Annotated in this window: 199 protein-coding genes, 3 tRNA genes and 3 riboswitches (2 of these 205 cut by a window edge); of the genes, 97 read left to right on the forward strand and 105 right to left on the reverse strand. The window is 68.9% G+C overall.

Going from position 1 to position 226,924, the window contains the following annotated elements; all coding sequences use genetic code 11:
• From ABE85_RS10830 to queG, 3 genes are all read right to left on the reverse strand, one after another.
• Positions 1-19 carry the 5' end (the start) of an amino acid ABC transporter permease gene (locus tag ABE85_RS10830; RefSeq protein WP_067273832.1) on the reverse strand. Its footprint begins 671 nt before the window's first position, so the window shows 19 of its 690 coding nt (coding positions 1-19); the start codon lies at positions 17-19; its stop codon lies off the left edge, out of view.
• Positions 20-90: 71 nt separating this feature from the next.
• Complete coding sequence (locus tag ABE85_RS10835; RefSeq protein WP_067273836.1) at positions 91-945, reverse strand: transporter substrate-binding domain-containing protein; 855 nt, start codon at positions 943-945, stop codon at positions 91-93.
• A gap of 152 nt (positions 946-1,097) precedes the next feature.
• On the reverse strand, positions 1,098-2,153 hold the full coding sequence (gene queG / locus ABE85_RS10840) for a tRNA epoxyqueuosine(34) reductase QueG (RefSeq protein ID WP_067282427.1): 1,056 nt from the start codon (positions 2,151-2,153) through the stop codon (positions 1,098-1,100).
• Positions 2,154-2,248: 95 nt separating this feature from the next.
• Between queG and tsaE the strand changes: the two genes are divergently transcribed.
• Genes tsaE through ABE85_RS10855 form a run of 3 tightly spaced genes read left to right on the forward strand, consistent with a single transcriptional unit; the run spans position 2,249 to position 4,699 of the window.
• Positions 2,249-2,755: a tRNA (adenosine(37)-N6)-threonylcarbamoyltransferase complex ATPase subunit type 1 TsaE gene (gene tsaE / locus ABE85_RS10845; RefSeq protein ID WP_067273839.1), complete on the forward strand. Its 507-nt coding sequence runs from the start codon at positions 2,249-2,251 to the stop codon at positions 2,753-2,755.
• 37 nt (positions 2,756-2,792) lie between these two features.
• Complete coding sequence (locus ABE85_RS10850) at positions 2,793-4,289, forward strand: N-acetylmuramoyl-L-alanine amidase (RefSeq protein WP_409072583.1); 1,497 nt, start codon at positions 2,793-2,795, stop codon at positions 4,287-4,289.
• Positions 4,286-4,699, forward strand: a complete 414-nt coding sequence (locus ABE85_RS10855) for a hypothetical protein (RefSeq protein WP_067273842.1) — start codon at positions 4,286-4,288, stop codon at positions 4,697-4,699. Before ABE85_RS10850 ends, ABE85_RS10855 begins: the two co-directional genes overlap by 4 nt.
• A 45-nt stretch (positions 4,700-4,744) precedes the next feature.
• On the opposite strand, the gene ABE85_RS10860 is transcribed toward ABE85_RS10855, so the two are convergent.
• Together ABE85_RS10860 and ABE85_RS10865 are read right to left on the reverse strand one after the other, a co-directional pair.
• Complete coding sequence (locus ABE85_RS10860) at positions 4,745-8,221, reverse strand: S41 family peptidase (protein ID WP_082938527.1); 3,477 nt, start codon at positions 8,219-8,221, stop codon at positions 4,745-4,747.
• 245 nt (positions 8,222-8,466) lie between these two features.
• Positions 8,467-9,117, reverse strand: a complete 651-nt coding sequence (locus ABE85_RS10865; RefSeq protein ID WP_067273846.1) for a DedA family protein — start codon at positions 9,115-9,117, stop codon at positions 8,467-8,469.
• Between the two features lie 164 nt (positions 9,118-9,281).
• On the opposite strand from ABE85_RS10865, the gene mutL reads away from it, so the two are divergent.
• The 7 genes from mutL (at position 9,282) to ABE85_RS10900 (ending at position 20,984) form a co-directional block, all read left to right on the forward strand.
• Positions 9,282-11,312: a DNA mismatch repair endonuclease MutL gene (gene mutL, locus ABE85_RS10870; protein ID WP_067273849.1), complete on the forward strand. Its 2,031-nt coding sequence runs from the start codon at positions 9,282-9,284 to the stop codon at positions 11,310-11,312.
• 147 nt (positions 11,313-11,459) lie between these two features.
• On the forward strand, positions 11,460-13,331 hold the full coding sequence (locus tag ABE85_RS10875; RefSeq protein WP_067273852.1) for a pseudouridine synthase: 1,872 nt from the start codon (positions 11,460-11,462) through the stop codon (positions 13,329-13,331).
• Positions 13,328-14,566 carry a multidrug effflux MFS transporter gene (locus ABE85_RS10880; protein ID WP_067273854.1) on the forward strand — a complete coding sequence of 413 codons (1,239 nt, stop codon included), beginning with the start codon at positions 13,328-13,330 and terminating at the stop codon, positions 14,564-14,566. Before ABE85_RS10875 ends, ABE85_RS10880 begins: the two co-directional genes overlap by 4 nt.
• A complete protein-coding gene (gene miaA, locus ABE85_RS10885) occupies positions 14,563-15,603 on the forward strand; it encodes a tRNA (adenosine(37)-N6)-dimethylallyltransferase MiaA (protein WP_082938528.1) in 1,041 nt (346 codons plus the stop codon). The genes ABE85_RS10880 and miaA overlap by 4 nt, the downstream gene beginning before the upstream one ends.
• Positions 15,604-16,278: 675 nt before the next feature.
• Positions 16,279-16,938, forward strand: a complete 660-nt coding sequence (locus ABE85_RS10890; RefSeq protein WP_067273858.1) for an ABC transporter ATP-binding protein — start codon at positions 16,279-16,281, stop codon at positions 16,936-16,938.
• A gap of 69 nt (positions 16,939-17,007) precedes the next feature.
• Positions 17,008-19,647 (forward strand): FtsX-like permease family protein, encoded by a 2,640-nt coding sequence (locus ABE85_RS10895; protein WP_197507295.1) that lies wholly within the window; start codon positions 17,008-17,010, stop codon positions 19,645-19,647.
• A complete protein-coding gene (locus tag ABE85_RS10900; protein ID WP_082939015.1) occupies positions 19,647-20,984 on the forward strand; it encodes a lipocalin-like domain-containing protein in 1,338 nt (445 codons plus the stop codon). Before ABE85_RS10895 ends, ABE85_RS10900 begins: the two co-directional genes overlap by 1 nt.
• A 35-nt stretch (positions 20,985-21,019) precedes the next feature.
• Here ABE85_RS10900 and ABE85_RS10905 read toward each other — a convergent pair whose 3' ends face one another.
• Positions 21,020-21,637 (reverse strand): diguanylate cyclase domain-containing protein, encoded by a 618-nt coding sequence (locus ABE85_RS10905; RefSeq protein ID WP_082938531.1) that lies wholly within the window; start codon positions 21,635-21,637, stop codon positions 21,020-21,022.
• A 307-nt stretch (positions 21,638-21,944) separates the two neighbouring features.
• Between ABE85_RS10905 and ABE85_RS10910 the strand changes: the two genes are divergently transcribed.
• Together ABE85_RS10910 and ABE85_RS10915 are read left to right on the forward strand one after the other, a co-directional pair.
• A complete protein-coding gene (locus tag ABE85_RS10910) occupies positions 21,945-24,065 on the forward strand; it encodes a CHASE domain-containing protein (RefSeq protein ID WP_067273864.1) in 2,121 nt (706 codons plus the stop codon).
• Between the two features lie 20 nt (positions 24,066-24,085).
• Positions 24,086-24,661: a GNAT family N-acetyltransferase gene (locus ABE85_RS10915; protein WP_067273866.1), complete on the forward strand. Its 576-nt coding sequence runs from the start codon at positions 24,086-24,088 to the stop codon at positions 24,659-24,661.
• A gap of 10 nt (positions 24,662-24,671) precedes the next feature.
• Here ABE85_RS10915 and ABE85_RS10920 read toward each other — a convergent pair whose 3' ends face one another.
• Entirely contained in the window at positions 24,672-25,274 is a 603-nt protein-coding gene (locus tag ABE85_RS10920) for a MarC family protein (RefSeq protein WP_067273870.1), read from the reverse strand.
• Positions 25,275-25,400: 126 nt separating this feature from the next.
• On the opposite strand from ABE85_RS10920, the gene ABE85_RS10925 reads away from it, so the two are divergent.
• Positions 25,401-25,925 (forward strand): Lrp/AsnC family transcriptional regulator, encoded by a 525-nt coding sequence (locus ABE85_RS10925; RefSeq protein ID WP_231993278.1) that lies wholly within the window; start codon positions 25,401-25,403, stop codon positions 25,923-25,925.
• Here the strand turns inward: ABE85_RS10925 and ABE85_RS10930 are convergent.
• From ABE85_RS10930 to ABE85_RS10950, 5 genes are all read right to left on the reverse strand, one after another.
• Positions 25,882-28,329 carry a hypothetical protein gene (locus tag ABE85_RS10930; RefSeq protein ID WP_157522210.1) on the reverse strand — a complete coding sequence of 816 codons (2,448 nt, stop codon included), beginning with the start codon at positions 28,327-28,329 and terminating at the stop codon, positions 25,882-25,884. The genes ABE85_RS10925 and ABE85_RS10930 overlap by 44 nt on opposite strands.
• A 118-nt stretch (positions 28,330-28,447) precedes the next feature.
• Complete coding sequence (xerD, locus tag ABE85_RS10935) at positions 28,448-29,425, reverse strand: site-specific tyrosine recombinase XerD (RefSeq protein WP_082939017.1); 978 nt, start codon at positions 29,423-29,425, stop codon at positions 28,448-28,450.
• Positions 29,426-29,538: 113 nt separating this feature from the next.
• Positions 29,539-31,143 (reverse strand): DegQ family serine endoprotease, encoded by a 1,605-nt coding sequence (locus ABE85_RS10940; protein ID WP_197507297.1) that lies wholly within the window; start codon positions 31,141-31,143, stop codon positions 29,539-29,541.
• Between the two features lie 255 nt (positions 31,144-31,398).
• Positions 31,399-32,877, reverse strand: a complete 1,479-nt coding sequence (locus ABE85_RS10945; RefSeq protein WP_231993279.1) for an ATP-binding protein — start codon at positions 32,875-32,877, stop codon at positions 31,399-31,401.
• On the reverse strand, positions 32,874-33,533 hold the full coding sequence (locus ABE85_RS10950) for a response regulator transcription factor (protein WP_067273881.1): 660 nt from the start codon (positions 33,531-33,533) through the stop codon (positions 32,874-32,876). Before ABE85_RS10950 ends, ABE85_RS10945 begins: the two co-directional genes overlap by 4 nt.
• A 661-nt stretch (positions 33,534-34,194) precedes the next feature.
• Positions 34,195-34,298: riboswitch (glycine riboswitch) on the forward strand.
• Between the two features lie 10 nt (positions 34,299-34,308).
• Positions 34,309-34,428: riboswitch (glycine riboswitch) on the forward strand.
• 65 nt (positions 34,429-34,493) lie between these two features.
• On the opposite strand from ABE85_RS10950, the gene gcvT reads away from it, so the two are divergent.
• The 4 genes from gcvT to ABE85_RS10975 all read left to right on the forward strand — a co-directional run bounded on the left by gcvT (position 34,494) and on the right by ABE85_RS10975 (position 40,647).
• A complete protein-coding gene (gene gcvT, locus ABE85_RS10960) occupies positions 34,494-35,639 on the forward strand; it encodes a glycine cleavage system aminomethyltransferase GcvT (RefSeq protein WP_067273888.1) in 1,146 nt (381 codons plus the stop codon).
• A gap of 108 nt (positions 35,640-35,747) precedes the next feature.
• Positions 35,748-36,119: a glycine cleavage system protein GcvH gene (gene gcvH, locus ABE85_RS10965; RefSeq protein ID WP_067273892.1), complete on the forward strand. Its 372-nt coding sequence runs from the start codon at positions 35,748-35,750 to the stop codon at positions 36,117-36,119.
• 71 nt (positions 36,120-36,190) lie between these two features.
• Positions 36,191-39,076, forward strand: coding sequence for an aminomethyl-transferring glycine dehydrogenase (gcvP, locus tag ABE85_RS10970; protein ID WP_067273895.1), 2,886 nt, complete (start codon positions 36,191-36,193; stop codon positions 39,074-39,076).
• A gap of 179 nt (positions 39,077-39,255) precedes the next feature.
• Positions 39,256-40,647, forward strand: a complete 1,392-nt coding sequence (locus ABE85_RS10975) for an L-serine ammonia-lyase (protein ID WP_067273898.1) — start codon at positions 39,256-39,258, stop codon at positions 40,645-40,647.
• A 192-nt stretch (positions 40,648-40,839) separates the two neighbouring features.
• Here the strand turns inward: ABE85_RS10975 and ABE85_RS10980 are convergent, their stop codons facing one another.
• Positions 40,840-41,409: a spore coat U domain-containing protein gene (locus tag ABE85_RS10980; protein WP_082938532.1), complete on the reverse strand. Its 570-nt coding sequence runs from the start codon at positions 41,407-41,409 to the stop codon at positions 40,840-40,842.
• 273 nt (positions 41,410-41,682) lie between these two features.
• Between ABE85_RS10980 and ABE85_RS10985 the strand changes: the two genes are divergently transcribed.
• Entirely contained in the window at positions 41,683-43,128 is a 1,446-nt protein-coding gene (locus tag ABE85_RS10985; RefSeq protein ID WP_067282456.1) for an MFS transporter, read from the forward strand.
• 76 nt (positions 43,129-43,204) lie between these two features.
• Here ABE85_RS10985 and ABE85_RS10990 read toward each other — a convergent pair whose 3' ends face one another.
• The 9 genes from ABE85_RS10990 to ABE85_RS11030 form a co-directional block, all read right to left on the reverse strand.
• Positions 43,205-44,107: a serine protease gene (locus ABE85_RS10990; protein WP_082938533.1), complete on the reverse strand. Its 903-nt coding sequence runs from the start codon at positions 44,105-44,107 to the stop codon at positions 43,205-43,207.
• Positions 44,104-45,408, reverse strand: a complete 1,305-nt coding sequence (locus ABE85_RS10995) for a PilZ domain-containing protein (RefSeq protein WP_067273902.1) — start codon at positions 45,406-45,408, stop codon at positions 44,104-44,106. The genes ABE85_RS10990 and ABE85_RS10995 overlap by 4 nt, the downstream gene beginning before the upstream one ends.
• Before the next feature lie 75 nt (positions 45,409-45,483).
• Complete coding sequence (gene prsT, locus ABE85_RS11000; protein WP_067273907.1) at positions 45,484-48,369, reverse strand: XrtA/PEP-CTERM system TPR-repeat protein PrsT; 2,886 nt, start codon at positions 48,367-48,369, stop codon at positions 45,484-45,486.
• A 43-nt stretch (positions 48,370-48,412) separates the two neighbouring features.
• On the reverse strand, positions 48,413-49,780 hold the full coding sequence (gene prsR, locus ABE85_RS11005; protein ID WP_067273910.1) for a PEP-CTERM-box response regulator transcription factor: 1,368 nt from the start codon (positions 49,778-49,780) through the stop codon (positions 48,413-48,415).
• Positions 49,777-51,915: an XrtA/PEP-CTERM system histidine kinase PrsK gene (prsK, locus tag ABE85_RS11010; RefSeq protein WP_067273913.1), complete on the reverse strand. Its 2,139-nt coding sequence runs from the start codon at positions 51,913-51,915 to the stop codon at positions 49,777-49,779. The genes prsR and prsK overlap by 4 nt, the downstream gene beginning before the upstream one ends.
• Positions 51,916-52,010: 95 nt before the next feature.
• Positions 52,011-53,387, reverse strand: a complete 1,377-nt coding sequence (locus ABE85_RS11015; protein ID WP_067273916.1) for a TIGR03013 family XrtA/PEP-CTERM system glycosyltransferase — start codon at positions 53,385-53,387, stop codon at positions 52,011-52,013.
• A gap of 519 nt (positions 53,388-53,906) precedes the next feature.
• Positions 53,907-55,049 carry a branched-chain amino acid ABC transporter substrate-binding protein gene (locus tag ABE85_RS11020; protein WP_067273920.1) on the reverse strand — a complete coding sequence of 381 codons (1,143 nt, stop codon included), beginning with the start codon at positions 55,047-55,049 and terminating at the stop codon, positions 53,907-53,909.
• Positions 55,050-55,420: 371 nt separating this feature from the next.
• On the reverse strand, positions 55,421-55,849 hold the full coding sequence (locus ABE85_RS11025) for a DNA polymerase III subunit chi (protein ID WP_067273923.1): 429 nt from the start codon (positions 55,847-55,849) through the stop codon (positions 55,421-55,423).
• 55 nt (positions 55,850-55,904) lie between these two features.
• On the reverse strand, positions 55,905-57,365 hold the full coding sequence (locus ABE85_RS11030; RefSeq protein WP_067273927.1) for a leucyl aminopeptidase: 1,461 nt from the start codon (positions 57,363-57,365) through the stop codon (positions 55,905-55,907).
• Positions 57,366-57,393: 28 nt separating this feature from the next.
• On the opposite strand from ABE85_RS11030, the gene lptF reads away from it, so the two are divergent.
• The 5 genes from lptF (at position 57,394) to ABE85_RS11055 (ending at position 62,470) form a co-directional block, all read left to right on the forward strand.
• Positions 57,394-58,593, forward strand: coding sequence for an LPS export ABC transporter permease LptF (gene lptF / locus ABE85_RS11035; protein WP_082938534.1), 1,200 nt, complete (start codon positions 57,394-57,396; stop codon positions 58,591-58,593).
• Complete coding sequence (lptG, locus tag ABE85_RS11040; protein ID WP_067273933.1) at positions 58,590-59,753, forward strand: LPS export ABC transporter permease LptG; 1,164 nt, start codon at positions 58,590-58,592, stop codon at positions 59,751-59,753. The genes lptF and lptG overlap by 4 nt, the downstream gene beginning before the upstream one ends.
• A 73-nt stretch (positions 59,754-59,826) precedes the next feature.
• On the forward strand, positions 59,827-60,252 hold the full coding sequence (locus ABE85_RS11045) for a sirohydrochlorin chelatase (RefSeq protein ID WP_067273937.1): 426 nt from the start codon (positions 59,827-59,829) through the stop codon (positions 60,250-60,252).
• Positions 60,253-60,282: 30 nt separating this feature from the next.
• Complete coding sequence (locus ABE85_RS11050; protein WP_067273940.1) at positions 60,283-61,227, forward strand: CysB family HTH-type transcriptional regulator; 945 nt, start codon at positions 60,283-60,285, stop codon at positions 61,225-61,227.
• 73 nt (positions 61,228-61,300) lie between these two features.
• On the forward strand, positions 61,301-62,470 hold the full coding sequence (locus ABE85_RS11055) for a pyridoxal phosphate-dependent aminotransferase (protein ID WP_067273943.1): 1,170 nt from the start codon (positions 61,301-61,303) through the stop codon (positions 62,468-62,470).
• Between the two features lie 122 nt (positions 62,471-62,592).
• Here ABE85_RS11055 and ABE85_RS11060 read toward each other — a convergent pair whose 3' ends face one another.
• Entirely contained in the window at positions 62,593-64,719 is a 2,127-nt protein-coding gene (locus tag ABE85_RS11060; protein WP_157522213.1) for a FimV family protein, read from the reverse strand.
• A gap of 270 nt (positions 64,720-64,989) precedes the next feature.
• Here ABE85_RS11060 and ABE85_RS11065 point away from each other — a divergent pair, with 270 nt between their 5' ends.
• Together ABE85_RS11065 and ABE85_RS11070 are read left to right on the forward strand one after the other, a co-directional pair.
• On the forward strand, positions 64,990-65,694 hold the full coding sequence (locus tag ABE85_RS11065) for a Crp/Fnr family transcriptional regulator (protein WP_067273950.1): 705 nt from the start codon (positions 64,990-64,992) through the stop codon (positions 65,692-65,694).
• Between the two features lie 127 nt (positions 65,695-65,821).
• A complete protein-coding gene (locus ABE85_RS11070; RefSeq protein ID WP_067282462.1) occupies positions 65,822-66,862 on the forward strand; it encodes a phosphotransferase in 1,041 nt (346 codons plus the stop codon).
• On the opposite strand, the gene ABE85_RS11075 is transcribed toward ABE85_RS11070, so the two are convergent.
• Positions 66,854-67,807 (reverse strand): LysR family transcriptional regulator, encoded by a 954-nt coding sequence (locus ABE85_RS11075; protein WP_067273953.1) that lies wholly within the window; start codon positions 67,805-67,807, stop codon positions 66,854-66,856. The two genes, ABE85_RS11070 and ABE85_RS11075, sit on opposite strands and share 9 nt — an antisense overlap.
• 110 nt (positions 67,808-67,917) lie before the next feature.
• Here ABE85_RS11075 and ABE85_RS11080 point away from each other — a divergent pair, with 110 nt between their 5' ends.
• On the forward strand, positions 67,918-68,931 hold the full coding sequence (locus tag ABE85_RS11080) for an NADP-dependent oxidoreductase (protein WP_067273956.1): 1,014 nt from the start codon (positions 67,918-67,920) through the stop codon (positions 68,929-68,931).
• Between the two features lie 18 nt (positions 68,932-68,949).
• Here ABE85_RS11080 and gstA read toward each other — a convergent pair whose 3' ends face one another.
• Positions 68,950-69,561, reverse strand: coding sequence for a glutathione transferase GstA (gene gstA / locus ABE85_RS11085; RefSeq protein ID WP_067273959.1), 612 nt, complete (start codon positions 69,559-69,561; stop codon positions 68,950-68,952).
• A gap of 271 nt (positions 69,562-69,832) precedes the next feature.
• Between gstA and ABE85_RS11090 the strand changes: the two genes are divergently transcribed.
• Positions 69,833-70,204, forward strand: coding sequence for a DsrE family protein (locus tag ABE85_RS11090; RefSeq protein WP_067273962.1), 372 nt, complete (start codon positions 69,833-69,835; stop codon positions 70,202-70,204).
• Here the strand turns inward: ABE85_RS11090 and ABE85_RS11095 are convergent.
• Complete coding sequence (locus ABE85_RS11095; protein WP_067273966.1) at positions 70,183-71,088, reverse strand: LysR family transcriptional regulator; 906 nt, start codon at positions 71,086-71,088, stop codon at positions 70,183-70,185. The two genes, ABE85_RS11090 and ABE85_RS11095, sit on opposite strands and share 22 nt — an antisense overlap.
• A gap of 71 nt (positions 71,089-71,159) precedes the next feature.
• Here ABE85_RS11095 and ABE85_RS11100 point away from each other — a divergent pair, with 71 nt between their 5' ends.
• Together ABE85_RS11100 and ABE85_RS11105 are read left to right on the forward strand one after the other, a co-directional pair.
• Entirely contained in the window at positions 71,160-72,089 is a 930-nt protein-coding gene (locus tag ABE85_RS11100; protein ID WP_067273970.1) for a pyridoxamine 5'-phosphate oxidase family protein, read from the forward strand.
• A gap of 3 nt (positions 72,090-72,092) precedes the next feature.
• Positions 72,093-73,046: a PDR/VanB family oxidoreductase gene (locus ABE85_RS11105; RefSeq protein ID WP_067273973.1), complete on the forward strand. Its 954-nt coding sequence runs from the start codon at positions 72,093-72,095 to the stop codon at positions 73,044-73,046.
• A gap of 8 nt (positions 73,047-73,054) precedes the next feature.
• Here ABE85_RS11105 and ABE85_RS11110 read toward each other — a convergent pair whose 3' ends face one another.
• Both ABE85_RS11110 and ABE85_RS11115 read right to left on the reverse strand, forming a co-directional pair.
• Positions 73,055-73,951, reverse strand: coding sequence for a LysR family transcriptional regulator (locus tag ABE85_RS11110; RefSeq protein WP_067273979.1), 897 nt, complete (start codon positions 73,949-73,951; stop codon positions 73,055-73,057).
• A gap of 10 nt (positions 73,952-73,961) precedes the next feature.
• On the reverse strand, positions 73,962-74,867 hold the full coding sequence (locus tag ABE85_RS11115; protein WP_067273982.1) for a LysR family transcriptional regulator: 906 nt from the start codon (positions 74,865-74,867) through the stop codon (positions 73,962-73,964).
• Positions 74,868-74,977: 110 nt separating this feature from the next.
• On the opposite strand from ABE85_RS11115, the gene ABE85_RS11120 reads away from it, so the two are divergent.
• Positions 74,978-75,054: transfer RNA gene (locus tag ABE85_RS11120), tRNA-Pro, on the forward strand.
• Positions 75,055-75,150: 96 nt separating this feature from the next.
• Here the strand turns inward: ABE85_RS11120 and ABE85_RS11125 are convergent.
• The 4 genes from ABE85_RS11125 to ABE85_RS11140 form a co-directional block, all read right to left on the reverse strand.
• A complete protein-coding gene (locus ABE85_RS11125) occupies positions 75,151-78,048 on the reverse strand; it encodes a CBM35 domain-containing protein (protein ID WP_067273985.1) in 2,898 nt (965 codons plus the stop codon).
• 215 nt (positions 78,049-78,263) lie between these two features.
• Entirely contained in the window at positions 78,264-79,841 is a 1,578-nt protein-coding gene (locus ABE85_RS11130; RefSeq protein ID WP_067273989.1) for a tryptophan halogenase family protein, read from the reverse strand.
• 74 nt (positions 79,842-79,915) lie between these two features.
• Complete coding sequence (locus ABE85_RS11135) at positions 79,916-81,427, reverse strand: ATP-binding protein (protein ID WP_082938535.1); 1,512 nt, start codon at positions 81,425-81,427, stop codon at positions 79,916-79,918.
• A gap of 1 nt (position 81,428) precedes the next feature.
• Complete coding sequence (locus ABE85_RS11140) at positions 81,429-82,091, reverse strand: response regulator transcription factor (protein ID WP_067273993.1); 663 nt, start codon at positions 82,089-82,091, stop codon at positions 81,429-81,431.
• Positions 82,092-82,332: 241 nt separating this feature from the next.
• Here ABE85_RS11140 and ABE85_RS11145 point away from each other — a divergent pair, with 241 nt between their 5' ends.
• The 8 genes from ABE85_RS11145 to arsH all read left to right on the forward strand — a co-directional run bounded on the left by ABE85_RS11145 (position 82,333) and on the right by arsH (position 92,878).
• Positions 82,333-85,260, forward strand: a complete 2,928-nt coding sequence (locus ABE85_RS11145) for a TonB-dependent receptor (RefSeq protein ID WP_067273997.1) — start codon at positions 82,333-82,335, stop codon at positions 85,258-85,260.
• 175 nt (positions 85,261-85,435) lie between these two features.
• Positions 85,436-86,947 (forward strand): alpha-amylase family glycosyl hydrolase, encoded by a 1,512-nt coding sequence (locus ABE85_RS11150; RefSeq protein ID WP_231993280.1) that lies wholly within the window; start codon positions 85,436-85,438, stop codon positions 86,945-86,947.
• Positions 86,931-89,117, forward strand: coding sequence for a glycoside hydrolase family 97 protein (locus ABE85_RS11155; protein ID WP_409072584.1), 2,187 nt, complete (start codon positions 86,931-86,933; stop codon positions 89,115-89,117). Before ABE85_RS11150 ends, ABE85_RS11155 begins: the two co-directional genes overlap by 17 nt.
• The gene (locus tag ABE85_RS11160; RefSeq protein WP_067274005.1) at positions 89,114-90,181 is read left to right on the forward strand and encodes a hypothetical protein; all 1,068 of its coding nucleotides are present in this window, start codon (positions 89,114-89,116) and stop codon (positions 90,179-90,181) included. The genes ABE85_RS11155 and ABE85_RS11160 overlap by 4 nt, the downstream gene beginning before the upstream one ends.
• Before the next feature lie 42 nt (positions 90,182-90,223).
• Complete coding sequence (locus ABE85_RS11165; protein ID WP_067282473.1) at positions 90,224-90,562, forward strand: helix-turn-helix transcriptional regulator; 339 nt, start codon at positions 90,224-90,226, stop codon at positions 90,560-90,562.
• Positions 90,563-90,593: 31 nt separating this feature from the next.
• Positions 90,594-91,082 carry an arsenate reductase ArsC gene (locus ABE85_RS11170; RefSeq protein WP_067274008.1) on the forward strand — a complete coding sequence of 163 codons (489 nt, stop codon included), beginning with the start codon at positions 90,594-90,596 and terminating at the stop codon, positions 91,080-91,082.
• A 1-nt stretch (position 91,083) separates the two neighbouring features.
• Positions 91,084-92,163: an ACR3 family arsenite efflux transporter gene (gene arsB / locus ABE85_RS11175; protein WP_067274012.1), complete on the forward strand. Its 1,080-nt coding sequence runs from the start codon at positions 91,084-91,086 to the stop codon at positions 92,161-92,163.
• Between the two features lies 1 nt (position 92,164).
• The gene (gene arsH / locus ABE85_RS11180; protein WP_157523031.1) at positions 92,165-92,878 is read left to right on the forward strand and encodes an arsenical resistance protein ArsH; all 714 of its coding nucleotides are present in this window, start codon (positions 92,165-92,167) and stop codon (positions 92,876-92,878) included.
• A gap of 26 nt (positions 92,879-92,904) precedes the next feature.
• On the opposite strand, the gene ABE85_RS11185 is transcribed toward arsH, so the two are convergent.
• Positions 92,905-93,819, reverse strand: a complete 915-nt coding sequence (locus ABE85_RS11185; protein WP_067274018.1) for a LysR family transcriptional regulator — start codon at positions 93,817-93,819, stop codon at positions 92,905-92,907.
• A gap of 188 nt (positions 93,820-94,007) precedes the next feature.
• Between ABE85_RS11185 and ABE85_RS11190 the strand changes: the two genes are divergently transcribed.
• Positions 94,008-95,111 carry an NADH:flavin oxidoreductase/NADH oxidase gene (locus tag ABE85_RS11190; protein ID WP_067274021.1) on the forward strand — a complete coding sequence of 368 codons (1,104 nt, stop codon included), beginning with the start codon at positions 94,008-94,010 and terminating at the stop codon, positions 95,109-95,111.
• A gap of 141 nt (positions 95,112-95,252) precedes the next feature.
• On the opposite strand, the gene ABE85_RS11195 is transcribed toward ABE85_RS11190, so the two are convergent.
• Together ABE85_RS11195 and ABE85_RS11200 are read right to left on the reverse strand one after the other, a co-directional pair.
• The gene (locus tag ABE85_RS11195; protein WP_067274025.1) at positions 95,253-96,764 is read right to left on the reverse strand and encodes a hypothetical protein; all 1,512 of its coding nucleotides are present in this window, start codon (positions 96,762-96,764) and stop codon (positions 95,253-95,255) included.
• A 3-nt stretch (positions 96,765-96,767) separates the two neighbouring features.
• Positions 96,768-98,219 carry a bifunctional diguanylate cyclase/phosphodiesterase gene (locus tag ABE85_RS11200; RefSeq protein ID WP_157522216.1) on the reverse strand — a complete coding sequence of 484 codons (1,452 nt, stop codon included), beginning with the start codon at positions 98,217-98,219 and terminating at the stop codon, positions 96,768-96,770.
• Positions 98,220-98,595: 376 nt separating this feature from the next.
• Here ABE85_RS11200 and ABE85_RS11205 point away from each other — a divergent pair, with 376 nt between their 5' ends.
• From ABE85_RS11205 to ABE85_RS11215, 3 genes are all read left to right on the forward strand, one after another.
• Positions 98,596-100,581: an OPT family oligopeptide transporter gene (locus tag ABE85_RS11205; RefSeq protein ID WP_067274031.1), complete on the forward strand. Its 1,986-nt coding sequence runs from the start codon at positions 98,596-98,598 to the stop codon at positions 100,579-100,581.
• Between the two features lie 166 nt (positions 100,582-100,747).
• Positions 100,748-100,824, forward strand: a tRNA-Arg gene (locus ABE85_RS11210).
• 25 nt (positions 100,825-100,849) lie between these two features.
• Entirely contained in the window at positions 100,850-101,410 is a 561-nt protein-coding gene (locus tag ABE85_RS11215; RefSeq protein WP_231993281.1) for a phospholipase D family protein, read from the forward strand.
• Here ABE85_RS11215 and ABE85_RS11220 read toward each other — a convergent pair whose 3' ends face one another.
• Positions 101,411-102,211: a platelet-activating factor acetylhydrolase IB subunit gene (locus ABE85_RS11220; RefSeq protein ID WP_082938537.1), complete on the reverse strand. Its 801-nt coding sequence runs from the start codon at positions 102,209-102,211 to the stop codon at positions 101,411-101,413. It lies immediately after the preceding gene.
• Positions 102,212-102,254: 43 nt separating this feature from the next.
• On the reverse strand, positions 102,255-102,863 hold the full coding sequence (locus tag ABE85_RS11225; RefSeq protein ID WP_082938538.1) for a PEP-CTERM sorting domain-containing protein: 609 nt from the start codon (positions 102,861-102,863) through the stop codon (positions 102,255-102,257).
• Positions 102,864-103,047: 184 nt separating this feature from the next.
• On the opposite strand from ABE85_RS11225, the gene ABE85_RS11230 reads away from it, so the two are divergent.
• Positions 103,048-103,350, forward strand: a complete 303-nt coding sequence (locus tag ABE85_RS11230; protein ID WP_067274042.1) for a hypothetical protein — start codon at positions 103,048-103,050, stop codon at positions 103,348-103,350.
• Positions 103,351-103,368: 18 nt separating this feature from the next.
• On the opposite strand, the gene ABE85_RS11235 is transcribed toward ABE85_RS11230, so the two are convergent.
• A complete protein-coding gene (locus ABE85_RS11235) occupies positions 103,369-103,653 on the reverse strand; it encodes a hypothetical protein (protein WP_067274045.1) in 285 nt (94 codons plus the stop codon).
• Positions 103,654-103,752: 99 nt separating this feature from the next.
• On the opposite strand from ABE85_RS11235, the gene ABE85_RS11240 reads away from it, so the two are divergent.
• A complete protein-coding gene (locus ABE85_RS11240) occupies positions 103,753-104,619 on the forward strand; it encodes a metallophosphoesterase (protein ID WP_067274049.1) in 867 nt (288 codons plus the stop codon).
• Between the two features lie 17 nt (positions 104,620-104,636).
• Here the strand turns inward: ABE85_RS11240 and ABE85_RS11245 are convergent, their stop codons facing one another.
• A complete protein-coding gene (locus ABE85_RS11245) occupies positions 104,637-105,233 on the reverse strand; it encodes an ATP-dependent Clp protease proteolytic subunit (protein WP_067274052.1) in 597 nt (198 codons plus the stop codon).
• Positions 105,234-105,343: 110 nt separating this feature from the next.
• On the opposite strand from ABE85_RS11245, the gene ABE85_RS11250 reads away from it, so the two are divergent.
• A complete protein-coding gene (locus tag ABE85_RS11250; RefSeq protein ID WP_067274057.1) occupies positions 105,344-106,159 on the forward strand; it encodes a sigma-70 family RNA polymerase sigma factor in 816 nt (271 codons plus the stop codon).
• A gap of 50 nt (positions 106,160-106,209) precedes the next feature.
• Here ABE85_RS11250 and ABE85_RS11255 read toward each other — a convergent pair whose 3' ends face one another.
• The gene (locus ABE85_RS11255; RefSeq protein WP_067274061.1) at positions 106,210-106,905 is read right to left on the reverse strand and encodes a hypothetical protein; all 696 of its coding nucleotides are present in this window, start codon (positions 106,903-106,905) and stop codon (positions 106,210-106,212) included.
• 82 nt (positions 106,906-106,987) lie between these two features.
• On the opposite strand from ABE85_RS11255, the gene ABE85_RS11260 reads away from it, so the two are divergent.
• On the forward strand, positions 106,988-107,503 hold the full coding sequence (locus tag ABE85_RS11260) for a GAF domain-containing protein (protein WP_067274065.1): 516 nt from the start codon (positions 106,988-106,990) through the stop codon (positions 107,501-107,503).
• A 5-nt stretch (positions 107,504-107,508) separates the two neighbouring features.
• On the forward strand, positions 107,509-109,452 hold the full coding sequence (locus tag ABE85_RS11265) for a bifunctional 2',3'-cyclic-nucleotide 2'-phosphodiesterase/3'-nucleotidase (RefSeq protein WP_197507299.1): 1,944 nt from the start codon (positions 107,509-107,511) through the stop codon (positions 109,450-109,452).
• 124 nt (positions 109,453-109,576) lie between these two features.
• On the opposite strand, the gene ABE85_RS11270 is transcribed toward ABE85_RS11265, so the two are convergent.
• Positions 109,577-109,882 carry a flagellar basal body protein gene (locus ABE85_RS11270; RefSeq protein ID WP_067274069.1) on the reverse strand — a complete coding sequence of 102 codons (306 nt, stop codon included), beginning with the start codon at positions 109,880-109,882 and terminating at the stop codon, positions 109,577-109,579.
• A 309-nt stretch (positions 109,883-110,191) separates the two neighbouring features.
• On the opposite strand from ABE85_RS11270, the gene ABE85_RS11275 reads away from it, so the two are divergent.
• Positions 110,192-112,450 (forward strand): TonB-dependent siderophore receptor, encoded by a 2,259-nt coding sequence (locus ABE85_RS11275; protein WP_067274073.1) that lies wholly within the window; start codon positions 110,192-110,194, stop codon positions 112,448-112,450.
• An 82-nt stretch (positions 112,451-112,532) separates the two neighbouring features.
• Here ABE85_RS11275 and ABE85_RS11280 read toward each other — a convergent pair whose 3' ends face one another.
• Both ABE85_RS11280 and sbcB read right to left on the reverse strand, forming a co-directional pair.
• Positions 112,533-113,462 carry a sensor domain-containing diguanylate cyclase gene (locus ABE85_RS11280; RefSeq protein WP_067274076.1) on the reverse strand — a complete coding sequence of 310 codons (930 nt, stop codon included), beginning with the start codon at positions 113,460-113,462 and terminating at the stop codon, positions 112,533-112,535.
• Between the two features lie 101 nt (positions 113,463-113,563).
• Complete coding sequence (gene sbcB, locus ABE85_RS11285) at positions 113,564-115,021, reverse strand: exodeoxyribonuclease I (protein WP_067274080.1); 1,458 nt, start codon at positions 115,019-115,021, stop codon at positions 113,564-113,566.
• A gap of 114 nt (positions 115,022-115,135) precedes the next feature.
• Between sbcB and ABE85_RS11290 the strand changes: the two genes are divergently transcribed.
• The 7 genes from ABE85_RS11290 to ABE85_RS11320 all read left to right on the forward strand — a co-directional run bounded on the left by ABE85_RS11290 (position 115,136) and on the right by ABE85_RS11320 (position 121,679).
• Positions 115,136-116,083: a CPBP family intramembrane glutamic endopeptidase gene (locus tag ABE85_RS11290; protein WP_157522219.1), complete on the forward strand. Its 948-nt coding sequence runs from the start codon at positions 115,136-115,138 to the stop codon at positions 116,081-116,083.
• A gap of 143 nt (positions 116,084-116,226) precedes the next feature.
• Positions 116,227-118,698, forward strand: coding sequence for a penicillin-binding protein 1A (locus tag ABE85_RS11295; RefSeq protein ID WP_067274086.1), 2,472 nt, complete (start codon positions 116,227-116,229; stop codon positions 118,696-118,698).
• A 13-nt stretch (positions 118,699-118,711) separates the two neighbouring features.
• On the forward strand, positions 118,712-119,500 hold the full coding sequence (locus ABE85_RS11300; RefSeq protein ID WP_067274090.1) for a transporter: 789 nt from the start codon (positions 118,712-118,714) through the stop codon (positions 119,498-119,500).
• A gap of 14 nt (positions 119,501-119,514) precedes the next feature.
• A complete protein-coding gene (locus ABE85_RS11305) occupies positions 119,515-120,540 on the forward strand; it encodes a ribonuclease T2 family protein (RefSeq protein WP_067274094.1) in 1,026 nt (341 codons plus the stop codon).
• Positions 120,541-120,598: 58 nt separating this feature from the next.
• Positions 120,599-120,859 carry a hypothetical protein gene (locus tag ABE85_RS11310; protein ID WP_157522222.1) on the forward strand — a complete coding sequence of 87 codons (261 nt, stop codon included), beginning with the start codon at positions 120,599-120,601 and terminating at the stop codon, positions 120,857-120,859.
• A gap of 5 nt (positions 120,860-120,864) precedes the next feature.
• The gene (locus tag ABE85_RS11315; protein ID WP_067274099.1) at positions 120,865-121,404 is read left to right on the forward strand and encodes a metal-dependent hydrolase; all 540 of its coding nucleotides are present in this window, start codon (positions 120,865-120,867) and stop codon (positions 121,402-121,404) included.
• Entirely contained in the window at positions 121,401-121,679 is a 279-nt protein-coding gene (locus ABE85_RS11320) for a hypothetical protein (protein ID WP_157522225.1), read from the forward strand. Before ABE85_RS11315 ends, ABE85_RS11320 begins: the two co-directional genes overlap by 4 nt.
• A 66-nt stretch (positions 121,680-121,745) precedes the next feature.
• Here the strand turns inward: ABE85_RS11320 and ABE85_RS11325 are convergent, their stop codons facing one another.
• Entirely contained in the window at positions 121,746-122,417 is a 672-nt protein-coding gene (locus ABE85_RS11325) for a hypothetical protein (protein ID WP_067274105.1), read from the reverse strand.
• Between the two features lie 235 nt (positions 122,418-122,652).
• Between ABE85_RS11325 and ABE85_RS11330 the strand changes: the two genes are divergently transcribed.
• The 3 genes from ABE85_RS11330 to ABE85_RS11340 all read left to right on the forward strand — a co-directional run bounded on the left by ABE85_RS11330 (position 122,653) and on the right by ABE85_RS11340 (position 124,936).
• Positions 122,653-123,525, forward strand: a complete 873-nt coding sequence (locus ABE85_RS11330) for a helix-turn-helix transcriptional regulator (RefSeq protein WP_082938539.1) — start codon at positions 122,653-122,655, stop codon at positions 123,523-123,525.
• Between the two features lie 32 nt (positions 123,526-123,557).
• On the forward strand, positions 123,558-124,196 hold the full coding sequence (locus ABE85_RS11335) for a glutathione S-transferase family protein (RefSeq protein WP_067274108.1): 639 nt from the start codon (positions 123,558-123,560) through the stop codon (positions 124,194-124,196).
• 116 nt (positions 124,197-124,312) lie between these two features.
• Complete coding sequence (locus ABE85_RS11340; protein ID WP_067274111.1) at positions 124,313-124,936, forward strand: hypothetical protein; 624 nt, start codon at positions 124,313-124,315, stop codon at positions 124,934-124,936.
• 39 nt (positions 124,937-124,975) lie between these two features.
• Here ABE85_RS11340 and ABE85_RS11345 read toward each other — a convergent pair whose 3' ends face one another.
• Positions 124,976-126,097, reverse strand: a complete 1,122-nt coding sequence (locus ABE85_RS11345) for a beta-ketoacyl-ACP synthase III (protein WP_067274114.1) — start codon at positions 126,095-126,097, stop codon at positions 124,976-124,978.
• Between the two features lie 245 nt (positions 126,098-126,342).
• On the opposite strand from ABE85_RS11345, the gene ABE85_RS11350 reads away from it, so the two are divergent.
• Together ABE85_RS11350 and ABE85_RS27945 are read left to right on the forward strand one after the other, a co-directional pair.
• Positions 126,343-127,320, forward strand: a complete 978-nt coding sequence (locus ABE85_RS11350) for a GMP reductase (RefSeq protein ID WP_067274116.1) — start codon at positions 126,343-126,345, stop codon at positions 127,318-127,320.
• 8 nt (positions 127,321-127,328) lie between these two features.
• Positions 127,329-127,571: riboswitch (cobalamin riboswitch) on the forward strand.
• An 81-nt stretch (positions 127,572-127,652) separates the two neighbouring features.
• Complete coding sequence (locus ABE85_RS27945) at positions 127,653-129,554, forward strand: TonB-dependent receptor domain-containing protein (protein WP_067274126.1); 1,902 nt, start codon at positions 127,653-127,655, stop codon at positions 129,552-129,554.
• Positions 129,555-129,626: 72 nt separating this feature from the next.
• Here ABE85_RS27945 and ABE85_RS11360 read toward each other — a convergent pair whose 3' ends face one another.
• From ABE85_RS11360 to ABE85_RS11395, 16 genes are all read right to left on the reverse strand, one after another.
• Positions 129,627-130,031, reverse strand: coding sequence for a RidA family protein (locus ABE85_RS11360; protein ID WP_067274130.1), 405 nt, complete (start codon positions 130,029-130,031; stop codon positions 129,627-129,629).
• A gap of 1 nt (position 130,032) precedes the next feature.
• A complete protein-coding gene (locus tag ABE85_RS11365; RefSeq protein ID WP_067274133.1) occupies positions 130,033-130,449 on the reverse strand; it encodes an Imm1 family immunity protein in 417 nt (138 codons plus the stop codon).
• A gap of 4 nt (positions 130,450-130,453) precedes the next feature.
• Complete coding sequence (locus tag ABE85_RS11370; protein WP_157522228.1) at positions 130,454-130,810, reverse strand: hypothetical protein; 357 nt, start codon at positions 130,808-130,810, stop codon at positions 130,454-130,456.
• Positions 130,811-130,842: 32 nt separating this feature from the next.
• Positions 130,843-131,310: a hypothetical protein gene (locus ABE85_RS27495; RefSeq protein WP_157522231.1), complete on the reverse strand. Its 468-nt coding sequence runs from the start codon at positions 131,308-131,310 to the stop codon at positions 130,843-130,845.
• A gap of 158 nt (positions 131,311-131,468) precedes the next feature.
• Entirely contained in the window at positions 131,469-131,981 is a 513-nt protein-coding gene (locus ABE85_RS27500; protein WP_157522234.1) for a hypothetical protein, read from the reverse strand.
• Between the two features lie 181 nt (positions 131,982-132,162).
• Positions 132,163-132,795, reverse strand: coding sequence for a DUF4304 domain-containing protein (locus tag ABE85_RS26940; RefSeq protein WP_082938540.1), 633 nt, complete (start codon positions 132,793-132,795; stop codon positions 132,163-132,165).
• Between the two features lie 222 nt (positions 132,796-133,017).
• Positions 133,018-133,143, reverse strand: a complete 126-nt coding sequence (locus tag ABE85_RS28645) for a hypothetical protein (RefSeq protein ID WP_255362650.1) — start codon at positions 133,141-133,143, stop codon at positions 133,018-133,020.
• A gap of 237 nt (positions 133,144-133,380) precedes the next feature.
• Positions 133,381-133,701, reverse strand: a complete 321-nt coding sequence (locus ABE85_RS11375; RefSeq protein ID WP_067274142.1) for a hypothetical protein — start codon at positions 133,699-133,701, stop codon at positions 133,381-133,383.
• Between the two features lie 54 nt (positions 133,702-133,755).
• Positions 133,756-134,454, reverse strand: coding sequence for a hypothetical protein (locus ABE85_RS11380; RefSeq protein ID WP_067274145.1), 699 nt, complete (start codon positions 134,452-134,454; stop codon positions 133,756-133,758).
• A gap of 3 nt (positions 134,455-134,457) precedes the next feature.
• Positions 134,458-134,583, reverse strand: a complete 126-nt coding sequence (locus tag ABE85_RS28650; protein WP_255362651.1) for a hypothetical protein — start codon at positions 134,581-134,583, stop codon at positions 134,458-134,460.
• 568 nt (positions 134,584-135,151) lie between these two features.
• Positions 135,152-135,421 carry a hypothetical protein gene (locus ABE85_RS27505; protein ID WP_157522236.1) on the reverse strand — a complete coding sequence of 90 codons (270 nt, stop codon included), beginning with the start codon at positions 135,419-135,421 and terminating at the stop codon, positions 135,152-135,154.
• Positions 135,422-135,503: 82 nt separating this feature from the next.
• Entirely contained in the window at positions 135,504-136,016 is a 513-nt protein-coding gene (locus ABE85_RS27510; protein WP_157522239.1) for a hypothetical protein, read from the reverse strand.
• A gap of 119 nt (positions 136,017-136,135) precedes the next feature.
• Positions 136,136-136,621 (reverse strand): hypothetical protein, encoded by a 486-nt coding sequence (locus tag ABE85_RS27515; protein WP_157522242.1) that lies wholly within the window; start codon positions 136,619-136,621, stop codon positions 136,136-136,138.
• Between the two features lie 4 nt (positions 136,622-136,625).
• Entirely contained in the window at positions 136,626-144,389 is a 7,764-nt protein-coding gene (locus ABE85_RS11385) for an Ig-like domain-containing protein (RefSeq protein ID WP_082938541.1), read from the reverse strand.
• A 198-nt stretch (positions 144,390-144,587) separates the two neighbouring features.
• Positions 144,588-146,681: an amidohydrolase family protein gene (locus ABE85_RS11390; RefSeq protein ID WP_067274153.1), complete on the reverse strand. Its 2,094-nt coding sequence runs from the start codon at positions 146,679-146,681 to the stop codon at positions 144,588-144,590.
• Positions 146,678-147,808, reverse strand: a complete 1,131-nt coding sequence (locus ABE85_RS11395; protein ID WP_067274157.1) for a dipeptidase — start codon at positions 147,806-147,808, stop codon at positions 146,678-146,680. Before ABE85_RS11395 ends, ABE85_RS11390 begins: the two co-directional genes overlap by 4 nt.
• Before the next feature lie 118 nt (positions 147,809-147,926).
• Here ABE85_RS11395 and ABE85_RS11400 point away from each other — a divergent pair, with 118 nt between their 5' ends.
• The gene (locus ABE85_RS11400) at positions 147,927-148,574 is read left to right on the forward strand and encodes a TetR/AcrR family transcriptional regulator (RefSeq protein WP_067274161.1); all 648 of its coding nucleotides are present in this window, start codon (positions 147,927-147,929) and stop codon (positions 148,572-148,574) included.
• Positions 148,575-148,619: 45 nt separating this feature from the next.
• On the opposite strand, the gene ABE85_RS11405 is transcribed toward ABE85_RS11400, so the two are convergent.
• From ABE85_RS11405 to ABE85_RS11425, 5 genes are all read right to left on the reverse strand, one after another.
• The gene (locus ABE85_RS11405) at positions 148,620-149,243 is read right to left on the reverse strand and encodes a phosphohydrolase (protein ID WP_067274164.1); all 624 of its coding nucleotides are present in this window, start codon (positions 149,241-149,243) and stop codon (positions 148,620-148,622) included.
• 110 nt (positions 149,244-149,353) lie between these two features.
• Entirely contained in the window at positions 149,354-149,821 is a 468-nt protein-coding gene (locus ABE85_RS11410) for a hypothetical protein (RefSeq protein WP_067274168.1), read from the reverse strand.
• A 157-nt stretch (positions 149,822-149,978) separates the two neighbouring features.
• Positions 149,979-150,950: a M15 family metallopeptidase gene (locus tag ABE85_RS26945; RefSeq protein ID WP_197507301.1), complete on the reverse strand. Its 972-nt coding sequence runs from the start codon at positions 150,948-150,950 to the stop codon at positions 149,979-149,981.
• Positions 150,951-151,105: 155 nt separating this feature from the next.
• Positions 151,106-152,110: a threo-3-hydroxy-L-aspartate ammonia-lyase gene (locus tag ABE85_RS11420; RefSeq protein WP_067274171.1), complete on the reverse strand. Its 1,005-nt coding sequence runs from the start codon at positions 152,108-152,110 to the stop codon at positions 151,106-151,108.
• Between the two features lie 57 nt (positions 152,111-152,167).
• Positions 152,168-152,581 carry a hypothetical protein gene (locus ABE85_RS11425; protein WP_067282500.1) on the reverse strand — a complete coding sequence of 138 codons (414 nt, stop codon included), beginning with the start codon at positions 152,579-152,581 and terminating at the stop codon, positions 152,168-152,170.
• A 34-nt stretch (positions 152,582-152,615) separates the two neighbouring features.
• On the opposite strand from ABE85_RS11425, the gene ABE85_RS11430 reads away from it, so the two are divergent.
• From ABE85_RS11430 to ABE85_RS11440, 3 genes are all read left to right on the forward strand, one after another.
• The gene (locus ABE85_RS11430; protein ID WP_067274175.1) at positions 152,616-153,146 is read left to right on the forward strand and encodes a gamma carbonic anhydrase family protein; all 531 of its coding nucleotides are present in this window, start codon (positions 152,616-152,618) and stop codon (positions 153,144-153,146) included.
• 10 nt (positions 153,147-153,156) lie between these two features.
• Positions 153,157-153,759, forward strand: a complete 603-nt coding sequence (locus tag ABE85_RS11435; protein ID WP_067274178.1) for an alpha-ketoglutarate-dependent dioxygenase AlkB — start codon at positions 153,157-153,159, stop codon at positions 153,757-153,759.
• Positions 153,760-153,970: 211 nt separating this feature from the next.
• Positions 153,971-154,390: a VOC family protein gene (locus tag ABE85_RS11440; RefSeq protein ID WP_067274182.1), complete on the forward strand. Its 420-nt coding sequence runs from the start codon at positions 153,971-153,973 to the stop codon at positions 154,388-154,390.
• Positions 154,391-154,447: 57 nt separating this feature from the next.
• Here the strand turns inward: ABE85_RS11440 and ABE85_RS11445 are convergent, their stop codons facing one another.
• The 3 genes from ABE85_RS11445 to ABE85_RS11455 form a co-directional block, all read right to left on the reverse strand.
• Positions 154,448-154,825 carry a DUF1801 domain-containing protein gene (locus ABE85_RS11445; RefSeq protein ID WP_197507358.1) on the reverse strand — a complete coding sequence of 126 codons (378 nt, stop codon included), beginning with the start codon at positions 154,823-154,825 and terminating at the stop codon, positions 154,448-154,450.
• Positions 154,826-155,010: 185 nt separating this feature from the next.
• Positions 155,011-155,424: a VOC family protein gene (locus ABE85_RS11450; protein WP_067274186.1), complete on the reverse strand. Its 414-nt coding sequence runs from the start codon at positions 155,422-155,424 to the stop codon at positions 155,011-155,013.
• Between the two features lie 87 nt (positions 155,425-155,511).
• Positions 155,512-155,961, reverse strand: a complete 450-nt coding sequence (locus tag ABE85_RS11455) for a helix-turn-helix transcriptional regulator (protein ID WP_067274190.1) — start codon at positions 155,959-155,961, stop codon at positions 155,512-155,514.
• 269 nt (positions 155,962-156,230) lie between these two features.
• Here ABE85_RS11455 and ABE85_RS11465 point away from each other — a divergent pair, with 269 nt between their 5' ends.
• The 7 genes from ABE85_RS11465 (at position 156,231) to ABE85_RS11495 (ending at position 164,253) form a co-directional block, all read left to right on the forward strand.
• Positions 156,231-157,148 (forward strand): STM4015 family protein, encoded by a 918-nt coding sequence (locus ABE85_RS11465; protein ID WP_067274196.1) that lies wholly within the window; start codon positions 156,231-156,233, stop codon positions 157,146-157,148.
• 14 nt (positions 157,149-157,162) lie between these two features.
• On the forward strand, positions 157,163-158,230 hold the full coding sequence (locus ABE85_RS11470) for an STM4014 family protein (protein WP_067274199.1): 1,068 nt from the start codon (positions 157,163-157,165) through the stop codon (positions 158,228-158,230).
• Between the two features lie 40 nt (positions 158,231-158,270).
• On the forward strand, positions 158,271-159,095 hold the full coding sequence (locus ABE85_RS11475) for an STM4013/SEN3800 family hydrolase (RefSeq protein WP_231993283.1): 825 nt from the start codon (positions 158,271-158,273) through the stop codon (positions 159,093-159,095).
• Positions 159,089-160,498 carry an STM4012 family radical SAM protein gene (locus ABE85_RS11480; protein WP_231993284.1) on the forward strand — a complete coding sequence of 470 codons (1,410 nt, stop codon included), beginning with the start codon at positions 159,089-159,091 and terminating at the stop codon, positions 160,496-160,498. The genes ABE85_RS11475 and ABE85_RS11480 overlap by 7 nt, the downstream gene beginning before the upstream one ends.
• Complete coding sequence (locus ABE85_RS27520; protein ID WP_067274205.1) at positions 160,492-161,376, forward strand: STM4011 family radical SAM protein; 885 nt, start codon at positions 160,492-160,494, stop codon at positions 161,374-161,376. Before ABE85_RS11480 ends, ABE85_RS27520 begins: the two co-directional genes overlap by 7 nt.
• Complete coding sequence (gene cysC / locus ABE85_RS11490; RefSeq protein ID WP_067274209.1) at positions 161,373-161,876, forward strand: adenylyl-sulfate kinase; 504 nt, start codon at positions 161,373-161,375, stop codon at positions 161,874-161,876. Before ABE85_RS27520 ends, cysC begins: the two co-directional genes overlap by 4 nt.
• 178 nt (positions 161,877-162,054) lie before the next feature.
• Entirely contained in the window at positions 162,055-164,253 is a 2,199-nt protein-coding gene (locus tag ABE85_RS11495; protein WP_067274212.1) for an OsmC domain/YcaO domain-containing protein, read from the forward strand.
• A gap of 35 nt (positions 164,254-164,288) precedes the next feature.
• Here ABE85_RS11495 and ABE85_RS11500 read toward each other — a convergent pair whose 3' ends face one another.
• The 5 genes from ABE85_RS11500 to ABE85_RS11520 all read right to left on the reverse strand — a co-directional run bounded on the left by ABE85_RS11500 (position 164,289) and on the right by ABE85_RS11520 (position 168,362).
• The gene (locus ABE85_RS11500; protein ID WP_067274215.1) at positions 164,289-165,095 is read right to left on the reverse strand and encodes an N-acyl homoserine lactonase family protein; all 807 of its coding nucleotides are present in this window, start codon (positions 165,093-165,095) and stop codon (positions 164,289-164,291) included.
• 82 nt (positions 165,096-165,177) lie between these two features.
• On the reverse strand, positions 165,178-165,420 hold the full coding sequence (locus ABE85_RS11505) for a hypothetical protein (protein WP_067274218.1): 243 nt from the start codon (positions 165,418-165,420) through the stop codon (positions 165,178-165,180).
• A gap of 35 nt (positions 165,421-165,455) precedes the next feature.
• The gene (locus tag ABE85_RS11510; protein ID WP_067274221.1) at positions 165,456-166,925 is read right to left on the reverse strand and encodes a HAMP domain-containing sensor histidine kinase; all 1,470 of its coding nucleotides are present in this window, start codon (positions 166,923-166,925) and stop codon (positions 165,456-165,458) included.
• Entirely contained in the window at positions 166,897-167,580 is a 684-nt protein-coding gene (locus tag ABE85_RS11515; protein WP_067274226.1) for a response regulator transcription factor, read from the reverse strand. Before ABE85_RS11515 ends, ABE85_RS11510 begins: the two co-directional genes overlap by 29 nt.
• Positions 167,581-167,693: 113 nt before the next feature.
• A complete protein-coding gene (locus ABE85_RS11520; RefSeq protein WP_067274234.1) occupies positions 167,694-168,362 on the reverse strand; it encodes a hypothetical protein in 669 nt (222 codons plus the stop codon).
• Positions 168,363-168,773: 411 nt separating this feature from the next.
• Between ABE85_RS11520 and ABE85_RS11525 the strand changes: the two genes are divergently transcribed.
• Positions 168,774-171,041: a S8 family serine peptidase gene (locus ABE85_RS11525; protein WP_067274237.1), complete on the forward strand. Its 2,268-nt coding sequence runs from the start codon at positions 168,774-168,776 to the stop codon at positions 171,039-171,041.
• Positions 171,042-171,093: 52 nt separating this feature from the next.
• Here the strand turns inward: ABE85_RS11525 and ABE85_RS11530 are convergent, their stop codons facing one another.
• From ABE85_RS11530 to ABE85_RS27950, 5 genes are read right to left on the reverse strand one after another with little or no spacing between them, the layout of a single operon-like run.
• Entirely contained in the window at positions 171,094-172,260 is a 1,167-nt protein-coding gene (locus tag ABE85_RS11530; protein WP_067274240.1) for a HAMP domain-containing sensor histidine kinase, read from the reverse strand.
• Positions 172,257-172,976: a response regulator transcription factor gene (locus ABE85_RS11535; protein ID WP_067274244.1), complete on the reverse strand. Its 720-nt coding sequence runs from the start codon at positions 172,974-172,976 to the stop codon at positions 172,257-172,259. Before ABE85_RS11535 ends, ABE85_RS11530 begins: the two co-directional genes overlap by 4 nt.
• The gene (locus ABE85_RS11540; RefSeq protein WP_067274247.1) at positions 172,954-173,277 is read right to left on the reverse strand and encodes a 4Fe-4S binding protein; all 324 of its coding nucleotides are present in this window, start codon (positions 173,275-173,277) and stop codon (positions 172,954-172,956) included. Before ABE85_RS11540 ends, ABE85_RS11535 begins: the two co-directional genes overlap by 23 nt.
• Complete coding sequence (locus ABE85_RS11545) at positions 173,277-173,714, reverse strand: hypothetical protein (protein ID WP_067274250.1); 438 nt, start codon at positions 173,712-173,714, stop codon at positions 173,277-173,279. Before ABE85_RS11545 ends, ABE85_RS11540 begins: the two co-directional genes overlap by 1 nt.
• Positions 173,642-173,863: a hypothetical protein gene (locus tag ABE85_RS27950; protein WP_197507303.1), complete on the reverse strand. Its 222-nt coding sequence runs from the start codon at positions 173,861-173,863 to the stop codon at positions 173,642-173,644. The genes ABE85_RS11545 and ABE85_RS27950 overlap by 73 nt, the downstream gene beginning before the upstream one ends.
• A 569-nt stretch (positions 173,864-174,432) precedes the next feature.
• On the opposite strand from ABE85_RS27950, the gene ABE85_RS11555 reads away from it, so the two are divergent.
• Positions 174,433-177,291 (forward strand): valine--tRNA ligase, encoded by a 2,859-nt coding sequence (locus tag ABE85_RS11555; protein WP_067274257.1) that lies wholly within the window; start codon positions 174,433-174,435, stop codon positions 177,289-177,291.
• Here ABE85_RS11555 and ABE85_RS11560 read toward each other — a convergent pair.
• Positions 177,233-178,207 (reverse strand): D-isomer specific 2-hydroxyacid dehydrogenase family protein, encoded by a 975-nt coding sequence (locus tag ABE85_RS11560; protein WP_067274260.1) that lies wholly within the window; start codon positions 178,205-178,207, stop codon positions 177,233-177,235. The genes ABE85_RS11555 and ABE85_RS11560 overlap by 59 nt on opposite strands.
• 84 nt (positions 178,208-178,291) lie before the next feature.
• Between ABE85_RS11560 and galU the strand changes: the two genes are divergently transcribed.
• A complete protein-coding gene (galU, locus tag ABE85_RS11565) occupies positions 178,292-179,161 on the forward strand; it encodes a UTP--glucose-1-phosphate uridylyltransferase GalU (RefSeq protein WP_067274262.1) in 870 nt (289 codons plus the stop codon).
• 103 nt (positions 179,162-179,264) lie between these two features.
• Here galU and ABE85_RS11570 read toward each other — a convergent pair whose 3' ends face one another.
• The 3 genes from ABE85_RS11570 to cysM all read right to left on the reverse strand — a co-directional run bounded on the left by ABE85_RS11570 (position 179,265) and on the right by cysM (position 181,096).
• Entirely contained in the window at positions 179,265-179,492 is a 228-nt protein-coding gene (locus ABE85_RS11570; RefSeq protein ID WP_067274265.1) for a sulfurtransferase TusA family protein, read from the reverse strand.
• Positions 179,493-179,572: 80 nt separating this feature from the next.
• Positions 179,573-180,100, reverse strand: a complete 528-nt coding sequence (locus ABE85_RS11575) for an NUDIX domain-containing protein (RefSeq protein ID WP_067274268.1) — start codon at positions 180,098-180,100, stop codon at positions 179,573-179,575.
• 66 nt (positions 180,101-180,166) lie between these two features.
• Complete coding sequence (cysM, locus tag ABE85_RS11580; RefSeq protein ID WP_067274271.1) at positions 180,167-181,096, reverse strand: cysteine synthase CysM; 930 nt, start codon at positions 181,094-181,096, stop codon at positions 180,167-180,169.
• 155 nt (positions 181,097-181,251) lie between these two features.
• Between cysM and ABE85_RS11585 the strand changes: the two genes are divergently transcribed.
• Positions 181,252-181,336 (forward strand) — tRNA-Leu (locus tag ABE85_RS11585).
• Positions 181,337-181,572: 236 nt separating this feature from the next.
• On the forward strand, positions 181,573-182,160 hold the full coding sequence (locus ABE85_RS11590) for a rhomboid family intramembrane serine protease (RefSeq protein WP_067274274.1): 588 nt from the start codon (positions 181,573-181,575) through the stop codon (positions 182,158-182,160).
• 40 nt (positions 182,161-182,200) lie between these two features.
• On the opposite strand, the gene ABE85_RS11595 is transcribed toward ABE85_RS11590, so the two are convergent.
• On the reverse strand, positions 182,201-183,124 hold the full coding sequence (locus ABE85_RS11595; RefSeq protein WP_067274276.1) for an NAD-dependent epimerase/dehydratase family protein: 924 nt from the start codon (positions 183,122-183,124) through the stop codon (positions 182,201-182,203).
• 56 nt (positions 183,125-183,180) lie between these two features.
• Between ABE85_RS11595 and ABE85_RS11600 the strand changes: the two genes are divergently transcribed.
• Together ABE85_RS11600 and ABE85_RS11605 are read left to right on the forward strand one after the other, a co-directional pair.
• A complete protein-coding gene (locus tag ABE85_RS11600) occupies positions 183,181-184,218 on the forward strand; it encodes a CDP-6-deoxy-delta-3,4-glucoseen reductase (protein WP_067274279.1) in 1,038 nt (345 codons plus the stop codon).
• Positions 184,219-184,301: 83 nt separating this feature from the next.
• The gene (locus ABE85_RS11605; protein WP_067274282.1) at positions 184,302-185,048 is read left to right on the forward strand and encodes a 2OG-Fe dioxygenase family protein; all 747 of its coding nucleotides are present in this window, start codon (positions 184,302-184,304) and stop codon (positions 185,046-185,048) included.
• Positions 185,049-185,113: 65 nt separating this feature from the next.
• Here the strand turns inward: ABE85_RS11605 and ABE85_RS11610 are convergent, their stop codons facing one another.
• Both ABE85_RS11610 and ABE85_RS11615 read right to left on the reverse strand, forming a co-directional pair.
• Positions 185,114-186,241, reverse strand: a complete 1,128-nt coding sequence (locus ABE85_RS11610) for a hypothetical protein (protein ID WP_067274285.1) — start codon at positions 186,239-186,241, stop codon at positions 185,114-185,116.
• Positions 186,238-186,930 (reverse strand): hypothetical protein, encoded by a 693-nt coding sequence (locus ABE85_RS11615; RefSeq protein ID WP_082938544.1) that lies wholly within the window; start codon positions 186,928-186,930, stop codon positions 186,238-186,240. The genes ABE85_RS11610 and ABE85_RS11615 overlap by 4 nt, the downstream gene beginning before the upstream one ends.
• 299 nt (positions 186,931-187,229) lie before the next feature.
• On the opposite strand from ABE85_RS11615, the gene ABE85_RS11620 reads away from it, so the two are divergent.
• From ABE85_RS11620 to ABE85_RS11630, 3 genes are all read left to right on the forward strand, one after another.
• Positions 187,230-188,336 (forward strand): Glu/Leu/Phe/Val dehydrogenase dimerization domain-containing protein, encoded by a 1,107-nt coding sequence (locus ABE85_RS11620; RefSeq protein ID WP_082938545.1) that lies wholly within the window; start codon positions 187,230-187,232, stop codon positions 188,334-188,336.
• Positions 188,337-188,578: 242 nt separating this feature from the next.
• Positions 188,579-189,196, forward strand: a complete 618-nt coding sequence (locus tag ABE85_RS11625; protein WP_197507304.1) for a CHRD domain-containing protein — start codon at positions 188,579-188,581, stop codon at positions 189,194-189,196.
• Positions 189,197-189,470: 274 nt separating this feature from the next.
• The gene (locus ABE85_RS11630) at positions 189,471-191,681 is read left to right on the forward strand and encodes an ATP-binding protein (RefSeq protein ID WP_067274288.1); all 2,211 of its coding nucleotides are present in this window, start codon (positions 189,471-189,473) and stop codon (positions 191,679-191,681) included.
• Positions 191,682-191,705: 24 nt separating this feature from the next.
• Here ABE85_RS11630 and ABE85_RS27525 read toward each other — a convergent pair whose 3' ends face one another.
• Complete coding sequence (locus ABE85_RS27525; protein WP_067274290.1) at positions 191,706-192,533, reverse strand: DUF3667 domain-containing protein; 828 nt, start codon at positions 192,531-192,533, stop codon at positions 191,706-191,708.
• Between the two features lie 236 nt (positions 192,534-192,769).
• Here ABE85_RS27525 and ABE85_RS11640 point away from each other — a divergent pair, with 236 nt between their 5' ends.
• The 3 genes from ABE85_RS11640 to ABE85_RS26955 all read left to right on the forward strand — a co-directional run bounded on the left by ABE85_RS11640 (position 192,770) and on the right by ABE85_RS26955 (position 196,040).
• Positions 192,770-193,234 (forward strand): hypothetical protein, encoded by a 465-nt coding sequence (locus ABE85_RS11640; protein ID WP_067274293.1) that lies wholly within the window; start codon positions 192,770-192,772, stop codon positions 193,232-193,234.
• 152 nt (positions 193,235-193,386) lie between these two features.
• Positions 193,387-195,693 carry an acyl-CoA dehydrogenase gene (locus ABE85_RS11645; RefSeq protein WP_067274296.1) on the forward strand — a complete coding sequence of 769 codons (2,307 nt, stop codon included), beginning with the start codon at positions 193,387-193,389 and terminating at the stop codon, positions 195,691-195,693.
• Positions 195,579-196,040: a cupin domain-containing protein gene (locus ABE85_RS26955; RefSeq protein ID WP_157522245.1), complete on the forward strand. Its 462-nt coding sequence runs from the start codon at positions 195,579-195,581 to the stop codon at positions 196,038-196,040. Before ABE85_RS11645 ends, ABE85_RS26955 begins: the two co-directional genes overlap by 115 nt.
• Before the next feature lie 57 nt (positions 196,041-196,097).
• Here the strand turns inward: ABE85_RS26955 and ABE85_RS11650 are convergent, their stop codons facing one another.
• The 4 genes from ABE85_RS11650 to ABE85_RS11665 form a co-directional block, all read right to left on the reverse strand.
• A complete protein-coding gene (locus ABE85_RS11650) occupies positions 196,098-197,108 on the reverse strand; it encodes an SDR family oxidoreductase (RefSeq protein WP_067274299.1) in 1,011 nt (336 codons plus the stop codon).
• Positions 197,109-197,148: 40 nt separating this feature from the next.
• Positions 197,149-197,865, reverse strand: coding sequence for a FadR/GntR family transcriptional regulator (locus ABE85_RS11655; RefSeq protein WP_082939021.1), 717 nt, complete (start codon positions 197,863-197,865; stop codon positions 197,149-197,151).
• A 36-nt stretch (positions 197,866-197,901) separates the two neighbouring features.
• A complete protein-coding gene (locus ABE85_RS11660; RefSeq protein ID WP_082938547.1) occupies positions 197,902-199,131 on the reverse strand; it encodes an MFS transporter in 1,230 nt (409 codons plus the stop codon).
• A 258-nt stretch (positions 199,132-199,389) separates the two neighbouring features.
• Positions 199,390-200,340 carry a LysR family transcriptional regulator gene (locus ABE85_RS11665; RefSeq protein ID WP_067274303.1) on the reverse strand — a complete coding sequence of 317 codons (951 nt, stop codon included), beginning with the start codon at positions 200,338-200,340 and terminating at the stop codon, positions 199,390-199,392.
• 188 nt (positions 200,341-200,528) lie between these two features.
• On the opposite strand from ABE85_RS11665, the gene ABE85_RS11670 reads away from it, so the two are divergent.
• Together ABE85_RS11670 and ABE85_RS11675 are read left to right on the forward strand one after the other, a co-directional pair.
• The gene (locus ABE85_RS11670) at positions 200,529-201,401 is read left to right on the forward strand and encodes a fumarylacetoacetate hydrolase family protein (RefSeq protein ID WP_067274305.1); all 873 of its coding nucleotides are present in this window, start codon (positions 200,529-200,531) and stop codon (positions 201,399-201,401) included.
• A 57-nt stretch (positions 201,402-201,458) separates the two neighbouring features.
• Positions 201,459-202,415 carry a tripartite tricarboxylate transporter substrate binding protein gene (locus tag ABE85_RS11675; protein WP_067274309.1) on the forward strand — a complete coding sequence of 319 codons (957 nt, stop codon included), beginning with the start codon at positions 201,459-201,461 and terminating at the stop codon, positions 202,413-202,415.
• A gap of 89 nt (positions 202,416-202,504) precedes the next feature.
• Here ABE85_RS11675 and ABE85_RS11680 read toward each other — a convergent pair whose 3' ends face one another.
• Together ABE85_RS11680 and ABE85_RS11685 are read right to left on the reverse strand one after the other, a co-directional pair.
• Positions 202,505-202,852 carry a DUF2024 family protein gene (locus ABE85_RS11680; protein ID WP_231993285.1) on the reverse strand — a complete coding sequence of 116 codons (348 nt, stop codon included), beginning with the start codon at positions 202,850-202,852 and terminating at the stop codon, positions 202,505-202,507.
• Between the two features lie 42 nt (positions 202,853-202,894).
• Positions 202,895-203,803 carry an AraC family transcriptional regulator gene (locus ABE85_RS11685; RefSeq protein WP_067274312.1) on the reverse strand — a complete coding sequence of 303 codons (909 nt, stop codon included), beginning with the start codon at positions 203,801-203,803 and terminating at the stop codon, positions 202,895-202,897.
• 136 nt (positions 203,804-203,939) lie between these two features.
• Here ABE85_RS11685 and ABE85_RS11690 point away from each other — a divergent pair, with 136 nt between their 5' ends.
• The 7 genes from ABE85_RS11690 to cynS all read left to right on the forward strand — a co-directional run bounded on the left by ABE85_RS11690 (position 203,940) and on the right by cynS (position 210,154).
• The gene (locus ABE85_RS11690) at positions 203,940-204,491 is read left to right on the forward strand and encodes a carboxymuconolactone decarboxylase family protein (RefSeq protein ID WP_067274315.1); all 552 of its coding nucleotides are present in this window, start codon (positions 203,940-203,942) and stop codon (positions 204,489-204,491) included.
• Positions 204,492-204,539: 48 nt separating this feature from the next.
• Complete coding sequence (locus tag ABE85_RS11695) at positions 204,540-205,745, forward strand: PAS domain S-box protein (protein ID WP_067274318.1); 1,206 nt, start codon at positions 204,540-204,542, stop codon at positions 205,743-205,745.
• Positions 205,742-206,407 carry a response regulator transcription factor gene (locus tag ABE85_RS11700; protein WP_067274321.1) on the forward strand — a complete coding sequence of 222 codons (666 nt, stop codon included), beginning with the start codon at positions 205,742-205,744 and terminating at the stop codon, positions 206,405-206,407. Before ABE85_RS11695 ends, ABE85_RS11700 begins: the two co-directional genes overlap by 4 nt.
• 110 nt (positions 206,408-206,517) lie before the next feature.
• On the forward strand, positions 206,518-207,930 hold the full coding sequence (locus tag ABE85_RS11705) for a CmpA/NrtA family ABC transporter substrate-binding protein (RefSeq protein ID WP_067274325.1): 1,413 nt from the start codon (positions 206,518-206,520) through the stop codon (positions 207,928-207,930).
• 13 nt (positions 207,931-207,943) lie between these two features.
• Positions 207,944-208,885, forward strand: a complete 942-nt coding sequence (gene ntrB, locus ABE85_RS11710; RefSeq protein ID WP_067274328.1) for a nitrate ABC transporter permease — start codon at positions 207,944-207,946, stop codon at positions 208,883-208,885.
• A gap of 4 nt (positions 208,886-208,889) precedes the next feature.
• A complete protein-coding gene (locus ABE85_RS11715) occupies positions 208,890-209,714 on the forward strand; it encodes an ABC transporter ATP-binding protein (RefSeq protein ID WP_067274331.1) in 825 nt (274 codons plus the stop codon).
• Entirely contained in the window at positions 209,711-210,154 is a 444-nt protein-coding gene (gene cynS, locus ABE85_RS11720) for a cyanase (RefSeq protein ID WP_067274334.1), read from the forward strand. Before ABE85_RS11715 ends, cynS begins: the two co-directional genes overlap by 4 nt.
• Here the strand turns inward: cynS and ABE85_RS27530 are convergent.
• The 6 genes from ABE85_RS27530 to ABE85_RS11745 all read right to left on the reverse strand — a co-directional run bounded on the left by ABE85_RS27530 (position 210,108) and on the right by ABE85_RS11745 (position 218,233).
• The gene (locus ABE85_RS27530; protein ID WP_157522248.1) at positions 210,108-210,710 is read right to left on the reverse strand and encodes a hypothetical protein; all 603 of its coding nucleotides are present in this window, start codon (positions 210,708-210,710) and stop codon (positions 210,108-210,110) included. The two genes, cynS and ABE85_RS27530, sit on opposite strands and share 47 nt — an antisense overlap.
• 8 nt (positions 210,711-210,718) lie before the next feature.
• Positions 210,719-211,126 (reverse strand): VOC family protein, encoded by a 408-nt coding sequence (locus ABE85_RS11725; RefSeq protein WP_067274337.1) that lies wholly within the window; start codon positions 211,124-211,126, stop codon positions 210,719-210,721.
• Positions 211,127-211,254: 128 nt separating this feature from the next.
• On the reverse strand, positions 211,255-213,384 hold the full coding sequence (locus ABE85_RS11730; protein ID WP_067274340.1) for a CHASE2 domain-containing protein: 2,130 nt from the start codon (positions 213,382-213,384) through the stop codon (positions 211,255-211,257).
• Entirely contained in the window at positions 213,377-215,140 is a 1,764-nt protein-coding gene (locus ABE85_RS11735; RefSeq protein WP_067274342.1) for an HD domain-containing phosphohydrolase, read from the reverse strand. The genes ABE85_RS11730 and ABE85_RS11735 overlap by 8 nt, the downstream gene beginning before the upstream one ends.
• Before the next feature lie 4 nt (positions 215,141-215,144).
• The gene (locus ABE85_RS11740) at positions 215,145-216,992 is read right to left on the reverse strand and encodes a FecR domain-containing protein (RefSeq protein ID WP_067274344.1); all 1,848 of its coding nucleotides are present in this window, start codon (positions 216,990-216,992) and stop codon (positions 215,145-215,147) included.
• The gene (locus tag ABE85_RS11745) at positions 216,989-218,233 is read right to left on the reverse strand and encodes a surface lipoprotein assembly modifier (protein WP_067274348.1); all 1,245 of its coding nucleotides are present in this window, start codon (positions 218,231-218,233) and stop codon (positions 216,989-216,991) included. The genes ABE85_RS11740 and ABE85_RS11745 overlap by 4 nt, the downstream gene beginning before the upstream one ends.
• A gap of 422 nt (positions 218,234-218,655) precedes the next feature.
• Here ABE85_RS11745 and ABE85_RS11750 point away from each other — a divergent pair, with 422 nt between their 5' ends.
• The 4 genes from ABE85_RS11750 (at position 218,656) to ABE85_RS11765 (ending at position 221,779) form a co-directional block, all read left to right on the forward strand.
• A complete protein-coding gene (locus tag ABE85_RS11750; RefSeq protein WP_067274349.1) occupies positions 218,656-219,051 on the forward strand; it encodes a DUF2946 domain-containing protein in 396 nt (131 codons plus the stop codon).
• A gap of 135 nt (positions 219,052-219,186) precedes the next feature.
• Positions 219,187-219,795 (forward strand): SCO family protein, encoded by a 609-nt coding sequence (locus tag ABE85_RS11755; protein ID WP_067274351.1) that lies wholly within the window; start codon positions 219,187-219,189, stop codon positions 219,793-219,795.
• Positions 219,796-219,830: 35 nt separating this feature from the next.
• A complete protein-coding gene (locus ABE85_RS11760) occupies positions 219,831-220,319 on the forward strand; it encodes a copper chaperone PCu(A)C (RefSeq protein ID WP_067274354.1) in 489 nt (162 codons plus the stop codon).
• A 32-nt stretch (positions 220,320-220,351) separates the two neighbouring features.
• On the forward strand, positions 220,352-221,779 hold the full coding sequence (locus tag ABE85_RS11765; RefSeq protein WP_067274356.1) for a PepSY domain-containing protein: 1,428 nt from the start codon (positions 220,352-220,354) through the stop codon (positions 221,777-221,779).
• Here the strand turns inward: ABE85_RS11765 and ABE85_RS27535 are convergent.
• From ABE85_RS27535 to ABE85_RS11790, 6 genes are all read right to left on the reverse strand, one after another.
• Positions 221,776-221,943: a hypothetical protein gene (locus ABE85_RS27535; RefSeq protein WP_157522251.1), complete on the reverse strand. Its 168-nt coding sequence runs from the start codon at positions 221,941-221,943 to the stop codon at positions 221,776-221,778. The genes ABE85_RS11765 and ABE85_RS27535 overlap by 4 nt on opposite strands.
• Positions 221,944-222,117: 174 nt before the next feature.
• The gene (locus tag ABE85_RS11770; RefSeq protein ID WP_067274360.1) at positions 222,118-222,495 is read right to left on the reverse strand and encodes a response regulator transcription factor; all 378 of its coding nucleotides are present in this window, start codon (positions 222,493-222,495) and stop codon (positions 222,118-222,120) included.
• A 185-nt stretch (positions 222,496-222,680) separates the two neighbouring features.
• The gene (locus ABE85_RS11775) at positions 222,681-222,971 is read right to left on the reverse strand and encodes a DUF3325 domain-containing protein (protein WP_067274362.1); all 291 of its coding nucleotides are present in this window, start codon (positions 222,969-222,971) and stop codon (positions 222,681-222,683) included.
• Complete coding sequence (locus ABE85_RS11780) at positions 222,971-224,728, reverse strand: PepSY domain-containing protein (RefSeq protein WP_082938551.1); 1,758 nt, start codon at positions 224,726-224,728, stop codon at positions 222,971-222,973. The genes ABE85_RS11775 and ABE85_RS11780 overlap by 1 nt, the downstream gene beginning before the upstream one ends.
• The gene (locus ABE85_RS11785; RefSeq protein ID WP_082938552.1) at positions 224,725-225,072 is read right to left on the reverse strand and encodes a DUF3649 domain-containing protein; all 348 of its coding nucleotides are present in this window, start codon (positions 225,070-225,072) and stop codon (positions 224,725-224,727) included. The genes ABE85_RS11780 and ABE85_RS11785 overlap by 4 nt, the downstream gene beginning before the upstream one ends.
• Before the next feature lie 20 nt (positions 225,073-225,092).
• Positions 225,093-226,924: the 3' portion of a TonB-dependent siderophore receptor gene (locus ABE85_RS11790; RefSeq protein WP_067274366.1), read on the reverse strand. It continues 385 nt past the right edge of the window; 1,832 of the gene's 2,217 nt are visible here — the last part of the coding sequence; its start codon lies off the right edge, out of view; it ends in the stop codon at positions 225,093-225,095.

The raw sequence follows: 226,924 nt of genomic DNA on the forward strand, positions 1-226,924 counted from the left end.
CGAAGTCCCACTGGTACATGCTGGTGCTGCCGGTCCCGGCCGCTCAGCGATGCCGGCTGAGCGGTCGGCCGAGCGGCCGGTCGCGACGGTTCAAATCCGGACCTGCGGCGGGAAGCTGTCGACCGAGACCTTGGCCAGCCTGTGCATGTTGGCGACGAGTGCGGCCCGTACGCGGCCGCTGGCGCGGGCCTCGGCGATCCAGGCATTCAGCACCTGCACGAACCGGGGATCGGACTGCTGACGGACGCCGATGCACGAGGGTGCGGTGTCGTAGGGCGTGGGCAGCACGAGGTGGCCGATGTCAGGCCGCTTCGCCACCAGCGCGGTGGACAGCAGGATCGCGAGGATCTGGCAGTCGGCCCGGCCGCTCTGCACGGCCAGGGTGGCGGCGGCGATCGAATCGAAGCGTCGCACGTCCGCCTGCTTCAGCAGGCGCGTGGCGAGCTGGTCATGACTCGATCCCACGTCCACCGCGACGGTCACGCCGGGCCGGTCGATGTCGGCCCAGGTCTGGAACTGCAGGCCCTTCCTGGCCACGACGCTGTTCATGTTGTTGAACAGGGGCTCCGTGAAATCGACGGCCTGGCGCCGCTGCGCCGTCGGGGCGAGGCCGAAGTGCGCGTCGACCTTGTCGGTGCGCAGGTCCAGGATCGCGTTACCCCAGCTGGTGTCGACCCAGGTCACGTCGACCTGGAGATGGCGCGCCAGGTCCCGGCCCAGGTCGATGCAGAAGCCCTGGTACTCGCCCGAGACCAGGTCCTTCACGGCGTACGGGACGGCACCGGGGACGACGCCCAGCCGCAAGCTGCCGGTGCGCCTGACCCGGGACAGGGTCGATTCCGACGGCTGCGCGCCCACCAGCGGCGCGGCGCCCGCAGCGATGGTGGCGGCGGCGCCTGCGACGAATTGTCGGCGTGTGGGGTGCACGGTCTTCTCCCGGAACATGGTGGACTCGATGGCGCCGTTGATGGGCCGAGCCTTCGCAGTGTTCCGGGGGTGTCATTCAGTTCGCATGACGACGATGCCAGCATTCATCGGCATCGCATCGCGCCGCAGCGGCCCGCAGCGGCCCGCGTGGTCGCCAAGGCGTCAGGACATCAGGAATCGAGCGCCCAGGAAATGTGCTCCGCGAGCAGAGGCGTCGCGTCCTGCGACGCGGCTTCCAGCGCGGCGCGCATCTGCGCGCGCAGGTCCGGCGTCAGGTCTTGCCTCAGCGCGTTGCCCATCGCCACGGCGATGTTGCGCTGCCATCGCGCATGGCCGATGCGGCGGATAGCCGAACCTTCGGTGCGCTTGAGGAAGGTCGCCTCGTCCCAGGCGAACAGGCTCAGCAGCGACGCGTTCCCCAGCGGCTCGCGCCAGTCGAAGTCGGGCAGCGCATTCCTGCGCGCGAACTTGTTCCACGGACAGGCGAGCTGGCAGTCGTCGCAACCGTAGATGCGGTTGCCGATCGCCTCGCGGAACTCGATGGGAATTGGCCCGTCCTGCTCGATCGTCAGGTAGCTGATGCAGCGCCGCGCGTCGAGCCGGTATGGGGCGATGATCGCCCCGGTCGGACAGGCGTCCAGGCAGGCGCGGCACTGGCCGCAATGCGCGGTGACCGGCTCGCTGGCCGGCAGCTCGAGGTCGAGGTAGATCTCGCCGAGGAAGAACATCGAGCCGCTGTCGCGGTGCAGCGTCAGCGTGTGCTTGCCGCGCCAGCCGATGCCGGAGCGGCTCGCGAGCTCGACCTCCAGCACCGGCGCGGAGTCGGTGAACACGCGATGGCCCATCGTCCCGACGCGGTCCTGGATGCGGTCGGCCAGCTGCTGCAGCCGCTGGCGCAGCACCTTGTGATAGTCCCGGCCGCGGGCGTACAGCGAGACCTGCGCGCGCGACGGATCGCGCATCGCGGCCCATTCGCGGTCCTGCCAGTCGTCGCCGGCGGCCTCGGGCAGGTAGTCCATGCGCGCGGTCAGGATGCTGATCGTGCCCGGCACCAGCTCGGCGGGCCGGGCGCGCTTGAGGCCGTGGGCGGCCATGTACTGCATCTCGCCATGGAAACCGGCGTCCAGCCAGGCCTGCAGGCCGGCTTCCGCATCGCTCAGATCGACGTGGGCCACCCCAATCTGTGAGAATCCGAACTCAAGCGCCCAGGCGCGGACCTCGACCATCAGCGCCTGCAGCGCGTCGGGGTCTCGGGAGGGGCCGGACGGGTCGTCGGAGGACGCGTCGGGCCGTGGGGTGTTGACCAGGGAATTCATCGCAGTTGAGCATTCTAGAAACCCGCCCGTACCGTTGGCCCGATGAGGCCGCCTGCGAACGTTTCGCACAGGCGTTGGCCAGGTGTCCGCAGATCGCGGACCTGAGCGTCGAACTCGACGGCGGCCTGGGGGCCGGCAAGACCAGCCTGGTCCGTCATCTGCTGCGCGCGCTGGGCGTCACCGGCCGCATCAAGAGCCCGAGCTACGCGGTGGTCGAAGACTACGCCCCGCCGGGACTGTCCGGCCGACCCGCCCATCATTTCGACTTCTACCGCTTCAGCGATCCGCGCGAGTGGGAGGACGCGGGCTTCCGCGACCTCTTTGCCGCGCCGGGGCTCAAGCTCAGCGAATGGCCCGAGAAGGCCGCCGGCATGCTGCCCGCGCCGGACCTGCGGCTGTTCCTGTCGGTCAACGACGACGACAGCCGCGACGTTCGGGCCGAAGCGCACACGGTGCGGGGTCAGGATTTGCTGGTCGAGCTGGACCGGCAACTGGCCGGACCTTCCCACTGATCCGACCGCAACCGCCACGCCTCACATGAACGCAGACATGAACGGAGACATGACCGGCCTGCCCTCCTCCACCGCGGACACGACCGTCGACACGACGCCGACGCTCGCCGACCTGCCCTCGCGGAGCCGCCGCAAGGCCCTGGGACGCATGGGCGCGACGGTGCTGAGCTTCTCCGTGCTGCCCGCCGCGCCGGCGCTGGCGGCGAGCGCCACCAACATCGTCGCGGTGCGCGTGTGGCCGGCGAGCGACTACACGCGCGTGACCATCGAGTCCGATCGTCAGTTGGCCGCGAAGAGCTTCATGGCGGCGAATCCGGACCGGCTCGTCATCGACATCGACGGGCTCGAGCTGAACGCGGGCTTGAAGGAACTGCTGGGCAAGGTCAAGCCCGACGACCCGTTCATCGCGGGCGTGCGCGTGGGTCAGAACCAGCCGCGCGTGGTGCGCATCGTGCTGGACCTGAAGCAGACGGTGGCGCCGCAGGTGTTCACGATCGAACCTGTGGCGGCCTACCAGAACCGGCTGGTGCTGGACCTGTACCCCACGCGCGAGCGTGATCCGCTGCTGGACCTGGTGCGCGGCAAGGAAGCCGCGGAGACCGCTGCGGCGCAGTCGGTGAACGACGCGCTGGGCGAGCTGATTGGCCGCATCGACCGGCCGCTGACGGCGGCCTCGTCGGCCGAGCAGGCCGCGAGCGCCGCTGCGACGCCGCCGCAACGTCCCGCCAGCTCGACCGCGATCGCGAAGATCGACACCCCGCCGCCGCCCTCCCCGCCGCTCAAGGAAGTGGCGCCGGAGATGAGCCAGACCAAGCTGGACCGGCTGATCGTGATCGCGATCGATCCCGGCCACGGCGGCGAGGATCCGGGCGCGATCGGCCCCACGGGCCTGAGAGAGAAGGACGTGGTGCTGGCGATCGGCAAGAAGCTGCGCGACCGGCTGAACGCCAACCCGCGCATCCGCGTGATGATGACGCGCGACGCGGACTTCTTCGTCCCGCTGAACGAGCGCGTGCGCAAGGCGCGGCGCGTGCAGGCCGACCTGTTCGTGTCGATCCACGCGGACGCGTTCATCACGCCGAAGGCGCGGGGCGCCTCGGTCTTCGCGCTGTCGACCAGCGGCGCGAGCTCGACCAACGCGCGCTGGATGGCCGACAAGGAAAACGCGGCCGACGTGATCGGCGGCGTGAACACCAAGGTCGTCAAGGATGCCGGCGTGCTGCGCGCGATGCTGGACATGAGCACGTCGGCGCAGATCAAGGACAGCCTGAAGCTGGGCGGCGAGGTGCTGGGGCAGATCGGCAAGCTGGCCAAGCTGCACAAGGGCAGCGTCGAGCAGGCCGGCTTCGCGGTGCTGAAGGCGCCGGACGTCCCGTCCATCCTGGTGGAGACGGCCTTCATCTCCAACCCCGAGGAAGAAGCCCGGTTGCGCGACCCGGACTACCAGGACGACCTGGTCAAGGCGCTGGCGACGGGCATCGCGCGGTACTTCGCGAAGAACCCGCCGCTCGCCGCAAGACATCGCGCGCTGTGACGGTGCTCGACGATCAGCCCGCGGCGCCCCGGCCGCTGTTCGGGTTCGGCTCGATCCTGCTGGCGGGGTTCATCGGCGGACCGCCCGCGGCGGGCGTTCTGGCGTTCACCAATCTGCAAACGGCATCGGCGCGTGCACGTCAACTGACGCTCGGCTTCTTCGTGGCGGCGACCGCCGTCTGGTGGTGGTGCCTGAGGCACACGCCGCCTGATGTCATCTCGCAGTTCCTGGCCCACATGCCGGTGTGGCTCGTCCTGAGCTTGCCCACATGGCTCATCCTGCGGGGCTGTCATCGCGCTCACAAGGCGGCCGATGGGACGTTCAAGTCGGCGTGGCTGGCAGTTGGGATTGCGGCGCTCGTCAGAATCGCGTTAGGGGCATTGGCGCTCGCCACATCCTTGCTCCAATGAAAAACGGGGCCGAAGCCCCGTCCTGTTCTGCATCAGCGAGACGCCTTACTTGCCGACCTGCGTCGGCATCGGCGGAGCAACCGTGCGCTGGATCGGCTTCCAGGTCTTGAGGCGTTCGAGGACGCTCGCGACGCCCGCTTCGAGCTGCACATCGCGGCCGGCGTTGACCGCCACCGGATCCAGGTCGACATCGATGTCCGGCGAGACGCCTTCGTTCTCGATGCGCCACTCGCCTTCCGGCGTGAAGAAGCGGAAGAACGGCACCACCAGGACGCCGCCGTCGATCAGGCCCGGGTTCGCCGAGATGCCGATCAGGCCGCCCCAGGTCCGCTTGCCGATCAAGGGGCCCAGGCCCGTGCGCTTGAACGCATACGGCATGAAGTCGCCGCCCGAACCCGCGTCCTGGTCGATCAGCATCGCCTTGGGGCCGTAGATGGCGCCTGCGGGCGTGTCGTAGATCAGGCCGTCGCGGTCCTTCCAGCTGCCGAGGTAGCTGCGGTTCAGCAGTTCGACGACGTAGTTCGCCGCCTGGCCGCCGCCGTTGCGGCGGTCATCGACGATCAGCCCCGGCTTGTCCACCTGGCCGAAGAACATCCGGTTGAAATGCTGGAAGCCCGGACCCGCCGTGTCGGGCATGTAGACGTAGGCGATCTTCCCGCCGCTCAGGCGATCCACTTCCTCGCGGTTGTGGTCGATCCAGGCCCACTGGCGCAGACGACCCTCGGTCGCGACCGGCTCCACGGTCACGCGACGCGCGCCCTGCCCGTTCGCGTTGGCCGACACCGTCAGCTGCACCTGCTTGCCGACCGTGTTCTCCAACTGCTGGTACAGGTTGTGCGCGCCGTCCACCGGCTGGCCGTTGACCGCCAGCAGATAGTCGCCTTCCTTGACGCCCAAGCCCGGCGCCGCCAGCGGCGCCTTCAGGTAGGGATCCCAGCGGTCGCCCTTGAAGATCGTCTTGATGCGGTACTTGCCGCCCTCGACGCTGAAGTCCGCGCCCAGCAGACCCACCGCGACACGGCCCTCCTGGTGCACGTCGCCGCCGCCCACGCGGTTGTGGCCGACCTGCAGCTCGCCGATCATCTCGACCAGCAGATCGTTCAGGTCCTCGCGGCGCTGCACGCCCGCCACCAGCGGCGAGTAGCGTTGATAGATGCCGTTCCAGTCGAGGCCGTGCAGCTTGGGGTCGTAGAAGAACTCCTTCTCCATCCACCAGGTCTCGTCGAAGATCTGGCGCCATTCGGCGCGCGGATCCACGCGGGTCTTCAGGCCCGACAGGTCGATGCTCTTGGTGTCGATCTTCTCCTTGGCATCGGCGATCTCAAGCCGACCGCCGCCCGGGCTCAGCAGGATCTTCTTGCCGTCGGGGCTCAGGCTGTAGCCCTGGATCTGCGGCTTGACCATCTTCGCCTTCTTCTCCTCGAAGTCGAAGCGGTACAGGTCGCCCTTGCCGCCGTTGCCGCCTTCGGCGTCGATGGACACGCCCGGCTGCCTGCGCTCGATGTAGAACAGCGCGCCGTCGTCCGCGACCGCCAGGTCGTCGTAACGCGCGGTCGACACCGGCAGACCGACGATGCGGTCCTTCAGGCCGACGAAGTCGATGCGCACCGGCTTGACCTTGGGTTTGACGTCCTTGCCGTCGTCCTTCCTGTCGGACTTCTTGTCGTCCTTGGCGTCCTTGTCGGCCTTCTCGGATTTCTCCGACTTGTCCGCCTTGTCACCCTTCTCGGACTTGTCGTCCTTCTTGTCCTCGTCGGCCTTCTTGTCCTTGCCGTCCTTGCCGTCCTTGCCGTCTTCATCGCCGGCCTTGGGCTCGAGCGGGGACTTGCCGTCCGCGCGCAGCACCGCCGCGTACAGGCCCATGCGCACCGCGCGTTCCTGCGTGGACATGTCCAGGCCCACCTGCGCCGGGCCCGAGTTGATCGACGCGGCGAAGAACAGCACGTCGCCCTTGGTCGAGAACGCCGGCAGGCCCGCGTGGCTCAGGCCGTCGGTGACGGTGTGCTGCTGGCCGGTCTGGAAGTCGACGATGCGGACCTGGCTGAAGAAGTTCTTGCCGACCACCGTGTAGGCCAGGTAGCGGCCGTCGGGCGAGAAGCCGACGTCGAAACCGGCGCGGCGCTCGCTGCTGTCGATCTTCGCCAGCTTGCCCGACTGAGCGCCGGTCAGCGCCAGCTGGTACAGGTTCAGGTGGTTGTCCTGCAGCACCAGCCGCGCGCCGTCGGGCGACCACGCGAGCAGCGTGTAGTAGCCGGCCTCCGGCAGCAGCAGCTTGCGGGTGGGCTTGTTGGCAGCCTGGTCGCCGAGCTGGTCGCGGATCACGACCTGATGGCGCATGCCGGGCTCATCGGAGACATACGCGACCTGCTGGCCGTCGGGGCTCCACAGGGCGTCTTTCTCTCGCACGCCGGAGGTCTGCGTCAGGTTGCGCACGACGCCGTCCTTCACCGGCACGGAGAAGACCTCGCCGCGCGCGCTGACCACGACGCGCTTGCCGGTGGCCGACAGCGAGGCGCCGGTCATCGTCTTGGCGGCGTCCTTCCACTGCACGCGTGCCTCGTTGCTCGGCTCGTTCAGCGCGATGCTCAGGAAGCGCGACGCGCCGCCGTCGATGCCCACTTCCTTCAGCTGTCCGCCCGCCTCGTAGACGATGCGGCCATCACGGCCGTCGGCGCTGCGCACGTCCCAGACGGTTTCCTTCGTCAGCTGGCGCAGCGCCTTGGTCTTCGTGTTGAACGCGAAGAGGTTGGCCGCGCCGTCGTTGCGATCGGAGATGAAGACGACCTCGTCGCCCATCCAGATCGGGTTGCTGTCGGTCCCGTTGACATGCGGGATCTCCTCCCAGGTCTTGCCCTTGGGATCGATGATCCAGATCGGCGGCGTCGAGCCGCCGCGGCTCTGGCGCCAGCCGCTCGGGCCGGAGTAGGCGGAACCGTTCGGGCGGTAGGCCAGGCGCGTGCCGTCGGGCGACCACACGCCCTCGTAGGCGACGGCCTCCATGACCTTCTGTTCAAAGCCGCCGTCCACCGGCACCTCGAACAGCTGCTTGCTGCGGGTGTTCAGCACCTCGCGGTTGGAGGCGAACAGCACGCGCTTGCCATCGGGGCTCCAGCCGGTCACCTGATCGGCGGCCGGGTGCCAGGTCAGGCGGCGCGGTTGACCACCACCGGCGGCGATCACGTAGACATCGGTGTTGCCGTCGTAGCCGGCGGAGAACGCGATCCACTGGCCGTCGGGCGAGAAGCGCGGCGCGAATTCACCGGCCGCATGACCGGCGAGCCGGCGCGGCTGGGTGCCGTCGCGGTTGGCGATCCACAGGTCGCCGCCGTACACGAAGGCCAGGTGGCGTGCGGACACGGCGGGATCGCGCAGCAGCAGCGTCACGGCAGGCGCGGGCGCCGCTGCTGCTGTGGCGGAAGCGGTCGTGGACGCTGCCTGTTGGGCCTGCGTCGGTGCCGCCGCGATCGCGGCGGTCAAGCTCAGGGCCACGGTGATGGCCTTGCTGAGAATGCTGTGTTGCATGAGCGTGATCGGCGGTGAAAACAGCGGGCGAGAATAGCCCTGTGAATTCACCATGACGAAGCTCACCCCCGGGGTTTGCGCGCTCTGCGGGTCGGTGTTTTCCCTTTGGAGACCGCTTGCGTGCGGCGACCGGGGCGTTGGCCGCTGGTGCAGGGGGCCACAGGCGTCAAGCGCCTGAACCCCCAGCACCACCGTCCCCAACCACTCGTGGTGTACGCCGTATCAGGGCTCGCTGTCTGCGTCGATCAGGCAGTGGTGGTCTTCGCGCGCGAGGCGCGCCATCCACCGTACAACGCGATGACGCCCGGGATCAGGATCATGGCCCAGATGATCTTGCTGAGATGGGTCTGCACGAACGGGATGTTGCCGAAGAGGTAACCCGCCATCGTGAGACCCACGACCCAGATCACGCCGCCGGCGACGTTGTACGCGGTGAAGCGGCTGCGGGTCATCGCCGCGACGCCCGCCACGAAAGGCGCGAAGGTGCGGATGAAGGGCATGAAGCGCGCGAGGATGATGGTGACGCCGCCATGCTTCTCGTAGAACTCATGCGCGGCATCGAAGGCGCGCTTGTTGAAGAAGCGCGACTGCTCCCACTGGAACACCTTCGGCCCGAAGTAACGCCCGATCGTGTAGTTGCACTGGTCGCCCAGGATGGCCGCGACGAGCAGCACGGCGATCGCCACCGGCAGGCTCATCACCCCCGTCCCGCACAGCGCGCCGACCACGAAGAGCAGCGAATCGCCGGGCAGGAACGGCATCACGACGAGGCCGGTCTCCACGAAGACGATCAGGAAGAGCAGCGCATACACCCACAGGCCGTAGGCGGTGACGAACTCGGCGAGGTGCTTGTCGACATGCAGGATGAAGTCGACGAGGAAGTGCATCAGATCCATGGGCGCGGATTATGGCGGGCGCTTCCTTATGGGCTTGTGAAGAAACGGAAGAGCGTTCGACCCGGAATTTCGGTGTGCGCCACCGAACAGAGACAAGCCGGAGTCAAGCCCTCGGATCGGCTGTGATCGGCCCCGGAATCGCGCCACCTTCTACAATCGCCCCCATGGACGACACCCTCGCCCCGACGGCGAACGCCGCGGCAGCATTCGATACCGGCGCCCCCGCGGGCCGGCGCGCGATCCGCGAACTCCCCGATGAACTGATCTCCCAGATCGCCGCCGGCGAGGTCGTCGAACGCCCGGCCTCCGTCGTGCGCGAGCTCGTGGACAACGCGCTGGACGCCGGCGCGGGCCAGATCCAGCTCAAACTGATCGCCGGCGGCATCCGCAGCCTCATCGTCGAGGACGACGGCCACGGCATCCCCGACGGCGAACTGCCGCTGGCCATCAAGCGCCACGCCACCAGCAAGATCGGCACGCTGGACGACCTGGAGGCCGTCGCCACGATGGGCTTCCGCGGCGAGGCCCTCGCCGCCGTGTCGTCGATCGCCGAACTGGCGCTGGTGTCGCGCTTCAACGGCGCCGCCCATGCCTGGCGCCTGGAGGCCCGCACCGGCGAGCTCAGTCCCGCCGCGCGCGCCAGAGGCACCTCCGTCGAGGTCCGCGAGCTGTTCTTCAACACGCCCGCCCGCCGCAAGTTCCTGAAGAGCGAGAGCACCGAGCTCGCCCACTGCCTGGAAGCGCTGCGCCGCCATGCGCTGGCCCGCCCCGACGTCGGCTTCGCCGTCTGGCACGAGGGCAAGCTGGTCGACCAGTGGCGCGCCGCGCCGCTGCCGCAGCGGATCGCGGAAGTCCTGAACGAGGACTTCATCGCGCAGAGCCGCGAGGTCTTCGCCGAGGTCGGCCCGATGCGCATCCACGGCCGCGTCGGCCTGCCCGAGGCCGCCCGCGCCCGCGCGGACATGCAGTACGTCTACGTCAACGGCCGCTACGTGCGCGACAAGCTGATCTCGCACGCGATCCGCTCCGCCTTCGACGACGTCCTGCACGGGCACCGCCAGCCGAGCTACGTGCTGTTCATCGACGTCCAGCCCGAGCTGGTCGACGTGAACGTCCATCCGACCAAGATCGAGGTCCGCTTCCGCGACGGCCGCGAGATCCACCAGCAGGTGCGTCGCGCCGTGGTGGCTGCGCTCGCGCTGTCGCGCAGCAGCGAGGAAACCCAGCAGGCCGCCGACGGTCCGGGCCCGTCCGAATCGGGCGCCCCGACCGGCCGTCAGCGCTGGACCGGCACGCCGGCCTGGGAGCAAGGCGGCATGGCCGGTGCCGGCGCCTCGGGCATCGACGGTCAGGTTGCTCGCAACACGTCCGGCCAGGGCGCCTATGAGCCGCCGGCCGCCTACGCGGCCCCCTCCGCCCGGTTCGCCGGTCCCGAGGGCTGGCGCGCACCGATCCCGACCCGCGCGCAGACGGCGCTCGCCCTGGAGCAGGCCGAGGCGCTGTATGCCTCCGGCCCCAGAGGCGGACTGCCGACCGCGCCGGCCTCGGCTTCCGCGCTGTCGGCGCTGGGCGCCGCGCCCGCCGGACCGCTGCCGGCCAGCCAGGCCGGCGAATGGCCGCTGGGCCGCGCGATCGCGCAGATCCAGGGCGTCTACGTGCTGGCCGAGAACGCGCAGGGCCTGATCATCATCGACATGCACGCGGCCCATGAGCGCGTCGTCTATGAGCGGTTGAAGGCCGCGCTGGTCGAGACCCGCATCGACTCGCAGCCGCTGCTGATCCCGGTGACCTTCGCCGCGACGCCGGCCGAGATCGCCACCGCCGAGGCGCAGGCCGAGACGCTGCAGCGTCTGGGCCTCGACATCGCCCCGCTGTCGGCGAAGGTGCTCGCGGTGCGGGAACGCCCGGCACTGCTGGCCGGGGGCGACGTCGTCGACCTCGCGCGCGGCGTGCTGGCCGAACTGGCGCAGTTCGACGCCAGCCATGCGATCGAGCGCGCGCAGCACGAGATCCTCGCCACGATGGCCTGCCACGGCGCCGTGCGGGCGAACCGCCAGCTCACGATCGACGAGATGAACGCGCTGCTGCGCGACATGGAACGCACCGAACGTGCCGACCAGTGCAATCATGGCCGTCCGACCTGGCGACAACTGACCCTGCGCGACCTGGACGCGCTGTTCCTGCGCGGGCGCTGAGTTCCGGCGACTCACCGCGCCCGCCTCCGCCCGCCCGCTCCGCGACCGCCGCTCCGTTTCTCTCGCCCCGTTCCGCCTTTCCGTCTTTCCGTTTTACCGCCCGTTCCGCCCTTCCCGTCCCCGCAATTCACTCGAAGCAGTACCGACATGGCCACGCTCAAACTCAACAAGAACAAACCGGCCGATGCCAAGTCGGCGGACGACAAGGGTCCGCGCCGCGCGCCGCTGCGCGGCAAGGGCGTCAACAAGCCGCGCCCGACGCTGGCCCAGGCCCAGACCGACCGCGCGGAACGCGAAGCCGCGTTCCAGCAGCGCCTGGCCGAGGAAGGCCGGCAGCGTCAGGGCCCGCGTCGTGACGACCGCGGCCAGGACGCCCGCGGCCCGCAAGGCCGCGACGACCGCCGCGGCGGTCCCGGCGGCCGTCCGCCGCGCGAAGGCGGTGGCTACGGCGACCGGCCGGACCGCGGACCGCGCCAGGATGATCGAGGCGGTCAAGGTGGCCCGCGCGGCCAGGGCGATCGCCCCGGCTTCTCCGGTCGACCCGAGGGTGGCGACCGCCGTCCGTACGGCGACCGTCCGCGCTCGGATGACCGTCCCCGCTTCGAAGGCGACCGCCCCCGCCGCGACGACCGGTACGGCGACCGCCCTGCCCGTCCGCAGAGGGACCGTCCGCAAGGAGACCGCCCTTATGGGGATCGCCAGCAAGGCGATCGTTCCTACGGCGACCGACCGCAAGGGAATCGCTCGTACGGCGATCGTCCGCAAGGGGATCGGCCTTACGGGGACCGCCCGCAGGGCGATAGACCGTACGGCAACCGTCCCCAAGGCGATCGTCCTTATGGAGACCGTCCTCAGGGCGATCGGCCCTACGGTGATCGCCCGCAGCGCGACCGCGCCTATGGCGACCGCCCCCAAGGCGACCGGCCGCGCGGTGATCGGCCCTATGGAGATCGGTCCTACGGCGACCGTCATCAAGGGGATCGTCCTCAAGGCGACCGCCCCTACGGCGATCGCCCGCGTCGCGACGATCGCGGCGGTGACCGCGGAGGCGATCGCTACGGCAACGGCCCCGGCGCAGGCCCGGGCAACCGCTACGGCGACGAGCGCCCGCGCCGCGCGCCCTACGGCGACCGCGATCCGGGCCACCCGTCCGACGTCCACGCCCGCGCCGAACGCGAGGAGCGCGCCGAGCGCACCGACCGTCCGCGTCAACCGGACGCGCCGCGCCAGCCCGCGCCGGTGCGCCTCGCCGAGCAGGACGCCGGCGAGCGCCTGTCCAAGCGCATGAGCGAGCTCGGCCTGGCTTCGCGCCGCGAAGCCGACGAGTGGATCGAGTCCGGCTGGGTGACCGTCGACGGCCAGCTCGCGACGCTCGGCCAGCGCGTCGGTCCGGACGCGAAGATCGAGGTCGACCGCGCCGCCCGCGAGCAGCAGGCCCAGCGCGTGACCATCCTGCTGAACAAGCCCATCGGCTACGTCTCCGGCCAGGCCGAGGACGGCTACGAGCCCGCCTCGGTGCTGGTCAAGGCCGACACCCATTGGGGCGAGGATCCGTCCAAGATCCAGTGGGCGCCGGGCCACGGCCGCGGCCTCGCGCCGGCCGGTCGCCTGGACATCGACTCCACCGGCCTGCTGGTGCTGACGCAGGACGGTCGCATCGCGCGCCATCTGATCGGCGAGGACTCCGACGTCGAGAAGGAGTACCTGGTCCGCGTCGCCGTCGAGAACGGCGATCCGGAGCAGGCGCCGCAGCACGCGCTCGACCCGCGCGCGATCGCGATGCTGATCCACGGCCTGGAGCTGGACGGCGTGCAGCTGAAGCCGGCCAAGGTGAGCTGGGCCAACGAGGACCAGCTGCGCTTCGTCCTGCGCGAGGGCCGCAAGCGCCAGATCCGCCGGATGTGCGAGCTGGTCGGGCTGCGCGTGCTGGGCCTGAAGCGCGTGCGCATCGGCCGCATCCCGCTGGGCCAGCTCCCGCCCGGACAGTGGCGCTACCTCGCGCCCTGGGAGCGCTTTTGAGCGTTCCGTCGCCGGCGGCGGCTGACCGCCGCGCGGGCCCCACGCCCGCGCTGCAGGTCGTCGCGCTGGCGATGCTGCTGGGTCTGCAGCCGGTCACGACCGACCTCTACCTGCCCGCCCTGCCCGGCCTGCGCGCCGACCTGCACGCGGGCATGGGCGCGACGCAGCTGACGCTGTCCGCGCTGATGCTCGCGTTCGGGCTCTCGCAGTTGCTGCTCGGCCCGCTGGGCGACCGCTTCGGCCGCCGGCCGGTGCTGCTGGGCGGACTGACGCTCTACGTGGTCGCCGCGATCGGCGCGGCGCTGGCCGCGACGATCGAGGCCCTCGTCGCCTGCCGCGCGTTGCAGGGCGTGGGTCTGGCGGCGTCGGTCGTCGTCGCGCGCGCCATGCTGCGCGACTGGTTCGAGCCCCAGGAAGGCGCGCGGATGATGGCCAAGGCGCTGTCCGGCCTGGGCGTGATCGCGCTGGCCTCGCCGCTGATCGGCGGCGTGCTCGCGGCCGGCGTCGGCTGGCGCTGGGCGATCCTGGCGACCGCCGTCTCCGGCGCCGCGACGCTCGCCGTGATCGCCTGGCGCGTCCCCGAAAGCCTGGCACGTCCCGACCCCGACGCGCTGCGTCCCTCGGGCCTGGTCGCCAACTGGCGGACCGTGCTCTCCCACCCGACCTTCCGCGCCTACGCGCTGCTCACCGCGCTGGCCTACGCGACGCTGTACGCCTTCCTCGCCGGATCGAGCTTCGTGTTCATCGAGGTCCTGGGCCTGCGCCATCACAGCTACGGCGCGCTCGTCGCCGGCGGCGCCGCGCTCTACGTCACCGGCACGCTGATCTGCCGGCGCTGGCTGCGCACGCTGAGCATCGCCGACACCGCCGCCCGCGGCGCGTGCTTCACCGCGCTGGGCGCGCTGGGCATGGGCCTCGCGGCCTTCGTGCTGCCGCCGTCGCCGTGGGCGCTGATGATCCCGCACGTCGGCATCATGCTCGGCCACGGCGTGCTGCAACCCTGCGGCCAGGCCGGCGCCGTCGGGCCGTTCCCGCGCCAGGCCGGCGCGGCGGCGGCGTTGTCGGGCTTCGCGATCGCGCTCGCGGCCTTCGCCGTCGGCGCGTGGCTCAGCGCCAGCCTCGACGGCACCGTCACGCCGCTCGCCGCCACGATGATGGTGCTGGGCCTGTGCACCGCCACCTGCGCCTGGACGCTGGTCCGCCGGCAGGGCCAACCCTCTCCGCGTCCCGCATGAGCGAGCATCCCCTCCCCGACACCCGCATCGATGCCAAGGCTCGGGCCGACGTCGACGCCGCTCCGCGCGCCGCCGCCGACATCGTCGCCGGGCACGACCTGACCCCGCTGTGCATCGCCGGTCCCACCGGGTGCGGCAAGACCGCCGCGGCGCTCGCGCTAGCGCGCCGCCAGCCGGTCGAGATCATCAGCGTCGACTCCGCGCTGGTGTACCGCGGCATGGACATCGGCACGGCCAAGCCGTCGCCGGAGGAACTCGCCTCGGTGCCGCACCACCTGATCGACATCCTCGAGCCGACGCAGAGCTACTCCGCCGCGCAGTTCGTCCGCGATGCGCTGCGACTGGTGCCGGAGATCCAGGCGCGAGGCTCGCGTCCGCTGCTCGTGGGCGGCACGATGCTGTACTTCAAGGCGCTCTTCGACGGCCTGTCGGAGCTGCCGCAGGCCGATCCCGCGCTGCGCGCGCAACTCGACGCCGACGCGGCGCGCGACGGCTGGCCCGCGATGCACGCGCGGCTGGCCGCGCTCGATCCCGAGACGGCCGCGCGCCTGGCGCCGCTGGACTCGCAGCGCATCCAGCGCGCGCTGGAGGTCTGCCTGCTCAGCGGCGAGCCGATGTCGGCGCTCTACCAGCGCCAGCGCTCGCAAGGCGTGGACTGGCCGCTGATCTCGCTCGAGCCTTCGGACCAGGCGCGCGCCTGGCTGCATGCGCGGCTCGGGCAGCGCTTCGCGCTGATGCTGGAACAAGGCTTCCTCGACGAGGTCCGCCGCCTGCGCGCGCGCGGCGACCTGCAGCCTGGACTGCCCTCGATGCGCTGCGTCGGCTACCGGCAGGCGTGGGAACTGCTCGCCGCGAACGAGGCCGCGCCCGACCTCGCGGCCCTGCAGGAACTCGGCACCGCCGCGACGCGGCAGCTCGCCAAGCGCCAGATCACGTGGCTGCGCAGCATGCCCGCGCGCCGCATCGTGGCGGCTGAGGCGCCCGACGCGCTCGACCGGCTGATCGCGCTGGCGAGCGCCTCGACACCGTCCGCCTAGCGCGGCGTCTTCCGCGTCGCTGCCGCCTCCGCACCGACGACCACCGTCCCGGGCGGGAAGACGCATCCGACGCGCCTTCCCGCCTTCCCGCCTTCTCAGCCTTCTCAGCCTTCTCAGCCTTCGCAGCCTCTGCGGCCTTCGCGGCCTTCGCGGCCTTCGCGGCTTTCTCGGCCTCCTGGGCCCGCCCGTCGCGGGGACGCACCTCCGGCAACTCGTCCAGGCCCAGCGAGGGCGCACGCACGTAGCCTGCGTCGCGGCTCCTCAGCCTGTCGAAGAACAATTCGATCTGCTTCTCGTCGAGCGAGGACCTCCGGCGTGGCGCCGCCTCTTGGGCGGCGTCGGTCGATCCGCTCGCGGGAAGGGGGTGGGTGTGGGTGACAGTTCCTGGCATCTGCGGATTTCCTTTCACGGGGTCGTGTCGAGTTCGAAGGACGTTCAGTGGTCCGGAGACTTGTCGTGCGACACCTCTGCCCATCGGTAGTTCCGTGCAGCATGAATGGCTTGAATGCAGCATCACTCCACCCGTTCAAGTGGGCCGACCCCGACCCGGGCGATCCTTGACCGGACGCGCATCGCCGCCCGTCGGACACATGACGGACAGGCGCCACAATCCATCGATCGACCTCCGGCTTCTCCACGACGACTTGGAAGATGGTTTCGACGATGGCTTCGACAATGGATGTCCCGCTTCTGACGGCCACCGGCCTGACCAAGCGCTACGGCGCGCAGACGCTGTTCGAGCACCTGTCGCTCACGCTGCAGCGCGGCGAGATGCTCGCGCTGCTGGGCGAGTCCGGCAGCGGCAAGTCCACGCTGCTGAACGGCCTGGCCGCGCTGGAGCCGCTGGACCGGGGTCAGGTCGTGCTGCTGGGCCGCGACATCCTGTCGCTGGACGAGTCCGGCCAGGCGCAGCTGCGCCGCGAGCAGCTGGGTTTCGTGTTCCAGGCCTTCCATGTGCTGCCGCATCTGAACGTTCACGACAACGTGGCCCTGCCCTTGCTGCTGCAGGGCAAGCCCGACGGGAAGCGCGTGGCCGAGATGCTCGACGCGGTCGGCCTCTCCGCGCAGGCGCGGCACCTGCCGAGGCAGTTGTCCGGCGGGCAGCTGCAGCGCGTCGCGATCGCCCGCGCGCTGGTGCACCGGCCCGTGCTGGTGCTGGCCGACGAGCCCACCGGCAACCTCGATCCGTCGCATGCCGACCAGGTCATGCGGCTGCTGCGCCAGCAGTTGCTCGAGCAGGACGCGGCCTGTCTGCTGGTGACGCACTCGGCACACGCGGCGGAACACGCGGACCGCCGCCTGCGGCTCGAGAACGGCCAGCTCGTCGATGCGTGAGCCCGCCATGAGCCGCCATGAACACGCCACGAACCCGCGATGCCACCGCGATCAACCCGCGATGACGCCGTGATTCCCCAAAGCGTCGACGCTTCCCCGTCCGCCGGCCTGCGCCGCGCGTGGGGCTGGTGGTGGCAGCTGTCCTGGCCGGCGCTGCGCCTGCAGTGGGGCCGCCAGCTCGCCGCGCTGCTGACGATCGCGCTGGGACTGGCGCTGGCCGGCGCGGTGCACTGGATCAACGCGTCGGCGCTGGCGCAGTTCGAGTCCGCCGCGCGCCAGAGCAGCGCGGTGGCCGACACCGAACTCAGCCCCTCGCCCGGTGCCGCGCCGCTGTCGGACCGCTACTTCGCCGAACTCGCCGCGCGCGACGACATCGCCGCGCTCGCGCCCCGGCTCGACGCCAGCATCCGGCTGCAGGGCCGCGACGGCTCGTGGCAGCGCGTGCGGCTGATCGGACTGGATCTGGTGCAGCTCGGCGCGTTCCACCCGCAATGGTTCCCCCGGCTGGACGGCGCCGACCTCGGCCGCGCCCTGCGCGAGCCGGCGCTGCTGGTCAGCGACGCGGCGTGGACGAGACTCGGCTTCGATGTCACCGCGAACGCGGCCACACCCGGGCCGGCGACGGCCTCCGCGCCGTCGGCTGTCCCTCGTCCCGCGCTGCCCCGCGCCCTGCGCGTGGACCTGCCGGACGAGCAGTCCCCGCTCCCCGTCGTCGGCCGCGTGCCGGACCGCCAGCAGCCGCTGGTGATCGTCGACATCGCCTGGGCGCAGCAACTGCTGCATCGTCCCGGCCAGCTCGACGCGATCCTGCTGCGCATGGCGCCAGGCCGCGCGGTCCCCGCCGACTGGCCCGCCGGTGTCCAGGCCCGCGCGCCCGAGGACCAGGCCCGCCAGCAGGCCGACGAGGCGCGTCGCCTCACGCGCGCCTACCGGCTCAATCTCGGGGTGCTGTCGCTGATGGCGCTCTTCGTCGGCGCGTTCATGGTCTTCGCGGTGCACAGCCTGTCGGTGGCGCAGCGGCTCCCGCAACTCGCGCTGCTGGGCGTGCTCGGCATGAGCGCGCGGCAGCGGCTGGCGCTGCTGGTGTCAGAAGCGCTGGCGCTCGGCATCGCCGGCGCAGTGCTGGGACTGGGGCTGGCCGTGGCGCTCGCGGAGCTGGGTCTGCATGCGCTAGGCGGCGATCTCGGCAGCGGGCTGACCGGCCTCAGCGGCGGACGGCCGGAACTGCAGCTCTCGTGGGCCTCGATCGCAGGCCTGCTCGCGCTCGGGCCGCTGGTGAGCCTGGGCGCGGCCGCCCTGCCGCTGGCACGCCTGCGCGGGCTGCCGGTCGCGCAGGTGCTCAAGGGCCTGGGCAGCGGCGGCGACACCGGTCGCTGGTGGTGGATGGGGCCCGTGCTGCTCGTCGCCGCGCTGCCGCTGACCTGGATGCGACCCGTCTTCGGCCTGCCGCTCGGGACCTATGCCGCGATGGTCGCGCTGCTGCTCGGCGCGCTGGGCACGGTGCCCTTCGTGCTGCGCGCGATGACGGGCCTGCTGCGCGGCTGGGCGGCACGACGCGCGCTGCCGCTGCTGGCCGTCGAACGTGCCCGTGATCAGGCGGGCGAAGCCGGCCGTCTGATCGCCGGCGTGCTGGTCGCGCTTGCGCTGGCCGTGGCGATGCTGGTGATGGTCGCGAGCTTCCGCAATTCGCTCGACCAATGGCTGAGCGACATGCTGCCCGCCGACCTCTACCTGCGCCAGACCGCGCGCGACAGCGCCCAGCAGGGTCAGCCGATGCCGCCGGGTCTGGCCGCGTCGGCCGCCGCGCTGCCCGGCGTCGAGCGCGTCGCCGCGCAGCGCACGCGCGCGATCGGGATCCGCGTGCGCGGCATGACCGGCGGCACGACGCTGCTGGCGCGGCCGCTCGATCACCGGCTGCCGCTGCAGGGCGAGGCCGCCGCGCTGCCCGACGGCCTGCAGCCGGTCTACATCAACGAGGCGATGCGCGATGAGCTGCGACTCGCGCCCGGCGACCGCTTCATGCTCCGGCTCGACGGACGCCAGCTGCCCGTCGGGGTGAAGGCGATCTGGCGCGATTACAGCCGCCAGAGCGGCGCCGTGCTGATGGAGCGTCAAGACTGGGAGCGCCTCAGCGGCGACGCCGCGATCACCGAGCTCGCGCTCTGGCTGAAGTCCGGTGCCGATCCGATCGCCGTGCAGCAGGCGCTGCGCGACACCTCCGGCGCGCCGGAGTCGCTGGAGATCGCATCGGCCGGCGAGCTGCGGCGCTTCTCGCTCGCCATCTTCGACCGCAGCTTCGCGATCACCTACTGGCTGCAGGCGGTGGGCCTCGGGCTGGGGCTGTTCGGCGTCGCGGCCAGCCTGTCGGCGCAACTGCTGGCGCGGCGGCGCGAATTCGGCCTGCTGATGCACCTCGGCCTGACTCGCGCGATGCTGCGCCGGCTGGTGCTCGCCGAGACGCTGCTGCAGGCGCTGGCCGGCGCGGTCATGGGGCTGCTGGTCGGCCTGGCCATCAGCGCGGTGCTGGTGTTCCGGCTCAATCCGCAGAGTTTCCACTGGAGCATGGACTGGTCGATCCCCGGATGGCGCGTCGCGGCGCTGCTGGCGGCCAGCCTGATCGCCACCGGCGCGACCGCCGCCTGGGCCAGCGCGCGCGCGCTGCGCGCCGGCCGCGGCGAGGCCTTGCGCGCCGTGCGGGAGGACTGGTGATGATCGGACGACGGCCGCTGCTGGGGGGATTCGGACTGGCGGCGCTCACGACGGCGCCGGGATCTGCATTCGCCGAGGTCCGCAAGCCCGCTGCCGCGAAGACATCGACATCGACATCGACATCGGCATCGGCATCGCCCCCGACCACCGCTGGCGCGTCGGCTTCGGAGATCCTGTCCGCCGCGCCGTTGCGCTTCCCCCGCGACCACGGCGCGCATCCCGGAACGCGCGTCGAGTGGTGGTACGTGACCGGCGTGCTGTACGCGGGTACGGGGTCGGCGTCGGCCGCGCCGAGCGGGAAGAACGGCGACGGCAGCGCACGTCCGGACTTCGGTTTCCAGCTCACCTTCTTCCGGGTCCGCAACGACCTGAAACGTCCGTTGTCATCGGCCTTTTCCCCGGATCAGGTGATGCTGGGTCATGCCGCGATCTCGGACCTGGGCCGGCAGCGCCTGCTGCACGACCAGCAGGTGTTGCGCCACGGTTTCGCGAACGCGCGGACCGAGCTCGACGACACCCGCGTGCGCCTGGGCAACTGGCAGCTGCGCCGCATGAACGGTGCGGGCGGTGCGGGTGGTGCGAGAGGTGCTGGTGCTGGTGCTGGTGCTGGTGCTGGTGCTGGCGACGCCCACAGCCGCTACACGCTGCTGATGGCGAGCGAGCACGCGGGCTTCGCGCTCGAACTGACGCTGGACGCGCCGCAGTCGCCGCTGCTGCAGGGCCGGGCCGGCTGGTCGCGCAAGGGCCCCGGCGAGCAGCAGGCGAGCCGCTATGTCAGCGAGCCGCAGCTGGCCGGCACCGGCCGACTCGCCTTGCGCGAGGACGGCAGGAACGCCACGCACGAGGTGCGCGCCCGGGCCTGGCTCGATCACGAATGGAGCAACCAGTACCTCGGCCGCGGCGCGGACGCGGCACCGGAGCGCGCGGTCGGCTGGGACTGGATGGGACTGAACCTCGACGACGGCGCGTCGCTGACGCTGTTCCGGATGCGGGGACAGGACGGCGCCGTCATCTGGACCGGCGGCAGCTGGCGCGCGGAGGCGGGCGGCGCGGCGGGCGGCGCGCCGGTCGACTTCGAGCAGCAGCTCCAGTTCGAGCCGCTGGCGTTCTGGAAGAGCCCGGTCAGCCTGGCGACCTATCCCGTCCGCTGGCGGATCCGGACGCCGCGCGGCGTCTACGTCGTGGAGGCCGCGTACGCGGCGCAGGAGATCGACGCCCGCCGCAGCACCGGCTTCCCGTACTGGGAAGGCGTGGCGCGCGTGGCCGACGAGGCCGGCCGCACGCTGGGCTGGGGCTACCTGGAGATGACGGGCTACGCGGGCAAGGTCCCGCTGTAACGCGTCGCCGGACGGGACGTTGAGGCGAAGACCTGCTAAGCCGGTCTCGTGCCGCTGTAGCGGTTGCGCCCCGACGGCATCGCCGCATAGGCGCGCACGCAGTTGCAGCCGGCACCGCGCGCCATCGCCAGCGCCTGCCGGGCCTGCTGCAGCAACTGGTCCGCGCCCTGCTGCGGCTCGCGCCGCCAATCCTGCCAATGGGCCAGGCCCAGGCTCGCGCTCAAGGGCATCGCCTGCCCCGCCCAGCGGTAATCGAGGGTGGCCACGCGGGCCCGCACGCGGTCGGCGGCGTCCAGTGCGCCCAGCGGGTCAGTGCACGGCAGGTAGGCGGCCCACACGCCGCGCGGCAGCGGCAGCAGCCAGTCGCCGCCCCGCAGTTGCTGCCGCACGAGCTGGTCGAGGCGTTCGTCCAGCGCCTGGATGCACTCGTCGCCGAACTGCTGCTGCAGGCGCGCCCAGGGATCGAGCTCCAGCAGCATCAGCACGCCGTCATGGCGGTGCCGCTGGGCGCGGGCGGCCTCGCGTTTGAGGTCGTCCATCAACTGCGCCTCGTCGGCGGCGGCGATCCGCGCCGGAGGCTCGCGACGCGCCCGCCAGCGCCGCCGCAGGGAAGTCCACCAGGCCCCGGGGCCCCTGTCCGAGTCTTGAGCCATGCGCCCACCTTCGCCGGAGATGAGGAGTGATTGCAGCACAGGAGCAAGCCGCGCGCCGCCCCCTTGAGCGAGGGAGGATAGGCGCTTGCGCCACGGTGCGTCGCGTCAGTTGTAACGAATCCGGACCGGCCGCAGGGACGCGTGCCGCCGGCCCGCGCCTGCTCTACAGTCGACGGCTGTGTCCAGCGCCCGCGGCCCCGCCGCCCTGCACGTGCACGCCACATCAGAACAAGGTTCGCGAGGTCCGGGAGACTCGCCAGACTCCACGTTCAATGAACCGAGCGCGCCGCCGTCCGGCGACCTGCCGATGACGGCCGTCGTCGGCGCGCTGCTGGTGCTGCTGACCGGCCTCGCGTTGACGCTGAGCGCGATGTTGTGGAACCGCAACCGCGTCGTGGCCGAGGGCCACCGCGTGCTGGAGGCCCAGATGGAACGCCTGCGACGCGACGTCGTCCAGCGCTTCGTCCAGCCGGTGTACGGCCTCAAGGGCGCCCGCGGCACGATCGCCGCCCTGCACGGTCGCGTCGACCGCCACGCCTTCCGCGCCTACGTCCAGTCGCGCGACCTGCCGCGTGAATTCCCCGGCGTGCGGGGCTTCGGCTTCGTGCCGCGCGTGCTGCGCGCCGACCTGCCCGCCTTCATCGCCGCGGAGCGGGCCGACGACGCGCCGCAGTTCGCGGTGCACGGCTTCGGCGACGCCGCGCCGGACCTGTACGTCGTCGCGCACATCGAGCCGCTGGCGCAGAACTATCCCGCCTGGGGCTTCGACCTCGGATCGGAGTCGATCCGGCGCCGCACCATCGAACAGGCCATCATCACCGGGGAGGCGTCGCTGTCCGCGCCGGTGCCGCTGGTGCAGGACCGCGCGCACGGGCCGGGGATGCTGCTGCTGGTGCCGGTCTTCCGCGACGGCGCCGACCCGACCACGCCCGAGCAGCGTCGCCAGGCGCTGCTGGGCATGCTCTACGCCCCCCTGGTGGCGCAGGAGATCCTGCACGGCCTCAAGGAAGGTCTGGCGGCGGCGCCGATGGATTTCCGGCTGCTGGTCGACGACCCGACGATCGCCGCCGACCATCCGGCGGTCGAGGACCTGCTGCTGGATTCCGCCGGGGGCATCCTGCCGCTGCATACGCCGCCGGCGGCGCGACCCGGCTTCGACACCCGCATGGTCGCGGACGAACTGAAGGTCGAGATCGCCGGCCGCACCTTCCGGCTGGAGGCCGCGCTGACGACGGCGTACGAGCGTGCCGTCATCGATGCGGCGGGATGGGGCCCGGGGTTGATCGGTCTCGTGCTGACGACGCTGCTGGCCGCGACGACCTACCTGATGGCCGCCGGGCGCGCCCGCGCCCAGGCGCTGGCCGACACGATGACCGAGGACCTGCGGCGGATCACGCTCGACCAGCAGGCCATGCTGGACACCGACGTCATGGCGATGGCCAAGCTGCGCGGCCGGCGCATCGTGTGGAAGAACGGCGCGCTGGAGCGGCTGTTCGGCTATGGCCGCGACGAGATGCTCGGGCTCGCGGTGCGCGAGCTCTACCTCGACGAGGACAGCTTCGTCGCGCTCGGCCAGAACGCCTATCCGGTGCTGCGGCGCGGCGGCCACTACCGCAGCCAGCAGCAGATGCGGCGCAAGGACGGCAGCCTCGTGTGGGTGGACCTGAACGGCGTCGCGCTGCCGGGCGAGCGCGACGAGGAGACCACGCTGTGGATGATGGTCGACATCACGCAGAGCAAGGCCTACGAGGCCCGCGTCGAGCGGGCCGCCTTCCACGACGCGCTCACCGGCCTGCCCAACCGGGTGCTGCTGGCAGACCGGCTGCGGCAGGCGGTCGCGTCGGCGCAGCGGCTCAAGCAGGCGGTGGCCGTGGTCTACCTGGACCTGGACGGCTTCAAGGCCGTCAACGACGCGCACGGCCACGACGCGGGCGACGAGGTGCTGAAGGCCGTCGCGCAGCGGCTGTCCGAAGGGATACGCGCGACGGACACCGCGGCGCGCCTGGGCGGCGACGAGTTCGTCGTGCTGCTGACCCCGCTGCCCTCGCCCATCGACAGCCGCCCGGTGTGCGAGCGGCTGCTGCGCGCCATCCTGGCGCCCGTGCCCTTGAGCTCGGGCGCGCGGGTTCAGGTCGGGGCCAGCTTCGGCGTCGCGCACTATCCGCTCGACGGGGTCGACGCGGAGGTGCTGATGAGCCGCGCGGACCAGACCATGTTCGAGTCCAAGCGCGCCGGGCGCTGTCGGATCCGCTGGCTCAACGGGGCGCAGCCGCCGCAGGAGATCGATCTGTCGGCGCTGCGACAGCCGACGGCGTCATCGGCGGGCGAGGCGGCCCCCGGGACGTCGGAGGCTTCCGACATGCCCGGCATGCCCGACACGTCCGACACGTCCGGGAAGCGCGCGGGTGACCACAGTCACGCGCGTTGAGCGCGTCGTACAGTCGGACGATGACGATCCTGACCACCGCCCGGCTCCGCCTCGAGCCGATGACCGATGCCCACCTGGAGGGGCTGTTCGAGATGAACCGCGACCCCGAGGTGATGCGCTACATCACCGGCAAGCCCGACACGCTGGCGGACACGCAGGCCATGATCGACCGGGTGAAGAAGCGCTGGGGCGACTGGGGCTTCAGCTGGTGGACCTTCTTCGAGATCGAGACGGGCGAGATCGTCGGCGCCGGCTGCATCCAGCACCTGCGCGGCGAGACGACGAACCCGCATGAAATCGGCTGGCGGCTGCGCCGCGACCGCTGGAGCCTGGGCTACGGCTCGGAGGCGGCGCGCCGGATGGCGGCGTTCGCGTTCGACGCGTTGAAGGCGCCCGAGATCGTCGCGGTCTGCGAACCGGAGAACGAAGGCTCGGCCCACATCATGAAGAAGCTCGGCATGAGCTACCGCGAGACGCAGCGCTGGCACGACGCGGACATCGCGGTGTACGGCATGACCGTGGATGAGTGGCGCCGCTCGCCGGCGGCGGCCAAGGCGGCCGCGGAAATCGCCGCGCTGGGCGGTCCAGCCGACTGAGGCCCGCCGCTTAAAGACCGCCGATGAAATAACGCTTCAGGCCGGACAGGATCATCTCGACCGCGATGGCGGTCAGCACCAGGCCCATCAGCTTCTCGATCGCCGAGACGACCGAGTCGCCGAGCAGCTTGCGGATGCGGTCCGCCAGGATCAGCGCGAGGAACGAGATCACCATCGCCGTGAACAGCGCACCGACCCACTCGGCGACGCGGTCCGGCTGGCGCGAGGCCAGCAGGAGCACCGTCGCCATGGCCGACGGGCCGGCCAGCAGCGGCACCGCCAAGGGGAAGATGAAGGGCTCGCGGCCGGTCTCCACGCCATAGGCGGAGTCGCCCGCGTGGCTGAAGATCATGCGGATCGCGATGATGATCAGGATCACGCCGCCGGCCACCTCGAGCGAGCGCTCGGACAGGTGCATCAGCCGCAGGAAGCCTTCGCCCAGGAACATGAACGCGAGCAGCACCGCGAACGCGAGGCCGACCTCGCGCAGCGCGACCTTCAGCCGACGCTCGCGCGGCACGGCCCGCATGATGGGGATGAAGATCGGCAGGCTGCCCAGCGGGTCGAGCACCAGCAGCAGCAGGATGAGCGCGGAGAGGAAACTGTGATCCATGGGGCGCGATTCTCGCCGATGGCGGGCTGCGGGCGCTCAGGCGTTGGCGCGCCGCCACGCACACTTCGTTCATCCGACTCCCTAGAATCGCAAGGATTCCTCGCCACGCTTCCGATGACGAACAAGATGAACGACAGGATGGACAAGAAGACGCCCCCCGCGCGACCCACGGGACCGGTCGCGCTGGACGCGATCGACCTGCGGATCCTGGAGGCGCTGCAGCGCGACGGCCGGATGTCCAACGTCGACCTCGCGACCCAGGTGCACCTGTCGGCGCCGCAGTGCTTCCGCCGCGTGCGCGCGCTGGAGGAACGCGGCGTGCTGCGCGGCTACCGCGCCGACGTGGCCCCGCTCGCGCTGGGCTTGAGCGTCACCGCCTACGTCAGCCTGAACATCACGGCCCAGGCCTTCGTCCGCGTGCGCGAGATCGAGTCGCTGATCCGCGACTTCCCCGAGATCCTCGAATGCCACACCGTGTCGGGGGACTCGGACTACCTGCTGAAGGTGGTCGCGCGCGACCTGCAGGCGCTGTCCAAGTTCCTCACCGACAAGCTGATGCAGCTGGACGGCGTGGCCGACGTGCGCTCGATGATCTGCCTGGAGGAGATCAAGCCGCCGGCGGGTCTGCCGGTCGACGGCGTCCGCCGCTGACGGCACCGATGCCGTCGGGAGCGGCGGCCCACAACAGACCGTGGGCCCGCTGCATCGCTTCGAGGCCGTAGTCGAGCGCACGGTAGCCGTCACGGGTCTGCGCAAACGTCGCCGCCGGCATCACGACGGCGCCCTCGAGCCGCTCCAGCAGTTCATCCCGGCGGTCCAGCGCATCCAGCCAGTCGTCCGATCCCGCGTCGATCGCCTTGAACATCCTGAGGCGCTCCGCATCCGATCGCGCGGCCATCGCGTCCACCATGTGGCGGGCCAGATGGCTGACGACGAACTCCTGTTCGGCCAGCCCCTCTGACTGCTTCCGCTCCACGCGCGCGGCATGCTCCCCGCGAAGCTTCGCGATGAGCGATTGAAGATCGTTTTCCAGGCGGGTCTGGAGCGAAGCCCGCGCGGGGCGACCCGTCGCGCGTTGCAGCAGCGCGCCCAGCCCGGTCGCACGGACCGGCTCGCCCAGCAGTCCACCCACCAGATGCCGGGCAGCCGGAGCGAGCTGGCGATCGAGCACCGGCAAGCTCGCGAGGCGCAGATCGGGCTCGCTGGAAGTCCGGGTGATGGCCTCGGTCGGGACCGCCCGTGTCTCGAGCTGGAACTGAGGCGCGCTGGCGGAGCGGGGCAGACGCGCGCCCGACGCGGTGGACGCCGCCGGCTGCTTCGGGACGGACGCCCTGTCGAGTCGATCGACCTCGGGAAGCGCTTCATCGGCCAGCGAGGACAGGAGTGTCCAGGACTCGTCGATCTCGTCCGCCGCCGACCCGGCATCCTGCGTCGGCGCGGTCTGGCGCCGCTCCGGTACCGCAGCCTGGCGTGCCTGCGCCAGCCGTCGTTCCAGGGCCGCCGCGTCGACCTTGTCTCGCGGAGTCTTCGCTTGACCGTCCAGGTCCGGCAACGCGGTTCTTGGCGCGTTCGGCAGCCTGTTCAGCTGGCGCTCCTGAAGAGCCGCCCGTTCGGCCTGGAGCTGCTTGACGAGGTGATTGGAAACCGGCGTGCGCTGGGCAGCCGTCCCCTCGGAGCGAGGCGATGCCAATCGCTGGCGCGGCGCGGCAGGTCGCGCTGGCGGCGACCTGGGCTGCTCCGGACCCGCCGCTGCGACGGAACCCGTCCGCGTCGCGTCGGCACGCGCTGACAGAGCCGGCGGGCGCTCATCCGCAGGTGGCCGAGGATGGACTGAACGCGAGGACGCAGGCGGCGCGTCCTCGTCGAAGTCGCGGAGTCGGTGCTCCAGGCGATCGGCAGCCGACAGGTCGTCATCGAGCCAATAGCTGCCACTCTGCGACGACGAGTCGCTGACGCTTTCCGCATCGCTGCTGGAGTCGCCAGATGCATCGCTCTCGAAGACGCTGTCACTCACGCTGCCACTCATGCTGTCGAAGTCGCCATCGCTGTCTCCGATGCCGTCGTCGACCGGCTGCCGCCGGCGCTGTGCTCCGGCGAACTCGGGGCCGAACAGCCTTGCCGGCGGCGAAGACATCGCTGCCGCCCTGTGATCCGGCCTGTCGCGCGAGCCTTCTGTCGGCCGTCTCGCGACCGGGGTCAGGAACATCTCCCCGCCCTCGGCGAACGATGGCCCACACTGGTCCCTGCACTCGCGCAGGAACGCGTTGTCGTCCCGCCGCATTTCCTGGGGCGGCACGGTCGCACCGGGATGCGAGCCGGCTTCATGGGTCTCCTGATGGTGCATCTGCCGCATCGCCGCGATCACCGTGCCGGAATCGCGGGATCCGTCGTTGCAGAAGACCGCCATGCGGGCATCCTGTCCGTCGGCGGACGCGCGCTGCCATCCCGTGTACCCGCGCGACACGCCTTCCCGGAACTGCTGAGGATGGTGCGGATCGACTTTGACGTCATGCGTCCGCACCCGTTGGGAGGTCGTTATCCCGCCCTGCGTCAGCTCGACCTGGAGCATCCAGCTGCCGTCGTCGGTCGGCTCGTCGAGGCGGCGGAAGTGCGCCTTCATCGGCTGGCCGCCGGGCCCCGGCATCTCCCAGCTCATCGAATCACCCGGCGCGCGGAGCCCGGCCAGCAGCGGGCTCGGCACGTCGCCCTCGGCCACGATCAGGTCGGTGATGCGCTCCTGGTCCAAGAGATTGGCGAACGCGATGGCGCCCTGCGCTTCCATCACCCGTTCCGACAAGGGCAACGCGCCCTGCAGCACCGACGGAAAGCCCCCGAAGGCCGGCGTCCTCGCGGCATTGAAGAAGGGGAAAATGAAGTCGGCGAGGAGGTTGTCGGCCGTCGCCGCCACCAGCGTCAGCAGGCTGGGCCTGAAAATTCCCGGACTCAAGGGCGGCCAAACGTGGTGGTGGAAGAGGTGGGCACCGGATGCGGCCAGACCGCCTTGAAGGAGGTTCGAACTCAGGGCGAACGACGACGGAGGGGCGTGGTAGTACATGTCGAGTCGGCATTCCCGATGCGGGACTGCGGCCAGGTGCTGGAATGTGGGATTGGTGCTCCCTCGCCCAGCTCCGGTTCCTCCAGCGGACCGCCGCCGCCCGCTCACCCTCGCCCGCTCACCCCCGCGGGTGATGCGCCGCGTGCAGCTGCTTGAGGCGCTCCCGCGCCACGTGCGTGTAGATCTGCGTCGTCGACAGGTCCGCGTGGCCCAGCAAGAGCTGGACCGCGCGCAGATCCGCGCCATGGTTGAGCAGGTGGGTAGCAAATGCATGCCGCAGCGTGTGCGGCGAGATCGGACTCGTGATCCCCGCGATGAGCGCGTACTTCTTGACGATGCGCCAGAAGCTCTCCCGCGTCATCGCCTGCCCGAAACGGCTGAGGAAGAGGTCGTCGGTGTTGCGCGCGCTGAGCAGCTGCGTGCGTCCCTCCTTGAGGTAGCGCATCAGCCAGACGTGCGCCTCCTCGCCGAACGGCACCATCCGCTCCTTGTCGCCCTTGCCGGTCACGCGCAGCACGGCTTCGCGCAGGCCCACGTGCACGCTCTTGAGCGTCACCAGCTCGGTCACGCGCAGTCCGCTCGCGTACATCAGCTCCAGCATCGCGCGGTCGCGCAGGCCCTGCGCGGTGCCCACGTCGGGCGCGTCGAGCAGCGCCTCCACCTGCTGCTGCGATAGCGTCCTGGGCACGCGCATCGGCTGCTTGGCGGTGATCAGCTTGAGCGTGGGATCTCGCTCGATGCGGCGCTCGCGCAGCGCCCAGCGGAAATAGCGCTTGAAGACGGACAGCCGCCGGTTCGCCGAACTCGCCTTCCCGCCGTCATGACGCGCGGCGGCGTAGCCCATCAGGTCCAGTTCCTCGATCTGGTCGAGCGTCCGGTCCGGCCCGGGCTGCGCGGCCAGCCAGTCGGCGAGCAGCTGCAGGTCGCGCCGGTACGCCAGCTGCGTGTTGCGCGAGAGGCCTTCCTCGATCCAGAGCGATTCGATGAAGGCATCGATGGCGCGTGCGCTGCGCTCGCGCGCGGCGGAAGGGGCAACCGGTTCGGCGCTGGAAGAAGACGGGGTTGAGGACGCGGAGGACGCGGAGGACGACGACATGCCGTGCATGATGCGCGAAAAAAAAGGGCCCGCGCCACCACGCGCGGGCCCTACGGAGCAACCGCCACAGGCAGCGGTTGGTTGGGGACCGGGAAAGAGGGGAAGGCGGTGCGTCAGCCGATGCGCACCGGCACGAAGATCTTGTCGCCGCCACGCTGCACCAGCAGCGCGACGGATTTCTCCGCGCCCTTCACGGCGCTGCGGACCTGATCGATGGACTGCACCGGCGTGCCGTTGACGGCCAGCAGCACGTCGCCGGGGCGCACGCCCGCACGCGCCGCGGCGCTGCCGTCGCCGACCTCCTGGATCAGCAGGCCGTCGCGGGTGCCGAGCTGGCGGCGCTCCTCGGGCTGCAGCGGCCGCAGGGCCAGACCCAGCTTGGCGTGATCCGCGTCCGCGTCGCCCGCCGCGCCGCCCTTGGCGAGCTTCGCGCCCTTCTCGTTCGCATCGCCCAGCGTGGCGGTGATCGTCTCGCGCTTGCCGCTGCGCCAGACGTCGATGTCGACCTTGTCGCCGGGCAGCGACTGGTCCACCAGCGCCGGCAGGTCGCCGCTGGCCACGATGCGCTGGCCCTTGAAGCCGAGGATGACGTCGCCCGAGCGCAGTCCTGCCTTGGCGGCCGGACCGTCGTCCTCCACGTTGGCGACGAGCGCGCCTTCCGGACGGTCCAGCTTGAAGGAATCGGCGAAGCCCTGGTTGACCTCCTGCACCATCACGCCGAGCTTGGCGTGCTGCACCTTGCCGCCCTTCTCGATCTGCTGGCGGACCTTGCTGGCCACCTCGACGGGAATGGCGAACGACAGGCCCTGGTAGCCGCCCGACGCGCTGTAGATCTGCGAGTTGATGCCGACCACTTCGCCCCGCGCGTTGAACAGCGGACCGCCGGAATTGCCGGGGTTGATCGCGACGTCCGTCTGCAGGAACGGGACCCGGCTCTCGTCCGGGCCCAGCGAGCGGCCCTTGGCGCTGATCACGCCGGCGCTGACGCTGTTCTCGAAACCGAAGGGCGAGCCGATGGCCAGCACCCATTCGCCCACGCGCAGGTCCCTGGTCGCGCCCAGGCGGACGGTCGGCAGGTTCTTGGCTTCGATCTTCAGCACGGCGACGTCGGTCGACTTGTCGCTGCCCAGGACCTTGGCGCGGTACTCGCGGCGGTCGGTCAGCTTGACCACCACCTCCTGCGCGTCCTGCACGACGTGGGCGTTGGTGAGGATCACGCCGTCGGCGCTGACGATGAAGCCGGAACCCTGGCCGCGGATCTCGCGGCTGCCGCCTTCACCGCCCTGCCCGCCCTGGCCGGGCCCGCCGGGCATGCCCGGCACGCCGAAGCGGCGGAAGAACTCATAGAAGGGATCGTCGGGATCGATCTGCGGCGCACGCGCGGCACGCGTCTTGACCGAGCCCGTCACGCTGATGTTGACGACCGCCGGGCCTTGCGCCGCGGCGATCTGCGCGAAGTCGGGCATGCCCGCCGGCGGCGGCGTGAAATTGCCGGCCGGCGCGGCGGCGTTCGCCAGCGGCGTCGTGGTCGCCGCGACCTGGGTGTCGTTGTTCGACGTCGAGGCGCCGTCGGTCGACGCCTGCGCCGAGGTCTGCGAGGCAGGCGTCAACTTCGCGTTGCGCATCGCGAGCGCACCGCCGGTCACGCCCAACACGCCAGCCGCAGCCAGCGCCCACACAAGTTTCTTCACCGGAATCATCTTCTCCACTTGGGCCATCTGAACCTCCAGATTTCGCTGGGAGTCGACGACCTGGGCAGGAAGCCTTGGCGCCGACTCGATGACCGAAGTTTGAGCAGCTTGGCTTAGGTCGCTCTTAATGCCGGGGAGACAGGCGGTGAAGCACCGGTAAAGCGAAGTGTGAGGTCGCTGGACCCCGATCGGCCAAGCGCGGGCACTCCACGAGGCAGGGGGCATCGCGTCCGCGAACCCCCAGCCTCATTCCGGCCCCAGTGGACGTCGCTGACCTCGGGTTCAGGCGGCTGGCAAGGCCGGTGGCGGCGCGGGCGGCTGCAGTGGCGGCGGCATCGGCTGGGTCGGCTGCGGCACGCGGGAAAGCGGCATCGCCAGTTCGACTCTGAGACCACCCAGCGCCGTGCTGTGACCCAGCCGCAGCGTGGCGCCATGGTCGTCGGCGATGCTGCGCACCAGCGCCAGCCCGAGTCCGCTGCCCGGCGCCTGCTGCGCCTGCGACTCGGACCGGTAGAAACGGTCGAACACCCGACCCCGTTCGGCGTCAGGGATGCCCGGGCCGTCGTCCTCGACCACGAGCAAGGCCTGACCCCCGCTGCGCTCCAGGCTCAGATCCACGCGGCCGCGACCGTACTTGATGCCGTTGTCGAGCAGGTTGCGCAGCAGCATCGTGAGCGCCTCGCGGTGACCGTCGACCAGCACCGCGTCGCAACGCTCCATGCCGAGGTCGATGCCCCGGCCCTGCGCCAGGGTCGCGCCGTCGATGACGGCGTCGCGGCACAGCACATCCAGCGCGATCGGCTGCGCGGGCGCCTGCACCTTGGCGCTGTCCTGGCGCGCCAGCGCCAGCAGCTGCTCGATCAGGTGGGAGGCGCGGTCGATGCCCAGGCCGAGTTTCTCCAGCGCCTGGACGCGCGCGCCCTCGTCCGGCGCACGGCGCAGGGATTGCAGTTGAAGCTTCAAGGCGGCCAGCGGCGAGCGCAGTTCGTGCGCGGCATCGGCGACGAAGTGCTGCTGCTGCTCGAAGGCCTGGCGCACGCGGTCCAGCAAGGCGTTGAGCTCGGTGACCAGCGGCTGGACCTCGGCGGGGACGTCCTCCTCGTCGACCGGGGCCAGGTCTTGCGCGGCGCGGCGCGAGAGCTGCTGCCGCACGCGCTCCAGCGGCGCCAGCGAGTGCGACACCACCCACCACACGACCAGCGCGAGCATCGGCAGCATCAGCGCGGTGGGCAGCACGGTGCGCCACGCGAGCTGGCCGGCCATGCGCTGGCGCACCGCGATGTCCTGCGCCACCTGCACGACCTGGAAGCGCCCCTGCACCGCGAAGACGCGGTAGCGCTTGCCGCGCAGCGCGACGTTGGAGAACCCCAGCACCGCGCGCTGCGGCAGCCAGTCGGGCCCGGCCGAGCGGTAGAGCGGCGTGCCGTCCAGGCCCCAGACCTGGACGATCAGGTCGATGCTCTGTTCTTCGCCGAGCGGCAGCGGCAGGCCCGTGCCCATGCCCGCGCGCAGCGAGAGCGCCACCTGCTGCATCTGGTAGTCGAAGATCTCGTCGGTCTCCATCAGCGCGTTGCGGTAGGCGCTCATGCCCTGCGCCAGCGCGCCGATCAGCACCGCCCCCAGCAGGAACAGCAGCAGGCGATAGCGCAGCGACCGCGGCAGCAGGGTCAGACGACCGCGGCGGCCGCCGGCCGGGCCGGCCAAGCCTGTGGCGCCGGTGGCGTCGGCGGACCCGGCGTCCGTCTTCTTCCCCGCCATCATTCCTTGGGCACGCGGTAGCCCACGCCGCGCACGTTCTGGATCAGTTCCGCGCCCAGCTTCTTGCGCAGGCCGTGGATGTAGACCTCGACGGCGTTGCTGCTGATCTCGTCCTTCCAGCCGTAGAGCTTTTCCTCGAGCTGCTGGCGCGAGAGCACCATGCCCGGACGCGCCAGCAACGGCTCCAGCACCGCCCATTCGCGCTGCGACAGGGTGACCGGATGGCCGTTGGCGGTGACCTCGCGCGTGGCGGGATTGATGCTGACGCCCATGTGCTCGTAGACCGGCTCGGCGCGGCCCGCGGCGCGGCGCAGCAGCGCGCGGATGCGGGCCAGGAGCTCGTCGAGCTCGAAGGGCTTGAGCACGTAGTCGTCCGCGCCGGCGTCCAGCCCGGCGACGCGCTGGGGGGTCGCGTCGCGCGCGGTGGCGATCAGCACCGGCACCGCCTGCTTGCGGCCGCGCAGCGCCTGCAGCACGCTCATGCCGTCGCGCTTGGGCAGGCCCAGGTCCAGGATCACCAGGTCGTAGGTCTGGGACTGCAGCGCGGTGTCGGCGATCTCGCCGTCACGCACCCAGTCCACGGCATAACCCTCGGCGCGCAGCAGCTCGAGCAGCTGCTCGCCGATCATCAGGTCGTCTTCCACCAGCAGGAGTCGCATGGCCGCGATTGTGCACGCGGCGGCGAGGCTGCGAGCAGGCGAGCAGGCGGGCAAGCGCTCCGGCCGAGCAGCGCCGTTCGCCGCCTCAACGCCCCCGATGTCCGATGCACCGCGACAGCAGGGCGCCCACCCGCGCGGTCATGCGGACCATCGTGCCCCGGACCCGCTCGCCGAAGGTCAAGGGGGCCTCGACCTCTGCCTCGACGCTGGCAAGGGCTCTGGACAAGCCCGCCGACGCCCGACGGTCGATCGTCGACGGCTTCGCGCGGGCCGGCTTGGGCGGAGGGAACGGCAAAGACTTCCCGAAGGTGACCCCGAGGCGGCGCTCGCCCCGCTCCTCGACAAGCGCCTGCGGGGAAGGCTGCCAGGCCTCACGGCGCCGCTTCGAGGGCAAGGGCGCCCTCGGCCGTGGCAGCCCCGCCCAGGGGGCGGGAGGCTCCGGCGGCCGGTCTTCGCTCGCGGACTCCCGTTTCGTGGGCTCCTTGGGCGTATCGCTGATGAGCGGAGCGGCACCGGACAAGGCTGCGTCAACTTTCATGATCCTGGAAATCTCTCCGGCCCGACCCTCGGGCCCCACCCCTGTGTAGGCCCGCCGGGGTCGGAGCATCCGACAACGCCCCTGCCGCGATGACATCCCGGCTCGCGATTCCATGTCTACAATGCGCGCCTGTCAGGAGAGAGTTCCCTCGCGGGAGCCGCCGAAGGCGCAGTGGCACTGGAGATCCCACGCTGCGAACGCTCAGGCAAAAGGACTGGCAAAACGCTCGAGACATCGGGCGTCCTCACTGGAGAGAGACGGGGCGGACCTTGCGGTCGAGCCCGTCCACCGAAGGGGCAAGCCGCCGGCCAACCGCCGACGGCCAATCTCTCAGGTAAAGCGGACAGCGAGGGCATCTCCCCCACCTTGACGTGACAGGTTCACAGTCGGGGTGGTCATGACGAATGCCCTCGGAGCCAGACATGTCCGCTGATCAGACCCAGAATCCCCAGGTTTCGGCCCCTCTGCACAAAACTCCCCTGCACGCGCTGCACGTCGAACTGGGCGCCAAGATGGTCCCCTTCGCCGGCTACGACATGCCGGTCCAGTACCCCGCGGGCGTGATGGCCGAGCACAAGCATGCGCGGGCCCACGCCGGCCTGTTCGACGTGTCGCACATGGGTCAGGTGTTGCTGGTGGGCGATGACGCCGCCGCCGCGCTGGAGACGCTGGTGCCCGTCGACATCGTCGACCTCGGGATGTTCAAGCAGCGCTACGCGCTCTTCACCGCCGACGACGGCGGCATCCTCGACGACCTGATGGTCGCGCGCCGCACCGACGGCCTGTTCGTCGTGGTCAACGCCGGCTGCCGCGACCAGGACATCGCGCACATGCAGAAGCACCTGTCGGGCCGCTGCGAAGTGCGCCCGCTGCCGGACCAGGCGCTGCTGGCGCTGCAGGGCCCGCAGGCGGTGACGGCGCTGTCGCGCCTGAATGCCGACGTCGCCAAGCTCGTGTTCATGACCGGCGGCTTCTTCGAGCTGGACGGCATCCCCACCTTCGTGACCCGCTCGGGTTACACCGGCGAGGACGGCTACGAGATCTCGGTCCCCGCCGACCGCGCCGTCGAGCTGGCCCGCAAGCTGCTGGCCCAGCCGGAAGTGATGCCCATCGGCCTGGGCGCGCGCGACTCGCTGCGCCTGGAAGCCGGCCTGTGCCTGTACGGCCACGACATCGACACGACGACCACCCCGATCGAAGCCTCGCTGACCTGGGCCATCCAGAAGGTGCGTCGCGCCGGCGGCGCCCGCGCCGGCGGCTATCCGGGCGCTGCGGTCATCGACAAGCAGTTCGCCGAAGGCGCCGCGCGCAAGCGCGTGGGCCTGGTGAGCTCCGAGCGCATGCCGGTGCGCGAAGGCGCCAGGCTCGTCAACGCCGACGGCCTGGAGATCGGCGTCGTCACCAGCGGCACGCTGGGCCCGACCGTCGGCAAGCCCGTCGCGCTGGCCTATGTGCAGACGCCGTACGCCGCGCTGGGCACCGAACTCTTCGCCGAAGTGCGCGGCAAGCGCACCCCGATGACGGTCTCTTCCACGCCGTTCACGCCCAACGGATACTTCCGCGGCTGATCCACGATTCCGGGTCGCACCGGATCTCGCTGGATTGCGCTGAATCACGCTGATTCACGTTTCGCCCTTTCAACCTTCCGCAACCATCAGGTAGCACGGAGCCTCTCCATGAGCATCAAGTACACGTCCGACCACGAGTGGGTCGACACCACCGACGGCATCGCCACCGTGGGCATCACGGTCCATGCGCAGGACGCGCTGGGCGACGTCGTGTTCGTGGACCTGCCCGACGTCGGCAAGTCCTTCGCCGCCAAGGAAGTGGCCGGCGTGGTCGAGTCGGTCAAGGCCGCCGCCGACGTCTATGCGCCGGTCTCCGGCGAGATCGTCGAGGTCAACGAGGCGCTGCGCGCCGACCCGTCGCTGGCCAACACCGACCCGCTGAAGACCGGCTGGTTCTTCAAGGTGAAGCTGTCGAATCCGTCCGAGCTCGACGCTCTGATGGATACGACGGCCTACGACGAGCTTGTCAAGAACAGCTAATCGCCTGAGCGATGCACGCAGGGCCTGCGGGCCCTGCGGCAATGAATTCTTCTCTCCAGGATCGCCCCGCCATGTCCGCCCTGCCCTCGTTCGCCGAACTTGAAAACTCTGCCGAGTTCCATGCCCGTCACATCGGTCCCGACGCCCATGACGAGACGCTGATGCTCTCGGCCATCGGCGCCGCGTCGCGCGCCGCGCTGATCGATGCCATCGTCCCGGCCGCCATCAAGCGCGCCGCGAAGATGGACCTGCCGGATGCCGTGACCGAGTCGCAGGCGCTGGCCGAACTCAGGACGATCGCGGGCAGGAACCAGATCCTGAAGAGCTTCATCGGCCAGGGTTACCACGGCACCATCACGCCGGGCGTGATCCTGCGCAACATCCTCGAGAACCCCGCCTGGTACACCGCTTACACGCCCTACCAGGCCGAGATCTCGCAGGGCCGCATGGAAGCGCTGGTCAACTTCCAGACCATGGTCTGCGACCTGACCGGCATGGCCATCGCCAACGCGTCGATGCTGGACGAGGCCACCGCCGCCGCCGAAGGCATGACGCTGGCCGCGCGCATGGGCAAGAGCAAGAGCCAGGTGTTCTTCGTCGCCGACGACGTGCTGCCGCAGACGCTGGAAGTGGTGCGCACGCGCGCCGAGCCGCTGGGCATCACCGTGCATGTCGGCAAGGCCGAGGACGCCGGCAAGACTGAATGCTTCGGCGCGCTGGTGCAGTACCCTGGCGTGACCGGCGTGGTCCGTCCGCTGCAGGCGATCGCCGACGCGGTGCACGCGCAGGGCGGCCTGCTGGTCGCCGCCGCCGACCTGCTGGCGCTGACGCTGATCGCGTCGCCGGGCGAGCAAGGCGCCGACATCGCCGTGGGCACCACGCAGCGCTTCGGCATGCCCATGGGCGCCGGCGGCCCGCACGCCGCCTACATGGCCTGCCGCGACGAGTTCAAGCGCTCGCTGCCGGGCCGCCTGGTCGGCGTGTCCGTCGACTCGCACGGCAAGCCCGCCTACCGCCTGTCGCTGCAGACCCGCGAGCAGCACATCCGCCGCGAGAAGGCCACCTCCAATATCTGTACCGCGCAGGTGCTGCCGGCCGTCGTGGCCAGCATGTACGTCGTCTATCACGGCCCGCAAGGCCTGAAGCGCATCGCGCAGCGCGTGGCCGCCTACGCCGCCGTGCTGGCGCAGGGCCTGAAGGCGCTGGGACTGACGCTGGTCCACGAGACCTCGTTCGACACGCTGCACGTGAAGACCGGCGCGCACACCGGCCCGGTGCTGGCCGCCGCCGTCGCCGCCGGCATGAACCTGCGCCAGGCGAGCGACGACAGCATCAGCCTGACGCTCGACGAAACGACCACGCGCGCCGACCTGCAGGCGCTGCTGACGGTCTTCGCCGAAGGCAAGCCGGTCGCGGACGTCTTCGCGGGCGCTTCGGCCTCGACGCTGATTCCCGCGGCGCTGTCGCGTACCAGCGCCTACCTGACGCATCCGATCTTCAACATCCACCACTCCGAAACGGAGATGCTGCGCTACATCCGCCTGCTCTCCGACAAGGACCTGGCGCTGGACCGCAGCATGATCCCGCTGGGCTCGTGCACGATGAAGCTGAACGCGACCAGCGAGATGATCCCCATCACCTGGCCCGAGTTCGCGCAGGTGCATCCGTTCGCGCCGCAGAGCCAGCTGCAGGGCTACGCACAGCTCGACCAGCAGCTCACCTCGTGGCTGTGCCAGGCGACCGGCTACGCGGGCGTCTCGCTGCAGCCCAACGCCGGCTCGCAGGGCGAGTACGCGGGCCTGCTGATCATCAAGGCCTGGCACGAGTCGCGCGGCGACGCGCATCGCAAGATCTGCCTGATCCCGGAATCGGCGCACGGCACCAACCCGGCCTCGGCGCAGATGGTGGGCATGCAGGTGGTCGTCACCAAGTGCGACAAGGAAGGCAACATCGACCTGGCCGACCTGAAGGCCAAGTGCGAGCAGCACAGCGCCAACCTGGCCGCGATCATGATCACCTACCCCTCGACGTACGGCGTGTTCGACACGCACGTCAAGGAGATCTGCGCGCTGGTGCATGAACACGGCGGCCGCGTGTACGTCGACGGCGCCAACATGAACGCGCTGGTCGGCATCGCCGCGCCGGGCCAGTTCGGCGGCGACGTGTCCCACCTGAACCTGCACAAGACCTTCTGCATCCCGCACGGCGGCGGCGGCCCGGGCGTCGGCCCGGTCTGCGTGGTCGAGGACCTCGTGCCCTTCCTGCCCGCGCACCGCGCGGCCGGCCTGGGCGAGAAGACCGCCATCGGCGCCGTCTCCGCCGCACCGCTGGGCAACGCGGCCGTGCTGCCGATCTCGTGGATGTACATCCGCATGATGGGCGAGGTCGGCCTCAAGGCTGCGACCGAGACCGCGATCCTGTCGGCCAACTACGTGGCGGCGCGCCTGTCCGACCACTACGACATCCACTTCAGCGGCAACATCGACGGCGTCAAGGGCGGCGGCGTGGCCCACGAGTGCATCCTGGACCTGCGTCCGCTGAAGGACAGCTCGGGCATCTCCGCCGAGGACGTCGCCAAGCGCCTGATCGACTACGGCTTCCACGCGCCGACGCTGTCGTTCCCGGTCGCGGGCACGCTGATGGTCGAGCCGACCGAGAGCGAATCGAAGTTCGAACTGGACCGTTTCATCGCCGCGATGATCCAGATCCGCGAGGAAATCTCAAAGGTCGAATCCGGCGCCTGGTCCAAGACGGACAACCCGCTGGTCAACGCACCGCACACGGCCGAAAGCCTGCTCAAGACCGAGTGGGCCCACGGCTACAGCCGCGACGACGCCGCCTACCCGGTGCCGGCGCTGCGCCATGTGAAGTACTGGTCGCCGGTCGGCCGCGTGGACAACGTCTACGGGGACCGCAATCTGGTCTGCAGCTGCCCGCCGCTGTCCGACTACGAGTAATCCCTTTCGTTCGTATCGCCTAGCACGAGGAGGGAGATGGGGCCCTGTTTTCTCCATGTCCCCCGGCCGCTCCGCGGCCTCCTCCTAATACTTCCGAAAACAGGGCCCCATCCCCCTCCTCCACCAACGCCCTGCCCTGCGCAGACGTCGGGGGAGCGGGATCCACTTCGAGGTTCGCCATGGCAGTCTCCGTCTTCGACCTGTTCAAGATCGGCATCGGGCCGTCGAGCTCGCACACCGTCGGTCCGATGCGCGCCGCGCGCATGTTCGTGCAGCGCCTGCGGCACGAGGGCGTGCTCGACCGCGCCGTGCGCGTCGCCACGGCGCTGTACGGCTCGCTCGGCGCGACCGGCAAGGGCCACGGTTCCGACAAGGCGGTGCTGCTCGGCCTGGCCGGGCACGAGCCCGACACCGTCGACATCGAATCGATTCCCGGCATCCTCGAAGGCATCCGCAACGACAAGCGCATCGCGCTGGGCGGCGACCACGTCGTGGCCTTCGACGAAGCACGCGACCTCGTCATGTACCGACGCCAGAGCCTGCCGCTGCACGCCAACGGCATGCGGCTGATCGCCTTCGACGCCGAGGGCAACGAGATCCAGAACCGCGTGTACTACTCGGTGGGCGGCGGCTTCGTCGTCAGCGAGGAAGTGCTGGCCGACGGCAGCAAGCAGAAGCAGATCGCTCCGGACACCACCGTGCTGCCCTACCCTTTCAATTCGGGCGCGGAGCTGCTGGAACTGACGGAGAAGGAAGGCTGCTCGATCGCGGAGATCATGCGTCGCAACGAGCGCCACTGGCGCACCGACGAGGAGACCCGCGCCGGGCTGCTGAAGATCTGGCAGGTGATGCAGGAATGCGTCCAGCGCGGCTGCCGCACCGAGGGCATCCTGCCGGGCGGCTTCAAGGTGAAGCGCCGCTCGGCCGCGCTGTACCGCGACCTGATTGCGCATCCGGAGGCCGCGCTGCGCGATCCGCTGCAGGTGATGGACTGGGTGAACCTCTACGCGCTGGCGGTCAACGAGGAGAACGCCGCCGGCGGTCGCGTCGTCACGGCGCCGACCAACGGCGCGGCCGGCATCGTGCCGGCGGTGCTGCACTACTACGCGCGCTTCGTGCATTCGGCCAACGAGGACGGCATCGTCGACTTCCTGCTGACGGCCGCGGCGATCGGCATCCTCTACAAGGAGAACGCGTCGATCTCGGGCGCCGAAGTCGGTTGCCAGGGCGAAGTGGGCGTGGCCTGCTCGATGGCCGCGGCGGCGCTCTGTGCGGTGATGGGCGGCACGCCGGCGCAGACCGAGAACGCGGCCGAGATCGGCATGGAGCACCACCTGGGCCTGACCTGCGATCCGGTCGGCGGTCTGGTGCAGATCCCCTGCATCGAGCGCAACGCGATCGCGTCGGTCAAGGCCATCAACGCGGCGCGCATGGCGCTGCGCGGCGACGGCACCCACCACGTGAGCCTGGACAAGGTCATCAAGACCATGCGCGAGACCGGCGCCGACATGATGACCAAATACAAGGAGACCGCCCGGGGCGGTCTCGCGGTGAACATTGTCGAGTGCTGACACGCCGCCGACGTGTCAGAGGGGGAGGCCGATTCGCGTGCCCCGGCGGTACTGCTGGCCGGAATCAATCGCGAGTCAGGCGGCGAAAGCTGTCAGCACTCGAGCAAACGGTCGGTCCGGACTTCCCTGCCGGGCGCACGCCCTCTGATGGCGTCGCCCTGATCTCGGAAGCGGACCGGGATCGGATCAGCTTCAGTAGCTGATCGTCACGGTGACGGTGTCGGTGTAGCTGCCCGGCACGACGCTGGCCAGCGACGGGATGCGGCCGTAGACCGACAGCGACTGGGCCGAGCCCGAGCCGGTGCCGTTCTTGGCACTGGACGACGAGGTGCCGTCGCCCCAGACCGAGCTGCGGCCCGAGTCCAGGTACAGCTGATAACCCAGCGTGTCGGAGCCGCTCTTCATCGTGCGGCTGGTGAAGTTGGTCGCGCCGCCCGCGTTCGCGCCGGCGTTGAGCGCCACCGTGTAGGGCGTCGTGTTGGAGCAGGTGACGGTCAGCGTGGACGTGGCGTCCAGCGGCGTGCCGGCGACCAGCGGATCGATCGCGGAGCCGAAGTTCAGGTTGGAGCCGGACACCGTGCAGGAGCTCGTGATCGTGGCCGTCACCGGGAAGGTGTTGGTCACCGGCGTGGCGCCGCGCGCCTCCTGGACCGCGCTGAACATCAGACCGGCGCCGATGGCCAGGCTGCTCAGCAGCATCGCGGTCTTGAAACCGCTGTTGCGTTCCGCCCGGACCGCTTTCAGGTACTTGGTGGTGCTCATGTGGTGTCCCCCTGTTGATGGAACGAATCTTCCGTTTCAGGGCGTTTGGGCGGCAGACAGGCTTGCCGCATCGCGCGGTGCAGCGATGTCGGCAGGCCGCGTAGGCAATCCACCGACAGCTGACAGACGGTGGCAGCACAGGGCGCCGGGCCGGCGAACGGCACTGGCGGAACGCCCCCGCCCGCTGCTACAAACGCGTCCGTGTCGATTTCACGAAGGCCCGTCCGTCGTGGGGACGGACACCCTCCGATGGCCAACGAACCTCTGCCTTCCATGACATCCCACCTTGATCCGAAACGGCGCCGCTGGCTGGCGCTCGGCGTGCTCTGCCTGGGCGTGCTGATGATCGTGCTGGACACGACCATCGTGAACGTGGCGCTGCCCTCGATCCGCGCCGACCTGGGCTTCACCGAGACCTCGCTGGTCTGGGTCGTCAACGCCTACATGCTGACCTTCGGCGGCTTCATGCTGCTGGGCGGACGGCTGGGCGACCTCTACGGCCACCGGCGCATGTTCCTGGCGGGCCTGGCGCTGTTCACGGCCGCGTCGGCCGCCTGCGGACTGGCGCGCACGCAGGAACTGCTCATCGCGGCGCGGGCCGTGCAGGGGCTGGGCGGCGCGGTGGTGTCGGCGATCTCGCTGTCGCTGATCATGAACATGTTCACCGAGCCCGGCGAACGCGCCAAGGCCATGGGCGTCTACGGCTTCGTCTGCGCGGGCGGCGGCAGCATCGGCGTGCTGCTGGGCGGGCTGCTGACCAGCACGCTGAGCTGGCACTGGATCTTCCTGGTCAATCTGCCGATCGGTGCGGTCGTGATCGGGCTGTGCCTGTGGCTCATCGGGCGCGGCGGCCCGACCGCACCGGACGAGACGCTGGACTGGGCCGGCGCGGTGACCGTCACGCTGTCGCTGATGCTGGCGGTCTACGCGGTCGTCAACGGCAACGAGGCGGGCTGGACCTCGGCGCGCACGCTGGGGCTGCTCGGCACCGCGGCGGCGCTGCTCGCCGCCTTCCTCGTGCTGGAGACAAAGGTCGCGCATCCGCTGATGCCGCTGTCGCTGTTCCGGCTGCGGTCGGTGGCGGTGTCCAACGTGATCGGCGTGCTCTGGGCGGCGGCGATGTTCGCGTGGTTCTTCCTGTCGGCGCTCTATATGCAGCTGGTGCTGGGCTACGACGCGATGCACGTGGGCCTGGGTTTCCTGCCGGCCAACCTGATCATGGCGATGTTCTCGGTGGGCCTGTCGGCGAAGCTGGTCATGAAGCTGGGGCTGCGCAAGCCGCTGTGCGGCGGGCTGCTGCTGGCGGCGCTGGGCCTGGCGCTCTTCGCGCGCGCGCCGGCGGACGGCGGATTCTGGCTGGACGTGCTGCCCGGCATGCTGTTGCTGGGGCTGGGCGCGGGGGTCGCGTTCAACCCGGTGCTGCTGGCAGCGATGAGCGAGGTCGCGCCGAGTGAGTCGGGTCTCGCCTCGGGCGTGGTGAACACGTCCTTCATGATGGGCGGCTCGCTCGGGCTGGCGGTGCTGGCCAGCCTGGCGGCGGCGCGCACGGCGGAACTCGGCGCACTGGGCGCCGCGATGCCAGCGGCGCTGGCCGGAGGCTACCGCGTGGCGTTCGCCGTCGGCGCGATCTTCGCGGCGTCGGGCGGCTTGCTGGCCCTGTTGCTGCGCGAGCCCGCGCCGCAGGCCGGTGCGGCGGCACCGGTGGCGCCCCCCGGCTGAGCAGCAGTCATCGCGGCCCGTCAGGACCGCGACGCCGCGATCATTCGGCGGCGATCATTCGGCGGTCACCCGACGGTCACTTCCCCAACAGCGGCCACACGTACTTCACAGGCACCGCGTAGGTGATGCCGCTCGGCGCGCTCAGCGCCGATTCACGCGTGCCCTTGAGCACCACCATGTTGATGACGCCCACGACCTTGCCGGTGCGGACGTCCAGCAGCGGACCGCCGCTGTTGCCCGGGTAGGCCGTCGCGTCGAGCTGCAGGAACTCCATCGCGCCTTCGCGCAATTGGCGCACCGCGCGCTCGGACAAGGTGTTCGACGTCGGCGCCGGCAGCGCCGCGCGCGTGATCGCGGCCACGGTGCCGCGGTGCGTCGCCATCGTCACGCCCAGCGCCGTGCCGATCGGATAACCCATCAGCGCGATCGCGGCGCCTTCGCGCACGACCTGCTGGTCGCCGTCAGCCTCGGCCAATGACAGCACGTCGACGAGCGCGCCCTTCTCATCGGCCAGTTCCAGGATCGCCAGATCGCGCGCCGTGTCGCGTCGCAGCAGCTTCACGGCCCGCAGCTGCGGCTGGCCGGATGCGTTGCCCGCTGCGGGCACCATGATCATGAGGTCCTTCTCGATCGGATTCGGGATCACGTGCGCGCAGGTGACGATGCGCCGGCCGTCGCCCACCGCGAAACCGGTGCCTCGGAAGCTGAAGCGCGGGTTGTCGGTCGCCGCGAAGGTCCCCACCGCTACCACCGCCTGCCGGCTGCGGTCGATCAGGTCGGGCAGCGTGTTGGACATCTCCTGCGCGCGCGCCGGCGCGGACGCGCTGAGCAGGCCGGCCAGACCCAAGGCGCCGCCGGCGGCCAGCGCCAGCAGATCGCGGCGACGCGTTCCGCCTGCGCGAGCGGCGATGGGCTCACTCGTCGCATCCCTCTTCGGATCGAACAGCGAATCGAACATCGGATCGGTACAACCAGTCATGCGGCCAGGTCCTTCGTCGTGGTGCCCATCTCCAGCGTGGAGACGAAGCTGCGCCAGTGGCGGTCGGGTTCGTCGATGCGGAAGCCGTAGAAAGTCCCCTGCTCGGTGTCCTTGCGCCGCACCGCGCGCGCGGTGACGTGCGCAGTCTCGTTGTGACCGAGCTCGATATCCACCGTGCCGTCCTGGTTCAGCGGGAGGTCGTGATCGCACTCGGCCTGGAAGCCGTGCGCCGACACCTCGATCACGTCCAGGTCGAAATGGCCCAGCTGGCTGTCGTTGGCCGCGCGGATGTCGAGGTGGCCTGGGCAGCGGATCGAGTAGCGCGGGTATTGCCGCAACGAACGCCCCAGGTCCTGCCCCCCGCCGCTGAGCATCGGCAGCACGTCGCGGAACTGCGCGTCGTCCCGGTACACCGACCACAGCAGCGCCTTCTTGCGGTCGTCCATCGTCGAGAAGACCGGCACGACGCGGTTGAAGAAGTGGTCCAGCAGGGCCGGTGTCATGACCGGGTCGTTGGTCGTGTGGAAGCGGCGCTCCGGCAGCCGGATGTTGGGCAGCCGGTGACGGAAGAAGTAGTGGTGCAGGTTCTTCTCCGGCCGGCGGCCGCGGTAGCGGCGCTCGAACAGCGCATCGGCCTCGTGCAGGTCCAGCGTCGCCCCCACGGCCGGCGCGCCGTTGGCGAAGTCGTACTCCGCCACCGTCTGCTCCCGCAGTCGCGTGAAGGACAGCAGCGCCTCGTACAGCTCGATCTTGTCGGGGTTCACGGCGATCACCAGGTGCCGGGTGTCGAAGTACTCGGTGCAGTACTGGTGCATGAACTTCATCAGCGGGAACAGGATCGCGCCGCCGGTCTTGCGGAAGGCCGGCGCGACCGCCAGCGCCGAGATCTCCGCGACCTTGCCGCCCTTGGCGCGCACGCCCTCGAGGTCGAAGACCGACTGCAGCGGGAAGCCGAAGACGCCTTCGCGCACCATCGAGATCGTGCCCACCACTACGCCGTCGTACTTGGCGCACAGCGTCGTGGTCGTCGGCAGCGCGTGATAGATCGTCACGCGCATGCCGCTGGGGTCGGGCTTCATGAAGCCGCTGCCGACGTAGGCGTCGTGCAGGATGCGGAAGCAGGCGTCCAGCTCCTCCTGCGTCTCCGCGACCTTCAGCTCCAGGCGCTCGGACGGCGCGGGATCGCAGTCCACCATGCGGCGGTAGACCGCGAAGCGCATCGGCTTCGGCAGCGAGGAGAACAGGCGCCGCAGCCCCTGATGGAGCCGCTTGCGCAGGCTGGATCGTCGAATCTGGCTCATGACCGTCCCCTCCCCGGGCGCGGTGTTGCCGCCGTCACACGATCCGCGCGGCGATCGACCTCAGGGTCGGGCGCCTCAACGGATCGCGGCCTGCAGCTTGCGCACCTCGGCTTGTTGCTCGAAATTCGGTCCCAGGTCCGCCAGGCGCTTGAGTTCCGCCTCGGCCTCGCCCTTGTTGCCGCCGGCCACGTACAGCTGCGCCAGGCGCAGCCGGTACGCCGCCGTGGTCGGCGCCTGCTTCACGACATCCTTCTGCACCTCGATGGCCTTGGCGTTCTGCCCCTTGGCGGCGAGCGCCTCGGCCAGCGTGTCCATGTACGGCGGCACATTGGGACGCAGCTTGTTCGCTTGCTGGGCAAATTTCAAGCCCTCGTCCGCCTTGCCGGCCCGCAGCCGCAGCCAGGCGACGTTGTTGGCCGCCGCGGCATTCTCCGGATTGGCCGTCAGCACCGCCTGGTAACGCTGCTCGGCCTCAGGATAACGGCCGGCGTTCAGGGCCACGTCGCCGAGGTGATACATGAACAGCTCGTCCGACTTGAACTTCGCCAGGTAACCGGCGGCCCAGCGATCCGCCTCATCCTTCTTGCCGGATTCCACCAGCGCGCTGTGCAGCGCGATCGCGAGCTCGGTGTTGGGCACCGTCGCGCCGGCCTCCACGGCCAACTGGTCCGCCTTGCGGTAGGCCGCGATCGCGGCCGGCAGGTCCTTGCGCGTGCGGGCGACGTCGCCCTCGAGCTTCCAGCCCAGGCCGAATTTCGGCTGCGCCGTCTGCAGGGCCTTGGCCGTCGTCGTTGCCAGGTCCAGCAGGCCCAGCTGCAGGCTCTTGTCGACCACCTTGCGGGCCAGTTCCCCGTCGCCGGGCGCGATGGCTTGCGCACGCTTGAGCGCCGCGGTCGCCGCGGCCTTGTCGCCCGCCTGGGCATGGAGATCGGCCAGCCGCAGCGGGCCCAGCGGCGAGCGCGGCTGCAGCGTCGCGACCTTGTTGAAGCTGCTGATCGCCTGCTGCCGGTCGCCCGTGGCGGCCTGCACCTGCCCCAGCAGGTCGACGAGCGACGGATTGTCCGGGCTCGCCGTCACGCCTTCCTGGGCCAGCGACAGCGCCGTCTTGAAGTCCTTCTTCTCCATCAGCAGGCCGACCGCCGCCTGACGCGGCGCCGCCTCTTCAGGATGCTGCTTGGCGAGCTCGACCAGGCGCTTGACCGCCGCGTCCTTGTCGATCAGCTGGTGGGTCAGCTTCAGGCCCAGGATGGCCATCTCGGCGCGCAGGTTCTTCGGGTCGGCCTTGAGCACCACCTCGTAGCGCTTGACGGCCTGTTCGGCCTTGCGATCCTGCAGGTCCTGCGCCGCGAGGCTGTTGGCGGCGGTCATCGATGCCGGGTCGCGCTTGACCGCTTCCTCGAAGCCGGCCCGCGCCCCCGCGCGGTCGCCGCGCAGCAATGCCAGGCGGCCGCGCAGCTCGGACGGCGTCGCCGACTGGGGATCCTTCTTCTCCAGGGCCGCGATCGCCTGCGACGCGCCCTCGCTGTCCTTCTTGCGCGCCAGGACGCTGATCAGCGCGATGTCGGCCAGCGTGCCCTTGTCCTCGGCCGCCAGTTTCCGCAGCGCCGTCAGTCCGGCGGCTTCCTGGCCCTTCTGGATCTGGTTGAGCGCCAGCCCGACACGGCTGCGCACGTCGTTGGGATTGGCCTCGGCGGCGCGCGCCAGGAAGCGTTCCGCTTCCGCGCCCTGCCCTTGCTTGAGGCGGATCTCCGCGGCCAGCGCGAGCGCCTCCGAGGCGGTGGCCTTCGCGTCGAGCGCGGGTTGCAGCGTCGTCATCGCCTGCTCGGCGTCGCCGCCGCGCAGCTGCAGCTGGGCCAGCGCGACCCGCGCCGACTGGGCCTCGGGCGTCGTCTGGATGATCTTGCTGTATTGCGCCTCGGCCTGGCGCAGGTCGCCGTTGGCCTGCGCCACGCGGCCGGCCAGGAAGAGCGCGCGCTCGTTGGTCGGCGCCGCCTTCAGCAAGGCCTGCGTGAGGTCGGTCGCCTCCTTGACCTGGCCCGAGTCCATCGCGAAGACCGCGCCGTAGTAGTAGGTCTGCGGATGCTGCGGCGCCGCCGCCTTCATCGCGGCGACGGCGTCCTTGGCACCGGCCTTGTCGCCGGTGCGCATCAGCTGGTTGATCAGGCCGGCATGCGCGCCGACCAGCTTCTTGTCGATCTCCAGCGCCTTGCGGAAGCTCGCGACCGATTCCGCCGACGGGGCTTCCGCCAGCACCTGCAGCTCGCCCTTGAGCTGCCAGGCCTCGGCGGACTTCGGCGACTTCTCGAGGATGCGGTCGACCTCGGCGCGGGCCTCGGGCAGCTTGCCCTCGCTGGTCAGCAGGCGCACGTTGACCAGCCGCACCGCGGCGCTGTCGGGGGCCGCGCGCAGCGCCGCATCGGCGGCCCGGCGCGCATCGGCCATCTTCTGCTTGGCGACATAGGCGCCGACCAGCGTCATCTGCAGGTCGGCCTCGTCGGCGGCGTTCTGCAGATGGGCGTTGCCGTAGCGGCCGAGCAACTCGTCGACCTTGCCCTGCATCAGCAGCAGGCGCACCTGCAGCGCGACCAGCGCGTCACCGCTGAAGCCCTGCGTCTTGGCCTTGTCGGCCTCGATCGCCGCGCCGGCGACATCGCCGCTGTCCAGCAGCGCCTTGGCGAGCAGGAAACGCGCCTCGGCCAGCGTCTCGTCCTTCTGCAGCGCGTTCTTGAGCTGGATGATCGCCGCCTTGTTGTCCCGCTTCTCCAGATGGCCCTTGGCGGACTTCACCAGGTCCTGCGCGGACTCGCCGAAGCAGCCCGCCAGCAGCAGCGCCGAGCCCAGCGCCAGCGCGGTGGCGCCGCGCTGCAATGCGCGACGGCCCTGACGGCCATGACAGGGTTGGCCGGCGTCCTCCACGCCGAGCGGTCCGGACATCTTGGTGTTCTCAGGCTTGCGGGACATGCGTCGTCTCTTTCGCTGTCGGATGGTCTGTGGGTGTTGAGGTTCAGGCCTTGACGCCGAGGCGGGCCATCAGATCGTACAAAGTCGGCCGGCTGACCCCCAGCAGGTCGGCGGCCTTGGCGATGTTGCCGTCGGTGCGCGACAGCGCGGCCACGACCGCCTGGCGCTCGGCGCGCTCGCGCACCGTGCGCAGGTCGAGGTCGGTGGCGTCCACCGGCGTTTCGCCGCCGGCCGGGACCGGCAGGTTGAGGTCGTCGGCCGTGATGCGGTCGCCGTCGGCCATGATCGACGCGCGCTTCATGACGTTCTGCAGTTCGCGCACGTTGCCGGGCCAGCGGTGGGCCTCGACGGCGCGGATCGCGTCGTCGGCCAGGCGCAGGATCGGGCGGCGCTGCTCCGACGAGAAGCGCCGCAGGAAGGCATGGCTCAGCAGCACCGCATCGCCGGCGCGGTCGCGCAGCGGCGGGATGTCGACCACGATCTCCGCCAGGCGGTAGAACAGGTCTTCGCGGAACAGGTTCTGTTCGATCTTGGACTTCAGGTCCTGGTGGGTCGCGCCGACGATGCGCACGTCGACTGGGATCTCCTGGCGACCGCCCAGACGTTCGATGCTGCGTTCCTGCAGGAAGCGCAGCAGCTTGGCCTGCAGCGGCATGGGCAGGTCGCCGATCTCGTCGAGCATCAGCGTGCCGCCGTTCGCGGTCTCGATCTTGCCGACCGTCGTCTTGGTCGCGCCGGTGAAGGCGCCGCGCTCGTAGCCGAACAGCTCGCTCTCGAGCAGCGCCTCGGGGATGGCCGCGCAGTTGATCGCGACGAAACGGCCCTTGCGCTTGGACGCGTCATGCAGCGACTGCGCCAGCACTTCCTTGCCGGTGCCGCTCTCGCCGAGCAGCAGCACCGTGGCATCGCTGCCGGAGACGCGCTCGACGGTGCGGCAGATGCGCTGCATCTGCGCGTCGCGCGTGATCAGCTTGCCGGTGGGCTCGCCGTCCTGCTGGGTGAGCAGCCGCTGGTTCTCCTGCTGCAGCTCGTGCAGGCGCATCGCGCGCTCCACGGTCAGCACCAGCACGTCCGGATCGACCGGCTTGGCCAGGAAGTCGTACGCGCCCATGCGGATCGCGCGCAGCGCGTTGGCCTGGTCGTTCTGGCCGGTCAGCACGATGACCTTGGTGCCGGGTTCGAGCTCGATCAGTTTCTCGAGGAGCTTGAAGCCCTCGGAGGTCGAGTCCTGGTCGGGCGGAAGGCCCAGATCCATCGTGACGACGGGCGGCTTGTGCCGACGGAACTGCAGCACCGCGCTGGCGACGTCGTCGGCGGTGACGGATTCGAAGCGGTCCATCGACCACTTGAGCTGCTTCTGCAACGCGAGGTCGTCCTCGACGATCAACAGTGTGGGCGGTTGAGCGCTCATCGCGCCTCCACCAGACCGGCGTCGCTGCCCGACTGGGCAAAGAACAGCGGCAGCAGGATGGTGACCTTGGTGCCCTTTCCAGGCGCGCTTTCCACGATGATCTTTCCTCCGAGTTCCTGCAGGTACTGGTAGCTCTCGTAGGCGCCGATGCCCATGCCCGCCGCCTTCGTCGTCTGGAACGGCTTGAACAGCCGTTGATCGATGAACTCCTGCGACATGCCGCAGCCAGTATCTTCCACTTCCACCTGCGCGTGGCTGCCCACGCGCTGCAATCGCAGCGTCACGCGGCCGTCGATCGGCGTCGCGTCCAGCGCGTTCTGCACGACGTGCCCGAGCACGCGCTCGATGCGTTCCTCATGACCGCGCGCGCTGACCTCGTCGCGCAGCTCCAGCTCCAGCGCGCGGCCCTTGCTCACGGCCGCCGCGGCCAGCCGCCGCGCGATCGCCGTCAGCGCCACGCCGCCGGCGCTGCCGTGATGCGGCTTGTCGCCCTCGCGCAATTGCAGCATCAGCTGACGCATCTTCTCCAGCGAGTTTTCCACCGTGTCCAGCATGTCCTGCTGGAACTCCGGGTTGTCTCGCAGCCGCTTGGCGTTCTTCATCATCAGCGACAGCTGCGTGACGATGTTCTTGAGGTCATGCACGACGAAAGCCGACATGCGGTTGAAGGCCTCGAACTTGCGCGCCTCCAGCAGCGCTTCAGCGGCCTGCATCTGCGCGAGGTAGCTGGCCGCCTGCTGGGCGGCGGTGCGCAGCAGGTCGCGCACTTCCCAGTTCAGCTCCAGGCGCGTGCGCGGCTGCCCCAGGATCACCCAGCCGGTCAGCGCACCCGCGTTGATCAACGGGATCAGCAGCCAATGACGCGCATCGCCGGCGATCGCATCGGGCAGCGGCGCATGTTCATAGGCGGCCGGATCGCGGCGCCATTCGTCGAGGTCCACGATCCACGCGCGCTCCTGCAACAGCCGCAGCAGCGGTTCGTCGGCGGTGAGCGGCTGGCGGTCGTCGTTGAGGTTCCAGCGCGCGGCCTGCTGGTACTCCGCGGATGCGGCCGTCGCGGGTGTCCGGCGCAGCCACAGCGCGCCGGCAGGGCTCTCCACCAGATGGGCCAGCCCGCGGATCACCGATTCGCCCAGCTCCGCCGGCGACGCGCTGGCCGACAGCATCGCGGTGAAGCGCAGCCATTCCTGCCGGTAGTCGTAGCGGTAGCTGAAGAAATGCTTGCTGATGTAGACCCGCAGCTTGGCGCGCAGCGAGCCCGACAGTCCCATCGTCAGCAGCGCCAGCACGCCCACCACGAGCAGCACCTGCTGCAGCGCCCGGCCCCATTCGCCGCCGGTGTAGCGCACGTAGTAGCCGATGCCGGACACGCCGAGCAGGTACACGCCGACGATCAGCAGCGTCGCCGAGTGGAAGGCCGCGGTGCGCGAGACATGGAGCTTGTCCAGCCACTTCTTGTGCCGGCGGCTGGCCAGCCACAGCAAGGGCACGGCCAGGCTGTGCACGGCGGCGCGCACGCTGAGGGCGTCGCCGTCGAACTGCGCGAAGAGCGAAGCCTGCGAGAACACGAACACGTCGAACGCGAAGACCGCGCCCAGGCCGAGGCTGACCGGCTTGGCGTTCCAGCGCGCGTCGCTGTCGATGTTGCGCAGCATCTGCTCGATCAGCACCAGCCCGAACACGCCCAGGCCCAGCCAGGCCATGGTCATCGGACGCTGCATCGCGGCCAGCGGCGCGTCGCCCCAGTAGCGCCACAGCGGCAGCGCGACGGCAGCCACCACGCCGGCCCACGCCAGCCATTGCAGCGGCCGCGCGACGCCGGCGCTGCGCGCGCGACCGTCGTCGTCGCGCGACTCGATCAGCGCCAGGATGAAGGAGAACCACGCGCCGTAGCGCAGCGCGTCGCAGATGGGAAGGAGGAGGAGCGCGGGCCACTCGTGGCCGCCGACCCAGCCCTGTTCGACCGCGGCGTCAAGGCCGGCCCACAGGGCCGTCAGCAGCAGCGCGGCCTGCAGCCGCAGCGCGCGGCGACGGTGCTGGCCGAACTGGGGCAACACCACGACCGCCAGGGCCAGATGCGCAAATACCGCGACGATCCCCGACGCGGCGCCGAGGCTCAGGGTGTTGGCCCACATGGATCAATGTCCCGGCGCGTGCGCCGCGATCAGGAACGGGCGCGGGAACGAGCGCGAGCACAGGTCGCCGGGAGCGGAACGCTCCGACGTCGCGCTCAGCGCGCCCCCCGGCCCGTCAGGACCACCGCCACCGTCTCGAGCATGATCAGCAGGTCGAGGAACAGCGTGTGGTTCTTGACGTAGTACAGGTCGTACTGAAGCTTTTCCAGGGAGTCTTCGATGGTCGAGCCGTATTCGTAGCGGACCTGCGCCCAACCGGTCACGCCCGGCTTCACGCTGTGGCGGACCGCGTAGTACGGGATCTGCGCGACCAGCTCGTCGACGAAGAACGGACGCTCGGGGCGCGGACCCACCATGCTCATCTCGCCGCGCAGCACGTTGATCAGCTGCGGCAGCTCGTCGATGCGGACCTTGCGGATGAAGTTGCCGACGCGGGTGACGCGGGCGTCGTTCTTGGTCGCCCACTGGGGACGGCCGTCCTTCTCGGCGTCGTTGCGCATGCTGCGGAACTTGATCACCTTGAAGGTCGCGCCGTTCAGGCCCACGCGTTCCTGCGTGTAGAAGATCCCGCCGGGCGATTCCAGCTTGATGAGCAGCGCGGTGACGGCCATGATCGGCGCGGTCGCGACCAGCAGCACCAGCGAGGACACCAGGTCGAAGGCGCGCTTGACGGCGCTGCGCATCACGCCCTGGTTGAAGCCGTCGCCGAAGATCAGCCAGCCGGCATGGACGTGGCTGATCTTGATCTGCGCCAGCGTCTTCTCGAAGTAGGTGGCCAGGTCCACGACGCGGATGCCGTAGAGCTTGCAGTCCAGCAGCTGGCGCAGCGGCATGCTGCCGCCGCGGCGCTCGGACAGCGCGACGACGATCTCGTCCACGCCCAGGCGCATCGCCGCGTCGGTCAGGCTCTCGGCGGCCAGCAGTTCGTGTGCGGGCACCTGAGGATCGACCTCGTTCGGGCCGGGCAGGAAGCCCACGATCTGCGCATGCGGGTCGGCGGCGCGCAGGCTTTCGCTCACGGCCAGCGCGGCGTGGCCGCTGCCGAAGATCAGGATCTTGGTCCGGCCGGCGCCCTGCGCGCCGGAGTGCGCGGCATACACGCGGTGCACCATGACCAGCGCGACGGCCAGCATGGCGGTCGTGGTCAGCAGGTCGCGGTGGGAGACGGTCGCTGGGATCAGGCTGAACAGGCCGTAGGCCAGCGGCAGGCCGATCAGCAGCGCGAAGAGCGCGCGGGCGCAGGACTGCGTCAGCGAGCGCTTGTGGGATTGGGAGTAGAGGCCGGACGCCGAGTTGATGACGAACATGCCGCCGGCGAGCGAGAGGCCGTAGGACGCGGCGAAGCTCACCATGTGCTCGCTGCTGCCTTGGCTCAATGCGACCGCGAACACCGCCGCGACGATCAGGCCCAGGTCGAAGAGCACCTGGACCAGGGTCCGACGATGGAGGTAATGGTTAAAAATTCGAATCATGCCCGTCCCCAAAGCTGGTCACGGCACCCTCTTGGGATGCAGTCGCCGACCCGGGTGAACCTCTCAGGACTGCTCATCGCGAACACGCCCTCCGCCAGAGGAGGCCCCGTTCGCTGCGGGGGGCATCATGCCTCCCACCCCCAGGCTTGAAAGCCCCCTGTTTGCAGGGGCGATCGCCTTGCAATCCGGCTCGGTTGAACCCGTCTCGCCGTCCGCCGCTGGATCCCCGAATCGACCCTCCGGCGCGCTGACGGAGGCCATTGTCTGTAGGCCCCGTTAGGTGCAAACCCCCTGACTGAATGCTTTGAGGGACTCTCGTGCCGCAATGCACGTGAGTGAGGGGGTGTACCCCCCGAACCGGGGACAGTTCGTGTCGTACCGTCGTCACCCTGTCAGAGAGGAAACGTGAAGGACGGACGGGGACGCGGCGGGCGAAAAAAAACGCCCACCGAAGTGGGCGTTCCGTGACCTCGATGACTGCCGGATCCCCTCGTCGGAGGGGTCCGGCGCCACGCTGGATCAGCGCACGACGGCCAGCTGCTCGCGGTTGCCACCCTTGTAGGTGTAAAGCGTCAGCGCGCCGTTCTTGATGTCGCCCTTGGCGTCGAAGGCGATCGTGCCGGTCACACCCTTGTAGTCGGCCGTCTTGGCCAGCACCGGCAGGTAGACCTTCGGGTCGGCGGACTTGGCCTTGACCATGGCGTCGACCATCACGTTGACCGCGTCATAGACGTACGGGGCGTAGATCTGCACCTCGACCTTGTACTTGTCCTTGAACTTGGCCTTGAAGGCATCCAGCGACTTCTTCGACTCGCCTTCCACGCCGCCCGCTTCCGCGCAGACGACCTGGCTGTCGGAGATGGTGCCGGCGGACAGCTTGGGCAGTTCGGCCGTGCAGATGCCGTCGCCGCCCATGAACTTGGCTTCGATGCCCAGCTGCTTCATCTGGCGCAGCATCGGGCCGGCGACGGCGTCCATGCCGCCGAAGAACACCACGTCGGGCTTCTTGCCCTTCAGGGAGGTCAGGATGGCGGTGAAGTCCGTGGCCTTGTCGTTGGTGAATTCACGACCGACGACCTTGCCGCCGGCGGCCTTGACGCCCTTCTCGAACTCGTCGGCGACGCCCTGGCCGTAGGCCGTGCGGTCGTCGATGACGGCGATGGACTTGCCCTTCAGCGAGGTCACCGCGTACTTGCCCAGCGTGCCGCCCAGGTGGACGTCGTCAGCCACGACGCGGAATGCCGTCTTGTAGCCGTTGCGGGTGTACTTGGGGTTGGTCGCCGACGGCGAGATCTGCGGGATGCCGGCGTCGCTGTAGATCTTGGACGCGGGGATCGTCGTGCCGGAGTTCAGGTGGCCGATGACGCCGTTGACCTTGGAGTCGACGAGCTTCTGGGCGGCCGCGGTGCCCTGCTTCGGATCGCCGGCGTCGTCTTCGGCCAGCAGTTCGAACTTGACCTTCTTGCCGCCGATCGTCACGCCCTTGGCGTTCAGTTCGTCGATGGCCATCTTGGCGCCCAGTTCATTGTCCTTGCCCAGGTGCGCGATGGCGCCGCTGGTGGGACCCACGTGGCCGATCTTGACCACCGCATCCTGCGCCAGGGCGGCGCCGCTTGCGGCAATGGCGATTGCGCCCACGATCACATTCAGCTTGGATTGCATCTAGGAACCTCCGACTCGGGATATGTGGAATGACGTTGAGTTCTCAACGCGAGCGACCATACCCCGAAAGGCGGAAGCGTTTCCATAGTGAAAATGCTGTGAACGCGGTCACGGGCCAGACGTTGTGGCACCCCTGTCACCGGGGCAAACCCGGATGGTTTTCGCAGGAGTGCGACGGCGCACACACAGCTCGCACGCGGAGTGCGGATTTCCGCCCAGTCGATCGCCTTTCAGCGGAAGCGGCGCCCTGTCCCAGGGCTGAGCGGCACCACGACGACGCACCCCGGCACCGGGGCGGCGCGGGCTTCGCCTGAAGAAAAAATAGCAGGGATCAGTCGACTCAAGTCGACTCAAGTCCACTTCAAATCGGCTCAGGCCGACATCACGTGGTGATTCAGCGTCAGACCGAGCGCCTTGTAGGCCTTGAACCGGCCTCGTCCCGCGGCGACCTGCTCGGCGTCGGTGGAGACCAGCTCCAGCACGCGCTCGAAGCGTTCGAGCCCTGGCGGCACGCCGGGCTCGAAATTGAGCAAGACCTGGCACCCGGCCAGCGCATCGAGCTGGTCCGAGAGCAGGATGGGCGTGCGCTCCCGCAGCGGCGCCGGGGTGTCGGCGCGCAGCAGCAGGTGCGGGAGGAATTCGCCCGGGTCGAAGGTCCAGAGCGTCTGGTCCAGCCGCTCCAGCAATCTCATCGGTCCCCAGATGCCGACGGTCAACCCGGCCGCCTGCGTCTTGCGCAGCAGGCGGCAGGCGTAGACCTGGCGGTCGGGCACGCCGGTATAGAAGTTGACTTCCGTCACCGGACCTGCCCTTCCCTCTTCAGTTTCCGGAAGTTCCGGGGAACGCCGACGGCGTTCAGCGGACCTGCGACAGCACGAAGTGCGTCAGCAGGCCGACCGGACGACCGGTGGCCCCCTTGGCGCCGCCGCCCTTCCAGGCGGTACCGGCGATGTCCAGGTGACCCCAGCGGTACTTGGAGGCGAAGCGCTGCAGGAACTTCGCGGCGGTGATGGAACCGCCCTCGCGGCCGGCGACGTTCGCCACGTCGGCGAAGTTGGTCTTCAGGCCGTCCGCGTAGTCGTCGTCCAGCGGCAGGCGCCAGCACGGGTCCAGCGCCGTCTCGCCGGCGGCGCTCAGCGCGGCGGCCAGCTCATCGTCGCTCGCGTACATGCCGGAGCGCACGCCGCCCAGCGCGATCACGCAGGCGCCGGTCAGCGTCGCGACGTCCACGACGGCCGCGGGCTTGAAGCGCTCGGCGTAGGTCAGCGCGTCGCACAGGATCAGGCGACCTTCGGCGTCGGTGTTCAGGATCTCGATGGTCTGGCCCGACATCGAGGTGACCACGTCACCCGGCTTGACGGCGCGGGCGCTGGGCATGTTCTCGCAGGCGGCGATCAGCACGACCAGGTTGATCTTGGGCTTGAGCTCGACCACGGCGCGCAGCGTGCCCAGCACGGAGGCGGCGCCGCCCATGTCGAACTTCATCTCGTCCATGCCGGCGCCCGGCTTCAGCGAGATGCCGCCCGAGTCGAAGGTGATGCCCTTGCCGACCAGCACCACCGGCGCCTGCGTCTTGGCGGCGCCTTCGTACTTGGCGACGATGAAACGCGGCGGCACGTCGGAGCCCTTGGCCACCGACAGGAAGGAGCCCATGCCCAGCTTCTCGATGCCCTTCTGGTCCAGGACCTCGACCTTGATGCCGTGGCTCTTGGCCAGGGCCTTGGTCTGGTCGGCCAGGTAGGCCGGCGTGGCGATGTTGGGCGGCAGGTTGGCGCACTCGCGCGCGACGGCGATGCCGGCGCCGATCGCCTGGCCGCGGGTCAGGCCGGCCTTGACCGCCTTCACGTCGTCCTTGCCGTGCAGCAGGGCGATCTTCGTCAGCTTGGACGCGGCGGGCGCGCTGGGCTTGGTCTCGCGGTAGACGTAGGTGGCTTCCAGCGCGGCGAGCACGGTCTGCTCGGCCAGGGACTCGGTCAGCTCGGCGCCGAAACCGGCGTAGGCCACGGAGGCGCCGGCGGCGCCCTTGCCCTTGAGCTGGCCCAGCGCGGCGCCCAGCGCGGCGCGGGCGGCCTTCAGCGACGCGCCGCTGGCGGCAACGATCAGTCTGGGGGCCTTCAGGCCGGCGGGACGGACCAGGGACAAGACCTGACCCGCCTTCAGCTCGAAGTCGCCGAGCTTGACGGCATCCTTGACCAGCGCGGTGACGGTCTTGTCGAGCGAGGCCGGCAGGCTGTCGCCCGCGACGACCAGCACGAGGGCGTCAGCGCCGTGCGACGACAGGGCGTCGAGGGAAACGAGCTGAGAGCGGAAGTCCATAATGCCCAGAAGTAGATAAAGTGCCCGGATGTTATTCGATTCAACCGTACGCAAGGAACTGGCCCGCAGTTTCGGATTGGCCTTCGTGGTCATCCTGACCATCGTCGTGACGATGCTCCTGGTGCGCTCGCTCGGCATGGCGGCCAAGGGCACCGTGGCCCCGCAGCACGTGCTGCTGTCGCTGGGATATCTGGCCCTCGCCCAGTTGCCGGTGATGCTGAGCCTGTCGCTGTTCGTCGCCGTCGTCATGTCGCTGGGGCGCATGTACAAGGAATCGGAGATGACCATCTGGTTCGCCAGCGGCCTGGGCCTGACGCGCTTCGTGCGGCCGGTGCTGACGATGGCCTCGCCGGTGCTGGTCGTCGTGGCGGTGCTGATGACCATCGTCTGGCCCTGGAGCAACGACAACAGCGCCCAGCTGCGCGCGCAGTTCGAGCAGCGCAGCGACCTGTCCCGCGTCGCGCCCGGCCAGTTCCAGACCTCCAACGACGGCTCGCGCGTGTTCTTCATCGAACGCGACCCGACCGATGAAGCCGCCGCGCGCAACGTCTTCATCATGAACAACACCGAGCACCTGGAGTCGGTCACGACCTCGGCGCGCGGCGCGCTGCAGTACAAGGACAACCAGCGCGTGCTGGTGCTGGACCACGGCCAGCGCAACGACGTCGACCAGCGCAACGGCGACAAGTCGGTGGCGCGGTTCCAGCAGTACCAGGTCGTCGTCGACGAGGAGGTGATGCGCGTCGGCGGCACCCGCCCGCCCAAGTCGCGTCCGACGCTGGACCTGCTGGTCGAGCGCACGCCCCAGAACGACGGCGAACTGGCCTGGCGCTTCGGCATGATCCTGGGCTGCGTCAACCTGGTGCTGCTGGGGATCGGCATCTCGGCGACGAATCCGCGCCGCGCCAGCAACTGGAACCTGCTGTTCGCGCTGCTGGCGTTCATCGTCTACTTCAACCTGATCAACCTGACCCAGACCTGGGTGGTGGCCGGCAAGATGAAGCTGGGGCCGGCGCTGCTGGCCCTGCATGGCGGCGCCTTCCTGGTGACGTTGCTGCTGCTGCTCTGGCGCGAACAGGGCGCGCGCCTGGGCGCCCCGCGCAGCGGCGTGCTGCCGGCCCCGCCCGAGAACCCGGCCTACGCCGAGACGACCTTCGCCGCGCCCCCGGCCGGCGTGGTGATCGCGCCGGCGTCGATGTCCACCTCCACGCCGGGAGTGCCCACATGAGAACCGTCCGGCGGCTGCTGTACCGCGACATCCTGAGCTCCTTCACCCTGGTCATGGCCGGGTTCCTGGCGCTGTTCTTCTTCCTGGACTTCATCGACGACCTGGACCGCTTCCAGCGCCTGGGCCTGGGCATCGGGCTGGCGGTCTGGTCCAGCCTGCTGAAGCTGCCGGGCCGCTTCTACGAGCTGATGCCCATCGCCGTGCTGATCGGCACCATCTTCAGCATGGCGCGGCTGGCGCAGTCCAGCGAGTTCACCATCCTGCGCACGGGCGGCCTCGGTCCGCAGCGCGCGCTGGGCCTGCTGAGCGTGATGGCGCTGGCCTTCGCGGTGCTGGCCTTCGTCGTGGGCGACTTCGTCAACCCCTGGGCGGACCGGCAGGCGCAACTGCTCAAGTCCAGCGCCACCGGCGGCGTCACCAACGCCCAGGGCGCCTGGATGAAGGACCGCATCGGCGACTACAGCTACGCGGTGCATGTCGGCCGGGCCCGCGCCAACGGCGCGATGGAGGACGTCCTGGTCTTCGAGTTCGACAGCAAGGGCGCGATGGCCACGCGGCTGACCGCCAAGAATGCGACCGTCGACCCGACCGGCCGCTGGCTGATGAACGACGTGCAGCTGATGCAGTGGTCGCGCACGCGCACGCCGCTGAACGGCGCCGCGCTGGTCGCGCCGCAGCACGCGGACCCGGCGGCGCCGCAGGACAGGCTCGCCGAGAACCCGGCGGTGCGCGAGATCCTGCTGCCCAAGTACGAATGGCAGAGCCAGCTGCCTTCGGGCGTGGTGGCCGCGGCCGTCCAGCCGACCTGGAACATGTCCACGCTGGAGCTCTACCGCTACACGCGCCACCTGTCCTCGCAGGAGCAGTCGTCGGCGCAGCCCGAGATCCAGTTCTGGCGCAAGGCCTTCTATCCCTTCGCGTGCATGGTGATGGTGGCGCTGGCGCTGCCCTTCGCCTACCTGCACTTCCGCTCGGGCGGCATCAGCGTAAAGGTCTTCGGCGGGATCATGCTGGGCATCAGCTTCGTGGTGCTGAACGCGATCACCGGCCACCTGGGCCTGCTGCGCGACTGGACGCCATGGCTCGTCGCCTCGGCACCGAGCCTGCTGTACCTGGGCATCTCGATGGGCGCGTTCTACTGGCTGGTGCGGTATCGATGAGCGGCGGGAACGCCGCCTGCCCGGCCGACGACCAGCCCGGGTCGCCGACGTTTCGCCCGAGGGAGGACTGCTGATGGACGGCCTGCTGCTCTTCGCCCACGGGGCCCGCGATCCGGCCTGGGCCGGCCCGTTCCAGGCCATCGCCGCGGCGCTGCAGACGCAGCGCCCGGACCTGCCGATCGCCCTGGCCTACCTGGAGCTGATGGCGCCCGACCTGGCCACCGCCGCCGGCGCGCTGGTCGCGGTCGGCTGCACGCGCATCCAGATCGTGCCGATGTTCCTCGGCGCCAGCGGCCATGTGCGCCGCGACGTGCCGCCGCTGGTGGAGTCGCTGCGCGCCGCGCATCCCGGCGTGCTGTTCGTGCTGCACGACGCCATCGGCGAGCAGCCCTCGGTGATCCGCGCGATGGCGGGCGCGACGCTGGACCTGATCTCGGCCGTCACGCTCCCCGCCAACCCCCTCGACCCCGCCACGCCGACCGTGCTTCCCGAGTCTTGAGCCCTGCGATGAACCTGCAATGAATCCGCCATGAACCTGCACCAGTTCCGCTTCGTCCAAGAGGCCGCGCGCCGCAACCTCAACCTGACCGAGACGGCCAAGGCGCTGTACACCTCGCAGCCGGGCGTCTCCAAGGCGATCCTGGAGCTCGAGGAAGAGCTCGGCGTCGACATCTTCTCGCGCCACGGCAAGCGGCTGCGCAGCATCACCGAGCCCGGACGCCAGGTGCTGAAGTCCATCGAGATCATCATGCGCGAGGTCGGCAACCTCAAGCGCATCGGCGAGGAGTACTCCAAGCAGGACGTCGGCACCCTGTCGATCGCCACGACCCACACGCAGGCGAGATACGTGCTGCCCACGCCGGTCACGCAGCTGCGCAAGCAGTTCCCGCAGGTCAACATCGGCCTGCACCAGGGCAGCCCCGATCAGGTCGCGAAGATGCTGATCGACGAGACCGCCGACGTCGGCCTGGCGACCGAGTCGCTGTCGCAGTTCGAGGAGCTCGTCACCCTGCCCGCCTACGAATGGCAGCACGTGCTGGTGATGCGCGCGGAGCATCCCCTCGCGCAGCTCGAACGCATCGACCTCGAACACCTGGCCGCGCAGCCGCTGGTCTCCTACCACCCGAGCTTCACCGGCCGCACCCGCATCGACCGCGCCTTCGCGCAACGCCAGCTCAAGCCCAACATCGTGCTGGAGGCCATCGACTCCGACGTCATCAAGACCTACGTGCGGCTGGGCCTGGGCGTGGGCATCGTGGCCGAGATGGCGGTGCGCGAAGACCCGCCCGGCGGCGAACTCGTCTCGCGCCCGCTCGGTCACCTGCTGGGCCAGAACGTCGCGCGCATCGCCTTCAAGCGCGGCGCCTACCTGCGCAACTACGTCTACAGCTTCGCCGAACTGCTGTCCGACCGCCTCAACCGCACGCTGCTGCAGCGGGCCATGAGCGGCGAGGCCAGCGACTACGATCTGTGACGGCGCCCTGATCACTCACCGCAGCGTCCGGCGCCTCCCCCGCTCAAGACCCGCCCCTCCATCGTTTCAGACCATGCGCGTTCACACTCCCGTTCCCGCGAGCCGCCTGCCCCAACTGGGCGTGACGGTGTTCAGCGTCATGTCGGCGCTGGCGCAACAGCACCAGGCCGTCAACCTGGGCCAGGGCTTCCCGGACTTCGAAGGCGATCCGGCGCTGCTGGACGCCGTCGACGCCGCGATGCGCGCCGGCCACAACCAGTACCCGCCGATGCCCGGCGTGCCCGCGCTGCGCCAGGCGATCGCCGCGAAGATCGAAACGCTCTACGGCCACGCCTACAACCCCGACACCGAGATCACCGTCACCGCCGGCGCGACGCAGGCGATCCTGACGGCGCTGCTCGCCATCGTGCATCCGGGCGACGAGGTCGTCGTGCTGGAGCCCGCCTACGACAGTTACGCGCCCAACATCGCGCTGGCCGGCGGCGTGATGGTGCCGGTGCCCCTGGATCCGGCCAGCTTCCGTCCCGACTTCGACCGCATCCGCGCCGCGCTGACGCCGCGCACCCGCGCGATCATGATCAACAGCCCGCACAACCCGAGCGGCGCCGTGTGGAGCGCGGACGAACTGCGCCAGCTCGCCGAGCTGCTCGACGGCACCGAGGTGCTGGTGATCAGCGACGAGGTCTACGAGCACATGGTCTACGACGGCCAGACCCACCAGAGCGTCTCGCGCCTGCCGGAGCTGGCGGCGCGCAGCTTCGTCGTGTCGAGCTTCGGCAAGACCTATCACGTGACCGGCTGGAAGGTCGGATACGTCACCGCGCCGGCGCCGCTGACGGCGGAGTTCCGCAAGGTGCACCAGTACAACGTGTTCACGGTGAACTCGGCGATGCAGCACGGCATCGCGGCCTACATGCGCGACCCGTCGCCCTACCTGGGCCTGAGCGACTTCTACCAGCGCAAGCGCGACCGCTTCCGCGCGGGACTGGCGGGGTCAGCTTTTGTCTTGCGCCCCTGCCCGGGCAGCTACTTCCAGTGCGTGGACTACAGCGCGTTGCCCGCTGCGCAAGCAGCGATGGGCGACATGGAAATCAGCCAGTGGCTCACGCGCGAGATCGGCGTCGCGGCCATTCCGTTGTCGGCGTTCTACAGCGGCGGCAGCGACGCGAAGGTCATCCGCTTCTGCTTCGCGAAGAAGGATGAGACGCTGGATCTGGCGCTGGAGCGCTTGAAGAAACTCTGAGCCAACCGCACTCCCCAGGCCCGCTCACAGCGAGCGCTGCTGGGGCCGGAATGATGCTGGGGATTCCCGGAGGGATGTCCCCTGCATCGTGGAGTGCCCGCGCTTGGCCAAACGCAGGATGATCAGCGCCCCTTGGGCTCCCGCGGCGTCTCGTCCTCGACGAGTGTCAGATCCAGATCCACCGACTGCGTGAGCGGCGTCCGCGACAGCGGCGGTGTCGGCGTCTGCCACACCATGGTGGCCATCTGATCCGCCGGCGAGGTCGCATCCAGCGGCAGCACGACGTCGATCGAGTTGCCGTCGACCTCATGCTCGGCGCGATCGCGCGCCACCGCGTACAGCAGCAGCAGGTCGCGGTAGGCCGGCAGCCCCAGGTCGCCGCTGTATTCCTGGTGATTGGACAGCAGGTCCTGCAGCAGGCTCATGCTGCCTTCGGGATCGGACCAGGCGGCTTCGAGCCGCTTGATCAGTTCCTCATGGGTCTCCAGCGCTTCACCCAGGTTCAGATCGTCGCTCCACGACGGCGCCCGGGCACCGAACTGCTCGGTGAACCGCGCGCCGATGCGGTCGAAGGCCTCGCGGTCGCCGCGGCGCTGATAGAGCTCCATCAGCTTCAGGAACGGCAGGCCGCTGGCGGCATCGCGGTGGTTGAGGCGCGAGGACAGCAGCTCGATCGCCGCATCGTCCTGACCCAGCACCATGAAGAAGTCGACCTGCTGCTCCAGGTCGATGAGTTCCTCGACGGTCACGGTGACGCCGCCGCCGCCCAGATCGGCCGACAGCGGCGCGGGCCGTGTGTCGCCGCGTTCGAACTGCAGGCTCAACGGCTCCAGCGCATCGAGCGCCGCCAGCGCGTCGAGCGCGTCATCGGCGGCCGTCGTCGGCGCGCGGGCCGACAGACGTGGCGCCGGCGCTGGCGCCGTGGGCGGCAGGGACGACATCAACGGCGCGGGCCGGGTCGGCTCCTCGTTGAGGCTCAGCGGCATCGGGATCGTCGACGGCGCCGACGACGCCACCGGGCCGTCGCTCGACAGGTGCGACATCAACGGTGCCGGCGAGCTGTGCGGATCGGTGGGCGTGAACGGCGACGGCCCCGTGGGCATGGGCGGCAGCACCGTCTCGGCGGCGTGCGTATCGTGGCGGGAGTCGCCCAGCCAGTGCTGGCCGGCCTCGCGCTTCTGCACGCGGTTGCTGCGCCACAGCAGCAGGCTGCTGGCCGCGAGCGCCAGGCTCAGCAGACTCAGGCCCAGCACCCAGACGGACGAGGCGTTGCCGCCGCTCGCGGCCTGCTCGCGCGCCGTCTGCAGTTCCTGGCGCAGCGTGCTCATCGCGGCCAGCGTGCGCTTCTGCTCGGCCTGCATGTCGGCGAGCTGCTTCTGCATCGCCAGCATCTGCTGACGTGCATCCTCGGCGGCGCTTGCGGCACTGGCGGCGGCCTCGGCGGCCAGCAGCGCGGGCGCGGGCGGTTGCAGCGCCTCCATCGGCTCGAGCGACAGGCGCGGCGTCGGCGCCCGCTCCACGCGGGCCGCGCGGGCCTCGCGTGCCTGGATCTGGGCCCGGGTCCGATTCGTCTCGCCGGTCTTGGAACGGGCACCGTCGGTGCCAGGACTTGCCTCGACCGTCCGGCGCTGCGGACGTCGCGGACGCTCGGCGGCGCCGGCGCCGCTGGCGGTCAAGCCGGGCGTCGCCGCGGCGGCGATCGACAGCTCATTGCCGACGCGCGGCGTCGACGCACGGGATTCCTGCGCCTGCGTCGAGCGCGGCGGCTGGCTTTCCTGCAACGCCTGCAGCGCGGGCGACACGGTCGCCGCCGGCGGTGGGCCGGGATCGGCCATCGCTTCGCCGTTCAAGCCGGGCGGGTCGATGAACGCGGTGTACTGGCGCGTCAGCTTCGCCGGACAGCCCACGCTGAGCTGCACCGAGACGATGGGCTCGTCGATGCGCTGCGCGCTGCGCAGCCGCACGCCGGTGACGCGGGTGCCGTCGCCCTCGATCTGCCAGTGCAGGCCCGAGGTGGCCAGCGCGTTCTCGCCAGCGCTGACTTCCGCGCGCACGCACTCGGGCGTCACGGTCTCGCCGGGGTTGAGCTGGACGGGGAACAGCAGGTTCAGCGGCTGCCCCAATGATGATGCCGCCTGGGGGCGGCCGACACCGAGGCTCCACGCCGGCGTCGACATCATGAGGATGGCAAGCACGAGAACGCTGTGCGGCGGCAGTGCGCCGCGCGGGTCGTGATGATCTCGATCCATTCCCGCTGTTGTTGCTGTTGGTGTGCGTTTCACTCTAGCACGGTGCTTACAGGGACAAACCCGGAAAAGCGCCCTTCCTTGCCCCCGGATGCGCATCGCCCACGCATCATGCGCGCAGGGTCGCGGCGCCCGCGGGCATGCCGCGGGTCCCGCACAATAAGCCGGAGTGACGCTGAAGATAAGCCGGAACCCAGCCGGAAGAAGTCGCGACCCACGCGATCCATCCCCACATTTCAGGAGACCGCTGGCCTGTCACGCCAGCGACAAAGCATGAACAGCTCGGTTCTTACAATTTCCGAACGCAACAACATCGAGACAGGCCCGTGGTTTTCCAAGCTGTCACTGCCGCTGCGCAGCGACATTCTGGCGCGCGCCACGGTGAGACGCCTCTCCGACGGCGCACTCATGTCGGTGCGCGGCGAGCCCGCCGAGGAATGGATAGGCGTGGCCAAGGGCGCGGTGCGGGTGAGCTCGGTCTCGCTGTCGGGCAAGCAGGTCACGCTGACCTACGTCGAGCCCGGCATCTGGTTCGGCGACATCGCCCTCTTCGACGGCCTGCCGCGCACGCACGATGCCAGCGCGCATGGCGAGACCACGCTGCTGGTGATCCGCAAGCCCGACTTCCGGGACCTGCTCCAACGCCACACCGAGCTCTACGAGGCGCTGCTGCGGCTGAACTGCCGGCGCCTGCGGCTGATGTTCGACCAGGTCGAGGACCTCAACACCCGACCCCTGGCCTCGCGCCTGGCCAAGCAGATCCTGCTGCTGGCGCGCAGCTACGGCGTGACGCAGGGCGAGGAGGTCCGCATCGGCCTGCAGCTGGCGCAGGAAGACCTGGCGCAGTTGCTGGGCGCATCGCGACAGCGCGTGAACCAGGAGCTCAAGGGCTTCGAGCGCGAAGGCGCGGTGCGCGTGGAGCCCACCCGGCTGGTGGTGTTGAGCAAGGAAAAGCTGCTGGCCATCGCCAACCGCTGAGCGTCCCGGGATCGTCGCCGCCTGCGCAGGGTGGTGGGCTCCAGGGACGCGTCGATCACGAATCACGACAACTCCAGGAGACCTTGTGGACGATGCTTTCACCGGCACCCGCGCCCCTTCGCAGCAGATGGACGCCGAGGCGCTCGCCGCCTGGCTGGCGCGCGAGATCGACGGCTTCGCCGGCCCGCTGACGATCGAGCAGTTCAAGGGCGGCCAGTCCAATCCCACCTACAAGCTGATCACGCCGGGCGCCACCTACGTGATGCGCGCCAAGCCCGCGCCGGTGGCCAAGCTGCTGCCCTCGGCGCACGCGATCGAGCGCGAGTTCACGGTGATGCGCGCGCTCGCCGGCACCGACGTGCCGGTGCCGCGCATGCTGGCGCTGTGCGAGGACGAGTCCGTCGTCGGCCGCGCCTTCTACGTCATGGAATTCATCCAGGGTCGGGTCTTGTGGGACCAGACCCTGCCCGGCGCCTCCAACGAGGAACGCACCGCGATCTACGAGGAGATGAACCGCGTCATCGCCGCGCTGCATCGGGTGGACTTCCGCGCGCTGGGGCTGGAGGGCTACGGCAAGCCGGGCAACTACTTCGAGCGCCAGATCGGTCGCTGGAGCAAGCAGTACCAGGCGACGATCACCGGCCCCAACGAGGCGATGGACCGCCTGATCGAATGGCTGCCGGCGCACATCCCGGATTCGGCGCGCGACGAGCGCGAAGTGGCGATCGTCCACGGCGACTACCGGCTGGACAACCTCGTCTTCCACCCGACCGAGCCGCGCGTGCTGGCGGTGCTGGACTGGGAGCTGTCGACGCTGGGCCATCCGCTGGCGGACTTCAGCTATCACTGCATGTCGTGGCACATCCGCAAGAGCGGCGCGGCGCGCGGCCTGGGCGGCGTGGACCTGGCGCCGCTGGGCATCCCGGGCGAGCTCGACTACGTGCGCCGCTACTGCGAGCGCACCGGCCGCGGCGATGCGGCGACGGTGATGAAGGACTGGAACTTCTACCTCGCCTACAACCTGTTCCGGATCTGCGCGATCCTGCAGGGCATCGCCAAACGCGTCGAGGACGGCACGGCATCGAGCCAGCAGGCCAGAGAGGCCGGCGCGGGCGCCAAACCGATGGCGGAGCTGGGCTGGTCGTTCGCGCAGAAGCTGTCAGGCTGAACCGGGCCAGCCAGCGATCACGGCATCCCAGGGGGACGGTGTCGGGAACACCTCCTCCAGGAAGGCGACGAAGGCCTTCACGGCGGGATTGGCGCGCCGGCTCGCCGGCCAGACGGCGGTGATCATCGTGCGGTCGACCGCGAACTCGCTCAGCACCGGCACCAGCAGTCCGCGCTGCACGTAAGGCGCCGCGATCCACGACGCCGCCATGCCGACGCCTCCGCCGGCGGCCAGCACTTCCACCACCGCATCGCTGACGTCCAGGACGATGGGCGCCTCGGGCGTGAATTCGATGAGACGGCTGCCCACCTTGAACTGCCAGACCAGCGTCTGGCCCGAGGTCTGGTAGCGGAAGTTCACGCAGTCGTGATCGCGCAGGTCTTCGGGCCGTCGCGGCGTGCCTCGCGCAGCCAGATAACCCGGCGAGGCGAAGGCGCTCAGCCGCACCGGCGACAGGCCGCGCGAGATCAGGCTGGAGTCCGGCTGGCTGCCGATGCGGATCGCGAGGTCCACGCCCTCCTCGACCAGATTGACGTACCGGTCGCCGAGCCGCAGGTCGATGGTCACCTTCGGATGGCGTCGGCGGAATTCCGGGAGCGCCGGCGCCAGCATCCGCGTGCCGATCGGCAGCGGCGCGGCGATCTTCAAGGTGCCGGCGGGCTCGGCCTTGGCGGCGACCGCCGACTGGACCACGTCGTCCGCCGCGCGCAGCAATTCGAGCGCGCGCTGATGGAGATCGCGCCCTTCCGGCGTCAGCACCAGCGAGCGGGTCGTGCGGGTGAACAGACGCAGACCGAGCTGCTGCTCCAGCCGCTGGATCGTCTTGCTCACCGCGGACGGCGACACCGAGAGTGATCGCGCCGCCGCTGTGAAGCTGCCTTGGGACGCAGCGCGCGCGAACGCGACGATGCCGGTCAGGCGCTCCAGGGTGATTTGTTCCGTCATGGCACTTAACAAGTGATCGATGAACGGATTATCAAACCGGCGTCGACTATTCACACTGTGATCTCAGGACGCCCGTGGGGTGTCCTTCCCTTGCCGAGAAGGAAGCAGTGATGACTCAAGACACGATGAAGGCCGTCCGGATCCACGCGTTCGGAGGTCCGGAAGTACTGCGCTACGAAGACGCGCCTGTCCCGACGCTCAAGCCCGGCGAGGTGCTGGTCCGCGTGCAGGCGGTGGCGGTCAATCCGCCCGACTGGTATCTGCGCGACGGCTACCGCAGCCTGCCCGCGGAGTGGCGTCCGGCACTGGACCTGCCGGTGATCCCGGGGACGGACGTGTCGGGCGTCGTGGCGGCCGTGGCGGCGGACGTCACGACGCTGGCCGTCGGCGACGAGGTGTTCGGCATGGTGAAGTTCCCCAGCTTCGGGGAAAGCGCCGCCTATGCCGAGTACGTGGCGGCGCCGGCAACCGATCTCGCGCGCAAGCCCGCGGGCGTCGACCATTCGCAGACCGCCGGTGTCGCGATGGCGGGCCTGACGGCCTGGCAGTTCCTGATCGAACTCGGCCATGACGCGCCCAACCCGCTTCAACCGGGACGCCATCACCCCGTGCCGCTTCGCGGCAAGGCCGTGCTGGTCAACGGCGCGGGCGGCGGCGTCGGACACCTCGCCGTCCAGTTGGCGAAGAGGCAGGGCGCGCAGGTCACCGCCGTCGCCTCCGGCAAGCACGAGCCGTTCCTGCGCGAGCTCGGCGTCGACCGGTTCATCGACTACCAGCGCACGCCGCCGGAGGACATCGCGCGGGATCTCGACCTGGTGGTCGACACCCTGGTCGGACCGACGACGGCGCGCTTCCTGCGCACGCTCAAGCGCGGCGGCGCCCTCTTCCCAATCTACCCTTTGGGCTTCGACGGCGGCAATGAAGCCGCACGCCTGGGCGTCACCGTGTCCGCCACGCAGGTACGGTCCAGCGGGGCGCAGCTCGAGACCTTGGGGCGCCTCATCGCCGAGGGTTCACTGCGCGTCGCGATCGACAGCACCTTCGCGCTGAAGGACGCGCGCGCGGCCCACGAACGCGCGGCGCGGGGCGGCATCCAGGGCAAGATCATCCTTGCGGTCGCGTGATGGCCGGCGAGCGCGCCATCACCTGACGGGCAGGCCTTCCGCCTTCAATGCGGCACGGACCGTCGGGCGCTGCACCATGCGGTCCATGAACTGCCCGATCGACGTATACGGGGACATGTCGATGTCCACGCGCACCGGCCAGCGCAGCACGTTGTACAGGTAGGCGTCGACGACGGAGAAGTCCTCGCCCAGCACGTAGTCGTTGCTGGCGAGATGCTGCTCGATGTATTCGAAGCGGCCGGCGAGGTTGCCCTCGGCGAAGCGGGCCTTCGATTCGGCGTCCACGAACGGCGAGAAAATCACCGCCATGCCCTTGTGCAGGTCGGTCGCGACGTAGTTCAGCCATTGCATGGCTTGATACCGCTCCCGGCTCCCGAGTACGGGCAGCAGCTTGAACTGCGGATGCTGGTCCGCAATCCACTGCAGGATGACGGCGCTCTCCGTGAGGACATCGCCGTCGTCCAGCTGCAGCGCGGGGATCAGCCCCTTCGCGCTCACCTGGAAGTAGTCGCCTTCGACCGTCGTCTTCGTGGCGAAGTCGACCTTGATCAACTGGAATTCCTGTTCGGCTTCCCGCAACGCGATCTGTGTGGCCAAGGCGCAGGAGCCGGGGGAGAAGTAGAGCTTCATGAGTGACTTTCTCGTCAGGTGAATGAACGGATGAATGAATCCGTGAATGGAGATCACGTGACGGAAAGTCTATGAAGACGGGTCGGCCACACCAATGGCCGCGGCGCGAATTGATCGTTCATCCGACTGAACAATGGCGTCATCACGCCGGCTGCAACGATGACTTGCAGGCCGCGGCGTATCCGCGCAGGGCGTCGATTCCTAAGATTCCGATCGTCGGTTGCATTCGATTCGACTGCCGATCCAGATCCATTCAATCAAAGGAATCCCAATGAAAGTCGCCATCTTCATCTTCTCGGACGCCAATGGCGGAGAAGAAGCCCTGGGCCGCCTGTTCAACGGTCTGGCCACCGCCTACGACTTCAAGCAGCGCAAGACGGAAGTCGCGATCTACTTCCAGGGCACGGGCACCCGCTGGGCCGGCGTCGTGAAGCAGCCGGACCATCCCGTGCACGCGCTATTCGCCGCGGTCGAGGACAAGGTCGCCGGCGTGTCCGCCGGTTGCGCCGATGTGTTCGGGGCGCGCGACGCGGCGGTCAGGAACGGCTTCGACCTGATCTCCGTCAACCAGGTGCCCGGCACCTCGGGTCTGCCCAGCATCGGCGAGTTGATCGCGGACGGCTACACGGTCCTGACCTTCTGATCCGCGCGCAGTCGCTCCGCCAGCAGTTCGATGAAGTTGCGGACCCTGGACGAGCCGAACCGGCTTTCCCGGTGGAGCAGATGGATGGGCACGGTGTCGCCGGCGAAAGCCGTCAACACCGGCGTGAGCGCGCCGCTCGCCATCTTCTCCTTCACCTGGTACGTCGGCAGATACACGATGCCCACACCGAGCTCCGCCGCGGCGATCGCCGCGTCGCTGCCGGTGACGCTGCAGGCCGGTCGGAGCTTGACAGGCATCGGTGACTGCCGTGAACCGAATTTCCAGACCATGTGCGGGGCCGCCACGTCGGTCGCGATGGTCCGGTGTCCGTGGAGATCCGTGGGATGTTGAGGAACGCCGTGACGGGACAGGTAGTCGGGGGAAGCGCAGGCGGTCCGGCCCACCTCGCCGACCTTGAGCGCCTTCATGCCGGAGTCCGGGAGCTGTCCGATGCGGATCGCGACGTCGAAGCCCTCGTCGATCAGGTTCACGGTCCGGTCCACGAAGGTGGCCGACACCGTCATCTCGGGGTAGCGCCGCAGGTAGTCCGTGATGCCCGGGACGACGAACAGCCGCCCGAACAGTGCGGGCGCCGTCACGCGCAGGTGTCCCCGCGTCACCCGGTTGGCGTCCGATGCCGCCGCTTCCGCCTCGGCGATCAGCCGGAGGATGGTGCGCGCGTCTTCCAGGTAGCGCCGGCCCGCCTCGCTCAGCGTGACACGACGCGTGTGTCGCACCAGCAGCTCGACCCCGCGACGGCTCTCCAAGGCCTGGATCGCCCGCGTCACGGCGGCGGCGGACAGATCCAGCGTCCGGGCCGCGCCCGCGAAGCTCAACCCGTCGCAGACGGTCACGAACACCGTCATCAGGTAGATGTCGTCCACGGCCGGACCTCCGGGTCTGTGTTGCCGCGTCTCGCGGGACGCTTCCCCTCGATGCCATTCAGGAGCACACCATGATCGCCACCCGATTCCATGAGGGAGAACTGATCGCCCAGCGCAACGCCAACGAATCCGACATGGCCGCCAGGAACGGCGCGAACGTGGGTCGGCAGATCGTGCGCGGCGCCTTGCCGTTCGTGCGTCAGCAGAAGACCGCGTACGTCGGCAGCGTCGACATCGAAGGACGTGTGTGGGCGTCGATCCTGATCGGCGAGCCCGGATTCCTCGACCCCAGCGACGATGCCACCACCTTGATCGTCGACCTCTCGAAGGTCGCGAAGCAGGCGCACGACCCGCTGTGGGAAAACCTCAAGCGCGATGCCCGGCTCGGTTTCCTGTTGCTGGACCTGCAGACCCGCAAACGCCTGAAGGTCAACGGCGATGCCCATCTCCAGGGCGACCGGCTGATCGTCGACGTCACGGAGTCGGTGCCGATCTGCCCGCGCTACATCCAGCGCCGCGCCATCGCCCTGCCCGACCCGGGGAACCAGGCGATGCCCTCGGCACTCCGCCAAGGCAGCGACATCGGCGACGCGCAGGTCGAGCTGATCGCGCGGTCGGACACCTTCTTCCTCGCTTCCGTCCACGAGACCCACGGCGCCGACTGCTCGCATCGCGGCGGGCCGCCGGGCTTCGTGCAGATCCTGCCCGGCAACGTGCTGCGCATCCCCGACTACAACGGGAACAGCATGTTCAACAGCTTCGGCAACTTCCTGCTGAATCCGCAGGCGGGCCTGGTGTTCCCCGACTACGAGCAGCGCCGGATGCTGCAGCTGAACGGCACGGTGGCGATGTTCTGGGATCAACCGGATCCCGCCCATGCCACCGGCGGCACCGGGCGGTTCTGGGAATTCACGATCGAGCGCTGGATCGAGACCGCCCTGCCCGACGCGCTCGACGCGACCTTCCTCGACGCCTCCCCTTTCCTGCCCCAAGGAGCCTGATCCATGCTGTTGCGCGTCCTCCATGCCGAAGCGCTCACGCCGTCCATCCGCCTGATCCGGCTGGGTGGCATCGACGATGCGACGCTGCCGGGCTTCGAGCCCGGCGCCCATGTCGAGCTGCGCCTGCCGCTGGGCGACAGCGTCGCCTTCCGCAAGTACTCGCTGATCTCCGACGGCGCGCAAGGCTCGCCCTACGAGATCGCCGTCAAGCGCTCCGCCCACGGGCGAGGCGGCTCTGTCTTCATGCACGACGAGCTCTCGGTGGGTGACGAGCTGGACGTGTCCGCGCCGATCAACGAATTCAGGATCGCGTCGCAGGGCGCGCACCACGTGCTCATCGCCGGCGGCATCGGCATCACACCGATGCTCGGCATCGCCTCGCGGCTGAAGCAATCCGGCGCGTCGTACGAACTGCACTATTCGAGCCGGAGCGCGACGGACATGGCGTTCCACGACCGCGTGAGCCAGGACCACGCGGCGCAGGCTCAGCTGTACTTCACCCGATGTGAAGGCGCCCGACGCATCGACATCGACGCCTTGCTGGACCGCCATCAGGGTCAGGTCGATACCCACCTGTACGTCTGCGGCCCGGCCCCGCTGATCGATGCCGTGCGGCTGGCCGCCGAGGCTCGTGGCGTGAATCGGCGGCGTATCCATTTCGAGAGCTTCGGTCCGAGCTGGGACGTGACGGACGGCCCGGTCCGCATCGCGATGTCGGAGTCCGCGATCGAACTCGACGTGCTGCCCGGCACCACGCTGCTCGACGCGATGGAGGCCGCCGGCGCGTGGATCCCGTCCGATTGCAAGCGCGGCGAATGTGGCGCATGCATCGCCAGCTACAGCGGCGGACGACCCATCCACCGGGACAACTGCCTCACCGAGGAGCAGCGCCGGCATTCGCTGTGCCCCTGCGTTTCCTGGGCCTCGTCCGACGACGTCCTGAAGCTGCAGCTCTGAGACCGCGTTCAAACGGCACCTGGCGGGGTCAGGTGTTGCACGAGCAGGTCGACGAAGGCGCGGACCTTGGGCGACGTGCCGTCGATGCCGGCGTGCACCACGTGGATGGGCCATGGCGCTTCCTCATGCTCGGCCAGCACGACTTCCAGCCGGCCATCGGCAAGCTGCGGGGCCGCCTGATAGTGGAACAGTCGCGTGATGCCGGCGCCCATCGTCGCGGCCATGACGGCCGCGTCGTTGCTCGTGACGGCCAACGCCGGACTCACGCGCACGCTCAGCGGCCCCGCCTCCGCGCGGAAGGTCCAGTCCGGATCGGGCGACACGCTCTGCGCCGAGATGATCGCGTGGTCCGCGAGCTCGGCTGGATGGTCGGGGCGACCGCGCGCCGCGAGATAGTCCGGAGACGCGCACAGCACGCGCCGCATCGATCCCACGGGGATGGCCATCGCCTCCGCGACGGACGCCCCGCCGATGCGCACGGCGACATCAATGCCCTCCTCGACCAGGTCCACGACGCGGTCGAGGAAGTAGCCGGACACGGTCATCGCCGGGAACTGCGCGAGATACTGCGCGATGCACGGCATCACGTGCGAGACGCCGAACATCGCCGGCGCCGTCACGTTCAGATGGCCGCGCATGACGCTGCGCGTGCCGCCTGCCGACTCGTGCGCCTCGCTGACCTTCGCGAGGATGAGCCGCACGTCATCGAGATAGCGTTGCCCGACGTCGGTCAGACGCACGCTGCGGGTGGTCCTCAGCACGAGCTTGACGCCGAGGCGCTCCTCCAGACCCGCGATGGCCCGCGAGATCGTGGCCGGCGAGGTCCCCAGACGCCGCGCCGCGGCGGCGAAGTTCTGCGTCTCCGCCACCACCACGAAGGCGTTCATGGCTTGCATGCGATCCATGGCCGACGCCTCACTGCATCAACGGGTGTGCGGCGAGGAGTTCAGCGATCCACTCGACGAACACCCGTACCTTGGCCGACAGGTGCCGGTTCTGCGGATAGACCACGTGGACGGGCAGCGGATCGCTGGCCCAGTCCTCGAGGAGGGGAACGAAGCGGCCCTGCGCGATCAGCGGTGCCATCAGGAAGTCCGCCATCTGCACGATGCCCAGCCCCGCCAGACCCGCTGCCGTGTAAGCGCCGCTGTCGTTCAGCGAGATGGCACCGGGCAACGAGACCTGGATGCGTTCGCCGCCTCGCGTGAAGTCCCAATCGAACACCCGCCCCGAGCGCGCGCCGAAGTAGTTCACGCACTGGTGATGGATCAGCTCATCGGGATGGTAGGGACGTCCGTGGCGCTCGACGTAGCCCGGCGACGCACAGGTCATGTACCGCATCAGGCCGATACGGCGCGCGATCAGGCTGGAGTCGTCGAGGTCCCCGGCGCGCACGGCGCAGTCCACGCCTTCCTCGATCAGGTCGACGGAGCGGTCGCTGCAGCCCAATTCCAGCCGGATGTCCGGATAGCGCGCTCGGAACGCCGGCAGCGCGGGAATGATCACCTCGCTGGCCAGGCCGGTGGGCGCGTCGATGCGCAGCCTCCCCGAGGGACTGCGACGCGCGCGGGTCAACACCTCTTCGGCCTCGCGCACGTCCGAGAGGATGCGTTGGCAATGCTCGTAGTACACCGCGCCTTCCGCGGTCACGCTGACCTGCCGGGTGGTCCGGTGCAGCAGCTTGATCGACAGTTCGGATTCCAACGACTGGATGAGCGTGGACACCGTTGCCTTGGGCAACTTCATCTGGTCGGCGGCGCGCGTGAAGGCGCCCGCATCGACCACCTGCACGAACACCGCCATCGCCTGGAACTTGTTCATGCCGCATCGTCGCTTGAGGCGCCACGGGAGGGAATGCGCGACCCGCGAAAGACTCAATTTCCAGATTCGGAACGATCGGTGAAATTCCAGGCTAGAATGCGAGGCTCAGTCGGGGCGTAGCGCAGCCTGGTAGCGCATCTGCTTTGGGAGCAGAGGGTCGCGAGTTCGAATCCCGCCGCCCCGACCAACCATCTCGAAAGCCGCAAGGAGTTCTGCTCCTTGCGGCTTTTCCTTTTGCGGCTCTCCTTTCGTCGCTTTCCTCTTCCTCTTGCGGGCTGCGTGTTCAGAACCCGCTGTTCCCCGCGCCCAGCGTCAGCGTCATGCCGCCGGGGTTGTCCAGCCCGCCCTGCGCGGCGCCGCTCACCGTCACGTTGGACAGCGTCGCGCTGCCGCCGCTGCGGAACTGCAGCCCCCAGGTCCCCGCACCGACGATGCTCACCCCGTCGAACTGCGCGCCCACCACGCGCCGCGGGCCGCTGATGTAGACGCCCTGGTAGGTGCTGTCCTGGATCAACAGGTCGCGCACCACCACCGGCGCGGCGATGTCCGAGGTCTCCGCGAACAGCCACAAGGCGCCGAACTGGTCGTTCCAGTTGGGCTCGAAGCCGCCGGTCCGGACCAGCGTGTTGCCCCGCACCGACGTGGTCCCGCTGAAGGTCACCGGGTTGAAGCGCGTGCTGATCGCGATGCCCGCCGAGCCCACCGCCGTGTCCTGGATGACGTTGTAGTCCGCCCGGTTGCCGTTGCCTCCGTAGATGCCGATGCCGTTGGCCAGCACCGGCGACTGCACGGTGTTGCGCAGGTAAGCGCTGTTGGTCACTGCGGCGCCTTCGGAGAACATCGCCAGCGCGTCGTCCCCGGTGTTGCGCACCACGCTCTGGTCCATCCACGTGTTCTGCACGTTCGCGTGGATGTTGACGCCGTCGGCGAAGGTGTTGCGGATGCGCAGGCCCGTGGCGTAGAGCCCGTTGGTGCCGGAGTCGATCCACATACCGACCTTGGTGTGCTCGAACCAGAGGTTCTGGAACAGCGAGCCGGTGCCGAAGTTGCCTTCCAGCGGCGCGTCGGTGAGCACCTGGCCGTCCGGGTCGCGCAACGTCACCTTGCCCAGCATCAGGAAGTCGGCCATCGTCACGTTGCTGCCCGTGCCGTAGAAGCCGCCGCGGCCGTCGTTGCCGAGCTCCACCGTCGAGTACCACGGCCCCGCGCCGCGGATCGTCACGCCCGCCACGTTGATGCGCGAGGTCAGCCGGAAGCTGCCCGCCGGAATCCACACGACACCCCCGGTGGGCTGCGCGGCGGCGATCGCCTGCACGAAGGCCGAGGTGGCGTCCGAGCCGTCCGACTTCGCGCCATAGCTGGCGATGGAGAACGCGCCAGCCGGCGCGGCGTAGGCGGCGGGCACGACCTCGGTCTCGATGAAATCGATGTCGTAGTAGGCGGCCGTGTTGCCGCTGTCCTTCTGCAGCTTGAACACGGTGCCCGCGGGATAGCTGGGCAACGCCACGCGCACCTCGTCGAAGAAGTGGCGCGGCGTGCCGTCGACCGGTACGCCGCGGAACGGATAGGCGCCGTAGACCCAGGCATAGGTGGACGTCAGCGCGATGTCGCGGACCTTGGTCCCGTTGGCATACAGCGCCAGCGTGGCCGACTGTCCGCCGCCGCCGGGCGCGTCGGGGATCGAATACCGCAGCACCAGCGAGTTGGTCGGCTGCGCCAGCGTGAAGCTCACCTGCTGGCCGGTGCCGGACAGGCGCACGAGGCTGCGGCCGCTGGCTTCGGACTGCACTGTGAACGGCGTGCGGCCGGGCGCCAGGATGGTGGCGTTGGTCGACGCGGTCTCGGCCTCCTGCAAGGTGGTCCGTACCGTCGCGCCGCGAGCCGCTTGCGCCAGTTCGCCGGGCACGGTCAGGCTGTCGATGCCGACATCCGCGCCGGCCGACGCCCGCCGCAGACCCACGGTGTTGTGCCCCGTCCGCAGCGTCAGCGGCACGCTGAGCGTGGTCCAGCCGGTGCCGGCGGGCAGGCTCACCGTGCCCACCCGGGCCGCGTTGACGATGAGGTCCAAGCCCACCGCGGCGCCGCTCGTGTTGCGGTATCGAAGCGTCGCGTTGGCGGCCCCGTCGGCGCTCATGAACACCGTGCGGATCGCTCGCGCACCGGCGTTGCTGAATCCGGCCGCATAGCCGCTGCCGTTGAAGCCGGTGGCGGCCGTGCTCACCGACGCGCCGCCGGACAGGAACCAGGTCTCCGCTTCCGCCGGCGTGACCGACGGGTTGCCGGTCCCACCGTCGCCGCCGCCCGTGACGGCGGTGACGCTGAGCGCGTCGACATTGACGTTGCCGCTGTCCGACGCGGTGAACCGGTACGCCACACTGTGCGCGCCGGCGGCCAAGGTCACATTCGTCGTCTGCGTGCCCCACGAATCCCAGTTGGCGGTGGCCGGGAGCAAGACCTGACCCGCGGCGGTGCCATCGATGAAGACGGTCAGCGACTTGGCGGCGCCCGTGCCGTTGGCGTAGCGCAGCGTGAGCGCGTGCGTGCCGGCCTGCGCGGCCGTGACGCTGAAGGCCACCTGCGCGTTGCCCTTGTTGGTGTCCGTGAAGCCGCCGACGAAGCCGCTGCCCTGGAACCCCAGGTGATCCGACGCCGCGATCGCGCCGCCGCTCAGGGACGCGTTCTCCGCTTCGAGGCCGCCGCCGGGCGTGACCGCGACGGCGTCGATGTCCAGCGCGTCCAGGTTGACGTTGCCGCTGTCCGCCGTCGTGAAGCGATACGCGACGGTATGCGTGCCCGCCGTCAACGCCACGGTCGTCGACTGCACCAGCCAGTCGTTCCACGACGAGCTCGACGTCAGGTTGACCTGCCCCTTCGCCACGCCGTCGACGTAGAGCGTCAAGGTCTTGGCCGAGCCGGTGCCATTGGCGTAGCGCAGCTTCAGCGCGTAGTTGCCGGCCTGCGCGGCGCTCACGGTGAAGGCCACCTGCGCCGCGCCCTTGTTGCCGTCGATGAAGCCGCCGGCAAAGCCGCTGCCGGTGTAGCCGGTGTGGTCGCTGGCGACCGTGGCGCCGCCGCTGAGCGAGGCGCTTTCGGCCTGCAGCGTGGCCGCGCCGGCCGTGGCCGCGAACAGCCACAGCGGGAGGGAGCAGATCAGGCGGCGGACCGCGTGGGGGTTCTTCATCGGGTGGTCTCCATGATGGTCTGAGCGTCCCGTCTGATGCGGGGCGCGGCCAGTCTATGGAGCCCTCGATGCCGTGCGAACGATGTCGGGGTCCCTCGCGGGGACTCGCGGAGCCAAGCTTCGCGATCGCTTCAGACGACCTATAGATCGGCTATAGGTCGCCGCCGGATCGCCGATGGCGTCGGGGTTCTCGACGCCCTCTGCCATGCGCCCCGCTACGTCCTGTCACCGGACCTCGGGAGATTCCCCGATGCGCAGCGCGCGAGGAACTCATCGTGCGTGGGCATCACGTCCACGCACTGCGCGATGACGGCGCGCACGCTGTCGAGGTAGTCCTTCACCTCGTGCTCCCCGAGCAGGTCCACCAGCGGATGATGACCGTCCGCGCGCAGTCCCTGGCCGTGCATCACCTGCAGCCACGCGACCTCGGCGAAGAGCTCGTTGTTCTCCCGCACGATCCGGCCGCGGCTGCGGTACAGCGCCATCTTGGCCTTCAGCGTCGCCGGCACGTCCATCTCGCGGCACGCGCGCCACAGCGGTTCCTCGCGGCGGTTCAGGTGGTAGTGAAGGACGATGAAATCGCGCACGCGCTCGTATTCGAAACGCCCCTGACGATTGAACTCATCGATGTCGACCTGCGCGAACCCGCGGTCCGGGAAGAAGCTCAGCAGTCGCGAGATCCCGCTCTGGATCATGTGGATGCTGGTGGACTCCAACGGCTCCAGGAAACCGCTGGACAGGCCGATGGCCACGACGTTGCGGTCCCACGCGCGTTGCCGCATGCCGGTCGTGAAACGCAGCGCGCGCGGCTCGGCCAGCGCCTCGCCGTCGAGGTTGGCCATCAGTTCCGCCGTGGCTTCGTCCTCGCTGATATGGCGCGAACAGAACACATGACCGTTGCCGGTGCGGTGCTGCAGCGGGATGCGCCACTGCCAGCCCGCCCGTCGCGCCGTCGCCCGCGTGTACGGCGTCCGCGGCGTGGTCGCCGCGCTCGGCACCGCCACGGCCCGGTCGCAGGGCAGCCAGTGCGTCCAGTCCTCATAGCCGACCTTCAGCGTCTGCTCGATCAACAGCCCGCGGAAGCCGGAACAGTCGATGAACAGCTCGCCGTCGACCCGACGTCCGTCCGACAGCACCAGCGAACGCACGTGGCCGTCGCGCGCGCCCCCGCCCTCGTGCTGGCGCACTTCGGCGACCTTTCCTTCCAGCCGCACGACGCCGCGCGCCTCCGCGTAACGGCGCAGGTAGCGCGCGTAGAGGCTGGCGTCGAAGTGGAAGGCGTAGGCGATCTCGGACAACGGCGACTGCGGCATGTCCGTGCGCGGGCGCATGAACTTGTTGCGCAGCGCCGCCACGCGCGCGATCGAGTACTCGCCGAGATCCGCCGCCTGGCCGATGGCGTGCAGGCGCTGCCAGTACTGGTCGAAGGGCGCCGTCAGCAGATCCTGCCCGATACGACCGAAGCCGTGGATGTAGCGCTCGCCGGGCGCGCCCCAGCCGACGAACTCGATGCCCAGCTTGAAGGTGGCCTGCGTCTCGCGCAGGAACTCGTCCTCGTCGATCTCCAGCACCTGGTTGAAGCGCTGGATCATCGGGATCGTCGCCTCGCCGACACCGACCGTGCCGATCTCCTCGGACTCCACCAGCACGATGCGCTTGCGCCCGCGCAGCACCTTGGACAAGGCGGCGGCCGTCATCCAGCCCGCCGTCCCGCCGCCGACGATGACGATCTCCTCGATGCCCGGAATTTCCTCAGCCCCTGCGCGGCTTGCGCCACCCGCACCGTCGCCCATCCGGCCGGGCCGTGTTGTCTCGCTCATTCGGATCTCCTCGTTGTCGCGCCGCGCGGTCGGCGTCGCACCGCCTTTCAGGCGCCGTCCATGACCGGCGTCGCCTCGAACGCGCCGCCGAAATGCACCGTCGCATGCAGCCCGCGGCCCTCGGGCCCGGACGCCAGTTCGATGCGGGCGTCGTTGCGATGCGCGGCCCGCTCGGCGATCGCCAGTCCGAGCCCGCTGCCGGGTTGCTCCTGGCCGGGCAGGCGGTAGAAGCGCTCGAACACGCGCTGCCGCAACGCCGGCTGGATGCCGGGGCCTTCATCGAGCACGGTCAGGCGGCAGCCCTCGGCCTCGCGATGCAGGCGCACCTCGATGCGCCCGCCGGACGGCGAATACTTGATCGCGTTGCCCACGAGGTTGTCGACCAGCGCGAACAGGCTCTCCTGATGCACCGGCCGCACGCATTCGTCGTCGGCATGGAAGTCGATCTCGATGCCGCGCTGCAGCGCCAGCGGCACGGCCGCGGCCAGTCGCTCGCGCACCAGCGCGGCGATGGAGAGTGCGGGCGGCCGCTCGGCACCCGGCTCGGCGCGCGCGCGTTCGAGCGCCAGCAGCTGGTTCACAAGGTGCGTCGCCCGTGCGAGCCCGATGCGCAGGCCCTCGCTGACTTCGGCATGCCGCTGCGGATCCGCGTCGGCGCTGCGCGTCTGCAGCAGGTGCGCGTTCAGCTGGATCGCGGCGAGCGGCGTCTTGAGCTCATGCGCCGCGTCGGTGAGGAACTCGTGCTCGTGCTCGATGCGCTTGCGCAGGCGCGCCATCAGGCTGTTCAGCGACTCCACCAGCGGCGACAGCTCGCGGTAGTCGGACGGCGGCAGCGGCGTCAGGTCCTGGTCCGAGCGGTGCTCGATGTCGCGGGCGAAGCGCCGCAGCGGCCGCAGGCCGATGCCGACGATGAGCCACGCCGGCAGCATCAGCAGCGGCAGGCTGAAGATGGTCGAGCGCAGCAGGAAGCTCACGCCCGAATAGGTGAACATCCAGCGGTCGTCGACCTCGTGGCTGCGCTCGACGACCAGCCCCGTGGCCGCGTCGCGCTCGACCGCGCGCACCCAGCCGTTGGCATGCCGGGCCTGCGGCGAATCCGGCAGCGGCAGCGCATCGGGCAGGTCCGGCATCGAGTTGTAGAGCAGGGCCTCGCCGCGCCAGATGCGCACGCGCACGTGGGAGCGGTAGTCGAGCTCGCGGAACATCTCGACCCGCACCGCCTCGGCGGAGACCGCCGCCGCGCGCAGGCGCTCGGGCGACCCGGCCAGCGGCGAGACCATGAGCAGCAGCTCCTGCGCGTGGGCGCGGTTCTCGGCGTCGGTGCGGAAGCGCTGCGTCGCGCGCGCTTCCAGCACGACGTAGACGAAACCCGCCACGAATACCAGCAGGATCACCGCGCTGAAGCCCAGCAGCAGGCGGCGGAACAGCGACGACGGATTGGTCGCCCTGGTCGCGCTGGCCGGCTCCGACACCGTGGACACCGTGGACGCCGTGGACGCCGTGGACGCTGAAGACGCCTTGAACGCCTTGGTCGCGTTGATCGTCTTGGAGGAGGCCATGTCAGCCGTTCTCGCGCTGCAGCATGTAGCCCACGCCGCGCACCGTGCGGATGTAGCGGTCGCCGATCTTCTTGCGCAGGTTGGAGATGTGCACGTCCAGCGTCGCGCCGTCGCTGAAGGGCAGCACGCGGCGCTCCAGCTCGGCGCGCGTGAGCACGCGGTCGGACTGCTTCACCAGCGTCAGCAGCAGCGCGAATTCCGTCTTGGACAGGGACACCGGCGCGTCGCCGACGGTGACGCGCATGCGGCGCTCCTCGATGCTCAGCGCGCCGCAGTGCCACAGCGCGTCGGCGTCCGGCGACGCGCCGCTGCGGCGCAGGATCGCGCGCAGCCGCACCAGCAGTTCGGGGATCTCGAAGGGTTTGATCAGGTAGTCGTCGGCGCCCCGGTCGAAGCCGCGCAGCCGGTCCTGCAATCCGTCCCGCGCCGTGATGATCAGCACCGGCACGGTGAGCCCCGCGGCGCGGATCTGCGTCAGCACCTCGTTGCCGTCGCCGTCGGGCAGCCCGAGGTCCAGCAGCACCGCGTCGAAGTCCTCGAGCCGCAGCCGCTCGACCGCGTCGGCGGCCATGCGCACCCACACCACCTCGTGGCCTTCGTCGCGGAACGCCGTCAGCAGCGCGCGGCCGATGCTCAGGTCGTCTTCAATCAGATAGATCTTCACGCGGACCAGTCTATCGGGGGCAATGCCGGGCACCCATCCGGATTGAACCCGTTATCTTCAGATTTCCTTCAGGCGCGATCGGGCCCGGCACGCGAAGCTTCACATCAGCTTCAGCGGCGCTCGATCCGCATTGACGGTGACTGGCGGGCTCCAGACCATGGCGCCAGTTCGCATCGCCATGCCTTCGACCAAGGGCAGCGCGGCGCAGGACTTCGAACACTAAAACATCGCGAGGCAAACCATGGTCCCCGTTCTTCCGTCGAGAGCGCCCCGCGCGCTCACCCTGGCGCTGCGACGCCTGCCCGTGGCGCAGGCCTGCGCCCTGCTGATGCTGGGCGCGTCCGGCGCCCACGCCCAGAGCGCCGCGCCCCCCGAGTCCGCCGCCTCCGCGCCGCGACCGGGCGCCAACCCCGGCACGAACCCGGGCGCAAACCCCGGCACCAAACCGAACGAAGCGAAGAGGGACTCCGACGCCGCGCTGGAGACCGTCGTCGTCACCGGCATCCGCCGCAGCGTGGAGGACTCCATCGCCGTCAAGCGCAACGCCAGCTCGATCGTGGAGGCGGTGTCCTCCGAGGACATCGGCAAGCTGCCCGACGTGACCGTGGCGGAATCGCTGGGCCGCGTCAGCGGCGTGGCCACGCAGCGCGACAAGGTCAGCGGCAAGGCCAGCGGCGTGAGCGTGCGCGGCATGTCGCCGTCCTTCAACGGCTCGCTGCTCAACGGTCGCGAGCAGGCCTCGACCAGCGATGCGCGCAGTCCCGAGTTCGACCTCTTCCCCGCCGAGCTCACCAGCAGCCTGCTGGTCTACAAGACGCCCGATCCCAGCCTGGTCGGCCAGGGCCTGGCCTCGACCATCGACCTGCGCACCATCCGCCCGCTGGACTACGCCAAGCGCAGCGTCGCGATCAGCGGCCGCAAGGAACGCATCGGCGTGGGCTCCGGCACCGAGGCCGGCGACGGCCATCGCGCCGGCCTGGTCTACGTCGACCAGTTCTCGGACCGCCGGATCGGCCTCGCGCTGGGCCTGAGCTCGCTGCGGGAGGACAACGGCGGCGAACTCAAGTTCGACAACTGGGGCGGCTACGCGCCCAAGGTCGATTACCAGGGCCAGCAGGTCACCGTGCCCGGCGGCTTCCTCGCCGAGACCTCCAAGCGCAAGACCGAACGCGACGGCGCCTTCGTGACGCTGCAGTTCAAGCCCAACGCGGACTTCAAGACCACCGCCGACCTGTTCTGGTCGCGCGGCAACGAGACCACCAAGAAGACCGGCATCGAAGGCGCCATCGCCTTCGGCACCGGCCCCTACGATCCCAACGGCGCGCTGACCAACGCCACCATCGTCGACGGCGTGGCCAACGCCGGCACGATCAGCAACTACAAGGCGGACGTGCGCAACCACGTCTACGGCAGCAAGGACCGGCTGCTGTCGCTGGGCCTCAACAGCGAGCTGCGCACCGGCGACTGGCGCTGGGAAGGCGACATCGCCCACTCGCGCGGCGTCAAGGACATCAGCAACTACGAGACCACCGCGGGCCAGCCGGGCAACACGCCGGAGAGCCAGCTCGGATCCATCAGCTGGACCGGCTTCAACGGCAACAACTTCGGCGACGTGAAGTACACGCCCAGCCTGAACTACGCGGACCGCAACGTCGCCGTGCTGACCGACGTCGCCGGCTGGGGCGGCGGCGTGAACTCCCCGCAGGCCGGCTACGTGGCGCTGCCGCGCATCACCGACCAGGTCGACAGCCTGCGCTTCGTCGCGCACCACGACGCGGGCTGGGGCCCGATCGCGGGCACGCGCTTCGGCGCCAACTTCACCAAGCGCGACAAGGCGCGCACCGGCCAGGAGGGCCGGCTCTACATCCTCGGCGGCGACGGCTACGCCAGCGTGCCGGTGCCGGGCAGCGAGACCGGGATCGCCGGCCCGACCGGCATCCCCGTCGTGTCCTTCGATCCGACCGGCACGCTGGGCTCGATCTACGGCATCAACCGCTGGGTCGATTCCACGGTGCTGGCGCGCGACTGGTCGGTGCGGGAGAAGGTCGCCACCGTCTTCGCGATGGCCGACCTGGCCGGCGACCTCGGTCCCCTGCCCTACACGGGCAACGTCGGCTTCCAGGTCGTCAACACGCGGCAGCGCTCCACCGGCAACCAGGTCGACCTGGCCAACTGCACCGGCATCACGGTCGAGACCTGCCCCTATGTCGAACGCAGCGAGGGCGACAACTACACGCGCTTCCTGCCCAGCATGAACCTGACGCTGGACCTGGGATCGCAGCAGCTGCTGCGCTTCGGCGCGGGCAAGCAGCTGGCGCGGCCCAACCTGGACAACATGAAGGCCAGCCTGGACTTCCAGGTGCAGAACGCCACGTCCGTCTCGCCCGCGCTGACGGGCTTCGCCGGCAATCCGAAACTCAAGCCCTACGAGGCCTGGGCGCTGGACCTCTCCTACGAGAAGTACTTCGGCCGGCACGGCTACATCAGCACCGCGGTCTTCTACAAGAAGCTGGAGAACTACGTCATCAACGCGCCGCGCGGCTTCGACTTCGCGCCCTTCGTCAGCGCCAACACGCCGCTGCCGACGACCGGTCCGTTCAAGGACTCGACGGTCGGCTTCCTGACCCAGCCGATGAACGGCCAGGGCGGCAACATGAAGGGCGTCGAGGTTTCGGTCAACCTGCCGCTCAACATGCTGAGCAGCTGGCTGGACGGCTTCGGCACCTCGCTGAACTACTCGTACACCGACAGCTCGGTGCGCCTGCCCACGTCCGGTTTCGTGACGCCGCAGAACGGCCCCGTCTTCAAGGACAGCGTGCCCGAGATCGGCCTGCCCGGCCTGTCCAAGCGGGTCGCCACGGTGCGCCTGTACTACGAGAAGAACGGCTGGCAACTGGCCTGGGCGGCGCACCGCCGCTCCGATTTCATCGGCCAGATCCTGGACTACCGCAGCGACTCGCAGTTCACCTTCATCAAGAGCGAGACCATCGTCGACATGCAGCTGGGCTACGAGTTCCAGACCGGCTGGCTCAAGGGACTGTCGGTGCTGCTGCAGGGGCACAACATGACCAACGCGCCGTTCCAGGAGTACACGACCGATCCGAATGTCGTCACCAACAAGGTCAAGTACGGCAAGACCTACCGGCTGGGGCTGAACTACAAGTTCTGATCCGGCAGACCCGTCAGGAACCCTTGTCCCGATGCCCGTTCACGAGCGTTCGGGATCAGGAACGTCTCCGTTGCCGCGCCCGGTGGCCTGACCGTGCGTGTGTCCGGCTCCGCCGGGCGCGGCTCTTTTTATTCCCATGACCCGAACGTCCCTCGACGTTCAAGGCCGATCCGCGATGTCTTCTGATTCCTTCGACGATCCCTTCAATCCGGCGACATCGCCGACGGCGGCTCCGGCGCCACTCGCCCCGATCGCGCGGCGGCGCTGGTTGCAGGCTGGTGCCGCGCTGCCGCTGGCGATGCTGGGCGGTGGGGCGTCCGCGTCTCCCGCCGCGGATCAGGCGATCGCGCCGCGGCGGGAGGCGTCGTCACCCGCCGGCGGCGATGCGCGCTACGCGGCCAAGCCCTATGTCGAACTGCGCCATCCCGACTGGGCGCGCGACGCGACGATCTACCAGATCAACCTGCGCCAGTTCACGCCCGAAGGCACGCTGCGCGCCGCGCAGGCGCAGCTGCCGCGGCTGCAGGCGCTGGGGGTCGGCATCCTGTGGCTGATGCCCATCCATCCGATCGGCGAGCGCCAGCGCAAGGGCTCGCTCGGCAGCCCGTACGCGGTGAAGGACTTCCGCGCGGTGAACCCCGAGTTCGGCGACGCCGCGGACCTGCGCCGCTTCATCGACCGCGCGCATGCGCTGGGTCTGCGCGTGATCCTGGACTGGGTCGGCAACCACACCGCGTGGGACAACGTGCTGGTGGCGCAGCATCCCGAGTGGTATGCGCGGGACGCGGCCGGCCGCTTCCATCCCACGCCCTGGTACGACTGGGACGACATCATCGACCTCGACTACGACCAGCCCGGCCTGCGCCGCTACATGACCGAGGCGCTGGTGTACTGGGTGAAGGAGTTCGGCGTCGACGGCTACCGCGTCGACGCGGCGGGGCTGGTGCCGCTGGACTTCTGGGAAGAGGCCGCGCGGCAGATGCGCGCGGTGAAGCCGGTGTTCCTGCTGGCGGAGTGGGAGGGACGCGACTTCCACGCGCGCGCCTTCGACGCGACCTATGCCTGGACCTGGTGGGACGCGCTGAAGCACATCGTCGAGGGTCGGACCGACCTGGGGCCGCTGCTGACCTACTACGCGTGGGCGCGCAAGTTCTATCCGCGCGAGGCCTACCGGATGCTCTACACGACCAACCACGACAAGAACGCGTGGGAGGGCACGGAGTTCGAGATCTTCGGCCCGGCGGTGGACGCGGTGACGGTGCTGTCCTTCGTCGGGGAAGGCATGCCGATGCTCTACAACGGGCAGGAGGCCGGGAACACGCGTCGGCTCGCGTTCTTCGAGCGCGATCCGATCGTGTGGCGCGACGACGCGCCGCAGGGCGTGCTGCTGAAGCGGCTGATCGCGCTGAAGCGCTCGCACCGCGCGCTGTGGAACGGCGAGGCCGGCGCGAGCATGGAGCCGCTGCGCAACGACGCACCGCGACAGGTGCTGAGCTTCACGCGCGGCGAAGGCGCGGGGCGGCTGGTCGCGCTCTTCAACTTCTCGGCACAGGCGCGCACGGTGACGATCGAAGGACCGGCCCTCGCAGGCCGCTATACCGATTTCATCGGCGGACAGCGCATCGACCTGAGCGCGAAGCAGTCGATCGATCTGCCGGCCTGGGGCTTCCGTGTCTTCGTTGCGTGACCCCGCGCGGCGGCGTTGCGCGCTGGGGCTCGGTGCGATCGCGCTGATCGCAAGCGTCCCGGCATCGGCATCGTCCCAAACACAAGTCGAGACCCTGGATCGGCCGCAGCCGCAGCCGCAGCCGCAGCCACAACCGACTCCACCCCGCCCGCTTGCGGAGGTCGCCTCGCCCGACGGACGCCTGGTCATGCGCATTGCGAGCGACAAGGACGGCCGGCTGAGCTACACGGTTGCCCATGCGGGACGGCCCGTGGTCAACGAATCGCGCCTCGGTCTGCTGCTGACGAATGCGGACCCACTCGATGGCGGCTTCGAAGCAGCGCGAGCCGTCGTCACTGAGCACGACGAAACCTGGGAGCAACCCTGGGGCGAGGACCGCATCCTGCGTGACCGTCACCGCGAACTGCGGCTCGATCTGCGCCAGCCGCGCCGCGGCCGCTCGATGACCTTGCGTGTGCGCGTGTTCGACGATGGCCTCGGCTTCCGCTACGAACTGCCTGCGCAGCGGGCTCTACCGGTGACGCGCATCGCTGATGAGCTCACCGAATTCGACATCGCCGAGCCGGCGCAGGCGTGGTGGTCCGCGGCCGGTGAACGGCTCGTGCTGGAGATGCCGGTGCAACACACGCCGTTGGTTGAGACCGGCCTTGCCAACACGCCGCTGACGATGCGCACAGCGAGCGGCTTGCACCTCGCCCTGCACGAGGCGGCCCTCGTCGACTACGCGACGATGTGGCTGCGCCGCGTCGATGGGCAGCGCCTGCGCGCGCAGCTGGCGCCCTCCGCCACAGGACCCGCAGTCGAGCGGCGCAGCGCCTTCGTCACGCCATGGCGCACGCTGCAGGTCAGCGAGACCGCGACGGGGCTGCTCGATTCGCGCCTCACCTTGCATCTCAACGAGCCGAACCGGCTTGGCGACGTCGCCTGGTTCAAGCCCGGCAAGTTCGTCGGCATCTGGTGGGAGATGCACCTCGGCCGATCGACGTGGAACCCCGGACCGCGGCAGGGCGCGACGACGGCCAACGCGCGGCGCCACATCGACTTCGCCGCGGACAACGGCTTCGACGGCGTCCTCATCGAAGGATGGAATCGGGGCTGGGACTCGGACTGGCCCGGCAACGGCGCCAGCTTCGACTTCCTCCGACCCGTCCCGGGATTCGATCTGCGGCAGGTCGCGGCGTACGCCCGCGAGCGCGGCGTGCGACTGGTCGGCCATCACGAGACCGGCGGCAACGTCGCGCACTACGAGCAGCAGATGGACCGTGCCTACGCGCTCTATGAGCAGCTCGGCGTCCGGGTCGTCAAGTCCGGCTACGTCGCCGACGTGGGCGCGGCGCGCTTCGCCGATGCGACGCGGACGGGCAAGCGTTCGAGCACGGGCTCAAGCACCGGCGCAGGCACGCACCGCGGCTTCACCGAATCGCAAGAGGGCGTGCGCCATTTCCAGCACGCGGTCGAGCGCGCCGCGCGCCACCGCATCGCCGTCGACACGCACGAACCGGTGAAGGACACGGGCCTGCGCCGCACCTGGCCCAACTGGGTCACGCGCGAGGGTGCGCGCGGCCAGGAGTTCAACGCGTGGGGCGAGCCGATCAATGCGGTGGACCACGAGGTCCGGCTGCTCTACACGCGGATGCTGTCCGGCCCGATGGACTTCACGCCGGGCGTGGTGAGCCTGGACGGATCGAACGGGCGTCACCTGCCGTCGACCGTGGCCAAGCAGCTCGCGCTGTACGTGGTGCTGTATTCGCCGCTGGTCATGGTCCCCGACCTGATCGAGCACTACGAGCGCGCGCCGGACGCATTCGACTTCATCCGCCGCGTGCCCACGGACTGGGAACGCAGCCTCGCGCTGGCCGGCGAGGTCGGCCGTTATGCGGTGATCACCCGGCAGCAGCGCGGGTCGCGCGATTGGTACCTCGGCGCGATCGCCGACGCAGAGGCGCGCGAGACCGACATCGCCTTCGACTTCCTGCCGACCGGTCAGCGCTTCGCCGCGACGATCTGGCGCGACGGCGACGCGGCGGATCACCGCGACCTGCAGCGGCGCTTCGACCTCGTGGTCGAACAGCGCGAGGTCGCCTCGACGGACCGCCTGCGACTGCGCATCGCGCCGGGCGGCGGCTGGGCCGTGTGGCTGACGCCGCTGATGCCGCCGGGCGCCGCATGAGCGCCATCACGCCGTGGCCCGCGCTGCTGGCCGTCGAAGACGGCCGGAGCCTCGTGACCGCGCATCGGCACGGGGACGGCCGTCTGGTCCACCGCGCCCGCTGGGAAGCGGGCTCGCCCGCCGCCATCAAGCGTGCGCTCGCGTTGGCGCTGGTCATGGGACTTCAGGCGCCTCGGCATGCCGTGTTCATCAGCGATGCGAAGGAGGCCTCGGATGCGGGTGTGCTGGACGGCTGGCGTCGCTCGCTCGGCTTGAGCACCTTGCGCGGACTGTCGGAACGCGATGCGCTCAGCCATGCTTTGACCCGGGAAACTGGCGCAGCAACGGGGACAGACGCCCTGCTCTGCCGCTGGCTGCCTCAGACGGCCGCGTCCGTTGAAGCAGGAGCCTCGCGTGTGGCGCTGGTCGTGTCCGTCGGCGCGCCGGAAGCGGCGCTTCTGGCGCTGCTGCATCATCCGGTTGCGCCGCTCGACGAACACGTTCCGGCAGTGCTGCAACGCATCGGCCCATCGCTCTCGAGCGAAGACATGCCACACGCAGCACAGGCGCTGGCAACACTGTGCGGTCTGGCAGCGCTCGCCGGCGTCCGGCGTCTGCTGTTTCAACGCATGCCCGACGCGCTGCGCATCGCCGTGTCGACACCGCATTGGCAGGCGATGGTGGCTCGCCTCCTCGATGGACGTATGGCACCGCCGCTCATCGTTGAAGACATCGATCGCGCCGACATCGATGGCGGAGGTGCCGCGACCTGGCTCCTGACCGGCGCGGGAGAGATGCTCCGTGCCGACTGGCAAGCGCGGGAGCGCGCCCATGCCATCCCGGTGCTGTCGCTGGTCCGCGAGCGCTATGACGCCCTGCCCCGCACCGAGCGCCGCGTGGCGGACCTGATCCTCGCCGACGCGGATGCCGCGCTGCGCACGGCCACGGCGGAACTCGCGCGGCTCGCGGAGGTCAGCCAGCCGCAGGTGATCCGCTTCTGCCGGAGCCTGGGCTTCGACGGCGTCACGGACTTCCGCAGGGAGCTGGCCGGCAGCCTCGCGTTGGGGGCATTCGCAGGCAAATGATCTTCGCTTCCACGAATTCTATATTTCCACTATTATCAAATGATGGAAGAACTCGACGTCGTTCGCGCCCTGGGCGCGCTTGCACAGCCTCTGCGCCTGCAGATATTCCGCGCGCTGGTCGTCGTCGGTGAGCCCGGCCTGACGCCGGGTGCGATCCAGGAGGGGTTGGGGGTGCCGGCCGCCACGCTGTCGTTCCACCTCAAGGAACTGGTGGCCTCCGGCCTCGTGACGCAGGAGCGGTCCAGCCGCAACCTCATCTACCGCGCCGCCTACGCCCGCATGAACGCGGTGATCGGCTATCTCACGGAGAACTGCTGCCAGGGCGCCGCCTGCGCGGCGACGCCGACATCGACGTCGGCACCAGCCGGCTGCGACTGCTGACGACACCCGGAACATCGAGGCCTGCCGATCCATGACGACCAACGTGCTCATCCTGTGCACCCACAACTCGGCGCGGAGCGTGCTGGGCGAGGGCATGCTGAACCACTGGGCGCAGCGCCTGGGCAAGGACATCCGGGCCTTCAGCGCGGGCAGCGCGCCGAGCGGCCGCGTCAACCCGCATGCGCTGAAGGCGCTCGGCGACGCAGGCATCGACACGAGCGCCTGTCGCAGCAAGAGCTGGGACGAGTTCGTCGCCGACGACGCGCCCGAGATGCGCGTCGTCATCACCGTCTGCGACAGCGCCGCCGCGGAGCAGTGCCCCTACTGGCCCGGGAGTCCGGTGAAGGTCCATTGGGGCTACGCCGATCCGTCGAACGCGCTCGAAGCCGACAGGCCGCGGGCCTTCGAGCTGACCCGCCAGGCCATCGGCTACCGGATGCTCCAGCTTGCGCAACTGCCGTTGGCATCGATGAACAACGCCGAGCTCCGGCAAGCGTTGGATGCCATCTCCAGGTCCTGACATGTCCGCCGCAACACACGACCCCGCCGTCGGCGCCGCGAAGCCGGCGATCAACTTCTTCGAGCGCACTCTGAGCGTCTGGGTTGCCCTGTGCATCGTCATCGGCGTCGCGCTCGGGCAGTTCCTTCCCGGTGTTTTCAATGCCATCGCCGCCTTCGAAGTCGCGCAGGTGAACCTGCCCGTCGGCCTGCTCATCTGGGTGATGATCGTCCCGATGCTGCTGAAGATCGACTTCGCAGCGCTCGGCCAGGTCAAGGCGCATGCCCGGGGCATAGGCGTGACGCTGTTCATCAACTGGGCGGTGAAGCCCTTCTCCATGGCGCTGCTGGGCTGGATCTTCGTGCGGCACCTGTTCGCCGGCTGGCTGCCGGCCGACCAGCTCGACAGCTACATCGCAGGGCTCATCCTGCTGGCCGCGGCCCCGTGCACCGCGATGGTCTTCGTGTGGAGCCAGCTCTGCAAGGGCGACCCGTACTTCACGCTGTCCCAGGTGGCGCTCAACGACGCGATCATGATCGTCGCCTTCGCGCCTATCGTCGCGCTGCTGCTGGGCCTGTCCTCGATCACGGTGCCGTGGGACACGCTGATGACCTCGGTCGGCCTGTACATCGTCGTGCCCGTCATCCTGTCCCAGCTGTGGCGCAGGCAGCTGCTCAAGCGCGGGACCGATCACTTCCAGGCGGTCGCCGCCAGGCTCGGACCGCTGTCGATCACGGCGCTGCTGCTGACGCTCGTCCTGCTGTTCGCCTTCCAGGGCGATCGCATCATCGATCAGCCGCTGGTCATCGCCCTGCTCGCCGTGCCCATCCTCATCCAGGTCGTCCTGAACTCAGGGCTGGCGTATTGGCTCAACCGCCGGATGGGCGTGCAGCACTGCGTCGCAGGTCCCTCGGCGCTGATCGGCGCGAGCAACTTCTTCGAGCTGGCCGTGGCCACCGCGATCAGTCTGTTCGGCTTCCATTCCGGCGCCGCGCTGGCCACCGTGGTGGGCGTGCTGATCGAAGTGCCGGTGATGCTGGCGGTGGTCGCCATCGTGAACCGCTCGCAAGACTGGTACGAACAAGGAGCGCAACGTGCTTGACCTGGACCCGACCTTCCCGGCGCTGCAGTCGGACCTCTTCGATGTGCCGGATCAGGAACGCCTGACCGTGCGCGAGCCGTCGGCGCATCGTCCGCGCTTCCTGCTGCTGTACGGCTCCTTGCGCACCCGGTCCTACAGCCGGCTCCTGAGCTTCGAGGCGGCCCGCCTGCTCGAAGCCATGGGCGGCGAGGTGAAGATCTTCGACCCGTCCGGTCTGCCGCTGCCGGACGACGCGGCGGACACGCATCCCAAGGTCCAGGAGCTGCGCCAGCTGGCCGCCTGGGCAGAAGGCATGGTGTGGTGCTCCCCCGAGCGCCACGGCGCGATGACCGGCGTGATGAAGGCGCAGATCGACTGGATCCCGCTCATCTCCGGCGCCGTGCGGCCGACGCAGGGCAAGACGCTGGCGGTGATGCAGGTGTCGGGCGGCTCGCAGAGCTTCAACGCGGTGAACCAGATGCGCGTGCTCGGCCGATGGATGCGCATGCTGACCATCCCGAACCAGTCGTCGGTGGCCAAGGCCTTCGCCGAGTTCACCGAAGAGGGCCGCATGAAGCCGTCCTCGTACTACGACCGCGTGGTCGACGTGATGGAAGAGCTGTTCAAGTTCACGCTGCTGACGCGCGACCTGGGCGACTACCTCGTCGATCGGTACAGCGAGCGCAAGGAAACGGCGGAGAAGCTGTCGGAGCGGGTCAACCAAGGCGCGATCTGAGTCCCTGGCCGCGGGGCAATTTCACTTCACTTCGCAGCCGCTCGCTTCACTGCCGCCAGCTTCGGCTTCATCGCCCCGACGGTCTTGCGCAGATGCTCCACCACATGCTGCGCGCGCGCCGACAGCGGCCATTCGGCGCGGTGGATCAGCCACAGCGTGTCCACCACCGGTGAGCCGCAATCGAGCACGCGGATCTCGTCCTGGCGAGGGAACGCACGACGCGCGTGCTGCGTCAGCACGGTGAACCCGAGGCCTCTCGCCACCGGCTCCAACAGCAGACCGATCTGGTTGCTGAAGCCACGCACCGGCAGGTCGCGCACACCCGCCGAACCGGGGAAGTGCCGGCTCAGCAGGCGGCCTGCCATGGCCTGCCCATCGGGGTGGTCGATGAAGCCGATGCGGCGCAGATCGTCCCACTGCTGGACCTTCTCCGCCGCCGGGAACACCAGTTCCAGCGGTTCTTCCAGGAACGCACAGCTCGCGAGCCGGGCGTCGTCCGGTCTCAGCGTCACGAGGCCCAGTTCATAGCGGTTGTCCAGCACCGCCTGCAGCACGTCGGGATCGGGCGCGAAGCGATGCCGCACCACCAGCCCCGGTCGCTGCGCCTGCAGGTCCAGCAGATGCGGATACACGAACAGCCCGATGCCGCCCGGCGTGATCATGCCGACCTCGCCCTGGCACGCGTCCTCGTCGGCCAGCCGGCCGCGCAGGCGCTGGTCGGCCTCGTCCAGCTCGCGCCAGTAGTCCAGCGTCGCCTTGCCGGCGGGCGTCAGCTCGATGGCGCGCGGGCGGCGGATCAGCAGCGGTCCCAGCGAGTCCTCCAGATGCCGCACGTGCTGGCTCACCGCCGCCTGGGTCAGGTCCAGCGCCTCGGCGGCGCGCGTGAAGCTGCCCAGCCGCGCCAGGGTGGCGAAGCTCCGCAGCCATTGGGGATTCAGCATCGTGGGCTCAACTCGAACATAGGGACTTGAACATAAGGAAGTGTTATCGCGGCAATAAGGCCGCAGTACTTTTCATTATGAGACCCTCTTCCTAGACTTCGGCCTCCGCGGGTCTTTCCCCGCTTCGCGCTTCTGCCCTCTTCGTCCTCTTCGTCCTCCTCTTTCTCCTCTTCCCGTCCAAGGTCTCCATGTCCAGCCTGTTCTCTCCGTTCGCCCTCAAGGACGTCGTCCTGCGCAACCGCATCGCCGTGCCGCCGATGTGCCAGTACAGCGCCACCGACGGCCTGGTCAACGACTGGCACCTGACGCACTACGCCGGCCTGGCGCGCGGCGGCGCGGGCCTGGTGATCGTCGAGGCCACCGGCGTCGCGCCGGAAGGCCGCATCACCCCGGCCTGCCTGGGCCTGTGGAACGACGACCAGGCCGCAGGCCTGGCGCGCGTCGCCGCCGCCATCGCCTCGTTCGGCGCGGTGCCCGGCATCCAGATCGGCCACGCCGGTCGCAAGGCCAGCGCCCACAAGCCGTGGGAAGGCGACGACCACATCGCCGCCGGCGATCCGCGCGGCTGGGCCACGCTGGCGCCGTCCGCCGTGGCCTTCGGCAAGGGCCTGCCGCAGGTGCCCAAGGCGATGGACAAGGACGACATCGCCCGCGTGCAGGCCGACTTCGTCGCCGCCGCGGTGCGCGCCCGCGACGCCGGCTTCCGCTGGCTCGAACTCCACTTCGCCCACGGCTATCTGGCGCAGAGCTTCTTCTCCGTCCACGCCAACCAGCGCGACGACGAGTTCGGCGGCAGCGCCGAGAACCGCGGCCGCTTCCTCCTCGAGACGCTGCGCGCCGTGCGCAAGGTCTGGCCCGAGCACCTGCCCCTGACCGCCCGTTTCGGCGTGATCGAGTACGACGGCCGCGACGAGCAGACGCTCGCCGAAGCCATCGGCCTGACCCGCGCGATGAAGGCCGAGGGCCTCGACCTGCTGAGCGTCAGCGTCGGCTTCACGACGCCCGACGCGCAGGTCCCCTGGGGTCCTGCCTTCCTCGGCCCGATCGCGCAACGCGTGCGCAAGGAAACCGGTCTGCCGGTCGCTTCCGCCTGGGGCTTCCACACGCCGCAGCTGGCCGAGCAGGCCGTGGCCGAGGGCCAGCTGGATGTGGTGATGATCGGCCGCGCGCTGCTGGCCAATCCGCACTGGCCGCACCAGGCCGCGCAGGAACTGAAGAAGGACAAGCCGACCTGGGTGCTGCCCGCGCCCTACGCGCACTGGCTGGAGCGCTATCAGCCGCAACGCGGTTGAATCAGCGGCTGCCCTGACGATTCGTGCACGGAGCCGGGCATGCCGGTACCCCCGGGAGCGAATTCCGAGCGGCGAGGAGGAGATTGAGCGGACGGGGGTACCGGCATGCCCGGCGGGCGCTCGGTGCCTGCAGGGCCAGCTTCACAGCGGATACGAATAGCCCTGCTGGATCGCGCGCTCGTAGGTGCAGACCTCGATCGCGTCCCGGCGGCTGTCGAGGTAGTCCAGCAGCGCGGTGAACTTCGCGAACTGCCCCGCGTTGCCCGACGGGATCACGTGGAAGACGAAGATGGCCAGCCCGCGGCTGGCCGCCGCGTAGCTCGCGAAGTTGACGAGGTCGGCGGCGGTATTGACGTTGAGGTCGATGCCCAGCGCCGTCACGTAGTTCGGGTCGGCGATGGGGAAGGTCTCCGGCAGCACGGCCTTGGCCGTGATGGAGCCGCTCGCGCCGACGTTGAAGCCGCGCATCCCCATCGGGAAGTTGGTCCGGCGCGCCGCCTTCCAGTCCAGCGCGTTGGGCGAGTTGTTGGAGAAGTAGGACCCCATCCCTCCCCCGTTGAGTCCCAGCGCCACCCACAGCGCGCGTTGCGAGGCCATCTCCGACATCGCCTGGCTGCCGCCGAACGGCGGGTTCTCCGTCGACCAGGCCTGCGACGCGACCTGCCAGCCGTGCAGCCGGCAGAGCTTCTGCATCTGCGCGACGCTCATCTGGAACTGGTCCGGACCGGCACGCAGCATCGCCGCGACCGCGCCCGGGAACAGCGTGCCCGGGAAGCCGCGGCGCGCCAGTTCGAACGAGGCGTCGGTCCAGGTGTCCGCGCGGCAGTCATCGAAGGCGATCACCGCCGCCGCGCGGTCCAGTTGCTTGGGGCAGATGAACAGGCCGCCGAGCGCGATCTGCGTGCCGACGGTGACACCGCCCAGCCGCGCGCCCGCATGCGTGATCGCGGTGATGTCGCTCAACTGCGCGGCGCCCACGGCCACGAAGTCCTCGATGGCGAAGCCGAGCACCTGCCATTCGAGCGTGGCGTTCCAGTTCACGCGCGTGCATTGCAGGTAGTTCCCGCCGCTCGCGTTGACCGTGGCGCCGGTGTAGAGGCGGATCCCCGCCGTGATGCTGCCCGGGCCCGACGCGCCGCCCGGCAGGACCTTGAAAGCGAGGTAGACGTTGCAACCCGTGAGGTTGAGCGCGGGCAGCGGCACCGTGCCCGGGATCGCCGTGACCGCACCACCTGACCCCAGCGTGATGAGCGGGCTCGTGCCCATGTTGGCCGGATAGGCGCTGGACGCCGTGTTGCCGATGTAGGGATCGGAGGTGTCGTTGCTCTTGGTCGCGCCGCCGGTCAACGCGGTGGCTGCAGCGGCGGCCGTGGTGAAGAGCCCGAGGTTGCGCTTCTTCGGCCAGAACGTCGGCGGCGGCGCCGACGGGCCGGAGATCAGCGGCATCTCGAAGGCACCGGCCACGACGTCGGGCGGCGTCAGCAGCGTGCCGGTCGACACGTCGGAGGCCAGCACGCCGGTCACCGGCGCGTTGGCATCCGGCACGCCGGCGGTCGGCGCGAGGAACGGCATCAGCGCGCGCTGCTGCACGCCGACGACCCGGCCGAAATCATCGACGACCCATTGCAGTTGGCGATGGGTATCGTCGGCCATGGTTCAGCGCCGCGCCACCGCGTCCAGCGGCACCGCCGCGGTCTCGACGAAGATCGACGGCCGGAAGCCCTCGGCATTCCCGCTCGTGGGCTTGCCCGAGTCCGAGGCCAGCATCTCGATCGCGAAGGCCGACATCGGCTTCGCGAACAGATAGCCCTGCAGCTCGTCGCAGCCCATCGCGACCAGCTGGTCGCGCTGTGCCGCCGTCTCCACGCCCTCGGCCACGACCTTCAGATGCAGCACGCGCGCCATCTCGATGACGGCGCGGGCGATCGCCTGCGCCTCCACGCTGGTCGCCACGTCGGCGACGAAGCTGCTGTCGATCTTGAGCTCCTGCGCCGGCAGCTGGCGCAGCGCGGCCAGGCTCGAATAGCCCGTGCCGAAGTCGTCGATGGAGATGTGCACGCCCAGCGCGCCCAGCCGCTTGAACGCGCGCCCGGTGACGGTGGCATGTTCCATCGCGACGGACTCGGTGATCTCGCAGGTGAAGCGCTCGGGCCGCAGGCGGTGCTTCTTGAGGCCCTTCTCGAGCCGGACGATGAAATCGTCCGACCGCATCTGGTAGCCCGACACGTTGATCGCCACGCGCATGCGCAGCCCCATCTCGCGCCAGCGCGCGGCCTGGGCCAGCGCGGTGTCGGCCACCCAGTCGCCGATCGCGTCGATCACGCCGTAGCGCTCGGCGATCGGGATGAAGCGCGACGGGCTCACCATGCCCAGCGTCGGATGCCGCCAGCGCAGCAGCGCCTCCACGGCGGTGACCTGCATGGTCTTGGCATCCATCTTCGGCTGGTAGACCAGCTCGAGTTCCTTGTTCTTGATCGACTCGCGCAGCTCGCGCGCCAGTGTCAGCTCCTCGCGGAGCTCTTCCTCCTGCACCGCATCGAAGAACGCATGGCCGTTGCCGCCCAGGCGCTTCACCGAGCGCATCGCCGTCTGCGCGCGCCGGATCAGCCGGATCGAGCTGCCGTGCTCGGGCGACATCGCCACGCCCACCGACAGTCCCACGCGCAAGGAGGTCGTTCCGATCACGACGGGTTCGGTCAGGCTGTCCAGCACCTGGCGCACCAGCGCGTCGGTCTGCGACGGCGGCATCTCGCTCCAGAGGGCGAACTCGTCACCCGCGAGCCGTCCGACGAGGGCCTTCTTGCCGCCGATCTGCCGCAGCCGCTCCGCGGTACGGACCAGCAGGTGGTCGCCGAATTCCTTGCCGTGTTCGTCGTTGACGAGGCGGAAGCCGTCCAGACCGATGTACAGCAGGCTGCCCTGCCCCTCGCGCCGCTGGAGTCCCTCCAGCATGGCGGCGAACTCATCCTCGAAGCGGCGCGCCAGCAGCAGCCCCGTGAGCCGGTCCCGCTGACGCCGGCGACCGACGCGGCCAAAGCGCCCCTGGGCCGCCATCAGCAGGGCCAGAGTCAGCGCGACGCCCAGCAGGACGCCCAGGAGAACCCACATCAGCGTCAACAACGGCTCCGGAAGCGGCAGAGGAGGAAGTTCGCATGCTAGGCGCTGAAAGCGCTCTCGTGCGCTGTCAGCACCGGAATGCGGGGGCAGGTCTGACCTGCTGTTACTTGAGGGTGTGAAGAACTCGCCTTTCCCGGGGCGTTCAGCGGCGTAACGGCCCGCGCGACGCGGCGTGCGCGCGACACCCCACCCTTAGGGGCGATAGGCAAGCGCCGATAGGTGGAAACCCCATGCGCACAGTCATGTCAGCACGATGTCAGGCAGAGACAATGCGCGCTGTTTTTTTGTTTCAAAACAGCGCCTTTTTCTGGTCACGAGCCGGGAGCCGGGCGCGACAACGGACGAACCCGGAAAGATCGAGCACAGCATGGCGCTACAGCATTTGACCGACGAGCAGGTGCAGACCTGGTCGCGCGCGCAGAAGGACGAGTGGTGGTTCAAGAACGTCTTTCGCGGCGACATGGCGCAGCTCTCGCTGCGTTCCGGCTTCACCGGCTTCATGCTGGGCGGCATCCTGGCGGCGACCTCGCTGTACATCGGCGGCAAGACCGGCATCAGCGTCGGCGTGGGGCTGACCTCGGTGATCCTGGCCTTCGCGATGTTCCGCATCTTCGCGACGCTGGGCTGGGCCTCGGACTACACGATCCTGGAGAACAACTGCACCCAGTCGATCGCGACGGCCGCGGGCTACGTGGTGTCGCCGCTGTTCTCGTCGCTGGCGGCCTACATGCTGGTGGTGGACCGCATCGTGCCGTGGTGGCAGATGACCATCTGGATGGTCGTGATCGCGATCCTGGGCGTGCTGGTGGCCTTCCCGATGAAGCGGCGCTTCATCAACGAGGACCAGCTCCCCTTCCCTGAAGGCCGCGCCTGCGGCGTGGTGCTGGACTCGCTGTACACCGGCGAGGGCGGCGAAGGCATCTACAAGGCCAAGCTGCTGGCCAAGGTGGCCGGCGGCGCCGCGCTGTACCAGGCCATCGTGAGCGACGGCTGGATGAAGCTGCTGCAGTTCAAGATCCTGCGCATGGACCAGTGGGCCGGCATGACCGAGCCCTGGACCTTCCACGAGCGGCTGGACCAGTACTACTACGGCCTGGCGGCCAAGGCCGAGATCTGGATCCCCAAGATCCTGGGCACGGACATCCGCGCGCTGGGCCTGCGCCTGACGCTGGACGCGGCGATGCTGGGCGTCGGCGGCCTGATGGGCATCGCGGTGGCGACGAGCTGCCTGCTGGGCGCCTTCGTCAACTTCGTGGTGCTGGCGCCCATCATGATCCAGGCCGGCGACATCGTGCAGCGCGTGGGCCCGACGGGCGCGCTGATCCCGATCTCGCGCGTGGAGATCGTCAACCAGTGGTCGATGTGGTGGGGCGTGGCGATGATGGTCGCGGGCTCGCTGACGACGCTGCTGGCCAAGCCCGACCTGTTCCTGGCGGTCTTCAAGGTCTTCAAGAAGAAGCCCGCCGGCAAGAGTGACGGCAGCGACCTGCTCAACCACATCGAGGTGCCGCTGTGGATCTCGTATGTCGGCGTGCCGATCTTCGGCGTGCTGGCGGCGTGGACCTCGCACGCCTTCTTCGGCGTGCCCTTCCTGATGGCGCTGATCTCGCTGCCGCTGATCTTCGTGCTGACGGTGATCTGCACGAACTCGATGGCGCTGACCTCGTGGACGCCCACGGGCGCTCTGTCCAAGATCACGCAGTTCACGATGGGCGCGATCGACCGGTCCAACCCGGCGTCCAACCTGGTGCCGGCGGGGATGACGGCGGAGATCGCCTCGAACGCGGCCAACCTGCTGAGCGACATCAAGCCCGGCTACATGCTGGGCGGCAAGCCGCGCCACCAGGCGATCGGCCACATCATCGGCGTGGTGGCGGGCGTGCTGTTCTGCGTGCCGCTGTTCTTCCTGCTGTTCGTGCCGAAGAACGCCGACGGCGTGCGCAGCACCTCGACCATCATCTCGGAGCAGTTCTCGATGCCCGCGGCGGTGCAATGGCGCGGCGTGGCGGAGATCATCGCCAACGGGCTGCACAGCCTGCCGGCGTCGGCGCTGATCACGATGGCGATCGCGGCGATCTGCGCGGTGGTGATCGAGGTCATCAAGATGGCGACCAAGGGCAAGTTCCCGCTGTCGTCGGTGGCGATCGGCCTGGGCGTGGTGCTGCCGCCGGAGTCGACCTTCGCGATGTGGGTGGGCGCCATGATGTTCTTCGTCATGGGCAAGATCTACAAGACGCCGGGCACGAAGGGCTGGAAGCGCTGGGTGGACGGCTGCGAGCCGATCTGCGCGGGGCTGATCTCGGGCGCGGCGCTGATGGGCATCGGCAACGCGATCGTCAACGTGCTGATCTGAACTTGAGCTAATCGAGACTCGATCGAACAAGGATCGAGTTCGAACCATTCCACGGGAGCCGGCAACGGCGGATCGCGTGGCACAATTCGGGCCCTTCGGAGGCGTGGGAACGCTTCCAAGGGCCCGAAGTCATTTCTGCACTCCGGGCGTGATTACTGATTTCAGTCTGCCCGTAGCTCAACTGGATAGAGCAGCTGCCTTCTAAGCAGCAGGTCGGGGGTTCGAGTCCCTCCGGGCAGGCCAACGTTGCAAGATGGGAGAGCCCCTTTTGGCACCGATCCGATGCATCGCGCTCGCAGCTCTGCTGAGCGTCACCCTCGCCGCTCACGCCGAACCTGGGATCCAGGTCGGCTTCTCACCCGAAGGCTCCGCACGGCAGCTCGTGCTCGAGACCCTAGGCGGCGCGAAAGAGCGCATCCAGATCCTGGCCTATGCCTTCCAGGCGCCGGACATCATGCAGGCGCTCGTCGACGCGAAGAAGCGCGGCGTACAGGTGCAGGTGGTCGTGGACAAGAAGCGCAACCAGAACAAGCCCAGCAAGAAGGCGATGGACTTCGTGACGAGCAATGGCGTGGAGCTGCGCACCAACGACCATTTCCACATCCACCACGACAAGACGATCATCGTGGACGGCCACACGGTGGAAACGGGCTCGTTCAACTTCGCGCCCTCGGCGGAGACGCTCAACTCGGAGAACGTCGTCGTGATCCGCAACGCACCCGAAGTCGTCCGGCAATACCTGACCCACTGGCAGTCGCGATGGGACCTCGGCCAGCCCTACGTCTCCAAGACCTTCCCCGAGAAGTCGACGCCGCCGCCCGCGCCTTGATCAGCGCGACGCTTCAAGCAGCCGGGTCAGGGTCGGCTGCATGGCCTGCGCCCATTGGCGATAGCCCTTCTCGCTGAGATGCAGCTGATCCGGCATCACGTCCGGTGAGAGCGACCCGTCGGTATTCATCAGCGAAGCGCCGACGTCGAGGAAGTGGACGTTGCGGCCATCCGCGAACGCGCTGATCCGCGCGTTGATCTTCGTATTGACCGCGCGCATCGCGTCGTCCGCCTTGGCACCACGCGGGAAGATCGCCAGCAGCAGGATCTCCGTCGTGGGGAGGCGCAGGCGGATCTCGTCGATCACACGGCGCACGCCGGCCGCGGTGACGGCCGGATCGTCCTTGCGGTCGCCGGTGTTGTTGGTGCCGATCAGGAGCACGGCCACCTTGGGCGCGATGCCGTCGATCTCGCCTTGCTGCAGGCGCCACAGCACGTTCTCGGTCTTGTCGCCGCCGTAGCCCAGGTTGAGCGCGTCGTAGCGGACGAAGTGCTCGGCCCACACCGGCTGGCCGACGGCCTCCCAGCCCTGCGTGATCGAGTCGCCGATGAACACGAGCTGTGGAGACTTCCCCTCGGCCCGCATCGCGCGGATCTCCGCGAGCTTGGCCTCGTGGCGCGGTCGCCACCAGGGCAAGGACCAGGCTTGCGTCTGCGGCGCGGGGGTCTCCGCTTCAGACCGGCTTGCGGCCGAAGCAACGGGCGTTTCCGCGGCAGGCGCAGCGGACGCGGCCGACGCCGCGCCGATCGCGACCGCGATCAGCAGACCTCGGGACTCAAGGAAAGGCTTGGTGTGGCTCATGGGCGGCGAGCTTAGCGCGTCGCCGCAGGATCGATAAGGTCGATCAGGCGCGACGACGGCGCATGCTGAACGCGGCGGCAGCGAGCGCGATGCCGACCAACCCCAGCTGGCCCGGCTCCGGCACGTCGAGTGCCTCGACGCGCGACGCGACCATCGCGTCGCCGTTGCTGATGCCGCTGTAGTACGAGTCGACAACGCTCACGAAGGCCAGGTCGGCGCCGGCCGTCGGCAGGCGCCAGGAGACACCGATGAACAGGCTGTAGTTCGGGCTCGATCCGTCCATCAGCCAATCGTTCTGATAGCCGTCGCCGTTGGAGTCATAGGCGGCCTGACCGGTATAAGCCAACCACGTCCAGCTCAGCGTGCGGTTGGTCCATCCACCGCCGTTCAGCACGCCTTGCGTGTCGAGAATGCGGATGTAGTCGTCGCTGAAGGTGACGGTTCCGGTGTAGCGAGCCCCGGACGTGAAGTCCAGTTCGACCTGGCGCACAACGTTGGCTTGAGCAGCCAGAGTGAAGAGGCCGAGCGCGGCCACGGCTGCGAGCTTCGCAAGCCCACGGAACTTGATCATGTGATTCCCTCGATGGATCTTTGTTGTCGTATCCGGCGCCCGCTCAAGAGCGCCTTCCGGAACACTGAAAGCGAGTTTCATGCCAAATTAGGGATTGCGGTGCCGAGTGCCTTGTGAGGCAAGGACTTGCACGTGACCGTCGCCGGCCCCGCCTCGAATTACTCTTCGATCTGTAAAAAATCTCGACGCCGCCACCCTCTCAGCGCTCCGCGCCAGGCAACGACGCTTCTCATCACCGCTTGAAACAACTTACCGGGAGGGCCCCTTGGCACTCGATGACCTGAGCCCACCTCAACGCGCGCTCGCCGAATTCATGTCCGATCTTTCGGAGCGCGCCTACGCCGCGGGCTGGCTGGCGGACATCGAGATCGAACTCTGGCGAGCCCTGCATTCCCCGGCGTATCGCGGCGGCCGGCTCCGCCTGTCGCTGGAAGACGTTCACGCGCTTGAATCACTGAGCACCGCATGCGGCGGGTGGATCTTCTTCGACGGCGAACTCGAAGAGACCTTCGTGCCCATGGAGGAATGGATCGTCAAGCACCCCATCTCATCGATCCCGGGTCGATGAGCCTCGGCCTCTCCTCAATCAATCATCGACATCCGGCAGGCTGGGCAGCTCCAGGTTCTCGTGCGCGTTGAGCCACTCGCTACCGGCCACAGCCTCCGCGCGATCCGCATCGCCCAATCTCCTGGCCGCGAGGAGCGCGATCAGCGCGGAGAAGCTGCCGATCGCGTAGCAGCCGAATCGCTCCAGGCCGGTGGCTTGCATCGGGAACAGATCCACCAGGCACAGCACCAGCACGAAGGCAGCCGCGGCAAACACGCGCTTCCAACGTCGCTCAGATCGTTCCAGTTCCCGCAGGGTCTTCATGCGCGGCAGCTCCAGAGTCGGCCCGGATCATAGGGGCACGGCGGATCCGTCGATACTGCCCCCTCCCTCTCCGCTCCACGACGTCACCGACGCCTTTCGATGCTGCTGTCCGCGCTCCGCAAGCTCTTCAAGTTCCTGCTCTTCGTTCTGCTCGCCCTCGCCTTGCTGGCGGTCTGGGGCTTCCTGATCGAGCCGCGCTGGGTGGCCCGCCGCGACATCCCCGTGCAGGTCGCCAACTGGCGCGGACCTCCGGGACTGAAGGTCGTGGTCGCTTCCGACTGGCACATCGCGCACGAGTTCAAGCGCGTCATGACCATGGCCCGCGCCAACGCCATCGTCGACGAGATCAACGCCGCCAAGCCCGACGTCGTGCTGCTGCCCGGCGACTTCATCTCCGGCCGCGGCGAGGACGGCACCACGCCGGAAGACGTGGCCGCCGTGCTCGGCCGGCTGCGCGCCACGCACGGCGTGTACGCGGTGCTGGGCAATCACGACTGGTGGACGGACGGCCCCCGGTTCAGTCACGCGCTGAGCGCGGCCGGCATCCGGGTGCTGCTCAACGAAGCGGTGCCGCTGCCCGGCACCGACGTGTGGGTGCTGGGCATCGGGGACAGGACGTCGATGCAGAGCGACCCGGTCCGCGCCGCGCGCCAGTTGCCCGCCGGCGCCCAGGCGTTGACGCTGATGCATGACCCGGCCAGCGCGCGCGCCCTGCCGCCGGTGCCAGGCCTTGCCGTGGCCGCGCACACGCACGGGGGTCAGGTCTGGATCCCCTTCCACGGCTCCGCCGTCGCCCCCCACGGCTGGCCCAAGGACAAGACCCACGGCTGGGTCGACATCGGCGGCCGGCCCGTCTACATCACCAGCGGCCTGGGCGTCAGCATCTATCCCATCCGCATCAACATGCGGCCGGAGTGGGTGATGTTCACCATCGGCACTCAGCCTGGGCAGCAAGGCCCGCGATAGAGGACCGACGTCGGCCCTCAGCCGCCCCGGAGCTCGGTCTTGCGCTCGATGATCCGGGAGACCAGTCCGTAGTCGACGGCTTCCTCGGCCGAGAGCCAGCGGTCGCGCCCGATGTCCTCGAGCACCACCTCCAGCGGCTTGCCCGTTTCGCGCGCGATCGTCCCCGCGATGCGCTCCCTCGCCTTGACGATCTCGCGCGCCTGGATGGCGATGTCGCTCGCCGGCCCGCCGGCGCCGCCGCTGGGCTGGTGGATCAGGAAGCGGGTGTTGGGCAGGCAGTAGCGGCGCTCGCGCGGTACGGAGAGGTACAGGTGGGTGGCGGCGCTGCCCACCCAGCCGGTGCCGATCATGTTCACCGGCGCGGCGATGAAACGCACGATGTCGTGGATCGCGTCGCCGGACTCGAGGTGCCCGCCCGGCGAGCTCACCAGCACGTCGATCGGGTCGGCGCTCTCGGCGTCCAGCGCGATGAGGCGGCGCGTCACGTCGGCGGCCAGCACGTCGGTGACGGTGCCGAAGATCAGCAGCGTGCGGGCCTTGAAGGCCTTCTCCTCCAGGTAGGAGGTGCGCGGCTCGGTGGCGGCGGACGGGGCGGCAGGGGTCGGATGCTCCATGGATCAGGTCCTGGTGGTTGAACTCCTGCCTTGACGAACGAGCGGCGCCGCGCGTGACACCGACACCGACGCCGCCAACCCTGCGTGACCGCCTGTGGCACGCTCTCCCCATGCACGACGACAGCGCCCAGACCCTGATGAACGCCGACCGCCGCAGCCTCGTCCGCGCGGCCACCCGCCTGCTGGGGCCGTCCGAGGCCGAGGACGCCGTGCAGGACGCCTACGTCCGCGCGCTGGAGACCGATCCGACGGGGCTGAATGCCGCCCAGGCCTGGATGCTCACCGTCGTGCGCCATCTGGCCATCGATCGCCTGCGGCGGCGCGCGTGGATGCAGCAATGGGTGGAAGCGACGCAGGCCCAGGACTCGGGCTCGGCGTCCTCGCCGGCATCCACGGCGTTGATCTCCTCCACCGCCTCGACGGCCCCTTCGGCCGAGACGGTGGCGACGCTGGCGGAGGAAGTGGCGCATGCGCTGCGACTGATGGCCGCGCACCTCACGCCGATGGAAGGTGCCGCCCTCCTCCTGCACGAGGTCTTCGAGGTCGAGCATGCGGAGATCGCGCACGCCAACGGTCAGTCCGAGGCCGCCAGCCGGCAGCGCCTGCGCCGTACGCTGGCGCGGCTGCGTCAGGCGGGCAGCGGATCCGCCGGAGCGGCTCCGCGGCATGCCGACGTCGAGCCGGATGCCGGTGAAGATGCCGTCTTCCGCCAATACCTCGACAGCCTGCGACTGCGCGATCCGCGATCGCTCTGGGCGATGCTGCGGCGGCCGCCGATCAGCGCGATGGCGCCGCGATCCGGCACCGCCACTGCCACCACCGTCGCTGCCAGCGCGCCCGCCCCGTCGTCCAGCGTCGCCGCCTCCGGCGTCCTGCAGGTCGGCGGACAACTGGGGCTGGTGCTCACGCTGGACGGGGTCACCTAGTGCGTACTGCCGCTGGGCGTGCGACAGGCGCGGGAAGCCCCGGATGAGGCCTACTCGACGATCAACGTGTAGCTGACCGCCTGCGACATACGCGGCAGCGCGCCGCCGAAGTTCAGCGTGTGCCGGCCGCGCGGGAGCGGCTTCAGCATCACGTAGTAGCCGTTCGACGCGGACGGGAAGAGCCGCGCGCCGCTGGGATGCCGCGCCCAGGCGTTGAAGCATTCCGGGCTGGCCTGGCGGTGGCGGCGGAGATCGGCGTAGCGCACGCCGTCCACTTCCAGCACCAGCATCTCGGCGCCCTCGGTGATGCGTTCGGCGTCGCGCGTGACCTGCGCGCAGGTCGGCATGCCGGTGCGCGTCGGCGTGTACACGTAGTTGATCAGCGGGAAGAACAGGTACTTGTCCGCCGGCACCCGGCAGGTGCGCACGGTGCGGGCCGTGCCGTAGGTCCCCGCGAGGAAGAACACGTCACCCGACTGGCGGTTGCCGCACTGGACGCCGGTCCGGTCGGCGACGGGACTGAGGTCGTCCTCGAAGGACATCGCCCACTCCCACCAGCGGCGCGACCACTCGCCCTGCGTCACCCAGCCCACCTGCTCGTCCGGCCCCAGCAGCGGCGAAGCCGGCGCCGCCGCGGACGCGGGGGCCGCTGCGGTGTCCACCGTCTGCGCTTGAGCGCGGCCGCCGACCGCCATCGTCAGACCCATCGTGACGGCCAGCAGCGCCGTCTTCCCTCGTGCGTTCATCGTTCCGATCTCCCTTGAACCGGGGCGCATTCTCGCCGTGACGGACGACCGCCCCGCATGACCTCCGCCACAATCCCGCTCCATGAGCTTCGAACCCACCGCGCTGCTGGACATGTCCAGCCCCGAGGCCAAGCGCGCCTCATACGACACGCTGGTCGCCCAGACCCAGGCCCTGCTGCATGGCGAACGCGACTGGCTCGCCAACCTGGCGCAGTTCTCCGCGCTGGTCTTCAACGCCGTCCCGACGCTGAACTGGGCCGGCTTCTACCTCGTCAATGCGAAGAACGACCAGGAGCTCGTGCTCGGTCCGTTCCAGGGCAAGGTCGCCTGCGTGCGCATCGCCTTCAGCCGCGGCGTCTGCGGCGCCTGCGCACGCACGCAGGAAGTCCAGCTCGTCGAGGACGTGCACGCCTTCCCCGGCCACATCGCCTGCGACGCGGCCTCGCGTTCGGAACTGGTGCTGCCGGTCGTCGCCGGCGGCACGCTGCGCGGCGTCTTCGACCTCGACAGCCCAGAGCCCGCGCGCTTCGACGCCATCGACGCCGAAGGTTTCCAGCGCGCGGTCGCCGTGCTGGTCGCCGGCACCGACTGGACCTGACCCCGATGCGCACGACCTCGACGCGCGCCCTCGCGGGGAAGGCGCTGATCGCCCTCGCCGGCCTGTCCGTCCTGTCGATGCCGCTGTCCGCCGCGGAGCTCAAGCTCCGCGTGCTGGAGACCAGCGACATCCACATGAACCTGCTGGACTACGACTACTACCAGGACCGCAGCGCCCAGGAGTTCGGCCTGGCCCGGACGATCACGCTGATCCACCGCGCCCGCGCCGAGGCGCCCAACAGCCTGCTCTTCGACAACGGCGACCTGCTGCAGGGCAATCCGCTGGGCGACGTCGTCGCGCGCGTGAAGCCGCTGAAGGCCGGGGATGTCCATCCCGCCTACAAGATCCTGAACCTGCTGGACGTGGACGCCGCCAACCTCGGCAACCACGAGTTCAACTACGGCCTGCCCTTCCTGCGCCAGGCCATCTCCGGCGCCAACTTCCCGTACCTCAACGCCAACGTGATGGAGGCCGACGGCCGTCGTCATGCGTTCACGCCCAGCGTGATGCTCGAGCGCACCATGCGCGACGAGGCCGGCAAGGACCACGCGCTGAAGATCGGCGTCGTCGGCGTGACGCCGCCGCAGATCCTGGAGTGGGATCGTCAGAACCTCGCCGGCAAGGTGAAGGTGCGCGACATGGTCGACGCCGCCGCCGAGCAGGTCGCGGACCTGCGCAAGCGCGGCGCCGATCTGATCGTCGTCATCGCCCACACCGGCATCGACAAGACCGAGCTGCCCAAGCTCTCCGAGAACATGGCCGCCCAGCTCGCCCGCGTGAAGGGCGTGGACGCGCTGCTGCTGGGCCACGCGCACACCGAGTTCCCGGGGTCAGGCTTTGCCGGGTATCCGGGCGTGGACCTCGCGAAGGGCCGTCTCTACGGCACGCCCGCCGTCATGCCGGGCCGCTGGGGCGATCACCTGGGCATCGTGGACCTGACCTTGAAGCAGACCGGCAAGACCTGGCACGTGGCGGACAGCCAGTCCAGCCTGCGGCCCATCTTCGACCGGACCGCGCGCAAGCCGCTCGCCGACGCCGACCCGATGCCCGCCGCCGTCATCGCCACGGAGCATCAGGCCACGCTGGACTACGTCCGCAGCCAGGTCGCGGTGGCGGACCAGCCGATCCAGAGCTACTTCTCGCAGGTGCTCGACGGCACCGCGGTGCGGCTGGTCGCGCAGGCGCAGTTGGCCTACGCGCTGAAGGCGGTCCAGGGCACGGCGCTGGAGAAGCTGCCGATGCTGAGCGCCGCCGCACCGTTCAAGTCCGGCGGCCGCCAGGGCTGGACGCAGTACACCGACATCCCCGCCGGACCGGTCGCGATCAAGCACGTCGCCGACCTCTACGTCTATCCGAACACGATCAAGGTGGTGAAGCTGAGCGGCGCCCAGGTGCGCGACTGGCTGGAGATGTCCGCCGGCCAGTTCCGCCGCATCGATCCGCAAGGGCCGGCGCGGCAGGACGTCGTGGACACGAGCTACCCGAGCTTCAACTTCGACATGATGCTGGGCCAGGACGGCGCGCTGCGTTATGAGCTCGACCTGACGCAGCCCGCGCGCTTCGACAAGGACGGCAAGCGGGTCGGCGACGGGCAGCGCGTGGTGAACCTGAGCTGGCGCGGCCAGCCGCTGGATGAGCGCGCGGACTTCCTCGTCGTCACGAACAACTACCGCGCCTACGGCGGCGGCCACTTTCCGGCGCTGGCGGCGGACAAGGTGGTCGTCGACGCGCCGGACGAGACGCGCGAGGCCCTGGCCCACTTCCTGGCGGCGCAGCCGTCGCTGAGCGCGGCGGTCGCGGCCTCGTCCTGGCGCATCCGGCCCGTGCCGGGTGTCGCGATGCAGTTCGTGTCCGGCAACGGCGCCACGGCGCACCTGAAGGACACGCCGCAGGTGACCCGGATCAAGGACAACGGCGACGGATCGTCGCTGTTCGAGCTGAAGCCCTGACCGGCGGCCCTGACCGGGCAGAAGCGCCGGCTCTCGCCGAGCGCTCCGGAAGGGACGCCAGAAACGACAACGGCCGCTAGAAGCGGCCGTTTGTCATTGGGGCGGGATGTCCGTGTCGGAGCGATCAGACGTGGATGTCGAGTAGCGCGCCCTCGGCCCGGATCTGCGTCTGCAGCACCCGCAGGTTGCCGACGAAGGCGTAGGTCGCGGACTTCTGTTCGACCATGTCGGCCGTCAGGTCGGCGCCCGGCTCCGGCAGCTTCTCGACCTTGGTCGTGACGCCGTTGCCGTCCTCGGCCGTCTGGGCCTCGATGCGCTCGCGGCGGTAGCCCGGCGTGGCCGCGTTGGCGACGTTGTTCGCCGAGGCGCGCAGGCGCTCGTTGGCGGCGGACATGCCGGACAAGGCGGTCGACAGGCTGACGTTGGACATGGCATTTTTCCCAGGTTCCCGGCCTCAAGCGACCAGGTATCCCGCCGTCTTCGGCACTTCCCAGCCGATCTTTAGGGCGATCTTCAGAAAAGAAATGGATTTCTCCCTCTTTTGTCCGGACCGCATCCGTCCGGGTTTCCCCTGAAAACGACGCCCGACGCCCCATCCCGGGGCGATTTCGCCACCAAACGCCCGGCCAACTACCTCCAAAGGGGAGTTCACCCACCCCGTAAGTGACGACCGCAGCGGCTGGCCACGGAGCCTTCAGATAATGCGAAATATTCTTATCTGCGAATTCTTCTCAACGCCATGTCGTCTGTCGTCGCCCTCCGCCCTGCCCTCGCGCCCCTGGCGCTCGCCCTGAGCGCTGCCCTCCATGGCGGCGCGTTCGCCCAGTCGGCGCCCCAGGCCACGGAAGCGGCGGCTTCCGCGGCGGCCTCCTCAGCCTCGGCGACCCAACTGCAGAAGGTCGTGGTCGAAGCCAGCGCGGACGCCTCGCGCGGCGGCCTGATCAAGTCCTATGCCGGGGGTCAGGTCGCGCGCGGTGGCCGGGTCGGCCTGCTCGGCAACCAGGACATCATGAACACCCCGTTCAGCACGACGGCCTACACCAACGAGCTGATCCAGAACACGCAGGCGCACAGCGTCGGCGACGTGCTGCTGAACGATCCCGGTGTGCGCATCGCCCGCGGCTTCGGCAACTTCCAGGAGAGCTACTTCATCCGCGGCTTCATCCTGAACTCCGACAGCGTCGCCTACAACGGCCTGTACGGCCTGCTGCCGCGCCAGTACATCTCGGCCGAGCTCTTCGAGCGCGTGGAGGTGCTGCGCGGCGCGTCGGCCTTCCTCAACGGCGCGACGCCCAACAGCGACGCCATCGGCGGCTCGATCAACCTGCTGCCCAAGCGCGCGCCCAGCCAGCCGCTCACGCAGATGACGGTGGGCACCGCCAGCGGCGGGCAGACCATCCTGGCGGTGGACGTGGCACGTCGTTTCGGCCCGGACAACGCCACCGGCGTGCGCGTCAACCTGGCCTCGCGCGCCGGCGACACCAGCGTCGACAAGGAAAGCGTCAACCTCGGCATGGCCTCGGTCGGCCTGGACTGGCGCGCCCGCGACGTGCGCCTGTCCGCCGACATCGGCTACCAGGACCACAAGCTCAAGCGCACCCGCACCAACGTCACGCTGGGCGCTGCCGTCTCCGCGGTGCCGAAGGCGCCGGACAGCGAGTCCAACTGGGCGCAGCCCTGGACCTATTCCAACGAGCGCGACCTGTTCGGCACGCTGCGCGGCGAGGTCGATCTGGACCGATGGCTGGGCACCGGCTGGACCGCGTGGTTCGCCGCCGGCGCGCGCAGCAGCGACGAGGCCAACTCGCTGGCCAACCTGACGCTCACCAACGGCACCACCGGGGCCGGCACGACGTCCCGCTTCGACAACACCCGCGAGGACCGCGTCCGCACCGGCGAGGTCGGCGTGCGGGGCCTGCTGACCACGGGGCCGGTGAAGCACGAGCTGGTGGCCTCCGTGAACGCCTTCCGGTTGGACAAGCGCGCCGCCTTCGGCGTCTCCACCACGGCCACGCAGGTGCGGCTGATCCCGACCAACCTGTACGACGGCGGCGCGGCACCGCTGCCGACGCTGCTCTCCGTCAGCAACAAGCTGGACGACCCCGCGACGACCGGCATGACGCGCCTGCGCAGCGCGGCGCTCGCGGACACGCTGGCGATGTTCGACGACACCCTGCGCCTGACCCTGGGGCTGCGCTACCAGTCCATGGACATCCGCAGCTACGCGTACAACACCGGCGTGCCCGCGGCGCCCTACGACCTCAGCCGCACGAGCCCGATGGCGGGCGTCGTGTTCAAGCTCGGCAAGTCGTTCTCGGCCTACGCCAACTACATCGAAGGTCTGACACAAGGCGACACGGCGGGCGTGTCGGCCGGCCCATCGCTGCAAGGCACGATGCTGCCGCCGTACCAGTCGAAGCAGAAGGAAATCGGCCTGAAGTTCGACGGCGGCCGCCTCGGCGGCGGCATCGCGTTCTTCTCGACGGCCAAGCCGCGGTCGGTCGTGGTCACAAATGTGAGTTTCACCGCCGAAGGCGAGGATCGCCACCAGGGCATCGAGCTGAGCGCCTTCGGCGAGCCGATGCCCGGTCTGAAGCTGCTGGGCGGACTGACCTGGCTGGATGCCGAGCAGAAGAGCACCGGCGCCGCGACGACCGACGGCAAGCGCGTGATCGGCGTGCCGCGCACGATGCTGAACCTGGGCACCGAATGGAACGTCCCCGGCGTGCAAGGCCTGTCGCTGGATGCGCGGGTGATCGCCACCAGCAGCATGTACGCCAATGCGGCCAACACCTTGAGCGTGCCGGGATGGGGTCGCGTGGATCTCGGCGCGCGGTATGCGCTGGATGTCCGCGGCCACCTGGTGACGCTGCGGGCCCGTGTCGACAACGTGGCGGACCGCAGCTACTGGGCGTCCTCGGGCGGCTTCCCGGGCAGCGGCTACCTTGTGCTGGGCACGCCGCGCACGGTCAGCGTGAACGCGTCGTTCGAGTACTGAGCCAGGCCGGTCTCGCGCACGCCACGGACCGCGTCTGGTGTTCTCCCTCTCCCGCAAGCGGGAGAGGGAGCAAGAAGGAGCCTCACGCCCCCGCCAGTTCCTCGTAGCTCCCGCTCGAGATGAACACGCGGACCGAGTCCCCGCCGGCGGCCTTGGCCTCGGCGCAGGCCAGTTGCCCCGCGCCCAGCACCGCATCCACGGTATCGAGCGAGTTCTGCAGCTGCACCACCCCCAGGCTCGCCTTGACGCGCGTCCGGTGCAGGCCCCAGCGCAGGCGGTAGCCGGCGATGGAGGAGCGGATCTTCTCCGCCACGATCTGGGCGTAATGCTGGTCGCAGTCCGGCAGCAGCACGACGAAGTGGTCGTCCTCCAGCCGTGCGACGGTGTCGGACGCCCGCACCTTGGTGATCAGCATCTGTCCGAGCCCGTACAGGAAATGGTCGGCGACCTCCGCCCCCATGCCTTGCAGGATCTCGCTGAACTTGTCGATGTCGACGAACAGCACCGACACCGGTTCATGCCGGCGGCTGCCGACGTGCTCGGCCAGGCGGCGTTCCATCTCGCGGCGGTTGGAGAGTTCGGTGACCTCGTCGTGCTTGGCGGACCAGGTCGGCTGCAGCCGCTGCTGGCGGGCGGCGGTGACGTCCTCGAGGATCCACATCGACTCGCCCGCCGGCTGCTCCCAGTGCACCGGCGTCGCCTGCAGACGGCCCCAGAAGCGCGAGCCGTCGCGGCGGACGAATTCGACCTCCTCGTCCAGCGGCCGCCCGGCGCCGAAGGCGCTGCCCATGCGCGCCTGCAGCGCCTGATGCGCCGCGTCCGAGACGACCGACGCCCGCAGGTCGGTGCTGGTCAGGTCGGTCTCGTCGCCGTGGCCGAACAGGTGGTTGAAGTGCTCGCTGACCACCTCGAAGCGGCCGGCGGCCACGAAGGCCACGGCCAGCGGCGCCCGCACCAGCATCGCCCGCATGCGGGCGGCGATCGGGTCGGCGGCGTCGTGTTGGGATTGCATGTCGTCTCCTGGCGTATGCCGAAGGTGTACCCGTTTTGGCCGGTCCTGGAAAGCCCGTGGACAACCCGGTTCCAGGGAGTCCGGGCGGGCCGTACAGAAGATCAGGGAGGTGGCGGGGCGATCTGTTCGGCCCAGTCGTAGAGCGCGGAGAGGATCTCGCCAGCGCGCTCGTCTTCCGATTCTTCGGCCGTCTGGGCCAGCGTGTCGATGCGTTCGAAGAAGGCTTCCAGCGTCTGCGCACCGCCCTCGCCCAGGTGCAGCCGGGTCGCCCGGTGCTGCTCCCAGCGCGCCTGCTCGTCCGCCGTCAGGCTGTCCGGGAAGTTGCGCGCGCGGTAGCGGAACAGGATCTCCTCCAGCCGGGCGTCCTCGAAGGCGACCTTGCCCTGCGCGACGCGGTCGGCCAGCGCCTCGGGTGCGAGGCCGCGCAGGCGCTCCAGCGAGCGGCGGTCGTCGTTGGAGACGAAGCCGCCGTACAGGTCCTCGTCGACGTCGACGCCGCCCTCGCCCGCCGGGCGCTGGAACACCTGCGACCACAGCCGCGAGAGCTCCCCGCCGCGCGCCGCCAGCGTCTGCGCGTGCGCCTGCCCCTGCGCGAGGTCCAGGCCCCAGCGGGCCGCCATCTCGGGCGACAGGATCTTCATCGACGAGATCACGATCGGCGACTTGTTGACGTGGATGGTCTTGATCGGCAGCCGCGTCACGCCCTCGGGCAGCAGTTCCTGTTTCGTGTACATCCGCAGCCGGATCGTCTCGGCGTCCAGCGCCAGCAGCTCGGCCGGATCGCTGCCCAGGTCCCAGACGATCAGCTCGTTCTTGTTGGTCGGATGCGGCGCCAGCGGCCAGACCAGCGCGATACAGCCGCGCTCCGTGCCGTACATGCCCGACACGTGGAGGAAAGGCCGGTTCGTGCCGATCTCCGCCCAGACCGCGTCCTTGCGGCGCAGCTTCAGGCAGAAGTCCCACAGCCGCGGCTGCTTGTCCTTGATCAGCCGGGCCAGCGCGATCGTGGCGCGCACGTCCGACAGCGCATCGTGTGCCGCCTCGTGCGCCAGGCCGTTGGCGGCGGTCAGGTGCTCCAGCTTGAAGGACGGCCGGCCGTCCTCGTGCTTCGGCCATTCGATGCCTTCCGGACGCAGCGCGTAGGCGCAGCGCACGACGTCCAGCAGGTCCCAGCGGCCGCAGTCGTTCTGCCATTCACGGCCGTAGGGATCGATCAGGTTGCGCCAGAACAGGAAGCGCGTCACCTCGTCGTCGAAGCGGATCGTGTTGTAGCCCAGCCCGACGGTGCCGGGTCGTGACAGCTCGGCGTGGATGTCGGCGGCGAAGCGGTGTTCGGCCACGCCCTGCTCGGCGCAGGTCTGCGGGAGGATCCCGGTCAGCAGGCAGGACTCGGGATCGGGCAGCGAATCGGTCGGCGGCTGGCAGTACACCATCAGCGGATCGCCGATCTCGTTCAGGTCCGCATCGGTGCGGATGCCGGCGAACTGCGCCGGCCGGTCGCGGCGCGGCACGCGTCCGAAGGTCTCGTAGTCGTGCCAGTAGAAAGTCATCTCGTGCATGGGGCGGGACGATACCTCAGCGGGGCGGCGGCGCCGGGGAGACGGGCGGGCATCGGGCCAGGATCACCGCCCTCCGGGAGGCCTGGCGTCCGCTTCGCGGATACTGCGGCGCGATTGCCCCCTGACACCCAACCCGGCCACACCGCCCCCCAGATCCCGATGCCGCTCAGCCACCTGCTCCTGTGCCTGTCGATCGCCGCGACCCTGTTGCCGGTGCGAGCCCCCTGGCCCTGGCTGTCCCTGCTGATCATGGCGGTGACCGCCGGGCTGGTGAACGGCCAGCTCACCATCGCCGCGATGGTGCCGGTGGCCGCGCTGGGGGCCCTGGCCTGGATGGCGATCGAGGCCCGCCACCGCCCGCGCCGCGAGGCGGCCCTGATGCTGCTGATGCTGGTGATCGGCTTCGCGCTGGCGCTGCACCTGCTGCCGGGGTTCCTGAACCCGAGCTACCTGGCCACGACCTCCGACGCCCGGCCGCCGTCGCTCAAGTACCTGAACTTCGACAAGGGCGTCGCCGGCATGCTGATGCTGGCGGTGCTGGCCTCGCAGCAGCGCCGACGGTGGGAAAGGGCGGAAGCGACGCCGTCGTCGCCCTCGGCGCCCTCGGCGCCTTTCACGCCCCCGACGGGCCTGCCCCGCTTCGCGCTCTGGGCGGTCGTCGCCGCGACGCTCGCCCTGCCCTGGCTGCTGGCGGTGATCGCCGGCATCGGCCAGCCGACGCTGCGCTGGCCGGACAACGCCAGCCTGTATCTGGCGGCCAACCTCTTCCTGACCTGCGTCGCCGAGGAAGCCGCCTTCCGCGGCGTCATCCAGGGCCTGCTGGCGCGCCGGCTGGGCTCCGACCTGCGCACCCTGAACGGCTGGCTGCCGGTGCTGCTGGCCACCGTGCTGTTCAGCCTGGCCCATGCGCCGGGCGGCACGCTCTACGTGGCGCTGGCCATGCTGGCCGGCCTGGGGTACGGACTGGCCTACACGCTGTCGCGCCGCATCGAGGTGGCCATCGTGCTGCACTTCGGGCTCAACGCGCTGGTCTTCCTGACCTTGAACCTCGGGCACGGTTGATGCCCTGGGGGCACACACCGCCGATGCCCACCCCGTGGGTCAGCCGTGTGTCTTCTGTGTACGGATTGTTGCCGTACGCAGCCGAGCCGGGACAGCCCCGGATGTCTGACGATAATCCGCCGACTTGAACTCGTGCGCCCCGCATGCAGCAGATCGCCCAATTCGCCCGCAACGTCGCTCATACCCTGGCCGGGTTCTTCCTGGCGCTCTGGCGCCGTACCGCGCCGCTCCGGGACTCGCTGCGTGAACTGCCCACGTGGAAGCGCATCGCCGTGTGGGCCGGCGCCGGCGTGCTGGCCGTGGTGCTGCTCATCGGCGGCGTGGCCGCCGTGATCTGGCCGGGCCTGCCCGACCTGGACCGGCTGACCGACTACAACCCCAAGCAGCCGCTGCGCGTCTACTCGGAGGATGGGCAACTGCTCGCCGAATACGGCACCGAGCGCCGCAGCTACCTGCCGCTGGAGAAGATCCCCAAGCAGATGCAGCAGGCGCTGCTGGCGGTCGAGGACACCAACTTCTACGACCACCAGGGCGTCTACGTGCCCGGGATGATGCGGGCGTTCTGGGTCAACCTGTTCTCGTCGTCGCGCAGCCAGGGCGCCTCGACGATCACGCAGCAGCTCGCCCGCGACCTCTACCTGACGAAGAAGAAGCTCTACACCCGCAAGATCGTCGAGATCCTGCTGGCCTTCAAGATCGAGAGCCAGCTGTCCAAGGACAAGATCCTGGAGGTCTACATGAACCAGATCTATCTGGGTCAGCGGGCCTACGGCTTTGAGGCGGCGTCGCAGGCCTACTTCGGCAAGTCGCTGAAGGACCTCACGACGGCGGAGACGGCCATGCTTGCCGGCCTGCCGCAGAGTCCGTACCGCGCCAATCCGATCACCAACCTGAAGCTGGCGCAGCGTCGCCAGGCGACGGTGCTGATGCGCATGGTCGACGTCGGCATGATCACGCCGGAGCAGGCCAAGCAGGCCCGCGAGGAGCCGGTGAAGCTGCGCACCGCGCAGGAGCAGCGCCTGCCCTACGGCCAGTACGCGACCGAGATGGTGCGCCAGGTGGTGCACGCCCAGTACGGCGAGGACGCCTACAACCGCGGCCTGCGCGTGACCACGACCTTGCGCATGGACGACCAGATCGCCGCGTACAAGGCGCTGCGCCGCACGCTGATGGACTACGAGCGCCGCAAGGCCTGGCGCGGTCCGGAGGGCGACGTCGACCTGCCCGAGGGCATGGACGGCCAGGAGCAGGACGCCGCGATCTCGCAGGTGTTCAACGAGCATCCGGACAACGACGACCTGCGCACGGCGGTCGTCACCCAGGTCGCGAACAACAAGGTCCAGGCGAGCCTGTCCGACGGCGACGACATCGAGATCCAGGGCGAAGGCCTGCGCTCGGTGCAGTCGGCGCTGTCGCCCAAGGCCAAGGCCGACCTGCGCATCCAGCGCGGCTCCATCATCCGCGTGCTGCGCGGCGCGCCGACCAAGGCCTTCCCCAAGGGCGCGTGGGTGGTGACGCAGTCGCCGGAGGCCGAAGGCGCGCTGGTGTCGGTCGAGCCCGACACCGGCAGGATCCTGGCGCTGGTCGGCGGCTTCGACTTCAACCGCAACCAGTTCAACCACGCGACGCAGGCGTGGCGGCAGCCGGGTTCGAGCTTCAAGCCCTTCATCTATTCGGGCGCGATGGAACTCGGCGCCGGTCCGGCGACGCTGGTCGACGATGCGCCCATCTCGGTCGGCGACTGGAATCCGCGCAACTCCGACGGCAACTTCGACGGACCGATGACGCTGCGCCAGGCGCTGGCCAAGTCCAAGAACATGGTCACGATCCGGGTGCTGGAGCAGCTCACGCCGGCGCGCGGGCGCGCCTGGGCCGCCAAGTTCGGCGTCGACCTCGAGAAGCAGCCGGAGAACCTGACGCTGGCGCTGGGCTCGGGCTCGGTGACGCCGCTGCAGATGGCGAGCGCGTATTCGGTCTTCGCCAACGGCGGCTACCTGCTCAAGCCGCTGCTGGTGACCAAGATCGTGGACGCGCAGAACCAGGTGCTGTTCCAGGCGGAGCCGGAGAAGCTCACCGACGACCGCCGCGCGATCAGCGAGCGCAACGCCTTCATCACCGGCTCGCTGCTGCGCGAGGTGGCGATCCGCGGCACGGCCTACAAGGCGAGCGCCTCGCTCAAGCGCTACGACCTCTACGGCAAGACCGGCACGACGAACGACGCGGTGGACGCGTGGTTCGCGGGCTTCCAGCGGCGCGTGGCGACGGTGGTGTGGATCGGCTACGACCAGCCGCGCAGCCTGGGCGCGGGCGAGTCCGGCGGCGGCATCGCGCTGCCGGCGTGGATCGAGTACATGCAGGTTGCGCTCAAGGACATCAAGCCCTCCGAGATCGAGCCGCCTAAGGACGGCGGGCTGGTTCAGGAGGAAGGTCCGTTCGGTCCGGACTGGGTCTTCAGCGAGTACGCTGGGGACGCGGGCCTGAAGACGATCGGGCCGATGCCGCCGCCGTTGCCGCCTGCGGAGCCGGCGTCGGGCGCGGCCTCGGGGCCCGCGACGGGCGCCTCGGGCACGCCGCCGTCCTGGTGGATGGGCGGCGAACGCAGCGGCGGACAGTGAGGAGATCCTTCCCATGACGAAAACGCTGGTGATCGTTGCGGCGCTGCTCACGGCGGCCGGTTCCGCCCGTGCGGCGGATGAAGCCATCGAGCCGGATCAACCCGGTATCGTGGAATCGAGCAGCACCGTCGGCAAGGGTCGCGCGATGCTGGAGACCGGTCTCGGCTACCAGCGCGACAAGAGCGACGGCGTGCGCAGCCGGCTGTGGTCGACGCCGACGCTGCTGCGTTTCGGCTTCGCCGAGGACTGGGAGTTCCGTGTCGAGACCGACGGCTACCAGCGCCTGCGCGCCTCCGACGCCAGCGGGACGACCAAGGTCAGCGGCTGGGCCGACACCGCGCTCGGTGTGAAGTGGCACGTGCAGGACGGCGACGCCGAGCGCAGCAAGCCGGGTCTCGCGTGGCTGCTGAACGTCGACATGGACAGCGGCTCATCGGCCTTCCGGGGTCAGGGCTTGCGTCCCTCGCTGCGCTTGACGGCGGAATGGGACCTGCCGCGCGACTGGTCGGCCGGCCTGATCGGCGGGCTGTACCGCGACAGCCGCGACGACGGCAAGCACTTCGTCGGCGGCATCCTCGGCGCCTCGCTGGGCTGGCCGATCGCGGAGGCATGGAAGGGCTACGTTGAAGTCGCGGGTGACCAGCTCGCGTCCAACCGCAACGGCGGGCGGAGCATCTCGGCGGGCACCGGCGTCACCTGGCTGGTCGACCGCAAGCTCCAATTGGACGCCTCGATCAACCGCGGCCTCACGAGGCAGACGGCGGACTGGGTGCTGGGCCTGGGCGTCTCGATCGGATTCTGAGATCGGATTCAGCCATGCGATTCCTCCTTCGACTCCTTGCCCTCTCCGCGGCGCTGTCCGCCCTGCCCTCGGCCTGGGCCGATCCCGCGAGCGGCACCTTCACCGCCTCGCGCGCCTGCGAGGCCTTCCAGTCCTTCAGGAAAAGCACCAACCCCGACGGCGCGAAGCTGTCGCCAGGAACCGGCTACACGATCCTGGAATCGCACGACGCCGGCTGGACGCGGGTGCAGGTGCCCGACGCCCGACCGCCGGAACGCTGGGTGCCGAACGACTGCGGCGCGGCGGCGGGCGGCGCCGCTCCGGCGCCCTCGAACCCGACCCGCGCCCGCGGGCCGTCGGTCGACATCGCCGCGGCGAACACCGCGAACACCAGTCAAGGCATGTGCAAGACCCCGGACCAGTACGACAGCTTCGTGCTGGCGATGTCGTGGCAACCCGGCTTCTGCGAATGGACGGCGGGTGGCCGGCGCGGCAAGCCCGAGTGCGAGGCGATGGAGGACGGCAAGCTCAAGGTGACCAACCTGACCTTGCACGGCCTGTGGCCCAACCGGCAGCAATGCGGGATCAGCTACGGCGACTGCGGCAACGCGCCGATGAACCTCTCCAAGGAGACGGTGTCGTACATCGGGCCGTGGATGCCGAACTTCCTCTACGAAAAGGGCTTCGGCGAGCACGAGTGGCGCAAGCACGGCACCTGCCAGACGACGCTGAACCCGGATGCCTACTTCCGCCGCGCGGTGGACCTGGTGAAGCAGTTCAACGATTCGGGCGTGGGCAAGTACATCCGCCAGAACATCGGCGGGGCGATCTCGCGCAACACCTTCTACGAGAAGCTGAAGGCCGAGACCGGCAGCGACGCGTACCGCGACAGCGTGAAGCTGATGTGCTCCGGGCAGTACCTCACCGAGATCCAGGTGAAGCTGCCGCGGGACTATCAGGCCGGCGGGACGCTGAAGCAGCTGCTCGGCGATCAGCCCAGCGGCAGCGGCGGCGGGACCTGCCGCAGGGATGAGATCAGGATCGAGGCGAGCGGGCGGTGAGCGCTGCGATTCATTCACCTGAACTGCTTGAACGTTGCGTGCGCAGGCGTCCATTGCGGTGACTGAACTGCTCTTGCTCTTGTTGTCGCTGGTGACCGACACGATCGGATACTTCACGGCCTGGCTTCTGCTGCCCGTGTTGACGCTCGGACGCTTGAGGGTGGAACCCCTCATGGGCGGCGCCTTCCCCGTGCGCGGCCGAGGCCGGATCAAGAAACAGCCTGACGGCCATTGGCTGGTCGAGGCGCAACTGGCGCCGGCACTCGGCCTGCTGCTGTGGGGATGCATCGGCGTCGCCGTCTGCCTCGTCAAGATCTGATCGGCATGCCCACGATCCTCACTCACGCCGTCATTCCCATGGCCGCTCGTCTGGGGCTCGGCAAGCCGCTCGTCTCCAATCGCCTGCTGATGGCCGGAATGGCCGCCGCGGTGATCCCCGACCTCGACGTCATCGCGTTCCGCATCGGCATTCCGTATGCGGATGCCTTCGGGCATCGCGGGGCGTCGCATTCGCTGGTGTTCGCACTGCTGATGGGGCTGTTCGCGCTCCTCTCGGCGCGGGCGCTGCAGGCGCCGCGATGGTGGGCCTTCGCCTTCGTCGCCCTGTCAGGGCTCTCCCACGGCCTGCTGGACATGCTCACCGACGGCGGCCATGGCGTCGCGCTGTGGTGGCCGTTCTCGGAAGAACGCGTCTTCTTTGCCGCGCAGGTGATCGAGGTATCGCCGCTCAGCCTGAGACGCGTGCTCAGCGGACGCGGGTGGGAGGTGCTGCAATCCGAGCTGGTGTGGGTGTGGCTGCCGGCGATGATCGCGGCCATCGGCATCGCGCTCGCTCTGGCCACGTGGCGCCGCACCGCCGCATGATCGTCGAAGCGTTGTTCGAATTCATCGTCCAGCCGATCGTCGAGATCGTGATCCAGCTTTCCGGCTTCTGCACCGCCTGGCTGCTGCTGCCGGTGTTCACGCTGGGACGCGTGAGGGTCGAGCCCAGCACCAAAGGCTTCTTCGTCAAACCCGGCCGGGGCCGGATCGTGAAGCAGCGGGGCGGCTACTACCTGATGGAAGCGGAGCTGGCATCGTTGTACGGGCTGCTCATCTGGGCGGTCATCGGATTCGTGTTCCTGCTGGTGAGGCAGTGAGCGGAAGGACGTCGCCGTCAGCCGTTGCGGGGGCCATCCGGCAAACGCGCCTGTCCGATCAATGCCTCACTTCTTCAGGCAGCTCGCGAACGGAGGCGCTTCACCCGGCTGCTTCGCGCAGATGCGGACCGGCGACATCGCGTTGAGGCGCTGCTGCAGCAACGCCCGGTCCGGATGGGGCGCCGTGCTCGTCGGATCGCCGCGCTCGGACCACTGGATCGTGTACATGTTCTTGTCGCCCTTGTAGACGGCCAGGATGGTGAACTCGCTGGTCGGCGACTTGTCGTTGGTCAAGGTGTGCGTGCCGCAGCCGACGATCAGGATGTACCCGTCGTGCCCGGTCTCGATGCGGCCTTCGAGCATGCGGGCGCCCATGAAACTCGTCGGGCAGGCCTGCTTGAATCCCATGGCGACGTTCATTGCATAACCGGCGGCGGTCGCGTTCGGCACGAGGGCCGCGTCCTTGACCGCCGTCAGCAGGAATCGCTGCGTCCACCGGCCGTCGATGGGATCGCTGGCGAGCACCATCGAGCGCATGTACACCGGGCCGTCGGTCTTTTCGGTCTGCGCCTTGAAGCCCGGCGGAAGCTGTTGGACGAAGATCTCGTCGAAGATGGGCGTGGACGCCGTCATCGACGGGAAACTGCCGGGCTCCGGTGCGGCGGCGAAAGCGGTGGTCGCCAGCATGGCGAGCGAGACGATGGCGGAGGGCGCGAAGCGGCGGTGGATCGAATTCATCGCGAAATTGAAGCATGCGTGCGCTGAGGTCCCGGCCCGTGCGGCGCCTCGTGGGTGATCAAGTTCTCGGATCGTCAGGCGCCATCCCCCGAATGAGGTCCGCGCGGACCGCGGACGGAAATCGAAGCGCATCGATCGTCCCTCTGACCGGATCGGCACCAAACCTGATCGCCGCCGCACTTCCGACGTGAGACTCGCCCGCTAGGATCGATTCATCCCTTCACGAGGAGTCGATTTGAAGCTGAGCACGATCCACGCCCCCGACGGGTCCGCGCTGGCCCGCGAGCTGCACCTCCGTCCCGGTGTCGGCGTCGCGGCCCACGTGCTGCAAGGCCGCGGCCTGCGGATCCTGCGGATGCGCGTCGACCTGCCCGCGCTCATCCTCGTCGATCGCGGCATCAAGACCGTCAAGCCGGCCCGCGGGACCAGCGTGCGCGCGCAGCCGCGGCAGGCGCTCGTGTTGAGCGGCAATCAGACCGTCGACTTCACGAACCTCGTCAACGAAGGCGCGCAGTACGAAGCGCGCTGGCTGCTCTTCGACACGGAGTTGCTGGAGGACGCGCACTACGCAGCCCGCATCGCTCAGCTCGATCGAACGGGTTCGCAAGTCCCTCCGGTGCGTCAGTTGTCCAAGGTCAGCCCGGGCTTGGCCGATGCCTTCGAACGCGCCAGGCAAGCACTGGCACCTGACCCCGCGTTGCCTGATGCCGTCGCCCGCCAGCGCGTGCTGGAGGTGATGCACTGGTTGCTGGAGGACGGCCTCGCGCTGCGATGCGCGCCCGTCGACGCCAGCGTCTCAATCAGCGTGCGCGCATTGATCGCCGGCCGGCTGGATCAGGACTGGGCCGCCGCCCGCGTGGCCGACGCGCTGGCCATGTCCGAAGCCACGCTGCGGCGCCGTCTCGCCGCTGAAGGCGCCTCGATGACGGCGCTGATCGTCGACGCCCGCATGGCCACCGCGCTGACCCTGCTCCAGGCGACCACGCAGCCCGTGTCCGAGATCGCCCGCGCCGTGGGCTACGACTCACCGTCCCGCTTCGCCGTGCGCTTCCGCGAGCGCTTCGGCTTCGCGCCGACCTCCGTCCGCGGCCACGAACGCGCAGACTGATTCAACAACTTCGACGACCTCATCGGAACGACATGATCACCCTCCACCACCTCGGCCACTCCCAGTCGGAACGCATTCTGTGGCTCTGCGAAGAGCTCGGCATTCCCTACGAGCTCAGGCGCTACACGCGCGATGCGGTAACGCGCTTGTCGCCGCCGGATCTGAAGGCGATGCATCCGCTAGGCGCTGCGCCGCTGATCGAGGACGGCGATCTGCTGCTGGCCGAATCGGCGGCGATCGTCGATTACCTGATCGCCAGGCACGGCGGCGGGCGCCTGAGACCCGGCCCCGATCACCCGGACTTCGCGCCGTTCCTGTACTGGTTCCACTTCGCCAACGGCAATCTGCAGCCGGTGATGCTGCGTCGGATGACGCTGGGGCGCGCGTTGCCGGCCGACCATCCAGTCCTGGCGGCGACGCAGGAGCGGCTCGACAAGGTGCTGGCGCTCGTTGAAGAGCGACTCGGTCGGGCGCCCTACTTCGCGGGGGCCGAGTTCACCGCGGCGGACATCATGAGCGTCTTCTCGCTCACGACGATGCGGCTGTTCCAGCCGATCGACCTGGCGGCGTATCCGAACATCCGCGCATACCTGCAGCGCATCGGTGAACGGCCGGCCTATCGACGGGCCATGGCGAAGGGCGACCCGGATCTGACGCCGCTGCTCGCCTGAACTCCCGCGCGCTGAACAACTCAATCGGCACCGGACGGCCCGGTGAGAGGTCCTAGACTCCGCACCTCGTCCACCGGACACAAGACCAACAATCCCATCGGTCAGGAGGACCGCCCATGCCCGCTCGCACGCCTGCTTCGCGCGTTGCATCCACACAGAACATTCCGCATCGCTGGGTCGCGGCCACCTTGCTGCTCGCCGCGACATTGGTGCGACCCGTTGGCGCGCAGGAACTGCCGACGGCCCCCGATCGGCTGACGATACGTTCCGAGGTGGCTGTCGACGGCAGCCAGCAATGGCGCATCGGCCCCTTGCTGCTCAGGCTGCCCGACGGCTGGTCGAATACATCGACGCCGGTTTTCGCCAGGCTGCAAGGGCCGTCCCGCAGCTTCTCCACCTTCATGTCAAACAAGGTGACAGCTCGCGCAAGACACGCGGGCTATTCGCTGCTCAACGATCCGCGCGGTGGTCCGTCGCAATTCGCGACGATCGCAAACTGGGACGATTGCGAAGGGAACGTCGAACGCGTCGCCAAGCCGTTGATCAAGCCCAGCGGCGACAAGATCGTCGTCTACGTCTCCTGCACCGTCCAACTCAGGCCCGGTGTCCCCGGCACCCTCCAGCAAGTCGGCATCTACACGCCCACGCGCCTCATGCTGCTGCATGCAGGCGGGCCCGAGAAGGACATGAAGGACTGGCTCGCGGCTGTCGTGGCCCACCGGTGGCAGGAAACCGATTGAAGATGACGACCGGCCCGCTGCGATCCCGCCGCGCGTGTCTCAGCGCTTCTTGACGATCACGCTCCCCACCGAGTACCCCGCCCCGAACGAGCAGATCACCCCCAGGTCGCCCTGCTTGAGGTTGGCGCGGTGCTCGTGGAACGCGATCACCGAACCGGCCGAGGCCGTGTTCGCATACGTGTCCAGGATCAGCGGCGCGATCTCGGCGCCAGCTTCGCCGCCGACCAGCTTCTTGATCACCAGCTGGTTCATGCCCAGGTTGGCCTGGTGCAGCCAGTAGCGGCTGACGTCATTCGGCTGGATGTGCAGCGCGGCGAGGTGGTGCTCGATGTGCGCCGCGGCGATGGGCACCACTTCCTTGAAGACCTTGCGGCCCTCCTGGCGGAAGGTCTTGTCCCGGGCGTCGGGATCGCTGTCCTCGGCCTTGTTCATGAAGCCGAAGTTGTTGCGGATGTTGTTGGAGAACTGCGTCGCCAGCTTGGTGCCCAGGATCTCCCACTGCTCAGGCGCGGTCGCCAGGTCGGCGCGCTCGACGACGATGGCCGTGCACACGTCGCCGAAGATGAAATGGCAGTCGCGGTCCTTCCATTCCAGATGGGCGGACGTGATCTCCGGATTCACGATCAGCACGCACTTCGACGCGCCCGAGCGCACCGCGTTGTACGCCTGCTCCAGCGCGAAGGTGGCCGACGAACACGCCACGTTCATGTCGAAGCCGTAGCCGCCCGCGCCCAGTCCCTGCTGGATCTCCACCGCCATCGCCGGGTAGGCGCGCTGCATGTTCGCCGCGGAGCAGAACACCGCGTCCACGTCCTCGGGCTTCTTGCCCGCCGCGGCCAGCGCCTTGCGCGCCGCGTCGACGGCGATCTCCGCCATCAGCGAGAGCTGGTCGTCCGCCCGTTCCTCGAAGCGCGGGTACATGCGCGTCGGATCCAGCACGCCTTCCTTTTCGATCACGTAGCGCTGCTTGATCCCCGAGGCCTTCTCGATGAACTCCACGTTCGAGTGCACCAGCGCCTCGCGCGTGCCGGCGGCGATGGCCTCGGCGTGCTCGGCGTTCTGCAGGTCCACGTAGCGGTTGAACGAATCCACCAGCTCGGCGTTGGTGATGACGTGCGGGGGCTGGTAGAGACCGGTGCCGCTGATGACGACGGAATGCATGTGGCTTGTCTTCTGATGTCGCCCGTTGCAGGGCCAAGGGGGCGAAGTTTAGCGAACTGCGCCCAAAAGCCCCCGGACGATGCATGCTGCACCGCAGCGAGGCGACGGCTCCCGCCAGCACGCGTAGAATGGGTCACCGGGCCCAAATTTTGGGACCCGGTTTTTTTTGGCCGGGTCCCAAGTCAAGCGCTCGCAGCCCAGGGCGTGCACTGCATCAACGCAGCCCGACTTTGCGACTTTGGACCATGGAAATCTTTGACTACGACAACATCCTGCTGCTGCCGCGCAAGTGCCGCGTGAACAGCCGCAGCGAGTGCGACACCTCCGTCGAGTTCGGCCCCCGCCGCTTCAAGCTGCCGGCGGTGCCCGCGAACATGAAGACGGTCGTCGACGAGTCCATCACCGAATGGCTGGCCGCCAACGGCTACTTCTACGTGATGCACCGTTTCGACCTGGACGCCGTCGCCTTCGCGCGCACGATGCGCGACAAGGGCCTGCTGGTCTCGATCAGCGCCGGCGTCAAGGAGGCGGACTACGCCATCATCGACCGCCTCGCCGCTGAAGGCCTGGGCGCCGACTACATCACCATCGACATCGCCCACGGCCACGCCGACGCCGTGCAGCGCATGATCGCCCACATCAAGCACAAGCTGCCCGACACCTTCGTCATCGCCGGCAACGTCGGCACGCCCGAGGGCGTCATCGATCTCGAGAACTGGGGCGCCGACGCGACCAAGGTCGGCATCGGTCCGGGCAAGGTCTGCATCACGCGGCTGAAGACCGGTTTCGGCACCGGCGGCTGGCAGCTCTCGGCGTTGAAGTGGTGCGCCCGTGTCGCGACCAAACCCATCATTGCCGACGGCGGCATCCGCCATCACGGCGACATCGCCAAGAGCGTGCGCTTCGGTGCTTCGATGGTGATGATCGGCTCGCTCTTCGCGGGCCATGAGGAATCGCCGGGCCACACCGTCGAGGTCGACGGCAAGCGCTACAAGGAGTACTACGGCTCCGCGTCCGACTTCAACAAGGGCGAGTACAAGCACGTCGAGGGCAAGCGCATCCTAGAGCCCGTGAAGGGCCACCTGGCCGACACGCTGCGCGAGATGGAGGAGGACCTCCAGAGCTCGATCTCCTACGCCGGCGGCCGCGCCCTGGGCGATCTGCGCAAGGTGAACTACGTGGTCCTCGGCGGCGAGAACGCGGGCGAACACCTGTTCATGTAAGGCAGCCCGGTATCATCCGGCCCGTTGGTGCTCGCGCCCGGCTCCCTGCCGGCGCAGTTCAACGGGAATCAGGAGGGGTTGCACCACGCGGTCGTGGCCCCAACCTGAGCTGCCCCCGCAACGGTAAGCGGAAGGCGCGCCTCTCGAGGTGCGCGGCTCGTGTCTGAAACCACTGGACGGTCCGTCCGGGAAGGCAACACGGGTTCATTCTTCCGACAGCCCGGATACCGGCCAACAGGCGGATCGTCGCCGTGCTTCCAGGAGCACGGCGCGTCCATTCCGCATGCGGCCGCGGGGAAGCGGCCGTCTGCCGCTGCTCATCCGAATCCGACATGCAAGCCTCTTCTCCCCGCGCCACGCTGCGCGCCGTCGCCCGTGCTTCGGCGACCGCGCTGGTCGCCCTGCCCGCCCTGTCCGTCGTTCCGTCGACCGCCTTCGCGCAGTCCTCCCTCGATCCCGTCATCGTCATCGGCACCCGTGAGCCGCAGGCCCTGAGCAAGAGCGTCGCCGACGTCGTCCTGATCGACGCCGACACCATCCGCGACAGCGGCGCCGGCAGCGTCGAGGACCTGCTGCGCCGCTACGCCGGCCTGCAGATCACGCGCAACGGCGGCCCCGGCCAGAGCGGCGGCTACCTCCTGCGCGGCGCCAACACCACCGGCACGGTGGTGATGATCGACGGCGTGCGCGTCGGCTCCGCGACGCTGGGCCAAGCGGCCTTCGAATCGATGAGCCTGTCCAACATCGATCGCATCGAAGTCCTGCGCGGGCCGACCTCCGGCCTGTACGGCGCAGACGCCGTCGGCGGCGTCATCCAGATCACCACGAAGAAGGGCCAGGGCCCGCTGAACCTCACGACCAACGTCGCAGTGGGCGAGTACGCCTCGCGCCTGGGCAGCGTGGGCGTGAGCGGCGCGCAGGCCGGCTTCGACTACGCGGCGAACCTGAGCCGCGAGACCAGCGACGGCACCTCGTCCATCCGTCCGAACGACATCAACGGCTACTACAACCCCGATCGCGACGGCTTCCGCCGCACGACGGGTTCCGCGCGACTGGGCTTCACGCCGGCGGAAGGCCATCGCATCGGCGTCACCGCCACGCAGAGCAAGCTCAACGCGCAGTACGACAGCGCCAACTTCGGCGGTCCGCCGGACTTCCTGAGCGATCCGACGCCCGACTTCCGCAACCGCCTGACGACCCGCGTCGTCAGCGCCGATTACCGCGGCACGCTCTCGCCGATCTGGACCACGACGGTGCAGATCAGCCACGGCCTGGACGACTCGCGCAGCGGCGCGCCCGATCCCGCGCGCTTCACGACCAAGCGCGACCAGGCGACGTGGCAGAACGCCTTGCGCCTGGCGCCGGACCAGCAGGTAGTGCTGGCCTACGAGCACCTCACCGAGACGGCCGACGGCGTCACGACCAACACGCTCAAGCGCAAGAACGACGCGTACATCGCGGGTTACTCGGGCCAGTTCGGCCCGGCCTCGCTGGAGGCCAGCCTGCGTCATGACGACAGCAACGCCTACGGCACGTCCACGACGGGCAGCATCGGCGCGAGCTACGCGCTGACCTCGACCTTGAAGGTCCGCGCCGTGGCCGGCAAGACCTTCCGCGCGCCGACCTTCAACGAGACCGACTACCCGTTCTACGGCACGGCGGTGAAGCCCGAGGACGGCCGCAGCGTGGAGCTGGGCGTGAACTGGCGCTCCGGCGCGAGCAGCGCCTCGGCGACGGTCTACCGCAACAAGGTCGACAACCTGATCGGCTACAACCCCGATCCGGACGGCACGCAATGCCCGCCGGGATACTTCGGCTGCTCGTACAACGTGGCGAAGGCCAAGCTGCAGGGCGCGACGCTGAGCGGCGCGCATCGCTTCGGCAACCTGAGCCTGAGCGCGACGGTGGACTTCCTCGACGCGAAGGACGAGCAGTCCGGTGCTCGCCTGCCGCGTCGTGCGGCGCATCAGGAGAGCGTCTCCGCCGACTACGACACGGGGGTGTGGAGCGTCGGCACGTCGCTGACGGAAGTCGGCGCGCGACCGGATGTCGGCGCGCAGCTCGGTGCGTACACGGTGGTGGACGTGCGCGCGACCTGGCGCTTCCTGCCGCAGTGGCGCCTGGAAGCCAAGGTGCTCAACGCCGCCGACCGCGACGTGCAGCCGGTCTACACGTACCAGGGTCTGGGCCGTCAGGCCTGGATCGGCGTGCGCTACGACATGAAGGGCTTCTGACCTTCGACTCCCGGGCGGCCATCGCGGCCGCCCTTGCCACGTCCCGGCGATTCGGAGCGATCTCCGACGATCTCAGCCGGGACGGATGGCGGTGCACTCCACCTCGACACGCGCGCCCAGCGCGAGTCCGTTGCAGCCGAACGCGCTGCGCGCCGGCAGCGGCCGGTCGCCGAAGAAGGCGCGGTAGACCTCGTTGAAGACGCCCCATTCCGCCATGTCCGCGAGCATCACGGTGCAGCGCATGAGGTGCTCGACGCCGAGTCCCTGCGCATTGAGCGCGGTCTCGATGTTGCGCAGCGTCTGAAGAGCCTCCGCGCGGAGGCCGCCTTCAACCAGCTCCAGCGTGCCGGGCTTGTTGCCCAACTGACCCGAGAGGAACACGAACGGCCCGAAGGCCGTGCCCTCAGGGAACGGCACGCTGGCGGGGAGGACGAGGCCGCTGTTGAAGCGGTCGATGGCGTCAGGTTTCTCGGTCATCTCACTCCTGCCTTTCCCAACACAATGAATCGTCGAGCGCGCCCGTCTGAAGAAAAGTCTGGGCGGCTTGCAGGGCTTGGGGCTGGGTGACGACTTGCCGAGCTGGGAAATCTCCTTCTTGCCCACCCGCATTGAGCAGGACAACGCCCGAATCATCTGTCGCCGCTTGATTGACAAGATTCCAGAATTGCTCGTCGGCGTTCGACGCAAAGACGACATATTGCCCTGCCCCACCACCGATGGTCAGGTCAATGCCGTCCTGGCCGTACAGGCAGATGAGCGTTCTGCTCCGCGCATCGAGTTCGCATAAGGCGACGCCCAGATCGTCCGCGGTCGGCATCAAGGTCTCTTCCTCGGTGCAGAGCACACCACCCCGCCTGTCAGCGACCATGCGGTTGACGTAGAAGTTCAGATCCATTCCTTCAGTCGACGTCGCGCGGATATCTGCTGAACCTTGCCACCCATCCGTCGGGGCCGAACAGTTCTCCGTGAAGCATCCCGCTATGTTCTGCGGCGTTCGTGCCGTTCACCAGGACCTCCACACCGACATCTCGATCGTGGGCACTCTGAAAAGCGAGCAGCACGTCGTGGAGAGCAACGTCGAGCGCGTCCAGCACGAGCTCTCTCAAGAGTGATTTCAGTTCGGGGGATAAAGACGCGACTCGCTGTTGCAGTGCTTGCAGGTCCTTCCCGCGAAGCGCACCGGCGAGCAGCATCTCGTGCTGCTCAATGGCACGGTCCCGGAGACTCCGCACCAGCAGCTCGCCGAACTTGTCCAACGTTGTATCGGTCACCGTCGCCCTCTTTCAGGTCACTCACCCAGATCCAGAAAATCGGAAAGGTCATCTACCCTGGTCGAACGATCAGCTGCAATGAATAAATCTTCCGGACCTTGCTCCCGGTGAAGCACTCTCACATCCCCTTTGACGCCAGATCCCAGAATCAGACATGAAACAGAGCCAGTGCTCTCCACGAGCCTTGCCACAGCTTCCTGAGCTTTTATATATTTACTGGAGCCATCCTGAATTGGCGTAGGTATCCAATCCGCACCTTGCCTCGGAGAACAGGAAACCTCCAATGCGCGCTCCAGCTCTACAGCAACGGCCATCTGAACCGGGCGAAGCGCAAATAACCGAAGCTCATAATCAGCCGCCCACGCGATCGCATGGTAATAGAAAATATTGCCATCAACCGTGTGTACGAGCCCTCTGAGCGGACCATCGTACCAATCAAGCACAATGTCGGACGCAACGACATTATCGGCAACGCCAAACGTCATCAGGTCAAGTCTCACAGCGCTCTTTCACGAACCAAAAATACAGCGTAGAAATTGAACACTTAGCTTCAACACCATATGATCTTCGGTGAATCCTTTAATCACTCACAACGAGTGAATTGGCGACTTGCTCGCAGATCAAGATCTGCGCACCACCCAACTCAATTAACGATTGTCAGCTTCCCTGATGCAATTTCGGCCGCTGCGTGAGCGCCAACGTAGCCACCCATTTCCTTATGGAGATGAAGCATGCGTCGCACTTTGGTCATAACACCGTCTGCCCAGCGACGAAATGCTGGATCTTTATCGACAGACTCGCCGTGAACTAGCACTCGATTTTGATAATAAAGGCGACCCGGTCGAAGGACACGTTTATCGTAGTAAGGGCGCCAAAACTCAATCAGCTGGGATTGACTCAAGTCAATATGGACCTTGACCGGGCTAACGCGTTCGGCAACGACCATTCTTGGAATGTGTCGTGGCGCAAGGTAGCAAAACAAGGATATCTTCCCTACGGATGACTGAGGAATTTCCAGCCCGTCTAGCGGTTGTAGATTACGAAGATCGTCTGTGGCGATATCGGACAAGATGTCCACATCCCCAGTCGCCTGCAGTTTCTCTTCCAAGAGACGGAGATCTACATCGGTCGCGAGAATGCTGAACTGTTTTGCCATGCATTTCTACCTTCGTCGGCTATACGGGCTGAACGACTGCCACCCTGATCGCAAAGAGCTGAGAATCCCCGAAGATTCGTTGCTGAATCGATTCCATCACCATATTGTGCGCCACCAGAACGTCCAATTAATGCAATCGACGAAAACCTCGAACCGTCAGCCGACTTCGACGTCTATCAAATCATTGAAAACTCTCTTTCAACACCTTCACATCGTAGCGAGCGGCAACTTCCCAGCTTTTTCCGATTGATGCTTCTGACAATTCTCTTACCGCATCCAATGCCTCTTCAGTTCTCCCTTGTGCTACTAACAGTCTCGCAAGGTTCCGTCGGCGTCGGTATTCGGTGAGACCAGCGCCTTGGCCGCTTTTCCAGAGCATTATGAGTTGATCGACGTCGGCAAGCGGCTCCAGCTTAGGGAGCCCGTAGGCCAAGATCCCGTCCACCACTTCTTCGCGAACCGACTTTTCAGAGTCATCATCCGAGATTTCCCACCAACGATCGGTCCGGTCAGGCAGCAACTGCCCCAAACGGCTTCTCCAGTGCCAGAGATCGCTTTCCGGAATAACTGTTGGAGTTTCCACGCCGATATTATCAAAATCCTGAAGCACTCTGGACATTAGGCCCACATTCAATGTAAAGCGCAGCGCTTCCTTTGTTCCGTACTTCGCATCCCGCTGCAACTCTATTAGTATTCGAACGCCATTTTTTTCTCTACTCAAAGAATTTCCATGCAATAGAAAACCCAAAGGAGCGAGCGCCTCAGCAAGAGATTTTTTGAATTCTACAAAAAGTTGTGTTGCAGCCGATTTCATTCAAGGCTCTCGTCATGTGCACCAGTCCCAATTGATACAGGTGATCGTGCCCCGTCTACCCGCTGTTGCCCTGGTTGTTGGCAATCGTCCCCAAAGTGGCCCAGTATCGTCCGCGCCACTGGTCTGGCGGCGACGACCCCCATGCGTCATAGCTCATCCGCTGGAGCACCGGCCAACTTGCCAATGCCGTTCACGCAGGGGTGGCGCCTCAGAAACTTCGGGTCATTTCGCCATCCCCATCGCCGCTTCCAACTGCCCCGGATCGAACACTCTTCCCGCCTTGATCGTCTTCACCACCTGCCGCAGCGCGGCGATGTCCTTCAGCGGATCGCCGTCCAGCAGCACCATGCTCCAGTTCGCGGTGCAGCGTGTAGCCCGCGAAGGCGTCCGTGCCCGGCATATCAGCGTGACGCCGCCGTCACTCAGCCGCTTTACAAGTTGCAGCAGCCGCAGCAGTGCCTAACCGTACGCTGGCGGCGAGGACGAGGACGCTGTTGAAACCGTGAATGGCATCAGGCTGCGAGGTCATGGGGATTCCCTTCGCGTCCGTATTCCCTTCATCGCCCTAAATGCATCCGGTCAAGGTCATGGCAGGTGGCGCAGTACGTCATCGATGGCCACATTTAGCACAAACAATTCATGTTCGATGAGCGCGAAGATGTCTGCGTCCGGCATGCCCTGCTGATTCGCCGTTGCGACCTTCTTCTGGAAGGTTGCAACTCGGTGAATTAATTCATTGAACCGGCGCAGATCACTCGGCTTTGCCACGCCATCAGTGCCGACCTCATAGGTGTCGCGCGCGAACATCGAGATCAAGTGCAGCAACTGACTCAGCCAGCCCAGCTGATCGATCTGCGTCATCGCGCGGAAACGCGGCAGCTCGTCATGCCAAGTGCGCTCAGTCATCGAAGGATCTCTCTTGGGGGAGCGTGACGCGATGGATGGCAACAGGCTGCGCGGTCATGGATGTTCCCTTCGTGTCCGCAATCTCTCCATCGCCTTGGCAAGTGGCTTCTTCATTGCGTCCTCGTCGTACAGGAAGTCGCCGCCGCCGAGGCGATAAGACGCCAGCATCAACGCCGCGTCCTCGATCGCTTCATCGCCGTCGGCATGGTCCCCTAATGCGACTTCAAGCGCATTTGCCGCGGCCATCGACACGTCCTCCCCACGGAGGAATCGCTCGATCATCTCCACCAATTCGTGATCGGCTTCGCCGCTCACGATGCGGATCGCCTCCCGCTGCAACGGCTCCGAGGCGCGGGCGATCTCGTTCCAGCAGGGGCGAGCGGCAACGACCTCCTTGGCCTCCCGCAATCCGATCGAGAACTTGAGCCTCACGGCCTTGATCGTTTCCACGATGGACAGGCCTTGCGCATGGCATTGATCGATGTAGGCGTTGAGCTCATCGGTCGAATGCGGGGTCACCGTCGGGCGTTCGGGGCCCACGTGTCCTGGGCACAGCACCCGCCCATCGACGCTCACCGACCATCCCGCTTGGCGAGCGCGCTCGGCCATGGTCGCAGCCCACTCCTCCACGGGATCAGTTGCCCGCTCGTCAAGCGTCGGTTGGAACAGGCCGCGGCAACCGCCAACCTGGCACGTGATCAGCAGTTCGCAGTAGGCGAGGTTCGCCACGGCGTCAGGAGTCGATGGCTTCATTGTTTAGCGCGTCATTCCCATCGCGGCTTCCAGCTGCGCCGGATCGAAAACCCGGCCCGACTTGATCGTCTTCACCACCTGCCGCAGCGCGTCGATGTCCTTCAGCGGATATTCGTGGCAACAAATCATTCAGCCACCCAGATCCAGAAACCACAGAGATCATCCACCCTCGTTGAACGATCAGCCGTAATGAACAAATCGTCCGGACCTTGCCACCGGTAAAGCACTCTCACATCCCCTTTGACGCCAGACCCCAGAATCAAACATGAAACAGAGCCAGCGCTCTCCACTAGCCTTGCCTCTATTTCCTGAGCCTTCATATCCTCACTGGAGCCATCCTGAATTGGCGTAGGTATCCAATCCGCTCCTTGCCTCGGAGAACAGGAAACCTCCAATGCGCGCTCCAGCTCTACAGCAAAGGCCACCTGAACCGGGCGAAGCGCAAATAACCGAAGCTCATAATAACCCGCCCACGCGATCGCATGGTAATAGAACATATTGCCATCAACCGTGTGTACGAGCCCTCTGAGCGGACCATCGTACCAATCAAGCACAATGTCGGACGCAACGACATTATCGGCAACGCCAAATACCATCAGGTCAAGACGTTTTCCACGGTCAAATCCTCACAAACACACCAAAGCACGAGACTGTCATTTCCAAATGAACGAGCCACGCAGCCATACCGTTGGCGCATCTACCCCCCGCCAAGCTTTATCTGCAAGGCTGACCGTATGTCTTCAATTGTATGGAGGTATTCATTTGGCGCCGATAAAACATCCATCCCATAAAGATACATAACCCCAGCCCAGACTCGCTCTTTATTCTCAGCAGGGATGATCACCAGATTATCGGCTTCCGACTGTTGAATCACTGAGTATGCCCAACGATCCGCCGCCTCTCTTGACATACACCCAGAAAGCACATCATCGAAAATACGACGTAGAAATTCAATACTCAACTTCATCGGTTTTCCGTGAGCCGTCTAACCACTCACAACGAGTGAATTGGCCGCTTGCTCGCAGATCAAAATCCGCGCATCACCCGACTCAATTAACAATCGTCAGCTTCCCTGATGCAATTTCGGCCGCTGCGTGAGCCCCAACGTAGGCACCGATCTCCTTCCGAAGATGAAGCATGCGTCGCACTTTGGTCATAACACCGTCTGCCCAGCGACAAAATGCTGGACCTTTATCGACAGATTCGCCGTGAACCAGCATTCGATTTTGATAATAAAGGCGACCCGGCCGAAGTATGCGTGTATCGTAATAGGGACGCCAAAACTCAATTAACTGGGATCTACTCAAGTCAATATGGACTTTCACCGGGCTATCGCGTTCGGCAGCGACCATTCTTGGAATGTGTCGTGGCGCAAGGTAGCAGAATAATGATGTCTTCCCTACGGCTGACTGGGGAATTTCCAACCCATTTAGCGGTTGTAGATTACGAAGATCGTCAGTGGCGATATCGGACAAGATGTCCACATCCCCCGTCGACTGCAATGTCTCTTCCAAAAGACGGAGATCCACATCGGTTGCGAGAATGCTGAACTGTTTTGCCATGCATTTCCACCTTCGCGGGTTATACGGACGGTTATGCCCCTCACCGAGGGTCAGGTCAGTGCCACCTTGGCCGTACAAACAGATGAACGCTCTGCTCTGTGCACCAAGTTAGAGTAAAGCTACAAATCTTCCACCCCAAGAAAATATCCTGCCGAAAAAATCACCTCCTCAAACGAGGAGCCACGCAGTCGAACTTCTTGAATCGCCTTGCCAGATTTACAAAATATTCTAATCACATCCCCACACCCAATTGCAAACGCAAGATTATCTTCAAGCGAGTCATGAAACCATAGACTGAGGCCATTGAACAAATCCAACGAATCCAAATCAATCCTGTCAGCAGGAGCGTTCAGAAGATTCTGATAATCATTCAAAAAAGCTTTGGTTTCGTGAGCAAACAGTGTGCAATTTTGCAGTTGACGTGCCCTTCGAACCACAACCTCAAACGATTGTCTAATGTCGCTGAGATGGCCTCGAGCGCAGATCTCTAGCCCCCCGATGAAGTAGCTGAGCTCTGCCTCACTATAGCCGTGTATGGCGCTTATACGCACGGAAACTGCAAAGAGCTGAGAATCCCCGAAGATTCGTTGCTGAATTGATTCCATCACACTATCTCGCGTTATCTGAACGTCCAAGATTTCGAAACCCATCCACCATTCGAGCGGAAAGGGAACGTTGATTAATCTCTGGAATTAGCCGCCCGTAGCCATACTGCCGGGCCTGAGCCTCGGTTACCACACCAGAAAAGTGAAATCTCTCAGCATTTCCCGACATACCATTGGAGAAATACCTATACAACTGTCCATTGTCCGCACGCGCAACAATCGTCTTTCCCCCTGCTCCATCAACTCGTACGCCTCTTTTGTAAACCTCCTCAGAGTCCTTGGGTTGAGGGTGCTTTGTGGGAACTATTTTTTCATTATGTTGCGGATTATTTTCAAGCTCAGGAAGAAGGCGCTGCTGTACTGCTTTAGGGTTATACGGATCATTTTCCAGAGCGGGGCTCGGACGAGCTGGGGGTTGAGCAGTCTGTCCTGCAGCCTGTTGCTTTTCGACTTGGGAACCCGTACGAGCATCACCCTCATTCGTCTTCGCCTGCGTTGTCGCACTTCTGCGGACGCACATCGTCAACGAGTCAGGGCAAGCCTTCGTCGTATTTCCGGTTGGAGCAAGGCCCGTCGGATCCGTAAACGCCAACGCATTGTTCAGCACATAGCTGTACCGATTGAACGCCTGCCCGTTCTGCGGGTCCGGCACCGTCGGATCGGCGCTCGTGTGGCGACCGAGGATCGGGTCGTACAGGCGCGCGTTCATGTGCACCAGTCCCAATTGATCCAGGTGTTCGTGCCCCGTGTACCCGCTGTTGTCCTGGTTGTTGGCGATCGTCCCCAAACTGGCCCAGTTATCGTCGGCGCCACTGGTCTGGCGGCGACGACCCCATGCGTCGTAGCTCATCCGCTGGAGCACCGTGCCGCTGCCGTCGACCACACCAAGCACCGAGCCCAGATGGTCCTTCAGATGCATCCGCACGGCGCTTGTACCCGCAGCGGCAAGGTCCACCGACGTGCCAACCAGGCGCTCCTCGATGTAGCCCAGCCCCATCGGCAGCTGCGTGCGCACGATCGTGACGTTCTGCGCCGCCTCGATCTGCTTCTCCTGTGCCCCGGCGTAGTAGATCGTCGTGGTCGCGGCGCCTGGCGCTCCGCCTGACATCGGCTGCACGGTCTGCAGACGACGCTCCTGGTCCGGCCCGTAGACGAACGACGTGCGCTCCACCGCAACGCCTGCCGACAGCCGGTCGATCGTTCGCGGCGCATCGCTCGCCGTCCACGTGTAGCTGCGGTTCAAGCCCTGCGACAGGTTGCCGTTGTCGTCGTAGGTGAACGTCGGATTCTGAAGACCCGCCACCGTGCCCGTGATGCTCGTGACCGCATGCGGCCTCACGCTGCCAGCTCCTGAGGGCGGGTAGCCGTACGTGCCGACCTTGCTCTTCGACAAGAGGCTCCCGATCTCGTCGTAGCGCGTGCTGCTCACGATGCCGTTGATCGTCGCGTCCTCCAGTCGATTGAGCGCGTCGTAGGTGAAGTCCTCCTGCAGCAGCGAGCCGGAGTCCGTCATCTGCGCGCGATAACGCAGATTGCCGATCGTGTCGTAGAGGTAGACATCGTTCTGATGCGTCGAATTCGGCGCGCCGAGCCGCGTCGGTGTCCCCGTGATCACGCTGCTCAGACGTCCCGTGAACGACGAATGACCCGTGTGCTGGATCAAGCCTCCTGACAGGAACTCCTGCGTGTCATTGCCCTCCGCGTTCCGCGCGATGGCCTGCCACACCGTCGTGTTCAAGCCGCTGCCGGCCACGCTCACGCTCGCGGCATGACCGCGCTCGTTGTAGTGCACGCCGATCGTGTTGGTCGCGCCGCCAGTGCCGCCCCGCGCCGAGCGTCGGTAGACCGTGCCTGCGGGTCGACCGAAGCTGTCGTAGCGATACGTCTCCTGATAGTCGCCGTCCAGTTGGAAGGTCTGGCTTTCCGGCCGACCCTTCGCGTCGTAGGTGAACAGACGCCGCGCATCCTTCGCGTTGTTGGCCCAGGTGAACGACTCGGCCAACTTGCCGATGCCGTTCAACGCCGTATCGAAGACCCAGCGACCGTCCTGGTCTGGCGCCAGCCGCCTCGTCGTGCGGTTCAAGTCGTCGAACTCGAACGAGGTCGTCTGCCCCTTCGCGTCCGTCTGCGAATAGGTCCGGCCCAGTGGGTCGACCCGGTACGTCCAGGTGCCCAGGTCAGGATCGCGCAGCACCGTCTTGCGACCCAATCGATCCACGGTCACGTCGATCACGTTCGACTTCGCGTCAGTCACCTTCAGCAGATGACCGAAGCCGTCGTAGCCGTAGCGCGTGACCCGACCCAACGCATCGGTCACGCGCAGGACCTTGCCCAGCGCATTCGCCACCCGCGTGGTCGACTTTTGCTTCGCATCCGTCTGCGTGAGTTCCAGCCCGTTGTAGCCGTAGCTCGTCGACGCTTCGACGCCGTTGTCATCCGGTGCGCGCAGCACGCTCAGGCGACCGATCGCATCCCGGTCGCGATACGTCCACACCGGCGAGCTGCCGGCGAAGTACGGACGGCTCAGCGAGCGCAGATAGCCGTTGGTGTCGTAGCGGTTCTCGGTGAGCACCTCCGCGCCGGAGAAGCCCCAGGTCCGCGTCGCGACCTTGCGGTTCAAGGCATCGAAGAACTCCTCGACCGGCACCGCCGTCTGCTGCGTGCCCATCCACTGCTGGGTCACGACCGTGGAGGTCGCGTTGTTCAGACAACCCGACACGCAGGCGCGGTAGGCCCACGAGGTCGCCGTGCCATCGGGACGCGACTCGCGCGTCTTGCGCCCCCAGGCGTCGTAGGTCCACTGCGTCTGCCGCTGGTTGGCGTCCGTGTGCAGCAGCGCCTGGCCATGCGCCGCATCGGACACGCGACGCTCCACGTGCCCCTTGGCGTTGGTCACGACTTCGGCGAAACGCCCCACGGCGTCGTACTCGGTGGTCTCGACGACGAGCGAACGATCCGTCGACGTCCCCGGAATCCGCCAGGTCGCCGTCTTGGACGTAACGCCGCCGTGCACCGGATGTCGCGCGAGCTCCGTGACGACGCGCAGGTCGGGCGCGTCCGGTTCCACCGTGTCCCGCCAGACACTGCCCAGCGCGTCGTACTCGCGCGCCGTGGTCCGGGTCACCGCCACTGCCCCCGGCGCCGTGGCCGTCGTCGCCTCCGTCCGCATCAGGCCGATCAGCCACCGATCCTCCAGCGTGTCGAAGGTCCGCGTCGTCGATGTCCCATAGCTCACGCCCGGTTCGAGCGCCGACGTCACCGTCTGCGTCAGCGACTTCACGTTGCCGAAGGCGTCGATGCCGCCGTCGGGCACCTGCACCGTCGTCGTCAGCATCGCGGCGCCGTTGAGGTCCTTCGTCGTCTGCGTGGTCGAGCGCTGGAACACGTGCTTCGTCGCACCACCGGCGATGGTCGGCATCGATTCCCACACGACGCTGCGCGACGACATCTGCACGCCGTTGGTCTGCGTCACCGTTTCCGCGGTCAGTTGACCGATGGTCGGGAAGTCCTGGCTGTAGACGCCGCGCGTCTTCAACCCCTTGAGCGTGTCCGTCCGCTCCACCGCCGCGAAGCCCAAGGAGCCTCGCCCGGTCGACTCGGTACGCAGGCCTTCATAGCGATAGGTCGTGACGTGAGAGCCGCCCTGGCCGTTGCCCACCTGGAGGCGGGTGACCACCGGCGCACCGGTCTGGACGTTGCGCTTCGGATAGGCAGGCTCGGCCCCTGGCGCATGAACGGCGGCGTCATGCAACGCACCGTAGCCGAACACCGTCGTCTGTCCCGCACCATTGGTCACCGAGGTCATCAGGTCCGGCACGAGCGCGCCGCCCGCCAGATAGATGCCCCAGGTCTTTGCATCCGGGTCGTACTGGGCCAGGTCGGTCCGGCCATCGCCGTTGAAGTCGCCGTAAACGGTCGTGTGAATCAGCGAAGGCACCGTGCGGGCTTCGCAGCGGAGCTGCCCGCCGGTGATGCGGCACATCCGTCCGTTCGCGCCGATGCCCAGCAGTTCCGGCCGGCCATCCCCGTCCACGTCCGTCACCGTACTGAACGCGTGCTCGTCCGGCGTCGCGCCATTGGTGTAGTCGCGGCAGTCCGTGCCGCCTGCGCCGTTGCCGTAGCAGACCTTGAGCAGCGTCGCATTCTTCAGCCCGCTCAGCGCGAAGTCGGTGATGCCGTCGCCGTTGAAGTCGCCGGTCATCGACGCGCCCTGCCCGGCGAAGCCGGTATCCAGGCCGAGGTTGGCCACCGCCGTGCGGCAGCCGTCGCCGCTGGCGCTGCACAGCTGGAAGCTGTTGTCCGGCGGCGTCTCCCACAGTCGAGAGCACGTGGGGTTGTAGTACGTCGCGGTCAACGCATCGGTCTTGCCATCGCCGTTGAAGTCGCCCATGAACGGGCGCCAGCGCGAGAGGCTGATTGTGCAGGCCGTCTCGGTGGGCGCCTCGAAGTACCGATAAGCATAGGGATCGAAGAACCCGCCCGCTCCGCTCGAGTAGGTGCAGCTGAAGGTCGCGCCGTTCGACAGGCACGACCCCGTCCCTCGCACCACGACGTCGTCACGCCCGTCGCCATTCGCATCCGTCACGACGAAGTTGTTGGTGACGCCGAACTGCGGGATGTCCGGGCTCGGGGATGCCGGGAATCTCGTCGACGCCTGGCAGTTGAATCCGGTGCCGGTCGACAGGCACAGCGTGGACCCCGCCGTCCCGCTCGACGGCTGCAGCAGGTCCGTGCGGCCGTCGCCGTTGAAGTCGCCGGTGATCAGCTGCGACATGAGCCGGTCGGGACCGACCCAGGTGCTGCAGGAGAAGGAGGTGCCCGTCGACAGGCACACCTGCCAGGACGTACCGCCCAGGTGCTGCAGCAGATCGCTCCTGCCGTCGCCGTTCAGATCGACGACGGCCATCACCTCCAGCAGCTTGGACAATCCGCGCTGGGCGGGGTTCCTGTACAGCACCTCCGGTCCGCCTTGCCACACGCCGCCGCTGAAGGTGTTGTCCGCCTCGCTGCGCTGTGAATACTGGAAGCGGGTGGCCGGCAGGCACTCGCCCGGCCCGCAGTCGGCGACCGACTGGACGAGGCTGAGCCCGGTCGTCGTGCTGGTCGTATAGGCGATCGACCAGCGCCGCGCCAGGGCGCCGCCCGAGCCGTCGGCCGCGATGCCTGTCCATGTGGAGAGGCCGCTGAGCCGCTTCGTGATGAACGTGCGTGCGCCCGCGAGATACGCGAACGAGGGATCGGGACGCGCAGCGGCGTCGTACTCGAAACGCAGCGCCGCGTAGGGCGAGATCGCGGTGCCGTTGCCGGTGTAGCGGATCGCCTTGGGCAGGTGCTCGCCGGTCGCGCTGTCCTTGAAGTAGTCGTACGCGATGTAGTTGCCGCGCCGGTCCTCTTCCCGGCTCAAGGCCCAGAACAGCGCCTTGCCGGCGGAGCCCGGCGCATCGACGAACGCGTCCGACGTCGTGCCGAAGTACTGGATGTCGCCGGACTTCAGTTCCACCTTCCACGAGTCAGGACCGCGGTCGGCATCGGTGCCGTACGAGGTGATGCGCGCGAAGTGATCGATCTCGGTCCGATAGGTCGCGCTCGCGCCCTCCACGCCGCTGACGACGATCAGACGCTGGCCATCGAGGCAGTACCGGGCAGTCCTGTCCAGCCGCGCGCGATTGCGCTCGCCGTCCGTGGCGATGGTCGCTGCGCAACGGGTGATGCGGGACAGTCCGCCGACCTCCCAGCCGAGACCCGACAGCCCTTCCTTGGATTGGCTGTCGTAGTGCAGCGTCACGCTCGGCACCTGTCCCGCGGTGCCCGGTGGCAGCGCGATCGGCAGCTCATAGGTCGCGGATCCCTTGGACGATACCGACGCCTGTCCGGCCGCCGTTCCCGTGATGCCGCCCGACAGGTTCGGCGGGACGATCGTCACCGCCACCGGATCCGTGTTGGACACGATGACCGCCACGGCCGCGGACGTGTTCTCGCGTCCGTCCACATCGGTGACCCGCGCGGCCAGCAGGTAGGTGCCGACCGGGCGATCCGTCCACGAGAACTGATAAGGCGCCGTCGTCACCGTCGCGATGATGCTGCCGCCCGACAGGAACTCCACCTTCTGGATGCCCGTGTCGTCCGTCACCGTGGCTGAGAACGTGATGGTGGCCGAAGGCCCCTGATGAACCGCGCCCGGTGCCGGCGCCGTGAGCGTGACTTCCGGCGGCGCGTTCACCCGCACGGTGGTGTTGCCGGAGGTCGTCGTTCCGCCGTCGTTGTCGACCGCACGGGCGGCCAGGAGATGGGTGCCCACCGCCGGGGATGCCCAGTCCCAGACGAAAGGCGCGGCGGTGGCCGTGCCGGCGACCTGGCCGTCGACGAGGAACTCGACGCGCGCAATGTTGCCGTCGGTGTCGCTGGCGGAGGCGCTGAGGCGCCACGGCGACGGGAATGTGTGGTCCGCCCTGACCGCTCCGTTCGCCGGTGCCGTCAAGCTCACGCTCGGCAGGTTGTTCACCCGCATGGACCGGATCGGCGAGTCCCGGTAGCCGCCATCGTTGTCGAAGGCTCGCGCCACGAGCGTGTAGCCGCTGGACGGCGCATTGGCGTAGGTCATGCTGAACGGCGGCGACAGGCTCGTGCCGATGTGCACGCCGTTCAGATGGAATTCGACCCGCTGCACGGTACCGTCGGAATCGCTTGCGTCCGCGGAAATGAAGATCGACGACTTCGGACCCGCGAAGACCTGGTTCTCCGCCGGTGCCGTCACCGTCGTGGACGGCAGGGCGTTCACGCGGAAGCGCGTCGCGCCCGAGCTGCCCGTGCCGCCATCGTTGTCGACGACTCTGGCCACGACGTCGTAGGTCCCGGCCCCCAGGCCCGACCAGACGTACTCGAACGGCGCGGCAGTGGCCGACCCGATGCGGCTGCCCGAGGCGGTGAAGTATTCGACCCAGGCGATCCCGCCGGAATCGCTGTCCGACGCCGTGGCAGTCAGACGGACCGACCCCGACGGCCCCGCCACCACGGTGCCGTTGGCGGGCGAGGCCATGGCCACGGACGGCGGCGCATTGACCCGCACCGTCGCCGTCGCCGAATCGGCCCAGGCGCCGTCAGTGTCGTAGGCGCGCGCGAAGAACCGGTGAACGCCCGCTCCCATGCCGGGCAGCCAGGCACTGAACGGCGACGAGGTGGCGGTCGAGACGAGATTGCCGTTGGCGTAGATCTCGACACGCTGGATGCCCGCGTCGTCCGAAGCCGTGCCCGACACGGAGATGTCGGCGGGCGCCAGCGCGATGACCGTCCCGTTGAAGGGAGGACCGATCCCGACGCTGGGCGGTGCATTGACCCGCACCTGGATCGGCGCCGACATCGTGGTGCGACCGCCGGCGTCATAGACCTTGCCCCGGAACGTGTACACGCCGGGCGCGAGGCCGCTCTGCGTGAACGTGGCGTCGGCCCGCTTCGTGTTGGGGCTGAACTCCTGCAAGGCGATGGGCACATCGTTGCGGTGGAGTTCAACGCGATAGATCAGCTGCAGCGTGTTCTGGGAATTCTCCGAACCCAGCACCTTGATCTGGAAGCTTCCGCCCGTCGGTGCGACGGTGCCGCCCGGCGCGGAAATGGTCGAGTAAGGCCAGGAACAGATCGTCTCGCGACCGTCCTTGTAGCAACCGGCCTGCGCCTCACCGATCGCGCCGGCCAGCATGACGCCGCCGACCAAGCATTTCCAGAACGCGGCCATGACACCGCGCGACCCTGTGGCCGCCCTGACTCGAAGCATTCCCGATTCCTCCCTGCCGGCACGTGGGGGTCACGGTGCCGTGCGCGCGGGAGCACCTCGACAGTGGGGCTCTCCGCAAAGGCGCGGAGCATAGGACCGGCGCCTCGCCCGAACGGGGCGTGCAAACCATGATTCGAAAAGGCGGCGTCGGAGCATCGGAAAAACCGATGCAGGGGTGGTGCCCTCAGAAACTCCGACTCATTTCGTCATCCCCATCGCCGCTTCCATCTGCGCTGGATCAAACACCCGTCCCGCCTTGATCGTCTTCACCACCTGCCGCAGCGCGGCGATGTCCTTCAGCGGATCGCCGTCCAGCAGCACCATGTCGGCCTGCTTGCCTGCGGCAATTTCGCCGCGTTGTCCCGCCACGCCCAGCACCTGCGCCGGCGTCAGCGTCGCCAGGCGCAGCACCTCCGCGTTGGGGATGCCGGCGCGCACGTAGAGCTCCAGCTCGCGGTGCAGCGTGTAGCCTGCGAAGGCGTCCGTGCCCGGCATCAGCGTGACGCCGCCATCGTGCAGCCGCTTCACCAGCTGCAGCAGCCGCGGCAGCGCCTGCCGGTACGCTTCTTCCTTGCCCGGCGGCACGGCCACCGCGCCGGAGAGCAGCCGCCGCCGCACGGTCGGCGGGAAACGCTCGACCATGCCCTTCAGCGCCGCCGGCGGCTCGCCCGGCGCGCCCGAGTACAAGCCCTCCAGGATCGCCACCGTCGGGTCGAGCACCGTGTGTCGACGTCGCATTTCCGCGATGAAGCCCGCCACCGGCGCGCTGTCGAGGTCGAGCTGCAGCAGCTTCTCCGCCATCACCGTGTAGCGGTCCTTGCCGCGCGTATCGGCGACCTCGGGGAAAAAGTTCAGCACGATGAAGTTCAGATGCTGGATCTCGTCCGCGCCCGCGTCGATGAACTGCCCCGCCCGCATGAACGCCGGCACGTGGCCGCTCACGCGCAGCCCGCGCGCATGCGCCATGTCCGCGATGGGGCGCACCAGCTCCGGCTTGAAGGACGAATAGATCTTGATCTGCTCGTAGCCGCGATCGGCGTACCAGTCGACCGCCTTGCGCGCCTGCTCGACCGTCTCGACGCGCACGTCGGTCGGACCGGCCAGCGGGCCGACGCCTTCGACGATGCCGGCCTTCACCACGCGCGGGCCGAGCTCGGTGCCCGCATCGAAGCGCTTCACGCGCTCGATCAGCGGCAGGTTGTCGTTGGCCATGTCGCGCGCGCTGGTCACGCCCGCGATCAGGTCGAAGACGCCGTCCGTGCCGGAGAAATGCTGGTGCACGTCCCACAGGCCCGGCATCAGGAACCGGCCGGCCGCCTCGATGACTTCGGTGCCGGCCGGCGCGGGTGAGCCGTCGTCGGGCTCGACGCGCACGATGACACCGCCGCGGATCAGCACGCGCATGTCTTCACGCGCAGCCAGGTCGCGCGGCTCGAACAGCCGTGCATGACGGATCAGCAGGTCACCCTGCGGCACATGCGTCATCCGCTTGGCGAGGTCCGCGGACCAGCGCTTGTCCGCATCGCGCTGCGCCGTGGACAGCCGCGGCAACGCCGGCACGTCGCGCGCTTCCAGGACCTCGAACCAGTCGTCGATCACGGCGGCGGTCTGCTGGCGCTCGTCCAGCCACACCGCCACCGGCGTGAAGTCGATGCCGGAGATCAGATGCAGCGTCAGTCGACGTCCACCCGCAGCGATCGTCGGGCCCTTGGTGAGCGTCGCCTCGCCCGCCGGCAGCAGGGCCAGTCGTTGCCCCGGCGCCTTCAGCAGCGCGCGGGCCAGCACACCGGTGAACTCCGGCGGCGCGTTGGCGGGCAGGTAGAACGCACCCGTCTCCGGCCACGCCGCACCGCCCTGCTCCACGCGGTTCTTCCAGGACGCCTTGCCGTCGGCACGGTCGAAGCGCTCGGTGAGCGGCACCTTCCAGTAGTCGTTGCCTTCGGCCTCGTAGCGCAGCGGCAGGCCGCGCGCATCGAGCGTCCAACGCGCGCGGATCTGATCGCCGCGGCCGCGCTCGCTGAAGGCGTAGTCGACCAGCACCTCGTCGCCCTGGCGGCTCAGCGCCTGGCGGCCGACAGTCATGCCGTGGATCTGGACCTGCGACAGCAGCGCTTTCGCGCCCGGCAGCACCTGCGGCGCGGGCAAGGCGACCTGGGCCGCCTGCGCATCGGCGGCCGTCGGCGCCCATTGGCGCTCGTGATCGTCGTGCGCGCGGGCGGTCGGCGCCCAGAGCGCCGCGCACAGGGTCGCGCACAGGGCCGCCAGCAGCGTGAATCGGTAGGTCGTCTTCATTCCCAGGTCTCCGTCATCAGCCGGCGGAAGTTGCCGTGCAGGATCTTCTCGATGCGCGCCGCGCGGTGGCCGCGCGCCGACAGCAACCGCGCCAGCCGCTGGTACTGGTCCGGTCCGCACAGGTCCGGCAGGAACAGCCACACGTCCGCCGTCTCGCCCGGCGCGCCTATGCCCAGGCTGCGGCGCAGCGCGATCTCTTCCTCGAGGTGCCTGCGATAGGCGGCCATGTCGTCGTAGTGCGTGCTGCCGCCGTCGGATCCCAGACCGACATGATCCTCGCCGCAGATGTCGATCGCGTGCTCCAGATGCGCGATCAGATCGTCGGCATGCGGCTGGCCGCTCAGGCGCAGGTAGGGCATGAAGTAGAGCCCGACCACACCGCCCCGCTCGGCGAGCAGCCGCAGCTCGGTATCGCTCTTGTTGCGCGGATGATCGGCGATCGCGCGGCAGCCGGTGTGCGTGATCGCGACCGGACGCGTGGCCAGACCCAGCGCGTCCAGGCAGGTGCGCTCGCTGCTGTGGCTCAGGTCGACCAGCACGCGCCGCTGCTGCAGCCGCTCGACGACCTCGGCGCCGAAGGCGCTGAGGCCCTCGTCGTCCGGCACCGTCGCGCCGCAGCCGACCGCGTTGCGACCGTTGTAGGTCAGCTGGATCACCCGCACGCCCAGGTCGGCGAAGTGGTCCACGGCCGCCACGTCGGCGCCCAGCATCTCCGTGTTCTGGAAACCGTAGATGACGCCGATGCGGCCGTCCCGGCGCGCGGTGGCGAGGTCCTCTCCGGTGCCTACCTTCAGAAGTTGCGGATGCGTGCCGATGAAGGCGTCCCAGCCGGCGATGTCGCGCTCCGTGGCGGCGCGCGGATCGTCGCTGCCGGCGACATGTCCCAGCGTCACGTTGACCGCATAGAGCCCCGACGCCAGCGCGTCGTCCAGCGAGCGCTCATCGACGTCCTGCGCGCTGCTGGCGTAGGCCATCGCGCGACGGTCGCCGGGAGCCGGCTGCGAGCCTGGCTGCGAATGCGATTGCGAACTCGGCTGCGAACTCGGCTGCGAACTCGGCTGCAGTTGCCGGTTTGGGTTGTCCAGGACACCCAGCGCATTCAGGACGGGCAGCAACGAGGGCTTCATGGGTGCGTGGACGGCAGGTGCTTTGAGGGATGATCGCGCTTATTGCCCCGCGGTCTCCGACGCCCTGGACGAGATTCCCGGACGGGACCGCCGACAACTCTAGAAGATTATTCTAATCATGCCCACGAAGACCGCCAAGGCCGTCGCGAGGACCGAGCAAGTACTGAAGGTCGCCTACCCGGACGACCGCGCCGAGACCAAGCGGCTGATCCTGGCGCAGGCCCTGTCCGCGTTCAACGCCCGCGGCATCGAGGCCACGACGATCGACGACCTGCGCGCCGCCAGCGGCCAGAGTGTGGGCACGATCTATCACCACTTCAAGAACAAGGAAGGCGTGGTCGCGGCGCTGCTGTTCGCGGCGGTCGACGACCAGAGCCGCGCCATCGCGGCGCGCATCGGCGGGCTGGAGGACAGCCATGCGGTGGTCGACGCCCTGATCACCGCCTATGTGGAGTGGATCACCGAGCATCCGGACCTCGCGCGCTTCTATTTCATCGCCCGCGAAGTCGTCGCGGGCGGGCCGTTCGGCGACGAGCTCCGCGCGCGGATGGCGACCCGTTACGGGCCGATCGACGCGTGTTTCGCGCGCGACGTGAAGTACGGGCGGGTGATGCCGCTGCCGGAGGAGCTGATCCCGGCGCTCGTGCTGGGTGCGGCGGAGTGGTACAGCCGTTCGTGGCTGGCGGGACGCCGGCTGGCGAGCCCGGCGGATCGCGGGGCGATCCTGGCCGAGGCCGCCTGGCGGTCGATCGCCCGGCACATCTGAGCGGCGCCGCGACTGCTGCCTCAGCTCACCGCACATCGCCTGGGGTCAGGTATTGAGCCGGCGCAGTGCTTCCAGGAACCGACCGGCTGCGATATCCGACGGCCACGGCTCCCACGGCGTTCCGCCATACGCGGCCTGCAAGGGATCCACGTCCAGCACCGGGTGGGTGATGCCCAGCACCTCGCGCACCTCGCGCTCGGACCAGCCCGTGCAGCGCACGGCTTCGGTCGCGGCGGCGGTGCTGTCGGCGCGCTTGTGCGTCGCGTGCGTTTCCGGCGTCCACGCAGGCAATTGATACCGGATGGCGATCGCCATCAGCAGCCTGTCGCCGACGACTCGGAACGGCTCGCCCAGCACGCGCTTGAGCGGCGAGATGCAGTCGAAACCGAGGAAGCCTTCCTCCGCGTCGTGCAGGAGCTCGGCGCGCTGGAGCGCGGGGGACAGCGGTTCGCCGTCCTCTTCCGCCCATTGGCGGCGCAGCGCGAGCACCAGCAGCGAATGCTGCGCGACCGACAAGGGCCAGGGCCAGACGGATTCACCGCCCCAGCGGTAGGTGCGAGCCAGGCGCAGCGCGAGGTCCTCGTCGGTCCACGCGTCGGGAGACGGATTGATCAGGTCGAGCGCGGCCCCGGAGGGCAGGCGGATCCAGGCGCGGGGGCTGTCGGTCATGCGATCGACTGTAGCGAGCGCCGGAGCGCCCGCTGTCAGCATGGAATGCATCCGGGACGGCCGAACGAATCGCCACCCGGAGGGCGCAGCGGCACCGGGCCGCCGCGCGCTCAGTCCATCTGCTCGCGCAGGGCCTTGGCCTTGGCGCGGTAGAACTTCGCCGAGGCGGCGTTGCCGGCCTTCTCGAAGCGGTCGGCGACGGCGGTCGCGGCCTTCGCGCCTTCCTCGAAGGCCTGGATGAACACCTGGCGGTCTTCGCTCGGGACGAGCTTGCCCTGCTCGAAGCGGCCGGCCATGAAGCCCTGGTCGGGGATGTCGACGACGCCCAGCGCGAGTTCCCCCTTGGCCACGCGGCCGAGGAACATGCGCTTCACGGCGGCGCCCTGCTGCTCCTTGAGCACGCCCAGGCCGTCGGCCTTGTCGGCGGCGCAGGCGCCGTCCCAGCGCGCCGAGCCCGCGGCCCAGCCGTCGGGCGGCGTGCTCACGTTGCAGGCGGCCAGCGAGGGCTGGCAGGCGGCGGTCATCACCAGGCCCGACAGGGCCAGCACGCGGAAGACGGAGATCAGACTGGGCTTCATGACGACGAGTATCCACGCAGCGACGCACCCCGGTGGGAGCGCGTCGCGGAGATTGAAACAACGGGTGTCGCGGCAAGCGGCACCCCAGGGGGCCGGAACCTGCGGTCGACACCGGCGATCGCAGCCGCCGGCGGACCGGCGGTCGGACGTCGATCGCTCAGGTCAGGCGCGGCGCCCACTGGGAGACCAGCGAGCGGCTGGCCTCGAAGTGCATCGCGTCCTCGGTGCGGAACGCGGCGCCCCAGTACCAGCCGTGGCGGTTGAAGATGGGCGCGATCAGCGTCAGGCCGACCTGCACCTTGCTGTCGCCGCGCTTGTCCAGCACGCCGTTGAGGGTCAGGTCGATCGCCGTGCCCCAGGAGTGGTTGGAGATGCCGGTCGTCGAGCCGCGGATGTTGCGGCAGCAGAGCATGCCGGCGGTGCCCAGCGCCGCGTACACGGCGGGCTGTTCCTTGCGGATGTCTTCCATCACGGCGGCCAGGCTGTCGACGGCCAGGTCCAGGCCGGTCGCGCGGAAGGGGCCGACCGACTTCGACACGATGTGCTTCTTCAGCTTCTCGTTGGTCAGCGGCTGGCAGTCCTGCGAGTACGAGTGACGCGGCTGGCCCAGCGACTGGACCATGTAGGTCGACGACACGGCCACCAGGCCGGGATTCATCGTGTGCGCGTCGGGACGCGGCACCAGCGTGGTCAGCAGCGCGCGGGCGCTGCCGGCATCGCCGCTGGCCGCGACGTGCTGCGGCGTCGCGGCGGAGGTGCTGCCGGCGCTGGTGGCCGGTGCCGAGGTGGCCGTGTGGGTGGCCGCGGGACGCGACGCGGCCGCGTTGGCCGGGCGGGAGGCCGCAGCGGGCGCCACGCGGGCGGCCGGCGACGCGGCGTGCGTGCTGGTGGCCGGGGCGGCGGCGCTCAGGCGCTTCAGCGTGCTGCCGTTGGGATCGACGCGGCCATCGGGCTTGCTCATGAAACCGCGCTGGAAGCGCAGGATGCCGTCGACCGTCAGCGGGCCGCACAGGCCGTCGACGCGGCCGCGGTAGAGCTGACGGGCCGTCAGCAGACGCTGTACGGATTCGACGTCGGCCTTGCGGTTCTTGCCGGCGGCGCCGACGGATTCGATGAGATGAGCTTGCACGCGAGGATCCCCTTGCTGTCGAAATCTGATGGCCAGCGCATTCTGGGCATCGGCCTCCGATCGCGACATTGACCAAGGTCACCCCGACCGTCCGGCGTCCCTCGCAGCTGTGACGGGCCGTAACGCGGAGCGCCCGAAAGGCGCGGGGCGCCCGCTCAAGCCGCGGCTGCGGCGCCCACCAGTTCGCAGAAGCGCGCCATGTCGACGTTGCCGCCGCTGATCACGATGCCGACGCGCTGGCCCTTCAACTGGTCCTTCATCGCCTTCGCGGCGGCGAAGCCCAGGCAGCCGGTCGGCTCGACCAACATCTTCATCCGCGACGCGAAGAAGCCCATGGCGTCGACCAGTTCCGCGTCGGTGGCGGTGAGGACGTCGTCGACATGCTGGCGGATCAGCGCGAAGGTGATGTCGCCGAGGTGCGGCGTCTGCGCGCCGTCGGCGATGGTGCGCGGCGTATCGATGGTGACGATGGTCCCGCTGCGGAACGACTGCTGGCCGTCGTTGCCCGCCTCGGGCTCGACGCCGTACAGCTTCGCCTTCGGCGACAGCGCGCGGGTCGACAACGCGGTCCCCGACAGCAGGCCGCCGCCGCCCAGCGGCGTGAAGACGGCGTCGAGCGCGCCGACCTCGTCGAACAGCTCCTTCGCGGCGGTGCCCTGCCCCGTCAGCACGTCGGGGTGGTCGAACGGCGGGATGAGGGTCAGGCCGTGCTTCTCGGCCAGGTCGCGGCCGATCTGCAGGCGGTCCTCGGTGTAGCGGTCGTAGAGGACGATCTGGCCGCCGTAGCCGCGCGTCGCGGCGATCTTGGCCGCGGGCGCGTCCTTGGGCATGACGATGGTGGACGGCATCCCGAGGATGCGCGCCGACAGCGCGATCGCCTGCGCGTGGTTGCCCGACGAGAACGCGACCACGCCGAAGCGGCGCTGCTCCGGCGTGAAGCGCGACAGCGCGTTGAACGCGCCGCGGAACTTGAAGGCGCCCATGCGCTGGAAGTTCTCGCACTTGAAGAACACCTGCGCGCCGAACAGCTCGTCGACGGTGCGCGAGGTCAGCACCGGCGTGCGATGCGCGTGGCCTTCGATGCGACGGGCGGCGGCCTCGACGTCGGCGTAGGTCGGAAGGGCCACCGGCGTGGCGGCGGTGTGGGACGTGGCGCTCATCTCTGCTCCTGAACGAAGGGCCGGGCCATCATGCCGCAGCGCTGTATCGAAACAGTTTCAGGCCTGCCATACACCGTAGCCCGCCTCGCGCAGACCGATGGCCAGCTCGACCTCCATCTCCCGCGCCGCCTCATAGGGCATCGGGTTGTAGACCTCGTACAGCTGCGGCAGCAGGCGCAGGCCGTAGTCGAAGACGTAGCGGTTGGACTGGATGCCGGCCTTGTGCTTGTCGAAGCGCAGGTCGGGATCGAGCCCCGTCATGCCGACGTACACGAAGGGCATGCCGAGCCGGTAATCCGGATTCGCCTTGCGGAAGCGCGGCTCGTTCCAGACCTGGTCGGCGAGCTCGACGACGTAGACGTAATGGTGATGGCGCTTCTCGCGCGGCGCCTTGACGGCGGGTTTCGCAGCCGGCTCCCTGGGCGTCTTGGCAGCAGGCTTCGCGACGGTCTTCTTCGACGCCGCGACAATGGTCTTCTTCTTCCGCTGCCCGCCCTCGCCCGCCATGCCGCTGTCCCCTTACCTCGATACCGCCCCGGTGCTCGCCGAGCGCGTCTTCGTCCATGAATCCGCCCAGGTGATCGGCGACGTCACCCTCGGTCCCGACAGTTCGGTCTGGTGCAACGCGGTGCTGCGGGGCGACGTGAACCGCATTGTGATCGGCACCGGCACCAACGTGCAGGACCTGACGATGGGGCATGTCTCGCACAAGCACCCGAAGAAGCCGGAAGGCTCACCGCTGATCATCGGCGACCACGTGACGATCGGCCATTCCGTCATCCTGCACGGCTGCCGCATCGGCAACGAGTGCCTCATCGGCATGGGCAGCATCGTGATGGACGACGTCGTCATCGAGGACCGCGTGATGCTGGGCGCCGGCAGCCTGGTGTCGCCGGGCAAGGTGCTCAAGAGCGGCCACCTCTACATGGGCCGGCCCGCGATGCCCGTGCGCGAACTCACCGCCGACGAGATCGCCTACCTGAAGTACTCCGCCGAGCATTACATCCGGGTGAAGGACAACTACCTGGGCGCCTGAACGGCTTCTCATGGACCAGTCCAGCCTCTTCGACGACCTCGACCCGCCCGCCGACGCGCTGCCCGAAGGCATGGCGTATCGCTCGGGCTTCCTGTCGCCGGACGAGGAAGGCGCGCTGATCGCGTTGATCCGCTCGCTGCCGCTGGAAGCTGCGCAGTACAAGGAATACACCGCGCGACGCCGCGTCGTCAGCTACGGCGGCAGCTTCGACTACGACACCAACCGGCTGCGCCCGGCGCAGTCGCTCATCGAGGAACTGCAGCCGCTGCGACAGCGCGTCGCGGAATGGGCAGGCATCGCACCGGAGGCGCTCGTGCATGCGCTGGTGGCCGAGTACTCGCCCGGCACGCCGCTGGGCTGGCACCGCGACGTGCCGGACTTCGAAGAGATCTTCGGCGTCTCGCTGGGCGCGTCCGCGATGCTGCGCTTCCGTCCCTATCCGCCCAATGCGCCAAATGGGCCCAAGCGCGCCGACGTCATCAAGGTGAGCGTCGAGCCGCGGTCGATCTATGCGCTGCGAGGACCGTCTCGATGGGCGTGGCAGCACAGCGTCGCGCCGGTGGAGCGGCTGCGTCGGTCGATCACGTTCCGCACCGCGCGGCGGGATCGATGAAGGCGCCCATCCGCTGATCGCACGACGATCGGCGCCTCGGCATCGCCGCGCTTGACCGTGTTCGCGCGACGCCACTACGATGACAACCGCTCCGCAGTCGTTTCGTTCCGAACTGATCTGCACCGGGCCGTAAGCGTTTACGTCAGCCAACGCGCAACCCCACTGGCACTCCGACGCCTCAGCGTCGTGCCGGCTTGCGCACAGGCATACCATGACCACGCTTGCTACGACCGTCCGTTCCACGCTCAACCATCTGAGCTTCCCCTCCCACGACGTCCCCGCGACCGCTGCCTTCTTCGAGCAGTTCCTCGGCTTTGCCGTGCTCGCCATGGGCAGCAGCCGCGTCGTGAAGAAGGACGCCCTCGACATCGTCCTCGAGGACGCCCGCGATCGCGACGTCACCTGGCCCGGCAACTTCCACATCGGCGTCGAAGTCTCGACGCTGACGGACCTCGAACGCATCCACGCCGACATGCTCGTCGCGGGTGTGCCGATGGAAACGAAGCTGATCTCGCATGCGCGAGGATCGCGCTTCTTCTGCTGGATGCCGGGGCGGCTGATGCTCGAGGTCAACACCCGCGAGGACGCGGCACCGGAATTCCGCCGGACCTTCGCGAGCCAGCAGGGCTGAGGCTCGACGACCCGCCTGCAGGCGGGTGACCGAAGGCGGAGGACCAGGCAGGCGGCCTCAAGCCGCCGGCTTGGCCTTCTTCGGCTTGGCGGCCGCGTCGTTCAGCGCCGCGGCCGCCTGGAACAGCGCCTTCAGCGCCGTCTCATCGATCTTCTCGCCCTTGCGGATGTCGATGGCGCGGCGCGCATTGCCGTCCAGGCTCGAATTGAAGAGCTTGCCCGGGTCCGGCAGCTTCGCCCCCTTCGCGAAGGTCATCTTCACGACCTCCTTGTAGGTCTCGCCGGTGCAGATCTGGCCGTTGCGCTCGAACACCGGCGTGCCTCGCCACTTCCACGTCTCCTCGACACCCGGCACCGCCTCCTTCATCAGCTTGCGCAGGCGCGCGAGCATCTCGCCGCGCCAGTCGCCGAGCTCGGCGATGCGGGCATCGATCATCTTGGAAGCGTTCACGCCGGGGACGTTGTCGTCGCTGGGCGCGGCGCCTCCGAAGGTGCTCTTGGCGACCGGCTTGACCGCCTTCTTCGCCACATACGTCGCGGCGTGCTTGGCGGAGAGCTTGGCGGCGCCCGTCGCGGGCTTCTTCTTCGGAACGGTGGTGCTGGGCATTCGAGTCTCCGGGGTCAGTTCTTGAGCTGCTGGATACGGATCATGTTGCCGGCCGGGTCGCGCACGCCGAAGTCGCGCACGCCGTAGGGCTGGTCGATCGGCTCCTGCACGATCTCCGCGTCCCGCGACTGCAGGCGCTGGAAGGTCTCGTCCAGGTCCTTCGCCCCCAGCAGCAGCATCGCGTAGGTGCCCTTGGCCATCATCTCGGCGATGGTGCGCTTCTCCTCGTCGGTGAGGCCGGGCGTGGCGTTCGGCGGGAACAGGACGATGGAGGTGTCCGGCCTGCCCTTGGGCCCGATCGTGATCCAGCGGTTGCCGCCGAAGGCGACGTCCTTGCGGATCTCGAAGTCCAGTCCATCGCGGTAGAAGGCCAGCGATTCCTCGGGGTCGGTGTGCGGCAGGAAGGTCGAGTGGATGGTGATGTCCATGTCTGTCTCCAGATGAATGATTCCAGGGGCTGATGTCAGCGGGGTTGGCGGCCGTCGCCGCCCAGGTCCGAACCCTTGGAACGCAGTCTAGGGGGACGATTTCTCCGGCGCTTCTCGATTCCTGATCGGACGCGTCACCTGCTTGGCGACGCAGGACGGCAGGCCTTCGGTGTCGGCCGCGGCGTCGCGGCGGTAGACGCTGGGCGGCACGCCCACCAGCTCGGTGAACCGGGTGCTGAAGGTGCCCAGCGAGGAGCAGCCGACCTCGAAGCAGATCTCGGTGACGCTGAGGTCGCCGCGGCGCAGCAGCGCCATGGCGCGCTCGATGCGGCGGGTCATCAGGTAGGCGTAGACGGACTCGCCGTAGGCCAGGCGGAACTGCCGGCTCAGGTGGCCGGCCGACATGCCGATGCCCTGCGCCAGCGCCTCGACGTCCAGCGGCTGGGCGTACTCGCGGTCGATGCGGTCACGGACGCGCCGCAGGCGAGCAAGGTCGCGCAGCCGGGTGCTTGGAGGATCGTCGGGCGCAGCGTGCATCCGGACATCGTACTCAGCTCTACTGCCACCACCGCTGGCCCTCACCCCCACCCTCTCCCGCAAGCGGGAGAGGGAGTCCGGCCGGATCGACTCGCGGCGCCTGATCCTCTTGCTCCTCTTGCTCCCTCTCCCGCTTGCGGGAGAGGGCGGGGGTGAGGGCCAGCGGTCTCGCCACTCCGCCGTCGTCCGGACCCCGGTTCCCGTGCATCAAACCGTCGCTTCGTTCCGCTATCCTTCGCGGCTCAATCGAACACCCAGTGGAGGGGGTCATGACCATCTCGGAGCGCACGGAAACCTTTTTCGGCAAGACCGTCCAGGACTACGAGGGCGGTGCCGTCACCGGCGGCCCCGGCGTGGTCCACCGGCTGGTGCTGGACTACGACGACGACCGCAGCCTCGTGGCCCTGCTCGACGAGTACCTCGCGCAGGTCGATCCCGGCCAGCTCGAAGCCCTGATCCTCGGTCGCTGGAATGAACCGCACGACGACGGTCCCGACCCCGTCCTGGACCGCCTCGCCGAACTCGCGCCGCAACTCCCCAGGCTCAAGGCGCTGTTCGTCGGCGACATGACCTACGAGGAGTGCGAGATCTCCTGGATCATCCAGGGCACGCGCTACGGCCATCTGCTGCAGGCCTTCCCCCAACTGGAAGTGCTGCGCATCCGCGGCGCCACCTCGCTGGAATGGCAGCCCCTGACCCACGCCAACCTGCGCGAACTCACCATCGAGAGCGGCGGCCTGCCGTCGGAGATCGCCAAGGCGCTCGCCGAATCCTCGTTCCCGGCGCTGACCCACCTCGAGCTGTGGCTGGGCACTGACGGCTACGGCTTCGACGGCGACGTCGCGCTGTACCGCCAGGTGCTGGCGACACTGCGCACGCCGACGCTGCGCGTGCTCGGCCTGCGCGACTCGGAGATCGCCGACGACCTGGCCGTCTGGCTGGCCGGTGAATCCTGGGTCGCCTCGCTGTACACGCTGGACCTGTCCCTCGGCACGATCGGCGACGCCGGCGCCAAGGCGCTCCTTGCCAGCCCGCACGTCGCCTCGCTGAAGCGGCTGGACCTGTCGCACCACTACATCTCCGAGCCGCTGCAGGCGCAGCTGCGCGCGGCGATCCCCGGCGTGGTGCTCGACGATGCGCAGGACAGCGGCGACGACGACGACCGCTACGTCGCCGTCGGCGAGTGAGCCGGAGCGTCCGCATGACCCGATGGGTGGTGCTGGGCGTGGGCGACGGCAAACGCGCGCGCGGCCTGCAGGCCGCCGCCGCGACCGCCGGCGTGCCAGTGCAGGTCGTCGAATGGCGGGACTGGCTCGCCGGCTCCCCCGCCCTGCCCGATGCGTTGCGGACGCCGTGCCGCTTCAAGGTCGAGCCGCCGGGCGACGATCCCCAGGCTCACCTCGCGCTGCTGCACCTGGGCTGCGAGCGCCTCGGCCGGGCGCCCTGCCCCGCCCCCGAGCGCGGTGAGCTGGTGGGCGCCGATGCCTGGTTCGCCGGCTTCGAAGCCGCAATGCAGCGTCTGACGGCGCTGCTCGCGGAGCGACCGTTGGCCGAGCCCGTGAACGCCCCCGACGAGATCGTCGCCATGACCGACAAGCTGCTCTGCCAGCAGCGCCTGCGCGAACACGGCATCGCCACCGCCCCGCTGCTGGGCGCGGTGGACGGCTACGACCACCTCGTCGCGATGCTCGATCGCGAGGACCTCGATCGCGTGTTCGTCAAATCGCGCTACGGCTCCTCGGCCGCCGGCGTGATCGCCTACCGCCGCGGCGCCGGCCGCCAGCAGGCCACCACCTCGGCGCTGCTGCACGACGACGGCCAGCGCCTGTTCAACGTCAAGCGGCTGCGCGCCTACCAGCGCCCCGACGAGATCCGGCGCGTCATCGACCTCGTGGCCGCCCAGGGCGCCTACGTCGAGGCCTGGCTCCCGAAGCCGCGCGCCGGCAGCGGCCATTTCGACCTGCGCGTCGTCACCTTCGCCGCGCGGGCCGCGCACCGGGTGGCGCGGGTGGGACAACGGCCGATGACCAACCTGCACCTGGACAGCGAGCGCGCCGATCCCGCCCGGCTGATGCCGTCGCACGACCTGTCCGCCATGGAAGCGACGGCCGAACAGGCCGCCCGCGTGTTCCCGCGCGCCGGCATCGTCGGCTTCGACCTGGTGGTGCGCCGCGGCGAGGCGCGCGTCCTGGAAGCCAATGCCTTCGGCGATCTGCTGCCTGGTCTGCTCTGGCAAGGGCGCGACACCTACGCCACCGCGCTGACCTGATCCGATGAGCCATCCGCAGAGTCCTCCGATGAGCCCTCCGATGAGCGATCCGATGAGCCAGGACCTCGACATGAACCGCGTGGTCGGCACCCACGACCTGGTGCTGATCACCTTGGACACGCTGCGCTTCGACGTCGCGCAGGACCTGTTCGAGCGCGGCGAGCTGCCGACGCTCGCGCGGCATCTGCCGGCCGGCGGCTGGGAACGCCGCCATTCGCCGGGCAGCTTCACCTACGCGGCCCACCACGCCTTCTTCGCCGGTTATCTGCCCACGCCGGCGGCGCCCGGTCGTCATGCCCGGCTGTTCGCGAGCGCCTTCCGCGGCAGCGAGACCACCGGGCGGCGCACCTTCGCCTTCGAGGAGGCGTCGCTGCCCGAAGCGCTGGCGGCGCGCGGCTATCACACGATGTGCATAGGCGGCGTCGGCTTCTTCAACAAGCAGAACGCGCTGGGCCGGGTGCTGCCGGGGCTGTTCGCCGAGAGCCACTGGAATCCCTCGCTCGGCGTGGGTCGGCGCGACTCGGCCCGGCGGCAGGTCGCGCTGGCCGTGGAACGCTTGAACGCCGTCGAGGGTCGGGTCTTGCTGTTCATCAACGTGTCGGCGCTCCATGCGCCCAACCGCGTGCACCTGCCCGGCCGCGACGAGGACTCGATCGAGACCCACGCCGCCGCGCTGCGCAGCGTCGATGCGGCGCTGGCCCCGCTGTTCGAGGCCTGCGCCGCGCGCGCGCCGACCTTCGTCATCGCCTGTTCCGATCACGGGACCGCCTACGGCGAGGACGGCCACCACGGCCATCGCGTCGCGCACGACGTCGTGTGGACCGTGCCCTACGCGCAATTCTTCCTCGGGAGTTCCCAGTGCTGAAGACGCTGTCCCTGGCCGATGCGATGCGTCGCGGGGCCTACCAGACCTACTCCTACAGCTATCCGCACAAGAGCGCCTACCGGGCGCTGGCGGCGCCGCGCGCGCTGGACGCGCTGTGGGCCGCGGAGGACCGCTCGGCGCTCTTCGCCTATGTGCACCTGCCCTTCTGCACGATGCGCTGCGGCTTCTGCAATCTCTTCGCGATGGCGCAGCCGGACGACGCGCTGGTCGACGCCTACGTCGACGCGGTGGTGCGGCAGATGCAGGTGATGGATCGCGTCCTCGGCGAGCGGCGCTTCGCGCGTCTTGCGCTGGGCGGCGGGACGCCGACCTTCCTCTCGGCGGGTCAGCTCGAGCGGATCTACGCGGGCGCCGGGCGCTGGCTGGGCATCGATCTCGCGGCCACGCCGTCGGGCATCGAGGTCTCGCCGGAGACCGTCACGCGCGAGCGCCTGCAGGTCTGCCGCGCCATGGGCGTGCGGCGCGTCAGCATGGGCATCCAGAGCTTCGCCGAGGCGGAGATGCGGGCGCTGGCGCGACCGCAGCAGAACCGCGTCGTCGCCGAGGCGATCGCGGAGATCCGCCACGCCGGCTTCGAGGTGATGAACCTGGACCTGATCTACGGCATCGCCGGCCAGACGCCGGCGAGCTGGCTGGCGTCGCTCGACAGCGCGCTGGCCTTCGCGCCGGAGGAGCTCTACCTGTACCCGCTCTACGTGCGCGCGCCCACCGGCTTGGGCAAGCTGGCGATCCGGCGGGCCGATCAGCTCGGAGCAGGCGGCGGAATCAGCAGCGGAATCAGCGGGGAGGTAGCCGGCGGAATGGGCGACGGCAAGGGCGGCGAGGATCTGCGCCAGACGCTCTACCTGCTCGCGCGTGATCGCCTGCGCGCGGCCGGCTACCGCCAGGTCTCGATGCGCATGTTCCGCGCGCCGCATGCGCCGCAGGACGACGGCCCGGTGTACTGCTGCCAGGACGACGGCATGGTGGGGCTGGGCGCGGGCGCGCGCTCCTACACACGCACGCTGCACTGGTCCACCCACTACGCGGTCGAGCGCGCCGCCACGCGCGACATCGTGCAGGACTTCATCGCGCACGACGACGGACAGTTCGCGCACGCACGCTACGGCTTCGAGCTGGACGGCGAGGAGCAGCGGCGACGCCACGTCATCCAGTCATTGCTGACCGAGCCGGGCCTGTCGCACGCGGCCTATGCGCAGCGCTTCGGCGCCGATGTCCTGGACGAGCTGCCGCAGCTGCGTGAACTGGTCGCCCTGGAGCTGGCGGACGACGATGGGACGCTGCTCGCGCTGAACGAGCGCGGCATCGCCTACGCCGACACCATCGGGCCGTGGCTCGCCTCGACGCGGGTGCGCGGGATGAGTGCCGGCGACACATGCTGACCCTGCCCCTGCAGACCCCGCCCCTGCTGACCCTGCTCTACCGGGGCAGTCTGGAGAGCTGCAACTACACCTGCGGCTACTGCCCGTTCGCCAAACGGCGCGACTCGCGGGCCACGCTGGCGCGCGACGCGGCCGAAGTGGCCCGGTTCGTCGCCTGGGCGGCCGGCCAGACACGGCCGCTGCGCGTGCTGTTCACGCCCTGGGGCGAGGCGCTCGTGCGGCGGCACTACCGCGAGGCGATGCTCGCGCTGGCCGCGATGCCGCACGTGTCCCAGGTCGCTCTCCAGACCAACCTGTCCGGACCGCTCGCCTGGCTGGCCGACGCGCCGGCGGGCAAGTTGTCGCTGTGGTGCACCTATCACCCCGGCCAGACGACGCTGGCGCGCTTCGTCGAACGCACGCAGCGGCTGGATGCGATGGGCGTGCGCCATTCGGTGGGCGTGGTCGCTCGGCGCGAGCATTACGACGACATCCATGCGCTGCGCGCGGCGCTGCCGTCGGGCAGCAGCGTCTGGCTCAACGCGTACGACCGGCGCGGGCCGGGGTACTACACCGCGGACGACCTCGCCTGGATGGAGGCCATCGATCCGTGGTTCGGACTGCAGCACGCACCGCCGCCGTCGCGCGGCGCGGCATGCCGTGCCGGGTCCGAGGTGCTGTCGGTCGACGGCGACGGCGAACTGACCCGCTGCCACTTCATCCCGCAGCGCCTGGGCAACCTTTACGCGGATGCCCTCGACGAGGTGCTGAAGGAGCGCCGTTGCAGCCGCCTGCGCTGCGATTGCTTCATCGGCTACGCGCATCGGCGCGACCTGCCCTTGCACGAGCAGTTCGGCGACGGGCTGCTGGCGCGCATCCCGATCGCGGCGACACCATGATCGTGTGGTTCACTGGCCGCCCGGCCGCCGGCAAGACGACGGTCGCGACCGCGGTGGTCGAGCGTCTGCAGGCGCAGGGACGATCCGCGCAGTTGCTCGACGGCGACGTGCTGCGCCGAGAGATCAGCCAGGACCTGGGCTTCTCGCGGGCCGACCGCGACGAGCAGGTTCGCCGCGCGGCCATGGCGGCGCGCGCGCTGGCCGACACGGGGGTCGTCGCGGTGGTGGCGCTGGTGTCGCCGTTCCGCGAGGCGCGTGCGCACGCACGAGCGTTGTGTGCCCCGCACGCGTTCCTCGAGGTGTACGTCGACGCGCCGCTCGACGTCGCCGAGGCGCGCGATCCGAAGGGCCTGTACCGACGCGCCCGCCGCGGCGAGATCGCCGAATTCACCGGCATCGATTCGCCGTACGAGACGCCGGAGTCACCGGACCTGCGACTGGATGCCGCGGCGCTGCCGCCGGCATCGCTGACGGACGAGGTCATGCAGCGACTGCGCTGAGCGCTCGATTCGAGGGTTCGATTCAAGGAGTCGATTCAAGGGGTCGATCCGAGCGGTCGATCCGAGCCGGCGACAATGGAGGGATTCCCGCGGGCAAGGATCGTCCCCTGCCCGCCTGGTTGTCGCTGGCCGTCGCCGCCCGCCGCAGCCGCCCCCCTTTTCGTTTCAGAGCAGTCCCATGGAAATCAAGGTCAACTTTCTCGACAAGCTTCGCCTGGAAGCCAAGTTCGATGATTTCACGGTCATCGCCGACCAGCCCATCCGCTACAAGGGCGACGGCTCGGCGCCGGGTCCGTTCGACTATTTCCTGGCCTCCTCGGCCCTGTGCGCGGCCTACTTCGTCAAGCTGTACTGCGTCACGCGCGACATCCCGACCGAGAACATCCGCCTCTCGCAGAACAACATCGTCGACCCGGAGAACCGCTACCAGCAGATCTTCAAGATCCAGGTCGAGCTGCCGGCGGACATCTCCGAGAAGGACCGCCTGGGCATCCTGCGCTCCATCGACCGCTGCACGGTCAAGAAGGTGGTGCAGGCCGGGCCGGAGTTCGTGATCGAGGAGGTCGAGAACCTCGACGCCGACGCGCAGGCGCTGCTGACGCTGAATCCGGATTCGACGGCGGCGACCTACATCCCGGGCAAGGACCTGCCGCTGGAGCAGACCATCGCCAACATGACGGCGATCCTGGCGAACCTGGGCATCAAGATCGAGATCGCCTCCTGGCGCAACCTGGTGCCCAACGTGTGGTCGCTGCACATCCGCGACGCGCACTCACCGATGTGCTTCACCAACGGCAAGGGCGCCACCAAGGAAAGCGCCCTGGCCTCGGCCCTGGGCGAGTACATCGAGCGCCTGAACAACAACCACTTCTACGCGGGCGTGTTCTGGGGCGAGGACATCGCCAACGCCGCCTTCGTGCATTACCCCGATGAGCGCTGGTTCAAGCCCGGCCCCGACGATGCGATTCCTGAAGGGCTGCTCGACGAGCGCTGCCTCGCCTGGTTCGACCCCGACGGCGAACTGCGCGCCTCGCACCTGATCGACACCAACTCCGGCAATGTGGAGCGCGGCATCTGCGCGCTGCCCTATGTGCGGCGCTCCGACGGCGAGGTGGTCTGGTTCCCGTCCAATCTCGTCGAGAACCTGTACGTCAGCAACGGCATGAGCGCCGGCAATACGCTGGCGGAAGCGCAGGTGCAATGCCTGTCAGAGATCTTCGAGCGTGCCGTCAAGCGCGAGATCCTGGAAGGCGAGATCGCCCTCCCCGACGTGCCGCAGGACGTGCTGGACAAATACCCCGGCATCGTGGCCGGCATCCGCAGCCTGGAGGAACAAGGCTTCCCGGTGCTGGTGAAGGACGCGTCGCTGGGCGGCGTCTATCCGGTGATGTGCGTGACGCTGATGAACCCGCGCACGGGCGGCGTGTTCGCCTCCTTCGGCGCGCATCCCAGCCTGCAGGTCGCGCTGGAACGCAGCCTGACGGAACTGCTGCAGGGCCGCAGCTTCGAAGGCCTGAACGACCTGCCCCGGCCCACCTTCGCGAGCAACGCCGTCACCGAGCCCAACAACTTCGTCGAGCATTTCATCGATTCCAGCGGCATCGTGTCGTGGCGCTTCTTCAGCGCCAAGGCCGATCACGAGTTCGTCGAGTGGGACTTCTCCGGCGAAGGCGCCGACTCGAACGCCGAGGAAGCCGCGACGCTGTTCGGCATCCTCGACGACATGGGCAAGGAGTCCTACATGGCCGTGTACGACCAGCTGGGCGCGACGGCCTGCCGCATCCTGGTGCCGGACTACTCGGAGATCTATCCGGTCGAGGACCTGATCTGGGACAACACCAACAAGGCCCTGTCGTTCCGCGAGGACGTGCTCAACCTGCACCGGCTGGACGACGAGCAACTGGAAGCGCTGCTGGAACGCCTCGAGGACAGCGAGCTCGACGACTACACCGACATCGCCACGATGATCGGCATCGAGTTCGACGAGAACACGGTGTGGGGTCAGTTGACCATCCAGGAACTGAAGCTGCTGATTCATCTGGCCTTGCAGCAGCTCGAAGAGGCGCAGGAACTGGTCGGCGCCTTCCTGCAATACAACGAGAACACGGTCGAGCGCGGCCTGTTCTATCAGGCCGTGAACGTGGTGCTGGAAGTGCTGCTGGACGACGAGCTGGCGCTCGACGACTACGTCGTCAACTTCCGCCGGATGTTCGGCGACGAACGCATGGATGCGGTCCTCGGGTCCGTGGACGGCAGCGTGCGCTTCTACGGCCTGACGCCGACCAGCATGAAGCTGGAAGGCCTCGACCGGCATCACCGCCTGATCGACAGCTACCGCAAGCTGCACGCGGCGCGGGCAGCCGCGGCGGCTCGCTGAGGCTCGGAGCGCTTCGGGCGCTCCGTCGTCGAGCGCTACTTCGCCGCCGCCGGGAAGGCCGGCAGCTTGCCGATGTCGCGCGGGTCGTGCTGGATGATGACCGTAGCCTTGAGGTTCTTCTCGATCTGCTTCACGCGCTGGATCGAGGCGAGCGTCTGGGCGCGGTCGTCGTTGAAGCCCGGCACGCCGTCGTGCTCGTAGTTCTCGTGGAAGTGGACGGAGTCGCCGCTGAGGATCACCGGTCCCATGTCCTTCAGGCGGACCAGCAGGATGCTGTGGCCCGGCGTATGGCCCGGGGCGCGCAGGACCATCACGGTGCCGTCGCCGAAGACATCCTTGTCCGCAGTCAGCGCGTCGACCTTGCGCTTCTCGGCGATCCACTCGGCGAAGCCCTTCGCGTTCGCGCCGGCCACCGGTGGTGTCGCGTTGATCGCCTCCCAGTCGGCCTTGCCGATCAGCAGCGTCGCGTTCTTGAACAGGCTCACCTGGCCGGTGTGATCGGCGTGGTAGTGGCTGATGCCGACGAACTTCACGTCGGCGGGATCGACCTTGATCTGCTTGAGCAGATCGCCCAGCGGCTTGTTGGTCGCGTTGGGCGCGGAGCCCGGCAGGTAGCCGGTGTCCCAGACCATCACGTCCGAGCCGTGCCGGATCACGTAGCAGCTGAAGGTGAAGGGCTTGGTCGTCTCGGTGTAGGCGAAGGTGTCGCTGAAGCGCCGGGGGTCGTTGGTGCCGTTGCCGCAATCGAGCCGCGTCAACGTGACCTCCTGGGCCGCCGCCGACAGGGACGTCAGGGACAAGAGCGCGCCCGCCGCGAGCGCCATCCAGAAGCGTGTCTTCATGTCGTTGTCTCCTTGATCGCGGGGATGATAGCCACGAAGCGGCCCGGTGGGAGCCGGGTCAGCCCCGGACGAGACGACGGCGTCAGCTGCGCGCGTCTGGCAACGGACAGGCGCCGGCGTTCTTGAGCGACGTCGCCACCGACCATCCCGTCGATCCGTCCGGTGCCTTGACCTGCACCGCGCCGGCGTCGCAGGTCCGGCGTCCGATCACGATCAGGTCCGACTCACGGACGATCATCCGGGGCACGGCACCTGGATGGCCTGTGGCCACAGAGGTGGCGTCCTGCTCAGTGCTGAACACGGAGATCGCCTCGGTCGTGGGCACCCAGTCGTCCTCAGGCTGCAGGCTCTGGCAAGCAGTCAGGCAGAGAAGGAGCGCAATGCCTGTCGCGCTTCGGACGACGATGGATCGGTGACGGGGCTGCATGTCACCAGAATAGCGGCTGCCGTGCCTTCGGTCGCCATCGCCATGTCACACCGCACCTCCAGCCCCGGCCCCGGCGCCCGCCGATGCGCGCTCAAGCGCCAACCATGCGCCGACGCGATCTCCGTGCAGATCGCCAGCCCCAGTCCTGCCCCCTGCTCCCGCCGGTCCGCGCCGCGCCAGAAGCGCTCGAAGATGCGCGGCAGGTCCTTCTCCGCCACGCCCTTGCCCTGGTCCGCGACCGTGAAGCCCTCCGGCCCCGCCATCAGCGTGACCACGCTCTCCGGCGGGCTGTGCTGGATCGCGTTCTCCAGCAGGTTCTTCAGCAGCGTGAACAGCGCCCCGCGGTCCGCCCGCCAGGAGCGCAGCGACGGGCTCACGTGCAGGCCCAGGGTCACGTCGTGCCTCGCGGCCACGCGTTCCATGAACTCGAAGACCTCGCGCAGCGCCGGCGTCGGATCGATGGCCTCGACACGGTAGTTGCGCTGCTCGCTGGCCTCCGCCAGCAGCAGCAACTGCTGCACCTGCCGCGCGACGCGGTCGACATCGTCCAGCACCTGGTCGCGCCACGGGCCTTCGTCCGCCAGCTCCACCTGCGCGCGGATCAGCGCCAGCGGCGTCTTCAGCTCGTGCGCGGCATTCGACAGGAACTCCTGCTGCGTCTTGAATCCCCCCTGCAACCGGTCCAGCGCCGCGTTGAAGGCCTCGACCAGCGGGCGCAACTCGCGCGGCTGGTCCGTGGTCGGCAGGCGCTCGGCCAGCGTCCGCGGCGCGATGCGCCGCGCGGCGCTCGAGGCCGCGCGCACCGGCAGCAGGGCCTGCCGCAGCGCCACGTGGATGGTGATCAGGAAGATCAGCACGAAGGTCGCCCCGAGCGCGATCAGGCCCTGGCGGAAGACGTCGAAGCCGATCGACTCCCGCATCTGCAGCACCATGCGGTCGGTGACGGCGAACTGCACGTACCAGCGGCGTCCGGCGTGATCGAAAGGCACGGTCGCGCCGTGCATCGCGATGCCCTGGCGATTGAAGACGAAGGACTGCCGTCGCGGCTCGAACTCCCTGCCCTCCGGCGCGATCGTGGTCTTGATGCCGTCCGACGCATAGGCCACGTAGCCCTCCCTGTCCGCCACGCGCAGCATGACCTCGTGGCGCAGGCTGTCGAACAGCCAGGGCTCGATCGCCTTTTCATCGATGCCGACGGGCCACCCTTGCGCGTCGTAGCGCAGGTGCCGCGCGATCGCCTCGCCGTTGTCCTCGATCTGGTCGCGCAACACCCAGCGCGAGAACGGCTCCCACAGCACCATGGACGCCACGCTCACCACCACGCCGCTGAGCAGCATGCTGGCACCGAGCACCGCCAGCACGCGGTTGCGCAGGCTATTCGGCCACCGGATCCTGGAGCGCATAACCGTGGTTCCTGAGGTTGACGATGCGCAGCCCGGAGCCGAGCGAGTTCAGCTTCTTGCGCAGGCGATGCAGCGCGACATCGAGCGCGTTCGGGGTCACGGCCTCGGACAAGCCCCAGGCCGCGGCCTCCAGCGCCGCCCGTCGCACCGTGCGTCCCTGCTGCTGCACCAGCGCGATGGCGATCTGCAGCTCCGCCGGCGCCAGCGCCACCGACACCTCGCCGCGCACCAGCAGCGCTTCCTCGATCACGACCTCGATGTCGCCGAAGACGGCACGCGCCGGCCGCACCGCCACGGACCGGCGCATCAGCGCCCGCACGCGCGCCACCAGTTCCTCCATCGGGAAAGGCTTGGCGAGGTAGTCGTCCGCCCCGGATTCCAGCCCGTCGATGCGGTCGTGCAGCGCGTCGCGCGCGGTGAGCATCAGGCACGGCGTGCCCTGATGCGCGGCGCGCAGGCGCTTGACCAGCGACAGGCCGTCGCCGTCGGGCAACCCCCGGTCGATGACCAGCGCCGCGTAGCCGACGTCGCGATGCGCCACCCAGGCGGCCTCCATCGCGTGGAAGACGTCCGTGGGAATGCCGGCGGCTTGCAGGGCCTGACGGATCAGGCCAGCCAGCCGGACGTGATCCTCGACCAGGGCAATTCGGTTCATGGGCAGTGGAAAGGCGGATGCGCCGATGTTAAGGGCGCATCCTCCACTCCCCCGACTTACCCGCGGCTTACCGGGCCGCGACGGGCAGTGCCCGCCCGGCGCTTCACGCCGCTTCACGCCGCTTCGTTCACCGGCTCGTGCACCGGCTCGTGGTACTGCACCACCGGCACGCCGTCGCGGATCGCCTGCTCGTAGACGCCGAGCATGCCCAGGGCCTCGCGCAGGTCGTCGCGGATGGCCGCGGTCGCGACCACGGCCTCGTCGTCGTTGCACAGCGCGCCCTCCTCGTCGTCGTCGCGCTTGAGGCGGCAGACCAGCTCGGCGATCACCGCGGCGTGCTCGATGCGCTCGCGCAGCGTCTTCATCGCCAGGCCGACCGTGATGTCGCGACGCGGCACGCAGTACTCGACGTTGCCCGGCGCGAAGCGGCTCAGCGTCGGGTACATGCGCGACTGGTAGAGGAAGGCTTCGAACGCCTCGTTGTTCAGGCGCAGCAGCGGGCGGAGTTCCAGCAGACGGCGCTGCATGAACAGCGTCTTCGCGGGACGCGGGGCCGGCGCCGCAGCAGCGGTCATCGGCGGCGGCGGCGCGGGCGGCACACCGCCGCCGCCGTCCGCGTCGAGGGCCATCGCGGCGAACGCGGCACCGGGGTTATCGTCGAGCTCGTCGTCAAGGCTGGCGTGGAAGGCCGCCGGACCGTGGAAGCGGGCGGAGGCGGAAGCAGCGGAAGCAGCGGAAGAGGCGCCGGACGCGCCGGCTTGAGAGAAGGACATCGGGGACATGGACAGCTCCAGTCTGATCGGATCAATTCATAAACATCACCTTCGTCGGGATGACATGGACCGCGCCTGACGACGCGGGAGATGCATCTTCCCCGCGACACCCGCAAGACTTGGCACGAAAAGATCAATGAAATCGATTCGATGAAATCGATGGCATCGGCGCCACACAGGTTCTCGTTGGGAGACCGACTCGTCTCGGTAGGCGGATCGCCAGAGGCCACTCGCATGAGTCGGTCGGCCGTCGTCGCCAGCCGTCGGTTGTCATCACGAGCCGTCACGAGCCGTCGTCAGCAGTCGCCGTCCGCGGTCGGACGCGGTCAGGCGCAGCCCGCATCCCCACATTGAAGGTGAAGTCCGGACCGGCGTGCACCACACTTCAGCATTCGACGCGGCGCGCCGAGGAGAACCGACATGACGATGCTGAAAATCTTCGCGACGCCCGCCGACGTCGCCGCGGTCGCGCCCGAGGCGCGCGTGATCGAGCGCTATCCCGCGTTCGTGCTCGTCGACGCCGGGGACGACGACGCGGCGCGGCTCGTGCGCCAGTTCCCCGTCGAGGACATGTCCGAGCACTACCAGCTCGAGCTCGGCGGCGGCACGACCGATCCGGCGGCGCGCACCGCCAAGTCGCGCTCGCTCGCGAGCAAGGCCGCCGCGCTGCTGCCGGGCGCCCATCACTACGTCGTCCAGTTCATCGGGCCGGTCAAGCGGCCGTGGCTGGCGAAGCTGAGCGCGGCCGGCGCCACCCTGCGCCAGCCGATGAGCGGCTTCGCCTATGTGGTCAAGGCCGACGAGGCCGCGATCCGCGCCATCGAGGCCCTGCCGATGGTGCGCTGGGCCGGACATCTGCCCCATGCCGACCGCGTGGCGCCCGCGCTCGCCGCGCCGGGCGGCGCGCAGGAACTGCCGCGTCGCCGCGTGGTGCCGGACCTTCTGGTCGTCGAGGTCTTCGACGCCGCCGACCTCGGTGCGATCGAACGCGCCGCGCGCCAGCTGGGTTTCTCCGTCGTGTCCTCGAACCCGCGCGCCCGCGTGCTCAAGGTCCGCTTCGAGGCCGACGGCACGGCCAAGCAGCAGCGCGACCAGGTGCGCGCGCTGTCCGCGGTGCACGGCGTGCGCTACATCCGCGAGCGCGTGGTGCCGCGGACCTCCAACAACGTGGCCACGACGCTGATGGGCAATGCCCACGCGGCCCTCCAGGCCAGCGGGTTCAAGCTGACCGGCAAGGGCGAGACCGTCGCCGTCTGCGACACCGGCCTGGACACCGGCGATCCCGCGACCATCCATCCCGACTTCGCCGGCCGCATCGCCGCGATCAAGAGTTATCCGGTCACGCCGGACTGGCAGGTCTACGTCACCAACGCCGGTGCCGACGACGGGCCGGCGGATCTCGACTCCGGCCATGGGACGCACGTCGCGGGCTCGGTGCTCGGCAACGGCAGCGCATCGGCCACGCTCGCCAAGCCGATCAGCGGCCACGCACCGCAGGCGAAGCTGGTCTTCCAGGCGATCGAGCAGCAGATGCGCTGGAAGGCGAGCGCGCCCGCCCGGCTCAAGGGCGAGCGCTTCGTGCTGGCCGGACTGCCGTCGGACCTCTCCGGCCTGTTCCAGTTCGCCTACGACCAGGGCGCGCGCATCCATTCCAACTCGTGGGGCGGCGGCGACCCCGGCGACTACGACGAGCAATGCAGCCAGTTCGACGCCTTCGTCTGGAAGCGCAAGGACATGTGCTTCGTGATCGCGGCCGGAAACGACGGCACCGATTCGGACGGCGACGGCCAGATCAACGCGGGCAGCGTGACCTCGCCCGGCACGGCGAAGAACTGCATCACCGTCGGCGCGAGCGAGAACCTGCGGCCCGAGTTCGACGCCGACCGCTACGGCGCGTGGTGGCCGGACGACTTCCCGGTCGCGCCCTACAAGGCCGATCCGATGGCCAACAGCGCCGACCAGGTAGCGGCGTTCTCCAGCCGCGGCCCGACACTGGACGGGCGCATCAAGCCCGACGTCGTGGCGCCGGGGACCTTCATCCTGTCGACGCGTTCGACGCAGCTGGCGGCCAACAACTTCGCGTGGGCCGCGTTCCCGAAGAGCAAGCTCTACTTCCACATGGGCGGGACCAGCATGGCCACGCCGCTGACCTCGGGCGCGCTGGCGCTGCTGCGCGAGTTCCTGCGCACCCGGCGCAAGATCGCCGCCCCGACGGCCGCGCTGCTGAAGGCGCTGCTGATCGCCGGCGCACGCCGGCTGCCGAAGACGGCGCCCGCCGGCACGCTGCTGGACAACCACCAGGGCCACGGCGCGGTGAACCTCGACCGGTCGACGAAGTCCGTCCTGCTCACCCTCGACGGCAAGGGCCTGAGCAGCGGCCAGCTCGTGAACCAGGCGCTGAAGGTGACCCGCGCCAGCCGCACGCTGCGGGTGGTGATGGCCTACTCGGACTTCCCCGGCAAGGGGCTGATCAACAACCTGAACCTGGTGGTCACCGCACCGGACGGCGCGCGCCACGTCGGCAACCTCGCGAGCACCGCGGGCGGCGCGATGGCGATGGACACGCGCAACAACGTCGAGGTCGTGCAGGTGGCCAAGGCCGCCAAGGGCGCGTGGACGATAACGGTGATCGCCTCCAACGTCGTGCAGGGGCCGCAGGACTACGCGATCGCGGCCGTGCTGGTCTGAGACCGCAGGTCAGGGAGTCTCCTGCGCACCTCGGAAGCACTGCGGGAAAGCCTCACGGGAACCTGACCACGGCCTCGAACCCCGGCTGCACGTTGCGCAGCGCCAGCCGGCTGCCATGCGCCTCGGCGACGAGCCGGCACAGCGACAGGCCCAGGCCCACGCCGCCCTCGCTGCGCGCGCGGGCCTCGTCGGGTCTGAAGAACGGCTGGCCGAGCTGCGGCAGCGCTTCGGGCGGCACGCCCGGTCCGTGATCGCGCACGGTGAGCTTCACGCCCTCGCCGTCGCGCTCGACGGACACCATCACCGGTCCGGCGTCCGGATCGTTGTGCCGCAACGCGTTGTGGACGAGGTTCCTCAGCAGCAGCTGCACCCGCATGCGATCGAGCTTCAGCACCGGCAGGTCCCGGTCGACGCGCAGCGCGACACCCCGCTGGTCCTGCTCCCGCGCCAGCGCGCCGAGGTCGCAGTCGCTCACCTGCAGCGCGCGGTGCCCGCTGCCCAGGCGCTCGCTCTCCAGCAGCGCGGAGATCAGCTCGCGCATCTGGCCGAGCTCGTCCAGCAGCGACGCTTTCGACGCGCTCTCATCGACCAGCTCCGCATGCAGCCGCGCCCGCGTCAGCGGGCTTCTCAGCTCGTGGCTGATCGCCAGCAGCAGCGCGCGCTTGCCGTCGAGCATCGCCTGGATGTCCTCGGCCATCTGGTTGAAGCGGTGCGCCAGGTCGCCGATCTCGTCGCGGTGATAAATGGGGACGCGATGCTCGAGATCGCCCCGCCCGAAGGCCTCCGCGCCGGCCGCAAGTTCCCGCAGCGGTCCTACCAGATGACGGATCCCGCCATAGGCAAGACCTGTCACCAACAGCAGCAGAGGCACCGCCCACAGCAGGCCGTATTCGAACTGCATCGCCGCCCACAGGATCCCGATCCCGGCGCAGGCCAGCACCACGAAGATCGCGATCAGCCGCGCGCCCAGCGAATGCTTGAACTGCGCGTGATGCCGGTGCCAGCGCTGGTGCCAGCGGTTGCGCGCCCGCATGTGCCAGCGCCAGCCGCGCTCGCGCGGGAAGGGGATGCCCTTGGCTTCCATCTCCGCCCAGCGGCGCATCTTCTCCAGCTTGTGAACGCGCCGCATCTGCCGCGCGCGGCGCCGCCATTCCTCGCGGTGCGCGTGGCGCTGGCGCGGGTCGTTCCAGTGGTCGTAGGGGTGGCGCGGATCGTTCATGCGTCCCCCTCGCCCGCCGCGCCCGCCGCCGGCAGCGCGAAGCAGTAGCCCGCGTTGCGCAGCGTCTTGAGCGCTTCCAGGGGTTCGAGCTTGCGGCGCATCCGGCTGACGAGGATGTCCACGGCCCGCGTGAAGATGTCCGCCTCCTGTCCGCGCAGCTGGTTCAGGATCTCGTCGCGCGAGAACACCCGGCCCGGCTCGCGCGCCAGCATCACCAGCAGCTCGTATTCGGTGCTGGTGAGCTCGACCGGGCCCGTCGCCACCGTCACGACACGGCGTGCCGTGTCGATGTCCAGGCCCGCGAAGCGCAGCGTCGTCGCCGGCACGGCCGCGGCCGGCGCCAGGCGCGTGCGGCGCAGGATGGTCTGCAGCCGCGCCGCCAGTTCGCGCGGCTCGAAGGGCTTGGACAGGTAGTCGTCCGCGCCCAGCTCCAGGCCGACCACCCGATCGGTCAGATCGCCGCGCGCGGTCAGCATCAGGATGGGGATCTCGCGCCACGGCTCCGTGCCGCCGCGCACGCGCTTGCAGAACGCGAAGCCGTCCATCTCCGGCAGCATGCCGTCCAGGATCAGCGCGTCGAAACGCTCCTCGGCCAGGCGCGCGAGCGCGGCGCTGGGCCGCGTCACCGCGCTCAGCGCGAAGTCGAAGCGCGCCAGGTAGCTCGCCAGCGGCGCGGCCAGCGCCTCGTCGTCGTCAATCAGCAGCAATCGATGCATCGTGGCGTCCATTGTGGCCGTGCCGGACCAGCGTGATCGCCCGTTCGGGACAGGCCTTGACGCAATGGCCGCAGGCGCGGCACACGTCGGCGTTCGGCGTGAAGGCCTGCTGCCAGCCGTGCGCGTAGCCGCGCAGCTTGCCGAACAGGTTCAGCTCCTTGCGCCTGTCCACCGGCAGCGTGCCGACCGAGAAGACACCGTACGGGCAGACCTCGACGCAATCGCCCTTGCCTTCGCAGCGGTTGCGGTCGATGACCGGCCGCAGCAGCCCCGGGGGCTGCCGGCAGTCGCGGCTGTCCATCAGAGGCTCCGGTCGTCGGTACCGTCGCGCCCATCATGGCGCTCCCGGCCTCCAGCCCGGCCTTCACCCCGGCCCTCCCCTCGACCCGCGCGGCGGCGCAGCCGGCGCAGCATGAAACGCAGCATCTGCTGCTGGTCGAAGTCCAGGGCGTCGAAGAAATCGCCGAAGGCGGCCACCAGCGCCGGGCCCGTTGCGCGCAGCGCCTCGATCTGGCCGTCGAAGAGTTCCTGCGCCTCCTCGCGGCGGAAGTTCTCGCTCTCCACGAGCCGGGCGACCTCCGGGCCGCGCGCCAGTGCCTTGACCGCGCGCCGCGCCGTGGCGAGCTGGCCGACCAGCCGCTCCAGCAGTTCGGACTGGCTGTCGCTCAGGTCCAGAAAGGCGCGGGCCCGGGCTTGCAGCCTCTCGCCGCGGCCGGCGTGGTGGGCATCGGATCCCAAGCCCCCGCCGAGGCCGTGCCACCCATCACCGCCGTGGTGACCAGGGCGACCGTGGTGGCCGTGGCGGCCGTGTCCGGATCCATGTTCGGATCCATGCCAGGGTCCATGCCCGCGTCCATGACCATGCCGCCCGCCATGCCCGTGTCCAAGGCCGCCCCACCCCCAGGGGAAGCCGCCGAAACCGCCGAAGCGGTACCAGGGGCCGGTGACAGGCAGCGGGCCGTAGTAGCCGTCGTCACACACAGGGCCGAAAGGACCGAGACGACCAGGGTGGTCGAAGTGAGCGTGCTGACGTTCATGGTGATGGCTCCAGCGTCGAAACAGATGCATGTTGCAATTCCTCGGTAAAGCCCGGGTGTCCGGGCGGTGAATCCATGTCGCCATGATTCCCATGCCCCCTCGCCAGGGCATCTCACCGTGGTATCGCTGTTTTTCGTTTTGTATCGCCGTTGCCCTGTCCGAGGGAATGCCTCCAAGGGGGGTACTGGGCGAAACGCGGCAGAAACGCGGCGGTGGCAGCGTCTCTCCTGACACGACGCGTCAGGGAGTCGGGATTCGACATCCCCTCCCCGGTGGGAGCGCTTCCCCCTCTGGGGTGTCCCCCGTCTCCGGGCGCCCGGACAGGGCGTCGCGGGGTCCCGCCGCCCTACAATCGCCGGCTCACCTTGTCCCTCGCCCAGATGACACCGCTCTACCCCGCTGAAAGGCGGCGCGCCCCATGACCGAACTCGCCAAGTCCTTCGAACCCGCATCCCTCGAAGCCCACTGGGGCCCGCTGTGGGAGTCCAAGGGCCTCTATGAGCCGACGCTCGACACGGCCAAGCCGTCGTTCAGCATCCAGCTGCCCCCGCCCAACGTGACGGGCACGCTGCACATGGGCCACGCGTTCAACCAGACCATCATGGACTCGTTGACGCGCTACCACCGCATGCGCGGACACAACACGCTGTGGGTCCCCGGCACGGACCACGCCGGCATCGCCACGCAGATCGTGGTCGAGCGCCAGCTGCAGGGCCAGGGCCAGAGCCGCCACGACCTGGGCCGCAAGAACTTCGTCGCCCGGGTCTGGGAGTGGAAGCAGCAGTCCGGCTCGACCATCACGCAGCAGATGCGCCGCATGGGCGACTCGGTGTCCTGGGGCCACGAGTACTTCACGATGGACGAGAAGCTGTCGCCCGTCGTGGTCGACACCTTCGTCAAGCTCTTCGACGAAGGCCTGATCTACCGCGGCAAGCGCCTGGTCAGCTGGGACCCGATCCTGAAGTCCGCCGTCTCCGACCTCGAGGTCGAGAGCGAGGAGGAAGACGGTTCGCTGTGGCACATCCGCTATCCGATGGCCGAGGGCGATGAGTCGCTGGTCGTCGCGACCACGCGCCCCGAGACCATGCTGGGCGACACCGCCGTCATGGTCCACCCCGAGGACGAGCGCTACAAGCATCTCATCGGCCGCCAGGTGAAGCTGCCCATCACGGGCCGCCTGGTGCCGGTGATCGCCGACGACTACGTCGACAAGGAATTCGGCACCGGCGTCGTCAAGGTCACGCCGGCGCACGACACCAACGACTACCAGGTCGGCCAGCGCCACCAGTTGCCGATGCTGACGATCTTCACGCTGGACGCGGCCGTCGTGGACACGATGGAAGAGATCCCGGCCGAGTACCGCGGCCTGGACCGCTTCGCCGCGCGCAAGCTGATCGTCAAGGCGCTGGAGGACCAGGGCCTGCTGGTCGAGGTCAAGAAGCACCGGCTGATGGTGCCGCGCTGCACCCGCACCGGCCAGATCGTCGAGCCGATGCTGACGGACCAGTGGTTCGTGGCCACGCGCAAGCCGGGCAAGGACGGCAAGTCCATCTCGCAGAAGGCGATCGACGTCGTCGCCAGCGGCGAGGTGAAGTTCGTGCCCGAGAACTGGGTCAACACCTACAACCAGTGGATGAACAACATCCAGGACTGGTGCATCTCGCGCCAGCTCTGGTGGGGCCATCAGATCCCCGCCTGGTACGGCACCGGCGGCGAGATCTTCGTCGCGCATGACGAGGCCGAAGCCCAGGCCAAGGCCGCCGCGGCCGGCTACACCGGCGCGCTCAAGCGCGACGAGGACGTGCTGGACACCTGGTACTCGTCGGCGCTGGTGCCCTTCTCGACGCTGGGCTGGCCCGCGAAGACGGTCGAGCAGGACCTCTTCCTGCCGTCGTCCGTGCTCGTCACCGGCTACGACATCATCTTCTTCTGGGTCGCCCGGATGATCATGATGACGACGCACTTCACCGGCCAGGTGCCCTTCAAGCACGTGTACATCCACGGCCTGGTGCTCGATGCGCAGGGCAAGAAGATGAGCAAGTCCGAGGGCAACGTGCTCGACCCGGTCGACCTGATCGACGGCATCGAGCTGGCCCCGCTGCTGGACAAGCGCACGCAGGGCCTGCGCAAGCCCGAGACCGCGCCCAAGGTGCGCAAGGCCACGGAGAAGGAATTCCCCGAAGGCATCCCCGGCTACGGCGCCGACGCGCTGCGCTTCACCTTCGCCGCGATGGCGACGCTGGGCCGCAGCGTCAACTTCGACAGCAAGCGCTGCGAGGGCTACCGGAACTTCTGCAACAAGCTGTGGAACGCCACGCGCTTCGTGCTGATGAACACGCAAGGCCAGGACTGCGGCCTGGTGGAGCACACGAAGGAGCAATGCGCGCCTGGCGGCAGCGCCCACGGCTACCTGCAGTTCTCGCAGGCCGACCGCTGGATCGTCAGCGAGCTGCAGAAGGTCGAGCAGGCCGTCGCCCAGGGCTTCGCGGACTACCGCTTGGACCAGGTGGCCAACGCGATCTATTCGTTCGTGTGGGACGAGTACTGCGACTGGTACCTGGAGCTGGCCAAGGTGCAGCTGCAGACCGCGCAGGCCGAAGGCAACGAGGCTGCGCAACGGGCGACGCGCCGCACGCTGATCCGCGTGCTGGAGACCATCCTGCGTCTGCTGCACCCGATCGCCCCGTTCATCACCGAGGAACTCTGGCAGACCGTCGCCCCGATCGCGGGCCGCAAGTCCACCGAGTACCTGGTGACGGCCGCCTACCCGGTCGCCCAGCCCGAGCGCATCGATCCGCAGGCCGTCGCCTGGGTCGAGCAGCTGAAGTCGGTCGTCGGCACCTGCCGCAGCCTGCGGGGCGAGATGGGCCTGAGCCCGTCGGACCGCGTGCCGCTGCTGGCCGGCGGCGACCTGTCCTTCCTGCGTGAAGCGGCGCCCGCGCTGAAGGTGCTGGCCAAGCTGCAGAGCGTCGAGCTGATCGAGGACGAGGCCGCCTTCAACGCGCAGAGCGCGATGTCGCCGGTGCTGGTGCACGGTGCGGCGCGCCTGGCGCTGAAGGTGGAGATCGACGTCGCCGCCGAGCACGCGCGCATCGCCAAGGAGATCGCCCGTCTGGAAGGCGAGGTCACCAAGGCCAAGGCCAAGCTGGACAACGAGGGTTTCGTGGCGCGCGCGCCGGCGGCCGTCGTGGAGCAGGAGCGTCAGCGCATCGCCGACTTCAGCGCCACCGTGGTTCGGCTAAAAGATCAGGCAGCGCGCCTGGGTGGGTCGGCCTGAACTCAGGCTGAACGGCGGGCGTGGCCAGGATCTCCGAGATCCGCCGCGCCACGCTCCACGCGGCGCGCATGCGTGACTCGCGCGTCGTCGCCGCGATGCGCGGCGTGACCTGCAATCCGGGCACGCCGTGCAGCGGCCGCCCCATCTCCATCAGGCCGGGCTCCATCAGATCCAGCCACGCGGCCAGCAGCCGGCCGCCCTGCAGCGCATCGGCCAAGGCCTGTTCATCGAACAGCGCCGAGTGCGAGGTCGACACCAGCACCTGCGACGGCTTGCAGAAGTTCAGCACCCGCTCGCCGATCAGGCCGCGATAGCGCGGAAAGTAGGCCAGCTGCACGCTGACCGCGTCGGCGGCCTGCATCAGTTCGCGCAATCCGTAAGGCTCGATGCCCCACTGACCCCAGAGCGGGTCGGCATGGTGCAGGCTCGGGTCATAACCGATCACGCGCGCACCAAAGGCCGGCAGCAGCGTCGCGAGTTGGCGCGCCGACGGCGTGAGGCCGACCAGGCCGACCGTCGCGCAGCCGAGTTCCCTGCCCACCCAGTTGCCGTCCGCGCCCTGCACCGGCACGCGGCGCAGTAGCGCCAGCAACGCGCCGATGACGAACTCGGCTTCCGCCGATGCCGCCGCGGTCGGCGCACGCACGACCTCGATGTTGGCGGCGCGGCAGGCTTCGAGATCGATGTTCTCCGCGCCGGCGCCGATGCGGCCCACGGCACGCAGCCGGGGAGCTCTGCGGACCATCTCCGCATCCAGCGCGATCGAGGCGGGCAAGAAAATTGCCTGGGCCTGCGCAACATGCTCTCTCAGGGCGTGCGGCGCCTCCGCCAGATCGGGTGCGACCTGGATGACATGGCGCTCCGCCAGCCATTCCATGACGTCAGCCTCCAGCGGTTCCAGGACAAGCACAGCCATGAGCGGTTTGGAGAGGTTTGTTTGATTTTCTTTCAGCTGCGCCGTGCAAGAATGCCGGCGCAATTACCGTCGGAGTGTACGTAAATGGCCCTCATCAACAAGGCAATCTTCCCGGTTGCTGGACTCGGCACACGCTTTCTGCCTGCCACCAAGGCGCAGCCCAAGGAGATGCTGCCCGTGGTCGACAAGCCGCTGATCCAGTACGCGGTGGAAGAAGCCTACGCGGCGGGCATCCGTCAGATGATCTTCGTGAACGGCCGTAACAAGCGCGCCATTCCCGATCACTTCGACACCGCCTTCGAACTCGAGACCGAACTCGAAGCCGCCGGCAAGAAGGAACTGCTGGCGATGGTGCATTCCATCAAGCCGGACGACATGGAGTGCATCTACATCCGCCAGCCCAAGGCCCTGGGCCTGGGTCACGCGGTGCTGTGCGCGCAATGCGTGGTCGTCAACGAGCCCTTCGCCGTGCTGCTGGCCGACGACCTGATGGTCGGCAAGCCGCCGGTGCTCAAGCAGATGGTGGACCAGTTCTCCGAATGGCAGGCCTCCATCCTGGCCGTCCAGGAAGTGCCGGCCGAGCACACCAAGCGCTACGGCATCGTGGCCGGCGCGCCCATCAGCGACCGCCTGATGGACCTCACCCACATGGTCGAGAAGCCGGCGCCCGAAGACGCGCCCTCGCGCCTGGGCGTGGCCGGCCGCTACATCCTGACGCCGGGCGTGTTCCGCGAGATCGCCACGCAGCCGCGCGGTGTGGGCGGCGAGATCCAGCTGACCGACGGCATCGCCGCGCTGATGCGTCGCGAGAAGGTCTTCGCCTTCCGCTATGAAGGCAAGCGCTACGACTGCGGCAGCAAGGAAGGTTTCCTGCAGGCCAACGTCGAGCTCGCGCTGGCCCACCCGGAACTCGGCGCCAGCTTCCGCGAGTACCTCAAGGCCCTGGAAATCTGACCGCGCTGAACTTCTGACGGCAGGACTTCCCGTCACTGCCGCGTCATGAAGCACGAAGGCCACGCATCGCGTGGCCTTCTTCGTTTCCGGGCGACTCCGCGAGTCAGCGTCGCTTGAGCACGTGGATGTATTCGTCGCCCGCCGAGCTCTGCTCGACCAGCTCATTGCCGGTCTGCCGCGCGAAGGCCTGGAAGTCCCGCGTCGAGCCGGGGTCCGTCGCGACGACCTTCAGCAACTGGCCGCTCTCCATCTCCGCCAGGGCCTTCTTGGCCTTGAGGATGGGCAGCGGGCAGTTGAGGCCGCGGGTGTCGAGTTCCTTGTGAATGTCCATGAGAGCGTCCTAACCGCCGATGACCGGCGGCGATGAGCGGGATTCTAGTCAGCCGGTCGATGTCGGCCGGCGCCGGTGGTTCAGGGGCGCGGCGCCATCCACTTCGGTTCAATGCCGCGTCCGCGCAGCCAGTCCGCCAGGGCCTGGCCCGTGCCGGCGGGCCAGCACTCGAGCTGCTCCGGCGGCGTCAGCGTGTACTCGACCAGCTCCGGCGACAGCGTGACCTCGCCGCGCGCGGGCACGTGGTAGGCGATGAGGACCTGGTTCTTCTTCTGGAAGTCGTAGACGCCGATCAGCGTCGCGCCCAGCGCCTCCAGCGAGGTCTCTTCCAGCACCTCGCGCCGGATGCCCTCTTCCGGCGACTCGCCGGCTTCCATGAACCCGGTGATCAGGCCGAAGAACGGTCCCGGCCACGCCGCGTTGCGCGCGAGCAAGACCTGGCCCTCGCGGTCGACGCATTCGACGACAGCGGCCAGCACCGGCGTCGGGTTGTTCCAGTGGGTGAAGTCGCAGTTCGGGCAACGCAGCCGGGTCTTCGGACCGCCGTCTTCCGGCAGCTCGATCCAAGCCAGTTCACTGGCGCATTGCGGGCAGAAGCGGAAGCTCATGAGGCGTGGGCGCGAAAGCGCCTGCGTGTCGCGATGCGGCCATCATCCCTGATTGGCCGCGCGGCGTCAGGCGGGGAACACACCGGTCGACAAGTAGCGGTCGCCGCGGTCGCAGACGACGAACACGATGGTCGCGTTCGAGACCTGACGCGCGATCTGCATCGCGACCCAGCAGGCTCCGGCGGCGGAGATGCCGCCGAACAGGCCCTCCTCGCGCGCCAGGCGGCGGGCCATGTCCTCCGCGTCGGACTGGCCGACCAGCACCAGTTCGTCGACGGTCTCGGGACGGTAGATCTTGGGCAGATACGCGGCAGGCCACTTGCGGATGCCGGGAATGCGCGAGCCTTCGGCCGGCTGCGCACCGACGATGCGCACTTCCGGGTTCTTTTCCTTCAGGAAGCGCGAGACCCCGGTGATCGTGCCGGTCGTCCCCATCGCGCTGACGAAGTGCGTGATGCGCCCGCCCGTGTCGCGCCAGATCTCCGGCCCGGTGGTCTCGTAGTGGATGCGCGGGTTGTCGTTGTTGGCGAACTGGTCGAGCACCCGACCCTTGCCATCGCGCTGCATCTGCTCGGCCAGATCGCGGGCGTACTCCATGCCGCCGGAGCGCGGCGTCAGGATCAGCTCGGCACCGAAGGCCTTCATCGTCTGGGCGCGTTCGACCGACAGGTCCTCCGGCATGATCAGCACCATGCGGTAGCCGCGGATCGCCGCGGCCATCGCCAGCGCGATGCCGGTATTGCCGGAGGTCGCCTCGATCAGCGTGTCGCCGGGCTTGATCTCGCCGCGCTCTTCGGCGCGCCGGATCATGCTGATGGCCGGGCGGTCCTTCACCGACCCCGCGGGGTTGTTCCCTTCCAGCTTGGCCAGCAGCACGTTGCCGCGCGCGGCCAGCTCCGGTCCCAGCATGCGCTGCAGCCGCACCAGCGGCGTGTTGCCGATGACGTCTTCCAACGTCGGATAGCTCGTGGGGTCGAAGGCGCTTGCGTCACTCATAGCCGCGCATTCTCTCAGGAGGCATCTTCCCGCGTGGCATAATGGCTTTCTCATTTCGCGGCTCACCGTTGCCTCCGCGGCAACGCTCCAGAGCCGCACCGCAGACCGTCGATGGCCCGTCCATGGCGGTCTCGCACGCAGCAGGTTGCCGTGACGCCCGGATGGCGAAATCGGTAGACGCAGGGGACTCAAAATCCCCCGCCGCAAGGTGTGCCGGTTCGAGTCCGGCTCCGGGCACCACTCTCGAAGTGGTCAGGTCTTGGCAACTGCAACGCGTCCTTCCCCCTCACTTCATTCCGCTTTTTTTCCGCGTGCTTTCCGCTTCCTGCGGTCACGCTGAAGGGAAAGCCGTGCGCGGCCCGGGTCGGGTCTTGCGCACGGCGCGGCTACACTGGCCTGAACGCATTGGCTTGATCCCAGGTCCATTGCGCCTTCCCAACGCGCCGTCCGCGGTGCCTTCAGAAGACGCCCGCTCCATGCCCTTCATTCCTCCGGTGACCAAGGCCTTCATGCTGATCTGCGTGGGCCTGTTCTGTCTCCCGATCGTCGTGCCGCCGCTGGCCTCGATGAACGTCCTGATGGCCCTGTGGCCGCTGAACTCCGGAAGATTCGAGTTCTGGCAGCCGATCAGCTACGCCTTCCTGCACGGCAGCATCGCGCACCTGTTCTTCAACATGTTCGGGCTCTGGATGTTCGGCTCCGAGCTGGAGACGATCTGGGGCGGCAAGCGCTACGCGCAGCTGCTTGTGGCGAGCGCACTGACCGCCGCCGCGGCGCAACTGGTGTTCACGCTGCTGATGGGATCGTTCGCGCCCACCGTCGGCGCCTCCGGCGCGCTGTTCGGGCTGCTGCTGTCCTACGGGCTGCTGTTCCCGGACCGGGTCATCATGCCGCTGTTCCCCCCGATCCCGATGAAGGCCAAGTACTTCGTCGCCATCTTCGGCGCGCTCGAACTGTTCCTGGGCATCAGCGGCGGCAGCGGCATCGCCCACTTCGCCCACCTGGGCGGCATGCTCGGCGCCTGGCTGATGATCAACTACTGGCGCGGCAGCCGCCGGCGCTGAGCAGCCCTCCGACCTCAGCCCTCGACGTCGGCCGCCCCGTTCACTCCTCGACGGCGAGCAGCCCCTCGCGCGGCGTCGGGTAGCGCAGCCGCAGGCGCAGCTCGCGCTTGAGGCGCCGGTTGTCCATCCGGCGCGATTCGTTCATGAAGCTCATCTGCATCGGCGAGAACACGCCGGGTGCCTCGGCGCGCGTGACGCGCGCCGGCGCCGGCAGGCCGCACATCGTGGCGGCCAGTTCGAAGTAGTCGCCCATCAGCAGTTCGCTGTCGTCGCTCGCGTGCAGGATCCGCTGCGCCGGGCCGCGCATCAGCGCGAGCAGGCAGGCGCGCGCCAGGTCGTCGGCCTGGATGTGGTTGGTGTAGACGTCGTCCTCGCGCGCCAGCACCGGCAGCCCCTTGCCGAGCCGCTCACGCGGATGCCCGCCGTCGCGGTCGAACGCGTAGATGCCCGGCACGCGCAGGACCGTCACCGGCACGCCCGTCACGCGGCCCCACTGCCTCAACTGCTCCTCGGCATCGACGCGACGCCACGCGCGGTCGTTGGAGGGATTCGCGCGGCGTGTCTCGTCGATGCGCGCGCCGCCGCAATCGCCGTAGACGCCGCTGGTGCTCGCGTAGACCAGATGCGCCGGGACCGCGGAGCGCGACAGCGCCTGCAACAGCCGCCGGGTGCGCTCGTCGGTCCGGCCTTGCGCGGCCGGCGGCGCCAGATGCAGCACGCGGTCCGCGAGTCCCGCCAGCCGCCCCAGCGACACGGCGTCGTCCAGGTTGCCGATCAGCGGGATCGCGCCCGCGGCACGCAGTTCATCGACCCGCGCGGCGCTGCTCGTCAGCGCGAACACCGTCCAGCGCCCGGCGAGTTGCCGCAGCACGCGCATCCCCACATCGCCGCAGCCGACGATCAGCAGACGGCCTCGGCGGCGGCGGCGATTGACGGAAGGCGAAGCGGGATTGGCACCGGGCATGAGGGACTCGACAGGGCTGGGGCAAAATGGCGGGCTAGTTTAGTCACCTCCCCATCATGAGCTTCCAGGTCACCGTCCTGCCCGCCGGCCGCAACTTCACCGTCGACGACGACGAAACCGTGCTGGCCGCGGCCATCCGCCAGGGCATCGGCCTGCCCTACGGCTGCAAGGACGGCGCCTGCGGCTCCTGCAAGAGCAGGCTGATGGAGGGTCAGGTCGTGCACGGCGAGCACCAGACCAAGGCGCTGCCGCCCGAGGACGAAGCCGCCGGCTTCATCCTCACCTGCTGCTCGAAGCCGCTGACGGATTGCACCGTCGAAGCCCGCACCGTACCCGGCGCCGGCGAGTTCCCCGTGCTGAAGCTGCCCAGTCGCGTAATCACCGTCGAGAAGCCGGCGGGCGACGTGGCGGTGGTCAAGCTCCAACTGCCGGCCACGCAGAACCTGCAGTACCGCGCCGGCCAGTACGTCGAATTCATCCTGCGCGACGGCGCGCGGCGCAGCTACTCGATGGCCAACGCGCCCAGCCGCCTGGGCACGCCGCCGGCGATCGAGCTGCACATCCGCCACATGCCCGGCGGCAAGTTCACCGACCACGTCTTCGGTGCGCTCAAGGAGAAGGACATCCTGCGCATGGAAGGCCCGTTCGGCAGCTTCTTCCTGCGCGAGGACAGCGACAAGCCGATCGTGCTGCTGGCCTCGGGCACCGGCTTCGCGCCGATCAAGGCGATCCTGGAACGCATCCAGGACGAAGGCATCACGCGGCCCGTGACGCTGTACTGGGGCTGCCGCTCCAAGGCCGACCTCTACCTGCACGAGTGGGCCGAGGCGACCGCGGCCGCGATGCCCACGTTCACCTACGTGCCGGTGCTGTCCGAGCCCAAGGCCGAGGACGGCTGGACCGGCCGCACCGGCTTCGTCCACCAGGTGCTGATGGGCGACCTGCCGGACCTCTCGAAGCACCAGGTCTACGCCTGCGGCGCGCCCATCATGGTGGAGTCCGCGCAGCGCGACTTCGTCGCGTCCTGCGGACTGCCCGCCGAAGAGTTCTACGCCGACGCGTTCACGTCCGAAGCGGACAAGCACGCCGGCTGAGCCCGTCCATCCAGCGCCCGCTCAATCCCGCGTTCGCGGCGTGACATGCGCCATCCCGGTCGCGGCGATCCATACTTTCGCGCATGAAGCATTTCCCGCCGCCGTACTCCAGCGCCGCGCAGTTCGAACAGCAACTGCAGAACCTCGGCCACACCGTCATCGCCCCCGAGAGCCTGACGCACTGGCTGCATTGCCAGGCCGGTGATCTGCGCACGCTGCAGACCTACTGGAACGACCTGCCCCCCGACGCCTACCTGCGCGACGGCGGCCGCTACCGCTTCCGGCGGCACGCGAGCTTCGTCGTGGACTCGCAGGCCGATCCGTCGGTGCGCCTGGCGCCGCATCGGGCGCACTGGCAGCCGGTGGACTACAACGCACTGCACGGCGGCATCGAGCGCTGGTTCGAACCCATGGATCCCGCCGCGGTCGACCTGCCGATCTGGCCGCGCCTGCTGCTGGGCCTGGCCTCGGTCGCGGACCGGCTCAAGGGCGCGAGGCCCTGGTTCATCGAGGCGCACCAGTTCCGCATCGACACCGCGGGCGGCATCGGCCGGCCCACGCCCGAGGGCGCGCACCGCGACGGCGTGGACCTGGTGGCGGTGTTCATGCTGGGACGTCACGGCATCAAGGGCGGCGAGTCGCGCGTCTTCGAAGCGGACGGTCCGCGCGGCCAGCGCTTCACGATGATGGAGCCGTGGACGCTGCTGCTGCTCGACGACGAACGCGTCATCCACGAGACCACGCCCATCCAGCCCATCGATCCCGCGCATGCCGGCCACCGCGACACGCTGGTCGTGACGCTGCGCTCGGACGCCTTCATGGGGCGCTGACACACTGACCGGCTGACGCGCGGAGACGGCCGCGCGCCGGCCGGCGCGGGCCTCCCCGGGGTCCGTCAGGGCTTCGCGGGCGACGGATCCGCGTTGACGGCGGCCGTGGTGGCTGCCGGAGCGGGAGCCGCCGCCAAGGTCGGCGCCGGCGCCACGCAGGCGTCGCCCGGGACCGTGGTCGGTGCAGGCGATTGGCCGTCGACCAGCGCCACCGACATCAGATCCCCGCGCAGATTGCGCACCAGCGCCCAGCCGCAGTCCTGGCGGCGCAGCACGGTGCCGCGCTCGAAGCGCTTGTTGAGCCCTTCCCAGTAGCGCAGCGTGCGCTCGGGTTCGGTGCCGGCCGCATACGGATCGCCGTCCTGCGCCGCGCCTTCCGTGGCCAGGCGCAAGACCTGGCCCAGCAGCGCCGTGGTGGCGTCGCGCAGGCGGATGCCTTCGGCGTCCGCCCAGGCTTGCTGGGGCGACAGCGTGGAGGGGGCCGGCGGCGCGTGCAGCCACACGTGGCGCTGCCAGACCGGATCCGTGTCGCCCCGCTTGACGATCGCGACGTCGGCTTCCAGCAGCAGGCCGCGATGGTCCTGCGTCATCCAGAACAGCGGCGCGAAGCGCAGCGTCATGTCCTCGTCCGCGACCTCGTCGGCACCGACCACGCGCACGCGGTGAGAGATCCGCGAGGCCTCGACCGCCTGCGGCAGCAGGTCCGCGAAACGCAGGCCGTTCATGGCCGGCCGGTAGGGCTCCAGCACCCGGTTGGCCGCGGCTTCCTCGCGTTCCCGCGCGGCGGTGCGCACGCCGTCGTTGATGGCGGCGTGCGTGGCCAGCGCCACGAAGAAGCCCGCCAGCCCCGGTCCGTACATCATGGCGCCGGCCTCGCCCCGCGCCGAGTCGTTGGCCGTCATGGCGCGGAAACGCGGCGCCGGCTCGGCCGGCAGCCGCACGGCCAGTGAGCGCCGGGGGACGACAGGCACCGGCACGGTCACGGGGACCGACGCCGGAGCGGAAGCGGCTTCCGAGGCCAGGGGCGCAGCGCCCGGCGTGGATGACTGCAGCTGCAGTGACTGGGGCGTTTGCGGTGATTCGAGGGACGGGCCGTCGACCGGCGCGGCGACGGCGCGCGCGGCCAGCAGCAGCGCGACGAGTCCCGCCGCGCACGCCCCACGGCGTGCGCGGCGAGCGGGGACGGCGGTCATTGCTGCTTCTGCAGCGGCTGCAGCAGCTGCTCCTTGGCCATCTCGATGGCTTCGTAATAGGCGTTGGTCAGGCCCGGGAACTTCGGCGGCTCATCCCACTTGCCGGAGGACGGCTTGCGGATCTCCACCGGCTTGAGCCAGTCGTAGGCGCCGCTGCGCAGATCGACGACCGAGCCGGTGGCCTTGACCCAGGCGAGCGGATCGCTGGTCGGGAAGTAGGACGAATAGGTGCGCTGGAAGCCCACGCCTTCGACGGTCACCAGCAGCAGCCGGTCGATCTGGTACTGGTCGCGCAGACGGGCGAAGTCGCGATCGGCCTGGCCGGGCTGGCGGGTGCGCTCGGGGAACTTGGCGACGTCGAAGTCGCCGTCGATGGCCACGGCCTCGACGCCGCGCTTCTTCAGCGTCTCGACGATCTGGGCCTTGACGGCCGCGAGGTCGTCCGACGGCAGCGTCTTCGCATGCGCGGTCAGCGACGAGTTGGCGACCGAGGCGGCGGCCAGGCACAGCAGGCAGCCGGCGCCCGGCAGGTAGGTGTCGGCCTTGGGCACGGCGGTCAGCGCGACGCCGACGCGGGCTTGAGGCGCAATGGCCTCGGCCTTCATCTGGACCGGCAGTTGGGGCTTGGTGGCGCAGCCCGTCAGGGCGGCCACAGCCATCACCCAGGTGATGGTGACGATACGGATCATGAAAGGTTCTCCCTCGTGGCCCGGGGGACCGCCCGCATCGACATGTGCAGATCGTGTCACCTCCGGCAAAGCCGCCTCCGCGGCGCTGCGGATTCTAAGAAGCGGAACCGGTCCCCGGACGGGTGCTTTCACGCAATCGATCCCCTGGCGGCCCCGGAACGCCCCCCTGAACGGGGGGAAGAAAGCCTGACGAACTACACTCACGGCTTCGCGTGCCACAAGCGCGCGTCATTGCCGGCGCCATGCCGCCGGTCGTCCGCGGACCCGGTCCGCATCAAGCATCACAAGTGCAGGTTCCCATGAACGCCATCACCGACATCGCCCGCGCGCTCGCCGCCGGCTCGACCGACGCCATCCCCTCCTCCCTCTTCGGCCTGCCCGACCAGGCGCCGCACGAACGCGTGCTGCTGGCCGCCGATCCGGTGACGGGTCTGAAGGCGATCCTGGCGGTGCACAGCACCGCGCGCGGCCCGGCCTTCGGCGGCTGCCGCTTCTGGGGCTACGACAACGAGCTGGCCGCGCTGAACGACGCGCTGCGCCTGTCGCAGGGCATGAGCCTGAAGAACGCGCTGGCCAACCTGCCCTTCGGCGGCGGCAAGGCCGTGATCATCAAGCCGCAGGGCGACTTCGACCGCGCCGCGCTGTTCGCGGCCTTCGGTCGCGCCGTGCAGTCGCTGCAAGGCGCCTACATCACCGCCGAGGACGTCGGCACCACCACCGCCGACATGCTGGGCATGACGGCGCACACGCAGTTCGTGTCGGGCATCCCGCGCGACGGCGCCTTCGGCGGCGACCCCAGCCCCAAGACCGCCTACGGCGTGTTCGTGTCCATCGACGAAGGCGTCAAGCGCGTGCTGCGCCGCGAGTCGCTGGAAGGCGTGCGCGTCGCGCTGCAAGGCCTGGGCGCGGTGGGCTGGCACCTGGCCGAGTACCTGCACCGCGCCGGCGCGAAGCTGGTCGTCGCCGACGTGAACGCCGAGAAGGTGGCGCGCGCGCAGACCGAGCTCGGCGCCAAAGCCGTCGGCATCCACGAGATCCTGGCCGCGGACGTCGACGTCGTCGCGCCGTGCGCGCTGGGCGCGACGCTGAATGCGCAGTCCATCCCCGCGCTGAAGGCCGCATTGATCGCCGGCGCCGCCAACAACCAGCTGGCCACCGCCGCCGACGGCGACGCGCTGCAGGCCCGCGGCATCACCTACCTGCCGGACTACCTGGTGAATGCCGGCGGCATCATCAGCGTCGCGCGCGAGTTCCGCAACGAAGGCGAAGAGAACGCCGTGATGGCCGAGGTCGGCCAGATCCGCGGCCGTGTCGCCGAGCTGCTGGACCGCATCCAGGTCAGCGGCCAGACGCCGGCCCGCGAAGCGGACGCCTGGGCGCGTTCGCTGCTGGTGAAGCCGGCCTGAGCGACGTCCGCTCCGACGAAGACGGCGCCCGCGTGGCGCCGTTTTCTTTGTGCGCTGGCGTACAAACACCCGCTTCATCCACCCCTGTACCGGATTCCCGCCATCCGGTTGCCTCCCGTCCCCGGGAGCGACTTCAAGCCCCTTCGCCGCGGCACCGATCGCGCACAAGGCCGATGCCATCGACGTATACCGCCGCCTGAGTTCCGCGCAGCCCGTTGCGGAGCCGAACCCAGGAGACCTCCATGACGTCCATGAGTTTGAAGTCCTTGCCCCTCGCGGCCGTGGTGCTCGCGACGGCGAGCCTCGCGATGCCGGCCCTCGCGCACGACATCGTGTACACCGCGCCGCTGAGCGGCGGCGCCGAGTTCCCGCCGAACGCCTCCGCCGGCACCGGGCTGGCGCGGGTGACCTTCAACGACGATGACTTCACGATGCGCGTGCAGGTCACCTTCGCGGGTCTGACCGGCACGACGACGGCCTCGCACATCCACTGCTGCACGGCGGCGGCGGGCGCCGGCAACGCGGGGGTCGCGACGACCACGCCGACCTTCCCCAACTTCCCGCTCGGCGTGACCTCGGGCAGCTACGACCAGACCTTCGACCTGACGCAGACCGGCAGCTGGAACGCGGCCTTCATCAACGCCAACGGCGGCACGATCGCGAGCGCCTTCGCGGCCTTGTCGACGGGGCTGGCGGGCGGCAACGCCTACCTCAACGTGCACTCGACCTTCGCGCCGGGCGGCGAGATCCGCGGCTTCCTGACGGCCGCGGCCGTGCCCGAGCCGTCGACCTACGCGCTGATGGTCGCGGGCCTGCTGACGGTCGGCGGGCTGGCGCGGCGGCGCACGCGCCAGGGCTGAACCTCACCCGACCGCCGCCCGGCCACCACGCGGCCGACCGCAACGCCCTGTCATCGCTCGACACACGTTGGGGACACGCGCGGCGGTCTCTCCCCTCCCTGCCTCGGTATGCTCACCCCATAAACGTACCGCACGACTCCCCCGTGCTGGCGCGGCTCCGATTCGGGATGCCTCGCTAGGCGCAAACCGGAGCCATAGCGGTGCTATGGCGAGGATTTGCAACGACGCGAGGCGCCCGAATCGGAGCTGCGCCAGCATGGGGGAGGAGCAGCGGATGGTCATCGAGAGGTTCTGGTTGCGTTGGCCTGCGGCGGTGCTCGTCTTCGTCGCCGCGACCTGGCTCAACCTGTTCCTGCAACCGGCACTCAACAGCCGCGAACCGCTGCTGCCCTACTTCCCCTCGCTGGTGATCGTCGGCCTGGTCTGCGGCCTCGCGCCCGCGCTGACCTTCCTGGTGGCGGCGAGCCTGGCGATCCTCTATTTCTGGATCGACCCCGTCGGGCAGATCTTCCCGGTCAACTCGATCGCGGACGCGGCGCTGGTCGTGCTGTTCCTGCTGACGGGGTCGCTGGTCGCGTCGGTGTCGGCGTGGGCGGGCCGTCTGATGCAGAAGGAGCGCAACAGCCGGCGGCGGCTCAACCTCGCGCTGGCGGCGGGCCGCATGATCACCTGGGACTGGGACGCGGTGACCGGCTTCGCCACCACCGGCGGCGGCGCGAAGCAGCTGTTCGGGCGGACCTGGGCGTCGATGGACGACATGCTCGCCGGCATGTCCGCGCAGGACGCCGCGCGCTTCCGCGACCGCTACCGCTACGCCACGGAAAGCGGCGGCCGCTTCAGCCTGGCCTGCCCGATCACGCGCGCGGACAACGACGAGGTCGTCTGGACGCAGTTCGACGGCTACGTGAGCCTGGACGCGAAAGGCCGCGCGGTGCATGCCTACGGCGTCGCGGTGGACGTCACCACGCAGCAGGAAGCGCTGCGCGCGAGCCAGGCGGCCGAGGAGCGTTTCCACCTCGCGCTGCAGAGCGGCAAGGTGATGGCCTGGGAATGCGACGTGATGGGCCGCTACACCTGGGCGTTCAACACGCCGATGGGATTCACGCGCGAGGCGCTGATCGGCGCGGAAGTCGGCAGCCTGGTCGGCGAACCCGAGTTCGCCGGCATCGTGCGCGAGGCGGTGATCACCGGCCAATCGATGAACCTCGCGCAGCGCACGACGCACGGCGGAAGGACCTACCAGTTGCTCACCTCGCTGCGGCCGATCACGGCGCACGACGGGCAGGTGCAGCGGGTGATCGGCGCGACGGTGGACGTCACCGAGCTGTCGGCGGCGCAGGAGGAACTGCGCCGCGAGAGCGAGCGCAAGGACTCCTTCCTGGCCACGCTCGCGCATGAGCTGCGCAACCCGATGGCGCCCATCCGCTATGCGGTGGCGATGCTGCGGCAGTCTTCCTCGGACGACACCCGCGCGCAGGCCACGGACATCATCGCGCGCCAGTCGGCGCACATGGCGCGGCTGCTGGACGACCTGCTCGACATGAGCCGCATCACGCGCAACGTGGTCGAGCTCAAGCGCCAGGTCATCGACCTGCGCACGGTGGTGAAGCAGGCGCTGGAGGCGATCGAGCCGCTGTACGTCGAGATGAAGCACCGCGTCACGCTGTCGCTGCCGCCGACGCCGGTGCCGGTGGACGGCGATCCGACGCGGCTGCAGCAGGTGCTGGGCAACCTGCTCGACAACGCGGCCAAGTACAGCCCGGAGCCGGGCGAGGTGCGCGTGCATGTCGAGGTGGTCGGGCATCGGGCGCAGATCACGGTGACGGACCGGGGCGTCGGCATCGCGCCGGCGATGCAGCCGCGGGTCTTCGAGCTCTTCACGCGGATCGACGCGCGCGGCGCGTCGCCGTCGGGGCTGGGCATCGGCCTGGCGGTGTCCAGGCAGCTCGTGCAGCTGCATGACGGCACGATCACCGCGCAGAGCGACGGCATCGGACAGGGCAGCCGCTTCACGGTCAGCCTGCCGCTGGCGGATCACGACCTGACCCCGCTGACGGACGCGCCGGGGACCGGCGGCGATGGCACGCGCGCCACGATGGCGCAGGCACAGTCACGGGCCCTGGTGCTGGTGGTCGACGACAACGTGGACGCCGCCAACACGCTCGCCGAGGTGCTGCGCGGCGTGGGCTATCGCGCGACGGTCGCGTACAGCGGCGAGGAGGCGCTCGCCGTGTTCGAGCGCACGCAGCCCCGCGTGGTGCTGCTGGACATCGGGCTGCCGGGCCTCTCGGGAACCGACGTCGCACGACAACTGAGATCGACGCGCGGCGCCGAGCCGCTCGCGCTGATCGCGATCACCGGCTGGGGCCAGCGCTCCGATCGCGAGGCCACGGCGGCGGCGGGTTTCGACGCCCACCTGGTGAAGCCGGTGGAGTTCAACGAGCTGGAGCAGGTGATGCAGGAGCTGCTGGACGCAGGGGGCTAGCGGGTCGCTCGCCCGACCCTTCGCTCAACCGAGCAGCGCCGCGCCGACCACCAGGCCGACGACACCCACGAGCAGCAGCGGCAGATAGAGCGCCGCGAGCACCCCGCCGCGCCAGACGCTGCCCCACCAGCTCGTGCCGTAGACGGTCCTCAACGCGATGAAGCCATGCAGCAGGACCAGCGCGGCGATGACCGACGATGCGGCCGGCACCACGATCGCCAGCAGATAGGCCGCGAACCAGCAGGCGTGCAGATGCAGTGAGAAGACGAAGTGCTCGGCATACTTCATCCGTCGCCGCAGGAACATCAGCGCCAGCAGCCCGGCGAAAACCGGCTGCATCAGCAGCATTGCGTAGGGAGCGAGCTTGTCCATGCGCTTCTGCACCTGCGCGACGGACCCGCTGGCCAGACGCTCGCCGACGCGGTCGAGGCGGCTCTCCCACCAGTTGCAGGTGCTGCCCAGGGTTGAGCAACTGCCCTGCCGGGCCTGCGCGATGGCGCGGTCGTCGCGCTGCACCGTGAGGTGCTCGCCCGGCAGCAGATGCACGGCGATGAAGAACACGAAGCTGAGGCTCAGGTACAGGCGAAGCGGCTGGACATAGCGCCGACGCCGGCCGATGAAGTACTCGCGCGTCAGACGACCGGGCAGGAACAGCATCGCCCACAGCGTCCGCCACAAGGGCCCTTCGAGCGCGACGTAGTGGCCGATGAACTCATGGATGAACTCCCGCATCGAGGCCGGATGCAGGTGCGCTTCCTGGCCGCAGTGGGGACAGAAGTGCCCGCCGGGCTGCAGTGCCTGATCGCAGTTGTGGCAGGTCACGGCGGCGTGGGACGGAGAGAGAGGCGTCATGGCGGGGGCTCGGAAGTCGTCATGGGCGCGCCGGCCCTTCACTCCCTGCCGGTCACGCGCCGAGGATGATAGGTCGCGACGGCGCGAGCGCCTGATCGGGTTCATCCGGGTCCGCGGGGGGAGTTCGCGAGGGACTTCGCGCCTGGGCACTGGCATCGCGGGCACCACTGGCATGCCGGTTGCCTGTTGTCGGCGAGGGCCTCAGGAGGAGGCCGACATCACAACAGGAGCTCGTCATGACCATTCGCCACCTCGCAGCCGTCGTCCTGGGCACCGCTGCCCTGCTCACCGGCATCGGTGCCACTGCCCAGTCCGTCGGCAAGGCCTCCGATCCCGAACGGGACCTGGGCCGCGCCGCGCCGGGGCAGGACAACTCCTACTTCAACGTGACGGCCAAGAACCGCATCCCCGCGCCGCTGCTGCCGCTCAAGAAGGGCCAGTGCGTGATCTGGTATCCCGAGAAGGGCATCGCGGAACACACCGGCCCGCTGCCGTGCTCGCCGCTGCCCAAGGTCGAACCGGGCGGCTGGCTGATCGCGCCGTCGAAGGATCCGGTGATCCTCGAAGCGGCCGTGTATCACGCGGAGAACCCCGGCGTCGTCATCGCGCGCGGGTCCTTCGACGCCCGCACGCGCTACCTCGTGCGCACGCTGGACCCGGACAGCAAGATGGACGTGGAGAAGGCCAAGGCGAAGCGCTGAGCGCTCGGCCGCTCCGGACGCGCGCAGGTGCTTCTTGCTCCCTCTCCCGCTTGCGGGAGAGGGCGGGGGTGAGGGCCAGCGTCCTCAAGTCCTACGCCCAAGTGCGTTCCACGCTGACCTCGTCGACGGGCACGCGGATCTAGTCTGGAGCCATGGGATTTCACCGACTCCTCGGGCGCCTGGCGATGACGCCCTTCTCCAAGGCCTTGCCCTCGATGGGCGACACGGAGCGGGCTGCGCTCGAAGCCGGCACCGTCGGCTTCGAGGGCCAGCTCTTCGCCGGTCAGCCCGACTTCGACGCGCTGATCGCGCAAGGCCCGAATCGTCTCACCGATGAGGAGCGTCGTTTCCTCGACCACGAGGTGACGACGCTCATCGCGATGCTCGACGATCACGCCATCGACGAGGCCGGCGACCTGCCGCCCGAGGTCTGGCAGTACCTGCGCGAGCACCGCTTCTTCGGGATGATCATTCCCAAGGAATATGGCGGCCTGGGCTTCGGCCACTACGCGCATGCCGAGGTGGTGACCCGCATCGCCACCGTCAACACCGCCTGCGCGGTGACGGTGATGGTGCCCAACTCGCTGGGCCCGGCCGAACTGCTGCTGCGCTACGGCACCCCGGATCAGCAACAGCATTACCTGCCGCGCCTGGCTGATGGCCGCGAACTGCCCTGCTTCGGCCTCACCTCCCCCTACGCCGGCTCGGACGCCGCATCCATTCCCGACCGCGGCGTGCTCACCGAACGCGTCATCGACGGCCGCACGGTGCGCGGCTTCAGCGTGCGTTTCGACAAGCGCTACATCACGCTCGCGCCGGTGGCCAGCGTGGTGGGCCTGGCCTTCCAGGCCGTGGACCCTTCCCGGCCCGAAGGCGAGCAGGCGCTCGGCATCACCTGCGCACTGCTGCCCGTGCCCACGCCCGGCATGGAGATCGGTCATCGCCACCGGCCGATGGACTCGGCATTCATGAACGGCCCGATCCGCGGCGAGGATGTCTTCGTGCCCATGGACTGGGTGATCGGCGGTGAAGAACGTGTCGGTCAGGGCTGGCGCATGCTGATGGAATGCCTGGCCGCCGGCCGCGCCATCTCGCTGCCGGCGCTGGGCGCGGCGATGCAGCAGACGGCGCTGTTCGTGGTCAACGGCTACGGCCAGGTGCGCGAGCAGTTCGGCCTGCCCATCGGACGTTTCCACGCGATCGCGGGCATCACCGCGCAGATGGCCGCGCGGCTCTACGCAACAGACGCCGCGCGACGCTACACGGCCGCGGCGCTCGATGCCGGCGAGCAGCCCAGCGTCGCCAGCGCGATCCTCAAGGTGCAGCTCACCGAAGCGGGTCGTCGCGCGGTCAACGACGGCATGGACGTGCTCGGGGGCAAGGGCATCATCTCCGGGCCGCGCAACCTGCTGGGCGTGGCCTACCGCCATGCGCCCATCGCGATCACGGTGGAAGGAGCCAACCTGCTGTCGCGCGCGCTGATCATCTTCGGCCAGGGCGCGACGCGCTGCCACCCGTTCGTGCTGGAGGAGATGAAGGCGGTGCAGACCAAGGACGAGGAGCGACTGGGTCGCGCCCTCGCCGGCCACGTCGGCCACGTGATGCGCAACCTCTGGCGCAGCCTGGCGCACGCGCCGCTGCGCGGGAAGCCGCCAGCCGACCTGCGCGCCGAGGCCACGCTCATCGCCTCGCTGTCGGCCCGCTACGCGCTCACCGCCGATCTCGCCATGGGTCTGCTGGGCGGCAAGCTCAAGCGCATGGAGCTGCTGTCCGCGCGGCTGGGCGACGTGCTGTCGGCGCTCTACCTCGCCGCGGCCTGCGTGTGGCGCTACCAGGTGGAGAACGACCCGGCGACGCTGCCGGTGGCGCGCGCGGCGATCCGCCTGCAGCTGCACGAGGCCGCGACGCTGCTGCGGGAGCTGTACGCGAACCTGCCTTCAGGCTTCCTGCGCGCGGTGGCGCCGATGCTGCTGCACGGCACCGGGCACCTCGCCCCCTTGCGCGACCGCGAGGCCATCGCGCTGGCCGACGCGCTGCGCACGCAGCCGGAGCTGGTGCGCCGCCTGTGCCCCGACGTCTCGCGCCCGAAGCGCGGCGGCCTGCTCGACCTGATGCACGCGCTCGAAGCGGCGCACAAGCTGGGCGACGAGGTCCCTGAACTCAACAAGGCGCTGCGCCGTTCGGGCTCGCTGGAGGAAGTGGCGCGGAGCTCGCGGGATCCGGAGGCGGCACTGGCCTATCTGCGAGCCGCCGAGCAGGTGATCGCAGTGGACGAGGACAAGCCCGCAAGCGCAGGCGACACTGGGCAGACTCAAACGCCTCTGCCCACCACCGAGCCGCCGCCATGCCAAAGCTCAATACCGCCCTCTGGACCGACCACCCCGGCGTCGTCAATCGCTTCTCCGGACAGAACGATGGCCCGTACGCCGAGCTCGTCCTCGGTGATCAGGCAGGCCTGACGCAGTTCGGCGCGCGGCTGGAACGTCTCCCGCCGGGCTCCCGTTCCTCGCATCGACACTGGCACGAGACGGAAGACGAATTCGTGTACGTGCTCTCCGGCGAGCTGGTGCTCGTCGAGAACGACGAATCCGTCCTGCAAGCCGGCGAGTCGGCCGCCTGGGCCGCCGGCGCACCGGTGGCTCACTGCCTGGAGAACCGCTCCGCCTCGGAGGTCGTGTACCTCGTCGTGGGCACCCGTGTGTCGAAGGGGACCGTCCACTACCCGGACCACGACGTGGTCCTGCATCACGACGGCGACGAGCGCCGTTTCACCAGAAGCGATGGGTCGCCCATCGAGCGGGGGTAGAGACAAGGTGCATGGACAGGCGCGGGCGCCATGCCCCGCGCCAAGGACCAGGAGTTGTCAGCCCGGCTGACCAACGCCGCCGGTGGCCGCGAAGATCTGCCCGGTCGAGAAGCCGAGCGCGGGATCCGCGGCCGCGACGAACAAGGGCGCGATCTCGGCGGGTTGTCCCGGCCGTCCGAGCGGCAACGCGCCGCCCAGTGCGACCTGGTTCTCCGGCGTCGAGCCCCCCGTCACGTGCAGCGGCGTCCAGACCTGCGCAGGGGTCACCGCATTGACGCGGATCCCGCGCGGCGCGAGCTGCTTGGCCAGCGACTTGACGAAGTTGATCCCCGCCGCCTTGCTCATGCCGTAGTCGATGAGATTGCCCTGCGGATCGCCCGCCAGTCGCGACGAGGTGACGACGATCGCCGAACCGGGCTGCATCAAGGGGATGACCGCCTTGCTCAGCCAGAACAGCGCGTAGACGTTGGTCTTCAAGGTGTCGTCCAGGTCCTGGGTGCTCAGGTCGGCGATCGTCGCCCGCACCTGCTGGCGCCCGGCGTTGCTGACGAGGATGTCGATGCCGCCAAGTTCCCGGGCAGCGTCCCGCACAAGCTTCTGGCAGAAGGCCTCGTCCCGGAGGTCGCCGGGCAGGCCGACCGCGCGGCGACCCTCGGCCCGGATCAGCCGGAGGATCTCCCGCGCATCGGGCTCTTCGACCGGGAGATAGTTGATGGCGACATCGGCCCCCTCACGGGCGAAGGCGATCGCCGCGGCGGCACCGAGGCCGCTGTCGCCGCCGGTGATCAACGCGCGCATGCCAGCGAGCCGGCCGGACCCGCGGTACGTGGACTCGCCCAGATCGGGCGGCGGCGACATGTCGCGCGACAGGCCCGGCCAGGCCTGGTGCTGGGCCTTGAACGGCGGACGAGGACGGGTGACAGGCGGAAGGACCGCCGACGGGGCGTTGGACATGCGCGATTCCTGTGAGAAGGCGGGCGTCGTGCCGGCGAGCGCGACGGCACTCGTGGCGGCGACCTTGACGAAGTTGCGACGGCTGTTCGAGCCGGAAGTCGAATCGTTGGACATGGATCTCCGCAGGGGTGGTTGAAGTGAAGGACATCCGGCCCTAGCCGGACAGGGATTCAAGGACGTGATGAAGGTGCGCACCGGCCATCCGGGTGGCGCGCGCGAGATCGCGCGCCATCAACGCCTCCACCAGCATCCGGTGTTCTCGCTCACAGGCGGCGCGTCGTTCCCGCGTCAGCCCGCGGCGCTTCAGCGCGCCCCACCGGCCTTGCGCACGGACGTGATTCATGAGGCGGTACACGCTCGAGAAGAACCGGTTGTGCGTCGCGTCGGCGATGACCTCGTGCAGGCGCCCGTCCCACTGCTCGAAGTCGTCGACCGTCGTGGCCGACTCCGCCTCGCGGCAGCAATGGACCATGCGCTCGAAGTCCGCGGGCGTCGCCCGACGGATCACCAGCGCCATGAGCGCCGGTTCGAAGGCGATGCGGGCCTCCATCAGCTCGGCCGGCGTCGTCGACGCGGCAGGACGATCGGCGGCCAGGGCTGCCAGGACCATCGTCGCCCGCTCGGCCACGTAGGTGCCGCTGCCGACCCGCTGCGTGATCAGGGCCAGGTCCTTGAGCTCGCCGAGAACGCGCCGGACCGTGGTCCGCCCGATCGCGAACGTTTCGGACAACGCGCGCTCCGTCGGCAGGCGGTCGCCGGGTCGCCAGTCGCCGCGATGCAGGCCGGTCAGCAAGGCGTCCTTGCATCGGCGGGCCGCACCGGTCGACTCGACGCGCGCGGTCGGTGCCTGCAATGGGGATTCGGAAGTCATGTCGGTCTGCGGCAGTGGCGCCAAGGGCACGAGCGCTCAGCGACCGAGGCGGATCAGCAGGGCGCCGCCGCTCGCGATGGCCCCCAGCACGGCCACGCCGGTCCAGCCCGCCATCGCGAATACCGCGCTGCCCAGGGCGGCGCCGGCGGCCATGCCGAGGAACATCGTGGTGAAGAGCAGCGCGTTGAGCCGGCTGCGCGCGGCGGGATCCAGGCCGTAGACGATGGTCTGGTGAGCCACGAGCACCGCCTGCACGCCGAAGTCGAACACCACCGCGGTGATCACGAGCACGGCCAGCGCCATCGGCGTGCTCAGCCATGGCATCGCGGTCATCGCCACGAAGGCCAGTGCGGTCAGGGCGGCGCCGACCTTCGTGACGAGCGCCGGACCGCGCCGGTCCGACACGATGCCCGCGAGCGGCGCTGCGAGCGCGCCGGCGGCACCGACGAGACCGAAGGCCCCCGCACCGAACGTCCCCATCGCGAAGCGCTCGTGCAGCATGATCGCCAGCGTCGACCAGAAGGCGCTGAAGGCGACCGCCAGCAGGGCCTGGGCCGAGGCGGCGCGACGCAGCGCCGGCTGGTGCCGCCACAGGTCCGCCAGCGAGCGGATCAGTGCGCCATAGGTGGTGCGACGGGCCGGCGGCACCGACGGCAGCCAGCGCCAGCTGGCGGCGAAGGCCAGCGCGAGCGCCCCCGCGGCCATCCCGTAGACCCAGCGCCAGTTCAGGGTCTGCGCCACCAGGCCGCTGGCCACCCGCGACAGCAGGATGCCCAGCAGCAGCCCCGTCATGACCTTGCCGACGACCCGCCCGCGCTGCGCGACGCCGCTGAGCGCCGCCGCCATCGGCACCACGTCCTGCGCGAGCGTGGCGGTCAGACCCAGCACCGCGCTCGCCACGAGGAACGGGCCGTAGCCCGTGATCAGCGGGAAGACCAGCAGCGTGAGGATCAGCGCAGCGAACTTGGCCAGGATCACCCGGCGGCGATCGAATCGATCACCCAGCGGCGTCAGCAGGAGCAGGCCCAGCGCATAACCCAGCTGCGTCAGCATCGGCACCATCCCGATCTGGTGGGCGGTCGCGCCGAGATCGCTGGCGAGCTCGACCAGGATCGGCTGGCTGAAGTACAGGCACGACACGCCGAGGCCGGTCGAGACGGCGAGTAGCAGGATCATCGCGGCGGAGGGCGCGACGCCTTCAGGCGACGGGCCGACCACGGGGTCCGGCGCGGAGCGACTGTTCGGTGAAGGCGTCGACGCGTTCATCGAGGCGCGGGAACCCGATGGGATGACAGGGACGTCGGGGACGACGGGGGCGATGGCTGGCGTGCTGGTCATGGGGAACTTCCACAAGGCGGTCCGGTCGAAGTCGCGGCGGACCGTGCGGGACCTTGTCCTGCTCGGCGCGCCGTGAAGCGGTGACGGCAATGTAGAAATTCCGCGGACCGGCCAGTAGCTACCGGTCGGTGATTTGAGTAGCAACTCCCAGTTGAAACTGCCTGCCAGTCCGCGCTGGCGTCGTGCCTACGGCAGCGCTGCCTGACCGCAGGCGCGGAGCTCGGCTGCGGACAGATGGAAGGCCGTGCCGCCGCGCAGTTGCCCGGCGACGAAATCGATGAAGCGCCGGACGCGGACCGGCATGTCGGTGCGCTGCGCGTAGTACAGGTAGAAGCCCATGCGCTCGCTGACATGGCGGACCAGCAGCGGCACGAGCACACCGTCGCGGATGAACGCCGCCGCGTTGATGCCGTCGATCTGGCCGACGCCCATGCCGGCCAGCACCGCATGCATCTCCGCCTCCGGATCGCTGCAGCAGACCACGGGCTTCATCCCGCGATAGACCGTCTCGCCCTTGACCTGGAATTCCCAGGGCAGCGGCCGTCCCGTCCCCGGCTGCCGATAGCCGACGCTGTCGTGCTGCGCGAGGTCGTCCAGCGTCGATGGCGCGCCGTGGGCGGCCAGGTACTCCGGCGTGGCGCAGAGGATCAGCTGGATCGGAAAGAGCCGGCGGGACACCACCTGGTGGGTGGGCGCGTTGCCCGCCTTGAACCCGAGATCGATCCGCTCCCGGACCGCGTCCGTCGCGGCATCCTCCAGGATCAGGTCGAAGGTGATCCGGGGATGCGTCTTCCTGAACGCGGCGACCAGCGGCAGCACCACCTTGCGGCCGGTCGACCCGCCCGCGCTGATCCGGATCAGGCCCTCGTCCTCACGCGCCGCGCTCCGGATGCCCTCCAGCGCGGACGTGAGACCCTCCATGCTCGCCCGCACCGAGTCGAGCAGGCGCTGGCCCTCCTCCGTCAGCGAGTTCTTCCGCGTCGTGCGATGGAACAGCCGGACGCCGAGATGCTGCTCCAGCTGATGCACGCTCTTGCTCACCGCCTGCGCGGTCGTTCCCTGCGCCTGCGCGGCGCGGTTGAAGCTGCCGAGCTCGGCGGACCGGATGAAGGTCGAGATGGCGCGAAGTTCGTCCATGGAGCGAGCCGTTGGTGGGATCGCCCAGCATAGAACACCGCCTTCGCTACGCGCCTGTGCGCCTCGCTGTCTCGCTGTCTCGCTATTCGCGGATCGTGGCCTCGCCGGATTGGTCCGGATTGGTGCTTCCCGCGATGCCATCGCACTCCTAGCATGCGATTCCCTTTCACCGCCATGAGATCGAAGTCATGCGAATCGCATCGTTTGCCGCCGACGGCCGGCGTCACGTCGGCCTGGTCACCGACGACCTCCAGTCGATCACGCCCTTCGTGCTGAACGAGGCGGAGGCGGCGCTCGGCGCGCTGCCCATCATCGAGCGCGAGGCCGCCGGCCTGCCGCTGCCGCCGTTGGCCGCGTTCGTCGTGGCCATCGACGCGGTGCGGCTGCTGGCGCCACTCCCCAAGCCCCGCCGCAACCTGTTCTGCGTGGGTCGCAACTATCGCGCCCATGCGGCGGAGCTGAAGGACTCGGTGTTCCTGGACAGCGGCGCCGTGGTCGACCAGTGGCCGATCGTCTTCACCAAGGTGCCCGACTGCGTGGTGGGCCCGCACGCCGATATCCGGCTCCCTGGCGCGCACATCTCCGAACAGATCGACTACGAGGCGGAACTCGCCGTGGTCATCGGCAAGGGCGGCAAGAACATCGCGCGCGATGCGGCACTCGAGCACGTGTTCGGCTACACGATCGTCAACGACGTCACCGCCCGGGATGTGCAGGTGCGCCACTCGCAATGGGACCTCGGCAAGTCCTTCGACACCTTCTGCCCGATGGGCCCCTGGATCGTCACCGCCGACGGCTTCGACGTCGTGCGCAAGCGCGTGAAGTGCTGGGTGAACGGCGAGCTCCGACAGGACGGTCCGACGTCGCAGATGATCTTCGACATCCCGACCCTGATCGAGACCATCTCGCGCGGCATCACGCTCTTCCCCGGCGACGTGATCGCCACGGGGACGCCGGCCGGCGTCGGCATGGGGTTGTCCCCGCCGGTGTGGCTCCAGCGCGGCGACGAGATCCGCATCGAGGTGGACGGACTCGGCGCGCTCCACAACCGCGTGGTCTGAACCGCTCGACCGTACAAGGGGTCTCCCATGACAAGCATCGTGCGTCGGACATCGGGCATGGTTCTCGCCGCCCTCTCGCTGGGGCTTGCCGCGATCGCGTCCGCGGCGCCCCGTCCCTATCCGGACAAGGTCGTCACCCTGATCGTCCCCTTCCCTCCGGGCGGCGTGGCGGACACGCTCGCCAGGCCGCTGGCGGACGCCCTGCGGCGCGAGCTCTCCCAGACGGTCATCGTCGAGAACCGCGGCGGCGCGGGCGGCGCCCTGGGCATCGGCGTCGCGGCCCGGGCGCCTGCCGACGGGTACACCCTGCTGTTCAGCCTCAGCTCGTTCTCGATCCTCCCGGTCGCGGACCAGATCCTGGCGCGCAAGCCGCATTTCCAGCCCTCGCAATTCCAGCCACTGGCGCGCATCACCGCGGACCCGACGGTGCTCGTCGTGAGGTCCGACGCGCCCTGGCGCACGGTCGGAGAATTCGTCGCGGACGCGCGGCGGCGGCCCGGCAAGTTGAACTACGGCAGCTCGGGCAACTACGGCACGATGCATGTGCCCATGGAAATGTTCAAGGCCGCGGCGGGCTTCCAGATGACCCACGTGCCGTTCACCGGCGCGGGGCCGGCGGTGACGGGCCTGCTCGGCGGACAGGTGGACGCGATCGCGGCGGGCACCTCGTCCGTGCTTCCCTACCTCCAGGCCGGCCGGCTGCGCGCATTGGCCCACTGGGGCGACAAGCCGCTGGCCGCACTGCCCGACGTGCCCAGCCTCCAGCAGCGAGGCTGGGAGGTCCGGTTCTCGCAATGGTCCGGTGTCTTCGTTCCCGCCGGTACGCCCGAGCCGATCCAGGCGACCCTGCGCGAGGCGCTTCGCAAGGTCGCGGCGAGCCCGTCGCTCCAGCGGACGCTGCTGCAGATGGGCTCATCGATGGCCTACCTGGACGCGCCCGCTTTCTCTTCCTACATCCAACAGGACGCGCGGGTCGTGACCAGCACGGTCCGGCAGATGGGTCGATTGGAGTGAATGGCCCACGCGCTGCGGACGTGTTGGCGTCGGATCGTGCGCTCGCTGCTCCGCCAGCCAGGGTCGATCAGCGCCTGGCGCTTATCGACTCACTCGCAATTGCCCAACTCGATGATCGCGAAACCTTCGCGCGCAATCTCTTCAACGACAGGCTCCGGCGCAATTTCCATGTGGCAGAAGCGGCACTCCTCGGCCGACAGCTGATGCGCCGGCAGGCCCTTCGCGGCGAGGTACCTGCGGCCGAAGGCAAGCACCTGCTCCTGCGCGCGGGACGCGTCCGGCACGAGGATGTCGAAATGCATCAGGCGGCCGTCGGGACGGGTGACGTAGGTGTCGAACACGGCGATCTTCATGGGGTCCACATCGGGGAAGTTGTCGATGGCCCAGTGTGGAAGGCCGTGGCGCGACGAACGCCACTGAACGTCCAGCGCCCGCATCAGTTCGTCCGATGCGACATGCGGTCGACGTCACTGCCACTCTCACGCAGCGCTCGACTCGTCCTGCTGCACCAACCCCTGCCGCCACTCCCTCGGCGACTTCCCCACGCGCTGCGTGAAGACCCGCGACAGCGCTGATGCATTCGCATAGCCGAGCTGATCGCCGATCTGCTTGATCGAGCGGCCCAGCCGCAGCTGCTCCTGCGCGAGGCTCAGTCGCCAGTCGGCGAGATACGCCGCCGGCGCTTGTCCCACCAGTTCGCGAAAGCGCGCCGCGAACGCGCTGCGCGACATGCCCGCGCGTTCCGCCATGCGCTCCAGCGACCACGCCTCGCCCGGTGCCTCGTGCACCGCCGCCAGCGCGAGCGCGACGCGCGGATCGGACAGGCCCGTCACGAGCCCTGGCTGTACGCCCGCTTCTGCCGGGTGATCAATGAGCCACCGCAGCAGCTGGATCAGCACGACCTCGAACAGCCGGTCCGCCAGCACGCGTTGACCGCAGCGCAGTCGCTCCGTCTCCGAGAACAGCAGCTGCAGGGACATCTCCAGCCCCTCGACGCGCGCCAGCGGCAGCAGCACCAGCGGCGGCAGCGCGCGCGCCAGCGGATTGAGCGGACCGCCGTCGAACTCCAGCTCCGCGCAGGTGAAGTCGGAACCCTCGCGCGGCGGGTTGCGGAACTCGTGTGCAACCGGGCGCGGATAGAAGAGCAGCGAGGGCTCGTTCACGCGCAGCTTGCGCGGCAGGCCGACGCTCGCCGGATGGCGGAGCTCCATCTCTCCACGCTTCATCACATGAAGGAAGCCTCGCCCCGGCACCGGATCAAAGGGGTTCACGCCGCACAGCGGCCCGACGTGGAACAGCCGCGCGCGAACACGGAAGTGCTCCAGCAACGAGGACAAGCGGTCGATCGGCGGCAGCGACGCGGTCGATGAGGAGGATGCGGCAGCCATGGACGTTTGGATGCGTTTGATGGATTAAACGCGGCCAATGGTACTCCCGCGACGACCACACTGACGTCCGGCGGCCAACACAAGCAACACGCTGCTCGACACAGCCAACCGTCCCACACCATCGAAAGGAACCCTCATGTCCACCACTTCCCGCGTCGCCCTCGTCGATCCCAAGCAAGCCCAGGGCGACGCCAAGATCGCGCTCGACCAGATCCAGGGCGCCTTCGGCGCCACGCCGGCGATGTTCCGCGCCGTGGCCAACTCGCCCGCCGCCATCAAGAGCCTGTGGGGCAGCTTCGGCGCCCTCGGCGGCGGCGTGATCCCCGCGAAGCTGGGCGAGCAGATCGCCGTCGCCATCGCGGATCGCAACGCCTGCGAGTACTGCCTGGCCGCGCATACCGCGCTGGGTCGCAAGGCCGGCGCGAGCTCCGATGAAATGGCCGCCGCCCAGATGGGCGAGTCCGGCGACCCGAAGACCGCCGCCGCACTGCGCTTCGCGTTGAAGGTCGTCAACGACCGCGCCCAGGTCGACGACGCCGACGTGCAATCGCTGCGCGACGTCGGCTTCGACGACGGCGCCATCGTCGAGATCCTGGCGCACGTCGCGCTCAACCTCTTCACGAACTACGTGAACGTCGCGCTCGCGGTGCCGGTCGACTTCCCATCGGTGAAGCTCCGCCGCGCTTGAGCCCGCATGGCGGCCGGGCATGGCACATCCCTTGCACACCCGCGGGGCATGTCCGCGTCGACCGCCCTGCCCGCTCCCGCCGTTTCGACTGAAGTCCTCGATCAGGCCTCGCCTGACGAGGCCGCGCGCCGGCTCGCCTTGCTGCTCGCGAGCACCGGCGAGGGCATCTTCGGCATCGACATGGACGGCCGATGCACCTTCGTGAATCGCGCCGCCTGCGACACGCTGGGCTGGCGCACCGACGAGGTGCTCGGGCGCAACATGCATGCGCTGATCCACCACTCGCATGGCGACGGCAGCGGGTACCGGGAGTGCGACTGCCCGATCTTCAACGCCTTCCGCCGCGGCGATCCCTGCCGCATCGACGACGAGGTCCTCTGGCGCGCCGACGGCAGCGCCTTCCCGGCCGAGTACTCCAGTTACCCGCTCTTCGAGCACGGCGAGGTCCAGGGCGCCGTGGTCACCTTCGTCGACATCTCCAAGCGCAAGCATGCCGAGGAGCTGCTGCGGACCAGCCACGACCAGCTCGAACGCCGCGTCGCCGAGCGGACCTCGCAGCTGCGCGAACTCGCGCATCACCTCGAGGCCGTCCGCGAAACCGAACGCAAGCGCATCGCACGCGAGATCCATGATGAACTCGGCTCGCTCCTGGTCGCGCTGAAGATGGACGTCAACTGGCTGGAGCGCCGTGTCGGCGACGAAACCCAGCGCACCGCGATGGTCGCGAAGTGCCACCGCATGGGCGGTCTCGTCGACACCGCCGTCGACGCGGTCGGCCGCATCATCACGGACCTGCGTCCGAGCATCCTCGACCACCAGGGCCTGTGGGCCGCGCTGGAGTGGCAGGCGCAGGAGTTCCAGCTCGCCGGCAGCGACGAGCGCGAGGTGCGCTTCCGCATCTTCGTCGCCGCTGACGTCGTCCCGCCCGAAGGCGGCCTGGCGATCGCGGTATTCCGGATCTTCCAGGAGGTGCTGTCGAACGTGGCACGCCATGCGAAGGCCTCGCGCGTGGACATCCGCATCGACGTCGACGCGCCGCCGCATCCGGTGCTTTACCTGCAGGTCAGCGACGACGGCATCGGCGCGCGTGACGAGGCGCTCAACGATGCACGCAGCTACGGCGTGCTCGGCATGCGCGAACGCGCGGCGCAATTCGGTGGGAGGCTGGGCATCGCCAGCGCGCCCGGGCGCGGCACGACCGTGCGTCTGGTCATGCCGCTTGAAGGCGCATCGCCGGAAGGAAGTGCCTCATGACCATCCGCGTGCTGATCTGCGACGACCACCGCATCGTGCGCGAAGGGATCAAGCAGATCCTCGCCGAGGCCAGCGACCTGCGCGTGATGGGCGAAGCCGCGAATGGCCCCGAGGCCATCCAGCAGGTGCGCGCAGGCGCCGCGGCGGGCGCGGGGCCGGACGTCGTGCTGCTCGATATCGCGATGCCGCAGCGCGACGGACTCGACATCCTCAAGGCGCTGCGCAGCGAGTTCCCGAAACTTCCCGTGCTGATGCTCTCCACCTATCCGGACCGGCAGTACGCGGTGCGCAGCCTCAAGCTCGGCGCGGCCGGCTACCTCAACAAGAGCGCCGACAGCGAGCAGATGATCGACGCCGTGCGCACCGTCGCGCGCGGGCGCCGCTTCATCACGCCCAGCGTTGCCGAGCACCTGGCTGCCGCGATCGGCGACGGTGTCGCAGCAGACGACGGCGTGCCGTTGCACGAGGTGCTGTCGCACCGCGAGCATCAGGTCTTCCAGATGCTGGTGGCAGGACGCAGCGTCGGCGAGATCGCGGAGCAGCTCGTCCTGTCCTCCAACACCGTGTCGACCTACCGTGCGCGCATCCTCGAGAAGACGGGCGTGCGCAACGACGTGGAGCTGACGCTTTTCGCCGTGAGGCGCGAGCTCCTCGCGCCTTGAGGCCCGCCGTGTAGTTCCAGCCCTACACAAGAACCACGGCACGCACGATGCCGCGATAGCCCGCGCTTTCCTAGAGTGGAGACATCCGTCCACCGACCTGGAAAGCAGCGATGAGCGACCTCCGCCACGACCCTTACGACGCCGACAGACCGCTGCTGATGCGCTGCGCGTGCGGACGCCACGGCAGCGATGCGGAGCATGCGCGCGACGTGGCGCGCGAGCAGGCCGCGACGACCTTGCGCCGGCGCGCTGATGCGATGGATACGGCGGACATTGAAGCCGAGTCCAACCAGTTCGTCGAAGCCGCGCTGGTGAAGGCGCTGTTCCCGCAGGATGCGCTGCGGCGCCGTTTCCTGCGCGCGGTCGGCCGCGGCAGCGCGATGGCGGCGATCAGCAGCGTGCTGCCGATCGCGCCGCTGCAGGCGATGGCGCAGGAGCGCGGTGCGCTGGAGAAGAAGGACCTCAAGATCGGCTTCATCCCCATCACCTGCGCGACGCCGCTGATCATGGCGCACCCGCTGGGCTTCTATGCGAAGCAGGGACTGAACGTCGAGGTCGTGAAGACGGCCGGCTGGGCGCTGATCCGCGACAAGATGATCAACAAGGAGTACGACGCCACGCACTTCCTCAGCCCGATGCCGCTGGCGATCAGCCTGGGCCTGGGCGCGACGGCCACGCCGATGAACGTGGCGACGATCCAGAACACCAACGGCCAGGCGATCACGCTGGCGATGAAGCACAAGGACAAGCGCGATCCGAAGTCGTGGAAGGGCTTCAAGTTCGCCGTGCCCTTCGAGTATTCGATGCACAACTTCCTGCTGCGCTACTACGTGGCGGAAGCGGGCCTCGATCCGGATCGCGACATCCAGATCCGCGTCGTGCCGCCGCCGGAGATGGTGGCCAACCTGCGCGCCGGCAACATCGATGGGTTCCTCGGTCCGGATCCCTTCAACCAGCGGGCGGTGTTCGAGGAAGTCGGGTTCATCCACATCCTGTCCAAGGAGCTGTGGAACGGCCATCCCTGCTGCGCCTTCGGCACCAGCACCGAATTCATCCAGAAGAATCCCAACACCTTCGCCGCGCTGTACCGCGCGGTGCTCACCTCCGCCGCGATGGCGCGCGAGGCGCGCAATCGCGAGCTGATCGCCAAGGTCATCGCCCCACAGGCCTACCTGAACCAGCCGGAGACCGTGATCGCGCAGGTGCTCACCGGCAAGTTCGCCGACGGCCTGGGCAACGTGCGCGTCGTTCCGGACCGCGCGGACTTCGATCCGATCCCGTGGCAGAGCATGGCCGTGTGGATGCTCACGCAGATGAAGCGCTGGGGCTACCTGAAGGGCGACGTGAACTACCGGCAGATCGCGGAGAAGGTCTTCCTGCTCACCGACGCGAAGAAGCAGATGAAGGCGCTCGACCAGGCGGTTCCGGACGGCGCGTATCCGAAGTTCAGCGTCATGGGCAAGACCTTCGATCCCGCGCAGCCCGATGCCTACGTGGCCGGCTTCGCGATCAAGCGCGCGTGAGCGGGAAGCGCCGATGAACCCGCCGACATCGCTGAACGCGCGCGCCGCCCTGCTCTCGCTGCTGCTGCTCGGCCTGCTGCTGGGCATCTGGTTCCTGGCGACGATGAGCACCGGCACAGTCTCCTCCGCAGCTTCCGGGACGTCTGCCGCTGCGCCAGCGATGACGCCCGAGCAGATCGAATACGCCAGGCTGATGGGCAAGCCCGTGCCCGCCGACGCTGGTGGTGGTGGTGGTGGCGGCGGCGGTGGCGACGCCTCGCCGGTGACGGCGAAAAGCGGCTTCCCGACCCTGGCCCAGATGGGCACGACGATCGTCCACCACCTCGCCGATCCGTTCTACGACAAGGGGCCCAACGACAAGGGCATCGGCCTGCAGCTGGCGTACTCGCTGGGTCGCGTTGCGCTCGGGTATCTGCTCGCCGCGCTGGTCGCGATCCCGCTGGGCTTCGCGATCGGGATGAGCCCGCTGGTCCATCGCGCGCTCGATCCCTTCATCCAGGTGCTCAAGCCGATCTCGCCGCTGGCGTGGATGCCGCTGGCGCTCTACACGATCAAGGACTCGGCGGCGAGCGGCATCTTCGTGATCTTCATCTGCAGCGTCTGGCCGATGCTGATCAACACGGCCTTCGGCGTCGCCGGCGTGCGCAAGGAGTGGCTCAACGTCGCCCGCACGCTGGAGGTCCGCCCGCTGCGCCGCGCCTTCGAAGTGATCCTGCCCGCCGCCGCGCCGACCATCCTCACCGGCATGCGCATCAGCATGGGCATCGCCTGGCTCGTCATCGTCGCCGCGGAGATGCTGGTCGGCGGCACCGGCATCGGCTACTTCGTCTGGAACGAGTGGAACAACCTCAGCCTGCCCAACGTGATCTTCGCGATCCTCGTGATCGGCCTCGTGGGCATGGCGCTGGACGGGCTCTTCGCCCGCGCGCAGAAGGCGGTGACGTATGCGGATTGATCCGATGGAACACGGCGCCGCGGCGGCCGTCGATGCGGCACTGGTGCTGGTCCGCGTCGAGGGTCTGGCCAAGCGCTACGGCGACACCACCATTTTCGAGGACGTGAACTTCACGCTGCGCCAGGGCGAATTCGTCTGCATCGTGGGGCACAGCGGCTGTGGCAAGACGACGATCCTCAACGCGCTGGCGGGTCTGGAGCAGGCCAGCGAGGGCCACGTGATCGTCGACGGCCGCGAGGTCGTCGGACCGGGCCTCGATCGCGGCGTCGTCTTCCAGGGTCATGCGCTGATGCCCTGGCTGACGGTGCGGCAGAACATCGCCTTCGCGGTGCGCAGCAAGTGGCCGGACTGGTCGAAGGTGCAGGTCGATGAGCAGGTCTGCAAATACGTCGCGCTGGTCAGCCTGACGCCGGCGCTCGACAAGAAGCCGAGCCAGCTCTCAGGCGGCATGAAGCAGCGCGTAGGCATCGCGCGCGCCTTCGCGATCGAGCCGCGGATGCTGCTGCTCGACGAGCCTTTCGGCGCGCTGGATGCGCTCACGCGCGGCACCATCCAGGACGAGCTGCTGAAGATCTGCGCCGCGACGCGGCAGACGGTCTTCATGATCACGCACGACGTCGACGAGGCCATCCTGCTCGCCGACCGCGTGATGCTGATGTCGAACGGTCCGCGTGCGCGCGTGGCCGAGATCGTCGTGAACACGATGCCCCGCTCGCGCCAGCGCGCCACGCTGCACCACGATCCCCAGTACTACCCCATGCGCAACCACCTGATGGACTTCCTGGTGGAGCGCAGCCATCCCGTCACCACGCCAAGGAGCATTGCATGAGCCGACTCGACGTCACCGAAAAGATCATCGCCACCAAGGTGGCCAAGGGCCTGAAGTGGTCCGACGTGGCCGAGCAGGTCGGCCTCAGCAAGGAGTGGGTCACGGCCGGCTGCCTCGGCCAGATGACCTTCGACGACGCGCAGGCCGCGACGCTCGCGGCGATATTCGATCTCACCGAGGCGGAGACGCAGTGGCTCAAGGTGGTCCCGTACAAGGGCAGCCTGCCGACGTCGGTGCCGACGGATCCGCTGATCTACCGCTTCTACGAGTTGATCAGCGTGTACGGCACGACGTTCAAGGAACTGATCCACGAGGAGTTCGGCGACGGCATCATGAGCGCGATCGACTTCCGCATGGACCTGCAGCGCGAGCCCGATCCGAAGGGCGACCGCGTCAGCATCGTGATGAGCGGGAAGTTCCTGCCGTACAAGACGTATTGAGGGCTTCATCCGCCGTCTGGGCTTCGAACTGGCGAAGCGCCTTCTCAAAGGCCACGGTGGGACGATCTGCTCCACCCTCCTCGGCATGCCAGATCGTGGCGCCGGGAGCCCGACGATGGATCTGGGCGAGGAAGGCCAGAAACGCGGTGATGGTGGCCTCTGTCCATGCGGGCCCCTTCCTGTAATCAAAGGAAATGCAGTCGGGGGCTTCCAGACAGAGGGTCAACTCGGGCAGCTCCACGCCTGCAGACCGCAGCATGACAAGACCATGCCGGAATCCTTCTATGTCACCGTCGACAAAGGAACGGGCGGCCGAGGGAAGCAATGCCAGGGGAATGTCCCGCTGTTCGGCCTTGTGCCAGGCGGTCGGATTTCCGAAGACGCCGCATTGGGACGTGACCCAGGCGTACACGTCGATCATTTCCTCATACGACATGCCGTCGATGAAGACATCGGGCAGCGATCCGTCGTCGGGAGTGAAGAGGTCCAGGATCTGGCGCCACGGGGGCATGCGGCCTCGCAGAGGAGCGTGATGACGCGCCGCATCGTACGGCACGAACTCATTCAGCCCGCTGGCATCGCCGTCGGATCCATCCAGAGGGCGGCCCACAGATGACCGTCGGGATCGGCGAGGTCGCGGGTGTACATGAAGCCGTGGTCCTCCATCGGATTCACATCGGCCTGCCCGCCATTGGCGGCGGCAGCCTCGTTCATCGCGTCGACGGCGGCGCGACTCTCCAGGGCCAGCGACAGCATCAGCCCGCAGGAACCGGCCGGCGGGAACGGCCGCTGGGTGAAGGTCCGCCACTTGGCGTGCGTGACCAGCATGACCTGGATCGCGTCGCTCCAGACCATGGCGGCGCCGTCTTCACCGCTGAACTGCGGGTTCTGGCCGAAGCCCAGGGCCTTGTAGAAGGCGATCGAGGCGCCGAGGTCGCTGACCGGAAGGCTGATGAAGAGGCTCTTGGGCATGGTTCGCTCCGTGGGCAGGTTGAGTCGGGTCCCGCAGTGCGCAAGACGCCTTCTTCATCACGACGATCGAGCAGCCTCAGAATCGACACCGCCGCGCGGATACCTTGGAGGCCGTTGTCCCCCGTCAGCTACTTCGCCAACAGATCGATCGCGTCGTCGCGGCTGCCGGCTCTCAATCGGGTCACATGCAGCGCGACCAGCTTGTCATCGGGACGCTGGGCCGCCAGGACTTCGAATGCCGCGAGCGCGGCATCGTCGCCGCGTCGCATCCATTCGAAGGCGCTCGCGTAATCGACATCCGCTTCGACGGATTGCCCGTCCGCCGCCTGGGCCTCGTGGACCATCAGGTAGGTCGAACGTCCGGCCAGTCGCAAGCGTCCCACCGGCCGCGTCACGGCGCCTGGGCAGCCCCGCAGCGTGTCCTCCGAGACGCACAGCGAGGTCCCCAGGAACTTGTTGGCGCCTTCCAGCCGCGCCGCCGTGTTCACCGGATCGCCCAAGGCGCGGTAGTCGAAGAGCGTCGCCCCGCCGAAGTTGCCCACGGTCACTTCGCCGGTGTGCACGCCGATGCGCGTGTCGCAGAACGCGATCCCCTGCCGCTGCAACGCGTCGACATGCTCCCGCGCGAACGCCTGCATCTCCAGCGCGCAACGCAGCGCGCGCGCTTCGTGGTCGGCCTGCGGCACGGGCGCGGAGAACATGATCGCCACCGCGTCCCCCACGATCCGGTCCAGCGTGCCGTCATGCTTGAACGCGATGGCGATCATCCGGTCGAGGTAGGTGTTCAGCACCGACACCGCAACCGCCGGATCCATCGTTTCCATCCTCGCCGTGAAGCCTTGCAGGTCCGTGAACACGAAGCTGCATCGCTGGCGACGCCCACCCAGTTCAAGCGCCTGCGGGTTCGCGACCAGGTAGTCGATCAGGTTGGGCGACACGTAGCGCGAGAACGTCGTCTGCATCCAGCGTTGACGTCGCTCCGCCCACCGGTGACGCATCAGCATGGTCGGGGCGAAGACCAGCGCCATCGCCAGGACGGGTGCACCCGGATCCAGGAGCAGCCGCCCGAAGCGGAAGGACGTCCACGCCGCCAGTCCGATGGCCCCCACGAGACCCAGGAAAAGGAGACTCGACCGGCCCGGACGCGCCCTCATCGCGACGATCCCCACCGCGATGCAGCCGATCAACGCGACGATCGCCTCCGTCGCCGGTACCCATCCGGGTCTGCGCAGTTGCTGGCCCGACACGATCTGCTCCAGCGCCTGCGCATGGACTTCGACACCCGGGATGACGCCGCCCAGGGGGCTGAAACGCAGGTCGAGCAGGCCTTGCGCCGAGGTGCCGATCAGGACGATCCTGCCCTTCAACGACGCCGGCGGGACTCGCCCCTCCAACACCTGCCATGCCGGCAGGTAGCGCTCGGCCTGCGGGCGCGCGAAATGCATCCACAGGGCGCCGGTCTGATCGGTGTCGATCCGATGCGTGCCGATGCGCAGGTCGATGACTCCGCCCGCGTCCGCGGCGGCGTGGACGACATAGGCGTCCGCGCCGGCGGCCAGGCGCAGCGCCTCGGCGGTGAGCGAAGGCACCGGCCGCCCTTGCAGGCTGAACAGGAGCGGCACGCGGCGCACGACGCCGTCCACGTCCGGCATGAAGGTCATCGCGCCCTGCCCCGCCGCGGCCAGCTGCAGGTCGCGGAGATTGGACACGCTGCTCGAGAACGCCGGCACCGAACGGGTCGGCTCGCCGCCGACGGCGATGAAGCCGGCCTTGAACAGCAAGGGCCCGCCGGCGGCGTCGGCCGCGTCGCCCCCCTGCCGCGGTCCGGTCAGCGCGACGCCGAGTGCGACCCGCCCGCGTCGCAGCGCCTGCGCCAGCGTCTGGTCTGGATCGTCGGAAGCACGGCCCCCCGCATCCGCGCGCGTCTGCCCTTCCGGTTCGGGAAACATGATGTCCAGCGAGACGGACGCGGGCTCGAGCTGCCGCGTGGCATCCAGCAGGCGCGCCACCTGGGCCCGGGACCACGGCCATTGCCCGATGCGTCGCAGGCTTTCCTCGTCGATGTCGATGATCCGCACGGGAGGCGCCAGGTAGGGCCTCGGATGCCAGCGCTGGAACTGGTCGAACACCGCGTTGCGCGCCACGCGCAAAGGCACGGGATCGTGCACGACCAACGCCATCGCCGCCAGCATCGCGACCAGCGGCACCAGCCAGGCCAGGCGCGGCAGGCGTGGCAGACGGGCGCCGATCTCAGCCATTGGCGCCGGGGGCCTGGTAGGCGCTCGCGTCCTCGACGTCGATCTGCGACGGATCCAGGTGCTTGCGCGCGAAGTCGAGATAGACGCCCGAGCTCAGGAACAGGTTGAAGATGTCCGGATCGACGTGCGGTCCCGCCATCCGCTGCAGCACCGCCAGGGCTTCCGACAGTTTCTTGGGCTTCTTGTACGGACGGTCCGACGCCGTCAGCGCTTCGAAGATGTCGGCCACCGCCATGATGCGGCTCGGCACGGACAGCCGGTCCGGACCGAGCCGGCGCGGATAGCCCTTCCCGTCCATGCGCTCGTGATGCGTGCCGGCGTATTCCGGCACGCGGCGCAGATGCTTGGGGAACGGCATCTGTTCGAGCATGGTGACCGTGTGCACCATGTGCTCGTTGATCTTGTAGCGCTCCTCCTGCGTCAGCGTCCCGCTGCGCACGCCGAGGTTGTGCAGCTCGCCGCGGTTGTAGAGATGCTCCGGCACGTCCATCCTGAAGCCGTACGACGGATCCGGCCGGTCTTCCGCCGGCCGCGGCACGATGTCGCGCAGGCGGTCCGACAGCAGCGGTTCGCTGCAGGGCAGCTCGGGGTCGGCCTCGCCGCTGCGGCTCGCCAGCTCGGCCGCCGACAAGCCCAGACGGTCGTCGAAGTATCTCGTCCAACGGCGGGCGCCGACGCGATGCAGTCGATCGACCGCCTCATCGTCCATCGCCTCCGTGCCGACGTTGCACTTGGCCACGAAGGCGAAGTCGGCGTCGAGCTGCGCCAGCGCGGACTCATGCGCGGCCTGCGCGTCGTCGCTCCAGGCGCCGGCCAGGCGCGCCTGCAGCGAGGCGATCTCCAGGTCGCGCCGCATCACCTCGAAGCGCATCCGGACCTCGTGGATGCGGTTGTGGATGGTCTCCAGCTTGGTGGCCTTGTCGATGACGTATTCGGGCGTCGTCACCTTGCCGCAATCGTGCAGCCAGGCGCCGATGCGGAACTCCTCCCACTCTTCCTCGGACCGGAAGGCGAAGTGCTTGAGCGGGCCCTCGGTCGCCTCGCTCGCGGCGCGCGCGAGCATGATCGCCAGCTCCGGCACGCGCTCGCAATGGCGGCCGGTGTACGGGCTCTTCGCATCGATGGCATTGGCGAGCACGCGGATCAGGCTGCTCATCAAGTCCTTGTGCGACTCCACCAGCGACAGGTTGTCCAGCGCCACCGCGGCCTGCGCCGCGATCGCCTCCACCAGGCCCACCGTTTCGGGATCGAAGGGCACGATGGCCCCGCTCGCCGGGTCCAGCGCGTTCATGAACTGCAGCACCCCGATCGGCGCGCCGCCGCGGGGCGCGATCGGGACCGTCAGCATGGACACGGTTCGATACCCCGTCGCGACGTCGAAGGCGCGCGTGCCGGTCAGGTCGAAGCGGCTCTCCGCATACACGTCGTCGATCAGCACGGCGCGGTTGTGCAGCGCCGTGTAGACGGAGACGAAGTTCTCGTTGGGCCGGCCGGTCTGCTCGTGGTACAGCGGGATCTGCTGGGAGGGCAAGGGGTCGCTGCGGGTGCGGAGCTCGAAGCACAGGGTCTGCTGCTCCGTCACCATGTACATGGTCGCGCCGTCGCAATGCAGCAGCCGGCGGCCTTCTCCGAGCAGCTGCTGCAGCAGCGCCTGACGGTCCCGGCTCATGGACATCATGATGCAGGTCTCGATCAGGCCCTTGAGACGGACCGCGTCGGCGGAGCGCTCGGGAGCGCGCGATTCCGGGGACGTCATCGGTTCAACGCTTGAAGACGATCACGCCCGACACGTTGCCGATGCGGCTGTCGAAACCGTAGGCCACCCCGGCCCGCGTGCCCGCGGCGCCGGCGATCTGTCCGATCACCGAGACGTTGTTGCCCAGGCTGCCGGTACATCCACCCAGACATCCGGTGCCGGTGCTGGAGATCAGCGAGACCCCCGAGAAGCCGGACGCCGAAGTCTGCGTCGCCACGCCCACCAGCGAGAAGGTCTGGCCGGCCACGGGCACCGTGAGCGAATAGCTGGCCCTCCCGCCGAGTTGCAGCTGCAGCGAGGCGTTGAACGAGCCGGTGGCGCCGTTCACGGCGCCGGTGGCGACCAGCTTGCCGTCGGACTGCACGGTCGGCGCAGTGGACGCCATCGACGAGAACAGGCCGCTCACGGCGCCGACCGGCGTCTCGGCGATGGCGAAGTAGTGCAGCGTCGACAGGTTGCCGTTGCCAACGCCCTTGCCGTTGCCGGTGCCCTTGACCTTGCTCTGACCGTCGGTCCAACGGCCCCAGCCGATGACACCGTCGGAGCCGACGTCGATCGGCTTGCCTTTCTCGAGCATCGATTTGCCGGTCGTCGGGTTGTCCGCATCCACCAGACCGCCCGTCGGGTTGAAGTGCGCCTTGCCCTGGGTCAGTCCGGACGCGACTTCGCCCTTGTCGGTGCTCCACACCAGACCGAGCGTGACGTTGCCGTCCGGCAGCGGGATCGGACCGGGACCCGGTCCCGTTGGCGGTCCGGGCGGCGCCGGCGGCGCCGGAGGAGCCGGCGGCCCAGATGGGCCCGGTGCCGGTGCCGGTGAAGGTGAAGGTGAAGGTGAAGGTGAAGGTGAAGGTGAAGGTGCCGGTGTTGGTGCAGGTGCAGGTGCAGGTGCAGGTGCAGGTGCAGGTGCAGGCGATGGCGATGGCGAGGCTGCGGGTGGAGTCACCACCACGATCGGCGCGTTCTGGCCACCGGCGCCGGCGCCCGAAGGGGTTCCGACGACCGTGGCGCCCGGGAGTGGAGGCAGCGCATCGTCGTCCGCAGGCGCGCCGCCGGCCGTCCCCGGGGCGGCGACGGCCGGCGGCGTGAGGGCCGCCACCAGGAACTGCGACACCTGCTCGCCCGACGTTGGTGAGTGGCGGGTCGCGGGGACTTCCGCGGCGGGCGTCGCCGTCTCGGCCGAAGCGATCGCGACCGCGACCGCGTTGGCAGGCTGCAGGAGCACCAGCGGCTTGACGCTGACCGCCGGCTTCACGGCCCGGTTGGGCGTCAGGGCCATGAAGCCTTTGGGCACATCGACGCAACCCCCGTCGTTGCAGACCGCCACACGGCCGCCGATGACGCCCACCTCCAAGCCGCCCTCGCTGCCGACGGCCGCGGTGTACTCCGTCCCCCGGATGCCGATCGTGCCGGAGGGCGTGTCCAGCCGGTACTCCTCCGCGCGCGGATGGCCGATGCTTCCGCTGATCGTGCGCAGCGCGCCGCGGATCAGGCTCATGAAACCGCGCTCCTCGGCACCCGGCGCGTCCGCCACGCGGTAATCGTCCAGTCGCAGCGTCGTCTGCTCGCTGAGCGCCATCAGCGCGCCGTCGACCATGCGCAACTGCACGCGTCCTTTTCCGGTCTGCACCGTTTCGCCGGACTCGATCTGTGCACCGGTCTTGAGCTCGCGCACCTCGCCCTTGGCGGACACCGCGCGCACCTCGCCGCTCGAGAACAGCACCGTCGCAGACGGGCTCGACCAGGCCACGCCAGACACCGCGCACAGCGCGGCCATCGCCACCAGATGGCGCAGGCCGGGCGAGGAGGCGGCGCCGACGCGACGGTCGGAAGAACGTCGGAAGTCGAGGGTCATGGGAAGCTCCTGTGGAGGGTGAGCTGGAACGTGCTGCGCACGTAGTCGTACAGCACGACGTTGGACGCAGCGCGCGTGTAGCGCAGCTGGCCGGTGAATTCCCAGCGATCGCCCACGCGGTAGCGCAGGCCGGCCGAGGCCTCCTGCTGCCGGTCACGCCGGACGGTGTCGAAGAAGGCTTCCTCGCCGCCGTAGCGACGATCTTCGAACTGCGCTTCACCGACGAGGAACAGCTCGCCGGTCAGACGACGTTCGACGCCGACGCGAGCGCCGCGCCCGCGATGTCCGAAGGACGCGAAGGCGGGATCGGTGCGCTCGCGCGCGAGATAGACGCTGCCATAGACCAGCGTCGCGCCGCCGCCGAAGCTGCGCGCCAGGCCCAGACCCAGCACCGACCGGTCGTTGTCGCGGCCCGCGTCTTCGGGAAAGTCCTGGCGCGACCACTGACCGAAAAGGCTGCCCTGAAGCTGCTCATTGAACTGCGATTGCCATTGCGCGGTGATGCCGCCGACGTCGCGGTAACGCCGCGATCCGACCCGCGCGGACCCGGCCTGCAACGCGAGGGTCTGACTCTGCGAACCGGCCGTGTGCCGCACGCCGGCCGTCGCGTCCGCCAGCACCGTGTCCAGATCATGGACGTCGCGATTCGCGGTATGGCGCAGATTGGCGCCGCCGAGGAGGCTCCAGCCGTCCGACAGCGGCAGTTCCGCGAACGCCCCGGCCGCGGCGTTGCCGACGAGCGCGCCCTGGCGGCGGCTTTCCGGCGTGGTCTGGAAAAGGATGCCGCCGAATGCGGGGATCGCGAACTCGCCCTGGTTGGTCGCGCTGTTGACGTTGCTGTCGTAGCCGACACCGAGTTCCACATAGCCGGACACACGCGTCCCGCGCTGCGGGACGACCCGGTCGACGACGCCCAGCACGCGATCGATGGCGGCGGCGGCCTCCGGCGGCGCGTCGCCGGCCCGTGCGCGGGTCAGTTGCTCGCGCGCCCGTTGGACATCGCCGGCGGCCAGATAGGCCCGGCCCAGTTCGGCGCGCGCGAGCCTGTCGTCCGGACGTGCGTCGACGGCACGCTCCAACGCGAAGATGGCGCGCGTCACATGGCCGGCGTCCAGCGCGGCGATACCGAGGAGATAGTCGAATGCGGGATCGCCGGCCCGGGTGGGTTCCGCCGCGACCAGCAGGTCGTACGCGGCCGCGGCGTCATGCCGCGCCAGCAGGGACGACGCTCGATCAAGCAACGCATCCTGGGCCAGGAGGCCAGTGCTGCAGCAGGCGACGGCTGCGGCCAACGCAAGATGCCGTAGACCGGTCTTTCCGCTACGGGCGAAGAATCTGTTTTGGCGGGAACTCAATGTCACCTCGTTTTTATGGTGACTGCGCGAACGCAGCCCAACGGAGCATCATCGGCGTCGCGTCGATCGATTGAAGGCAGGGCGCGGACACCGCTGTGATTTCCTGCGCGCGGGGAACAAGACCGGCAAAACACGAAACGCGAATGTTCGCGATGCAGTCACGCTAAGTTCGGTGTCGCACGTTGCAGACACCGCCGTACGCTGTCCTACAGAGAGCTGCGATGTGCGGCTGCAAGGCCAATCGTCCTGAGGGTCAGGCCTTGACGGCGCTTGGAGTGCCGATGGCGCGGCGTCATAGAATCCCGCGCATGCAAGCCACGCGGACATCGATCAGGCGCTGGGCATGGCTCGTGAGCTTCACGATCCTGCTCGCGGCGATGCTGCCGTCGTTGTCGCAGGCGATGCTGGTGCATCAGGGCGCATCGTTTGCAGAGATCTGCTCCGCGACCGGCGCCAAGCTCGTGGTGATCGGCGCCGACGGCAATGTCGACACGAGCCGCGACAGCGCATCGCTGATGAGCTCGTCGATGAACTGCCCGTACTGCGCCATCCACCATGGCGCACCCGATCTGCCTCCCGCCACCGTCCAATGGACGCCGCCCGACGCGTTGAAGTTCGAGCGTCCGCAGCTGTTCTTCACCGCGCCGCGCCCGCTCTTCGCGTGGGCGCCTTCGCTCGCGCGCGGACCTCCCGCCGTCGCCTGATCGCCGCTCCGCGGTAGATGCGCACTTCGCTCCGTTCCGGACGCGAAGCACTCTTGGCCTGACCTGTTCGCCTTTGCCCGCGCTCACGCGCGCGTGCGCCCTGGCATGCCAAGGTCACTCCACGCCTTCTCGATCATGCGACACCCTTCTCCCGCACCGCGCGCGCCCGACGCGCGCCGCCGTGCCTTGACCATCGCCGCCTGCCTGCTGCCGTTGGCGGCCTGCAAGCCCTCCCCATCCTTCCACGGCATCGATCTTTCGCTGGTGGGCTACGCGAGCGACTTCGCGCTCCAGGGCTCTGATGGCCGACCGCATCGGCTGGCCGACTTCCGCGGCAAGGTCGTGATGATGTTCTTCGGCTTCACGCAGTGCCCCGATGTCTGCCCGACCGCGCTCACGCGCGCCGCGGCCGTGCATCAGATGCTGGGCGAGGACGCGAAGGACTTCCAGGTCCTCTTCGTGACCATCGACCCGGAGCGCGACACCGCGCCGGTGCTCGCGGCCTACACCGCCGCGTTCAACCCGAGCTTCCTCGGGCTCTACAGCGACCTCGACGGCACCGCCGCGGTCGCCAAGGAGTTCAAGGTCTATTACGGCAAGGTGCCCACGGGCAGCAGCTACACGATGGACCACTCGACGATCAGCACCGTCTTCGACCGCCAGGGCAAGGCGCGTCTGGCCATCAAGCATGAGATGAGCGCCGCGGACCTGGCCGCGGACGTGCGCCAGCTGCTCAAGGCCTGACCCCTTTCCCACCACACATTTTTCGGAGAACCCCCATGACCTTCAAGATCCACACGCTGCTGCTCGTCGCGGGCTCGCTGCTCGCTTCCGTCGCCCACGCCCAGGTGAAGATCGACGACGCCTGGGTGCGCGCCACCGTCCCGCAGCAGAAGGCGACTGGCGCCTTCATGAAGCTGACCTCAGCCAAGGACACCCGGCTCGTCGCCGTCAGCACGCCGCTGACGCCCAAGGCCGAGGTGCATGAGATGGCCATGCAGGACAACGTGATGCGCATGCGCCAGATCCCGGCGATCGAGCTGCCGGCGGGCAAGACGGTCGAACTCAAGCCCGGCGGCTTCCATCTGATGTTCCTGGACCTGCCTGCGCAGGTGAAGGCCGGCGACCAGGTGCCGCTGACGCTGATCTTCGAGGACCGCAACGGCGCCCGGCAGACCGTCGACGTGAGAGCGCCGGTGCGCGCGCTCAATGCGGCGATGCCGGCGAAGGACGACAAGGGCGGCGGTCACGGCGACCACGCGCATTGAGGCCTCCCTGACCGCCCACTTCCGGAGCCCGCATGTCGCCCACGCCCGCTTCAGCCATGCCGGATTCGTCGCTGTATCGACGCGTCTGGCGATGGCACTTCTACGCTGGTCTGATCTGCCTGCCGATCCTCGCGCTGATGGCCATCACCGGCGCCCTGTACCTCTACAAGGACGCCATCGAATCGCGCATCGATGCGGGGTGGCGCTTCGTCCCTCCGACGTCGAGCCCCGGGTTGGACGGCGAGTCGCTGGTGCGGCGCGCGCTCGCCGCGCAACCCGGCACGGCGATGCGCTTCGTCGCGCCGGTCGCATCGGACCGGAGCGCCGAGGTGGGTGTGCGCACCGACGCGGGCGTCGTCACGGTCTATCTGGACCCGGCGAGTGGGCGCGTGCTGGGTCAGCAGCGGGACGACCGCAAGCTGATGGAGGTGGTCAAGCGGCTGCACTCGCTGGCGCTCGCCGGACCGGCCGCGAATTACGCGGTCGAGATCGTCGCAGGCTGGGCCATCGTGCTGGTGGTGTCAGGTCTGTTCCTCTGGTGGCCGCGTGGCCGGTCAGGCGGCGTCCTTACCGTGCGAGGGCGTCCATCGCAACGCACCTGGTGGCGGGATCTTCACGCGGTGACCGGCGCGGCGGCCGCCGTGGCGATCCTGTTCCTCGCCGTCACGGGCATGCCCTGGTCGGCGTACTGGGGCAAGCAGTTCGGGCGCCTGACCAACGACTGGGGCGTCGGATTGCCGAAGGACCTCTGGGGCAAGCCCGCCTCGACGCCGCCCTTGTCCAGCCTGGGCGACACGCCCTGGACGCTGGTGCAGGCGGCTCTGCCTGAATCGGAGGGACACACGGGCCATGACGCCGCGACGACCGCCGCCGATCATGCCGCCCACTCAGGCGCGAAGCATGGCGAGTCATCCGCCCCCGAGGCAGGTCCTGCGGTCGTGCCGTTCGGATTGAATCAGGCGATTCGCGTCTTCGAGGTCCAGGGGCTGCCGCCGGGCACGCCCGTGAGCCTGCCCGTCGGGCCCAAAGGCGTCTACACGGCCATGTCCATGCCGGATGACGTCGTGCAACAGCGCGTGGTCCATCTGGACCGGTACACGGGGCGGGTGCTGGCCGACGTCGGCTATCGGGACTATGGCGTCGTCGGCCGGGCGGTCGAGTGGGGCATCCAGCTCCACACGGGTCGGCAGTTCGGCTGGCTGAACCAGCTCGTGATGCTCGCGGGCTGCCTGTCCATCGTGGGTCTGGCCGTCTCCGCCGTCGTGATGTGGTGGAAGCGTCGCCCCCGCGGCCGGCTCGCGGCGCCGCCGCGCCGGGCAGGTGATCGCGCGGCCATCGGGGCGATCGTCGTCGCCGCTGCGCTGGGCGCGCTCTATCCGCTGCTCGGTGCCTCCATGATCGCGGCACTCGTCATCGACGCCGTGGTGCCCAGTCGCTGGCATGAGCGCTTCGGGCTCTAGTCCCGGGCGCGTCGGGCTTCTAACCACTCGCGCTTCCCGTCGAGCGCTTCAGGTGGGGCGAAGCCCGCCTCATGCAGCAGCTGCGCGATCGCCGGCTCGTCCATCGGCACGACGGCGAACGAATGCGTCCACGCGTCGTCACCCATCGAGTACTTCAAGGTCATGCGCACGCGCAGCGTGCGCGGCGGTAGAGCTCGACTGAACAGCCGTCCTGGGTCTGCGCACCGGGACCGGTGCCGCTGAAGCTGAGGTCGTGGGACATGGCCAGGGTCCTGGGAAAGGACCTGAACTCTACTGCCCCCAAGGAAGGCGCCGAAGGCGTCCGGCGCCGTCGCGAATCAATCCGCCATCCACGCGCTGTTGGACAGCGTGCAGAGCTCGCCGACGAGGCGCTCGAAGTCGCAGGCCTTGTCGTAGAAGCCGTCCGCGCCGCAGGACAGCACGCGGGCCTCGTAGGCCGAGCGGTCTTCCGAGCTCAGCACCAGGATGCGGCCGCGGAAGCGCGCGGCGCGCAAGCGTTCGATCACGCCCAGGCCGGAACCGCCGTCGATGCTCAGGTCCACCAGCACCACGTCCGGCGCGCTCAGCGCGATCGTGCTGATCGCGGCGTTCTCGCTGGAGGCCTGGCCCACCACGGTGATGGACGCTTCGGACTGCAGGCGCGACACCATCAGGCGTCGGAGCAGCGCGTTGTCTTCAATCAGTGCAACCTTCATTTTTTGTCTCCCTGGAATGACTCAATGATGGGTCACGGGTGACTGTTTTTCGAGGCTGGACGGCCCCCAGCCGGGGTGGGGACGCTGGCCGACAGCGGGTCAGGCAAAGGACTACAGACGGATGGGATTCCCGCACACCCCGAAAGGACCACGGCCGCTGCGCGCCGCCGGTTCAAGAGGACGGATCAACGCCGGCGCCGCTGAACCTTGCGCCGCTGCTGCACGATCAGGACGAGGAACACGACGCCCGCCGCGAGGCTGGTGTGGCCGCTGTAGCTGACGAGGCCCAGGCCCCAGCCCTGCACGCTCACGACGATCGCGAGGCTCGCCAGCAGCAGCGCCCAGCCCGCGGTGCGGAGCACGCGGGACTGGCCCGCGGGCAGCTCGCGGCCGAGCACGTCCGATTGCGCGCGGTCCGTCGCCATCGCGAGCGCCGTGAAGGCGGCCAGGCAGATCAACAGGCTGAGGACGTGCATCACCGCGCGCCCTCCCCGCCTGAACGCAGCGCCATGCCGGCTTCGCCGGAAGGCGGCGGCGGTGGCAGGCGCGACGCCTTGACTGACGCCCTCGCCGATGACTTCACCGATGACGCACCCTCTGCGGACGGCGATGCGCGTTTCGCCTTCGGCACGGCCTTGCCTTTCGGCACATGGCGCGCCGTCCGGATCGCCAGGTAGGCCAGCAGCGCCGCGAAGGCCCAGAACATCAGCTCGACGGCCGCGAAAGCCCAATCGCCCTGCCAGAGGCTGCGCCACAGCGGACGGTCCGTCGTCAGCGCGTTGCCCACGGGCAGCAGCGCCAGCGACGCGGCGCCCAGCCAGAAGAGCTCGATCCACGCGCGCTTCGCCGGCCGGACCAGCGCATGCAGCAGCGTCACCGCCCAGACGATGAACATCACGTGGACTTCCCATTCCCCGCGCTTGTCCAGGCCCAGCGGCAGCAGCCGGTTGGCCCACAGCATGCCGCTCATCGCCAGCGGCAGGCCCGCGATGGCGGCGATGTTCAGCCGCTCCACCACCATGAAGCCGATGTACGGCCTGTCCGGATCGGGCAGCTTCTGGCGGCGCTTGACGGTCCACATCACCAGCCCGCTGCCGACCATCGCCGTGCCCGCGAGACTGACGATGAAGTACAGCCAGCGCGTGGGGCCGTCGCCGAAGCGGCCCAGGTGCAGCCCGACCATCACGCCGCGCGTCTCGGCCGCGGCGCCGACGCCGCTGCGGTCTTCGAGCAGCTGGCCGGAGACGCCGTCGAACAGCAGGTACTGCGGGCTCATCGACACGCGGCCGCCTTCACCGCGCGTGATCGCCACGCGCGCCGAGGCGTCGCCCGGATTCGTCGCGGTGACGCGCGCGACGTTGCCCGCGCCCCAGCGCTGCTCGGCCTCGCGCACCATCGCCTCGACGGACGCCAGCGGCGCCGCCTCGCCCGCCGGCTTGCCGGGCTGGATGAAGGCGTTGAGCTCGGAGGTCAGCTGCTTCTTCAGCGCCGGCGTGTTGATGCCGGCCTGCTCGCCCCACGGCATGTACAGCGCCATCAGCGTCACCAGGCCGGTGTACGTGATCATCAGGTGGAAGGGCAGCCCGAACACCGACAGCGCGTTGTGCGCGTCCAGCCACGAGCGCTGGCCCTTGCCCCAGCGGAACGTGAAGAAGTCGGTGAAGATCTTCTTGTGCGTGATCACGCCGCTGACGATGGCCACCAGCATGAACATCGCCGCCAGCCCCGCGAGCCAGCGGCCCCACAGCACCGGCATGTAGTGGAACTGGAAGTGGAAGCGGTAGAAGAACTCGCCGCCCAGCGTCTCGCGCGCGTCGACCTTCTCTCCCGTCTGCGGATCGAAGACCGCGGACTTGAACGCGCGTCGCGCGCCCTCCTTGGCCGGCAGGCGCCAGAAGGCATCGGCCACGCTGTGGCGGTCGTCGGTCAGGCGCAGGCTCCACTGCGAGGTGCCCGCAGCCATCGTCTCCAGCTCCTGGGCGATGCGGCCCGCCACGACGGCCGGCTCCGGCGTCACGGCCTGATGCGCGATCTCGGGCCGCATCCACTGCGACAGCTCCTCCTTGAAGTAGCTGACGGTGCCGGTGAGGAACATCGCGAACAGGAACCAGCCCAGCAGCAGGCCGGTCCAGATGTGCAGGTCCGACATGGTCTGCCGGATGCCGCGCGCTTGCGGCGCGGTCTTGCCGGAGGGCGCATCGGAGGGCGCGTCGGAGGAAACGTCGTCGGTCATGGCGAGGCGGAGGGAACGGCGGCGGTCCACACGGACCAGGCGAAAGGCAGCAGAGGCAGCGCGGCGACGATCAGGCCGACCCAGGCCCGCGTGGCGCTGCGCACCGCGAAGGCCCAGACGACCGCGCCGGCGTAGATCGCGAAGCTGCCCAGCATGCCGCCGATGACGGCCTGCGGCCGGCTCACCGGCAGCGCGAGCACCGCGACGCTGAGCAGCGCGGCGAGCACGTAGCCGCCACCGATCGCCGCGACGATGCGCGAGATCAAGGGCAGCACGCCCAGGACACGGATCGCCGCGACGGCGATCCGGGAGGTGCGGCCCGATGGGGCGCTGACGGCGTTCATCGCTGCGCTCCTGCCCTGGCTCAGAAGTCGAACGACGCGGACAGCACCACGGTGCGGCCGGTGGCCACGGTCGCGTACGAGCCGCTGAGCAGCCAGTAGTGGCGGTCGAACACGTTGTCGATGTTGGCGCGCAGGACCGTCGGCACGCCGGCGATCTTGGTGGTGTAGCGGGCGCCGATGTCGGCGCGCGTCCACGCGGGCACGGCCAGCGTGTTGGCGTTGTCGATCCAGCCCGAGGACGTGTAGATCACGCGGCCGTTGATGCCCAGGCCCGGCAGGTACGGCACGTCCCAGTCGGCGCCGACGCTCGCGGTCTTGTCGGCCACGCCGGTGGCGTCCTTGCCGTCGAAGGTGCCGCCGGCGGTGCGCTGCTGCTTGGCGTCGGTGTAGGACGCGCTGGCCAGCCAGCGGACGCTGCGGATGACCTCGCCCTGCGCCGACAGCTTCACGCCGCGGTTGCGCTGCTCGCCGTCCGCGGCGAAGCGGAACAGGGCGGTGCCGGGCACGGGCACGTTGATCGAGTTCGCCTTCTTGATCTGGTAGACGCTGAGCGAGGTCAGGAAGCTGCCCCAGTCCTTCTTCACGCCCGCCTCGATCTGCTTGGAGACGAAAGGCGGCAGCGCCTCGCCGGGATTGACGATGGTGGAATTGGTCGGCGCGATGGCGCCGCGCGTCAGGCCTTCGGCGTAGTTGGCATAGACCGACAGGTCCTCGGTCGCCTTGAAGACGACGCCGCCCAGTCGCGAGAGATTGCTCTTGTTGTAGTAGTTGGTCGCCGTCTTGGGATAGGCGGTGAGCTCGGCGGTCTGGTCGCGCAGGCCGACGGTGACGAGCAGGCGCTCGTTCAGGAAGGACAGCGTGTCGGCGATCGCCACGCCCGAAAGACGCGTGTCCGAGGACTTCGTCGGCGCTCCGCGCACCCCGATCACCGCCGGCATGGCCACCGGGTTGTAGATGTTGGACGGCACCGAGGTCGAGGCCGGATTGGCGAGGTAGAAGAAGCCGGTCTCCTGTTCCAGCCGGCTGATGCCGACCGACACCGAGTGGCCGATGCCGGCCGTCTCGAAGCGGGCCCGGGCGCCGGCGTCGGCGCTCCTGGTCTGGAAGTAGGCGTCGTACCAGGCGCCGATCAGGCGGAAGTCGCCGTTGGCGTCGGCCCGCGTGCTCGCGGTCGGGAAGTCCTGCATGGACCAACTGTCGCGCCAGCCGGCGCCGGCCCAGACGGTCACGCGGTCGTTGACGTCGTACTCGAACTTCGTCGCGAACATCTCGTCGTCGATCGCCAGCGCGGCGTCGGGGCCGTAGATGTTCTTGCGCGGATCGGGCGTCTTCGGCAGGCGCGTCAGCCCGGTCACGAAGGCCGGCTGCGAGCGGAAGCCGCGGATGTTCTCGTGCTGCTTGAAGACGTCCGTGGTCCAGCGCAGCTGCGTGCCGCGGAAGTCCAGCGCCAGGGCGGCGAAGCGCTGACGCGCGTTGCCGTCATCGATGCTGGCCTCGCCGTCGCGGTAGCTGCCGTTGAAGCGGACGCCCCACTCCTTCTTCTCGCCGAAGCGGCGGCCCACGTCGACCGCCACGCCGAGCTGATCGCCGCTGGCGAAGCTGGTGGTCAGGCGCGTCAGGTTCTGGTCGCCGGCGCGCTTGGGGATCACGTTGATGCTGCCGCCGACGCTGCCGCCGGGCGGCATGCCGTTGACCATGGCGTTCGGGCCCTTCAGGACCTCGACGCGTTCCATGACTTCCGCCGGCATGCGGTTGGCCGACGCGAGGCCGAACAGGCCGTTGAAGCCCACGTCGCCGCTGGGCACGGGGAAGCCGCGGATCTGGAAGTCCTCGCCGAAGCCCTGCGCGGCCG

The sequence above is a fragment of the Mitsuaria sp. 7 genome, from assembly GCF_001653795.1.
GTDB lineage: Bacteria > Pseudomonadota > Gammaproteobacteria > Burkholderiales > Burkholderiaceae_C > Roseateles.

What these genes read in the sequence shown, in the direction of transcription:
- ABE85_RS10835 (WP_067273836.1), bottom strand. Translation starts at nt 945, where the DNA reads ATGTTCCGGGAGAAGACCGTGCACCCCACACGCCGACAATTCGTCGCA.
- queG (WP_067282427.1), bottom strand. Translation starts at nt 2,153, where the DNA reads ATGGTCGAGGTCCGCGCCTGGGCGCTTGAGTTCGGATTCTCACAGATT.
- ABE85_RS10850 (WP_409072583.1), top strand. Translation starts at nt 2,793, where the DNA reads ATGAACGGAGACATGACCGGCCTGCCCTCCTCCACCGCGGACACGACC.
- ABE85_RS10860 (WP_082938527.1), bottom strand. Translation starts at nt 8,221, where the DNA reads ATGCAACACAGCATTCTCAGCAAGGCCATCACCGTGGCCCTGAGCTTG.
- ABE85_RS10865 (WP_067273846.1), bottom strand. Translation starts at nt 9,117, where the DNA reads ATGGATCTGATGCACTTCCTCGTCGACTTCATCCTGCATGTCGACAAG.
- mutL (WP_067273849.1), top strand. Translation starts at nt 9,282, where the DNA reads ATGGACGACACCCTCGCCCCGACGGCGAACGCCGCGGCAGCATTCGAT.
- ABE85_RS10875 (WP_067273852.1), top strand. Translation starts at nt 11,460, where the DNA reads ATGGCCACGCTCAAACTCAACAAGAACAAACCGGCCGATGCCAAGTCG.
- miaA (WP_082938528.1), top strand. Translation starts at nt 14,563, where the DNA reads ATGAGCGAGCATCCCCTCCCCGACACCCGCATCGATGCCAAGGCTCGG.
- ABE85_RS10890 (WP_067273858.1), top strand. Translation starts at nt 16,279, where the DNA reads ATGGATGTCCCGCTTCTGACGGCCACCGGCCTGACCAAGCGCTACGGC.
- ABE85_RS10900 (WP_082939015.1), top strand. Translation starts at nt 19,647, where the DNA reads ATGATCGGACGACGGCCGCTGCTGGGGGGATTCGGACTGGCGGCGCTC.
- ABE85_RS10905 (WP_082938531.1), bottom strand. Translation starts at nt 21,637, where the DNA reads ATGGCTCAAGACTCGGACAGGGGCCCCGGGGCCTGGTGGACTTCCCTG.
- ABE85_RS10910 (WP_067273864.1), top strand. Translation starts at nt 21,945, where the DNA reads ATGACGGCCGTCGTCGGCGCGCTGCTGGTGCTGCTGACCGGCCTCGCG.
- ABE85_RS10915 (WP_067273866.1), top strand. Translation starts at nt 24,086, where the DNA reads ATGACGATCCTGACCACCGCCCGGCTCCGCCTCGAGCCGATGACCGAT.
- ABE85_RS10920 (WP_067273870.1), bottom strand. Translation starts at nt 25,274, where the DNA reads ATGGATCACAGTTTCCTCTCCGCGCTCATCCTGCTGCTGCTGGTGCTC.
- ABE85_RS10925 (WP_231993278.1), top strand. Translation starts at nt 25,401, where the DNA reads ATGAACGACAGGATGGACAAGAAGACGCCCCCCGCGCGACCCACGGGA.
- ABE85_RS10930 (WP_157522210.1), bottom strand. Translation starts at nt 28,329, where the DNA reads ATGTACTACCACGCCCCTCCGTCGTCGTTCGCCCTGAGTTCGAACCTC.
- xerD (WP_082939017.1), bottom strand. Translation starts at nt 29,425, where the DNA reads ATGTCGTCGTCCTCCGCGTCCTCCGCGTCCTCAACCCCGTCTTCTTCC.
- ABE85_RS10940 (WP_197507297.1), bottom strand. Translation starts at nt 31,143, where the DNA reads ATGGCCCAAGTGGAGAAGATGATTCCGGTGAAGAAACTTGTGTGGGCG.
- ABE85_RS10945 (WP_231993279.1), bottom strand. Translation starts at nt 32,877, where the DNA reads ATGATGGCGGGGAAGAAGACGGACGCCGGGTCCGCCGACGCCACCGGC.
- ABE85_RS10950 (WP_067273881.1), bottom strand. Translation starts at nt 33,533, where the DNA reads ATGCGACTCCTGCTGGTGGAAGACGACCTGATGATCGGCGAGCAGCTG.
- gcvT (WP_067273888.1), top strand. Translation starts at nt 34,494, where the DNA reads ATGTCCGCTGATCAGACCCAGAATCCCCAGGTTTCGGCCCCTCTGCAC.
- gcvH (WP_067273892.1), top strand. Translation starts at nt 35,748, where the DNA reads ATGAGCATCAAGTACACGTCCGACCACGAGTGGGTCGACACCACCGAC.
- gcvP (WP_067273895.1), top strand. Translation starts at nt 36,191, where the DNA reads ATGTCCGCCCTGCCCTCGTTCGCCGAACTTGAAAACTCTGCCGAGTTC.
- ABE85_RS10975 (WP_067273898.1), top strand. Translation starts at nt 39,256, where the DNA reads ATGGCAGTCTCCGTCTTCGACCTGTTCAAGATCGGCATCGGGCCGTCG.
- ABE85_RS10980 (WP_082938532.1), bottom strand. Translation starts at nt 41,409, where the DNA reads ATGAGCACCACCAAGTACCTGAAAGCGGTCCGGGCGGAACGCAACAGC.
- ABE85_RS10985 (WP_067282456.1), top strand. Translation starts at nt 41,683, where the DNA reads ATGACATCCCACCTTGATCCGAAACGGCGCCGCTGGCTGGCGCTCGGC.
- ABE85_RS10990 (WP_082938533.1), bottom strand. Translation starts at nt 44,107, where the DNA reads ATGACTGGTTGTACCGATCCGATGTTCGATTCGCTGTTCGATCCGAAG.
- ABE85_RS10995 (WP_067273902.1), bottom strand. Translation starts at nt 45,408, where the DNA reads ATGAGCCAGATTCGACGATCCAGCCTGCGCAAGCGGCTCCATCAGGGG.
- prsT (WP_067273907.1), bottom strand. Translation starts at nt 48,369, where the DNA reads ATGTCCCGCAAGCCTGAGAACACCAAGATGTCCGGACCGCTCGGCGTG.
- prsR (WP_067273910.1), bottom strand. Translation starts at nt 49,780, where the DNA reads ATGAGCGCTCAACCGCCCACACTGTTGATCGTCGAGGACGACCTCGCG.
- prsK (WP_067273913.1), bottom strand. Translation starts at nt 51,915, where the DNA reads ATGTGGGCCAACACCCTGAGCCTCGGCGCCGCGTCGGGGATCGTCGCG.
- ABE85_RS11015 (WP_067273916.1), bottom strand. Translation starts at nt 53,387, where the DNA reads ATGATTCGAATTTTTAACCATTACCTCCATCGTCGGACCCTGGTCCAG.
- ABE85_RS11020 (WP_067273920.1), bottom strand. Translation starts at nt 55,049, where the DNA reads ATGCAATCCAAGCTGAATGTGATCGTGGGCGCAATCGCCATTGCCGCA.
- ABE85_RS11030 (WP_067273927.1), bottom strand. Translation starts at nt 57,365, where the DNA reads ATGGACTTCCGCTCTCAGCTCGTTTCCCTCGACGCCCTGTCGTCGCAC.
- lptF (WP_082938534.1), top strand. Translation starts at nt 57,394, where the DNA reads ATGTTATTCGATTCAACCGTACGCAAGGAACTGGCCCGCAGTTTCGGA.
- lptG (WP_067273933.1), top strand. Translation starts at nt 58,590, where the DNA reads ATGAGAACCGTCCGGCGGCTGCTGTACCGCGACATCCTGAGCTCCTTC.
- ABE85_RS11045 (WP_067273937.1), top strand. Translation starts at nt 59,827, where the DNA reads ATGGACGGCCTGCTGCTCTTCGCCCACGGGGCCCGCGATCCGGCCTGG.
- ABE85_RS11050 (WP_067273940.1), top strand. Translation starts at nt 60,283, where the DNA reads ATGAACCTGCACCAGTTCCGCTTCGTCCAAGAGGCCGCGCGCCGCAAC.
- ABE85_RS11055 (WP_067273943.1), top strand. Translation starts at nt 61,301, where the DNA reads ATGCGCGTTCACACTCCCGTTCCCGCGAGCCGCCTGCCCCAACTGGGC.
- ABE85_RS11060 (WP_157522213.1), bottom strand. Translation starts at nt 64,719, where the DNA reads ATGGATCGAGATCATCACGACCCGCGCGGCGCACTGCCGCCGCACAGC.
- ABE85_RS11065 (WP_067273950.1), top strand. Translation starts at nt 64,990, where the DNA reads ATGAACAGCTCGGTTCTTACAATTTCCGAACGCAACAACATCGAGACA.
- ABE85_RS11070 (WP_067282462.1), top strand. Translation starts at nt 65,822, where the DNA reads ATGGACGCCGAGGCGCTCGCCGCCTGGCTGGCGCGCGAGATCGACGGC.
- ABE85_RS11075 (WP_067273953.1), bottom strand. Translation starts at nt 67,807, where the DNA reads ATGACGGAACAAATCACCCTGGAGCGCCTGACCGGCATCGTCGCGTTC.
- ABE85_RS11080 (WP_067273956.1), top strand. Translation starts at nt 67,918, where the DNA reads ATGACTCAAGACACGATGAAGGCCGTCCGGATCCACGCGTTCGGAGGT.
- gstA (WP_067273959.1), bottom strand. Translation starts at nt 69,561, where the DNA reads ATGAAGCTCTACTTCTCCCCCGGCTCCTGCGCCTTGGCCACACAGATC.
- ABE85_RS11090 (WP_067273962.1), top strand. Translation starts at nt 69,833, where the DNA reads ATGAAAGTCGCCATCTTCATCTTCTCGGACGCCAATGGCGGAGAAGAA.
- ABE85_RS11100 (WP_067273970.1), top strand. Translation starts at nt 71,160, where the DNA reads ATGATCGCCACCCGATTCCATGAGGGAGAACTGATCGCCCAGCGCAAC.
- ABE85_RS11105 (WP_067273973.1), top strand. Translation starts at nt 72,093, where the DNA reads ATGCTGTTGCGCGTCCTCCATGCCGAAGCGCTCACGCCGTCCATCCGC.
- ABE85_RS11110 (WP_067273979.1), bottom strand. Translation starts at nt 73,951, where the DNA reads ATGGATCGCATGCAAGCCATGAACGCCTTCGTGGTGGTGGCGGAGACG.
- ABE85_RS11115 (WP_067273982.1), bottom strand. Translation starts at nt 74,867, where the DNA reads ATGAACAAGTTCCAGGCGATGGCGGTGTTCGTGCAGGTGGTCGATGCG.
- ABE85_RS11125 (WP_067273985.1), bottom strand. Translation starts at nt 78,048, where the DNA reads ATGAAGAACCCCCACGCGGTCCGCCGCCTGATCTGCTCCCTCCCGCTG.
- ABE85_RS11130 (WP_067273989.1), bottom strand. Translation starts at nt 79,841, where the DNA reads ATGGGCGACGGTGCGGGTGGCGCAAGCCGCGCAGGGGCTGAGGAAATT.
- ABE85_RS11135 (WP_082938535.1), bottom strand. Translation starts at nt 81,427, where the DNA reads ATGGCCTCCTCCAAGACGATCAACGCGACCAAGGCGTTCAAGGCGTCT.
- ABE85_RS11145 (WP_067273997.1), top strand. Translation starts at nt 82,333, where the DNA reads ATGGTCCCCGTTCTTCCGTCGAGAGCGCCCCGCGCGCTCACCCTGGCG.
- ABE85_RS11150 (WP_231993280.1), top strand. Translation starts at nt 85,436, where the DNA reads ATGTCTTCTGATTCCTTCGACGATCCCTTCAATCCGGCGACATCGCCG.
- ABE85_RS11160 (WP_067274005.1), top strand. Translation starts at nt 89,114, where the DNA reads ATGAGCGCCATCACGCCGTGGCCCGCGCTGCTGGCCGTCGAAGACGGC.
- ABE85_RS11165 (WP_067282473.1), top strand. Translation starts at nt 90,224, where the DNA reads ATGGAAGAACTCGACGTCGTTCGCGCCCTGGGCGCGCTTGCACAGCCT.
- ABE85_RS11170 (WP_067274008.1), top strand. Translation starts at nt 90,594, where the DNA reads ATGACGACCAACGTGCTCATCCTGTGCACCCACAACTCGGCGCGGAGC.
- arsB (WP_067274012.1), top strand. Translation starts at nt 91,084, where the DNA reads ATGTCCGCCGCAACACACGACCCCGCCGTCGGCGCCGCGAAGCCGGCG.
- ABE85_RS11185 (WP_067274018.1), bottom strand. Translation starts at nt 93,819, where the DNA reads ATGCTGAATCCCCAATGGCTGCGGAGCTTCGCCACCCTGGCGCGGCTG.
- ABE85_RS11190 (WP_067274021.1), top strand. Translation starts at nt 94,008, where the DNA reads ATGTCCAGCCTGTTCTCTCCGTTCGCCCTCAAGGACGTCGTCCTGCGC.
- ABE85_RS11195 (WP_067274025.1), bottom strand. Translation starts at nt 96,764, where the DNA reads ATGGCCGACGATACCCATCGCCAACTGCAATGGGTCGTCGATGATTTC.
- ABE85_RS11200 (WP_157522216.1), bottom strand. Translation starts at nt 98,219, where the DNA reads ATGTGGGTTCTCCTGGGCGTCCTGCTGGGCGTCGCGCTGACTCTGGCC.
- ABE85_RS11205 (WP_067274031.1), top strand. Translation starts at nt 98,596, where the DNA reads ATGGCGCTACAGCATTTGACCGACGAGCAGGTGCAGACCTGGTCGCGC.
- ABE85_RS11220 (WP_082938537.1), bottom strand. Translation starts at nt 102,211, where the DNA reads ATGAGCCACACCAAGCCTTTCCTTGAGTCCCGAGGTCTGCTGATCGCG.
- ABE85_RS11225 (WP_082938538.1), bottom strand. Translation starts at nt 102,863, where the DNA reads ATGAAACTCGCTTTCAGTGTTCCGGAAGGCGCTCTTGAGCGGGCGCCG.
- ABE85_RS11235 (WP_067274045.1), bottom strand. Translation starts at nt 103,653, where the DNA reads ATGAAGACCCTGCGGGAACTGGAACGATCTGAGCGACGTTGGAAGCGC.
- ABE85_RS11240 (WP_067274049.1), top strand. Translation starts at nt 103,753, where the DNA reads ATGCTGCTGTCCGCGCTCCGCAAGCTCTTCAAGTTCCTGCTCTTCGTT.
- ABE85_RS11245 (WP_067274052.1), bottom strand. Translation starts at nt 105,233, where the DNA reads ATGGAGCATCCGACCCCTGCCGCCCCGTCCGCCGCCACCGAGCCGCGC.
- ABE85_RS11250 (WP_067274057.1), top strand. Translation starts at nt 105,344, where the DNA reads ATGCACGACGACAGCGCCCAGACCCTGATGAACGCCGACCGCCGCAGC.
- ABE85_RS11255 (WP_067274061.1), bottom strand. Translation starts at nt 106,905, where the DNA reads ATGAACGCACGAGGGAAGACGGCGCTGCTGGCCGTCACGATGGGTCTG.
- ABE85_RS11260 (WP_067274065.1), top strand. Translation starts at nt 106,988, where the DNA reads ATGAGCTTCGAACCCACCGCGCTGCTGGACATGTCCAGCCCCGAGGCC.
- ABE85_RS11265 (WP_197507299.1), top strand. Translation starts at nt 107,509, where the DNA reads ATGCGCACGACCTCGACGCGCGCCCTCGCGGGGAAGGCGCTGATCGCC.
- ABE85_RS11270 (WP_067274069.1), bottom strand. Translation starts at nt 109,882, where the DNA reads ATGTCCAACGTCAGCCTGTCGACCGCCTTGTCCGGCATGTCCGCCGCC.
- ABE85_RS11275 (WP_067274073.1), top strand. Translation starts at nt 110,192, where the DNA reads ATGTCGTCTGTCGTCGCCCTCCGCCCTGCCCTCGCGCCCCTGGCGCTC.
- ABE85_RS11280 (WP_067274076.1), bottom strand. Translation starts at nt 113,462, where the DNA reads ATGCAATCCCAACACGACGCCGCCGACCCGATCGCCGCCCGCATGCGG.
- sbcB (WP_067274080.1), bottom strand. Translation starts at nt 115,021, where the DNA reads ATGCACGAGATGACTTTCTACTGGCACGACTACGAGACCTTCGGACGC.
- ABE85_RS11295 (WP_067274086.1), top strand. Translation starts at nt 116,227, where the DNA reads ATGCAGCAGATCGCCCAATTCGCCCGCAACGTCGCTCATACCCTGGCC.
- ABE85_RS11300 (WP_067274090.1), top strand. Translation starts at nt 118,712, where the DNA reads ATGACGAAAACGCTGGTGATCGTTGCGGCGCTGCTCACGGCGGCCGGT.
- ABE85_RS11305 (WP_067274094.1), top strand. Translation starts at nt 119,515, where the DNA reads ATGCGATTCCTCCTTCGACTCCTTGCCCTCTCCGCGGCGCTGTCCGCC.
- ABE85_RS11315 (WP_067274099.1), top strand. Translation starts at nt 120,865, where the DNA reads ATGCCCACGATCCTCACTCACGCCGTCATTCCCATGGCCGCTCGTCTG.
- ABE85_RS11320 (WP_157522225.1), top strand. Translation starts at nt 121,401, where the DNA reads ATGATCGTCGAAGCGTTGTTCGAATTCATCGTCCAGCCGATCGTCGAG.
- ABE85_RS11325 (WP_067274105.1), bottom strand. Translation starts at nt 122,417, where the DNA reads ATGAATTCGATCCACCGCCGCTTCGCGCCCTCCGCCATCGTCTCGCTC.
- ABE85_RS11335 (WP_067274108.1), top strand. Translation starts at nt 123,558, where the DNA reads ATGATCACCCTCCACCACCTCGGCCACTCCCAGTCGGAACGCATTCTG.
- ABE85_RS11340 (WP_067274111.1), top strand. Translation starts at nt 124,313, where the DNA reads ATGCCCGCTCGCACGCCTGCTTCGCGCGTTGCATCCACACAGAACATT.
- ABE85_RS11345 (WP_067274114.1), bottom strand. Translation starts at nt 126,097, where the DNA reads ATGCATTCCGTCGTCATCAGCGGCACCGGTCTCTACCAGCCCCCGCAC.
- ABE85_RS11350 (WP_067274116.1), top strand. Translation starts at nt 126,343, where the DNA reads ATGGAAATCTTTGACTACGACAACATCCTGCTGCTGCCGCGCAAGTGC.
- ABE85_RS27945 (WP_067274126.1), top strand. Translation starts at nt 127,653, where the DNA reads ATGCAAGCCTCTTCTCCCCGCGCCACGCTGCGCGCCGTCGCCCGTGCT.
- ABE85_RS11360 (WP_067274130.1), bottom strand. Translation starts at nt 130,031, where the DNA reads ATGACCGAGAAACCTGACGCCATCGACCGCTTCAACAGCGGCCTCGTC.
- ABE85_RS11365 (WP_067274133.1), bottom strand. Translation starts at nt 130,449, where the DNA reads ATGGATCTGAACTTCTACGTCAACCGCATGGTCGCTGACAGGCGGGGT.
- ABE85_RS27495 (WP_157522231.1), bottom strand. Translation starts at nt 131,310, where the DNA reads ATGACGTTTGGCGTTGCCGATAATGTCGTTGCGTCCGACATTGTGCTT.
- ABE85_RS27500 (WP_157522234.1), bottom strand. Translation starts at nt 131,981, where the DNA reads ATGGCAAAACAGTTCAGCATTCTCGCGACCGATGTAGATCTCCGTCTC.
- ABE85_RS26940 (WP_082938540.1), bottom strand. Translation starts at nt 132,795, where the DNA reads ATGAAATCGGCTGCAACACAACTTTTTGTAGAATTCAAAAAATCTCTT.
- ABE85_RS28645 (WP_255362650.1), bottom strand. Translation starts at nt 133,143, where the DNA reads ATGGTGCTGCTGGACGGCGATCCGCTGAAGGACATCGCCGCGCTGCGG.
- ABE85_RS11375 (WP_067274142.1), bottom strand. Translation starts at nt 133,701, where the DNA reads ATGACTGAGCGCACTTGGCATGACGAGCTGCCGCGTTTCCGCGCGATG.
- ABE85_RS11380 (WP_067274145.1), bottom strand. Translation starts at nt 134,454, where the DNA reads ATGAAGCCATCGACTCCTGACGCCGTGGCGAACCTCGCCTACTGCGAA.
- ABE85_RS28650 (WP_255362651.1), bottom strand. Translation starts at nt 134,583, where the DNA reads ATGATTTGTTGCCACGAATATCCGCTGAAGGACATCGACGCGCTGCGG.
- ABE85_RS27505 (WP_157522236.1), bottom strand. Translation starts at nt 135,421, where the DNA reads ATGAAGTTGAGTATTGAATTTCTACGTCGTATTTTCGATGATGTGCTT.
- ABE85_RS27510 (WP_157522239.1), bottom strand. Translation starts at nt 136,016, where the DNA reads ATGGCAAAACAGTTCAGCATTCTCGCAACCGATGTGGATCTCCGTCTT.
- ABE85_RS27515 (WP_157522242.1), bottom strand. Translation starts at nt 136,621, where the DNA reads ATGGAATCAATTCAGCAACGAATCTTCGGGGATTCTCAGCTCTTTGCA.
- ABE85_RS11385 (WP_082938541.1), bottom strand. Translation starts at nt 144,389, where the DNA reads ATGCTTCGAGTCAGGGCGGCCACAGGGTCGCGCGGTGTCATGGCCGCG.
- ABE85_RS11390 (WP_067274153.1), bottom strand. Translation starts at nt 146,681, where the DNA reads ATGAAGACGACCTACCGATTCACGCTGCTGGCGGCCCTGTGCGCGACC.
- ABE85_RS11395 (WP_067274157.1), bottom strand. Translation starts at nt 147,808, where the DNA reads ATGAAGCCCTCGTTGCTGCCCGTCCTGAATGCGCTGGGTGTCCTGGAC.
- ABE85_RS11400 (WP_067274161.1), top strand. Translation starts at nt 147,927, where the DNA reads ATGCCCACGAAGACCGCCAAGGCCGTCGCGAGGACCGAGCAAGTACTG.
- ABE85_RS11405 (WP_067274164.1), bottom strand. Translation starts at nt 149,243, where the DNA reads ATGACCGACAGCCCCCGCGCCTGGATCCGCCTGCCCTCCGGGGCCGCG.
- ABE85_RS11410 (WP_067274168.1), bottom strand. Translation starts at nt 149,821, where the DNA reads ATGAAGCCCAGTCTGATCTCCGTCTTCCGCGTGCTGGCCCTGTCGGGC.
- ABE85_RS11420 (WP_067274171.1), bottom strand. Translation starts at nt 152,110, where the DNA reads ATGAGCGCCACGTCCCACACCGCCGCCACGCCGGTGGCCCTTCCGACC.
- ABE85_RS11430 (WP_067274175.1), top strand. Translation starts at nt 152,616, where the DNA reads ATGCCGCTGTCCCCTTACCTCGATACCGCCCCGGTGCTCGCCGAGCGC.
- ABE85_RS11435 (WP_067274178.1), top strand. Translation starts at nt 153,157, where the DNA reads ATGGACCAGTCCAGCCTCTTCGACGACCTCGACCCGCCCGCCGACGCG.
- ABE85_RS11440 (WP_067274182.1), top strand. Translation starts at nt 153,971, where the DNA reads ATGACCACGCTTGCTACGACCGTCCGTTCCACGCTCAACCATCTGAGC.
- ABE85_RS11445 (WP_197507358.1), bottom strand. Translation starts at nt 154,825, where the DNA reads ATGATCGATGCCCGCATCGCCGAGCTCGGCGACTGGCGCGGCGAGATG.
- ABE85_RS11450 (WP_067274186.1), bottom strand. Translation starts at nt 155,424, where the DNA reads ATGGACATCACCATCCACTCGACCTTCCTGCCGCACACCGACCCCGAG.
- ABE85_RS11455 (WP_067274190.1), bottom strand. Translation starts at nt 155,961, where the DNA reads ATGCACGCTGCGCCCGACGATCCTCCAAGCACCCGGCTGCGCGACCTT.
- ABE85_RS11465 (WP_067274196.1), top strand. Translation starts at nt 156,231, where the DNA reads ATGACCATCTCGGAGCGCACGGAAACCTTTTTCGGCAAGACCGTCCAG.
- ABE85_RS11470 (WP_067274199.1), top strand. Translation starts at nt 157,163, where the DNA reads ATGACCCGATGGGTGGTGCTGGGCGTGGGCGACGGCAAACGCGCGCGC.
- ABE85_RS11475 (WP_231993283.1), top strand. Translation starts at nt 158,271, where the DNA reads ATGAGCGATCCGATGAGCCAGGACCTCGACATGAACCGCGTGGTCGGC.
- ABE85_RS27520 (WP_067274205.1), top strand. Translation starts at nt 160,492, where the DNA reads ATGCTGACCCTGCCCCTGCAGACCCCGCCCCTGCTGACCCTGCTCTAC.
- cysC (WP_067274209.1), top strand. Translation starts at nt 161,373, where the DNA reads ATGATCGTGTGGTTCACTGGCCGCCCGGCCGCCGGCAAGACGACGGTC.
- ABE85_RS11495 (WP_067274212.1), top strand. Translation starts at nt 162,055, where the DNA reads ATGGAAATCAAGGTCAACTTTCTCGACAAGCTTCGCCTGGAAGCCAAG.
- ABE85_RS11500 (WP_067274215.1), bottom strand. Translation starts at nt 165,095, where the DNA reads ATGAAGACACGCTTCTGGATGGCGCTCGCGGCGGGCGCGCTCTTGTCC.
- ABE85_RS11510 (WP_067274221.1), bottom strand. Translation starts at nt 166,925, where the DNA reads ATGCGCTCCAGGATCCGGTGGCCGAATAGCCTGCGCAACCGCGTGCTG.
- ABE85_RS11515 (WP_067274226.1), bottom strand. Translation starts at nt 167,580, where the DNA reads ATGAACCGAATTGCCCTGGTCGAGGATCACGTCCGGCTGGCTGGCCTG.
- ABE85_RS11520 (WP_067274234.1), bottom strand. Translation starts at nt 168,362, where the DNA reads ATGTCCCCGATGTCCTTCTCTCAAGCCGGCGCGTCCGGCGCCTCTTCC.
- ABE85_RS11525 (WP_067274237.1), top strand. Translation starts at nt 168,774, where the DNA reads ATGACGATGCTGAAAATCTTCGCGACGCCCGCCGACGTCGCCGCGGTC.
- ABE85_RS11530 (WP_067274240.1), bottom strand. Translation starts at nt 172,260, where the DNA reads ATGAACGATCCGCGCCACCCCTACGACCACTGGAACGACCCGCGCCAG.
- ABE85_RS11535 (WP_067274244.1), bottom strand. Translation starts at nt 172,976, where the DNA reads ATGCATCGATTGCTGCTGATTGACGACGACGAGGCGCTGGCCGCGCCG.
- ABE85_RS11540 (WP_067274247.1), bottom strand. Translation starts at nt 173,277, where the DNA reads ATGGACAGCCGCGACTGCCGGCAGCCCCCGGGGCTGCTGCGGCCGGTC.
- ABE85_RS11555 (WP_067274257.1), top strand. Translation starts at nt 174,433, where the DNA reads ATGACCGAACTCGCCAAGTCCTTCGAACCCGCATCCCTCGAAGCCCAC.
- ABE85_RS11560 (WP_067274260.1), bottom strand. Translation starts at nt 178,207, where the DNA reads ATGGCTGTGCTTGTCCTGGAACCGCTGGAGGCTGACGTCATGGAATGG.
- galU (WP_067274262.1), top strand. Translation starts at nt 178,292, where the DNA reads ATGGCCCTCATCAACAAGGCAATCTTCCCGGTTGCTGGACTCGGCACA.
- ABE85_RS11570 (WP_067274265.1), bottom strand. Translation starts at nt 179,492, where the DNA reads ATGGACATTCACAAGGAACTCGACACCCGCGGCCTCAACTGCCCGCTG.
- ABE85_RS11575 (WP_067274268.1), bottom strand. Translation starts at nt 180,100, where the DNA reads ATGAGCTTCCGCTTCTGCCCGCAATGCGCCAGTGAACTGGCTTGGATC.
- cysM (WP_067274271.1), bottom strand. Translation starts at nt 181,096, where the DNA reads ATGAGTGACGCAAGCGCCTTCGACCCCACGAGCTATCCGACGTTGGAA.
- ABE85_RS11590 (WP_067274274.1), top strand. Translation starts at nt 181,573, where the DNA reads ATGCCCTTCATTCCTCCGGTGACCAAGGCCTTCATGCTGATCTGCGTG.
- ABE85_RS11595 (WP_067274276.1), bottom strand. Translation starts at nt 183,124, where the DNA reads ATGCCCGGTGCCAATCCCGCTTCGCCTTCCGTCAATCGCCGCCGCCGC.
- ABE85_RS11600 (WP_067274279.1), top strand. Translation starts at nt 183,181, where the DNA reads ATGAGCTTCCAGGTCACCGTCCTGCCCGCCGGCCGCAACTTCACCGTC.
- ABE85_RS11605 (WP_067274282.1), top strand. Translation starts at nt 184,302, where the DNA reads ATGAAGCATTTCCCGCCGCCGTACTCCAGCGCCGCGCAGTTCGAACAG.
- ABE85_RS11610 (WP_067274285.1), bottom strand. Translation starts at nt 186,241, where the DNA reads ATGACCGCCGTCCCCGCTCGCCGCGCACGCCGTGGGGCGTGCGCGGCG.
- ABE85_RS11615 (WP_082938544.1), bottom strand. Translation starts at nt 186,930, where the DNA reads ATGATCCGTATCGTCACCATCACCTGGGTGATGGCTGTGGCCGCCCTG.
- ABE85_RS11620 (WP_082938545.1), top strand. Translation starts at nt 187,230, where the DNA reads ATGAACGCCATCACCGACATCGCCCGCGCGCTCGCCGCCGGCTCGACC.
- ABE85_RS11625 (WP_197507304.1), top strand. Translation starts at nt 188,579, where the DNA reads ATGACGTCCATGAGTTTGAAGTCCTTGCCCCTCGCGGCCGTGGTGCTC.
- ABE85_RS11630 (WP_067274288.1), top strand. Translation starts at nt 189,471, where the DNA reads ATGGTCATCGAGAGGTTCTGGTTGCGTTGGCCTGCGGCGGTGCTCGTC.
- ABE85_RS27525 (WP_067274290.1), bottom strand. Translation starts at nt 192,533, where the DNA reads ATGACGCCTCTCTCTCCGTCCCACGCCGCCGTGACCTGCCACAACTGC.
- ABE85_RS11640 (WP_067274293.1), top strand. Translation starts at nt 192,770, where the DNA reads ATGACCATTCGCCACCTCGCAGCCGTCGTCCTGGGCACCGCTGCCCTG.
- ABE85_RS11645 (WP_067274296.1), top strand. Translation starts at nt 193,387, where the DNA reads ATGGGATTTCACCGACTCCTCGGGCGCCTGGCGATGACGCCCTTCTCC.
- ABE85_RS26955 (WP_157522245.1), top strand. Translation starts at nt 195,579, where the DNA reads ATGCCAAAGCTCAATACCGCCCTCTGGACCGACCACCCCGGCGTCGTC.
- ABE85_RS11650 (WP_067274299.1), bottom strand. Translation starts at nt 197,108, where the DNA reads ATGTCCAACGATTCGACTTCCGGCTCGAACAGCCGTCGCAACTTCGTC.
- ABE85_RS11655 (WP_082939021.1), bottom strand. Translation starts at nt 197,865, where the DNA reads ATGACTTCCGAATCCCCATTGCAGGCACCGACCGCGCGCGTCGAGTCG.
- ABE85_RS11660 (WP_082938547.1), bottom strand. Translation starts at nt 199,131, where the DNA reads ATGAACGCGTCGACGCCTTCACCGAACAGTCGCTCCGCGCCGGACCCC.
- ABE85_RS11665 (WP_067274303.1), bottom strand. Translation starts at nt 200,340, where the DNA reads ATGGACGAACTTCGCGCCATCTCGACCTTCATCCGGTCCGCCGAGCTC.
- ABE85_RS11670 (WP_067274305.1), top strand. Translation starts at nt 200,529, where the DNA reads ATGCGAATCGCATCGTTTGCCGCCGACGGCCGGCGTCACGTCGGCCTG.
- ABE85_RS11675 (WP_067274309.1), top strand. Translation starts at nt 201,459, where the DNA reads ATGGTTCTCGCCGCCCTCTCGCTGGGGCTTGCCGCGATCGCGTCCGCG.
- ABE85_RS11680 (WP_231993285.1), bottom strand. Translation starts at nt 202,852, where the DNA reads ATGCGGGCGCTGGACGTTCAGTGGCGTTCGTCGCGCCACGGCCTTCCA.
- ABE85_RS11685 (WP_067274312.1), bottom strand. Translation starts at nt 203,803, where the DNA reads ATGGCTGCCGCATCCTCCTCATCGACCGCGTCGCTGCCGCCGATCGAC.
- ABE85_RS11690 (WP_067274315.1), top strand. Translation starts at nt 203,940, where the DNA reads ATGTCCACCACTTCCCGCGTCGCCCTCGTCGATCCCAAGCAAGCCCAG.
- ABE85_RS11695 (WP_067274318.1), top strand. Translation starts at nt 204,540, where the DNA reads ATGTCCGCGTCGACCGCCCTGCCCGCTCCCGCCGTTTCGACTGAAGTC.
- ABE85_RS11700 (WP_067274321.1), top strand. Translation starts at nt 205,742, where the DNA reads ATGACCATCCGCGTGCTGATCTGCGACGACCACCGCATCGTGCGCGAA.
- ABE85_RS11705 (WP_067274325.1), top strand. Translation starts at nt 206,518, where the DNA reads ATGAGCGACCTCCGCCACGACCCTTACGACGCCGACAGACCGCTGCTG.
- ntrB (WP_067274328.1), top strand. Translation starts at nt 207,944, where the DNA reads ATGAACCCGCCGACATCGCTGAACGCGCGCGCCGCCCTGCTCTCGCTG.
- ABE85_RS11715 (WP_067274331.1), top strand. Translation starts at nt 208,890, where the DNA reads ATGGAACACGGCGCCGCGGCGGCCGTCGATGCGGCACTGGTGCTGGTC.
- cynS (WP_067274334.1), top strand. Translation starts at nt 209,711, where the DNA reads ATGAGCCGACTCGACGTCACCGAAAAGATCATCGCCACCAAGGTGGCC.
- ABE85_RS11725 (WP_067274337.1), bottom strand. Translation starts at nt 211,126, where the DNA reads ATGCCCAAGAGCCTCTTCATCAGCCTTCCGGTCAGCGACCTCGGCGCC.
- ABE85_RS11730 (WP_067274340.1), bottom strand. Translation starts at nt 213,384, where the DNA reads ATGGCTGAGATCGGCGCCCGTCTGCCACGCCTGCCGCGCCTGGCCTGG.
- ABE85_RS11735 (WP_067274342.1), bottom strand. Translation starts at nt 215,140, where the DNA reads ATGACGTCCCCGGAATCGCGCGCTCCCGAGCGCTCCGCCGACGCGGTC.
- ABE85_RS11740 (WP_067274344.1), bottom strand. Translation starts at nt 216,992, where the DNA reads ATGACCCTCGACTTCCGACGTTCTTCCGACCGTCGCGTCGGCGCCGCC.
- ABE85_RS11750 (WP_067274349.1), top strand. Translation starts at nt 218,656, where the DNA reads ATGCAAGCCACGCGGACATCGATCAGGCGCTGGGCATGGCTCGTGAGC.
- ABE85_RS11755 (WP_067274351.1), top strand. Translation starts at nt 219,187, where the DNA reads ATGCGACACCCTTCTCCCGCACCGCGCGCGCCCGACGCGCGCCGCCGT.
- ABE85_RS11760 (WP_067274354.1), top strand. Translation starts at nt 219,831, where the DNA reads ATGACCTTCAAGATCCACACGCTGCTGCTCGTCGCGGGCTCGCTGCTC.
- ABE85_RS11765 (WP_067274356.1), top strand. Translation starts at nt 220,352, where the DNA reads ATGTCGCCCACGCCCGCTTCAGCCATGCCGGATTCGTCGCTGTATCGA.
- ABE85_RS27535 (WP_157522251.1), bottom strand. Translation starts at nt 221,943, where the DNA reads ATGACCTTGAAGTACTCGATGGGTGACGACGCGTGGACGCATTCGTTC.
- ABE85_RS11770 (WP_067274360.1), bottom strand. Translation starts at nt 222,495, where the DNA reads ATGAAGGTTGCACTGATTGAAGACAACGCGCTGCTCCGACGCCTGATG.
- ABE85_RS11775 (WP_067274362.1), bottom strand. Translation starts at nt 222,971, where the DNA reads ATGCACGTCCTCAGCCTGTTGATCTGCCTGGCCGCCTTCACGGCGCTC.
- ABE85_RS11780 (WP_082938551.1), bottom strand. Translation starts at nt 224,728, where the DNA reads ATGACCGACGACGTTTCCTCCGACGCGCCCTCCGATGCGCCCTCCGGC.
- ABE85_RS11785 (WP_082938552.1), bottom strand. Translation starts at nt 225,072, where the DNA reads ATGAACGCCGTCAGCGCCCCATCGGGCCGCACCTCCCGGATCGCCGTC.